A 165,515-nucleotide genomic window follows, 5' to 3' on the forward strand; every position below is an offset into this window, starting at 1 on the left:
TGCCTGGTGTGGCGAACCGAATCTAATGGCCTATAGCGTTTCGAAAGGAGCGCTGGTAACGTTGACCCGAAATCTGGGCGATACACTCCATCGGGAATCGGGTGTGCGAGTTAACCAACTAAATCTAGGTTGGGTGCTGACCGAGCGGGAAATTCAACGTAAGCATGAGCAGGGAATGGCTGATGACTGGTACAACCACTTACCGCCAGAATTGGCGCCATCGGGCCGGATTTTGCAGCCCGATGAAATTGCTGCCGCTGCCGTGTATTGGCTGGCCGATGAAAGCGGCCCCGTTAGCGGCCAAATCGTTGATCTGGAACAATACCCATTTATCGGCCGAAATCTGCCCAAAAATTAATGAGTGAAAGAATGCAAGAGCGAAAGAGTGAATAGACTAGAGTTAGTATGTCTGACGCGCTCTTTCGCTCTTGCATTCTTTCACTCATTATAAATTCTTTCACAATTTACTCAATAGATATATGCCCCAATTAGCCGCTTTCCCTAAAGCGTTTATGCAGCAGCTCTGCAAAGACGGAACCATGCGCGTTTCAGAATGGATTGAACTGGCATCTCAACTCAATATTGATGGTCTGGAATGGTACGCCGGATTTCTGGAAATGGCTGATGAGGCCAACTGGCCTGTATTTCGCCAGCAAGTAGAAGCACACGGAAAAGTGATTCCAATGATGTGCTGCTCCCCCGATTTTACCCACCCCGATGCCGACTTCCGTGCCAACGAAATAGCAAAGCAGAAACGCTGGATCGATATGACGTATAGACTGGGTGGTTCATACTGCCGGGTGCTTTCGGGGCAGCGACGGCCGGAGTTATCTATCGAGGAAGGGGTAGCGCTGGCGGCTGAATGTATTGAAGCCTGTTTGCCCTATGCGCAGGAACGCGGTATTACGCTCATCATCGAAAATCACTATAAAGATGATTTCTGGACATACCCTGAATTTGCCCAGAAAATGGATGTGTTCTGTATGCTCGTAGACCGGATCAATCATCCCAATTTTGGTGTCAATTATGATCCAAGCAATACCTATCTAGCCGGTGAAGACCCTTTAGAGCTTCTTTATCGGGTGTCGCATCGGGTGGTGACTATGCATGCCAGCGACCGGTATTTGATCGAAGGGACCATCGAAGACCTTCGTCGCGAAGAGGGTGGAGCGGCTGGTTACGCCAAACGACTCAGTCACGGCGAAATCGGCAAGGGGCTCAACGATTACGATGCCATATTTACTGAACTGAAACGAGTAGGTTTTGATGGGTGGATCAGCATTGAAGATGGCGTCGATGGCATGGCGCAATTAGAACGAAGCGTCGCTTTTCTGCGAAAAAAAATGGCCGAGTACTGGCCAGAGAGCTGATTAATAGCCCGCTAATTTTTATGATGATTACGATGAGGGATGATTTAAATGAAATCTGCGTCAATCATAATTATCATAGAAATCTGCGGGCTATTGATAAATCATCATCTGCCTTACAATTTTTGCCAACTAGAAAGGTACGATTTGCTTATAAATCAGTACTATACACTAGGGCGATGCGATCTTTTGTAAATCGGGCCTATTCCTAAACCTTCAAACCTCTCAGACTTTCATGGAAGAAAAGAAAACTACACCGAATGCGGAGAGTCGTCGCGATTTTCTGAAAACATCGTCGCTGGCGGCTACGTCATTTTTCATTGTTCCCCGGCACGTTCTTGGCAAGGGTTTTATAGCCCCAAGTGATAAACTTAACATTGCGGGAATTGGCGTGGGTGGCAAAGGTAAAAGCGATCTGGCTTCCTTTGCAAAAAGCCCGAATGTCAATATTGTAGCCCTCTGCGATGTCGATGATCGGCAGGCAGTGGAGTCTCGGAGCCGTTTCCCGAAGGCGACCTATTACAAAGATTTTCGGGAGATGCTTTCTAAAGAGAACAAAAACATTGATGCCTGCTCCATCTCCACACCCGACAACACGCACGCGGTAGCCACGCTTGCTGCCATGCAATTAGGCAAACACGTGTACACCCAAAAACCACTAACCCACGACATTTACGAATCGCGGATTTTGGGTCAGGCGGCTAAAAAATACAAAGTCGTGACCCAGATGGGCAATCAGGGTGGTTCGGGGAATGGTGTTCGCCGGATGAAAGAAATCTATGATTCCGGGATTATTGGCGAAGTACATAAAGTGCTGACCTGGACCAATCGTCCGGTTTGGCCACAAGCCGTTCCGACCGATAAAACCTTCGATATTCCGAAAGAACTGGATTTCGATTTGTGGTTGGGACCCGCCAAAAAAGTGCCGTACAATGAAGCCTACCTGCCCTGGAACTGGCGTGGCTGGTGGCCTTATGGAACAGGGGCTTTGGGCGATATGGCCTGCCACATCATGGACCCCGTATTCCGAATCTTACCCATCGATTACCCGACTTCGGTGGAATGTAGTCTGGCGGGCACGTGGGCGTTTACGTTACGTCCACAAGATGACAATCCGGATTGGACACCCTTTTCGTCATCGATTCATCTCAATTACCCCCGTAAAGACGGCAAGGGCGACATCAAATTAAGCTGGTACGATGGCGGTATTCTGCCGGAACTCCCCGAAGAACTATTACCCGGAGAAAGCTTTGGTAACTCAGACGGTGGTGTACTGTTTATCGGCTCCAAAGGCAAGCTTATGGCTGATTGCTACGGTGCCAACCCGCGACTATTGCCCCTGAAGGCCAATGAGACGTTGAACATTCCCGAAACGATTGCTCGTGTACCTAACGAAGACCACTATCTGCAATGGGTCGATGCGTGTATTGCAGGGCATGGCAAAGGTATAACGAGTTCGCCGTTCGAATATGCGGCCCCGTTTGCCGAAAGTATCCTGATTGGAAATCTGGCTCTACGTAGCTGGATGTTGCGTGATAATCCATCCGCCAAACGATCATCGGAGCGATACAACGGTCGCAAGAAGTTGTATTATGATGCGCCCAACATGAAAATCACGAATTACGATCTGGCCAATCAGTTCGTGAAGCGCGACTACCGCGAAGGCTGGAGCTTGACTTTGTAGGATAGCCCAAACAGGCGTGCGCTGGCGCGAGTATTTACTCGTGACTGTTTATATAGTCAGTATTCACTGACGCAAGCGATAAACAGTCACGAGTAAATACTCGCGCCAGACACTAGGCCAGCGCCAGCTTAATATGGGCCAGGTGATGCTGAACGTGCCAGGCCGTCATGGCAAGCGCCTGCGCCTGGCTAATCATAATCTGCCGAACGGGATGAAAGTACGAAATGGCCAGCATAGATTCCGTTAGGGATTTGGCCAGATAAACGTAGCGTCGGGTGACCCCGTCAAATAGAACCAGCGAGTCATTGATGGGAGCTTCTATTGCATCGGGCGTATGCGCCCAGGCATTCATGTCGATCAAAGTGAGTACCTTGTAATCGGGTTCCGTCAGCGCTTTTTTCATGCGCAGAAAATGCACAAACTGAATATCGGCCACGTGATGAACCAGTTGCTGTACCGTCCAACTTCCTTCACGGTATGTTTTCGCCAAATCGGCTGGTGCTAGCTTCTCGACCAGCTCCCGATAGGCTGCCGGACTAGTTTCGATAATCTTAATGAGTTGGGCCAGTTCATCGGCAGAATAGGTGTCTTGCGGGGTAAAAGGCCCTATAGGAAACTTACGATCGTTCATAGTTGAATAAAACTTCCGCATTGGCGGCTCCGCTCAAAGTTAAAAACTTTCGAGAAGTCGATGCTAAACAGAGAGCCAGTCAGATTGATATTTATAAAATAGTCGAGCATCAAATCCTGGAGGGATTCAATAGCGTAGCGTCGGTAGAAAAGCATATGTTTGAATTCACTAAGTGTGCCGTAGGTACACAACCTGTCGCGTACCTACGGCACGCTGATGCTGGGCAAATCCTGTATATTTCTACCTGCGCTGTTAAGCTCCTAACGGAGCGAAAAAGCTCGATTTTATCTCTAAAGCTACTATAGCTAGATAATGCCTCGAACAGTATTATGATTTTTTATTTCCTAACCGGCGCACTAATGGCACCCAGATACCGGCCCATCCAATAGGGTAGTAAAAACGAGTCGCCGGCACTTAGTTCGCTGACAACTTTGCCTGGCCGATCGAGCTTGAACAGGTTGCGGTTGTGCTTTAGCTCAGGACGTTCGTCGGGCGGTAATACCTCTTTGGTTGTTTGACCCCGGAAGTTTTCGGGAACAAGCTCGATGTCTTTCCGGTGGCTATTCACGAGGGGCCACTCGATCATATCCAGCGGAAATTCCTGCAAATACCAGACGGTTTCGGGTAAATCGAAGGCCTTAGCGCCCGTCATGGCGTAACAAAGATTCCAGAGCCCGTCCTTTTCGGGGCGCTCAGCTTGCCAGTGATCACGAATGGCTTCGCGGTACTTTTCCTTCAATGCGGGCGTGAACGCGTACCGATATAGGGGCCAATAGGCCAGAAAGTACATTTCATCATCGGAGTGATTCCAGCCTTCGGAGAGCATTTTGGCCCAATCATCGGAACCTGCGGGGGCTTTTCCGATTTCGCTCATGGGGCGCATCAGGTTTTCCAGATAGCCGTGCTTGTTCATCAGTTCGTAGGCCTTTTCCTTGTAAATGGATTTTCCTGTGAAGTGATAAGCTGCCTGCAAAAAGGCGATAATATTAGACGAATTGATTTTTCGATCGCCTACGTTCGTTGGGAAACCATTCACGTAGGTCGGATTCCATTTACCCCAGAGGGTTGGCTTTCCATCGACATCGATCAGATACCAGTCGTTCCTGATAATGTTGGTCATCAACTGGTCGATCAGGGTGACGGCTCGTTTTTTTACGTCACCATCCATTAGTTCGGCCATGAGAGTGAGCGTAAACATTTGTCCCACCGTCTGGTCGCTGCTGGTGGTTCCGCGCCAATCCCATTCAGGGTCTTTGGCATGATTCCAGCCGTTGGTCAGCCCACCATCCCAGGCTTTCGCTTCAAATTTATGATAGCCACTTCGCTCGAAGCCACGGGCAAAAAAGCCGCTCATGCCTGTAATGCTGAACAGTCGTTCCATAGCAGCAAACGATTCCATACAGTTTTGTAGCGCTACTTTATCTCCAGTCACTTTGTAGCGGAACAACTGGCTAACCAGATACATCGATGTCCAGAGGTTGTCGCTGTCGCGCTGCCCCATTTGGGCCGTCGATAAGTCTCCCTGCTGGATCACGGTAACGTCGCAGTTAAAGCCGTAGCGAATATGTCGTTGCCGAACCTGTTTTTCGTATTGCAGCGCTTTCTCCTGCAAGGTCATTGGCTCGAAATGAATCTCGGCCAACCCCTTGTTTGTCAGAAGTAAAACGGTTTTTCCTTCGCCTGCTGAAATGGCTGTTACCTGATTGCCGGGCAACCAACGTTCGCCGTAGTAGTAATTAAACTTACCGTCTTTTCGCAGCATAAACGCGCCAATGGTAGAGCCAAGCCAGAGATTACCATGTACTACACGAATGGCTGTCAGGCTGGGGCAAGGGAGCTTTTTCTGAAGACTACCGATGGGCTTATACGTCGTGGCGTCGAGGGTTAAATAACCATCGTTCGTTCCCAGATAAACCTTATTCTGGTCGATGTCGAAACAGGTGAGATTAGAGCGTTCAAAAACGGTTGTCATTTTTTTTGTACTCACATCAAGTAGGCTCAACGAGTGACTGCCCAGCAACCAGAATCGATTTTTTGCCGCTTCGTATCGAATGTCTTTCACCTGATCCTGCTCTAGCGCACCTTCCCAGACAACCGAAGATTCTGACAACATTTTCAGCCGAGTGCCGTCTGATACCAGAAACATAGCGCCTAAACCCGTACAAAACAGTCGTGCGTCGGGCAGGGTATGTTTGTCGAACAGCTTTCCGGCCCAGGCATTGCTAAGGATGGCCTTGTCGTCGAGGTAAACAAACTGATGGTCCAGAAGCCCCAATCCTACTAGTTTTCGATCCGACATGGGTCGATACGAGCGATCGGTTTCTAAGGTTCCGGGGTATTGAAATTGCCCAGAGCGGGGGCGCAGTAAGCCTTTCGAGGATAAAACCTGAATCACACCATTTCGATCCGTCGCAACCTGTTGCAGTTGACTGGTACTGTCGGTGGTGTAATATTTGATGCTATAGTCCTGTAAATAAGGCGTATCGCGGTAAGGGGTGCTTTGGGGGAATGCGCTACTTATAAAAAAGAGCGAAAGAGCGAATGAGTGAAAGAGCGGAACGGGCCATAGGGGACAATTCCCTGGTTTTAAAGAAATAGACAACGTCATAGTTCATTAGATGTTTTGTAGTGTCAGGTTGAACCAGGTTGGCGCTCCAGAGCCCGACACCACGGTAAGCACACTCATTCACTCTTTCGCTCTTTCACTCATTTTCCAATCGGGGCACTAATGACGCCCAGATACCGGCCCATCCAGTAGGGGAGAAGCCAGATGTCACCGGCGCTGTGTTCAGAGGTGCCGCTGTTGCCTTTGGTACGATCTAGGGAAAACGTGTTCCCATTATGACGTTGGATCGGTGTTTCGTCAGGGGGGAGCACTTCTTTTGTCGTTTGATTCCGGAAGTTTGGCGCAACGAGTTCAATATCTTTTCGTTGACTGTTCATAATTGACCAGTCGATCAGGTCGAGTGGATATTCCCGTAAATACCAGGCCGCTTCGGGGAGGTCGAAATTTTTAGTGCCAGTCAAGGCGGTGAAGATATTCCAGGCGCCATCTTTTTCAGGGCGTTCGGCTTCCCAATGGTCAATAATGGCCTTTTTGTATTTCGCTTTTAAGGCGTCATCGAACGCATAGCGATACAGGCCCCAGTAACCCACAAAGTACATTTCATCGTCGGAGTGATTCCAGCCGTCCGACATGTGTTTGCTGTGCTCATCGGCATCGGCTGGAGCCTTACCGATAACGCTCATCGGGCGCATCAGATTTTCCAGATAGCCGTATTTATTCATCAATTCAAGCGCTTTCTTTTTGTACTTTTCCTTCTTGGTAAAGTGGTAGGCAGTCTGGAGCATGGCCACAATGTTGGACGAATTTAGCTTCCGGTCGCCTACGTTGATTGGAAAATTATTCACGTATTCGGGATGCCATTTGCCCCACATCGTCGGTTTACCATCGAAGTCGATCAGGTACATATTGTGCGATAGAATATGACTCATGACCGTATCGATAAGTGTGATGGATCTGCGCTGAATAGCCTTATCATCCACTAACTCAGCCATGACCCCGAAGACGAAAATATGGCCAATTATTTCATCGCTACTAGTCGTTGATTTCCAATCCCAGCCGGGTTGTGGCGAATGCTGCCAACGCTCGGGGTCGTGGAGTTGCTTAATGTAACCGGCTCGTTCAAAGGATCTGGCTGGGAAGCCTGGCACTGGGTTGATGGTGTACAATCGCTCCATCGCGTCGAGCGATTCGCGGCAGTTTTGCAACGCATCTTTGTCTTTGGTAACGGCGTAACGAAACGCTTCTCCGGCCAGATACATTGATGTCCAGAGACCATCATTATCCGAATCCGACAAATAGCCTGTAGCCAGATTCCCCTTTTCCATGCGATCCAGCGACGCATTGAACCCATTACGGATATGCCGGGTACGAACCTGATCTTCGTAAAAAACGGCTTTGTCGTGGAGCGTCATCGACTTGAAACAGATTTTTCCCAGACCCTCCGTTGTCAGAATGAGCACAGAGTTTTTGGGCCCTTCAGCAATCGCCGTCACCTGATTGCCCGGTAGCCAGCGTTCGCCGTTGTAATAATCGTATTTGCCATCGGGGCGCAGCGAAAACGCTCCTTTCGTCGTACCAAACCATACTTTGCCATTCACAGTAGCTACTGTTGTAATTTCCGTCGCGGGGAGTTTTCGATGAATAGCCCCGACTTGTTTTTTGCTGACGGGGTCGAATTCGATATACCCGTCGTTAGTTCCGATGATTACCTTTTGAGCAGGTGTGAGTGCAAAAGACGTGAAGCCTGTGCCGTCAAAAACTTTAGTAAGTGTGTAGTTCGCTCCAGAGAGTGTATACAGCGCCTTTTTGCCGAGTATCCAGAAGGTGTTTCCTGTCGATTGGAACTGCGCACTAATCACCTCGTCGGCTGGGAGCGTTCCTTTCCAGAGAAGCTTGCTGTCTTTAACAACCTGTACCGCGCTTCCGTCCGAAACCAGAAAGGTGAGATCAGGTTTTCCGGCAAAAATCGTGGCTTGTGGAAGCTGGTGTTCGGCATTTAGTTTTCCGGCCCAGGCATTGCTCACAACGGCTTTCTCACTCAGATAAACGAGTTGCTGATCTTGTGATCCAATTGCCTTAAGATTCAGGTCTTTAATGAATCGGTAGGTCTGATCCGATTGTAAAGTGCCCGGATGCAGAAATTCGCCGTCGGCAGGATGAAGCAAGCCTTCAGATGAAAAAACCTGAATAACACCGTTCCGGTCGCAGGCTACGCCAGTTAGGTTCACACCCGATTTGTTGTAGTAATATTTTACACTGAAATCCTGCTGGAAGGGTTTATCCTGAAAGACAGTCTGTGCACTGATTGACAGACTATTCAGGCAAAAAAACGAAAGTAAACAGCAGGCTAATCGTATGGAACGGATTTGCATGATTATGAATAAGAACAGGTTGTAAATGTTGGGTGTCGCAAGGTTGTTTTTATTGAATCAGTTGGGTTGAGTATGATGTCTATTTGCTGGCTTCAATCATGCCCAGGTAGCGCCCCATCCAGTAGGGAAGAAGCCAGAAAACAGGCTCGCGTTCAATATCGGGCTGCCCGTTTATGGCGGCCCAAGGGTTTTTATCCCAGCGAACAACGGTGCGTATACTGGCGGGAGGTAGTTCGCTGACCTGAAGTTCATCCAGTACGGGCGTTCGCACAATGGAAATATCTTCGCGTTTGGTATGATCGACGGTCCAGTTAATTAAGTCAAGGGGAGTATCGACTAAAAAGTCAACGGACGGTGCTAGTTCGACCTTTTTATTACGGGAATAGCAGTATAGGAAATTGATCAATGGATTTTTATCAGCCTTACGCTGGACCAGCCAGTTATCTATGTGATTCTCGTAAAAAGACCGGGTTTTCGGGTCTTTTTCACAGCGAAGCAGGATAGGGTAAATGTATGCAGACAGCATGACGTCGAAATAGATAAACCAGGCTGGGTTTTGCTGGCCGATCTTCGCCATGTTATCCAGATAACCTTCTTTATCAATAAGTTGCCGGTAACGCTGCTCGTAAATAGGCTTACCCGTTACATGATAAGCGAGCTTAAGAAACGCCAGTAACTCCATTGAATTCTGGTTTCGATCGGGTGCCCAATCTGGATCATGGTTCAGCTTGTCGGGCGACCAGACTCCCCAGCGAGTATGTTTACCGTCGATGTCAGTTAAGGTAAAGTCGTTGGCAATCAGATGATCGACTATACGCGCAACGTGGTTTCGGACAACAACCTTTTCGGCCTCGTCGGCTACAAGTTCGTAGTACACATAATAGCCCATCATGTGGCCACAGAGCTCATCGCTACTGGTATCGCCTTTCCAGAGCCATTTGCCATCTTTCGATTTTCGCCAGCGAACTTCTACGGGTTTAAAACGAGGCTCTTTGACTAGTTCGTCAGCTCGTTCGCGCGGGCTAAACGTACGATTGCCATCGTCAACACGTGTCCAGGTGGCGGGTACGATAGTGCGGGCAAAAAAGCCATCAGTGCCTGTCACTTCCTGAAGCAATTTTAAAAAGTCGAACGCTTTTTTCGCCTTTGCTTTTGCATCAGGACTTCTGGTGGCCGCATACCGGAAGCACTCCATAGCCAGGTAGTTAGCCGTATACTCGCCATCATTGTCGTCGTCGTCTGGCTCCCAGGTAGTTATAGTGCCTGGGACTGGAAGGCGGCACTGCCCCGCAATCCAGGGACTTCGGATGTGGCGCTTCATCAGAACGTCGTAAAAGTAATCCTGCTTTTGCGCCAGATTCATAGACCGGTGCTTGATTGCACTTACCCCCTTGACGGTCGCAATCCAGGCATTTCCCTGCGTATCGAAAGCAATGTCGGTGACGTGATCATCCAGTAACCACCGACGACTAAAGCGCAAGGAATGACTGCCGTCTGGACGATATCGCACAATGCCTGTTTCAGTGCCTATCCACATGTCGCCATTGGGTGCTCGTTCGACACAAGTGACAAAAACGGATGGGATTCCCTGCGCTGGTTGCAAAACCTGTTTAGGTTTATCCTGTCGCAAAATCGTTATTCCTCCCAAACCTGCAACCCACAGATTATGAGTTGAATCGAACGCAATTCCCTTGGTAGATGCGCTCAATAGCTGGTCAGTGTTTTGAAAAACGGTGCTGGTTTGATCGGTGACATGATAGAGTCCCACATCGGTTGTTACCCACAGGCCACTCTGGCTGTCAGACAGCGCGTTTCGAATGGAGCGGGGGAGGATATAGTTCTTTTTTTGAACGCCTTTTGCATTGATTAGCCAGACACCTTGTGGTCCCAGCGCATAAACACCTTCCTGGGCTATGGCTACGGTTGAAATGGGTGCATCGAGACCAGCTATATGTTCCGCCAGATTGTTTTTATAGCGATACAGACCATTCCAGGCACCAGCCCATACTACGGATTGGGTATCAATGGCTACCGAAAAAGCAGGCCCCTGTTCCGTAGCTGGTAACATTGACATCCACTCATTCTGACCAGCTTTTTTTGAGAATATACCAGCTCCTGTCGCAATCCAAACTACCCCCTGGCGATCTACCGAAATGCTTCGAACATCATTCGCTTTTTCATCTTGCCCAACCGGATAGGGCTCATGATACTCCTGCTGAAAAGCGGTATCGCTATAGCTCGTTAACGATGCGTTATGGGTATCGGAATGCGTTTCTGATGAGCAAGTCCATCCCGATAGACCTATCCCGACAATGCATAGGTATTGCCAAAACTGGCGAAACAAATTCTGTTGGGATCGTGAGTGCATCGTTTGTGAAGTTCTCCTGATATACTCCCCTGATCGTGTATCGGACTATTTGCCAAGCTGTAAATTTCCAGGTCAATGGAGGCTAGAGACCTTCTAAAGGCATTATGTTGGCCTGAATAAAGGCGCATTATCTTATTGTTATCCCTTTCTGGGACTGTATATCGACTTTTTCGTAAAAGTCTGATACTGTGTTGATCACAGCCCTAGTCCCTGCTGGAAGATTACCTCTGCATGAAATTTCATTGATTTGCGCAAATTGAAGGCAATTTTACGCAAGATGCGAAAATAAAATGAAATAGGCTACTCTATATTTGTTGCGGCTATACGATATAGGCCAAATATTATTTTGAATAAAGCGTGTTGGCTGGATGATTAATAACTAAACTGGTGAGTTGACGAAAAATCATTCTGTTTAGTTAATGCGAAATCCTATTCTGATATTTTCTAGAATTGTTTATAAAAATTTTGCAATTAATTCAATTTCATAGTTTTTGTTAGATCTTCTTGGTGTAAAAGCTATCGCAGATCTGACCCAAAGCTTGTTTGTGCGTTCAGTGCCTTTTCTTACCAGTATTTCCACCTTAACTACTAAATACTCATGGCTTGTCTCACCGAAACTGTCATTTACCAAGCTATTCAGGGTGATAGGGCGGCTTTTGCGAAAGTATATCAGCATTATCGGACACCCGCATTAAAGTTTAGTCTCTCGTTGCTGAAGGATAAAGAAGAGGCTGAAAATATGGTGCATGATGTATTTATAAAGATCTGGGAGAAACGGGCCCTGATTAATCCTGAGCTTAATTTCAGTTCCTACCTGTTCACCTGCCTGCGGAATATGATATTTGATTATCTGAAGCAATTGGAAAAAAGCCAATTGCTTCGGCAGCGGTACATGGAACGGATGGAACGAACTACCGAAGACGACCAGGACGAGCTGGAAACCCGATACATAGCTTTACATAAGGCTATTAATGCATTATCGGAAAAGCGTAAGCTGATTCTACTGCTCAATGTAGAAGGAGGAAAATCCTATCAGGAAATCGCGGAGTCACTACGGATTTCGAAGAATACTGTTAAAAACCAGTTAGTAAAAGCGAAACAGCTTCTGCGGGACCGCGTAGATATCGCTAATTAAAGACTGCAATACAAGTCGTTTTTTAAGCTTATATAAGTCATAAGCTTCTGTATTATAGCGCCTTGTGGTTGGCAGGCTATGGGCTGTACATGGCTTCTGAACGTTCCTAATATTAACTCAAAATAAAATCCGTAGCGAGTAGTAGTCTTTTTTTCGGCCTAGCCAGTACTATGTGTAAACTGCCTAAACACCGATGGTAATGGAAAGGCAAGGCGTCACACACCTTATTGAACAATTAATTCACGGTAAACTCTCAGCAGAAGAGTTGGATCAATTTCTGGCGGGCCTGCATAAACCCGAAGAACGACAGGCCTATTCGGAAGTACTTGAAGCTTATTTTATTGAACTCCTAAATCAACACGAACATCAGCCTGAAACTGATAAACAACCGGAGTAAAAAGAACCCACCCCCTTCAAAAACGTGTAATGTCCTACTAATTAATCTCTTGTATTTAATTTACTGAACACGCATGAAATCAAGTTCTACATTTCAGCTAACCCTAAGGCATACGCTGGCCATTGCCATATTGGTTGGGCTATGCTCTTTGCAAGCGCTGGCTAAAGGATTTCCTCAGCGGAATCCTGCCAAAACGATAACAGGGACTGTTACGTTAGCCACCAACAATCAGCCTATTGCAGGTGCCAACGTTTTAATTAAAGGAACGCAAGCCGGTACGGTTACCGATCAAAAAGGTAACTACTCCATCTCGGTAAATAGCAACTCGGCAGTTCTGGTCTTCTCTTTTGTGGGGCATACTCCACAAGAAGTTACGGTTGGTAATCAGAGTGTTATTAACGTGGCGCTTGTCGAAAGCAGCGAAGTATTGGGTGAAGTAGTCGTAACAGCCTTAGGCATTAAACGGGAAGAACGCTCGCTGGGCTACTCGGTAGGAACCGTGGCAGGTAAAGACATGACCCACGTTGTTCAGGAGAACGTACTTACCTCTATGGCTGGTAAAGTATCTGGCGTACAAATCAGCCAGACAGGTGGTGCCGGTTCTTCGGTCAGCATGATTATTCGCGGAGCCAAATCACTTAGTACGGATAACCAGCCTCTTTTTGTGGTTGATGGTGTCCCCATTGTAAACTCACTAAGCAACGTACAGCAGGTAGCAGGTAATAGCAACACAGTTGACTACGGAAACGCCATTTCCGATATTAACCCTGAAGATGTTGAGAGTGTATCGATTCTGAAAGGGCCTAGTGCGGCTGCGTTGTATGGTACCCGTGCGGGTAATGGCGTGGTACTGATTACTACCAAGAGTGGCGCAAAAAATAAGCGGATGACGGTATCGATTACGTCGAATACGGTTTTTGATAACCCGTACAAGTTCCTGCCTATGGAAACCAAATATGCCGTAGGGAACCTGCCTTACCTGCCTAATTCACAAGGGGTTATTGTGGATCAGTCCGGTAACCCTTACACCATTGATGAGTCGCAGTCGCAGTGGGCAGGTCCAGAACTGGATAAAGGCTATAAAGCTATTCAATGGAACAGCCCGAAAGATGCCAATGGTAAAAGAATCCCAACACCACTGGTATCGCACCCAGACAACGTGAAGAACTTTGTTCGGACAGGCGTTACCACGACCAACGGCATTTCAATTGCCAACAGTACCGATCGGGTTGATTACCGGTTGTCGTATAGCAACATGACGAACCACGGGATCATTCCTAATTCCGATTTGTTTAAAAATTCTGTGGCCATTAACTCTACCGTTAAAGCCAGCGATAAACTGAGAATAAGTACATCGCTCGACGTATCGCAGCAACGTTCCAACAACCGCCCGTCTAGTGGTCCAGGAACCAACCCGCTTCAAGCTGCCTACGATGTAGGGCCAAACAACGACATTCGGGATTTACGGAACTATTGGGTACCAGGTCAGGAAGGTCTTCAACAATTATCGGTATCGCAGGGTAACTATAACAACCCCTGGTTTATGGCGTATGAAGTCAATAACGGCTTTACCCGGAACCGGGCCTTCGGAAACTTGAAAGCCGATTGGCAAATCACTCCCGAACTGAGCGTAATGGGAATGTATGCGTTGGATATATACAACGAACGACGAGAGACCAAAATCACGAACAGCTATACGAAGGAGACTCATGGTGGTGCTTATGGACTTGCCGATATTGATCAGTTGGAGCGTAACATGAGCTTCCTGGCGACGTATAAGAAGGATCTCAAAGACTTCCATTTCACCGTCTCGGCTGGTGCTAATAATCGGTATTCTATGAATTCGAATATCACCAACTCGAGTAAATCTGGATCTGGCTTGATTATTCCGAACCTGTTTACGTTATCGAACATTGCACCAACCAACCTGAACTACTCCAGCTATTATCAGCAACGGGGCATTCAGAGTGTGTATGGTTTGGCGAACATTGGCTTTAAAGACAAAATCTACCTCGACATTACAGCCCGTAACGACTGGTCAAGTACGCTGCCTAAAGGGAACAACAGCTACTTCTATCCATCGGCCTCGTTGAGCGTCCTGTTGAATGAGTTTGTTAATGTGAAGAATGTTAACCTGTTCAAGCTCCGGGCTGGGGTTGCACAAGTTGGTAACGACGCGGCTGCCTATAGTCTATACAATACGCTGACGAATGCGGGAGCCTGGGGAGGGAGTCTGATCCGTCTGGGAAAAAACAACCAGATTCTGCTACCAACGCTGAAGCCTGAAATCTCAACATCGTACGAAGGTGGTATTGACCTGAACATGTTCCAGAATCGGTTGCGGTTCACGGGTACCTATTACAACCAGGAAAACCGAAACCAGATTCTGCCAAGTACCATTGTCGGATCGTCAGGTTATTCAACCAAAAATATCAATGCAGGCTTGCTGGTTTCGAGAGGTCTTGAACTGTCGTTGGGTGGAACACCAATTGATAAAAATGGCTTCCGTTGGGACATTATGTTCAACTTCTCCCGTAACCGGACCATCATCAAGGAGTTAGCACCGGGTATCGATAAGTTTACGTTCTGGACAGCTGGTAAAGGTGGTGCCTGGACGTTCGTGGGCGAAACCGTGGGTGATATGTATGATGCACAATTACAGACCGTTACGGATAAAACATCGCCTTATTATGGCTACCCAATTCTGACATCAGACGGTCAGTGGAGTTCAGTAGGAGCAACTAGCACGAAGAATAAAATTGGAAACTACAACCCAGATTTTACGCTTGGTACCCAGACCTCCCTCTCCTATAAAGGCTTTACGCTGAATATGAACTTCGACTGGCGTGCAGGTGGTAGCTTCCTGTCGCAAACCTATCGGTACTATGAGTCGGATTTCCACTCCCAACGATATGTCGAAAGCATTATCAATCCAGGTGGACGTACAGGCGATGCGCTGGTTAGCTGGCTGAAAGCTAATGCCGATCAATATATTATTCCACATGGTAACCAATTCCCACAAGTAGGTGGTCCTACGGCTGATGCGGGTGGGTTTAGCTGGGCTGGCGATAATGGAACCAGCAATGGTAACTTTATTCCAGGTGTAATGGCTCAGTATGATTCTAAAGGAAACATTACGGGCTATACTGAAAACTTGGGTGGCCCTGGCACTACGTACTTTGGCTATAATGATGGGTATGCCTGGTCGTTCAACAAAGCGGCTCAGTTCGATGCTTCTTTCGTAAAACTTCGCGAAATCTCTTTGTCGTACGATATTCCCCGGTCGTTCCTCAAAGGCTTAAAAGTGCAGAATGCGTCACTTGGTGTCTATAGCCGGAATATCATTCTGTGGACAGCTGCCAAAATCAATATCGATCCCGAGATGGCTTTTCAACCACAAACTACTCCAGGTACTACAGGCACGTTTATGCAAGGTGTTGAACGATACAATGTCACGCCGTGGGTGATTCCAGTGGGCTTTAAACTAAACGTGACATTCTAAAAAAACTATAAGGAACAAGAATCATGAAAACTAGAATTGGTAAATACTCGGCCTCTTGTGCGCTGGTATTCGCTCTGTTCTTTTCCTCTTGTAAGGATATAACCGAGTTGAATGTCAACCCTAACGGGGTAGTACCACAAAACGTAAACCCTGATCTTATTTTGCCTACGGTACTGACCGAAGCCGCGAAATCGTATTTGCTCCTTGGCTTTGGCGATGTATCGGGAATTGTGCAGCACACGCAGGGAGACGCATTTAACGCGGGTCGTGATTATTACGACTGGGGACAAAGTAACTCCTGGACATCCTCCGGTTCATCTTCGGGCGATTTCTATGGTATTCAGCGCAATAACAAACTGTTGTACGATCGCTCCGTTGCTTTAGGGTATGACTTTCATACAGCTATTTCCCTGATCATGAAGTCGATGATTTTTGGCTTGGTCACCGATCTGTGGGGCGATGCGCCCTATTCGATGGCGAACCGGGGCGAAGAGGGAACGGTAGAAACTATTTCTCCAGCCTACGATAGTCAGGAAAGCATCTATACGGCGATTATGGCTGATCTGGAAACGGCCAATAAACTGCTGGCGAAGAGTAATTTAGAAACCGTGTCGAGTACAATTGATGTATATTATGGTGGCGATCCAGCGAAGTGGCGCCAATTTTGCAATACGTTATTGCTCCGTTATTACATGCGTTTGTCGGCTAAAAAGCCTGACGTTGCCAAAGCTGGTATCGAAAAAATCGTTGCTGCACCTGATACATATCCGCTTATTACCAATCCTGCCAATGATGCTACCATGAGTTATCCTGGGGTTACGTCAGGAGTAGATGATTGGCCAACGAATACCTATTTCGATGCCAGTGGTCAGAACTATCGCCGGGTGAAGCCTTGTCAGACACTCGTTGGTGCCCTGACAACGTTGAAAGATCCTCGATTAGCTGTTTGGGCTAAAAAAGTAGAGATCCCCATTGTGATTGACCCTACCTTGCCACCAACCACCGATCAGGTTATCAACAATGTTCGGTACTTTGGTACAGCTGCCCCTGCTTTATTGCAAACTCAGCAAATTGCGCCTGTTAATACCGATCCGAACTATGTAGGCCTTCCTGCTGGTATTCAGTCGCCGTCTACCTACAACGCGAACCCAATTGTAGGTCAGGCATCGTATAACCCACACGTATCGTATTTGAACGATATGTACACCCAGCCGTCAACCAGCAAGTCTCCATTGCTGAAAGCACGATTGGCTTCGGCAGCAGAGGTGCAGTTCATTCTGGCCGAAGCAGCTCTGAAAGGTTGGGCCGCTGGTGATGCGAAAACGCACTACTACGCTGGTATTAGCGCATCGCTTACCACCTGGGGCGTTAGTAGCCAGTATAGCACCTACATTACTAATGCAGGTGTTGTATACGATGGTACCGTTCAACAGCTTATGACCCAGAAATGGATTGCTGGCTGGACAGCCGCAACCGAAGCCTGGTTCGACTGGCGCCGGACAGGTTTCCCTGTACTGAAAGCAGGAACCTATGCGAAGCGATCTGTATTGCCACTTCGTTTCTATTATTCCACTGATGAACAGCGGTATAATACCGATAACGCGAATAAGGCCATTAGCGCGTTAACATCAACGAACTATTCGCAGGCTGATGGAAATAACAGCGCCTGGTCGAAAATGTGGTTGTTACAAGGCGTTACAACGCCCTGGTAAGTCAATAACACCGTACCTAATTCAACTTCCCGGAAGCACCCTGCTTTCGGGAAGTTTCTGTTTAGTATGAAAGCACTAATTGGCTTACTTTGGCTCTTTGTATGGATGCATCCTGTTGTTGCGCAGGAGTTTAAAGCGGGAGCGGCAGTCAGGCTCATTACGCCTAATCCGCTGTTACCTGTTTCAGGAGGAATTGGTACGCCTAAAAAAGCAGTCGAAAAAAAGGGAGACCTGTTTGTGCGAGCCTGCGTTTTTGAAAAAGGAGGCACTCGCATTGCCATCGTTAGCGTCGATAATCTGGGTTGGCCGTCGGCATTGGGCAATAAGTCAAGAGCATTGATCAAAGGTATTTCGCCCGAAAATGTCCTGATTGGCTGTACGCATACTCATAGCGGCCCTGATGCATATGGCTTCCCGAACGAAAAAGGGGAATCCTTCGCCGATCTGGCTTATCTGGACAAATGCGTACAAGCGATAGCCGACGCCGTTAATGAAGCCGTTATAAAAGTAGCCCCAGCCTCCCTGAAAATTGCCGTCGGTGAGGCCAAAGGACAAATTGCTTACAACTACTACGCGCCTGAATTATACGATCCGCGTTGTGGAGTTATTCAGGCCATTGCCACCACGGGAGCCAATACTGGTAAGACTATCGCCACCATCGTCAACTATGCCATTCACCCAGAAGTGATTGGCTCCGGTCGAGGTATCCTCAGCCCGGATTTATGTGGCCCCCTCTGCGAACGGATCGAGTCGAAAGTGGGTGGCGTGGCACTTTTTATGAACGGTGCTCAGGGCGGAATGGTGACGGCTGATAACCGTCGGGAAAATGCCAAAGAAGCGAACACCTGGGAAGAGTGTATCCGGATTGGTGAGTTGCTGGCCGATGAAGCCTTACGCATTGTAACCCCTGCCGAACCCCAACCGAATCCTACGCTCTTCTGCACAGCTAAGCGTGTCACGTTCCCAATTGAATCGGAGGTGATGAAATACATCGTCAAAAATTCACCACTAAAGTATAAAGTAGAACCCGGCGACAAGGTAGTTGCACAGGTGAATCTGCTCAACATCGGCAGCGCGCAAGTCTTGACCATTCCAGGCGAGGCTTTACCCAATATTGGCTACTATGTGAAGCGGCACATGCACGCTAACGTACCGCTATTATTTGGCCTGACGAACGACGCTTTTGGGTATATGCTGACCAAAGTAGACTTCCATAGTTTTAAGCGTTATGACTACATTAGTCGAACGAGCTTAGGCGAAAATACGGCCGAAATTTACATGGACGAAGCGTTAAAGCTAGTGAATGAATCGCCAAAGGCAGATGGATACAAGTAGCGCGGACATCCTGTCCGCATAGCTAAAGGCTAAGTTGTATGCTATGCGGACAGGATGTCCGCGCTACATTAAACCCCCGATACCCCCATGAAATCCTATCTTTTGAAAACACTTGTCTTAGCTGGCGTTATTAGTATCAGTACGCTCCTTTCGTTTAACGTACCCAATCCATCAGACGGCATCACGCCATCAACAGCGCTGGAAAGTTACCTGCATAATGGCGATCAGTCGTTTAAATGGGAGGTGAAAGACACATATACTTATGGCGACATTACGGCCTATGAGGTGCTACTGACGTCCCAGAAATGGCGGGAACACGTCTGGAAACACCAACTGACAGTAATGGTGCCGAACGAAATCAATTACGATGGGGCGCTTCTATTCATCAACGGCGGATCGCTTAAAGAAGGTGAGCCAAATTGGAATAAACGTGAGGATGGCTTCAACCGGGCTATCAGTACGCTGGCTACCAAAAACAAAGCCATTGTTGCCGTACTCCGCCAAACGCCCAATCAGCCTTTGTATAATGGCCTCACCGAAGACGCTCTGATTTCGTATACATTACACCAGTTTAAGAAGGATGGGGATTACTCGTGGCCGCTGCTTTTCCCAATGGTGAAAAGTGCCGTTCGGGCGATGGACGCCATGCAGGCGTTGGCCAAAGAAAAGGTGCATAAAGACATCAATCGGTTTGTGGTATCGGGAGCTTCCAAGCGGGGCTGGACTACCTGGTTAACGGGTGCCAGCGATAAGCGCGTTGCGGCTATTGCACCGATGGTTATTGATATTTTGAATATGCCCGTCAATCTGGACTATCAGATGAAGGTCTGGAATAAGTATAGCGAACAGATTGACGATTATGTGAAAATTGGGATTCCGCAGAGCGTTCATTCCAAAGAGGGCACTGCCATCAATGAAATGATTGATCCGTACGCATATCGAAAGAAGTTAACCATGCCTAAAATGTTGTTCATGGGTACGAACGATGAATACTGGACCGTCGATGCCGTAAAGCATTATATTGGCCAGATTCCGGGCGAGAATTTCATTCATTACGTCCCCAATGTGGGTCATGATCTGGGCGACAAACGGCAGGCGTTAGAAGGATTGAATGCCTTTTTCGGAAATACACTTGCCAAACAAGCGTACCCGGCTTGTAAATGGACTGTCACGACGACTAAAAAAGGAGTTGACGTTACGGTAAAAACGACATCCGATAAGTTGGAGGATGTGACAGTCTGGTCAGCAAACTCCACAGATATGATTTTTCAGAATGAAAAGTGGGAAGGGAAAAGTCTAGGTCTTAAAAATCAATCGACGATTTCGGTAACGGATTTATATCCAGCATCGGGCTATCGGGCGTTTTATATCGACCTAAAATATAAATCACCAACAGGTGGGACCTATACCGAAAGTACTCGGATGTTCGTGACCGATAACGACGAGATTTTCCTGAAGTGAAAACCTTAAAGAGATTTCCTCGTTCCGTTTCCTCACAATCTTACCCTTTGCCTTACTTGTTTCTAGTGGTTTCTAGTTGAATTCAGGTCAGTAAAAGCTGACTTGATACCTAAAACTAAACCAACTACAACAATGCCACAGGGAGATAAATCGGCGTATACCGATAAGCAAAAACGACAGGCCGAACATATAGAAGAGAGTTATGAGGATCGCGGAATACCGAATGACGAAGCCGAACGCCGGGCGTGGGCAACGGTAAATAAGGTATCGGGCGGGGGTAAGAAGAGCGGTTCAGGTCGAGGGCATACCGAAAATCATGAGTCTTACCATAAAGGTGGTGAGAAAGGAGGAGCCGCATCGGCTTCGCGCTCGGCCGAGGCACGTTCGGAGTCCGCTAAAAAAGCGGCTGCTACGCGGAAGAAACAGGTAGAAAGTTAACCTATAGGCAGCTAATTGCTTCCTTGTCCTATGCCATCTCTCCAGGGAATGGCATAGGACAAAGAAGCAACTACTGAATAATGATTTGGGGATTTAGAAGCTCTCTCACTGTTGCTTGCGCCTGTATAAGAGCGTGGGCATAAGGCTCATTTAGCACTCGGCCCGGTGGGTTCATGGACAGGTCGGCGTCCCAAAGCCCAGATTGGTGCCAATGGTCGAGGTGATCCCAATCAGGGCGATCAATGATTGGATAAAGGCAAACACCCCAAAGTGGAACGCCTGCCTCAATAACAGCGCTGCATTCGCGCCCAATCATATTAATCCAGACCGGGCGGTCGATACCGGGGTGACTGGTTTCGGTGAGCGCAATTGGTTTTTGATAGCGATGCCAGGCTTTCATCAACAAACGCCGAAGGGGAACCCAGCGTGGATCGGGAATGCGGTCATTCCAGCCGAGATTCGTTCCGATTTTGTTAATCCACTGATTGTTAAAATAATAATTGTAACCTAAAATGTCGAGATAAGCAGGGGAGCCTCCCAATTCTGGAGCAATGATTCCCGCCAGCATATCGACCGACTGAAACTGATTTTCGTCGGCAATGGTCGCATCAATAATTTCGCGTTCAGTGGCATTGATCGGCGGTACAATCTGAACCAGTGGCTCAGTTGTTAGAATGCGAATGCCGGGATCAATTTCGCGCATGGCTGCTACGCCCTCAATGTAGGCACGCATGAGCCCCAACTTAACTTCCCAACCCTGCCTGACACAGTAGGGAGATGTGCCCTTGACATCGCCACCTAACCAGGCAATAAAGCTGACTTCATTGATGGGGGTAACAATAAGCACATCGTCGGGATAACGGTCTCGATAAAACTGGACAAAAGCACGGCAGAGGGCGGCAAACCGGCGGGCAAACATGGGATGTAAGGGTGTCAGATCATCAGGGTAACCGAAATGACAGATGTCCCAAACCTGTTGAATGCCTTGGCGCTTCCCAGCCACAAGCATTTGTTCGACCGCGCTCCAATCATACTGATACGCTTTTTTTTCTACCTGACTCCATCGAATTCCCTCCCGAACGGTGCGAATAGAAAAGGGAGTAAGCTGCTTATAGTCTGAATCAATGAGCTGAAGATGCCCTGTCTTCGTTAGTAAATCAACTCGATTGCCAAAACAGTTCAGTTGGTCTGTGCATTCGTAACCTGCCCACCAGAAAGACTGAAATGGATTATTGGATAGAGAATTTATCATAGTCCCTATCTAACTACCTAAGCTTAGGTATTTGTTTAGCAGATTATGCCCTTGTATGACGTCGAATAAACGCAACCACGTCGTCTGGTGTCTCCCAGGGCAAGAGGTGACCTGCCTTATCGATGGTGTCGATGGTGGCCGTTTTCAGGTAAGGCAGAGTCATTGTGGATTGAATTTCAGGCTTAATCGCTTGATCAGCTGTACCAACGAGAATGGCGACAGGCTGGTTAATGGTACGCATCTTTTCTGAAATATCTTCCCGGCTGCCCAGCGTGAGCCAGGCTTTCCAGGCCACCCTGGATGTTCGAAGGTTATCGGTAATAATTTGATTCTTTACGTCTTTGGAAAGTGGCCTGGCTGTGATTTTGGCTAATGTCTGTTCAGCGGCATCTTGTTGGCCGTGCGTTTCAAGCATCGTAGCCCGGTCAGTATCCGAAATAGGTTCAGGGACGGGTGGCGATGGCGACAGTAAAATCAGCGACTGGAGTCCGGCAGGCTGTTCGCTAGCCAGCGCCAGCGCAACTTTGCCACCCATCGAATGACCAATCAGGCTGAACTTCTGGACGTTTAGTGTCCGAAGCAATTCAAGAACATCATTAGCCATCATATTCACCGAATAACCCGTTGCTGGCGATTCGGAGTCACCGTGTCCACGAAGGTCAATTGCCACACAACGGTACTGATCGTCAAGCTGACTCATCACAGGTTGCCATTCCAACACCGACCCACCAAAATAGTGCAGAAAGACAAGGGTTAGTGGACCGTTTCCTAACTCAACGACATTGAGCTGGGTGTTATTAACTGAATAATGCATAATTCCTATTGACCGACTCCTCTCCTGTTTTAGGAAGGAGGTCGGGGAGAGGGTAATTTTCTGTTATATCATAGTTTTCAGTCGCGCCGGACGGTCGGTGATTTCGAGCATCTCGGCGTGCGGAACAATCGTAATCTGACCAAACTCCTTTAATAAAGATTTATACGCTTCGGCTACTGGGCGTGGCTTTCGATTCAGATCATAAAGCCCGCAGGCGTTAACATTTTTATTGACCTCTTTCAACTGACTATCCCAATCCATCTGATCAATCAGACTATACCAGGTAAATCCGAGAACGGGTATTCCATTTCGGCGCATGCGCATCACGCTGACCCATTGTTTCATGAGCCAAATGGGGGCCAGATCGGCCTCGAATACGTTGGTTTCGGTATGCATCACCGGCATTTGATACCGCTCGTAGTAGTCTTTGGTAATTTCGTACCAACCCAGAACATCCATCGAAGTCTTAATGGAGCCGTCTGCTAGTCTTATCCGTTCGTTGCGGCCATAGTAATCGTTTCCCATCACCTGATAACCGGGTGGTTTTCCGGCCATAAACCAATTGTACTCTTCCCGCGTGAGGCCGTTGTCCATCATGTACATCGCCACCGTTGCTGAAGGTGGATTGGCATAGAGTAAATCCAGCGACAAAAAGCGAAGCTCATTTTCCAACGCAATTTGGGGCGAGGGGGTTGCGCAAAGCTCATGGGTATATTCGGCACTTTCACTTTGAACAATCACGCAATCGTTCCGACGTTTGGCAATTTCATGATTACCCATGATGCTGGCGGCCACACAATGCTTAAGGGCCGTCACGAAGCCTTTGTCGGTTTTGAGTTGTTCATTCCAGGCACCCTCTTTGGCGCTAAGTCGGGCCGTCACATAAATCTCGTTAACGGGTGTATAGTAGCGCACCCACGGATAACGCTCGGCTACAGCGCCGGCGTACTCGGCAAAATGAACAGGCAAATCTGGATTCTGATAGTCACCAATCCAATCGGGTACGCCAAAGTGCATCAGGTCCAGAATGGGCATTATCTTCAGTCGCTTCAGTTCAGCCATGGCTTCGTCAGCAAAACTCCAGTCGAATTTGCCCGGCCCCTGATGGATGCTGTAATACGGCAGACCGTAGCGCAATACATTCAAGCCTAGCTCTTTTACCAGGCCCAAGTCTTCTTTCATGTGGTCGTAGTGGCCACACTCCCGAAGCAAATCCCGTCGGACTTTGCCTTTCTGAATCGTGGGGTATGAACACTCAATACCGGTTGCGAACAGGAAATTCCCTGGATTATCGGTTGGTAAGCCACTGCCATCGTGTCCAGCAGCCCCACCGAATTCATCGCCATCGTAATTGCCGTCGCCGAACTGTTTTTTGATACGATCTAAAAATCCCATGAGTATTAAAGAGTGAAAGAGCGAATGAGTGAAAGAGTGAAAGTTGCGATTGATGGAGGTGTTTATGGGTGACTAGCCACTCTTTCGCCCTCGCGCTCTTTCGCTCTTTAAAAATCGATCGGCTGTGCGGAGTGATAAAGCCATGATTGTCAGGGCTGGATTGACGCTCAACGCACTAGGGAAAGTTGAGTTGTCGCTGATAAACAGGTTAGGAATATCGAATGACTGGCCTTCGGCGTTCACCACCGCTTTATCGGGATCAGCGCCCATTCGGCAGGTCCCGATTACGTGCGCATTACGCGGAAAAGCCCAGACATTTTTGGCCCCAGCTGCGTCCCAGATGTTGCGCATAATTTTGTCGGCATGAGTAGTCATTCGTTTTTCGTTTTCTCCATTCGAGAAATAAATACGCGGTTTAGGCAAGCCACGACGATCTTTTTCCTCGGCTAATTCTAGGTAATTGTGTTTATAAGGAAGGCAATCGCCTAGAATATTAATACCGGCTACATGGTTGTAGGCCAATGCGGCCTGTTTTAATGCTTGTCCCCACAACCCTCGCGCCCGCGCCATCTGCGTAAGGTACGTAAGCGGCATTACCCCAATAGATTGGAGTAGATAGCCGCCTGCAAAATCGGCTTGATCGGGTCGGTGCGTATCTTCTGAAATCAGCGCACCGGGAATGCCTTTATAGGGGCGTACATCTTCCTCGAATTCTCCCCAGATCTGTAAACCGGTATGGGCCATCAGATTCTTACCAACCTGGCCGCTGCTATTCGCCAGATTATTCAGGAGGAGCAATCGGGCTGTTTCGATAGTACCCGCGCAAAGGAAAACAAACCGGCAACGCTGCCGTTCTTCCTGCCCGTTTCGGATATAAATCACATCCCGAATTCGACCGGATGCATCCTGAAGTAGCTGCGTCACAAAGCTTTCTGATCGGATTTCTGCGCCGTGATGGAGCGCTAACGGAATATAGGTTACGTCCATACTGGCTTTGGCCCCAGTCGTACAACCCGCCTGGCAGAACCCTCGATTGGCACAAGCTGGTCGATGCCCGACGCCTTCCTGATAATAACCTGCCGACAAGGCTGCGTTGGCTGCTGGTGAGGTATTAATGCCGAGTTTTTTACAACCTCGTTCCATTAGTTGCCCCGCTCCATTAATGGGCAATGGCCCTAACGCATAAGCACGTTTACGGGCAGGACCCCACGGATAAGGTGACGGTCCTGAAACGCCCAGAAACTGTTCGACTTCGTCGTAATACGGCTCTAACTGATCAAAGCCGAAGGGCCAGTCTTCACCAACGCCAAAATGCGTACGGAGTTGAAGGTCATCGGGTTGAGCGCGAGGAGTATAGGCTGTATAATGTAAGGTAGACCCCCCCACGCCCGTACCGGAGTTGTTACTCCCGAAAGGCAACGGATCATGACCAGCGCTTAGTCGTTCGTCATTCCAGAATAACTTCTCCTGCGACTTTTCGTCGGTGGCAAAATCGGCAGCAGGATTCCAGTGTTTCCCCGCTTCGAGCGCCACGACTTTCAGGCCAGCAGCCGCTAGCCGTGCCAATAAGGGAGCGCCACCAGCACCCGTGCCAATAACAACCGCATCAACGGTTTCGGAAGTTTTGTAGTGTCTCATAAGCGCGTGGAGCCAGGTGCATGGCGCAGGGGGGATTTGCCGGGCTCCGAGCCCCCTGTATCCGAGCTTTGCGGTTCGCGGTCTTCCAGCTGATTCAGGCCGATGCGTTGCCAGGTCGGCACGTCGGCCATACCTACATAACCAATGGCTTCCTGAGCTAGTGGATGACTGTAATAGAGGTGCGTGGCTTCGGCCAGGAGTTCTTCAAAAAAGCGACTAGCAGGCAGGTGTTCCCAGGTTTTGCCGGGCGCGGTGGCTCGTTGTATGTTCAAGAGGACATCGTCCTGTTGATCGTCGGAGAGCTGTTGGAAGGGCTGCTGGAATAGCAGTTGGGCCGTTTCATCTGTCCCGGCAAGTCCCAGACGATAGGCATCGCCGTCGGCGGGCATAACGTCGTACCGCCAGCCATCCGATTCGTTATTGGCTAGTCGTTGGTCAATACCACCTACAATATCAATTAATTCATCGTCAGCCTTCTGCGGAATCAGTCGATGGCAGATGGTTTCTAACAGGACGAACTCGCTGGTCGTGAAAAACGTCGGAGGTTGAGGGCTTGCTATTAGGCGGTCGGTCAACACCTGTCGGGTTGCTTCGGTAACCAGATCGGTAGCTAGTAAGGCGCGAACGGTACCTTCGGGATAATGATCGTGCATACTCGATTACCCTAGTTTTCCGCCCGTTACTTCAACGATACTGCCCGTAATAAAACTACCTTCATTCGAGGCTAACAGCACATAAGCTGGCGCCAGTTCTTCGGGTTGACCAGGGCGGGCGAGAGCTACTTCGTGACCAAAATTCTTCACCTCGTCTTCGGGCATGGTTCCGGGAATATTGGGCGTCCAGACAGGGCCAGGTGCCACACAGTTGACCCGAATATTTCGTTTCCCCAACTGAATAGCCAGCGACTTGGTAAACGAATGAATGGCTCCCTTCGTGGCGGTGTAATCGACTAGAATCGGATTGCCAACAATTCCGACAATGCTGCCCGTATTCACAATAGCATCGCCCGCCTGAAGATGTGGAAGTGCGGCTTTTACCATGAAAAAATAGCCAAATATATTGGTCTCGAACGTCCGCCGGAATTGTTCTTCTGTTAGATCTTCAATGCTTTCCTGTGCCATCTGAAAAGCCGCATTGTTGATCAGGATATTCAATTTTCCGTAGCGATCCACCGTCTGTCTGACAGCATCCAGGCAAGCCGCCGAACTCCGCACATCGGCCTGAATGACCAGGCAGGATCGGCCTTTGCTTTCCACCATGTGTTTGGTGGTCATGGCGTCGTCGGTATTCTCGTTATACACGATGGCTACGTCGGCGCCTTCCATCGCAAACGCAATGGCTACTGCCCGACCAATGCCCGAATCGGCTCCGGTAATGATGGCAATTTTGTCGGTAAGTTTTCCGGCTGCTTTGTAGTTCGAGAGATTACTATCCGGTGCGGGGTTCATATCCGACTGGCGGGCCGGATAAGGAAGCTGCTGCCCCGGAATAGCTTCAGCCTTGGGGCGAAATTCAAAGGTTTCCATAGTATCGTTGAGTAAGATGCCGTTGGGCTATCAACTTGACTAAACTGTTGTTCATGGGTTTTGTTGTCCGTAAGCGATATTGTTGTAAAGCAATCGACCGTTGCCAAGTTGTTGTCAACAATAGAGCGAACTTTTAGTTGTGAGGTAACCTGTATGGCCAACCTGGCTCATCAACGCAGGAAAATGAACCTATGCAGTCTGCGCCTGCTTATTTGACTACTTCTCTACCTCAATCCTTCTCACTTTTTAAGGGCTATCCACCTGACCCTCAATTGCAGATGGCCGTTGTTATACCAGCTCGAAATGAAGCTAATTATCTGGTATATGCACTGGATGCGCTTCGTATACAACGGCAACTTGATGACAGACCAATGCCTGTAAACCGGTATGAAGTATTGCTGCTACTAAATAATTGCACCGATCATTCCCTGACGATTGCAGAACGCTACCAACAACAGTACCCAACTTTCCCGCTTCGAATTGCCAATATTCAACTGCCTTCTGAAAAAGCTAATGTGGGCACGGCACGAAGATTACTGATGGATGAAGCCTGCAAGCGGCTGTTATCGGTCAATAACCCGCTGGGAATTATTGCATCTACAGATGCTGATTCACAAGTCGATACGTACTGGATCGCTCAGATTCGGGCCGAAATTAATAAAGGTTGTGAAGCGGTCGGGGGCAGAATTTTAACCCAGCCTGATACTAATCCCGTGCGTATCAACCATCTACGTGATGTTACCTATCGCATGTTGATTTCGCAACTGGAAGCTTATCTTGATCCATCACCTTCCGATCCCTGGCCTCGTCATTTTCAGCATTTCGGAGCCAGTATTGCCTTAACCTGTTCGGCCTATCAGCGGGTTGGTGGATTGCCTAAGGTGGCTTGTCTGGAAGATGAAGCCCTGTATAAAGCACTGCTTCGAACCGATATCCGAGTTCGTAAGAGTCCGCAGGTGCGCGTTACGACTTCCACCCGGATGCAGGGTAGAGTTGAAATCGGTTTTTCGGAGCAATTACGCTATTGGGAAGCCATGAATCAGGCTCGTAAATGTCAACTGGCGGAGTCCGCTGGAGCCATTATTAGACGAATACAGAACCGGCACGATCTACGAAAACTCTGGCAACGTCGTGCTGTCGAATTACCGACTACCAAACTAGATGAAATTGCAGCCAATCTACTGGTTGATGCGGACTGGTTACAGCAACAAGTGGTGCAAAGTTGTTATTTTGGGCAACTTTGGGAACGCGTAGAGGAACAAATGGCTAGGGGCAAGTGGCCTTCGTTATGGCCGCTGGTTCCGATTACAATGGCTATTCATGACCTACGCCTGTTTCTGCGTACCAGCGGACAGCGGTAACGGTCTGTTTGTGAGTAAATTTCTGAAAATAAGGTGGTTGATTATTTCTTCTGGAATAAATCTAATCGATAAGTCGATTCTCGCTGGTTGGTTAAATGAATCAATGGAGCATTGGGTTGCGCGGCTTCCAGAAAGAAATCATGTACCTGATCGCCAGTTAATGGATAATCGTGTACAAACGGCGTCCAATGAACCAGTAGTAAATGGCCATTGGTGTTGAGGTGATCGATCAGCAATTGCCGGGTGCGTGTCAAATCGGGCATGGCCAAGTAGTACCCGACTTCTGACAATAGAATCAGGTCGAACGAGCTGTCGGGAAATTCATTGGGTAGTTGCATCTGCTGGATCGTTACACCAGGGTAGGACGCCAGTCGTTCGCGAGCCGCTTTTAGGGGTAATGCGCTGGCATCAACGGCCAGGAGTCGGCTACATCGGTCGGCCAGCATTTGGGTCAATACACCAATGGAACAGCCAATTTCAAAGGCATCGTCGTAGTGCGCATTGGGCAAAGCGGCTAGCGTGGCTTCATACTTCTGACGTTCGTAGTCGCTGGTGGCAAATGACCAGGGATCGTCGTTCGCCTGATAAACATGATCGAAATAGGCTTGATCTAAGGTTGATAATGGAGTTGACATAGGTTGGCTTAACGATTTGTTTTGCCCTCTAGAAAGAGCTCACGAGGTTGATCGAAATGGGTAAGTAATTCCGGCGACAGATAAAAAGCGGTTGGATCATCGTTGATTAGATGAGTTACCTGCGATTGGTGAGCCGCAATAGCCTGATTTCGCTGGTTCATTACGGAATCAATCGAAACGCGCCATACCAATATGTCAGCAGGGTCAGGCATATCGTCTTCAGTGCCTAATTCCCATAACCAGATCAGATATTCTAATAGCCTGGGCTTCGTTGCCAGTTGCTTGAGCGCTTCCTGGACAATCTGCCAGGAGGCTCGATGATCTGGGTGAGGGTCCCGTCGCCAGGGTACAAATACGGTGGTTGGTTTTAGCTGATCGATCAGCGTCGCTAGCTGCGTAACGGCTTCCGAAAAGCCAGCCACCCCAAGAGTCGGTACCTGCCGATCTCGATAGCGCAAAAACGTACAGGCGTCTGGAGCAACGCCCAGAATTTGTAGCGCTTCGCGTGCTTCCGACTCGCGTAAATTACGCAACCGCTCTGCCGGATACGCTTTTGAGTGTGGGTGTGACATGGTGCCATCACTAACAAATACAGCGTGTACGGCATAATTTAGCTGCCGTAACTGAGCAATCGTACCTCCGCAACCAAGCGATTCATCATCCGGGTGAGGAGCCACTACTAACGCTGAACCAATGGTTTGTAGATTCGTGAGCGGTTCTGCCAGATCGTCTAGGCTGTGGGTCTGATTAACGCCAAAGTTCATCGGCAGGTTGTGGGTTTGTGAGGACAAATTTTCCAATATCTACCAAAGTTGCATCGGGAGCGGGTTGGCGCAGGTAATGAGTCAGGTCGCGATGGATGCGTTCAAAAGGGTGCGGGCGAAGTAAACCTCTGGCCCCTACACACCGTTCGGCTAGTGGCATTACCCGCAGACAGATTTCTTCGATAGCTGTTCGAGTCATATTGGCGTAGGCTACGATCTTGGTCCAATCAGCTCCTTCGGCCAGCCAGCGATCGATGTTATTGCCAGCAGCTTCAAGCCATTGGTTGCCCGATTCTAGTAAACAGGCCATTTCGGCGAGTCGTGTTTGTTGAAATAGATCGTCGGTGCGCTTCAGCATCGTCAGAAATTGTCGGGTTGCAGTATACATAGCTTCTGCTCCGCCAAGTTGTACGGCTGCAAACCGAATGGCGCCACCACTAAAATAGGGCTGCCGGTAATAGTCGTTGGGTTGTCCAAGTAAGTCTGCATCGCTTACCTCAATGCCGGTAAAATCAAGTTTAAGACTGGCCGATGCCCGCATGCCCAATGGTTGCCAGAACTGATTGTCCTGAGCAATCGGTGAAACTTGCTCAGTTGGTACAATCGTCATTTGCCAGCCTCTGCGTTGTTCTCCCTGCTGGTCACGTGTTTGTAATTCGCCGGTAATTAGGGGGCGTTGAATCCAGCCAGCTCCGGAGCAAAATGTTTTAGCTCCCGACAGGCGATAGATCGTATCGCCTGCAGGGGTGTTGACTCCCTCAATCTGTACGCCGTTATCGGCTTGTGTATTCCAGACACTGAATAATCGATGATGTTGGACTATGTCGGTATACCAGCGTATCCGTTGATCGGGTGTAGCAAAGAGATGAATTAAATACAACGCATTGATGTGCCCTTCGTAGACCCGACCGACAGCTAAATTAGCTGAACCAATTCGTTTAAGTAAATGCAGTAATCGAGCCGTTTGCCCCGAACAGAAATCAAGATCATGGCCGGGGAGAGTAATCGCCAGCAACCCTGCTTCCGCCATCCAGCGAAAGGCATCTTCAGGAAAAGCCCCTTCCTGATCTGTATCCGGAGCGGCCAGCGCTATCCGATCAATCAATGGATTTAACAGACTTGGGCTATCAATTGGTAGGCGTGAAATAGTAGACGTAGCTTCCTGCGTGGCGTTCATGTCTTGTTAAATCGACAGCCCTGCAGATTGTTCAAGAGGCTGCCTAAAAATTAGTTTTTCATTTATTTACCCGACCCCCAACCCCCTGAAGGGGGCTTAGTTCATTGTGGGAATAAGGCCCCTTCAGGGGGTTGGGGGTAAAGCCGAGACTATTTTTATGAAGTTTAGAGGTCTCTAAGAAATAGGATGGCTGCGTTTAATTGACGCAAAAAAAGAATTTGCGGTACCACTGCCTCACAGAAGCAACAAAGTTGGCCCCAGCTAGTTCATAATCATTGGTACCTCTTCAAGTTCTGCGTTTATAGCCAATAGCTGTACGAGTTTCTCGAGTTAAGGCATTGGTTTTTTATGGACAGGAGCCAGAAAGCGCTATTCTATGTTTTTTCTATACAACCGATGACTCAATATCAACCTAACTCAACAGTACACGCAGGCTATCAGGAACCAGCTAAATCGGAAGTCGTAAAACAATCACAAAGTCCAGATGAATCAGCAGGAGAAGTAACCGATTTACTTTGCTTTTCGCACCTGCGGTGGAATTTCGTTTATCAGCGTCCCCAACATCTCCTTAGTCGGGCCAGCCGAAACTGGCGGGTCTGGTTTATTGAAGAGCCTATTTATAGCCACGAAGACCGATTGGAACTTCATCCCGTCAGCGAGACCCTAACAGTTGTGGTGCCCTTTCTGAAACATGGAACAAGTCATGAGGAGGCAATTCGTCAGCAACGGGAAGCAGTAAATCAATTGATTGCGCAGCATTCGATTCGCGATTTTATCGCCTGGTATTATACCCCTATGGCGCTCTCCTTTAGTGATCATCTGACGCCCCGTCTGACGATCTATGATTGTATGGATGAGTTGTCGGCCTTTTTAGGGGCACCCCGGAGTTTGCTGGACAAAGAAAAGGAGTTGCTTAACCGGGCCGATTTAGTCTTTACGGGCGGAATGAGCTTATACGAAGCCAAGAAAACCCGACATGACAGCGTCTTTGCGTTTCCAAGTAGCATTGATTATCATCATTTCGAGCCAGCCCGGCATTCGTTGCCTGAACCTGCAGATATTACTGGAATTGCCGGGCCACGTATTGGTTTTTGCGGGGTAATTGACGAGCGAATGAACATTGATTTGTTGGGCGAACTGGCCCAGAAGCGGCCTGACTGGCAATTTGTGTTGTTAGGGCCGGTTGTTAAAATTAATCCAGCACATTTGCCTAAAGGCCCCAATCTGCACTATCTGGGCATGAAACCGTACGAAAACCTGCCTGCTTATTTTAATCAGTGGGATGTGGCCATGATGCCGTTTGCGCTTAATGAAGCAACCCGCTATATCAGCCCTACCAAAACACCGGAATATCTGGCAGCCGGATTGCCCGTCGTGTCAACGTCCATTCAGGATGTGATTAGTACCTATGGAGGATGGGCGCCGGTGCTTATCGCCGATACGGCTGAGGCTTTTGAACAGGCCATTGATAAGGCGCTTCATCATACTATGTCCGACGACTGGAAGGCTGTCGATGAGTTTTTATTGGCTAATTCCTGGGATAGCACCTGGGAGGCCATGAACCGGCTTATCCTGGCACGAATGACAGTAAATTTTCAATAACCTAACCTAAATAGGAGACTGCTGATTATAGTTATGTATCACTGATCAGTTAGTGGTTTACTACGTTATTCGTAAGCGTATAAACGTTTACGCTCAACCTGTTGGGCTGGTAAACGCATGTCGTCAATAGTAGTAAACCCAATGGCTATTTATTCGTTTAATAGTAAGGTAGACTAGGTCGTACATAATGATATAGGAGGTAGGTTGACGTATGAGTGTTATTAAACCAGCTCTCCAGCATCCAGAGTTAATTTCTTATTTTTCAGGAGCTAATAACTATTGCTGGCTTTATTTTCGGAATGGCGAAAAGAAATTGCTGGCTAAACCAATTAGTTATCTGGAAAGTCAGCTACCCGATTTCATTCGGGTTCATAAAACTGTGCTGGTCAATCCGGCTTATGTAAAAAGCCTGGATGAGCCTCCGCACAAAAAAATGTCGGGTAAGGTGCATCTGGATAGTGGCGAAGTATTCCCGGTTAGCCGTCGACGCTGGCTTCAGGTAGTAGAGTCGTTGCTGAAGCATGCTACGAAAGACAGTCGAGAGGAACCATTGGATACCCTGTCCGAGGCCATGAGTACGCCCCTGAATGGGCAGTCTCAGGAACCCGCCGTGGCCTCTGTGTTTCTGGTTACGAATGATCAGGAAAGGGCTTCTTGGGCCGAGCAATCGCTACGGGGGAAATGGCCTTCCTATCATATTCACATTGCTCAGGAAAGTACGTTTCTGCCAGAAATCCTAAGTCAACTGCCCGAATCAGAGTATCCATTGCTGATTATACTAGATGCCAGAACGCAAACAACGGAGCGACTGAATACTCTGCAACGGTTAAAAAGCGACAGCCAGCTTAGTCGAATTCCAGTTGTGCTGCTGGTTTTGCCAACCGAACAATTGGTGATTAATGGCTACCAAAAACAGGCAAACTCAGTGGTATCAATGCCAATTGGCTCCCAACTTTTTGAAAACACTATTGAGCGTATTTGCCAATTCTGGCTACACATTGTCAGATTGCCTGGTTCCAGCAGATCTGGTAACTAAAAAACTGAGTTGCTAATTACCTGCCGATCCGCCTGTCCATTGGGGAAATCGATTAAATAAAGACAAAGGGAAGTGCCAGGGAGGTATTGCGATCTAAGAGTTGTTTATGTTTCTGCCGTTGGCGGTTCTGAAAGCGGATCATTGAGCACTGAAAATTCTATCTGGCTGGAGAATGCCATTGGGAGGTATCGTTATGAAATTTGCCAAGATTGACGGGGCGGCTAAACAATCTACTTAATCAATATATTATTAAGAGAGAACCTAGCCATTGTGCCATGAAGAGTAATGATCCTCAATCCCTGATTAAAGCTAATTTCAGGTTTGCCAAGATACTCGTTATTGAAGATAATGACGATCACTGGCTACTAACCAGGCAAGCTATGGAGCAATCGCTCCCCGAAGTAACTTTTGTGCGGGTTGCTACGCCAGCGCAAGCGCTGACTCTTCTTAATGAGTGGCATTATCAGGAATGGGAGATTCCAAAACTGATCCTGTTGGATTTGTACTTGCCCAGCAGCGAAGATGGCTGGACATTACTTAAACAGATCAAGCAAATGCCTTCGCCGATCAATCAGATTCGCATTGTTATGCTCAGTTCATCAGAAGTTAAAGCCGACATAGCAAAGGCCTATCAACTGGGCGTTTCCTCCTATCTGGTAAAGCCTACTACTTTTTCGGATTGGTTGTTCTATTTTCAGGAATTACGGGCTTATTGGTGGGAAACGGTTAGCTTACCACCTACACACTATAGTTTTTGAGTGAAGGGCGTAGTTTAATTCTGTGGATTCTATAGAATTCTTTTTTGGTAATTGATGGGAATAGAATCGCAAGAATCCTATAGAATCCACAGAATTAAAATGTCAGGACGATTTTTCCGGTTGTCCGGCGACTTTCTAATTGTTGATGGGCGTCGGCAATCTGCTCGGCGGGGAGCACCTGGCTAACCGTAATTTTTAATTTCCCGTCTGCAATGAACTGGTTGATCGTTTCCAGATCGCTGCCACTGGTATGCACTTGTGTGCGTTCTGCTTTGATGTCGGGTCGGATAGCCAATACTTTATCCATAGCCCCATAAGCAATCGAAATCAGATGGCCGTTAGGTTTAAGAACCTTCGCAGAGGTGAAAACCGTATCAGCACCGGCTGTATCGAAAACAAGATCTACATCGCTCACCGCTTTTTCGACATCGGTTTTTGTATAATCAATAAACTCATCGACACCCAATGACCGAACAAAGGCTTCATTCTTACCCGAAGCCGTCCCAATCACATAGGCGCCAATTGCTTTGGCGAGTTGAACGCCTAAGTGCCCAACGCCACCCGATGCCGCCTGAATCAGCAATTTCTGACCGGCTTCGAGATGCCCATGTTCAGTGAGCGCCTGCCAGGCCGTGAGTACAGCCAGAGGGGCAGCCGCAGCTTCTTCGAATGATAACTGAGTAGGTTTGTGAGCCAGATTGTCGGCCGGAGCGGCAACGTATTCCGCATAGGCATTGCCCGGTTTAGGAAAGTTGACCATGCCATAAACGGCATCGCCCGGCTTAAACGTTGTTACGCTGCTTCCCGTTTCTACCACTTCACCAGCCATATCCCAACCCAGAATGATGGGGTGAGTATAACTCTGCGAGTAGGGCGTTGTGCCGTTTCTCGTTTTAAAGTCGGCCGGATTTACCCCAAAAGCTTTGACTTTTACCAGAACTTCATCGGGAGTAATGGTTGGAGTAGGTACTTCCTGAATGGCGAAATTTTCGACGCCACCCCAATCGCTTAAAACAATCGCTTTCATAGACAATGTTTATTGATAATGAGCAATGAATAATGAGAAATGGATAATGTCACTAGCGGCCATTATCCATTTCTCATTATTCATTTTCTAATTTACTTCAGGTGTGCCCGAAGCATCCAGGCAATTTTTTCATGTTTCTCCATAAGGCCAGTAATGTAATCGCTGGTTCCAGCATCCTTATGCGCATCGGCAAATTCATTGATGTTTCCGCGAATGAATTCAATGATACTTTCGTGGTCGCTCAATAGTTTCTTCATCAGGCTCCGACTATCGTTACCGTCTTCGTCCTGTTCGGTCAGGTGCGTTAGTTGCAGGAAATTCTTCAGCGTAGCGGGGGCGTAGTGGCCTAACTGGCGGATGCGCTCAGCTACATTATCCACAATCTCTGCCGACTCATTATAGAGCTCTTCGAAGTAGAGGTGTACCGAATGGAAGTCCATCCCTTCCAGATTCCAATGAGCGTTCAGCGTTTTTGTATACAATACAAATTCGTCGGCCAGGAGCTTGCTTAATTGGTGAGCGACTACTTCTCTGTTCTCTGCTGAAATGCCAATGTTTGTTTTCATTTGGGAAGATTTTTAAAATAGTAAATGGTATATGTAACTCTGATAGAACACCGAAACCGGGATATGAAATTCAATGGAACGCTGATTTTTATGAGGGTTATGATTACCAGTGATTTCTATAAAAGGAAGCTGTTTTAACTTTTCCTTTTTGGCTAAAAACGCAGCGTTTTTTTAGGAGGAATGACAAAAAAACTAGTTGATACAAGCAGTTTTAGGAAGTTTAGCAGATTTAAACTAATCATAACCCTCATAAAAATCAGCGTTCTATTTAGTTGAAAATGAATAGGGGAAATCTTCTGGTTTGATGCCACGCTGCCGATTGGGTGTCGTCGACATATCGAAGTCCAGTGTGGCTCCCTGTGTTAATTCTTTATGGCTCAGCCAGTTTTTTGAATAAGTTTTTCCATTCAGGCGTAGTGTGTTGATGTACTTATGCTGGTCGCTATTGTTAGGCGCTTTAATAATCAGCTCTTTGCCATTTTCTAATTTCGCTGTTACCTTTTTGAATAGGGGAGCCCCCAGAACGTACTGATCGGTTGCGGGACAAACAGGATAAAAGCCCATCGCTGTAAATACGTACCAGGCCGATGTCTGCCCGTTATCTTCGTCGCCACAATAGCCATCAACCGTTGGCAAATAGAGCCGATTCATCACTTCCCGAAGCCAGTATTGGGCTTTCCAGGGCTCTCCAGCATAGCTATACAGGTAAATCATGTGCTGAATCGGCTGGTTTCCGTGGGCATACTGGCCCATATTGGCAATCTGCATTTCCCGAATTTCGTGAATAACGCTGCCGTAATAACTCTCGTCGTACACAGGTGGGATAGTAAAAACAGAATCTAGTTTTGTAACGAATTGCTGCCGACCACCCATCAGATTCATAAGGCCCTGCACATCATGAAAAACCGACCAGGTGTAATGCCAGCTGTTGCCTTCGGTAAAGGCATCACCCCATTTGAACGGATTAAACGGCGACTGGAAGGTTCCATTCTGGTTCTTGCCGCGCATCAGACCCGTCTGCTTATCAAATAAATTCCGGTAGTTCTGGCTCCGTTTCGCAAACCGGTCGATTTCGGCCTGAGGGCGTTTGAGAGCTTTGGCCAGCTGATAAATGGCGAAATCGTCGTAGGCATATTCCAGTGTTCGGGCAGCATTTTCGTTGATTTTTACGTCGTAAGGTACATAGCCCAGCGTATTGTAATAACTGGCTCCCCGCCGACCAACGGCATCTAATGGCCCCTCTTGTTCCGAATTTTTCAATACGGCCTCATACAATGTATTGATATCGTACCCACGTCCTCCTTTCAGGTAAGCATCTGCAATAATAGACGCCGAATTGGAGCCAATCATGGTGTTCCGCAGACCAGGGCTTGCCCATTCGGGTAGCCAACCTCCTTCTTTATACGCATTAACTAAACCTTCCTGAATCTGGACGTTCAACGAAGGATACATCAAGTTCAAAAAAGGGAATAATGAACGGAACGTGTCCCAAAAACCTGTGTCGGTAAATAAATAGCCGGGCATCACCTGACCATTGTAAGGGCTATAATGCACTACTTTCCTGGCAGCATCCAGTTCATAGAATTTTCGGGGAAACAGGAGTGAGCGATATAAACAGGAGTAAAAGGTTTGCTTTTGAGCAAGGGTGCCACCTTCAACCTGAATTCGGCCGAGTTCTTTATTCCAGGCTTGTTTGGCTTTCTGCTTAACCGTATCAAATGAATCGGTACCCAACTCCTTCAAATTCAGTTCGGCCTGTTCCAGGCTGATAAAGGACGAAGCTACTCTCGCTTGAATTTGTTCGCCTTTGCTGGTTTTGAAGCCGACTACGGCCCCCGCATGATTGGCAGTAATTTCCAGAGAATCAGCCGTTATTGTTTTCTCGTGCCAGACCTGTGCCGTCGTGAACGGCTTATCGAAGTAGATGACGAAGTAGTTTTTAAAATTGGCCGGTACACCACCGCTGTTCCGGGTTGTGTAGCCAATAATCTTATGCTCCTTCGGTATTATTTTCACGTAAGATCCCTTATCGAAGGCGTCTAATACGACATAAGAGTGGTTGGTTTTGGGGAAGGTGAATCGAAATGTAGCTGCTCGTTCGGTGGGGGCCAGCTCAGTAGTAACGTCGTGATCGGCCAGATACACACTGTAGTAATAGGGAGTTGCTAGTTCCGATTTGTGCGAATACCAACTAGCACGCTCGTTCTCGTCAATCTGAAGTTTCCCGGTTATCGGCATGAGCGAAAATTGGCCGTAGTCGTTCATCCAGGGCGAAGGCTGGTGCGTTTGTTTAAACCCCCGAATTTTGTCGGCAGCATAAGTATAGGCCCATCCGTCACCCATTTTGCCTGTCTGGGGCATCCAGAAATTCATTCCCCAGGGTAATGCAATAGCTGGATAGGTATTTCCATTCGATAAACTTGGTTTGGAATCCGTTCCGATTAATGGATTGACCAAGGCAACTGGATCGTAGGTAACGGGCTGGGCAAATAGGGTAGAGGGCAACGTTGTCCAGGCAAGTAAATAGAGGAGTTTTTTCATAAGGGTAGTCAGGCGCCAACTGCCTATCTAATCAATTCGCCAAATTATTGACGGTCTTCTGAGAAGAGGATGACAGTGCTTATCGGGAGAGATTTAGAAGGCAAATTTAGCCTGAATACTATCGCTGAAACAAACTGATTGAATGAAATCGAAGTAGAATTGTGGCATCCAGGCCTGAGGTTACGCTAAGGAAATTCCCATGGTAACTAGTCTATTAAGGTAAAATTTTACAGTAAAATAGGTGTTTATATTGATATTATTTAAGTGAAATAAAAAGGCGTTTTCGCATTAAGTAAGTTTATTTATTTAAAAATATGTAAAATAAATATTGTGTAAACGGTAGTTTGTTGATAGTTTTGGCAACGCACCGGAAACTAGTTAGAACTACCCCACACCTATCACTGAGCAGACTGAGTGGATTCGTTTGCTTATGAAATAATAGACTGATCATGTGATTATAATAATATATATACTCCGGCTTACAGTTTTTTAAATGATACAAGTGTACAAGATGAATGTGAGGATGGGTGTGGTCGTGTGGATAACACTTGTAGCTATTCTAGCTGGTTTTTGCGAAGCAAAAGCTCAAATCAAAATTACATTTCCTGTCAGTCGACTGGTTCTTCAGCGAGACAACGGAAATCAGGCAAACGTACAAATTGTTGGAAGCTACAGTCAGGCCTTAGATGCTGTTGAAGTTCGCGTTGTAGCGCGTGTTGACGGACAGGGTACCACGACCGACTGGACTACGCTACAGACCAACCCAACAAATGGCCAGTTTAGGGGTACGCTATCCGTTAAAGGGGGCTGGTATAAACTGCTGGTCCGGGGCCGAAGCGGTGGCGCGATTGTCACCACTGATTCATTAGATCGATTTGGGGTAGGAGAGGTGTTTGCCATCATGGGGCACTCCAATGCTCAGGGATCTAGCTGTACGGTTAATGGAGCGAACCAGTGTCCATCTATTAATGGTGCAAATGACGATCGGGTTACTATTGTTGCTATTGATGATAATGGCAGTGATTTTCAGCAATATCTCAATACTGCTGATACGCGTTACCTACCGGGGCTGGCATTCAGTCAGTTGTCGCTTACCAGTGGTTTCTCGCCTTTTGCCAGTATACCTTGGCTTTGGGGGCATATGGGCGATGTACTCGTCCAGCGGATCAACGTTCCGGTCATGTTTTACAATGCAGGATTCGGAGGAACAACTATGCAGCAAAACTACTTTGCAGCGTATAATATACCCTTTCAGCATTCATTTGTACGCTACGACCTGCGAATGCCTTATGCTAATTTTCGTAACCTGATGAATCTTTACGTACCTACTACAGGGCTACGCGCTGTATTGATTCAACATGGTGAAAATGATCGCGATAACCCGACCGACTCGACGGCAAAGTACTATTACAAGGTTATTGATAAAGTAAGATCCGAGTTTAGTAAGCCGAATCTGGCCTGCATTATCGCTTTGTCATCATTTGTTGGGGCCCGCTTCGACAATGTACGTTCTGCGCAGTTTCGGGTTATTAATACAGCAGGTTATTTAGCATTTCAGGGGCCTGATCTGGATAATATAAACACATTAGCCGATCGACCCGATGGGCTTCATTTTTCGCCCTCTGGCCAAAACAAAGCGGGTGATTCCTGGGCTAATGCGATCTCCGACTCGTACCTGGCCATGATTTCGCCCTATCCGGCAGAGGCTCAGCCGGTAGCGAGTTTGGCTTGCGCAGGCTCCAACCAATTGACGCTTACGCAACCAGCTGGTTATCAATACACGTGGAGTACAGGTAGTACCAGTAGTAGTCTGACGGTTGGCACCGGTATCTATACGGCACGACTCCTGAACGGACAGAACAAAGTGTACTTTCCGCCAGCAGTGGTTGTTCCGACAACGGTTCAGCCAGCAGCTCCAACCGTAACGACCGATAACGGAACCTTGGCGATATGCCGTACTACTGGGTTGAAATTAATGTCATCGTATACGGGGCTAAATCGCTGGAGTACGGGCGCTACCTCGTCGTCTGTTGTGGTTACTAACCCTGGCGTTTATAGTGTCCAGGCGCAGCACGCAGTTTATGGATGTTTGTCCAATGCGGTTTCACAAACGATCAGCTTGGCTTCGGCAGAACTGAGTTTGGCATTCAGAACAGCCCGACGAACAATTTCGATAAATGATACTGTCAGTTTCTGGCTTTCTGTACAAAACAAAGGCACTTGTGATGTGGGTGCAGTGTCGATGCAGAGCCGCCTGCCACCTAATGTTACATTCGTTTCGTCGGTCGATAATTTGAGCGCGTCCAACGGTGTAGTGAGTGGTACGATTGGCAGCATGACAGCGGGTTTAACAACGAATCGGCGGTACGTTGTCCGGCTAACAGCACCGGGAACTTACATTGCGGCTGCTGAATTAACGGCTTCGGTTAACCCAATAGCGGGTGTAACGCTGAACAACGGGACGGCTAATGGAGAGAAAGACGAAGCGCAGACTGATGTTCGAACGTTGGCAAGTTCATCGAGTGTATATGTTTCGCCCAACCCCAATCAGATAACGTTACCGACTGTTCAATCGAATCAGCCAACGCCCGACCCTGCTAAAGCCGACTTAAGTTTACAGATGCAGCTTAGCAGTATGTCGATAAAGACTGGGCAGCCAGTTAGCGTTACGCTCATCGTAAATAATCTGGGTGGTTTAACGGCCAAGAATGTTGTATTGAACAATTTGTTACCATCTAGTTTGCAGTTTGTAAGTTCATCGTCGGGCATGACGGTCAATGGATCGACTGTGCAGGGGACAATTAACCAGATACCTGCCGGACAATCAGCTAGTCTAACGTTTGTTCTTCAGGCAACAAGTATGGGCACCTTCATCAATAGGGCTCAAATTTTTAGTACCGATCAGGCTGATCCCGACTCGACGCCTGGTAATGGCTATACGAATGGCGAAGATGACCAGGCGAGTGCCTATCTGCGAACGATTAATCCGGATAGCCTGCCTAAATGAGTAGCATGATAAGCAGTTATCGAACAACTTTACTCAATAAGCCAATGAACTACTTTCTTAATTTTCTATTCTGCCTTACGCTGACTTCCTATAGCCTTGCCCAGTCGACAGATACGGCTAAAGCGCCTAGTGGTTATCTGTACAAAGTAGATAATGCGATTCCGGGGCAGACAGTGTACGTATGTGGGGAGCGCCCATTTAATGCCAATGGGAATTTGGCAGGATCGGGTAATTTAAACGCACAGACTCAGCAGCTATTCGAAAATATAAAAACGTCACTGGCTACAGTTGGTATGACCCTGAAGGATATTACCCAGATAAAGTATTTTGTTAAAGGAGAAACGGAAACCTCACTGGTGAGTAACCTTGATTCGCAACAATTAAAAGCGGTACAAACTACTTACCTTACTATTCCGCCCAAAATCGTTGACATGAAAAATGTTGGGCAAACCGTGCGCAACGGCGTCCTGATTGAAATCGAAGTCATTGCGATAAAGTAATGAACTGAGGGAACTACTACTTATCTGGGCAATAGTCGAAATTCGCCGGTAGTTAAGTCGTAGTCGTACTGGCGAGGAATGCCAGTCGCCAGTTCAACTTTCTCGATGTCGGCAGGACTGATGTGTTCTAATTCCATCATCAGGGCCCGCAGACTATTTCCGTGAGCAACCACCAATACGGCTTGTTCAGCCTGTAGGTGGGGTAAAATGGTTGTTTTAAAGTATGCGACTACTCGGGCATGTGTGTCTGCCAATCGTTCGCCATGTGGAGGTTGGTCTTCGTAACCACGTCGCCAACGGAATACCTGCTCGGCGCCAAATTGCGTTTCGGCTTCGAGCTTGTTCATGCCCTGTAGATCGCCATACATGCGTTCATTAAGGGCTTCACTGCGTTCAATCGGTAGGTCTGTCTGACCAATTTCAGTCAGAATTATCGACATCGTTTCGATAGCCCGTTGTAATACCGACGTAAAGCCAATGCTAAAGTTTGGCGGCTGATTGGCTTTGAGCAAATCTCCGGCTTCACGGGCCTCCTGCCGACCAAGATCGGTAAGGGGTGTATCAGTATTACCCGTAAAGCGGTTTTCTAAATTCCATTGTGACTGTCCGTGACGGACGATAACGAAGAGAGGCATATACACTGACTACAAGTAAAACGAAAAAAGTGTTTTATGGAAAACAAACTTTATAACGACGTGATTGAAATAACTAAAGTGTGCATAATATGGAATTTTCGAGTCTGCTGATCATGAGCCGCTAGTTGTTTTTGCGATATAATGAAGGCCGGGTAATCGGTCGGGCTAAATTTAACGTAAGTAATATAGAACACGTTTGGACAAGCTGAAATTTTGTCCCTACTTTAAACGCTGTCGAAATTCCCTATCGACTTTGTATCTTTGCGACTGATGCTCACAGAAAGCTTTTGGCAACGGTTTATTCCATTCCGCAAGGCTGCCCCTGCTAAACAGGATACTTGTTTTTGGCAGGTGGATATTCATTCGCATTTATTACCCGATTTAGATGATGGGGTAAATAGTCTTGAGGAGACCCTGGTCTGCCTCAGGCAGTTGGCCGATTGGGGTATTCATAAGGTTGTTACTACCCCACACGTGAGCCGTGATTGGTACCCCAACGGAACGAGTACAATTCAGGAAAGTTTAACCGCCGTACAAGAGCTCATTATCGAACACGAGCTTCCGCTTACAATTGAGGTGGCAGCGGAGTATTTGCTGGATGATTTTTTCATGGAGTCGCTGAACAAAGGTGATCTGCTGGCCTTTGGTGAAAAACGATACCTTCTGGTTGAGACGGGTTGGTCGGCCCCTCCATTTGGGCTGGATGATATGTTATTCCGGATTCAGACCCACGGTTACACACCTGTGCTTGCTCATCCGGAACGCTACAAGTATTATCATTCGGATAAGGATAAACATACCTTAGGTCACCTGCGAGAAGCGGGCTGCCTGTTTCAACTGAACTGGATGTCGTTGTGTGGGCGTTATGGATCGCAGGTTGAAAAACAGGCTCGGTATTTACTCCAAAATGCCTGGGTCGATTTTATCGGGAGCGATATGCACCGCTCTAAGGATATTAGCACAATGACTCGCCTGTTTAACTCCGCCGATATGAAGCTGCTGGAGGAGCAACCACTCCTGAATATGAGTCTATTGACGGATGTTAAGCAGCCTTAACGAATAGAGAAGCGTTGAGGTAGAAACCCCAAAAGGTATGGCCAGCTAATCCGGCATACTGGATTAACTGGCTGTAAACTAGTCGTTAGAAGACAAATGACTAGTTTACAGACTGGTCTATTTTTCCATTTGTTCGGTATATCGAGTGCCTACTACGTGAATATAAGTGGAGGCATTCTCAATCTCCCGAAGCTCATCGGCTGTTAACTGAATAGCAACGGCTCTGAAACTCATACCCATACAGCCCGAACCCAGGCCTGATACCTCAAGGTTGCTGTTTACTAGTGCTTTGGCAAAATAGATTCTGGGGGATTCTATAGATTCTATTATGCTGATAATCAGAAACGATAGAATCAACCGCGCGGGCGGCCCCGAGAATCTATAGAAGCTAAATTGGACGAGTACTAGTTTCCGTTTTTGCATTGTTGTACTCATAACAATGTATGTTAATTAGAATACAACTTTACCAGGAGCACAAGTGGTTACACAACAAAATCCAAACAGGAAGTTACGAAAACCAAGCAACGAGTAGTTCGATTGTACTGCTTGAGATGAGAATAGCTGGTGATAGTGTTGCTATATTACTAAGCTAGGCTTGTTGTTAAGAAATATGGATATTGATAGCCAATGACTCGCAGTAAGTTACTACATATGTTGCTTATTACTTAAATTGCTCACCTTCCTAAAATTGGCGCACAGTTCAATGTTTATACGAAAGGCCCCTTACTTATCGGTGATCGTTTGCGTCTTCAATGAAGCGGGGAATAACGCACACTTAATCGAACAAATTGAGCAGGCCTTAGGAGCATTAGATTATGAGATAATCTATGTAAACGATGGTTCAACGGATCAAACCTTGAATGAACTTCGGGCGGTTACCAACAAGCGACTCCGGATTTTGGATTTGCAGAAAAATTATGGGCAAAGCCTTGCTCTTCTGGCGGGTATTGATGCCGCTCGTGGGGCATTCATTGTAACTCTGGATGGCGACTTACAGAATGATCCTGCCGATATACGCCACCTGCTCGATTTGGCCGAGCAAGGTGATTATGATTTAGTAGCGGGTATTCGAACCAATCGACAGGATAACTTTCTGAGCCGGAAGTTGCCGAGCCGCTTGGCTGGCTTGTTTATTTCGAAGGTAATGGGAATGCATTGGGTCGACTATGGCTGTAGTCTTAAAGTCTTTAGGGCTGATTTGGCCAAACGCTTGCGGCTTTATGGAGAACTTCATCGGTTTATTCCGGTTCTGGCTTATCTGGAAGGCGCTCGTATGACACAAGTACCCGTTCTTCATCATCCTCGCCAACTTGGGCAATCAAAGTATGGTCTGAATCGTACGTTGAAAGTACTGAGTGACCTGCTGCTCATGGTGTTTCTAAAAAAGTACCTGCAAAAACCCATGCATCTATTTGGGAGTTGGGGGCTGCTAAGCTTAGCGATAGGAGCGGGGCTTGATGGCTATTGGCTAATCGAGCGTTTATCTGGCTTTGGGGCAGGTAATAATTCCGTATTGTTAATCGGGATTGGATGTATTCTGGCAGGATTTCAATTTATTGGTTTAGGCTTTGTGGCTGAACTTCAGATGCGCACTTACTACGAATCGCAACAGAAAAAACCGTATACCGTCAGGAAGATCTATGAACAGGAAGTTAGTCCTTCACGGATCGAGATCGGCGATTTTTAACGAATTGACTTATTGTAAATGAGTAAGTGTCAGTTATGAAATCAAATTACTTGATAAACTGAACCACATAAGCCGGGTGCCTGTCGAATAACGTAAGCTTACCGATAACTTGATAACGCTGGCCAAGTAGATTGGTTGAATCTGCAATGAAATAGGCTCCAGGTATTTTCTTCGTTGTTTTTCGGAGAATGTCACCTCGGAAGGCTGCAATATGAAATGAGTTAGCATCTGTTGGGTTATCAGCGCCAACTGTAGTTCCGTACCCATACAAGGGATGACCTATGGTTAACTGAGCTGCCTGTTCGGATGTGTCCTGATAAAATTGCCGCTTGGCGACCCGCCCCGGTAAAACCAGCCAGTTAAAGCCTAATCGGACAACAATCATGACGGCCAGCATAAGTCCAAGCCGATTGGCCAATGGACGGCGAAGTTGCCAGGCTAGTACCGACAGTAAACCAGAAACAATGGCTGTTTTCCAGATAACGCCGGGTAAAATACGCGTAGCCGGGTAAAATACAGCTGTCCAGGACCCGACTGCCACCACGACCGTTGCGATAAACCAACTTTGTTCTACATACCAGCGTGGTCGGTCTTTTGGGCTGGAGTGCTCATAGTAGAGATAAGCCAGCACTGTCAAGAGGAGTGGTATCAAGCCAATCAGGTAACGTCCATAAACCTGGGGAGATGACCAATAAATCATGACGGTTGTGCTGAATGTTAGTGCGTTGAAGGCGACAAACGAATTGTTCTTTAGGAGGGCGATTAGATTTCGCCGGAAAAGCAGCACAATTAATAATAGATACGGAAGGAAATGATAAATCACTTCGGCCGGAAAAGTGAGAAAGTGAAGGAGAGTTTCGGTCAGGCCAAACTTCAAGCCAGTTCGTTTAGCGCTTTCATTGAATAATACCCAGGCTATGTCGCTAAAAGGAATCGAGTTGCGGGAGAGATAGGCACTATAATAACTCCCAATGATGAGCAAGAAAAGGCCAATACCGACAAAATGGGCTGGATGAATTAGTTTCGACAGATTCCGGGTGTAAATAAACCAACCTAGTAAGGTGAATGCCTGAAAAGCAACTGGTGGCAATCCTTTTAGCAGAAATCCAATGGCGGTAAGTGCATAAGTTGTTAGATACAATAACCAGTAGCTGCGTTTTTGGTCGAAATGATAAACGAGCATCATGCTTGAATAAAGCACCCATGAAAATGTAATCTCAATCAGCCCCAGCATCGAATCATAGAGCAGCACACGGCCCGTAGTGAGGGTCATAAGAGCTGTAGCAAAGGCTATGGCTGGTGTAGTATACCGACGAATAAAGCCAGCTATGGTTAAGCCAAATAATAGCAGCGAAATAATCATCGGAAAGCGCAACGCAAACGATGAGTAATTGCCAAATAACTTATAAGAGCCAATAATTAGCCAGTTGTATAGCGGGGGTTTATTAAAATAGCGCTCGCCGTTAATCGTCGGCGTAATATAGTCACCCGAAAGAATCATTTCTAGAGAGACCAGTGCCCGACGCGATTCATCACCCATGTCGAGTGGAATATAGCCCAGATGGGATAGGAGAACAACCAACAGGCCAACTACCAATAAGGACGACCAACCCAATGGAAAATAAACCGAAGAAGTAGAAGGGAGCTTTTTCAACGAAAGGGCTGGCATATGATTAACTTAATCGTTACTGATAATGAACATTCGTTGGTTGTGTTTTTATCAAAGGAAGGACAAAATTAAATGGGAGATCGCTCATGCATCTAAAGTGATGCTGGGGGCAGGACTGATAGCCAATCTTAGAGCAGGGGCGGCATCTCAAATTTTTATTCTCGATTATAATATGCGGTGTTTTATAAGGATACATACCCAATTGGGGAGTCGTATTGCCCCAAATGGAGTATATGGGCTTTTTCAAGGCGGCTGCTATGTGCATTAAACCTGTATCATGGCTGAAAACTATCCTTGCTTGTTGAAGTAAAGAAGCAGATTGATTTAAGCTGTATAGCCCGCATGCATTGAAAATCACCTGATCCCCTAGTGCTTCCTGAACAGCATCTCCCACTTCCCGATCTTCTGGGCTACCCAATAAAATAATTGGTTGATTGATCTGTCGGCATAGTTCAATAATGCGTGCCAGCGGTAATCGCTTGGTAGCATGTTGCCCACCAATAGCATAGGCTATATACGCTTGTTGGTGGGTAAATGGAAGCTGCTCTTTCATAACCCTTGCACTATCTGGAATAAAATAATCCAGACCTAGACCATCATTTTTGACCTTAAGTGACTTCAGAGTAGCCATATACCGATCTACGATATGCTCATCAGGCATACTATTCAGCTTTAATCGAATATAGAGCCATTTACGAATATTTCGTTTATTGATGGTATAGCAATGAGTTCGTAAAGTTAATTTTATTAGTTTGGTTCTCAGGTTGTTATGTAGGTCAATGATGTAATCATACTGTTCTGCATACAATCGCCTGATTAAATTTGGTAAACTATTATCCAGGCAGTGACAATAGTCAATATAGGGATTGGTCTCTATAAGCGATTGGTAAATTCTTTTTGTACAAAAGTGTATTTCAGCATTGGGTAACTGTAGCTTCAGACACCTCACAACAGGTGTTGTCAGAACTATGTCGCCTATTGAGGAGAACCTGATAATCAGTATTTTCATTAGTCCAATAGCTTAATATGAACACTTATTCTGTCTTGAGCTAATTCTTACGGTAAATCAGTTGAAAGTCTACGTAGCCACACTTAAAATTTCGTTAGCACTCGCTTATAGTACTCTGCAGATAGTAAGGTTGCAAACATGATACCTTTAATGAAGAAATGAAATGTCTCAATTATTGAATATAAGTTACATTTGGTTTGTGAATTTCTATAAGAGGTATATATAAATAATTTAGATAGTTATTAGTTTAGAATTTTAGTAGGATTATATTGATTATTTATGGTATAAAAAATATGTCTTTACCAGATAATCAATTTAATTGTATTCAAAATCGGTGCCCATAACTTTGAATTAGTTAATATAAAATTACTAAAAGATAATTCTTTAAACTAAGTATATATTACATAATGATGTAATAATTGTTAAGTATTTGCCCATATTCAACCATAAATAGTGGATTATTTGCAGTGAAAGGAACATTTACCTTCGTTAAATAATAAAAATTATTGTTTAATGAATTTTATCATTGACTTTTAAATATTAACAATTTAGATTTGATCATGAATCGATTTTTTGAATAATACAATTATTTGTTACCAAATTTAAAAAACACTCAACAATGGAACACCTATCCATCCCGACTAATGATCAATACTTTTACCCATCCAACTTTTGGACCAAGGACCGTTAATAATCTCCTTGACGGGTAAGCAATAAGCCTGTTAATTTTCAATATATCGTGCACTCATACGAGTGGCACCTACTCCTACCGTATTATTTACTATCCATTAGCATACTGCTCTTATAAAAGAGTAAGAGAAATCTGTATATATGCTACTGTGAGGTTCATGACTATGTTTAGTGGATTTGCAATCAAACTTGTAAAATATGTATCCATATGCCTTGGTTCGTATTATACACAAAGTCACGCGCTGAAAAGATGGTAGCTGAGCGGCTACGAGACCTCAACATGGAGGTTTATTGCCCGTTAAAAAAAACACGGCGTAAGTGGTCTGATAGAGTAAAAATAGTTGAAGAGCCCTTATTTCGGTCTTATTGTTTTGTGAAATTGGAAGAACACGAACGTAAAAACGTGTTTGTTGTACCAGGTGTGTCACATTATTTGTTTTGGCTAAACAGGCCTGCAATTGTGCGCGATGAAGAAATTGATATTATTAAGCGATTATTAAATGAGGTTGATCATAGCTGCTTATCCTTAAATCGGATGCGATCTGGCGATCGACTAACAATTAAATCAGGATCATTCGCTGATCTGTCGGGCAGAGTTATTAGGCAACAAGGTACAGTTGTCTCTCTTACATTAGATTCGCTGCAGTTAGTGATTAGTGTCGACATATCGAAAACATTAGTTGCAGTTTAATACGAGTTATTTCCAAAAATTGAGTTAGTGAATTAGCATGTTTTTAAGTTCTTAATGGGACTGAGCGGGCGAAGCCATGCAAAAGAATAAAATTTTAACTCGAAAAAAGACATGATAGTACGATCGTTATTACGCATATTAGGACATCAGCAATGGCTTCGTTTTGGCGTTCGTGACCGCATTATCAGAGCATTTCATAATCCAGATACAAGCCCCAAAGAACTGTTTAATGTTCCATTTTATGGGAAAATGTACGTGGGTGATTTTTCAACGTTTCTGGACTGGAGTGTGTATTATTATGGCGCATACTGTGGCGAAGAACTGAGTGTAATGAAAGATTTATTGCGTGATGTAAAAGATCCAATCATTTTAGATGTTGGTGCTAACATAGGCCATCATAGTTTGTTTGCATCAACAATAGCTAAAGAGGTGCATTCATTTGAGCCATATCCCCTGGTTCTTGAAAAGATTTATCAAAAAATAGAAATTAATTCGATAGATAATATAATTATCCACAAGGTTGGACTAGGTGAAGGTGAAGATGAACTACCCTATTTCCCTCCAACTGATGCCAATACCGGAACGGGTACATTCATGGCTAATGTTGAAATGAATAAAAACTTCATAAAATTACCCATTCAAATAGGAGATGATTATTTAAATAACCTTCATCTTGAGAAGTTGGATTATATCAAAATGGATATAGAAGGTTATGAGCCTAGCGCACTTCGAGGACTTAGGAAATCTCTAGAGCTATATAGACCTATTGTATTTTTTGAATGGAGCGCCGAAGGAAGAGCGGATTATACTAATATGCGTGACTTATTTCCCAAAGACTATACTATTTTTAATTTTATCGCCCCTCATGCTAAATTAGTGGTATTTAGTAATCGCTCTTACAGTTTAACTAAGGATAACGTATTTAATACGAATGGGAATAAAGTCGCTATACCTGTTGATAAATTGCATTTAGCCTCAGGTAAAATATATAAAACTAAAAATTAAGACAATAAATAAAAGCTATATCTACGATTGTAGATTTTATATGATTTATTTCTTTTAATTAATAGATGTAAACTTCGAGTTCGAAGAAAATTATTAAAGTCTAATAAATGTCTACTGTATCAAGAGTCGTTTCTGGTAGTTTGGCATCTTGGGTTACCATAGGGATAAATTTGCTTTCGCAACTATTTATAGTTCCTGTTTATCTAACGTATTGGAATATAAAATTATACGGCATTTGGATTGGTATACAAGGCTTTATTTCAATATTGACGATAATTGAAAAAAGCCATATAGGATTTTTAGGATATGAGTTTCTTCGAATCGTTAATAATTCTCGAGCTGATTTAGGTGTAAGTATTTTATCTGGTGTTTGCTATGGAGTACTTATAGGGGCCATACAGTTAATGATAACTTTACTACTTGTGTATACAGGGTTTTTATCTTATTGTTTAGGCTTTACTATGCTAAACGATAAGGCTATAATGCAGCAAGCAGGTATATTGTTAATACTATTAATGATTTCATCATTTATGTATGTGAGTGTTGGTGGAATATTAATACGAGCCTTGTCCGCATTAAATTATTACCCTAGAATGGCTTGGTGGGGTGTGTTTTATTCTTTTTATAATTTATTAATACCCGCTATAGTTGTTAGCCAAGGAGGAAGCCTACCAGCAATTGGTATAACAATACTGGTTTTTACTACTGGATTTGCCCTGTTAGCTTTTATTGATATGATCAATTTGCTGAAAAAAGAAAAAATATCTTTCCAGTCGATATCATGGCGAATAGGCTTCAATAACGTTAAGAAATCATTTGCGATTGCCGGGAGAGATTTTCTGGATAGTTTTCGTCAACAAAGCTTACGGGTAATTCTAGCTCCATTAACTGGATCAGCTTCGTTGGTAGCCTTTTTTACGATACGTACCGGGGCCAATGTCGCTTTGCAAGGTTTGAATACGGTTATTTATCCACTTGTACCTGAGCTGAGTAAATTCCTTCATCAGCGAGATCAGGCCCGGATGGAGGCTGCTTTTGGTACAATATGGCTTGTAATTATAGGGCTACTTGCTCCTGGAGTGGTTATATTACAAGTATTAATAGAACCTCTCTTCTTGACCTGGACGCGGCATCAAATAAATTTCGATCCTTTACTTTTTTCATTTCTTTCAATTGGTGTATTGATATACGCTGTGTCTCAACCAGCTACTGCTGTTGTAATAACTAATAACCTGTTAAAGACCCAGCTGGTAATTGCAACTATTACGGCTACTATTATCTTAACTGGCATATGGATACTAGTTCCAAAAATAGGGATTATTGGTGCGGCTATTAGTTTATTATTGGGTGAAATTTCTTCCGCTATATATTACAGAATTGCAGCTAAGAAATGGCTTACTGATCATAACTTGTCTTGGCCTAGGAAAGCGCTATTAAGTGTTTTGCTTTCTGTAATATTGGCCGAAATATCAATGTTGATAATAATAGAACTGCCAATAGCGAAGTGGATTGTTACTTTAGTATTTGTCCTATTTTCATTAGTAAATTTTCAATATTATTGGAAACTACTACCAGAATTTATAACCACGAAAGCTCATAAGGTATCAAGGTTATTAATGACTTTAGAATAGGAAATTCATTTGTAATTCTTGAGTTATCAACTTATTATCAGTTGCTTTTCTGAAAAGATAAGTATATTATATGTCATATTGAAAATGTGATGTATTTAATAAAAATGAAGAGCGTTAACCAAATATCTATTGGTAGATTTCATCATTTCCATTTAGCTAGGCAAATGGAAAAACGAGGATTATTAGAATTCATTTGGACAGGATATCCTTTGTTTAAATTAAGAGACGAGGCAGGCCTTCCCAATTATAAAATTAAGAGCTATCCCTGGGTACATTCTATAAGTATGGCTAATAAACGTTTTGGCTTAATAAAGTCAGCATGGGCCAATCGTAAAATAGAATGGCTCGCTTGTGAATCGATTGATAAATATGTAGCATCAAAAATTACTTCACCAACTATTTTAATTGCACTTTCATCTATGGGCCTACATGCTGGAATCAAAACACAGCAACTTGGTGGGTTTTACATTTGTGATAGAGGGTCATCACATATACGCTTTCAAAATCAACTATTGATTGAAGAATATACTCGTTGGGGATTTTCATTTGACGGAATTAATCAAAAAGTAATTGAAAAGGAAGAATTAGAATATAATATTGCTGATAGAATTACAGTGCCTTCAGAATTTGCAAAAAAATCGTTTCTACAAATGGGAGTGCCAGAATCAAAAATTTCGAAGATAATTTATGGCGCTAATTTAGATCGATTTTTTAAGGTTGCTAGCCCTCCTGAAAACTCCTTTCGAATACTTTGGGTAGGTGAATTAAGTATTCGCAAAGGCTTTATGTATCTGTATGAGGCATTTCAGATGCTTAAACACCCTCGAAAAGAATTACTGGTTGTTGGTGCTATCACTTTGGAGATAAAAAAGCTTTTAGCTTCAAAAAGTGTTACGGATATTACTTTTCTTCATAAAGTAGCTAATAAAGATTTGGCTTTATTATATAGTACATCTCATGTTTTTGTTCTACCAAGTATAGAAGAAGGGATGGCTATGGTACAGGGTGAGGCTTTAGCTTGTGGATGTCCAGTTATCGCCACTACGAATACAGGTAGTGAAGATTTATTTAAGGACGGTGTTGAAGGATATATAATTCCCATTCGATCATCCAATGCAATAAAGGAATGTCTCCAACAATTAATGGACGACCATTCGTTGCAAAGCCAAATGTCAGAAGCAGCTATTCAACGAGTGAAAAAAATAAATGGTTGGGATAAATACGGTGAAGACTTCTCAAGTTTAATAGCTAAAATAAATTAATATAAAAAAGTTTTTTTTTAAACTATTTTATATTGAAATAGTACTTGTGAATATGTTATGTACTGACGCAAATAATTTTACTTATAATTCTTGTTATAAACAAGACTTTCTAAATCAATTTAAATATTGGTCTTGGGTAGTATTATTAATTTTTTCTTTATTACAATGCATTTTTTTTTGCAGTGCTTCTAATCTTGTAGCGATTGTTACTATATGTCTCTCTTGGTGTATATTTACAAATACTGTTTTGCGTCAAAAATTATTAATAAAATTTCCTTTATCCGTTTTTTTAATATTGGGTTTTGTATTTACACAATTTTATCTGCCGTTGATCTTTACTTTTTTAGAAAAAAAGCCTGTTGTGCATAACTTACTACTTCCATATCAGGTTTTTTTGCATATGTTTCTTGATTTTTTTGTACTAATAATAGCTCATAAAATTTACAGGTCTAAGTACTTCGTAATTAAAATATATATAAATATAATATTGAGGAAATGGGGTTTTTTTAAAACACCTAGTGATAAACAAATATGGGTAATTGGAGTGATAGGTCTAATTGCTACCTTTTATGTATATATCTATACGAAATCTGCAACTCAAATGACTGGTAGTGCTTTAGATAAGCTTATAGAAGCTATGATACCATATAGTTATGCACCTTTTTTTATCCCTCTTAGGAGATTGTATGGAAATGCTAGATCATACAAAAATAGAACAACGGTATTCCTCGTTGTTTTTACAATTATTTTGATTGCAATAAGTATTGCCAGAAACAGTAGAGGTGCATTTATGTATGGCTTTACCGCAATTGGGTTTGGTTATGCACTAGGTTTATTACTTGGTTATTATAAAACTCCTCCTTTAAAAATAACTAGGCTAGTTTTTATTGGACTTGCTTATTGGGTTTTTACTAATCCACTTTCGGACTTGGGTACTGCTATGGTTATTGCAAGAGCTCAAAGAGCTGATATTTCAAGTCTGGATTTGTTTGAAAATACATTGAAAACTTTTGAAGATAAAAACGCAATTATTTTAAAACGGAAAGAAGATCAAAATTTAGAGCAAAGCACATGGAACGAAAATTATATTAATAATATATTCTTGGCCAGGTTCTGTAATATAAAGTATAATGACCTTAGTCTTATTCAGGCGAATAAAGTGATTGATTCAAATGACGATATATTTAATTTTACCTTGTCGAGGATATTGGTAATATTTCCTGCTCCGCTTGTAGAGGGATTAGGCTTAATTGAAGATAAACAAAAATCAGTTGGCTATTCATTTGGTGATTTTTTATATGCTAAAGCTACGGCAGATTATGATATATTAGGTGCTAACTTAGCTGGACATCTTGATGGTACTGGGATGGCCGCATTTGGCTGGTTTTATTTATTATTTCTAGGAGTAGGAATTATTCCTGTGTATGCTTTATTTGATGCATTTTTTACTCATAAACCTATTTTAGTTGATAACAAAAAACAATCTTTTTTTTGGAAAGGGCATTTTAGCCTTTGCGGTTTATTAGCTCTTACATCAATTTTTCAATTTTTACCTTCTGAAAGTGTTATTACAACAGCGACTTTTATTCTTCGAGTATGGATACAAATGATATTACTATATTTTTTTATTTATAAAGTTTCTTTTGTTTTAAGTAGATTTTTTTGAGATAATTGCCGGACTGATAATTATATTATTAAGTTTAGTAGTGACTAATAATGGCAAACATATATTATTTTGGAATTAGCTGTGCTAACACTACAACCTATCATAGAGCATCGGCTTTAAAAAGACTAGGGCACAATGTTATTATTTATGACCCACATACAATAATTACTGATCGAGTAAATAATAAAATTAAATCAAAAATTCATTATCTTACAGGGTACTTTTTTTTAGAGAAAGTAATAAATGAATGGCTGCTATATATTATTAGTACATATCCTAAACCCGATATAGTATGGGTAGACAGTGGTGAGCTTTTTGGTCCTGATAGTCTAAAAATTTTAAAAAAGTGGAATTGTCCAATTATACTATATAATATAGATGATTTAACTGGGAAGCGCGATGGTAATAGGTTTAAAAATGCCTTGAGAGCACTTTTAGTTTATGATCTAATAGTTGTTGTACGTCCTGAAACACAATACGAGTGTCAGCAGCTTGGCGCTAAACATGTCATGCGTGTTTATAGGAGTTATGATGAAAAAGCTCATCTTCCATTCGACAATTCAGAAAAAATACCTTTATCGTTTAAATCTGAAGTAGCTTTCATTGGAACCTGGATGAAATATGAGAGTAGAGATGAATTTCTTGCTCAACTTATAGACAATGACGTGCCATTAAGCATTTGGGGAGATCGTTGGGAAAAATCACCTTATTGGGAAAAGCTAAAGCATAATTATAAAGGGTCTTCTTTAGGGGGAAGAGATTATACTGCTGCCATTCAAGGTGCAAAAGTTTGTCTTGGTTTTTTATCTTCTGGCAATAGGGATCAGCATACTACCAGGTCTTTAGAAATACCTTATGCTGCGGGATTGCTATGCGCGCAAAGAACTCCAGAGCATATTTATCTTTATAAAGAAGGGGTGGAGGCTGTTTTTTGGTCAAGCGCTGAAGAGTGCGCTCAATTATGTCATTTCCTGTTAAATAATAAAAATAGAAGAGAAGAAATTCGTTTAGCAGGAATGCAACGAGTCAGAGAGTTAAAACTTGGAAATGAAAATGTCTGTGAAGAAATTTTAAAATACTTTTCTTTTTAAAAATATTTTTTATGCTACATTGATATGTACTTTTTTCGATTATCAATTGTTATTTTTTTGATTTATAGGTATATACTATTTATTTAATATTCTTATAATGAATTTTGAAAGCAATAATTATAAGTCTCTAACTAGGCTGGCTTATCTATTTTTGACTCTATTACTAATCGAAATTATTTTAAGATACTATGGGTTTCATCAGTTCCCTTTGTTTGAAGAAAATAAACTATATGAATACATTCATAAGCCAAATCAAAATACATTTATATATAGAAATAAATTTATTACTAATGAGTATTCAATGAGAAGTAAGCCAATACATAAATATGATAGTTTAGTTGTTTTGCTAATTGGGGACTCTGTGTTAAATGGTACAAATCAAGTTAGTCAAGATAGCTTAGCTTCGACTATATTGGAAGATACTTTAAAGAAAAGCTTTAACAAGAATATTCGCGTTTTAAATATTTCCTCATACACTTGGGGGCCAGACAATGTATATGCCTATTTGAAGAGCCATGGTACATTTAATGCTGATGTTATAGTAACTATTAATAACAGTGGTGATGCGTTTGATAATATGACTTTCGAGCCAATTGTTGGTTTAAATCCGAGTATGCCATCCGATAATTATAAGCTAGCTATAGTTGGGTTTGTAGTGAAAGAGTTTAAGATGCTTAGGAATTATATTTTATATTCAAAAAATAATCTTAACACAGCCAATGTAGGGAAATTTAACAAAGGATTTCAGCAAATAAATGACTTGGCCTTGTGCTTAAATATTCCATTACTTGTCTACATGCATGCATCTCAACAAGAGCTATCTCTTAACAAGTATAATGAAGATGGTAAAAGAATAATTTCATTCTTTAAGAAAAAAAATAGAAGAGTTATTTGTGATATAAATTATACACTAAAAAATGATTACTATCTTGATGATATACATTTTAATCAGAAAGGACAACGTTTTATGAGCGAAGTGCTATATTCTCATATTTACAATTTATTGAAGAGTCTTGATCGTAAAAATAATTTTAAAGGATGAACTTGTTACATGTTATTGGTAGTATGAGTACTGTTACAGGAGGGCCAGGTCAGGGAATACGTAATATGTCTATTGAACTAAAAAAGTTAAACGTTTACGAAGAGATTCTATGTTTAGATAATCCTAATAGTTTAGATAATAATGATTCTTTACTTATAAATGCAATAGGGCCTTCTCAAGGTTCATGGCAGTATAATGCTAAATTGCTGCCATGGTTAATAGAAAATTTACCTCGGTTTGATGTTGTCGTCTTAAATGGCATTTGGATATATATTAGTTATTCTCTATGGAGGGCTATAAATTATTTAAGGTCAAATAACTATCAGTATATACCTAAATTCTTTATTATGCCACATGGTATGTTAGATCCCTGGTTTCAAAAATCATCTAACAGAAGGTTTAAAGCACTCCGGAACTCAATCTATTGGATGTTAATTGAACATCGTGTTATTCGTGATGCAGATGCACTTTTATTTACTAGCGAAACGGAATTACTTCTAGCACGAAAACCATTTTATCCTTATAAACCTAAAAATGAAATTGTTATTGGATATGGTATTCAGGAGCCTCCTCAATGCACGTTAGATATGTTAACTACCTTTAAAAATAGTATTATTAATATAGCTGATGATAAGTATATACTTTTTTTTAGCCGTATTCATGAGAAGAAAGGTGTTGATTTATTGATTAAGGCTTATATACGTTTGTGGAATGCTCAGAACTTGATTGCTCGCAGAATACCCAAACTCGTTATTGTGGGACCTGGTTTAGACTCTATGTATGGAAGAACCCTTCAAAAGTTAGTTTCTGACTTTCCCGGCGCAAAAGATGATATTGTCTTTTCTGATATGATTACAGGAGAAAAAAAATGGGGAGCTATATATGGCTGTGAAGCTTTTATATTACCTAGCTATCAGGAAAATTTTGGAATAGCGGTTGTAGAAGCAATGGCTTGTAAAAAAGCAGTACTTATTTCTAATCAGGTAAATATACATGATAAAATTAAAGCGAATAATGCTGGAATTGTATTTGAAAATTCTGTAGAAGAAATTAGAATAGCTTTAGAGAAATGGCTAAATCTTTCAGACATAGATCAACAGCTTATGTATAACCAAGCATACACAACATATAAAAACTACTTTTCGATGGCACCTGTAGCAGAGCGTTTCTTGTCGACTATAAACAGCTAAGCAAACTATGAAAAGCGCTTCGTCAATACATGATATAGATTTTGTATCGAAAGTTTCTTATTTGTATAAGTTGTTTTTGATGCGCGTTAAAGGTGGGAAAAGCCATAATATTGTTCCTTGGGAAGATATACGGGAGTATGAGTCTATATTAGTAAAATATTGTCCGACAAAGCAACGTTTAGCTGAGCATCAAGTACTCGAAATAGGTTATGGTGCTCGCCCTTGGCGACTTTTGTCTATGGCTTCCTTGGGTATTGATATCAGAGGAATTGATTTAGACCGACCCATATATGGGCTGAATTTGCAACGTTTAGGAGAGGCTTTAAAATATAATGGATTTGAACGATTTATAAAATCTTTAGTTCGATGCTTTTTGTTTGATACGAGAGATCTTGATTCTTTAAAAAAGGAATTAAGGTATTTAAATAAAAAATTGACTATTGATCAATCAAGAATGTTAATAGGCAATGCGGTTGAAAGGCGTCACTTCCAGGAGGATAGTTTTACATTTGTTTTTTCGGAAGATGTGTTTGAGCATATACCTGCAGACGATCTCCCCCAGGTGTTACGCAACATAAAAAGCTGGCTGAAAAATGGTGGAATTTTTGTCGTAAGACCTAATGTGTGGACTGGAATATCGGGTGGGCATGACCCGGATTATTATCCTAGTGATATAATTCTAGAAAAGGCCCCCTATTCCAAAGCTTGGTTACATTTGTTAGATCCGAATTTTAAAGTTAACACGTATTTAAACAAATTAAGATTGCAAGACTATATCGAATTGTTTTCTAAAGAATTTGAGATTCTTGAAATGAATCATAAACATGAACGTTTAGGCGAAAAATACCTTACTCCCGATCTATTTAACAGACTATCTCCCACTTACTCAAGGGAAGAATTGCTTACTAATCAAATCTCTTTTGTGTTACGAGCGTAGTATCAGGATCACTAAACGATAGCTGTAAATAATTTACTATGTATAATACTAACACATATATTCGGCCATCTTTTTCAATTGAAAACCGATTAGCTAGAGTTGTATGGCATGTCTTCTATTTGCTTTTGTTTAAATTTTCCCCTAGAACTTTTCACGGTTGGCGCTCATTTATTTTAAGGTGTTTTGGGGCTCGGGTTGGGCGTGGAGTGCGCGTATACTCAGATGTCAAAATTTGGGCTCCCTGGAATCTTATTTTAAATGATGAATGCATTATTGGTAATGGAGCAATTTTATATTCACAAGCTAAAATTATAATTGGCCGTAGAGCCGTAATATCGCAAGGTTCTCATTTATGCACTGGTACTCATGATTACACTTTACCAAGCTTTCCTTTAATATGTACACCTATTGAAGTAGGTGATTTTGCCTGGATTGCCGCAGAAGCATTTGTTCATCCAGGTGTTAGTGTAGGAGATGGCTGTGTAATAGGGGCTAGGTCAGTTGTTACTAATAATATGCCAACTTGGTCAGTGTGCTATGGACACCCATGTAAACCCGTAAAAGCTAGGATTATGAACTATTGACATCTAAGTGAATATTATTTATTGCGTAAAATAAAATATACTTTATATATAAGAGAATTTGTATCATACTAAAATTAGTTTTGGAATTGATTGATTATACTGTCTAAACGAATTTAGTTTACTGGTTGCCAAACTGCTTCAGTTTTGTAAGGCCGGATTGTAAATAGTCTATAATATGAGCCTCACGTTGAATTATCATAATCTATCGAAAAACAATAATTTTGATCTAATAAGGTTTTTCGCGGCTGTATGTGTTATTTATTCGCATTCTTTTGATATAACTGGCCATCAAGATATTGAGCCATTAAAAATTGTGTCTGATAACTATATTAGTATAGGGACATTATCTGTCTATGTTTTTTTTGTCATAAGTGGATTTTTGATCCAACAGAGTTATGATAGGTCCTCCAGTTTATTTAGATACTTGTTTTGTAGGGTAATTAGAATATTTCCTGCCTTAATAAGCATGATAGTCATCCTTGTTTTTGTCATCGGGCCAGTTTTGACAATTTTACCGTTGACTGAATACTTTAGCAATTACAAAACTTATAAATATTTACTTAATTGCGTTTGTCTTAAACTCTCTTTTTATCTGCCAGGCGTATTTGAAAATAATGTTATTGGCAGTTCAGTTAACACTAGCATTTGGACGTTGCCAATAGAAATAATGTTTTATTGTTTTGTTGCTTTTGTCGGGCAAATTCGAGCAGAACGATATAAACAATCTTTATTTGTTATGTTGTATATTTTTATTTTGTGGGTTTCGATTGGTTTAAACCAAACGCCCATGTTGCTACATAATGTTATTTTTTTTATTGTAGGGATATTATTTTATAGATTTAGAAGTAGCATAAGATTAACCCCATGGAATATTATTATATCGCTTTTGTGTTTTATAGCTTCCTTGCTTTCTTCTGAAAAGCTCATTGATATATTTTTTGTTAAATACCTTAGAACATTAATATTTACTTTTTCATTAGCTTATTTAATAATTGTGCTAGGATTTGTGAAAAACCGATTGTTCAGTTTTAACAATTATGGTGATTATTCGTATGGTATGTACATTTGGGCGTGGCCAGTACAACAAATTTTAATTTATTATTATCCCTCAATGAGTCAGATTGAAAACTTTCTTTTAGGGGTATTGATTACATTTCCATTGTCTATATTATCCTGGCACTTTATAGAGGCAAGGGCTCTCAAACTTAAAAAGCTCTCTTTCCTAAATCTTCCATTATCGCATCTGAAATAGTAGTTATATCTAAAAGTTGGATAATTTGTAAAGTTTATTATTTTATAACGTATTCATGTATTAAAGGTTTTTAAGAACAATTACTGGTTTTACTTTTACAGTGTTGACTTGCAATGAGCTAAAATCTTGCCATTCGTTTTAAAATTATTAAAGAAAATTTTATCTAATAAATAATTTGTTGTTTGTTATATTCCATATTACTTTCTAATACTGCGTGAATTTTAAAAATGCATACAGTACTGGAGGGCGAGTTTTTTAATATTTCGAATTGTTTATCGAAATATTACCTAAATAGCTATCGGCTATGATTAGTTATTTATTGCCCAGTTCGTTTGAAAAGAAACTTTTGTGTCTATACTCTCAACTGACTTTTCCTTTATGAAGATTTTAATTTACGACATTAATTATGCACCTGAACTTACGGGCGTAGGTAAATATACTGGTGAAATGGGTGCCTGGCTTAAACAGAGAGGGCATACTGTTCAGGTAATTACTGCAATGCCATACTATCCAGAATGGGCTATACATGAGCGATATAAAGGTAGGATGTGGTTTACAGAAATTATTGATGGTGTTACTGTTAATCGCTGTCCTTTATATGTCCCAGAAAAAGCTACTGCGTTAAAACGAATAATACATGAGTTTTCATTTATACTTAGTAGTTTATATTATTGGTTACCTATATTTTTTTCAAAACAGTATGATGTTGTAATTTGTGTTGCCCCCCCGTTTCATGTTGGCTTTTTGCCCGTTCTGTATTCATTGTTTCGGAATGTTCCATTGTGGATGCATCTTCAGGACTTACAGATTGACGTAGCTAAAGAGCTGGATATGCTCAAGAATAAGAAATTCCTATATTTTCTTTTTAGAATTGAAAAATTTATCTTAAAACGATGCATGAGCGTTTCGACTATAAGTGAAGGAATGATTCGCAAAACAGCTGATAAAAAAATAATACAATCTTCCTGTAAACTATTTCCTAACTGGGTTGATGAGCAACATGTTAAACCTTTGCCACCAGCGCAATCGTTACGTGCTGAATTAGGCTTATGTGATACTGATAAAGTAGTTTTATATTCTGGTAGTTTAGGAGAAAAGCAGGGTTTAGAACTAATTATTAAAGCTGCACACTCATTTTCTAATAATAAACAGGTTAAGTTCTTAATATGTGGATCTGGCAGTTATAAATTACACTTAGAGACTATGGCACAGCAATATGGCTTGACGAATGTGTTGTTTCATTCACTTCAGCCTTATGAAAAGTTGCCCGCGATTTTGGCAACGGCCGATATTCATTTAGTACTTCAAAAAAAATCAGTGTCTGATTTGGTCTTGCCTTCAAAATTAATTAGTATTTTATCTGCTGGTGGCTGCACCTTAGTATCGGCTGTTCCTGGTACTAATCTACATGATATTATTTACCGCCATCAAATGGGTATTTTAATCGATCCAGAATCAGTTGATGCTCTTTTTAATGGAATTAAACTCGCTTTAGAGTCAGATTTGTCGACTTATAAACAGAATGCGCGTAGATATGCTGAATTACATTTGAGCAAGGAAGCGATTTTGAGGAAATTTGAGAATGATTTACTACAATTGCATAGTTCGGTAACTAGACCATTGAAATTTCCTGTGGCTAAAAGTTTACCACATACTAACAGTCCTTTAGCTTAGGTATATTAAAATTAAGAAACTAGTGCTCGTCCAATTTAGATTCTATAGATTCTCGGGGCCGCCCGCGCGGTTGATTCTATCGTTCCTGATTATCAGTACAACAACAGTCGGAAGAATCTATAGAAACAGTTAGAATCTAGTTTGTCAAAGCACTAGTATATAGTACTCGTGAAAAATAATTTCTTAGATTAATTACACTGTTTTTATGATTAAACTATACTAGATCATGCTAAACAGGGAGATAACTAATGAAAATAATAGGATAATTATTTTAGATAGCTTACGTGGATTCTGCGCTATGATTGTGCTGTTTCACCACTTCTTTGAGATTAATAATTTTTACTTTTTTTACCATTTCAACAAGCTCGCTTATAGATTGCTTGAACAGATATCGCATCTAAACCAAGAAGCGGTGACTTTTTTCTTTGTCTTATCTGGATTTTCTATCGGGTTAAGTTTAAAAGACAAACAATTGACTCAAAAACTTGTAATTAATGAGTATTTCTATAGACGATTTAAACGTATACTTCCTATTTATTGGCTTTCATTATTAATTGCTTTTCTCATTGGTTCCCTGATGGGTGTAGTTAATGGTAAAGAATTTAGTTTATTCAATTTAATTGGTAATTTATTGTTTTTACAAACTGCTCCATCGATTCCAGAATCATGGTTCGTTCCTTTTGGCTTTAATGGCTGCTTATGGTCCTTAGCTTATGAGTTCTTTTTCTATTTGTTATTCCCATTTGTCTTTTTCGTTAACTCTAAGGTATCTAATTTTTCTATAGTGTTTAAGTTCTTTATTCTTTTCCTTGTTACGCTTCTTAGTATTTTTTTGAATAAACTCTTCTTTATGCCTTATATTTTATTTTTTGGTGGATTTATGGTTTGGTTGCTTGGATACATTAATTCGTTGTTTTTTTTGAAAGCTAAAAATCTTAAATTGTTATTTCTGGTTGTGTTAGTAATTGGTTTAGCTGGATCATTAATAACTAGGACATATATTCACTCGGCATCAGTTATGGTGCTCAGCAGAGGATTATTAATGAATGCTTTTTTTTATTTTGTGCTTTTTTTAAGTAGATCTAAACTATATCCGAAGTTATTGTTTAATAAAATACAGGATTTCTTAAACATTGCCTTTTATGAGATAGGCTTGGGTAGTTATGCAATTTATGCAATACATTACCCTGTATTACTCTTTCTTAAATATTATGACTTTAATTTGTTTATTCAATTGCCTATTATTGTTGTTTTAATATTGGTTTGTATTTTTCTGGAAAAAAGAGTCTCTTTGTTGAAGCTTGATATTTTTAAAATAAACTATTTTAAGGTTTTTCAAAATCGCTCTTTTGTTAAATACGAGAGTTAATGTGTTATCGAACTGTCAATTTGTATTGATTTTTTGTAAACTTCTTGTCGGTCATTAAATGCACTTTGATTTATATATGGCTTTCTATTAACTAGTCTAACTCTGATCTTCTGTAACTAATCGATATAGTACATTGGGGAAAATTATCGGGAAGAGACCTTGCAAAATTTGAAGTAACCTTGATGTTGATCCTTTTTTGTTATTTGGACTAATTTTTTATTATATCCTATTAATGAAAAGCTACTTCATCTTATTTGGCTTCGCATTGAGTAGTTTTTTTCTGTTTTTCACCCGTGTTCCTGCAATTGGGCAGTTTCATAATCGACCCATTTACGATACAGCAACGTGTCGGGGAGTTGTATATCGGGCAGAAATAGCCGGTTTGACTTCTACTAATGGTAACACACCGTTTTGGCTGCGATCAAATCAATTTGGCACTGTTCCCTGGGATTCACCAACTGGAATTGGTAGTGTTGGATTTACTGCACTTTGGGGCAATGCCAGGCAACCCAGAAAACTTTATTTCAAAGCAGGTGTTGAGTTAGTTGGAAATTTGAACCAAAATTCTCGACTGATTTTACCCGAAGCCTATGCATCTATTCGACTTGGTCACGGTGAATTATATATTGGTCGTCGAAAAGAGATTAATGGACTAACCGATACTTTGTTGACTTCCGGTTCTGTTGCTTGGTCAGGAAATGCTTTACCAATTACGCAAATACGGTTAGGAACAAGAGATTTTACTCCTTTAAAATTTACTAGCGGAGTTCTGGCAATTAATGCGTTTTTTAGTCAGGGCTGGTTTGCCAATTCAGATTCAATGCAACACGTAATGCTGCATGCCAAATCTGTATTTCTGCGTTTTGGCAAACCCAACTGGAAATTTCGATTATACGGTGGTATTAATCATTTTGTTCAGTGGGGGGGATATTTGCCCGTTTTACCAGCTTATATGCACTATTTTCCCGGTGGTACATTGACCCAAAATGGTCATTTAGCCAGTTCCTGGAAAGCTTATAAAGCAGTTGTCTGGCCTATTGGACAGCCGGGTGGAGATGAACAATTTACCACCATTGATACACTGAATCAAGTTGGTAACCATCTGGGTTCCATTGATTTTGCTATAGATATTCAATTACGACAGTCCAATATTTATGCTTATTATCAGCATCTTTATGAGGATGGCTCTGGGCTAAAGTTTCAAAATTTTCCTGATGGACTTTGGGGAGTCCGATGGAAGAATTTAAGTGCTACTAACGATCGTTGGTTTCAACTTAAACAACTAACATTCGAGTTCTTGACTAGCCTGAACCGTAGTGGAAATGATCCAATATATGGTGGGGATGATTACTTTTTCAACGCACAATATCCTGACGGCTGGGTGAATAAGGCGTCGGTTATTGGTACGCCGATTTTTACGAGAACGGCCGATATTCCAGCAGCTATGCGTAATGGAAATGACTGGTTTAGTCGGAACAGACCTGTAAATAATAATGCAGTACAAACATTACATATGGGTTTGTATGCTTTAGCAGTTCAAAAAATCCCCCTTGTGTTACTCGTTACGGCTAATAAATATTATGAGTGGCCAATGATCGAAAAGAACTACAATCAACTTTATATGAGTCTGGAGGCTAATAACATTTCGTTGGGTAACCCAACCGGACTGAAAGCAGGCATAAAACTGGCTTATGATACGGGCGATATTTTTACCAATAACCTGGGAGTTATGGTAATGATCAGAAAAGAAGGTATGATAAGATAAATGCTTGCCTAATCATAGGGTTAGTAATACGTATATAGATTATCGTTAGTTGTGTCGCTTTGAATTTCTTGCCAACGAAAAAATATTCGTCATGAAGGTTATCCTGATTAGTAATTACCCACTTGATCGACAGGAGAGCATGGATCGCTTTGCACATATGCTATCAGCTGCTTTTCGGGATGCTGGAATAGAGACGGAAGTCTGGCGCCCTAAAGTCCTGTTGGGAACCTGGTTTAAGTCATCAACGTCGGGTTTGGGGAAATGGGTGGGATATGTGGATAAATGGCTGATTTTTCCATTGCTATTACGACGGCGTCAAGTGGGGATTCGCCTATCGCGCCAAGAGGTTCGTTTTCACATATGCGACCATTCAAATGCCCCCTATCTGGCCCATTTGCCAATCGATAAGACCGTGATAACTTGCCACGATGTCATTGCTATTCGAGGGGCTTTGGGCTACGCTGATGCTTACTGGCCGACGTCAGGTTTGGGAAAATTTTTACAGAAGTGGATATTGGTCAATCTGAGTCGAGCTAAACGAATTGCTTGTGATTCCCAACAAACGCTTGATCAATTAAACGAAGTGACAGCTGGTTACACAACTAACCGGGTCGACTGGCGAGTTGTTCATGTTGGTTTCAACGCACGGTTTGAGGTTATTCAATCAGAAGAGAAAGAATCGTTGTTGAGCAAAGCGGGTATTCAACCAGGCGTTCCGTTTATTCTTCATGTCGGTTCGTGGCTTCCACGTAAGAACCGACGTATGCTGATTGATATGGTGCATTCGTTGGGTAGCCAATGGACTGGTAACATTTGTTTCGCTGGAAATGCCGTTGACGAAGTGTTAATGAGCCATGCCCGTTCAGTGGGTTTGCAGGATCGGATCTGGTCGGTTGAGGAGCCAGATCATGCTACACTCGTTGCCCTTTACAACGCCTGCGATTCGTTTATTTTCCCTTCTTTTTCGGAAGGCTTCGGGTGGCCTGTCATTGAAGCGCAGGCTTGTGGGGCTCCTGTCATTGCCAGCCATAATCAACCTATGCCGGAAATCAGTGGTGGTGCTGCTTTCCATCTTGACCCAACCAAACCTGCGGAATTCGCGAATGCTTTTCTGGCTTTACAAGATAAAGATATTCGTCAGGACCTGATTCGACGAGGATTCGAAAATACGAAGCGCTTTGAACCAATCCATATGGTAAATACATATATCGAGTTGCATGGACTGAAACGGCCAGCCATTTCTCTTGACAGTGTGCCACCTGTCTCCGTAAATCTTGCTGGAGTTTCTGAAACAAGTTCATTATCAGTAGGAAGTAACTAGGAATGCGGTTTGTAGTCCTTTGTCGGTACGTATGTTTTTGAAGCTAATTTCGTGTATGCTGCCCTGGCCCCTGCGACGCCTTGCTTTGATGCGGTGGTTCGGGTACGAAATTCATCCGCGTGCTCATATCGGTCTGGCCTGGATATTCCCCCGTAAACTTAGTATGGCAGAGGGCGCCCGGATTGATCATTTTACCGTGGCTATTCATCTTGAGCAGATACATATGGGGCAGAACGCAAGCATTGGGCGTGGTAATTGGATTACGGGTTTCCCAATGAATACGGATTCGTTACATTTTCGGCATCAATTGGAGCGCCAGGCTGAACTGAGAATGGGAGAATCGGCAGCTATTTCAAAAAATCATCATCTTGACTGTACAAGTCTAATCCACATTGGCCGCTTTGCAACCATCGCTGGGTATAACTCGCAGTTCTTGACCCATTCGATCGATGTAGCTGAAAATCGGCAGGATAGTGCCTCTATTTACATTGGCGATTACACGTTCGTGGGGACGAATGTGGTCGTATTAGGGGGCGCTGCGCTACCAGCTTATTCGGTCCTTGGTGCAAAGGCGTTGTTGAATAAAGCGCATACTGATGAGTGGACGCTTTACGGTGGTGTGCCCGCAAAACGTATTCAAAAAATACCAGCAACAGCTAAGTATTTTACCCGAACCACTGGATTCGTTTACTAGTACTCGTCCAATTTAGTTTCTATAGATTCTTTGGGCTCTATCGTCTTTGATTATCAGTACAATAGGATCAACCGCGCGGGCGGCCCCGAGAATCTATAGAATCCCCTAGAATCTATTTTGCTAAAGCACTAGTTACACGACTTGCTAAGCATGAATCGCCAACTTTAGTTAAACTAGCTTTGTAAGCGAGTCGACCATCTTACCAATCCCCTCCCGCAGGCTAACAGCGGGTTGATACCCTAATTCGCGTTGGGCTTTCGTCAAATCAGCCCAGGTGTGGCTAACGTCGCCAACTCGGTTAGGCGCCTGAATAATAGTCGCCTGTCGGCCTGTCACAATCTCGAGTGTGTTGATCAACTCCTGGGTCGATACGGGCGCTCCGCTGCCGATGTTGTAAATCTCAAATCCATTTATCTGGTGCATGGCCCGGCAAATTCCCTGAACAATATCAGAAACGTAGGTATAATCACGACTGCTTCCTTCTCCGTAAACAGTTAGTGGGTGCTGCTGGAGAAGGGCCTTTAAAAATTGTGATATGGCCATGTCGGGGCGTTGGCCTGGACCGTAAACTGTAAAAAAGCGAAGGCAGGTTACCTCAATACCAAACTGCCGATGGTATTCTTTACAGAGTTTTTCGCCCTGATATTTTGTGAGTGCATAAGGGGAGATTGGTAGGAGGGGCTGGCAGTTTTCCTGGAGTGGTAAAGAACAACTTTCTCCATAGACCGATGACGATGAACAATAGATTAGTTTCCTGACGCCACTGGTACGCATAACCTCCAACAAGTTTCGCGTTCCCTCAACATTTACCGCCATATAGGTCGCTGGTTGTTGAAACGAAGCCTGAACGCCAGCCAATGCAGCCAGGTGCACAACGGTATCAAACGTATACTGCTGAAATAGTTTTTCTAACGTCTCTTTATGGCAAATATCGCCCCGATGTAGGTAGTAATTAGAGTTGACTAAATTGGCTTCTATATTACGCCATTTCTGCGCTGGACTATAGTTCTCGAAGAAGTTATCCAGTACGTGAACCGTACAGCCGGTAGTTAGTAACTGGTTGGCCAGGTGCGATCCAATAAAACCAGCCCCACCTGATAATAAAATGTTCATGTTCAGATAACAAAGGTGTGAAAATCTGAGCTGATCACTTATTGGGTGTGACTAACTCAGACTTTCAAGATAGTAATAAACCGTCATATATTTTTTAGGTAAACCTGGAAATATAAAAATCCCGACAAGCCAAGACTTGTCGGGATTTTTACTTTAAATGGGGTCTTTTTTCTAAAAAGTTATGCCTTAAGGCAGTTTCGGCCAACTAGATGACAACTAGTTCTGGTGAACCGCCTAACGAGCCTTAACAACTGCCTAAAACCTGGGCTCCCACACCAAATTTGTATAATAAAGTCCACCTACAGCCGGGCCACCAATAAACGTATAGTAGTACTGATTAAAAATATCAGTGCCCCCCGCTTTTATGAGCAGATTTAGCTTTGGAAGTCGGTAACTGATCTGGGCATCTACCGTATTGATCTCGGATACAGTTCCTGTAGCCAACTCTGACTGCCACAAAAAGGCGTCCTGGTGTTTGTAGTTCACCGAAAAGCCAATGCCCTGCCAGAGGTTGCCATTCGAAATGGTGAGGTTTGTAATCCAGCGAGGTGTATTAAACGAACTCTCCAATCCATCGCCATTTTCTGCCCGATCGAGTTGAGCAAAGGATGCATTCCCGCCCACCGACCAGTTCTGGGTTACGCTATAGCGCAGACCAAGGCTGGCTCCGTAATTGAAAACTTTGGTTTGCGAATTAGTCCATAACCGATAGCGGTCCTGAGTAGTCGAGGACGAAAAATAATAGGCCAACGAATCGGGATTCGAGCCTTTGGCTATGTTGGCGTTTACCTGAGCGATGAAGTTTTTATAGGCCATGTAATAAGCGTCGACATCAACAAAAAGGCGCTGTTTGAAAAATAGGCCCTTATAACCCACCTCAAAACTGTTCACCTGTTCGGGTTTCAAGTAGGTGTAGGGGCTTTGTTTAAGTAGTCCTTTGTTCTTCTGAATAGCCTGATCTGTAGTCGATTTGTTGGTGTTGACATCGGTGGTGATAGCTGCCTGAAACGCGTTGATGGACGTGACCAGGTAAGCGTTTTCGTAAATCCCGTGCGACATGATCGGTAAGCCTCCAACGCGCTTCACACCCCCTGAGTTAATGTTGGTGAAACCCTCGAATAAGGAAGGGAATCGATAGCCATTCTGGTATGAAACCCGGATGTTATTATTTTCGGTTGGCGAATACACGACCGACAATCGAGGGTTGAGTCGGACATCGAAATAGTAGTTTTTGTCGATCCGTAGCGCCCCGGCTACCTTTAGTTTATTGTCAAGAAAGGTACGACTTAGCTGCACAAAGCCTCCCGTTTTGCCATAAACTAGATTTTTGCCACTCTCGGTAGGGTTAATAAAATAATTACCATCGGGAAAGACGATATACCGCCGAAAATCGAACCCAGCCTGAATCGTTAAGCCGGTCTGTTCCCGAAACCGCTTCCAGAGAACTCGCGTCGGTTCAACCTGCCCTTCCACGTGATACATCCAGGACTGCACCCGCAAAGCCGCGCCAATATCCCAATTGTTAATGTCACGCAGCTTGGCAACCAGATTGTTAAAGGTAGGCGTTCCCGGTACAGGTCTTCCCTGATCAGCTACGGCTCGGGCATCCCGGAGCGCGTCAGAAACAGCGGTACCAGCCTGTGTATCCTTATTGAATTGATTTGTAAAGTCGCTAAACCACTGGTTGTCAGATTTGAATGACTTATCGATATTTTCGGCCATCGACCGAATGTTATAGGAGTCGCCTGTGTTTTCGCTGCTTCTATACGCCCGGACTTGTATCGAAGGGGTAGTCAAAGTCAAACTATGCTGATCGAGCCGATAGTTTTCTAAACGAAAGCGGTTTGTTCGCTGATAAACATTGTTCAATGTAGCGCCCTGGTAGGTGTAAGCTAATTCAACTGTCGGAGAGAACCGGTAGTGGAGAGACAGGTCACCGCGCAAATTCTTTAGACCGTAATCAGTAGCTTCTTTCTCATAGTAGCCCGTCCGACCAATGCTATAGCGTTTGCCGCCCAGGGTGAGCGTACGTCGGTTGGCCGATTCGTTGCCATAGCCATTAACGGGATCGTAAGCGGGATTATCGGCCCCAAACAAGTTGAGCGAGGCATTGCCATTGGGGTTCAGGTCGTCTCGATTGTCCGCTATCCAGTCATAACCACGCTGATAAACCAGATTTACCTTAAACGCAAACCGCTCTCCCAACCGACGGGCGTACCGCAGGCTGGTTTCTGAATACATCTTTGCCGATGTAGCGGCATCGCTCACATGATTGACTCCCGTTTTCTGGCCGATACTTAACCCTTCCGAATCGAAGGGGTTGCGGGTCAGAATATTGACAAGGCCATTCAAGGCGTTCATGCCGTAAAGGGCAGAGGCAACACCAGGCACCAGCTCAACTTGTTGAATATCCAGATCGGAAGGGGCCAATGCGCTGGCAATAGGAGCCCCGATGTGTGGTGCCTGATTGTCTCGGCCATCAACAAGCTGGACAAATCGAACGTTGGTTGTTGTGGCAAATCCACGAGTGTTATATACCTTAAAACCCAGACTAGATGTGAGCAGGTGAACCCCTTTGATATTTTCAATCGCATCGAAATAGGACGGTTGAGCCGATAGCCGAATGCGCCGGGCATCCAGAACTTCAATACTAACGGGCGATCGGAGGATTGATTCGGATACCCGCGACGCCGATATAACTACTTCGGCCAATTCTCGAGAACGTAGGGTGTCAGGATTGGGAATTGTATCCGTTGGAACAGGAGCGGCTAAGCTTAGCCAAAGAATGGTAGAATTGAGCATATAGGTTGGAAAAAGTTGGCAAGTTCGTTATGTTTTGTTGAATATAACGACTGACAAGTTTAAGCCAACTAACAAATATGAAGTTTGTCCAGATTTTATGAATTCCCGGTTTAAAGGGACGATTGACAAAAGGGAGGTTATTATAGGTCTTCGTTCGTTTGTATCCTCTTTTTCGACAGGATTTACAGGATGAACAGGATGTGTTGAGTAGATAGACATCCTGTTCATCCTGTAAATCCTGTCGAAAAAATTTAAACAGTTGCCAGACTAAACGGCAGCTTTCTAATTCGCTTGCCGGTCAGGTCAAAAATGGCGTTTGTCAGAGCAGGGGCGAAGGCCGGTAAACCAGGTTCGCCGACGCCACCCGCATCGGCATCGTTCTCCATGATGTATATCTCAATTGGGGGAATATCTGTGATACGCGGCAACTGGTATGAATAGAAATTCTTGTCGACCGGTATACCATCCTGGAAGGTTACCTGGTGCATCGTGGCGGCACCAAGGCCCATCACAATAGCTCCTTCTACCTGCGCTTTGATGGTATCGGGATTAACGTACCAGCCACAATCCATAACAGCCCAGACGCGATCGATGGTTAGTTTGCCATCCGTATTGCGGGATACTTTGACTACCTGACCAACCGTGCTGCCAAAACATTCGGTAATGGCGGTACCGTATCCCTCATTTTTCTTCCGGTTTTTCCAGCCCGATACGTCGATCATCTTGTCAATTAATAGATGCAGCCGATCTTCCTTCAAATAGTCTTTCCGGAAAGCCAGCGGGTCTTTTCCTGCCTCGATAGCCAGCTCATCCAGAAAACTTTCGTAGGCAAAGCCGTTGGTCGACGCATAGACCGATCGCCACCACATGGTGGGAATGGGCGTTTCGAAGGGAATATCCTGAATGCTCAGGTTTTTAATACTATCAAAATACGGTTTAAGAAAGCCTTCCGAAGCACTGCCGTTTGGTTTGTCTTTTGGGGCTCCACGCCAATGATTATTGTTTTGGCCAGCTAGTTTGACTTTGAATGCACTGATTTCGCCATTGGTAACGACGCCCTCGCAGCGATAGGATATACCTGGCCGATACGGCCCCTGCGTAGCATCGTCTTCCCGAGTCCACACCACCTGAACAGGAGCACCAATGGCCTTTGAAATCACCGATGCTTCGTGGGGATAATCCATGAAGGCTTTCCGGCCAAATCCACCACCCAGAAACGTCATGTTCACGATCACGTTTTCGCGGGGGATGCTCATTTCTTTGCTGATGTAATCCTGTATCCACTCAGGAGCCTGGATTGGTCCCCAGATTTCGAGCTTACCCTCCTGATAGTGAGCCACGCAGTTCAGTGGCTCCATGCAACTATGGTACTGGTAGGGAGTTTCATAAACCACATCGATTTTCTTCGGGGCCTGAGCGATAATGCCCGCAGCATCTCCCTGTTGTTTAAACGGAAGTCCTTCCTGAGTTTGGAGCGCTTCGGCCTGACGCTTGTAAATCTCCGCCGTGCTTAGGTGTTCAAAACCGCTATCGTCCCACTCCACAGTCAGTACTTTTTTGGCCTGCATAGCTGCCCATATCGAATCGGCTACAACAGCAACGCCTTCCCGGTAGGTACTAAAAACGCCCATTCGGGTCTTAACAATGTGTTTAACGCCGGGGATTTTGCGGGCTGCGGTATCATCAAAGCTTTTGACCTTGCCCCGCAAGCGTGGATTACGCACTACCATCGCATAGAGCATACCCGGAATCTCTTTGTCCAGGCCGAAGGTAGCTGTACCGTTGGTTTTCAGTCGGGTATCCTGACGAGGTAGCGGCTTGCCAATGAGCTTGTATTCCGATCGCTTCTTCAGGATAATATTCTTGGGCGTCTCCAGTTTATTGGCATCAAGAACAAGCTCTCCGTAGTGAAATTGCCTGCTTGTTGGTCGGTGAAACACATGACCGGCCTGCGCATAACAGTCCGATTTGGGTACGCTCCATTTGTTGGCTGCTGCCTGAATCAGCATTTCGCGAGCGGTAGCGCCCAGATTCAGTAAATTCTTGTACGAACCACGAACCGTTGAACTACCCCCTGTAATCTGGCTCCCGTATTTCTTATTGTCGCCTTTCGCAAAAACGATGTTTACCTCGTCCAGATTTACTTCCAGTTCTTCGGCAACCATCTGAGGAATAGCCTGATAAACACCCTGGCCCATTTCGGCCCGGTGGCTAAAAATGGTGACTTTGCCCGATGTATCGATGTGTACCCAGGCATTCATCTCAACACCAAAACTATCGGCCTCGGTGGCCTTGATAATTTCGGCTTCTTCGGCGTTGGTTGGGATATAAATACCCAACGAAAGAACCGCTCCGCTAAGGCCAACGGTTTTTAGGAAATTCCTTCTGGATACTGTCATGGTGTTCCTGATTGACGATGAAGTTCTTATGGTTTAGGCGCATAGGCCCCTTTTTTAATCCAGGTGGTCCAGGCTTTTGCAAATTCGGCATGGCTCAAGGGGGGCAGCGTACGGCCTTCGCCGGGATTCCAGCCGCTCAGTACTAACCCATCGTGGGCATGTTCGAGCAATTGTTCCTTTGTTTTATTACCATTCTGTTTCGGATCGATCAGTTGTTTGGCCAATTGATGGGGTGTTCGACCCTGAAAAACCATTTTCATGGAGGCTGGCGGTAAGTGCCAATTCGGGTTGCCTGGTGGCGTATGGACACCTGGCGTGTTGGTGGGCTGATGGCAGTTGGCGCATTTCATAGCGTATAGCCCTTTTCCTTCAACTCCCCGTTTGGGTCCCATCGTATGCAAATGGCTATCATCTCCCTGCAACGGTACATCGCCCGATGGGTGGCAGTTCATGCAGCGAGGACTCATCAGTACTTTATACACACTCGCAAAGGCTTTTACGGATTCCACACTATCCCGATTGACGGGGGCTGCGTTGGGTTTTGCTCTCTTTTCTATCCTCTTGTGTGTTGTTCCGAAAGTTGATGCCATAATCGCCGTTACGGTCAGCATAATCCCTGCCGCTACAATCGTTCGGATTGGTCGGAAAGAGTAGGGTTGAGGTTCAGTAGGTCGTTTCATAGCGGTAATTGGAGGGGTAATGGATAATGATTAGTGATGAGTAGCGGCAGCGGCATTATCCATTATACTATTACTTGTCCAATTTAGATTCTAGAGATTCTCGGGTTCGCCCGCGCGGTTGATTCTAATTGATGACTTATGGGTTGATTATCGGTAGAGTAATGACAATAGAATCCGATAGAATCTACAGAATCTACTTTGGTAAAGCACTATGTCAGTCATTATGATTGACACCAACCTTCTGCTCCATACCGGCGGCTAGATGGATGGCTTTACGGATGCGCAGATAGGTACCACAACGGCAAATATTACCGGCCATGGCATTATCAATGTCCTGATCGGTTGGGTTTGGATTCTCCCGCAACAACACGACTGCTGACATGATCTGGCCGGAATGGCAATAGCCGCACTGCGGTACATCGATCTCCTGCCAGGCTAGTTGCACGGGGTGATTATTGTTTTCCGACAAGCCTTCGATAGTAACTACTTTTTGCCCGGCAGCACGGCTAACGCGGGTAACGCACGAGCGGACGGCTTCGCCGTTTAAATGGACTGTGCAGGCTCCGCACTGTGCCACGCCACAACCATACTTGGTACCTTTCAGGCCAACAACATCCCGGATTGCCCACAGAAGTGGCATCTGCGGATCGACATCGATCGACTGATCTTTTCCATTGATGTTAAATTTGATCGTTGCCATAGTGGTATCGTTTTAATTCTACTCTGTATAACTGCCTAAATTTCTGTTTGTTGCGAGGGGTAAGTATTCCCTTAATATGTGACGTCTAAAGTAGAGTAAGGCATTTTACTATCCTTATTGTATTCAAACGAAGAGTGACGAAAATCAAATAATTGCTTTGGTCTGAGTCGGGCCTAAGCGTATGCCAGTTATAAATCAATCGAAACAGGCATCAACAACCGGTCGTTATCGGCCCGATTAGGTTCTGTACCAGGCTGGGGTTTGAGCGCTGATGGCGATTGAAGGCTATAAGCCATTCTGTTCGCGTGTCGTTTCAGTTTATAAACAAAGGGTTTGTTGTTGATCTGGACGACGACCTGGTAGGCATCATTCGGCAGTGATGACAGGTCCAACCGGCGTCGATACCGATCATGGTTGGTGAACTCTTCATAGAGCGATTGCCCGCCTTGATCAATCACCTTAACCATATATCGGTACCGATCAGGGTTATCGACAATGAGGTACAGCTTGCCCGTTTGATTGATGTACGCATGAACCAGATACGAATTGACCGTTGAGTTTGCGTACGAGCTGGCATTGGTTTTGACAGATACATTGGGCATTTTGGGCTCTGCCGGTGTTGGCGGAAGAGCCTCGGTTTTAATACGATCCGTTAGAAGTTGGTTAGCGACTAACTTCGCTAGTAATTGATCAAACTGCTTTTGATTTTTCCGACTTAGTTTGACCCATTTTTCGGGCATAATTTCTTCGTAGAGAAGATGGCGATCAGGGCCAAAAAACTGAACTATCGTACTGCGCGTGCTTGCCTGCGTTGTAAGCTGCCAATAGCCTCGACTTGAATCGATTTCGACCTCATTTTGTTGAGCCGCTGGCTCAAACTGGGCCCGGCCCACCTGTGCATACAAGAGCAGGGCAAAAATGTAGACCCACACAAACGTCTTTCGCCGGGTTACGGTCATGAAGGGAGTCGTTGAATTCACCAACAATCCGGTTAAGAAGGCCCGAAGCAAGCAGGCTAGTAGGGCGATAAGTCGACAAAGTAGCATAATCGATGTCTGGTTTATGGTGGTAAGACAATTCAGGTTGTATTTCGTTGAGCAAATGAATACACTGTTTCAGTAGCTCGATTTTTTTTTAGACTAACGACAGCTTCGCTCCTCCACATAACCGTTTATGGAGACTCAGCGCAGTTGGTCGAGAAAATAGGTCGTTTGTCGAATCCTGACTACGTTACGGAGTCTGCACGCGTTGTTGGACGAATAGACCATATTTTGAGTCAAAGAAGGCGTAGCTTTGACTTCTTTTGTGGGAGAAACCACGCACAAATGGCTCGTTTCAGTATGCTTAAACCGTATCGGGAAGTTGGGGCTCAGGCTATTTTCTGGCTGGGCTACTTCCTGTTTGAGTGGCTTAATACAGGGGCTTATATGGATAACTACCAGAAAAGCCTTTGTCAGATTACCCTGAGTTTACCCCTGTTGGTGGTGGCTGGTTATTGGCATCTGCTGGTTACGGTTCGCCATTTTCTGCTCTCGGGTCGTATGACGGGCTTCTGGATCAGTTTAGGAGGAGGTTTGCTGGTTTTCGGCCTGCTCCGACGGGCCATCAACTATAGGTGGTTATATCCGGTCTATTATCCAGATGGCTTACTTAAGCCCTATTGGTATTGGCCTAAAATCATGGCCGAATCCATGCAGCTGCACTTAGTGGTTGCCTTGTTTGTGGCGGTTAACCTGGTTCGGCATGCCTTGCACCAGCAACAGTTGAGCGAGACCTATCGCCGGGAAAAACTCGCAGCCGAATACCGATTGTTACAATCTCAGGTGCAACCTCACTTTCTGTTCAATACGCTTAATAATCTCATTTCAGTCTCGCTGCATCAGCCAGCCCAGATGCCCAATTTGTTGCAGCGATTAGCCGGATTGCTCAGCTATCAACTCCACGAAAGCCATCGCCCAACGGTATCTTTGGCCAAAGAAGTAGCGTATTTGACGGATTATATTTCGCTCGAAAAAATTCGGTATGCGGATCGGCTGGATGTGATGACGAATTTTGATGAGTTGTCAAATTTGACCAACCTGATGATTCCGCCGATGCTCCTGTTGCCCTTTGTGGAGAACGCTTTCAAGCATGGAGCTGCCCAAACGGAAGGGGCCTGCTGGATTCAGCTCCACTTGTACCGGAGTGGCAATCGGCTGGTTTTTTCGGCGGAGAACTCCATCCCGGAAGGGGTTTCGTATCCATCGACAACAGGGTTAGGGTTGACAAATCTGAAAAAGCGACTGGATATTCTATATCCTGCGAATTACGAATTAGTTACGTTGCCGGAAGATAGTCAGTTTCTGGCAGTCCTAAAATTTACGATAAACTGATGGCGATTCGTTGTTTTGTGCTGGATGATGAGCCGCTCGCAACCGATTTGTTGAAAGACTACATCGGTCGATTGCCCGATCTGGATCTGGTGGGTGTATCCAATAGCCCAACGCAGGCATTGCGAATGCTGCAACAAACACCGGTCGATGTTCTGTTTCTGGACATTCAGATGCCTCGACTAACTGGCTTCGATTTATTGCGTCCGCTAGGCTACCGGCCCAAAGTGATTTTTACAACGGCCTTTCGGGAATACGCGCTGGATAGCTACGAATTTGATGTGCTGGATTTTTTAGTGAAACCCATTTCATTTGAGCGATTCCTCCAGTCTGTTGGTAAAATTTACCGTTTTTTGCCCGCCATATCGCCCATTCCAGACACACCAGAGCCTGCAAAAGCGGGGAAAGAGTACCAGTATTTCAAGGTCAATAAAGAGATGGTCAAACTCTTTCTGGAGGATATTTTATGGATTGAGGGCCTGAAAGATTACGTCCGAATTCACACCATATCGGGCACGCTGGTGTCGTACCTGCGGATTAGTTATCTGGAGGAAAAACTACCTCCCGATCGATTTGCGCGTATTCATAAATCGTTCATTGTGGCGCTGGATCATATTCAGGCAGTCAGCGCGACTTACATCCGAATTAGTAATGAGGAGATTCCTATTGGCCGGATTTATAAGGCTAAACTGGAGGAAGTTCTTCAACGAGAGTAAGCAAGGTTGGCTTTTTAACCAGAACCCCGTTAAGTTTGTCAATCATCCATGAAGTAGTAACCCCAAATTCACGTTAAAACCAGTTTTATAAAGCTAAACCAAAATGAGAAACTGCATTCTGTTCACCATAGCTGCTACGTCGTTAGCGTTTGCTGCCTGTGGTCAAAATACAGCAAGCACGCTGCCTCCGGTAGAAACGAAAGAAGCTAATTCGGATTATAAGCCCGCTTTTGCTGGCCAAACCCGAATTGCTGGCGTTAAATCGGCGACTAACTACGAAGGCAAGGTATTAACCGAAGCACTGAAGAGCCCCTGGGGTATTACGACCCTACCTGATGGCCGACTGCTTGTTACCGAAAAAGAAGGCGTGATGCGCATCGTTACAACCGCGGGTAAGGTAGGTGAAGCCATCACGGGTATTCCTAAAGTGAATCCATCTGGACAGGGCGGACTCTTGGGCGTTCGGGTCGATCCTGATTTTGCGACCAACCGAATGGTGTACTGGGTGTTTTCGGAACCTCTTGCCGACGGTAATCTGACCGCTGTGGCTAAAGGCAAATTATCGGCCGATGAGAAGAAGATCGAGGGCGCGAAGGTTATTTATCAGGCTACACCGGCTTACAAAGGAAATTTGCACTATGGTGGTCGGATTCTTATTGATAAAACCGGGAACCTGATCATCAGCACGGGCGAACGTTCTGATCTGGTTACTCGACCACAAGCTCAATCGCTCAATTCAGGTCTGGGAAAAGTGATTCGGATTACGAAAGAAGGCAAACCGGCTCCTGGCAACCCATTTGAAGGCCAGGCGGGTGTTAGACCCGAACTGTATTCCTATGGCCACCGGAACGTGCAGAGCCTGGCTTTTGATCCTGTAACGGGCGATCTGTGGGAAGGTGAATTTGGCCCTCGTGGAGGAGACGAACTCAACCACATCAAACCCGGAAAGAACTACGGCTGGCCTACGATTACGTATGGTATTGAGTACAGCGGCAAAAAAATAGGTGATGTCATTCAACAAAAAGAAGGCATGGAGCAGCCGGTTTATTACTGGGACCCCGTTGTGTCGCCAAGCGGTATGACATTCTACAGCAGCGATCATATTCCTGAATGGAAGAATAACCTTTTCATCGGCTCATTGAGCGGCATGCACGTGCTACGCCTGATTATTAAAAATGATAAGGTTGTGGGCGAAGAGCGGCTACTTGCCGACCAGTTCCAGCGTTTTCGGGATATCACACAAGGAAAAGACGGTGCTTTATATGCCATTACCGATCAGGGACGGTTATATCGCATCGATAAAAAGTAATGTTTAGTCATTACAGAAAGCCATAAATGCCTGGATGCTTGTTGCCTTTTTTCTAATACAAAAGCCTTGAGAACATATTGTTTTCGAGGCTTTTGTATTAGAAAGGTTTATTCCCGGAAAGGTTTTATTGCCTTGAATCGATTTGTATGGTGAGGGAGGTGGTCGGTCTGATTAGTATCGAGTTATTTTTCGCTAAAACCACTTGGTGTGGATTCACGTTAATACTGTACGTTTTTAATAAACCTTCATCATTGCCGCAAATGGGTTAGTTAATGGCTTATTAATCAGGCAATAGCCCATTATTAACTTTACGCACGGTATACTTTTGATTTAGCTATGACCACTGATCAACGGCCTTTGGATGCTGCTCAAAAACTAACCCAGCGATTGGATATTGATTTTGCGCTTCAGGCTGCCGGAATGGGCGTTTGGGAGTTGGATCCTGTTACTAATGAGATACTTTGGGACGACCGTTGTCGAGAGTTATTTGGACTGGCAAAAGATAACAACTTAACCTACGAGCAGGCTATCCAGTACATTCACCCCGAGGATGTGCGCCAGGTCAATATAGCTGTACAGTGGGCAATGAACCCGCAATCGAATGGTCTTTTTGATGAAACTTACCGAACTATAGGGGTTGACGATGGTCAGTTGCGTTGGGTACGTTTTTATGGCAGAAGTTACTTTTCCGAGGCCGGTGAGATTTATCGCTTTGCAGGTGTAGCTCAGGAAGTAACGCAGCAGATACTGGCTCAGCAACGAGAGGCTGCCACTCGTCAGGAGTCTCAACGGCAGCAACGTATTTACGAAGCCATTACGGCCAGTACACCTGATCTGATGTATGTCTTTGATCTGAACTATCGGTTCACTTACGCCAATCAGGCATTACTGGAGATGTGGGGCAGTACCTGGGAGAAATCGATTGGAAAAGGCCTGTTAGAAAATGGCTATGAACCCTGGCATGCGGAGATGCACGAACGGGAAATCGATAAAGTCGTTGCTACCAAACAGCTTATTCGGGGTGAGGTGTCGTTTCCGCACGCTACGCTAGGTAAACGGATTTACGACTATGTATTTGCACCAGTTCTTAACGAAAAAGGAGAGGTAGAGGCAATAGCAGGCACCACTCGCGACATTACTGAAATCAAGCAGGCCGAAGCCGCTTTACAAGCCAGCGAAGAACGGTTTCGATCATTTGTAACGGCTAGTTCAGATGTCGTTTATATCATGAGCGCCGACTGGCGCCAGATGAATCAAATGGACGGAAAAACGTTTTTGGCCGATACGCAGGAACCCAGCCGCAACTGGCTACTAAAATACATTCCGGCCGAAGATCAGCTACAGTTCGAAATGGCCATTGAAGACGCTATTGCTACCAAACGAGTGTTTGAATTAGAGCACCGTGTTGTACAGGCCGATGGAACCATTGGTTGGACAGTCTCGCGCGCAGTGCCCATTCTGGATGAACAGGGGCAAATTGTGGAGTGGTTTGGTACCGCTAGTGATGTGACCGAACGGAAGCGGGCGGAGGAAGCACTTCGGCAAAGTGAAGAACGCTACCGGCATCTATCTGCCGAGTTAGAAGAACGCGTAAAAGCCCGTACCCAGGCTTTAAGTCAGGCCAACGCTGATCTGAAACGCTCCAATGATAACCTGCAACAGTTCGCTTACGTGGCTAGCCACGATTTACAGGAGCCATTGCGCAAAATTCAATCGTTTAGTACGCTACTGACGCAACAACTGGATAATCAATTGAACGAAACGGCTAAAGATCATTTACAGCGTATTACGGCTGCCGGTGCCCGAATGTCTACGCTGATTAAAGATTTATTGGCCTATTCGCGCATCTCGACCCGTCAGCAGGCTTTCGGTCCGGTTTCATTAGGGACCATCGTGGCGGATGTACTCACGATGCTCGAATGGGATATTAGTCAGTCGGGGGCTCAGATTAGCGTTGAGCCACTACCCGTGATTAAAGGTGATGAGTCACAATTAGGCCAGCTGTTTCAGAATTTGCTGACGAACGCCATCAAGTTTGTGGCCCCCGGTCAATCTCCCCAAATCCGAATTGAGTATATCCAGCGGTCGTTGGGCGAATTGCCACCTGATGTAAAGCCAAGTGTAGAGGCCTCGATTTATCACCAAATCACTATAAAGGATAATGGGATTGGGTTTGACGAAAAGTATGCAGATCGTATTTTTCAGGTGTTCCAGCGACTTCATAGCAAACAGGAATATGCAGGTACTGGCGTTGGACTAGCAATTTGTCAGCGAGTAGTGGAGAATCACGGCGGAGCTATCAAGGCCAGTAGCCAACCAGGTCAAGGGGCCAGTTTTCAGGTATATCTTCCGGCTTAAGAAGAGGTGAGTTAGTTTATACCTTTTCGGCTACAGGGCCAATATGCATTTTTTTGGCAAGTACCCATCCCTCTAAACCAACGGAAGAATTTATAACAAAAAGTACATAGTGACCTTCACTAACTAATTGAACGTATTGATCAGGTATATCCTGATCATCTATAATGGCTTTCGTTAACGAATGATTGTCAAAGGGCGCAATGGAAAACAGTACATTTTGTACGCCAAACGAGCATAACTCCCACCATTCAACGCTTTGAAAAATAACCCGACATTTTTCTCCTGACGGAAGCACGGTTTTTAGTACGAGTTCTTTGTTGTCCTCGTCGTGTTCTATACCCATTACTTCGGCGTCGTGTAAATTAACATCTGTCATGGGCTATTTATTCGGTTAGATTGAGAACGCTTTTTGAAGCTACGAATAATAACGCAAGTTACAAGATTTAGCCGTTGATTATGAGATAATTAAATGTTGATTTGTGGCAAACCTCATTGACCATGCCCTAGGCAGGAGCTAATCAACTTAGTCAAAGTGTTGCATTCGACTTAATCCATCTTCAATTGCACGAGTGTTCCTGATGGCCTCCTGCAACAATGGGCTAAGGTTCATGCCATCAGGTTTGACATATTCATTGATAACCTGCAAAATCGTGCCGTGAAGCTGAATTATTTGAGGTTTTACCTCATTTCTAGCAATACTTGCCATTTGCTCTAACTCGGCATTTCGCTCTTCGAGCAAGCGTTTTAAGGTTTCTAACGCCTTGTTTTTCTTTCGGAGCTCCAGCATGTTTACCACTTGCTTGGCCAATGTCTTTAGCGCTGATAACTGACTTTCGCTTAGGTTATTGGGCGTATTATCAATGACGCATAAAGACCCCAACGGATAGCCCTCCTGATTTACCAGGGGCACACCCGCATAAAAAATCACGTGCGGATCACCAGTAACCAAGGGATTACCAATAAAGCGCTCATCTTCCCGCGAATCAGGAACAATTAGGGGTTCGTTGGGATTGAGAATGCCATGTGCGCAAAACGCGTAGTCACGCGGGGTTTCCCGTACGTCAAGACCCTGATTGGATTTGAACCACTGCCGTTTATCATCAATCAGGCTGATTAGGGCAATCGGGGTCTGGCAAATTTCAGAAGCAAGCCGGGTTAAATCGTCATAGTCTTGTTCTGGGAGTGAGTCAAGTATATCGTAACTTCTGAGCGAATCAAGCCGGTTGTTTTCCTCTGGGTGAGGCTGAGCAACTTTCATGTAATAGAGTCGAATTTCTCCATAAATCTACGCAGTATTTAGCTAATTCAGGAAATTAGGCTTGTCCCTCTCCACCTTTTTTGGGTGGAGAGGGCTCCCTAACACTTGACCTGGTTAGTAGCTTAAAGAGCGTTTTCCAGAACTTCCGTAAGTGTAATAATTGAATAGTATCAGCCTATAAAAGATTTTATAGCTTTATGCTTCCCGATTTACGTTTACTTATAAACCTGCTTTACAGGTAGGAATCAATTCATTTTTCCTTCGATCTACGTTCGTTTTTCTGGGTGCACTTACGATAACGGACAGCCTGCTACTAGCTAATTTCACATCTTCAAGCCAACCAGAACCAGGCATTTTTGATACGCGCCGATTTCAAACCGTCACCAGCGAACGGGAAACCGTTGTTCTGGATACCAAAACAGGTCAATTGGTACTTATACTAATTACCTGGGGAAACCCCGCCGACTTAAGTTCTACTTCAATGATGTTGAGGTAAGAGGCAAATAGACGTATTGAATTCAATTGAAACGCCTAGCAAAAGTCCAGTGAGCTTTGTGATTTATTGTTACTCAGCCTTGATCATTTTAATAGTTTGGGACTGTCCTGCACTACTTACCTTTAGCAATAGTAAGCCGCGACTGCTACCCAATGGAATACTTAGTTGTTCCAACGAACTCGCCTGAGCAAGAGTTTGCTGATGCCAACGACGACCCTGTAGATCCATTACTTCCACCAATATCCCTTGGCCACTAACGCCACTTATCTCAACCTGAGCCGCAGGACCTACTATCGGGTTGCCTAATACGCGAACCTGGAGTTTCGAATCTGACTCTTCAATTGCTCCTACCCGACCTGAGGCTCCCGTGGGGGGAGTACCATAGATCAAGACACCCTTCAAGTAAACGCAGATACGGGGATTAAGGACTGTAGCGCCATAGTTGCTCATGTAAGAATAATCATTAGTCTGATCTAACAAGCCATAGTCTGAGCGTACCAAACGGAAATCAATTGCTCCTAAACTAGTCATGGCAGCTAGCGTTCCGGTGCTCAATATCTTTAGCTCTACATAACTATCGGCCCCGGTTACCGAACTGATTTGAACCACTTTAGCCTGAACGTTAGAGCTACCCATGGCTGCATAGTCTACATAGAGTTTAGCTAATTGGCCATTGTCGGAAGTGAACCAGTAACGTGCACTCAGATCCTGTTTGTTAATGGGCGTGTTGCTATCATTACGCAATTCGAGCCGGGTGGTAACTTGCGAGGCCTTTGGCGAATCTTTGGTCGCTGAATAGGCCCTCACGCTAGGCTGTGGATCGGTTACTGGAGGTTGGGGATCTACCGTAGTCGCGATCCGACGAAAAGATGCGTCAGGTATTAGTTGTTTGTTAAGGTTCGGACCACTATAGCTAACCGTCAGGACTTGGCTACCAGTACCCTGAAAGTAAACGACAGTAAATGAGTGCACTCCAGCCTTTAAACCGATGGTACCCGAACGTTCCTGCTCACCGTGCACGCCGTCATTGCTGACTACCTCTGTAGTGCCAATCAGGAGCTTGGTGCCATCATCTGAGCTTGTGTAAAAAGTGTAGGCTCCATCGGTTGGTACGCTGATGAAGCCGGTAAAGCGTAGCCCGTAGTTCTGGTCACGATTACGAACAGATAGGCCAACAGTAGTCGTGGTTCCTGATTTAACTGGCGTCAGCGTTGTGAAATCAGGTAAGCTGCTCCATGAATTTTCATAATAGCGGTAATCTAGTCCAGTAACAGCATTAGCTGGATTTTCGGGCGTGCGTAGCGTTACAACTGGGGTGGTATCTTTAAATAAAAGCAATGATGAAAAACCAGGAACCGTTACCTGACCGCTGTAACCGGTATTTCGTGCATTTTTATAATTGCCATCCAACGTAACCTGATTGGCATTAGCCGTTGGGTTAGTTAGAAGTTTGATATACTCGTCAGGATTGCCCGATGAGTAGGTAATAGGACTATTGGTTGATGATGCATCTTTGCCGTATTGACTTTTCCACTGAGCCAGCGAGAGTGCTGTGCCAGATGTGGTATTATACACAGCCAGAATCTTAAGATTATCATCAAATGGACGTGCATACACATTATTATCAAACTGCCCATAACTGCCTAAGTCGTTCTGGCTCGACTCATATTTAGCATTGTACTGATCTGCTGAGCGACTTACAAAAATATTATTTAGAATAGAGTTGGAGCGAGGCTGGCAACCATTGGCGCTTTTTATGGATATCTGGGCTTCGCCATTATTATAAGAAGTATTTCCCGTTACCGAAACGGAAGACGATCCGTGCAGATATATTCCAGAACCCTTACAGTTATAAACCGTATTATCCTTCACCTCAATGTTAGCGGTGCAATCATCGAGATAAATGCCATGAGCACCGGCTGATGTACCACTTGGAGATCCTTCAGGAGCACCAATCCCATTATAGACGGTGTTCGAAATTAGATGAATATCATTTAATGCCTGTTGATTACCATTCCAGATATATAAACCACCACCGTCACTTTTAGTCAGACAAAAGTTGCTAATTTGATTACGTTGAACGGTTGTACTAGTCGAAAAATTAACGGCGTGGTAACCAATATTATCAAATATATTGTTCTCAATCAGTGTGTTCGCTGTGGAATTCGATTGAAACCCAACGTAATTGCCATCGCCACTTTTACCACGACCCGGCAGAAGTGCAATATTGCGAACGATATTGCCTCTAAACGTAACATTCTGATAGGTTGCTATTGCAACTCCATTGTTATTTACATTTTCAATCAAATTGCCTTCCAATAGAATCTGCTGGCCACTGCCCTGAATAGAGACGCCATCTTCGCCCGCCTGCGTAATATCATTACTGGTAATATTAATGTTTGAACTATTGGTAACCAATACGCCAGTATTCAGGGCCTGTGAAATCTGTAGATTACGTATAGTTATATAAGATGCGTTTACTAGATTTATAGCCTGAGCATACGCGGTGGCTGCAATGGATTGGTTATTAGGGTTATCCTGACTATTATATAATTGAATTGCTTTCGTAGCCGAGTTATAGTACCACTCCCCATTTTGGTCAAGAGCGCTAGGGTGATTCTGAATAAAGTAACCCCAGTTATTCGTGATATCGTAGTTACCAGCACTTTCTAAATTCAGAGTATTTCCACTCTGACTCGTGATTTTAGCCCTGTTCAATATCCATTGGGTCGGCCGAAATACAACCTCTCCCCCTGTCCAGTTGGTTGATAGCGATTGTTGACTGGTAAGCTGCGTTTTGCCCGAATGCGATTGGACCGTGAGGTACCCTTTGTTACTTGCATCCAGGTTAGGATATCGGCCTAAAGGTAGGGCTGTATTATCGCGGTATAGACCTGTAACCTGGCTGCCACAACTAGTACAAGTAGCCTGCCAAATATTGTTACCGATATTGCTCCAGCTCGTAACAGCTACTGCGCCAGAAAGAATAGGCTTATTGCCAGATCCGTAGGCATCAATAACAATAGGGCTACCAGATGTGCCAGACTCAGTAAGTTGCAAAGTACCCCGAAATGTGTCGCCCCGGCGGAATAAAACCACATCACCAGCTTGCAGTACTAAATTGTTAATTTTTGTCAGGCTCTGAAACGGACTGGATGTTGATCGACCGTTATTTGAGTCATTGCCATTGCTAGCCACATAGTAAGTTGTTTGTGCCCAAGCAGATTGTATGACCAGACTAATCAAAAAGAATAGTACAGCATTCCTTAAATTCTGCCGACAATATTCAGATTTTATAAATATATACAACTTATTCATAGTAAAGTACAGGTGTTTGATTGCGGAAAAAAGTAACTTATAATTGGCTTCTAAATTAGATAATTTTAAACAGTAGTTGCTGTTGGAAAATAGAAATTTTGCTGCGTTTAATTTTAGATTACGAATCATAACTTACAGTAAATCGGACCGTTACCTCATTTTTTATTTCAAATGCTCACTTTTTTTTGCGAATAATTAGTTAAAAAACACAACATGCTTTATACTAACATTTTGTTTACAGTTTGCTTTACTTTTTGGCTTATTTCGCAATCAATAATCACTTTACCCATAAAATTGATAAAGCTTTAATTCCACCCATATGCAACCTCAACTAGTGATTCAGGTAGGCAAACTGAAAGGCCCATTTCGAGGCTTTAGAACGCAGTTCAATCGTTTTACATTTTCTAATGGAGTAAGCTGGCTCCAGAATGAACCCAAATACCTGTATTATTATGCGAATAACCCTCGTGCAAGGGTTATTTATGAAGCGGGTGTTTACATCTTAGAGGTAGATGGCACTTCTGAAACTGTACAGGTTATTCAGGATGCATCCTAGATTACCTATTTTATCCTTCTTACCACTTTTGGCTTCGCTGTCAATCCGGCTAACTTATTACGATACCACTCTTATTTTTTGCTATCGATTCATAAGCTTATGGCCGTGATTAAAATGAATGGCACTTAAGTAATATTCTTACGGGTATTAGTTTGCTAATATGTCCAAGCCTGAACTACTGATTTTTCCAGGCAAGAACTAGCTATGTCTGATCACGACGACAAGTTTGAAGACGAAAAGAAGTCTGAAATGCTGGAAATATACGATCAGGAACTAGATCCTGCTCCAGAACTACCAGTGCGTCCATTGGTGACTATATATGCTGTTTGGGTAGCAATATCATTTTTGCTACTGGTTTTAAAACAAACCAATCAAATTGACTGGGCCTGGTGGTGGATAAGCCTACCGTTGTGGCTGGTACCAATTGGATTTATGTTTCTGGCACTAATAGTGCTTTTATCAACAGTATGGCAAGAGCTTAAAAGGGCTTTCCATATACGTTAGTCTGGTATAATTTTATTTACTTGACTTTGTATTGATAATTAACCTTAGCTTCATTGGGTACGGCCATCTACCTGGGCTTGATCATCTTCGCCATTTAGAAATCCATTGCCTGGTATTGAATCAGGGTCGCCTACATTCGACGCCTTAATCTGGGCCCGATTGATCCAGGTACCCGCTATTGTGACACGACTCTGAAAGGATATAGTTTGTGTAGTGCCTGCCGCAATAGGGGATAGCAACGTCCTGATATAGGCACCATCTATTGTCCAGTTTGTTGTATCAACCAATTCAAAACCATTAGGTAGTTGATTTTCGAGTTGAACGCCATTGGCTACAAGCCCTCCTTCATTTGTAATATATAAAGTAAAGGTTAGAATTGTACCTACCTGAGATGTTCTATTACTAACATCCATTTTTAAACTAAGATCAGCCTGATTAGGATTAGGACTGGGCTGATTAGAGACTACAGTTGGCAGCAAACGTTGATTAGGGTTAGGAGATTCAACAATAGCAGTGGTCGTATTGCCCACACGTAATTCAGCGGTTGCCGCATCATCTTCTCCATCAGCAGTACCTGAGTTAGGAGTACTGTCAGAGTCAGGCGAGTTGGCCGTAGTTATCTGAGCTGAGACATGAAATAATCCGGCAGTTGTTGGCCTTACTAAAAAGGTAAAAACAGTGTCGCTTTGTGGAGCAAGCTGGGGCAATTCTCCAGTCAACACATTATCACTATAGGCTTGTCCGCTGCTATCTACAAAATTAAGATAAGCAGGCAGGCGGCACGTCCATCGCGCTAACCCAGCCTGAACATTACTTTGATTGCTAATCCGAAGGCGAAAATTAACCGGTTCATTTACTTGTAAAAAGCGTTTTTCATTTTCTAAAAATAAGCTAAGGTCAGTGGTCAACAGTGGGATAGTGTCCTTTAGTAAAATTGTCGAACTAAACGGACTGAGGGTAAATGAACCAGTATATATTTGATTTTTTACATTTCGATAAACTCCTTCGAGTGTAATAACACTATCTCTCAGAGTAGGATTATAGAATAATTTAATAAAATCGTCGGGATTATTTCGAATAGGTGCATCCTCTTGCAGGCGAACATTATCGAGCCAGAAAGTTGGTCCTTCGCCATCAATTTGTATCATCACAACGGCATTCGAATCACTGTCAGTTGGCGTAAACGGTAACTCGAAACTCGTACGTGTTGTGCTGATCGGGATAGAATATCGTTCATCATATTCTTTGTAAGGAGAGCCATATTGTCGAAGATAGACCAGTATGGTATCTTTGGTTGTAGCAATAGCATCAAATCGGAGCACATACGTTTTACCTTTTGTAAGGGAAACAAATTTAGCCGCCTGAGCATATGAATTGCTTTGCCCTGATGAACTCGTAAAGCCCACTCTCAGACTTCCATTATCTAATTTGTTCGTGTTATCTTGAGTAACCTCCCCGTTATTGTAGCGACTGTAAACGAGGAGCCAATCATCGTTACTTGTATCGAAAGTCGAATTAAACTTGTTGGTTCCACCAGCCCCATCGTTTTTATACTGCTTATAAGTAATAGGACTACCTGTTGAATGAAGATCGAGCCCACCCGAAAAACTCTGCCACTCATCTAGCGACCAACCCCTGCCAAAAGTTGAATTTATAACCCCCAGTACTGAACCATATTCTTTAAACGGGCGAGCATAATAATTTGAATCGATTTGACCATAAAGAAGCAAATCATTGGTATTCGATTCATAATCTGCCGTAAATTGAGAGGACTCTTTGCTAACACAGATATTCTGCTTTATGACATTGTTTCGAATCGGACATGCACCCCCATTATGATATACGATTAATTGAGTTCCACTGTTATTAAATAGAGTGTTGTCTGTAAATGTGATCTTATTTGCTGCATGGAGAAAGACTCCTCGCGTATTACCAAATACAGTATTATTTCTCACGTCTACATTCTCAGTGCAATCGTCAAGAAATATTCCAATGGTATAATCTACCCAAGGAGCGCCACCTGCTGGGTTATTGTATAATATATTTGACAATATATGGATGTTAGTCATTGCAGCCTTATTGCCGTTCCAACAGTATATACCACCTCCATCAACTTTGGAATAACAGTAATTTGAAATAACATTCTGTTGAATAGTTGTATTATTCCAGAATGTTATTCCATTATAGCCTACGCTATCAATAGTATTTTTTTCGATCAATACAGCTAGGTTAGCCTTTGAGGCTATCCCATTATATTGGCCATCGCCACTTTTACCCCGACCAGGAACGATGCCAATACTTCGGAACAAATTACCTCTGAGTGTGACAGTTTGATAAGCGTCAATGACAAGACCATTGTTATTAATACTAGTTACAGTATTATTCTCCATGATTATGTTTTTGCCCGATCCACTGATAATAACTCCGTCTTCGCCCGCATTGGTAATGTCAAGGTTTATTAGCGAAAGATTTGATACATTTTGAGCTATTATATTTGTATTGAGTGTTTCTGTACACCTTAAGTTTCGTAGTTCAATGAAAGATACATTAGCGAGGTCTATCCCCCGACTATTGACAGTGGTTGTCAGTAATTGACTAGGCAATACATTTTGTGTATTATATAGTAGCAACTTTTTATTAGTTGCATCATAGCACCATTCATCATCTCTATCTAGTGTTGCCGGGTGATTTTGAAAAAAATATTCAGAATTATCTTTGGGTGTATAGTTTGAGTAGTTAAACAGATTCAGAGCATCTCCATATTGATGATCGACAACCGCTCGATCAATAATCCAGGCAGCAGGGCGCATAACAACTTCGGCTCCCTGCCAATCTATTGTTGTAGGTAAATGCTCCAGGCTAAAGATTTGATATTTCTGGGTGTGCGCTCTGATTGTAAGATTTCCTTTGTTGGGCGCATCGGCATTTGGATAACGACCTAATGATAAAGGAACACCATTACGATACAAGCCAGTAACTGCGGTACCACAGGTTGGGCAAGATGCCTGCCAGATATTATTCCCGACATTGGTCCAGTTAGTTACTGGCACTGAACCGGCCAGAACAGGCTTTGGGCCACTATCATATGCGTCAAAAATAATAGGTGCGCTGGCCGTGCCTGACCGACGTATTGTTAAGGTGCCTCGAAAAGTATCGCCCCGTCGAAACAGCACTTTATCACCAGGTTGCAGCGACAGACCGTTGATTTTACTTAACGTTTGAAAGGGGAATGTACTAGACCGTCCATTATTAGAATCGTTACCGTTCGTAGCAACGTAATAGGTATTCTGGCACAGACTAATTGATACTGGAAAAAAAAATAAGAATAGTAATTCGAAAAAAAATAGCCTTGCTTCTTGTTTGTACATTTTTAAAGACATAACTATTGAGTGCGTAAAGGAAGGGTAACAACTTCCCACCAGTAACGTCGGAAATTGTAAAGACAATTTAACCATTCATGATAGGTACTGGGTTTAATAATATAGGAGGCAACGCTAAAAGAATATACTAGCGCTATGTCTTCGGTCGTCTGCGAAAAACTAAGAGTTATAATAGGCGGTTTTCGATAGAAGGCGTAGTTCTTAATGAATTCCAGGATAGCTAATCCATCTTCTCGTCTGGGTAGGTATAATTCGGCTAAAATCAGTCGAGGCAGTTTAACAGGATCATCTGCATGGGTTTGCAGATAGGTGATTGTTTGAGCTGTATTGTTCATCCATATCGGCGTTACTTCAGGAAAAGTTTGGGCTAAAACAGCTCGAATAATAAGCCACTGCTCTGCATTATTTTCAACAACCAGAATTGGAACTGGTGTTTCCTTTCGGCGCCGAGGAGTTGAATGTTTACTCATTTAGGTACAATCGTGGATGTGTAAGTGTAAAATTGAATTTATAATGTATACAAAGATTTTTTGGGTCATGTAAACTTTAGTCAACTCGTACTCCAGTTCAATTAGTGCAATGTATATAGTGGACCAGAGATTGACGTCGTATTATCTTGAGTACTTAAACGGGACGAATCTGCTTGACCTTAGTTCAGGTCAGAAAACTATTTTCGATCTACTTGAAGTTAATTTCTCAGTAAATAAATGGCTTATACCAGAGTTTCACACAACCATTGGTGGCTGGGGTTCTCCAATAGTAACTATAGTAAGTCTTTCTAAGTCTAAATGTTTAGTCAATAGTTGATTTGTGTAATGTTTGCTGACTATTTATTGGCAAAACCAAATTTTACATACCATCGTATATGTAAAGAACACCAAATAAGACAAACATGAATACTATCCAGTTGGTAGGTCATCCGCAACCAGTGGCCATCAATTCAATTGTCTGGTTAGAAGGAGAAGCAAATTATACTCGGGTACATTATCAAGATGGCAAAAGTGTTATTGTTACCCAGTCGCTGCATTGGTTCGAGCAGAATATAGATTTTATTCGTGTTCATCGATCAGCTGTTATCAATCCAATGTTTGTACAGGAATTCGGTCAGAAGCGCGGCCGGTCCGGATGGGTCCGGATGACTGATAATAGGGTCATACCCGTTTCCCGTACACGACTTGAACTGACAGAAACCAGACTTTTGCAAGTAAATAACCACTTGCAACTGAGCAACGATAGCTAAGAAACTAGCTTGCTCATTGCTCAAATGATTATGTTTTGCTTGTATAGGTTGGCTTTTTTGATTACCTATCATGATAGATTATGATTAACGAAAGTTGTTATTCGGTAACCTAAAGAGTCAATCTCTACAAAGATAATTCCTGTTTTTGCGCCTGAAATAATTAATTTCTAAACTGGTACTAATTGAAAAATTTATATTTAAAGACATATAAATCCACTAAATTTATTTACATATTATATAATTTAGTAAATATGTAGTATAATATAATTAAATTTAAACAACTAATATGTGTTTATGGTTTAATGTAATTGTAAAACAGTATTCTGCTTTTTCTTTTCTTCAGACGCTTACCCTTCTAATTTTATAGAGAAATCATCCCTGGATGAAACCGTACTATGTTGGCTAATCTTACCTGTGCTTTGATTGTTTAGATTATCCTGAACACATTGTATGCTATAGAAAGTAGAGTGCCCTTGGCAAATAGTAAACTATTACCTGATTATAGACGTCGTTTGACATTCAGGTCTATGACTCTTTTAACTACTCAACGTTGTTTCAATTATGTATGCACCCGTGCTCTTATTTGCGTACAAGCGCCCTGTTGAATTACAGGAAACGCTTCGGGCTTTACAGGCCAACCATCTGGCTTCACAAAGCGACTTATACATCTTTGTAGATGCGCCCAAACGGCCAGATGATGTCGCTAAAGTTAATGAGGTTCATAAGCTACTAGATGCGGTATCTGGTTTTCGTACAATTCATCGGGATTATGCAAAAAGTAACATTGGCTGTGCTGATTCAATAATCAGAGGTGTGTCTCATGTATTGTCCAAGCATCCAACTGCTATCATTGTAGAAGATGATCTGATTACTGCACCAAACTTCCTGGATTTCATGAATCAGTGTCTGGTGAAGTATGCAGATAATAAACGTATTTATTCGATTGCGGGTTACACGTTGCCATTTTCACAACCCGCCCAATATACTTCTGATACCTACACGATTCCCCGTCATAGCCCTTGGGGATGGGCAACCTGGGCTGACCGCTGGCAATCGATTGATTGGGATATGAAAGATTATCCGGAGTTTGCGCGTGACCGCCAACAACAAAAAGCATTTATGCAGGGAGGCTCAGACCTCGTTGGTATGTTACGAGATCAAATGGAAGGGCGGTCCGATGCGTGGGATATCCGTTTCTGTTACAATCGATTTAAAGGAAATGGCTTGTCTATCTATCCAACCAAATCGAAAGTGCAAAACATCGGATTTGGCAAAGACGCTACCCATACTGATATTTTTAATCGCTACAAAACCCAACTGGACGAGGGTACACAACGAACATTTGACTTGCCAGAATTAAACCAGCCCACCGATTATTACCATCGGCAAACACTTCGTCATTATAGTGTTCCGGTCAGAATTTATAATCGATTAAAGACTCTGGCTGGAATGCGCTGACGTTTTCTTTCTCTTCTTGCCAATGATCGATTAACTCGTTTTTTCAAACGGGCCGATACCTCACTTACTTTATTATTTACTACTATGAAGCAATTAATCAGGCTCCAGCTAAGTGCGTTTGTCCTTATGCTTGCCGGACTAGTTTGTTGTAAGACATCAGATCCTGCACCAGACATAGTTGTACAACGGCAGGACACGCTTAGCATTACTCAGGTACGAGCCATTAACTCGACGCCTGTCCCTGCGAGTGTTGAGATTACAGACGCGGGTAGCGAGGGGGTCTTCAAGCTAGATGTCGCCGATCAAAGCAGCGTCGATAATACTGGTACAATTCTGGTTACCAAAAATGGCTACCGATACAGGCGAGATTTCCAGGGCGCTGCTAGCCTGCTCTGGTTTGGCGTCAAGCAATCGGACGCTGATATTGGCCCTGCTTTGGAGACGGCTATAAAAGCTACTGGAAACATTTTTATTCCCGACGGGAAATACACGCAGCTTACCACGGTGCATTTGGCCAGTAATTTGACCATTCGAGCCAATGCTGGCAAAGTACTTATTACGTTGCCTAAAGTATACGTTTCGCTTTCAAGTCCCGTCGATCCGTCGATTCAATTAAAGAATATCCTGGTAGATGGACTATCCTGGAATCTAACCTCCACACAGAGTAGTTTAAATGGGCCAATTTATATTGACGGTCCTACTGTTTCGGATCTGACCATTCAGAATTGTACCAGCATCGATGAAACCGCCAAAGACAGCACAAACTGGCTTACACTAAAAGTTCAGGCCGGAAAAACCGCAACTAATATTGTCGTGAAGAATAATACAATACAGGCGAAACGTATGGCTTGTGAGATTTTTAATCATGATAACTACAATATCTACGCGGGTAAAAACATAACCGTTAGTGGAAATACATTTTACAACTGCCACTTTGGTTTGTCTTTATCGGGGCCTTTAGCTCAGCTTACAATTGATAATAACGACATAAAGAACTGCAGTTTATATGGTATTGAGATTGCTGGAGCTGCCCAGAATGTGACAATTACGAATAACCGGTTTGAGGGCGTCTTTGATAAGTTCCTCGAAGGCTCGAATGATGGGGGCGGAAATGGTTCCATCGTTGGAGGTATGGTTGTTACAGGCAATTCAACAATAGGTCTATGTCAGGGAGGGGTACAGTTTCATAATGGTGGAGCAATGCAGTTTAGCAAAAACAATTTCCGAATGACGGGAATGTTGGAACTCCTGCATTCAACTTCAGGCGGCACCTTCACTGGGAATAGCATTGAAAGTTCATCGAACAAAGCAATTATCTGCGATGACACCCCTAATAATACGTTCTCAGAAAACACCATTTCCAATAAGGCCAGCTCTGGAAATCAGGCTACGTTCATGGCTTATGGTAGTAAAGCCGTAAATAACGTGCTGACAAAAAATAGATTGATTCAGGGTATGGGTGGTAAACCGTATGATGCTGTTTTAGGTGGTAGTTGTAAGGCCTCTATGAATTACGATGAAGCAGGTAATCCGATACCCTAATGTATTTGATGGAGGGTAGTGGTATTAAGTTTACTAAATGTGAAAAATAGGTATTATAAACGTTATTGCCTCTACCTATTTAGTCTTCCTGGCTTGTGATCGACTGGGCTACAGAATCATTTTAGTCTCTACGCGAGCAATTAATTTCTAATCAGGCAAAGGTGATAATATTAAATTTATCTATTGAATTAATCCAATCAACTTGTTACTGATAATAATTATAAGTAAATAATTGGTTTAATAAAAAATGATTTTAAAAATTAAAAACATCTATAAGTTTACCTCCGTTTTATTTAGACAGGTCTATCATATGTCTTTCTTAAAAACACCTGGTATAAATTTATAGTAGATAACATCGAGCGAGTGACGTATATAACTCATAAGGTTGCCGTCTAGTAAGAGCTTCTGTTTCTACACTGTACAATACTCAACGTACCTATCAATAATTACCTTAATGCACAAATTATTAACGGATGAAGTAAGAAGGAAGGGACTTATTTTATGTGGTTATGTTGTCATTGCTCTTTGGCTAGCCTCGTTGGCAGGTTGCACATCGGCCCGAAAGCTAATTTACTTTCAAGGAGCCACGAGTAGTGATGACACGGTAGCAATACCAGAACCATTTGTTCCAACCATTAGGAAAGGAGATGTATTATCGGTTCAGGTGAGCAGTCTAAATGCAGAAGCGTCAACCTACTTCAATCCATCATCAGTAGCAGAAACAACACCGTCAGTAACGCCAGCTAACCCACTCGTTCGAACTGCTGGCTATTTAGTGGATACCGATGGAGCTATTAAACTGCCATTAATTGGTCTAGTAACGGTAGTTGATTTAACAAATGCAAAGGCAGGCCAACTAATAAGCGGTAAACTTAAAGCCTATTTAAAGGAGCCAACCGTTACAGTGCGGAACCTGAATTTTAGAATATCGGTGCTGGGTGAAGTAACCCGACCATCGCTATTTACGATTCCAAATGAACAGGTAACATTGCCAGAAGCCCTCGGCCTGGCTGGCGATTTGACCATTTACGGTCGTCGAGACAACGTGCTGATTGTTCGGGAAGAAGGCGGTAAACGTATTTTCGCCCGGCTTGATCTGACTCGACGTGATGCATTTAAATCGCCATATTATACACTGCATTCAAACGATGTAGTGTATGTAGAGCCTGGTAAAGTTCGAGTAACAAGCGTAGACAAAGTCTACATCCTAACGCCTATCGTGACAGGAATACTGTCATTAATTGCCATTATCGCCACTCGGCGATAACTATAAAATTACTTTCTTACCAACGTTAACTTCATGATTATGAATGACAACTCCACGCATTCGTATGTTCCTTATCAGGTTGTCTCCGCCGACAACTCAGCCTTTCGGACGTATATTCTACCGTTGCTCCGTCATTGGCCCTGGTATGTTCTATCTCTGAGCATTGCCTTTGCCGGAGCCTATGCTTATTTGCTTTACAAGCAACCCATTTATCGAACCCAAGCCAGCTTGTTGCTTCAGGATGAAAAAAGAGGAAATGGGCAAACAAATCCACTGAAAGAACTGGAAGTTTATACGCCTAAAAAAGTGGTGGAAAATGAACTGGAAGTACTGCAATCATCCACCTTAATGGAGCATGTAGTGAATACCCTTCATTTAGATACCCGCTACTTTCATGAGACTTCGTTTGGGAAGCGCGAAATCTATACAGATTCGCCAGTCTTGATGCTGGTTGAAGCCCCCAACCCAATCTTGTATAAAAAACCACTGCTTTTGTCTTTCCCGACGAATCAATCGGTTCGTATCAGCAACGGAGAAAAGGCAGAAACGTATCCGCTTAATCAGGGCATCCAGACTCCCTATGGGCGTTTACGGATCGTAACACGACAAGCTGTCAATCCCAAAACAGAATCTATTATTGTTCAGGCTATGCCCCCGGCTGCAGCTGTAAGTATGTATGGCAGCAAGCTGAAAGTAGAGCCGAGCAGCAAAACCTCAACCGTTGTTCGGCTAACGATTGAAGATGCGGTTCCTCAAAAAGGAGAAGCCATTCTGAACAATTTAATTAGTGCTTATAACCAGGCATCTATTACCGATAAAAACCGGGTAGCAGCCAATACGCTCAACTTTGTTGAGAATCGGCTGCGTATGGTGGCCGGCGAATTGTCGGCCGTAGAGAAAGAGGTGGAGCAGTATAAATCCACAATGGCTATTACTGATTTGGGAGCTCAGGCACAATCGTTTTTACAAACAAGTCAGCAGAACGACACACAGCTTAATCAGGTAACGGTTCAGCTGGCTGCGTTAAATGAGTTACAGGATTTTATTACGACACAATCCGATAAACGAGGAAGTACACCGGCAATTGTTGGCCTGAACGATCCGATTTTATTGGGCGAAATCAATAAACTGTCGGAGCTTGAACTAAAGCGGGACGGTTTGGCGCAAACAACTTCGGACGAGAACCCAATGCTGCAAACGATTGATAATCAGATAAAAGCGACTAAGAATAACATTAGCCAGAACATAAAGTCGATGAAGGCGATACTGAATACGTCGAAAGATCAGTATACCGCCAAAAACGAAAAACTGGAAAGTAGCATCCGTACCATTCCGAAGCAGGAACGTGCTTTGATGAATATCACGCGGCAACAGGCGATCAAAAACAATCTGTATACCTATCTGCTTCAAAAACGCGAAGAGATGGCAGTTACATTTGCGGCTTCTGTTGCCGATAGTCGGATTATTGATGTCGCTAAAAGCACTATAGATCCAGTGAAACCCGTAGGTGTTGTGATGTATGCTCTCTTTGGTTTGATTGGCTTCTTACTACCAACGGGAGTCATTGCAGGGCGAAATGCGTTGAACACTCGGGTAACGCGTCGGGTTGATGTTGAGCATGTCACGCAAGTGCCTATTCTGGGCGAGGTGATGAATAAACGGCAACGCGAAACGCTTATTGTTGCGCCAAATCAGCGTTCGGTTATTGCCGAACAGATCCGGTCAATCCGAACCAACCTCCAAACCTGGACGGGTGAAGGAGGCCCCAAACAAGTAATGCTCTTTACCTCTAGTATGAGTGGTGAAGGCAAATCGTTCGTATCCTTAAATTTAGGTGCGAGTCTAGCCTTAATGCGTCAGCCAACGGTTATCCTGGAAATGGACATGCGTATGCCTCGCTTGCACCAACTCTTTGATATAGATAACACAGTAGGGCTAAGTTCTTACCTGAGTGGCGAGGCTGAATTGGCCGACATCATTAAACCTGTGCCAGGCCATCCCAATTACTTTATCATTCCTAGCGGTCCGTTGCCTTCTGATCCTTCAGAACTATTGCATGACGTTACGATGAAAGAGATGATCGAATCCTTGCGGGATCAATTCCGGTATATCCTACTTGATGCACCCCCAATTGGGATTGTTACAGATGCCCAGGTTGTAGCCCCTTATGTCGATTCAACCCTGTTTGTTATTCGTCATGGAGTAACGCCCAAACACAGTCTTAAAGTACTTGACACACTTTATCGTGAACAGCGCTTTCAGAACCTCAGTATTATTCTGAATGGCGTAGGCGGTGGTGAAGCTTACCACTACAGCGACCGGCTTAAGAATAGTTACTCATACCGGTAACCCAGTTTTATTGGGGTCCCTTTTTTCGGCGAACTAGCCGTACTTATCCAACTTCAGCGCATGCAAAAATTGATATTCGTATGCAAGCATCTACCAACGGAAAAACTTTTCAATTATATCTCGCCTATGATGTACAGTCAAAGCCACGAAATAGGCAGTGGCTGGTGGCTGGCATCAAAAAGAGGACCTTTGACCTTGCTGTTGCCAGTCTGGTAACGGTAATGGTTCTTATGTGGCTTATTCCTCTACTAATTCTAGCGATAAAATTAACTTCACCAGGGCCACCCTTATTTATTCAATTGCGAACGGGTCGGAATGGTCGCGTATTCCCATGTCTGAAGTTTCGAACAATGACGTATGATCGTAATGCTCAATTCCGTCAGGCAACGCGCAATGACCAGCGGGTAACTCGCCTTGGAAAGTTTCTGCGACGAACGAATCTCGATGAAATGCCGCAGTTTCTGAATGTACTGATGGGACATATGAGTATTGTCGGGCCTCGTCCGCATCCATTACCGCTAGATGCTGAGCATTGGCATACACTGCCTGGTTATAAAGAACGGTACGCTGTTCGTCCCGGTATTACCGGCTTAGCCCAGGCAAGAGGAGCACGAGGTGAAACCGATGAGTTGTATAAAATGAAACAACGCGTACGCTACGATCATTTATACATCCGTCGCCAGTCGTCTCGTCTGGATGCGAAAATTTGTTGGTGGACAATTAAATCAGCCATCTTAGGAAATAAAAATGCCTGGTAGTCAGATTTTAACCAATATTTCTCTAAAAAATGGCACGCGTTTTACAAATTAATCTATATGATGCCGGATTAGACTCGGCTGTTCAGGAGATAATCCAGCAATGTCAGTTAACGGAATCCCGGCAAAACAGGTGCGTTAGTGCCACCGATGCCCACGGCTTGGTAACCGCCTTTAGAGAACCAGCTTTCAAAGCCGTCCTGAATTCGTTTTACTGGAATTTGCCAGATGGTATGCCCAGTGTCTGGATCGGAAAACTAAAGGGGGCAAAGCAAATGACTCGTTGCTATGGGCCTGACCTGTTCCGGTATGTGTTTGAGAACAGTGCCAATACAGCCATCAAACATTTCCTGTGTGGGGGTAAGGAGGGTGTAGCTGATGAACTGAAAGCGGCTGTTGGTAAGAAGTTTGGGAACCTTCAGGTGGCGGGTACATACTGCCCACCGTTCCGACCCATGTCTGACGATGAATTCCGGTCATTAGCTGAAACAATCAATCAATCGGGTGCGAATATTGTCTGGATTGGTATAAGCTCGCCTAAACAGGAATACTTTGCCCAGCGACTGGCGAAATGGACCAATGTTAACTTTATTGTTACCGTTGGAGCGGCCTTTGACTTTCACACAGATCGTGTACGCCAAGCGCCAGGATGGATGCAAAAAGCCTCACTGGAATGGTTGTTTCGACTTTCGATGGAGCCCAAGCGTTTATACAAGCGTTACCTGAAAGTTATACCGTTATTTATCTTATTCAATATCAAAGAAGCCATCTCGCCAAGAACTCATTTCTCATAACGTTGGAGACGATAGTTTTATGAATGACCTGAACTTTCCCAACTAGCGTATCCAGAATTATTGACTTATGCTGAGTAGAAAAGAAGCTATTGTTTTAACCGATGCCCAGTTGGCCGATGCATCAGGTGAGCTAGTCGCTTCTGCCGATGTAGATGCAGTAACGCCCAAATCGTCAGTTTTGTCAAAATCAACTCTGAAGCGGTTTGCCGTTAATGTAGCCTCTTTGTTCAGTATACATGTGGCTAACATGTTACTGCCCCTGCTTACGGTTCCTTATGTGGTGCGTATCATTGGGCCTGAACGGCTGGGTCTGCTTAATTTTTCGCAGGCGTTTGTTGCCTATTTTACACTGCTTATCAACTACGGTTTCGATATGGCAGCCGTACGGACCATTGCTGCCAATCGAACCAATCAGGACGTAACGAATCGGGTTTTTAGCGAAGTGGTAGTTGGTAAAGCACTGCTCTGGGTTCTATCGACCATTATTTTCGGTTTCATTTCCTACTTTGTTCCTGATTTTCGGGCACACCTCTGGTTACACATTTGTACGTACATCGGTTGCCTTGGTATCGTATTTTTTCCGGTATGGCTTTATCAGGCCATGGAAAATCTGGGTCGGGTAGCCCTGTTCAACATGATTACCAAGGTGTTGGTGATGTTAACAGTGTTTATTTTTATCCGACAACCAAACGATTACATCTACCAGAATCTTTCGCTGAGTCTGTCTCAGGTAGCACTTAGCTTTATTGCATTCTTTGTAGCAGTCAAACGATTCAATATCACGTTTGCCTGGCCTGGCCTTACCAATATGTTGACACGGTTTCGTAATGATAGTACGCTATTCTTTACGTCTGTGGTCGCAACAATTTATGCTGGGTCGAATGTGTTTTTACTAGGTATCTTCAGTACGCCCTATAACGTTGGTATTTTTTCGGCAGGAACACGTATAGTCGGTATTGCGCAGGCCTTTGTTTCGCTGGCACTGAACCAGGCTTTCTTTCCGATTGTGGCCAGCGCCTTTGGCGAAAGTGAAGAGAAAGGTTTGACAGTTGTTCGGACTATCTTTTTTCCGGTGATAGTCCTGATGATGCTTATTTCGTTAGGATTATGGCTTATTGCCCCCGTTTTTATCTCTCTATTTTACGGGGCCAAGTTCGACGATGCCGTTGTAGTACTACGCATTGTATCGCTTTTGCCAATTACACTGGGGCTTAATAATTTATTCGGTGTGCATACGATGCTTAGCCTGCGTATGGACAAAGCCTTTTTTCGGATTTCGGCTATTGGTTCAATCATTAGTTTATCGCTCAATGCTTTATTGATTCAGCGATTTGGACCTGCTGGAGTGGCCACTTCCTGGGTTACAACAGAAGCTTTCGTTACTTTTTCTTTTTATGCCTACCTGCGTTATAAAGGTATTCAGGTAGTTAAGCTCGCGTATTTACAGGATGCTATTGCCTTCAGCAGAAGCCGTTTGGCAGTCCTGTTTAAACAGTAATTATGAAACGTATAGCCGCGGTTGTTGTGACTTATAATCGACTCGATGATCTGAAGAAATGCCTGGCGAGCCTGCAAACGCAGACCCGGCAGCTCGACACGATCTATGTAGTCAATAATGGAAGTACAGATGGAACGAGTGAGTGGCTGGCAAAGCAATCGGACTTAACTGTACTGACTCAGGCCAATCTGGGTGGAGCGGGTGGTTTTGCTACCGGTATAGCCCAGGCTTACCACGATGAATACGATGGCATATGGTGCATGGACGATGACTGTCTGGCCACTCCGAATGCGCTCGATAATCTGCTTTGTTCGCCTAATATAGGTCCATGCATAAAAAACAGTGTATCGCTGAGTAGTCAGCTTAACGATGAATTGGCTTTCTTCGTCGATTTGCCTAATAAGGCTTTCCGGCAGGCTGCCGATATGGCCTCCTTCGATATGCTCTTCGGTGTTGCAGCCTTATTCAACGGAACCCTGATCAGTTCAGAAGTAATAAAGGCGATAGGTATACCCGACAAAAAACTGTTTATCTGGGGCGATGAGGTAGAGTACATGTCTCGAGCTCAGAAAATGGGATTCCCGGTAGTAACTATACCGAAGTCAATATTTTATCATCCACCCAGTGTTGATCGGGATGGGATTCCCTGGCCGGGTGCCTGGAAAAACTATTATCGGATTCGTAATGAGCGCCGTGTTTTTCAAAATGCTCATGGTAATAAATACGGCTTTATCATGTTTCTGTTTTGGTCAATTCGGGCTACGTTCAACCAATTGGTTGCCTTGCGGAAAAATAGGATGTACAACTTCTTACTGTTTGCAGAGGCCTCTTTCGACAGTTTGCTGAATAATTTCCGCAAACGACCTGAGACAATTTTTACGCTTCGGCTTTACCGATTTATGCATAAATAACAACCCGTCATGAATGTACTGATTGTTACTTATCTGGCTCCTGTTTCCCCTTCTGGTGTTATTACCTATTGTCGAACGCTGTCTGATGATCTGGTAAAGGCAGGGGTAAATGTACATACTGTCAATGCTTCTGATACGCCCTCTGTCTGGAAAAAATGCCTGGGTGTTTTAAAGCGCATCATGCGATCACTGGGTGGGGCTTTTTATGTTGTTTATGACGAATTTGCCTACTTCACAGGTATTTATCTGGCCGTTCGTAAACTGCGCACGTCGGACTTCGATATTATTCATGCACAAGATCCTCGATCAGGGGTAGCGGCTTTTCTGGCCTTAGGCAAACGTGTGCCTGTGGTGCTGACCTGTCATTTCAATGACGACCCAGTTCGTGAGTTAGCTAGCCAGTTTGCCCTTAAGCCACGTTTTACCCAAGTACTCACGAGTTGGTATACCTATCTGTTTTCGCACATCAGTAACTACATATTTGTATCCAACTACGCCTATACAGAATCGAAACATCTTTTACCCAAAGAGATTAAGAAAGAGATTCTCAGAAACACTGTTCGTCTGGATCGGCCTGCTAAACTTGCCAAGCCTGCATTGGAAAAAGATACACGATTGATAATTAGTAATGTAGGCTATATAGACGAGCGGAAGAATCAGAAACTGTTGCTTCAGATTGGACACGAACTTCGGAATCGGGGCATCGTTAATTTTACGATCTGGCTTATTGGCGATGGGCCCAAGCGGGAGGAATATAGCCAACTGGCCCAGAAACTAGAGTTGACAGACTGCGTTACATTCTTTGGCCGACAAGCCTCGCCCTGGCAATTGGTAGCCCAAAGCGATTTGTATGTGCATACGGCTCTGAACGACAACTGTCCTTATTCAATTGTAGAAGCGTTTGCTATTGGAACACCAGTGCTGGCCTTGCCCGTTGGCGGTATTCCTGAAATGGTGCCTGCCAATTTCGGAATATTACATGGTGCGAATGTTAGCGAAATGGCAACGGAAGTCACCCGTTATTTTGATCCGTACCAACGACAACAGACAGCTAAGGCTCAACGGGCTAATGCTTCTCTGGCTTTCAATCATGAGGATAACCTGAAAAAGCTACTGGCCTTTTATCGGCAAACAATTGGTAAATCAGTACCTAACTATATTCAATCATCTTACCCTTTATGATAATCTGGTTGTATCGATTCATACTCTTTGTCTTGTTGTTCGGGATGAGTGCCCTCATTTACGGAGGAAATGCGCTGAACCCGATTTTCGATAAGGCCGTTAGTGGAACTGCGTTAGTAGGCATTGTGTCGCTCGTTATTTTTTACCCGCAATTTCCACCCCTTTATAAATGGGTAGCCTGGTTCTTATTTCTGGGGGTTATTGGTCTGGTTCTTGAATCCAAATATGAATACGGGCAATACGTTTATTCTTACTTTGTTATTAAGCGTTTTGCCTATTGTGGCTTAGCCTTAATGACGTACGTAATAGCTACGAGGGCTGGCGAATTAAAATTAGAGTATGCGATCTATGTGATTTTTGCTTTCTATGTTATCAATCAGTTATTTCTGGGGCAGATTTTTAGCTACAATCTAACCTCCGATACCCGGACTGTCACCTCAAACGAAGCGTTATATCTGGTTATTCCCTGCCTGTATTACCTGATGATCTACCTGAAAGATCGTCGTATTGTCGATCTGTTTAAGGTTCTTCTCACATTTGGCCTCATCGTATTTTTATTACACCGTTCGGTTATTTCGGCCGCAATTGTTGGGATTGCCGTAGTTATTGGGCTTTCACTGGTTGGGAAATTATCGACGGGAGAGTTGCCGATGGGACGCACCTTGGCCACTTTTACAGTTCTGCTACTCTTACTGGCTCCCGTCATGGGCATGTTGCCGGGCAACAAAGTCGATGCCTTTCTGGAAAATATTGGCGGTATTCTCGACCCGAAAGAGGATAATACGGGTAGCTGGCGGCTGGAGCAATCGGAATATTATCTGGGTCTTATTCCAGATAAACCCATGTTAGGCTGGCGCTATGAAGGTTACGATAAGGGCGAGATTATGGAAAATGAAGACTTCCCAGCAAAAGGAACCATTATCCACTCGCAGTACATCGATATGCTGTACAACTATGGTGCTGTTGGGCTAAGCATTAACCTCCTGATCATATTTGGTACGCTCCTGACGATATATCATCGGAATCCAACGCTCACTACCGAACAGACTGTTTTATTCGGCTTTATCGTGAGTGGGTTGATCTATGCTGTATCCTATCAGTTACCCGTCTTTTTCTGGGGTTTTGTTGGCGTTGGGATGTATTACGCATTCAAGTCTCCAGAGGTTCCTGTTATCACCTATAATCCACCCCAGCATGCCCAACCGGGCTTATCGTCACGTCCGGCTGTTTTACCTAAAAAGCCACTAAGTATATGATTAGCATAATAATTCCCGTTCACAACCGCCTGGAATATACCCGCCAATGCCTGGCCTGTCTGGCGGTTCAGACCTACCGAAATTTTCAGATTATTGTGGTGGATGATGGATCGACCGATGGTACTGATATTATGATCAATCAGGAGTTTCCAGACGTAGTGGTACTCCGTGGCGATGGTAATCTGTGGTGGACCGAAGCCACGAACTGGGGCATTCGTTATGCTCAACAACACCAGAATAAACAGGATGCCAATTTCATCCTGACGCTCAACGATGATACGCGTGTTGAACCCGATTATCTGCAAACGATGATTGATGCCTATCGAGAACACAAGCCGTGTTTGGTAGGGTCGGTTAGTGTGAACAGTGAGAATCCCGAAAAGCTTGAATATGCCGGTTCTGAATTTGAATTGTACACGGCAGGGGGACGGCATTTGGCAGAGGATTACAACTACAGTTATAAAGAGCTGGTTCGCCAAAAAACGTATGTAGAATCGGGCTCGCTACCGGGCCGGGGCACGCTGATTCCCTTGGATACTTTCGATCATATTGGCCTGTATGATTCGAAACGATTTATGCATTACATGTCCGATATCGAATTCTCTGTTCGGGCGCATAAAGCAGGTTATAAGCTGATTGTCAATGTACCTAGTCTGGTGTACGAATACACCGAGGCAACGGGTATTCAGGTGGAGCGCAAGATAACGCTGAAGGAGTTTATTAAAGGGTTTACGTCCATTAAATCGCCAACCAACCTGAGGGTACGCTACAATTTTGCAATTGCCCATTCCAAAACGAAAGTCATTTACTTCTGCTGCGACGTTGGCCGGATATGCGCTGGTTTTTTGCTCCGTAAGATTAAACTGATGAAACCATTGTAAGGCCATGAAAAAAGTATTACTATCTGCTTATGCCTGCCTGCCCAATCATGGCTCTGAAGAGGGGACAGGCTGGACGTATGCTACTACACTGAGCTTGAATGGTCTTGAGGTACATTGTTTAACCAAAAAAGATGGAAAAGCATCTATTGGGGAAATTCTGGCCAATGGGCAATACCCGAATCTGACAGTTCATTACGTAATCGTGCCCGATTGGGTTGACAAATTCTGCAACTCTAACCTGATTGGCATGTACTTCCACTATATCTACTGGCAGTGGAGCGCCCTAAAGGTAGCCCGACGATTGAATAAAGTCTACAACTTCGATCTGGTTCATCACGTAACCTACGGCAGTATTCAACTGGGTAGTTTTATGTACAAGCTCCGAAAGCCGTTTGTATTCGGGCCCGTAGGTGGCGGCCAGCACGCGCCTAAAGCGTTCAAGCGATACTTCGGCGCTTACTGGACGCGAGAATGGATGCGCGACTGGGTCAGTACGTTTTTGCAATACACCAATCCTGGCTTCTATAGATCAGTGGCTACTGCCAATCGGCTGGTGGTAACCAATGAAGATACCTATAAACTAGCTCAGAAACTACGGCCTAACCGGTCTATCGATCGAATTTGGGACGCTGGACTGAGTCCGTCGTTTTTACCCGAAAAACCCATTGAGCGATATCCTGGTAACACGCTGAAACTACTCTGGACGGGCCGGCTACTTCCACGTAAAGCACTTGAGTTAACGATTCAGGCGCTGGGACAAGTTGATCCAGCTATACCGGTTATGCTAACCATTGTTGGAGGCAAAGGGGAAATGGTTGATCACGTGCCTCAATATATCGAACGCTATGGTGTTAAAGACCGGATACACTGGGCTGGACATGTATCCTATCAGGAGGTGAAGGATTTCTACGAACAGTCAGACGTCTTCTTTTTTACGAGTCTGCGCGATTCATGTCCACACCAATTGTTGGAGGCTATGGCTTACTCACTACCGATTGTTACGCTGAACTTACACGGCCAGGCTGAATTAGTGAGTGACGAAACCGGTTTACGAGTGCCTGTAACAAATGAAGATCAGGTTGTATCAGATTTGGCACGGGCAGTCGAATGGATGTACGCTCATCCGAACGAGCGCTTAAGAATGGGTCAGTCAGGTTATGCCTTTGCCCAAACGCAGATCTGGGAAACCAAAATCCGGCGATTCATTGATGAACTCTATGCACCTCTATTAGGGGCTAACGTTGCCGAACCAATAGCCATAAAAGGAATTAATTAGACCCATATATAAATTGAATTAGTACCCAATTTGAATAAGACTATTGACCAAGAAACTATCCATAACTATAAGAACTATAAGCTTATGTAATTAATCCTGCGTACAATCGATAAATTATCTCTCTCCCGTTATGAAAAAAGTATTAATCTCTGCCTATGCCTGCATTCCTGATCGAGGATCTGAAGAGGGCAATGGATGGCATTATTCATCCATAGTCAGCCAACAGGGCTATCAGGTCTGGTGCCTAACCCGCGACGTCGGAAAAGCCGAAATTGAGCGAAAACTAGAACAGATACCACACCCTAACCTAACAATCGTTTACGTCACATTACCCCGCTGGATTGATAAGGTATACTCTTGGGGAATGCTCGGGTTATTTTTTCATTATCTCTACTGGCAGTGGTCTACATTACAGGTTGCTCTGAAGCTTACTAAAACACACCAGTTCGATTTAGTACATCATGTGAGTTACACGAGCCTTCAAATGGGAAGCTTTTTATACAAACTAAAGCTTCCATTTATCTATGGACCCGTAGGTGGGGGGCAGGTAGCTCCTAAAACAATGCGTCGGTATTTTAAACAATATTGGCTGAAGGAGCAAATGCGAACCTGGATGGGTAATCTTATGCTCCGCTTCAATCCTGGGTGCTATCAGTCGGTTCGTTTGGCAACCTATGTGCTGGTTTGGAATGAGGACACACGCAGGCGGGTTAAGGCATTGGGTAGAGAAAAAGCCGTTGTGAAAGAATTTGGCGGAGTTGGCCGGTCATTTATTCCGTCGGAGCCTATTTTTCGTCCCTATCAGGAAACATTACAACTCGTTTGGGTCGGTCGATTAATGCCTCGTAAAGCCCTTGAACTTTCGCTGCATGGCTTGAGTAAAGTGAATCCACAACTACCTATTCACCTGACTGTTGTAGGCGATGGCGAAATGGGTAAATATGTACCTGAATACATCGCTACCTACAATTTGGCAGATCGAGTCACCTGGGTTGGCAACGTAAGCTATGAACAGGTGAAAGACTATTACCGAAAAGCGAATGTCTTTCTGTTTACCAGCCTACGCGATACGGGCCCTGCTCAATTGATGGAGGCAATGGCCTATTCATTACCCGTTGTAACCCTCGATTTGCATGGACAGGCCGAACTTGTTAGTTCATCGACGGGTATACGTGTGCCGGTTACTGAACCGGAAATGGTGGCTACCGATCTAGCTAAGGCGATCGAGTGGATGTACCATAATGAAGCTAAACGAACCAGTATGGGGTTGAATGCTTTCCGGTTTGCCCAACAACAGAACTGGGAAACTAAGGTGAACCATATTGTTCAGACCTATTATAAGTCAATGACTAATCAAGGGCTTGGTTTGGCGCTTGCTGTTAGTCAGATAGCGAATTAATCTTCCTCTTTTAACTCAACTTCAGCCATGTATATTGGAGTTTTAGGCGCTATTGCCACCAACGATCTGCTCTCGGAATCGGTCAGGCAACAGTTGGGTACCTATCCAAAAGGTCAAGGGTGGGCTCCGCTGATCAGTAATCTCATTCATGAGTATCTGGCGCGCGGCTATAAAGTGCTGGCCATTACGACCGATGCTCAACTGGATGATGATGAACCCCCGTTTGTCTATGATGATGGTCAGCTAACGTATGTTGTTATACCAGGACGTAAACGTACGTTTCGGCCCAATGGCTGGAGACTTGGGCGCACTATCGATTTTTATCAATATGAGCGCAGCAGAATTCTAAAGGTGTTGAAGAAATATAAGCCCGATGTTGTTCATGCACACTGGACCTATGAATTTGCCTTGGCAGCACTCACTTATACGCCCAATGCGCTTATAACGGTACATGATAATGCCCAAATCATTTACAAGTACGTGCCAACACTGGAGCGTTTCTTTATGCTTCTTTTAGCGCGTTATGTTTTCCAGAAAGGACGTTGGTTCACGGCCGTATCACCTTATATGGCTGAATCGGTGCAAAAGTGGGTAAAACTACCAGTAGCCGTTGTACCCAATCCAGTGATTATCCCATCGAAACAATTGGGATCAGCCATACCTAATGCACCTATTATCAGCATGGTTGTCAATGGTTGGGATGAACGTAAGAACTGTAAAACGGCTCTATTAGCGTTTAAAGCCATTCAGCAGCGTCATCCTAAAGCTATTCTTTGGGGATTTGGAACGGCCTTTGATCCAGAGGCACAGGCGGCCGCTTTTTGTCGCGAACATCAGATTCAAAACGTTGTGCTTTTTGGTCATACGCATCAGGCTAAAGTCCTGGAGAAAGTGGGACAGAGTACAATCCTGCTCCACGCATCACTCGAAGAATCATTTGGAATGGTACTGGCCGAAGCGATGAGTTATGGCGTTCCAGTTGTGGCCGGAAAAAACAGTGGAGCCGTGCCCTGGGTGGTCGAAGATGGAGGTATGCTGGTTGATGTAACAAACATTGTTGCAATTAGTGATGCTGTAGATAATCTCCTGTCGGATCCCGCACTCTATGAAAAGCTATCGACCAGAGCTACTCAGATCATAAAAACGCGATTTCAAATTCAACGAGTGGCTGATAAATACATCGCTCTCTACGAGCGGTGTATAGGAAAATCAGAACAAATTGAGCAATCTGATTTAAAGTTGATCGGGTAATCTATAACGAAATCGATACAACCACCCCAAGCCAGTTAGTACGGGCAGTCGCATCTGAAATGCAGGTTCTTCCCTGCTTATTACTATATCAATAACCGTTAAAACCAATTAACGTATGCCAACTGTCAAACACTTGATTTCCAGTCTACTGCTCCTGTTGGGCTTGGCTGTGGTTATTGTTGCCTGTAAGAAAAGCCCGGATGATCCTGCGCCGGTTGTAAAGCCAACTCCCACAACAACCATAACTAGTATCGATCCGGCTACTGCGCCGGTTGGCAGCACCATTGCCATCAACGGAACAAACTTCAATACCACCCCTGGTAGTAATACCATTGTAATTGGTGGCGTAGTGGCTACCGTAGTTTCGGCTACCGATACGCGCCTGGTCGTTGTTATACCCGCTGGTGCCACAAGTGGCCCTATTTCGGTAACGGCTAACGGACAGACTGCCCAGGCTTCAACCACGTTTACGGTTGCTATTCCTGCACTTAAACCGGTCAAAGAAGTGTCGGGAACCACATTTGCCAATCTGAGCTGGAAAAAGGACACGATTTATTTGTTGCGGGGGCTGGTATATATTCCAGCCGACTATACGCTGACTATCGAGGCTGGAACGGTAATCAGGGGGGCTGGACCTGAGCGAGACCCCACCGGCACGAATCATGCCGGTGCCCTGATTGTTGAACGAAGAGGTAAAGTAATTGCTCAGGGAACAGCGTCTCAACCCATCGTATTTACTTCGGCCAAAGCTGTTGGTCAACGTAGTTATGGCGATTGGGGTGGTATTGTTCTGATTGGAAAAGCGCCTGTTAATCAGATTGGTACAACGCCTGTTCCAAATGGCGTTCGGGGAACAGTTGAAACCTATGGTGAGCCGTTAGATAACTCCGGCACCCTACAATACGTGCGTATTGAATATGCCGGAGCTACCCAGCCAACAACGCCCGTAACCAGACTCAGCGGACTCTCGTTGCTTGGAGTAGGTTCGGGTACCACTATCGATCATGTTCAGATCTCGTATAGTGGGGGCGATGGTTTTTCGTGGTTTGGTGGTTCGGTAAACTTAAAAAACCTGTTCGCCTACCGCAGCTTCGATGACGACTGGAGTGTAGACTGGGGGTATGTAGGCAATGTGCAGTTTGGCGTTGCTCTTCGCGACCCAGATGTGGCCGATCAGTCTGGCTCCAACGGGTTTGAGGTAGAGAACTACTCACCCACAGAAACTACGGATGTTACAGCTGTGACTCTGGTTAACGGACTGACCCAGGCTGCTCCAGTATTTGCCAACATGAGCAATTTCGCGTTTAATACAACGCCTATAACAACCAATACGGCAAAAGGCACGGGAGCCTATCAGTCGGGTATTTATCTGCGTCGAAACAGTGCCATTAGTATTTATAACTCCGTTGTGTATGGGTATCCAGTAGGGGTAACGCTCAACGGATCTGGAACTGGCCTGACAAGTGGTACTATTGATTTAAAAGGAGTTGTACTGGCTAATGTGTTAACGCCTATAGCAGGTACGGGGGGCATTTCTACCGATCAGGCTTCTGCGTATTTCACGACAGCCGGGCGAAGTAATCAGATTGTTCAGGCATCTGATCTGGCATCGCTGTTGATAAACGGAGCTAATTTCAGCCTTACTGCCCCTAATTTCTTACCGCAGGCGCTTTCCCCTCTATTAGGATCAGGAACATCGGGAGGAAAATTAACTAACTCGTTCTTCACCCAGGTTGCCTACCGCGGAGCGTTTGGTTCAGATAACTGGATTTCAGGCTGGACAAACGTTGACCCTCAAAATAAAGATTATGACCGTTAACAGTCGATCACTTAGCATTGATCAATCGGCAAAGTAGTGAACCAGTGCAATAAGGTGATATGTGGCAATTGGTCAAGTCGTCTCATTTTGAGACGACTTGCTTTTTTCTGTGTTTACTATCAATTCGTTATGTTGTGGTGTAGAATAAGAGGATTAGCCGTTATATGCCTATAAAAAGCAAATAACTTCTTTAGATTAATTTGGTGATTGAATCGTTGGTCGGCAAAGATAGATTGTTCCTGAGTCAGCCGGGCACGATTTTTAGGGTCGAAATAGTGAATAATCTCATCGGTTAGTGTGCTAACGTCGGAACCGCGAAGTAGTCCAAAGTCCTGAGGTAACATCTCGGGAATTCCACCCACAGGCAGTGCGAGAACTGGTGTTTTCACGGCTAACGCTTCTATGATGGAATAGGGACAATTATCATTTAGGGATGTATGCACATATAGGTCCGATTGCGCTACCAGTTTCCAGGGAGCATCATACTGCCCATAAAAATGCACTTGTCCAGAAAGGCCCAGCGATACCGCTAATTGTTCATAGTCAACGCGTTTCGGACCATCGCCGATGAGCCAGATCGTAAAATTAACGATGCCCCGATTCTGAAGTTCGTGTCCAATCTGAAGTAGTAGTTGTTGGTTTTTTCGTTCGTCGACGTAGCCAACATTGCTAATCCTAAACTGGTCGGAGGGAAGTCGGGTTAATTGAGCAGATGTAGCTTTTAAGTTTACCGCGTTGTAGAGAATTAGCTTATTGATAGTGGTTGGTAAAAGGTGTTTTGATTTTATATAGGCGTACTCTGAGCTAAATACGTAGTTCTTTATTTTTGATAACAGATACCTATACCAGTTCGTAAGGCGAGCTATAGCCCAGGGTTTTAGTGAAAACCGAAGGACTAACTCTGTTACGGGGTCGTCATTGAAATGGCAGCTCAGCACCACAGGTACTTGTTTGCTAAGAGCCAGCCAGGCAGCCACCCCCGACCGGGCGTCCTGGGCATGAATAAGATCAAAATTGGTTTGGCGAAATTTACGGGTAGACAGATATACGCCTGTAAAATAGGCAAATTCTTCGTATGCAGCTTGACAAGTGCCACCCAGTAGTCGTGCAATACGCTTCATGATACCTAAGCCTTTACGCCAGACAACAGGTGTATGTGATGAATCTACAATCTGAACGTCCATACCGGCTTCCTTCAGATCGTTGGCTAATGTTTGGTAGGAAGTGACAACCCCTGAAGGAGAAGATGATATTAGATAAGTAGCGATTAATACATTCATTAGGGTTGAAAATGGGGATAGTGGAACTGATAACACTTAATGGATAACAAATAGGTAATGCGTCTGGTTAATCCGCATTTATCAGGTATTTACAGGACTTTCGCTTAGCTGGTAAAAACGATATACCCACGCACTAATTAGTCAAATTAACTATCCCGGCTACCATCCAGATACCGAAGACAAGACTAAAAATAACCATTTTAAGAGTATACGTAAGTAATTTTTTACACATATACATCTCAAAGCCAAGCGTGTTTTTTGATAAGTACTCAAGCATAAATAGTTTATAGTATGCGAGAGGGTCGTTTTTGTCATCCCGAGGAACGAGGGATCTTCGGAGAAGACCTCTTATCCTGCCTCCGAAGATCCCTCGTTCCTCAGGATGACAAAAAATAACCTAATGTATTTTCAGTGAACTACTTAAGTTATCTAAGCGTGAGGTAAATGAGGGAGCCGTATTGATCAATATTATACGTTTTCTAAATTATTTCAGATTTTCTATGATAGAAAAAATGTACCCGCAAATTTGAATGGCGTATCTCCAAAGTAACCGCTTATGTCCTGTTGAGCAGTAAGGCCTAGAAAGGCGAAAATGGAGTTGCTACATTTGATTGGAGACAGATTTTAAGCACATTTGGGGCAAACTGAAAGTACCTATGAAGAAAAGGCGTGTTTTTGACGAAGCCTTTAGAGAAATGGCCCGCCCCGACGTGCCGAAAATGGAGACAGCACCATAAAAAAACGAGCGACCTTTATCTACTAATACGGCACTCAATGACGAACAGCACAGATCAAAAGGCTATAGCGCGAGCTTGGAGAAGCTCAATTAGAAAGCGATAGATTAGGAAAAGTACTGGGCGGCTCCTCCAAGAGCGCCGTGCAGCATTCCGATTTAGGCTGACCCTGAATAACGGTTATTCGTGTCCCTTCTGATTGGCGATCCAAGGTTCATTTAAGGCCTCTGACTAGTAGAAATTCAAGTTTAGCGTATTTGCTGGTAGCGTAGCGGGAGAGTCATTGAGCTAGTTTCTTATTTGTTAACAAGTGCGCTGGCTGCTACTAACAATTTTGTTAATAAAAAATAATCAATGCAGTATCACCAATTAGGGAAGACCGACCTCAACGTATCACTATTGAGCTTTGGCGCATCTCCGCTGGGAAATGTTTTTAATGAAGTATCCGAAACGGAAAGTATCCGTGCGGTACACACTGCCATCGATCAGGGCATTAATTTCTTTGACGTAGCCCCGTTTTACGGCGATACGCTGGCCGAAACGCGGTTAGGGAAAGCGCTGAAGTATAAACGAGATTCCGTTTTTGTGGCCACCAAATGTTGCCGATATGGAAACGGAGTCTTCGATTTTTCCTACGAGCGGGTGCTGCAAAGCATCGACGAGTCGCTGGAGCGGTTACAGGTGGATTATGTAGACCTACTGACTGTCCACGACATCGAGTTTGGTGATCGGCAACAGGTGTTGACCGAGGCTATTCCGGCCGCTCTTAAGGTCAAAGAGATGGGTAAAGCCCGGTATATCGGTTTTTCGGGATTGCCGGTACGGTATCTGGCCCAGATTGCCCGGCAGGTGGACGTCGATACGGTTCTATCCTGGGGCCACTATACCTTGCTGGAAGATGAAATCAATGACGAACTGGTGCCTCTTTCGCTCGAAAAAGGCTTTGGGCTGATGAATGCCGCTCCCCTGATGCAGCGAATTCTGTCCGATGCACCAATTCCCCCCTGGCAAAGTTCCCCCCAGGCCGTGAAAGACATACAGCCCAAATTAGTCGCCTTGTGTAACGAATACGGGCTGGCGCTGAGCGACGTAGCATTGAACTATGCCGTACAGCATCCGGTGATTGCGACCACCATTGTGGGTATGTCGGAGCAGCGGCAGGTTGAGCAGAACCTGCGGGCGCTTCAGATTCAGATTCCCGATGAATTACTTCAGCGTATCGAAACGCTCGTCGCTCCGGTGAAAAATCAGATGTGGTTTGAGGGAAAACCAGAGAATAATATTCATAAATCGAATAGTCAACATGAATAAGCAACCTGCGCTGGTGCTGGTAGAGCCCGGAAAAACGGAAATACGCGACATCGACATACCCACACCTGGCCCGGAGGACGTCCTGCTACAGGTCAATAAGGTTGGATTCTGCGGGGGGGATCTCAACGGATTCCGGGGGCTGTTTGAATTACAGGAATACCCGAATGTACTAGGCCACGAAGTGGGCGCTACGGTCCTGGAAATGGGTAGTCGGGTGCCGAGCCAGTTCCAGCCGGGTATGCATGTTACATTAAATCCGTATCTGAATTGTGGCGTTTGTCTTTCCTGCCGAAAAGGTCGGCCGAACGCCTGTCAGGATAACAAAACCATGGGCGTTCGCCGACCCGGTGCGATGACCCAACTGATCAGCGTTCCCTGGCAAAAGCTGCACAGTTCGGCCCTTTTATCCGCTCGGGAATTGGCCCTGGTCGAGCCGCTGACGGTCGGTTTTCACGCCGTCAGCCGGGGTAGAGTGGCTACGGGTGAAAAAATAGCGGTGATCGGTTGCGGGATTGTGGGCATGGGGGCTGTAGCGGGTGCGGTTCATCGGGGGGCGGAGGTGATCGCGATTGACATCGACGAGGCCAAGATGCGCACAGCGAAACTGGCCGGGGCTGCCCATACCATCAATACCACACAAGTTGATCTACACGAGGCCCTGATGAGCATCACCAACGGAGACGGTCCTGACGTAGTGATCGAAGCCGTCGGAAATCCGGCTACATACCGGGCCGCCGTCGATGAGGTGGCTTATACAGGACGGGTGGTGTACATTGGATATGCCAAAAAACCGGTCGATTACAATACGGGGACATTCGTTCGGAAAGAGATTGAAATACTAGGGTCCCGCAATTGTCTGGGTGAATTCCCGGAAGTGATCGATTACCTGGAAAAGGGCAAATTCCCGGTAGACGCGGTTATTAGCCGGGTTGTGTCGCTGGATAAAGCCGGGGCTGCGCTGGCTGACTGGTCGGAGAACCCTGGTCCGATTACAAAAATTATGGTCGATTTTGATACCTCCGCGAATTGATGAAATCTGTAATGAAATCCTGTGTTACCATCGCGCTGGTTCCTGACATCAAAACCGGTCCCTGGATTTATTGGGATGATCTGGAAACCAGTATGGCGAAAGCAGCCGCGCTGGGTTTCGATGCCATTGAGTTATTTACGCCATCTGCCGACGCGGTCAGTTCCAGTTGGTTACTTGAACTGACCCGTCGATTTGGCCTCACCGTAGCGGCTGTAGGAACTGGTGCCGGGAAAGTACTGCATGGGCTCACATTGACGGACCCCGATCCGCAGATCCGGGCCAAAGCCGTCGCGTTCATTGCGGACATGATGTCTTTTGGGGCAACCGTCGGTGCTCCTGCCATTATTGGTTCCATGCAGGGAAACGTAGCGCCGGGCATCGAAAAAGCACAGGCATTACGTTGGCTGGCTGATGGGTTAACTACCCTGGATCAAGTGGCCCAAAAACTAGGCGTTCCCTTGATCTACGAACCCCTGAACCGCTACGAAACTAACCTGATCAATAACCTCCAGGCCGGGGTTGACTTCATTCGCTCACTGGGTACCAAACAGGTGGTGGTGTTGGCGGATCTGTTTCATATGAATATCGAAGAGGCTTCGTTGGCCAATAGTATCCGCGCAGCGGGTTCGTATATTGGTCATGTTCACTTCGCCGATAGCAACCGGCGACCGATTGGTCTGGGACATACGTCAATGGATGCGGTGGCGGCAGCCCTTCGGGAAATTGGGTATTCCGGTTATATTTCAGCCGAAGCGTTTCCTTATCCAGACCCTGACCAGGCGGCTCAACAAACCATCCGGTCGTTTCAAACCTACTTTGGCCCATTTTCTACCTAGTAAATACAACTTACTCTCAAGCTTTATGCAGCGATTTTGTCTGGCTCTCGACCTCAAAGATGACCCTGAATTAATTGCCGACTATGAACGCTGGCACGCCAAAGGAACTGGCTGGCCAGAAGTGCGAGCCAACGATCTGAACGCGGGAATTCTGGATCTTCAGATTTACCGAACTGGTAACCGGATGTTTATGATTCTGGAAACGGACGACCAATTCACTTTTGAAAAGAAAAAGGAAATGGATGCCAATAACCCGCATGTGCAGGAATGGGAACGGCTGATGTGGACGTTTCAGCAACCGCTACCCTGGGCCAAAGCTGGCGAAAAATGGGTGCTGATGGATCAGATTTTTCAGTTTGAAAAATAAGCAACTAATTGACTGGTAGCATAACACACTTATGAAATAAGGTTATCACGATAAACCGCTCTGGTCAAGAGCGGTTTAATAACTTCAAAAGCAGTGAAGGTTTTGTTTACCAGTTGCTTGACTCACCAATCAGATAAATTGGCTTGCTAGCCCCTTTTCAACGTCTATTCGCTCCGTAAAGATTTTACTGGATTCATTTGGGCGGCTTTCACGCTCTGGAAACTCACCGTTAGTAGCACAACGGCTATCGTGGCCAACAGCGACAGTAGAAACATGAACGGATTCAGGGAAATCTTGTACGTAAAATTGGCCAACCAGTTAGTCATCACCCACCAGCCTACGGGTGCAGCCAGTAAAAAAGCGATACCGATCAATCGCACAAACTCCTGGCTGAACAGCCATAGAATACTGCCTACACTAGCTCCTAAGACTTTACGCACGCCAACCTCCTTCCGGCGTTGCACCACCATGAACAGGACCAGACCGTACAAACCCATACTGCCTATTAACAAGGCAATCCCAGTGAAAAAGTTGATCAGACTGCCCATGGTCTGTTCTTGTTGATAGGCTTTCTGGAGTTGCTGCTCCACAAATTCTGACTCGAAAAAGCTATCCGGATAAACTTGGTTATAAGCCTGCTCTACCTGACTCAGTGCCCGGCTGTAGTTGGGCGAGCTAAGTTGAATATTAGCCGAATAGAATCCACTTGCTAACGTAGTCATAAACAACGGAGTTACGCCTTGTCGGAGATCCAGCTGATTGTAATCCCTTAATACTCCGACAATCGCAAGTGGAGCAAAGCCTTCTTTGTGCAAGTATTTACCCAATACCTCCGCTGGTCGGCTGAAGCCCAGCCGATGCAGGAATGTCTCGTTAATAAGCGCTTCACGGGCCGTGTCGGAAGGTTGCACATTGCGTCCGGCTATTAATTTTAGACCATACAAACTCACATAATCCGCATCAATCCAAGTCTGCTGGGGTGTATAGGGCTCTGTTTGGGGACGCGTGTCGAAACGAACCCGGGTTTGGCTGGTTGAGCCTGACTGGGGAGGCCCACTCATGGAATAGCTGAATTGGCCGACATCAGGCAAGGCGGTAGCCAGCTTACGGAACGTGCTCAGTTTAGCCAGATCCTGCGCGGGCGTATTGGGCAGATTCACCGTCAGGATAGCCGACTTTCGAAAGCCCAGATCCTTCGTCTGAACATAGCTGAGTTGATTTGCCACGACGATCAACCCGATGAGCAGTAGTTGAGAAATAGCGAACTGGCTGGTCACTAGTCCCCGCCGGAGGGAGAATCCGCCCACCTGCTGGGTGGTGAGACGCCCGGCTAAGGCGATCACGGGACGGAATCCGGCTACGACCAATGCAGGATATAGACCCGCTAGCAGAATGACCATTACGACCACCAGAGCTACCCACCCGATAACCGAAGGTGAAAAATAAAACGTAAACCGAAATGGGCCATGCAGGAAGCGATGAACCAGTATTTGTCCATACTGGAATACGCCACCCGCCAGCACTAGGGCGAGCAGGACAATGAAGGTTGTTTCGCCCATGAATTGCCAGAACAGCTGCGTTTTGGTACTGCCCAATACTTTACGAATCCCTACTTCGCGGACTCGGTTGAGCGCTTGAGCGGTAGCTAGGTTCACAAAATTGATACTGGCCGTACCAATCAGCGACAGGCCAATAAACACCAGCGATAGCAACAATCCCCGGCTTATCCCTCCATACTCGGGCGATAGGTGCATTGTGCTGAACGCCCTAATAGGGTAGGATGTCTCTTTGATTTGTTTGGGATTGTACTTTTTAACAAACGACAAAAGCTGCCGATTCCAGTCGGTAACGGTGAAACGGTCGTTGAACAGGGCAAAACAGTGCGTACTGCCATTCGTGTTGTCAAAGGGTTGGTCTTCAGGAAGAGCGCCGAGTTGTCCCTTAAGCGATTTCCAGGAAGCCATGATTGAATAAGCCAGATCTGTATTATCTCGGTAGTCAGCGAACACTCCCACAACGCGAGCGGGCATCCGGGCGTCTAGCCGAACGACCCGGCCCACAACGCCAGTTATCCTGCCAAAGCATTTGCGAGCCATCTCAGCGCTCATGACGACGGTGCCTGGTTGGTCGAGGTCATCAGGCCCTCCCGATAACCAGGTATAGTCGAAAATGCGGAAATAAGCCGGTTCAACAAAGGCCCCCTTGTAGTCGCTGTCCTTAATTTTCTTATCGACTCCGTTGGGAACGGGCACAGCAACCAAGGGTGCGTACCACTCATCCAGCATGGCCACTTGGTCAATATCAGGATAATTGGTGCGAATAGCCTGTCCCAATGGATACGGGACGCCCTGAATATTGAGATCACCGGTGGGCGAGGAAAAGCGGGAGGTAAATTGATAGATCCGGTTAAAATTATGATGGTGGTGGTCGGTTTGATAATGGTAGCGAACCAGGGCGAAAATCAGCAGCGCACAACCCATGGCGAGCGCCAACCCAGAGACATTAATAAAAGCGTAAGCCTGGTTTTTGCTCAGATTACGCCAGGCAATTAGTAGATAGTTCCGAATCATGGCAGGTTGAAAAGTATAGGTGTTATGATACTCAGACTTGTTAGAGGCTTGGCTCATTCGTTTAGTAGCCAACGGCCGAATTAACCGCAGGACTGCCAGCGCATAGTACCAACGAGCCTTTGAGAGGCCTTTGGTCTTCACCCAATAAGCGTACATTTCTAGCAGATCGCCTTGTAGTTCGTCTTCCAGACCAGGTGGACTAAATCGGCTCAGTAGCCAGGCAGCCCATTTGGGCGGGCTGGTATTGGGTTCCTTGCTGTTGGTTAAGCGCCCCATAACTGAAGAATTGGGCTTGGAATCTGCTCCCACAATTGGGCCCGAACTTGCCGACACTCGATCAATGCCCGTTGACCTGCCGCTGTGACGGTAAACAGGCGTTTTTGACGACCTCCTCGCTCTGTAGTGGCGCCACCCATATAAGAAGCGACAAAGCCTTTCTCCTGCAGTCGTTGCAGGGTAGTGTGGACTGTAGGGAAACTTATACTGCGGGCCATTTGCTGATCAATCGTTTGGGTAATTGAGGCACAGTAGGCCTGTTCTTGCAAAGCGGCTACCGTCAGCAAGACTACTTCCTCCAATTCACCTAAGAATGCTCGTTTCATTACCAAAGCAACTATTATTAGTATAGACTTTGTCGTACAAATACTTAGCCAAAGTTTCAAACCAGGCTTGGATGCCTAAAAAGGGCTTTTTTAGCTAATTAACTGGTGCTAACTTGTCCAAAAACGGACAAGTGTCGTATAGAAACGGACAATAGTTTGATAGTTTGTCAAACCTCCCATTCATGTCTGATCAAAATCTACCGTAAGTCGGCAGGAAAAATATCGCTTGGTGAGATCATAATCCTGTGAGTAAACGGGTACTAAGCCATTGGCTATCCATAATTCCCTGCATTACTTTCCAAACTAACAAACAGTCTGCTCGGCCTTTCCCTAACGGGTTGACCTACATCACTAATCCCACTCGTTCATCATCAAACAAAAGCGAGATTAGTTAGTTAGCCAAAAAACATATGAGACTTTGCTATACTCGTCTAAAAAACAACGACTAGCTATGGTTGATAGCCAAACATTTGAAATTCTTGTGGTTGAGGATGATCAACCAACTTTCGATCTTTTACATCGGCTGGGCGATATGCTGTTTCCTGAAGCCACCTTTGTGCGTACAACATCCCCTAAGGAGACCATTCATTATTTAAGTGATACTGTCGGTAAACGTCCCCAACTTATCTTATTAGATATTAATCTCCACCAACCTACCGATGGGTTGACCATGCTGCCTGAACTACGCACTCACTTTCAAGGCCAGGTTCCTATTATCATGATGACCGTTTCGGATTCGCCAGCTCATGTTCGACAAGCCTACCAAACAGGTGCAACGGCCTTTACTATTAAACCAGCAGATTTGGGCGGCTGGAAAGAATATGTTGAGATGTTAAAAACGTATTGGTACGAGATTAACCTTTTGCCTCCCACTCAATTTCCCCCTTTTCGCTTTTTGTTGCAATAGCCAGCATCTATCTAACTGTACCTCATTTCGTAGTTGAAGAACCGGGTTATAAATAAGCTATTTTATAATCCGGTTAAGACTCCTAAAAGTCCTAGCTTGTGGTAGTCCTGCTATGGCACTTTCTAGGAAAATATAACGAGAAGTATTGCCGTCTGAAAAGCCCCAATTATGAGCATGAGAATCTGCCTCGTCTCACTTGGGAGGATTTTGAGAGAATTTCCCTTTTACAATGGCAGCCTGCTTTTCTGTTCGATGTCCAGTGACTCAGTAAGTAAAAGAGCAATACGCGAAGAAACGTGTAAATAGACTTCTGAAGGTATAGGGACAGGTTAGCATCTAGCTGTTGATGTAAATTTTGTAATACACTTAGTTTTATAATTACCAATTAAGATAAATAGCATAGTACTATACAAAACATGCTATGTATTCTATTTCTTAAATCAGATGCCTAAAGGTTCTTTCGTCTCAAGCAGGAGCCTTTAAAGAGATTATTATTTTTAACGACTAGCGTTGACGGTTGTAGCCTACGCTAGTTGAGGTAGCTTTTTTGGGTGTGGCCATAAAAAGCCCCAAATGGTTGGAGGGAGTTAAAGGTATACTGACTTGGCTAACTGAATTAACTCAGCCTCATTGTCGAGCCCAAATAGCTTTATGATTAATTGCTGATGGCCCGAAATAGTACGACTAGTTAAGGATAGTCGCCTAGAAATGGCATCGATAGATAGGTCGCCCGCTAGTAACCGTAAAATTTCTTTCTGTCGGTTGGATAATTTAGAGAGATCGTGATGCATGTTAATCTGGTTTACTATTCGAATATAGGATTTTGACATCACGGTAATCGTTTGAAGTCGAGGAAAAATAGATCTGTTTCTTAAACCGCCCTATTCACGGACAGATAAAATCTGCTCGTCTCATTTATGAGCCTTTCGTGAGAATAATTATACCAGTAACCCGTCCTGCCTTACGATCATCAGGACTAAATGGCTAGCTTTTTTGAAGTACTTCTATGATTTGCTGCATGCGGCCCTCAATGCCATCATGTAGACCCTTGACGGATAAAGAATCAATTCCAAAAGTTGTGGATCAACTTGGATTAAGCATATAACTGAGTCAGTCGATATAAGAAGAACTCCACCTTTCGAACCCCTCGAAACGGACTTCGAAAGGCTTTAATCTTGACATTGAAGGACTCCGCTGGGGCATTCGTAGGTGCGATTGTCAAAGTAGTTGAGAATCGTTATATAATGGTTCTGGATGGAACGGGCTACCGTGTTGAAGGTCTGAAAACCAGCCTGCCGAACTTTTTCATGCCACTTGGCCAAGCGGGCTAAGTCGTAGAGTTTGTCAGTCGTGTTTTCAAAGATGTAGCTCACGGACTGACTCAATTCATAGGCTGTCTTCAAATCAGGGTAGCGGTCAAATAGCCGCGTAGCCCGCTCACGCTGGCTTGGGGTCCAATCGGTTGACTTTTTATAGAGCACATAGCGGCTACGAGCCAGCAGTTGTTTGACCGTATCGCCATTGGAAAGCATCTCTGGTTAAGCTTAATCTGCTCCAGGGATTCATTTTCAGCTTCCAGGGTTTGCCACCGGTACTCAATCCGCAGGTCCTGGACTACTTGTAAGGCCAATTGTTGCGCATGGGAACGATCGGTCACCTGATTAGCCTTGGGAAAATATTTTTTAGCAATCAAGGCAATATTACCCGCCATGTCCAAGGTAACCTCTTTTGCCTTTTTGCGCTGATGTTCAGGCAACTTACCCAAGATTTCAATGGCTGTATCGGCTTTAGTTCCTACTACAATGACCACGATACTTCCGCATCGGCGGTCCGACTTTGCCACCTTTAGCCGCCTTATTGTTCAGAATCGTATAGAGTTCGCTATGGGATAGGCTGGTTTCATCCAGGGAGAGATGAGACCCTAAGTTAGCCAGAAACAACAGCATCGGCGGTCCGAAGCCACTGTTTGGCATGGGCTCGCTGGGACCAAGTCGAAAACTCACTTAACTGGGTCTGTATTGGTGGGTTAGCCGATTTCCATTAACGCTATAAAGACTGCCAAGATCACTGGTACTGTGGGGGGATGAATCCGTCACAAGTTCTTTTAAAAAATCCGCGAATTGCTGAGTCATTCGCGTGCCTTGAGCGACCTGATTCCAATCTCGGGTTTCTACTTGATTTGTTTTGGTATGGAGCCAACGACGTTCACAATCTGATAATAGCGACCCGTGTCGTCATACACCAATAGAGTAGGTGACTGCATCAGTTTCTAGCGAAGGTTCTGGGGTATACAGTCTTCAATGGTTGTTGCCATAATAATGCCGCGAAAAATTAGTCATTGATTAGGGGTTTAGCTCACTTCATCAATTGGAGCTGTGCTTGAGGCTGGTAAATTAGCTGGCCACCCCTTGCAAAACCTAAGCGGGTCACTCGACTCTGGTAGTTTGTAGGTAAAGTGACAGAGTGCCTGACCTGTACATAATCGGTAGGGGCTGGTACTCGCCCATGCGACCAGACCGTTGGGTCGTTCCAAAGTCCGGGTTTAACTGTGGTGAAGCCATAACCGGAGGACGGTGTACAATTATAAAAAATCCAATATCCGCCCACAGATTGGGAGGCTACATCAAGCCGACCATCGTTATCAAAATCTTGTACATCAAGTACCTGGCAAAAACTACCAATTGGGTAACTCACTGGTGGGTTGAAATACCCATCACCTGAGTTGACATACACCATTAGCCGATACTTATAGTACTCTTCGTCTATTACTTTTAAACCAACCAGATCCTGAAAACCATCCCCATTCACATCGGCAGTTTTGTAGGCATAAACCACCGTATCTTTCATTAGGGTCTGGAACGAATCAAAGGTGCCGTTTCCCTTATTGAGCATTAGGGCCGTAAAGTAAGGTGTTGAAATAATAAGGTCCTGACTTCCATCATTGTTTAGGTCATTGTTTACGACCGACGTAACGTCTCGAGCAATGGTATAACTAGCAGGTGGCGAAAATTGCCCCCCCCCTTGATTAAAGAAAATCTGTACACTTGGTGGATTGACCGATGATAGCACAACGATATCCGGTTTTTTGTCATTGTTTAAGTCCGTTACAATCATCTGAGAACCAATAACGGTCATCGCATCAAATTGTGTCAGTATACCATTACCTGAGTTAATCAAAATAGTGACAACCTTTGGGTAGCTGAAGGTGTTGATCATTGTAACATCAAGATCCCCATCGCCATCTATATCAACCAGAATGGCTGGCGATGGCTGGGTGGCACCTGCCCCCGTTTTGTAATGCACAGGCGGAAGAAATTGGCTATTGCCTGCGTTTAGTAGCACCGAAATCGAATTGTAGTAACGATCCGTAGTTACTATATCCTGCCAGCCATCATTGTTCATATCGCCTATTGTCACATCACTGACATAAACTCCCATCGTAAGTGAAAGGGGCTGACTGAATGTGTAATTACCAAGGTTCGTATACAGGAAGAGTAGCTTGTTGCTGCCCGTCGGTTCATCGACAATAACGACCAGATCCGGACGACTATCATTGTTCAGATCTCCCGATACAGACGTACTAATTTGCTGGGGTGTTCGAACAATGGAGGCCTGGCCAAAAAGTCCTTGTCCTTTGTTGATCAGTACGGCCGCTGTATTATTTTCCCGGTTGACAGCGGCAATGTCAGGTCGAGAGTCGCCATTTATATCGCCTATAGAAACATCCACGGGATCGTATCCTGTTCCGTAGTACACGCCCTTCTTGAAGGTTCCATCACCAGCATTCAACCAGACCGATACCGTGAAATTCTCAAAATGAGCCATAACCAGATCGGGGTATGTATCTCCATCAACATCCTGAACACGAATAACTTTGGGAGCAGATACATTGGTTTCGGTACGGCTACTGAACTGACCGTTTCCTTGGTTGAGCAATATATCCAGCGAGTTGCCGGTAAATGAGCTTACAATCAGGTCGGGTCGGTTATCTTTATTAAAATCCTCTGTATTTATGACAGAGGGACCTGACGTCACCGAAAAGCTATTGATAGCGGTAAACTGTCCTTTCCCTACATTATGAAAAATGGTTGCGACTCCCATACTGTAGCTTATCGTTGCCAAATCCGGGAGACCATCCGTATCAAAATCGCCGACCGTTACCCAATCAACACCATTCGCCTGAGCCTGCCTGGGTAAAGCCGAAAAGGTACCATCTCCTGCGTTAGTCAGGATTTGATAGCCACTGGGAAGACCACCACTGGCTAATGCCAGGTCGAGTGAGTTGTCTGCATTAAAATCGCCCAGGGCAATATTGGTGATATTGATCAGACCGGTATATGTGCTAGATGCACCTGTAAAGCCAGTAGCTGTATTAAGCAGGATCGTTACGGAACCTTCCTGACCACCAATCACTAAATCTATTCGGCCGTCACCATTTAGTTCGGCGGCCATTATGGGTACGGGTAAAGCGCAAACCGTAAATGAAATGGCCTCTTCAAATGTACCATCTGCGTTTGCATACCGTATTGACACTAGGTTTTCCAACCGACTAACGGTAGCCATATCGGCCCGTGAGTCGTTATTAAAATCAGCTAGGACAATGCCGGAGGGCGATTTTTTGGTGTCGTATAGCTGGAAGGTAGTCGGATCGGCTGTGTTTTGAAAGCATTGGCCGGATGCAGTATTAGTTAAGCCCATTAGGAAAAACCAACAGGCAAGGTGTGTGTAGAAGTTATTCATTTAGATAAACCGTGGGTAATCGATCCATACATTACAAAAGTCCTAGCTGACCACTTATGGCCTTTTCATTTTTCACGCGCTCTTTCTTCTCCTTTGGTTTTACAATACAAATCGACTCCAAGTCGTGGGCGATGGCCAGACTTAGGTCGGTTTTACATTTTTCGCGGACGCACTCAGGCCAGATGGGCAGCGTGAAGTGTGCCCAGTCGTATTTACCCTCCTGTAAGTGAGATTACTAAATTCGATGGTCGGTTGTTTAGCGAAGTCGCCAAGCAGTTTGATAACCCGCTTATAGCGCCCATAGGTGATAATATTGATGCTTTTATCGGTGCGCTCTCTTTTTTTACTTCTTTCGCTCGTTCGCCCCACTCATTAGGAGTTAGATGTATGCCAGTTTTCAGATACCGACGTTTGCCGTTTTGATAAGCTTCGATCAGTACAGAAGCTTTGCCATTACGGTCTAATTGTTTGCGTCAGTTATACACAGCTTTATAGTTTACTTTTACTGTTGTCATTATGCCGTAGTGTTAAATACGACACAAACCTACGCTCACTCATTACAGTAACATTCCGTATCAAAATTGTATCAAACAGGGCGAACAAGATAGGACTATAACGTACTAGCACAAGAATACCTAACTGATGGATTATAAGCTAAAAATCCCTGCAAATCAGCGAATTGCAGGGATTTAAAATTGTACTTTCGTGCACTCGTAGGGATTCACAAGGACACGTATAATACATTAAGAATTAGACCTTTACCACTACGTAAGTGGTAGGTACACCCTGAATTACACCTCAAACCTACAAAAAAAAGCCTAAGCAGTGGCTTTTTCATTTTTTACAGGCGTGAAAGGTATAACCCGGCCCTCGAAGGATGTACCGTTAAGAAAAGACTTTTCCGAAGCCTTCTGTGTCATTGACACCTCTAATAAACGGGTGAGCGTTTCTATTTGCTTATCCTTACTCTCCAGTTGACTAGCCAGCCGGGCAAAGTTTTCCTCTAAAGTATGTAAGTGCTCTACTAAATAAGAATCTGGAGCAGAAGATGGAGCAATAGCTGGAGCCACCTGCTTTATCATTTCCCCTTCGCCGGTCATTAACCAACCTGGGTTAATGTCTGGGAAATTTGAAATAATAGCCTCTAGCAGTTCCCAGCCTGGTTTGCTCAGTCCCTTAACTATGCTATTGATAGCAGTGTAACTTTTATTAAGGGTTTTAGAAAATGTGTTTATGTTCATTTTCTCCCTTTCCATTACCTGGTTAATCCTAAGATTAATGGTGTTTTCCATAATAATAGTTTTAGTGAACTGATAAAATAGACTCTAAGGAAATTTCTAAGTCGCCTTTTAGGAATAATTTGATTTTCAGTCTATTAACTTTATTTTTGAAGTTAATAGAAAATTTATTGAAGTTAATAGAAGATTATTCTCCTTTTAGTTCATATAATTGCACTATGATTTCACAGTAAACGGACAAATATTGTTACAAACAGTGAGAAATCACACTAAATTCTATGTAAACGGTCAAATTTTAGTATGAACACTATCCAGGCGCATTATGACGCATTACGCCAATCAGATTTAGAAAGCTGGCTGGCGATGAATGGAAAGCTGGCCTCACGGTTACACATGCGAAAGGATTGCTTAACTTATTTCAAACGGTCGATTCTTGAGAAAGAGGCTAAGCCAGAGAGTAAAATAGACCTAGCCGTTTTGCCGGGTTGGATCCAAAAACAGTTTGTCGATTACTTAGGCTTTACCTGGGATGGAATTTGGTCGAACACCATGCCAGCCCTGCCAAACCAATAAAATTGCCTTTACAAATCCGTCCTTTTCATGCCTGTTACCACACACTACCTTTCGGGTCAAGTGACAGACCTGCTATTAAGCCATGCCCAAATTGAGGCTATGCCTGATTCGGCGGTTAAGTCTGCTTATGAAAACGTTAAAATTCATTTGTCGAATCTGCAACGGAGAGTGCAGAATAATAGTGGCCTTTTGGCCGAGCTCTCCGAGGAAATCCAAGCGTTTACGCGCCAGTTCGTATGGCTTCGCGCTAGGAAATTTCCAGATTATTGTGAGGATTAACAGATTCACTATCAGTCAGATAGGTAGAATATAGGGTTAGGTGGTTGGCTCTAGTGGAGAGCAGCGAACTGGTTAGGGGCCAGCGTTTATTGGGTTCGACTCCCTGCCACCTGCAATGGAAAAACTTTCCATTCTAACGAGGAACGTATAAGACTTAGGTAGTTAGGATTGGTGGCCTGGCAATGATTCAGGCCACCAACCTCCAAATTGTCTACGTATATACATAAACGTTAGGTTTCTTTTACGGCTTGGTGCACACAGCCGCAATTCACAGGATAACCGCGAAAAAAACAGCCTTATGGGCTGGCCGGTAGAACTATGCCATTTTGGCATCTTTTTTAGGCCGAATCGCAGTTAAACCTAAAGTTAACTATCAGGTAACCAATAGTTTAACTTTTAGATTAACTCGATTAACTTTCAGAGTAACCTTTTTTCGAGGGTCTATTTTCATAACCGATTAACTGCTGCTTTGCTCAGGCCAAAAAGCCAGAAATCTGCCCGAAAAATGGCCCAAAAACCAAAAAATGGCTCCAGGAGCCGAATTAGACCACCAAAGCCACGATCTTTTTTTTGATTTTCTCAACTACCGAAATAGGCCTAGAATGGCTTAAAACGAAGAAAACGCACCACCAACCACCATGAACCAACAAGAACTTGACCGGATAACAACAGCATTAAAAGGCCTGCATTTGTACGCGCTCCAGGTTGAGCCAGGGCCAGAATCGTTAAAGGTGACTATTCCAGATGGCAAAATCTATGGCTTTCAACTGGAGCAACTTATGGCCATTGCAAAAGGCTATTCTTTAAGCATTGAAAGTACTGGCTGCTACCTGACTTGCACAATGTTCTGGTAAGACCCACAACCCCCTTAAAATCTGCCCGAAAAATGGCCAAAAACGCCAAAAATGGCCGTATAGGCCGAATCAGTCCAATAGAGCCACGATCTTTTTTTTGATTTTCTCAACTACCCGATTAACCGTAAAGTCCTTAAACGGGCTAAAAATAACCTCCTAAGTCTACCCCAAAACGCAATGATTCAAGAACGACAAAGACAAAAATTTGTAGGCGATAGAGAGCTATCTACCTACCGCTGGGAGCTGTACCTGGCCAATGAAAAGGCCTACGTTTTTGATGGCTATTCTAAGAACCGAGGCCAGGCCGAAAAACACGACAAACAAGCGCTATTCCAGGATTGTGTGGCTAGGATCTGTTTCAGCGGATACCTGGACAAAACATACCAAATGCTCTGGTACAAACGCGGTGGAGCACTCCAGCACAAGAAAGAGGATAGGCTTTTACTGGAAATGTACCCGACCTATTTTAAGGCACACAATGAGCTCCAGCTAGACCTTTCTACCATCAACTATTTAAAGCGGCTGTACGATGCCAAATTATCCGGTAAGCCGTTTGATCCAAAGAAATTATTGCCCCCTAGAGAGAGCGTAAGGGATTTTGAGGCCATAGATTTCTCCTTTTCGCTGAGTCGCTTTCCTACGGAGGATATACTGGTAGAGCATTGCCATGAACTCATTACCCGCTATCCACGCACTAGAGTAGAAGCCTGGTGGCGAAAGGTAAAAGATGCCTATTTAGATGCTCCAGTGCTGATAAAGGAGCCAATGGTTTACAAGCCAGAGCCAGCCACCAACCAGCAGCCAGCCAACCAATTCCACCAGCAGCCAATTAACCACCAGCGGCCAGCTAACCACCGGGAAAATGGCCGGGCCACGCCAGGCCGAGCCACGCCGAATATGACACCACCACGCCCTCCAGCCGATCCAGATAACCAGCAAGCCGTGGCGAATGCAAAAGGAGCCATAGCGGCCATGATTAACAAGTTTAACGTGAATAAAAAGTAAGCGTGCACAAGGTTACAATTTACATTTACAAGGCGGAAATGGCCGCTTTGTTAAACCTGGTGCACCCGCCGAGCCGCTACAGCCTCCAGAGCGCTCTCAATAGCTTAAGCCTGGAGGAACTTACCCTAATCGAATGGAGGGGCCGAATAACGCAACACAATTTACTCACCTGGCAGCTACGAGATAACCAGAAAAAATACGGCCTAAACATGCCGGTAACGGTAGCGCTCTGGAAAGTACTCCGAAACGTGCCCCTCAATCCAGACTTGCAAACCCTATCGGATGCCCTGGACTATTGCCTTATCAGTAACGGATTTTCACCTAACTATTTAACTGTTCCTTACCATGATTAAACTGCTTTTCAGTCTCCCCGTTGTAGTCGCTGGAGCTCTCTTTTTAGGCTTCTGGCTCCTGGTGGCTCTCGCCGTCATAATTGCCTTAACGTTCGTTCTGAGCCCTTTTTTATCCTTTTTAGACAAGTATGCCAACTCATTTAAAACACCCTCAAAATACGCCGATTATGGACGCAATTAACGCCAATACTCCAGTACCAAGCACCAGAGAGCTCCTAAACTTAAAACGTGGTTTGCTACCCACTGGCACCGTTTGGCGGTGTATTCAGGCGGGGTTTATCAAAGGCTTAATCAATAACCAGGAAGCCACCGACTTACAGCAACAACTAGCCAGCGTAGTTGACTACTGTCAGGAACAGCAAACAATCATTTTTAACCTCCAGGTTGAGCTGGCCAGGACTAAACAAACGTCACTTTTTAATTAATCGATTCTCAGTACATGCTAGAAAGCCATTCACTCACCGAGGAACAGATACAGGACAATAAAGAAATACAGGATGGTTTATTAATTCTTACCCGTTTGCCCCTGCCAAGCAAAAAGAATTGCGATTGTAGCCACTGCAAGCGCCTAAACCAGATTTCCGGCCAACTTCTGGATAATCCAGATGAGGCTTATGGGCCAAACATTATCCCACAGTTAGGGGGCAAAATAGCTACTAAAGTTCACCGATAATTAAGCAAATCCATTCCAATGCAAACAATAATAATTACCCTAGCGGATTACCTGGCCATGTTTCCAGAGCCAGAACGGTGGATAATGAGCTCACCAGGGCTTAAGGAAGTAAAGCCGCTTAAAGAGCAGCACATGATTTCTACCCTTTATCACAATTGCAATTTTAGAGGGCCAGAAATCAACATTCCGAAGGTTTGCAAAAACGTTGTGCAGCGCTCACAAAAGGGTATTTTAGGAAAGCCCTACTACCTTATTTACGTGGCCAGCAGGCTAATCCAAAAGGCTCCATTTATTACGTATTCTGATTGTTTTGAGCTGGTAATGTGGCACATGGTTAACGAGCTTAACGCACGATACAAAGCCGAACGTATAGCAATTACCGTAGAGCTCGGAGGGTACGAACGGGATAGAGCCGGATTAAACGATTAACCACCAGCCTGGCCGGATACGGCCAGGCTTTTCTTTTCTCATTCCACTAGTATAAACCAACTAAGCTACCATGCCAAAAGGCTACAACGAAGACGGATCCAAAAAAGTAAGGCCAGCAGGCTCTGGCCGCAAACCAAAGGAAAGCAAAGCCATCTCTCCCCAAATTAGCCTGGAGGCCTTTGCCGTGTTGGCTGGCCTAAAAAAGCAGAAAGCCAATCTTATTTACTTCATTTCTAACGCCATTCTGGAGAAAGCGACCAACGATGCCAGCAAAAAGGCTGATTTGCCCAGAACTGACTATTTTTCAACGATAAAGTTAATTTCATATGAAAGTTTACTTAGAGTTTGAAGGTATTTTGATCATTATCTATTGATAATTAAATAGTCAAAATTATAAAAAAAATATACAATTGTAAGTATAATATATAGCACTAAAGTTCTAAGTAATATACCGTTAAGTAAATTGAATAAGAATGTTTAATGTTTTTCGATTTAGCGCTTCTATTAGGATTAAGTGTTAACTAAATTTGCAAATAGTCAGTGTTTTAGAGCATTATCTAATCTTTTGATTAATAATTTACTTTTCATATGAGATTTTGACGTTGTTTTAATGGATGAATTATTTGGAGAAATTGATAATATTTTTTTAAATAAAAATGAATGCTATGGATAGCAACGAAGAATGCGAAAAGAAACTCACAGAATGTGAGGAAGCTTTGGACGAACTTGCCAAAGGTCTATTGGGGCCTTTTTTAAAAACAATTGGCCTAAATGATATAGGTAATATTAACGCCTTTACAGATGAGCAATATGAAAATTTAGGAAAAAATATTAGCGAAAACTTAAAGAGAATTTTAAAAAAAAAGTAGCGTCTTTTGATTACGCTGTTGTATTTTCAGGTGGAGGTGCTTTCGGATCATGGGAAATAGGTGCTTATAAGTTTTTGCTTGAAAAATTTGGAAAGCCACCTAAAACTATTGTTGGTACTTCCGCCGGGTCTCTAAATACCTCTGCAATATTTGCTGGTTATGATATAGATGATTTATGTAAGTTATGGAATGTTTCTTCTAATGAGGTTTATACAAGCAGTATTACTTATCGCTTTATAAAAGCTTTTTTTATTATTTTTATTGTACTGTTAATCTCTTCTACTTTTCTACTGGCTGAAAGCTTTAACTTTATTAACAATTGGCCAACATTTCAGAAATTTATAAGGATTACCTTGTCGATATCTCTGCTATCTATAATAGTGATTTCGTGTTTAATTGTATATTTTTTTCTTTCTAAGAAATTTGATAGTATATATAACAATAAGCCATTAAGGAAAAAGATGGCTAATGTATTAAGTAGATTGAATACTATTAATGATTCAAATTTCAATCTTGCAATAACTTTAACGGATGTTGCAACATCGGGGAAATTTGTATACTATTGGTTAAAGGATAAGAAAGTAAATGTTCCTTCAGATACATTTTCAAAATATATAGGTTTAAATAATAAAGAAGAACTAATAGAGTCGTTAATTGGAAGTAGTTCAATTCCTATTGCATTTCCGCCAAATAAATATGGATATTTTGATGGTGGAATTTTAAATAATAATCCTTTAAGTGTTGCAGAACAATTAGGCGAAAAAGTTATATTTGTTTTAGTTCCCTCTGTTAGTAAAGATAAACGATTAATAAATAATGACATAATAAAGAGAACTGGGCTGTTAAATATTGTCAATGATTTAATAGATACTTGGCTAATTACAAATTTGAGAGAAGTTTCTTATGCAATAATTGAAAAGAATAAAATAGCGAAATTAAGAGGACGTCCTGAATGTAAAGTTTGTATAATTAGACCAACTAATGATTTTTTGGAACTTAATATTGGATTATTAGATTTTGGTAAAAAAGTTGATGAATTAATAAGTAACGGTTATGCTTCAGCAAATGATAGGTTGTCTAAATTTAGATTAGATAGTTCTACTACTTGGTTTGAAGGGTCTTAATAGTTATAGATAATGTCAGCTAGAAGTAGCCTTTAAAACAATTACTTAGAAGCTAGCTCTCTCCAGGGCTGGCTTTTTTTATGTCCTTTCGGATACCCCACACACGGCTCACCTTTGAGCCATGAAACAATTTCTAAGCACAATCTGGCAATTCATAAAGGGCAATTCCAGCCGCTTTATCTGGGAGCTGGTGGCCGTGGCCATCGGTATCGCTGTAACCTGGCTTATTAGCCAGCTCACCGGCCAGCAATCACTCCAGGCCTGCCAGGACGAACGGGCCATTTTGCTCCAGGAGAAAACAAGCGCCCAATCTTTTGCCGACTCGGTACGCTGGAGCGCCGTACTCACCGAGAAAAATACCACCATTAAACACCTTCAAAATGAACTCCTTTATTTCCGCGAAAAAACCGCTCTGGATTCTGCTACTGCTGCTACCGAGCTGGCCACTATGCGCTCAATCAATCAGCGCTACCAACAGCAAGCAAAACACCGATAGTCTAGCCGTGGCCGTGGAGTTTATCCATAATGCCAAACAGATCCAGCAGGATCTTATCAAAGGCGATTGGGCCATAAAGCGCGAGGTGGTTTATAAAGCCCAAATCTCCGAACAAGAAGCCACCAACCAACGCCAGGCCGGGGAGCTGGCCAGCCTTACCAAAACAAACGGCAACCTAACCACCGACCTGGCCACCGCCAAGCAGCAACTAGGCGAACAAACACTTAAAACCAAGTCGGCAAAGTTGGAGGTTTGGGCCATGCGGCTGGCCGTAGGGCTTTATTTGGTGGGTAAACTAAACCGCATTTTGCCTTAAGCAGGAACACGTAAACCAATTATCAACGATGAAAGCGATTCATTTTTCTATTGACCTGCGTTCGTTCTTTCTGGGAGTTCTTACCCTAACGGGCCTTCTATTGCTGGCTAATTTCACACCTTCGCGAGATAACCAACCCGAACCCGGCAAAAACGAAAACCGACGCTATCAGGCCGTTACCGGCGAACAAGGATCCATTATTCTGGATACGCAAACGGGACAGTATATCCTTGTTTATGGAACCGCAAAAAGCTTACGAACCAAGTTTGATTTTAATGAAACAGAGCTGAAACGCAAATAACGGTTCGGAATCGTTCGCTCCCGCTTACCAGCCACGGCCAGCCAGCCGTGGCTTTTTTGTTGCTGCAAAACCGTCCTTTCCAGCGGCCAGGCCTGAGTGCAACTTTGAGCCAGTAAACAACTCAAACTAACAACCGCATCGGCGGTCCGAACCAATGGCTTTAAAACTAGTAAAATTTATTACCGATTCTGACGGGCCAACCAGGGCCGTAAACATCAACCCGGAGTACGTGACCACGGTAGAGGCCGATATGGTAAAGCCTGACCAGTATTGCCACATTAACCTTTGTACGGGCCACTACTACCGGGTTCTGGAGCCTGAAATTTCAGCCACCAGACGCTTAACCAATGCCATCTAATACCATTACGCGCCGGGCCATGTTTGCCGAGATCCACCAGGACACCCTGGGCGGGGGAAAGGCTCACGTTTTTAGCATTACCTACATAAAAAAGGATTCGACGGTAGGCCAGAAAGCCAGAGTCCGTAAGTGCTCTAAAAACCTGCCTGGAGAACGTGGCTACCGGGGAAACATCAATTTAAACCATGTACTCCTACTGGAAAACCTAGACAATCAAAAGCCCGACGGGGCACCGCAACCGTTCGAGATCCTTATCGACCTCATTACGCACTATAACGGCCAGCGAGTGGTGCACACTTTTTAACTATGGAGGCACTAACAGAAAATACATTTTTAATACCGAGTGAGCGAAACGGGGCCGTTTTGCAACTCACTGGCCGAGATCAGATTTTTGGCTCCAGCCTGACGCTCACCAGGGCGAATGGCTTAGACCATATACCCTGGGGCCGGGAAGATAACCAGCCCAACCAAATGGCCCGGCTGGTGGAACAAAACAGCCAGATCCGGCCACTATTGGAGGCTATCCGGGACATGATCCACGGCAGCGGGTTAGGCTTTTTTAAGCAGATCCAGGAGGGCAAAACCATCCACCTGGAGCCGTTTACAGACGCAAAGCTAACCGACTGGAGTTACCAGACGGAACTGCCCAATTACATGATTGCGGCCATTAACGAGCGGGTAACGAATGCCAACCATTTTACCCGGTTCGAGTTCACGCCGGACGGCCTGCCGTTGCTGTCCATTTCGGATAGTTTCACCACGCGTATAGGCAAACCCGTTGGCAACAAAATCCAGAACTACCTGCAAAATCCGTGGTTCGGGGAGGGGTGGGGCCAGGCACTGGAAAAGAGCGAGGTAGTACCCGCTTTTAACCGGCAGGATCCTACGCGCAATATCGTGAGCATGTTCCACAGCCGGGAACACATTTCAGGCAATCCGTTCTATGCCTTCCCTTCCTGGTGGTGTGCCAGGGACTGGATCGAAGTAGCCAACCTAATCCCGCTCTTTCACAAATCAGGGCTCAAAAACGGGTATAACATCAAATACCTGATTAAGATGCCGAAAGACTATTTCGATAAGGAGGGAGGCCGGGATTTAGAGCCCAAAGCGATCCAGGAGAAATGGGCCAAATTCGGAGAGAGCCTAAAAACGTGGCTTTCTGGGGTGGACAACGTAAATAAATCGCTCCTGGTGAGATACCTCCGGGGGGACGATAACAAAGCCCTGGAAAGTATCGACGTGGTTCCCATGAAAAACGAAATGTCGGACGACGCCTACAGCAAAGTATGGGAAATGGCCAACGTTTCGACCACCAACGCGGTAGGCGTTTTGCCCGTTTTAGGCGGGGTTACACCCGGCTCGAAAAGCGGGGATTCAGGGAGCCAGGTACGTGTGGTAGCCGATTACCAGCAACATTTTAGAACGCCGGTACAACGCCAGATCCTGCTGGAGCCCGTCCAGATGGCCCTCCGAATTTTGGGCTATACGGACGTAATCCCGGCCTTCAAAGAGGTACAATTAACCACCCTGGACAAAAACCCGAACGGCAAACAAGCCGTCGTAAACCACGGAGCCTAATGCTACTGAATCAAGACGTTTTAAAACTCCATTTGGGCGGGGTACAGGCCAAACTGAGCTTTGATACCATGCTGCCCTTTGCCGACTTTTCGGAGCGGTGGTTTACCGATCAGGTAGGTAAGGAATTAATGGCCTACCTGGCTGGCTTATCGAATCCAGAAACGGGCTCCGATGATGCCGATTTGCACTATTTGGCGCTGGCCTGCATGAGTTGGCGCTGTTATGAGTTCGCCTTTCCACATCTGAAATTACGGGCTAGTGATTTGGGTATTCAGAAGATGAACACCCAGAACACGGTGGCCGTGGCCAAGTGGGAATATGTGGACTCCAGGGAGGCAAACCTGGCCATGTTAGACCTGGCCCTAGAAAACTTTTGGCAGGCCGTGGAGCAGATCCGGCCAGCGGCCTGGACTGGCTCCCAAGCCTACCAAAAGCGCCAAAAAGTGTGGATCCGTTCCGCTAGTGAGCTGGCCGAACATATCCCGACGCTAGGCCGTAAAAACCGCTTATTTGAGCAGTTATTGACCTACATCAAACGGGCCGAAATGATCTATATCCGGCCCGTTTTAACGGAGTCGGTTTATACTGCACTCAAAGCGGCCTGGAGTAATCCAGCGGGTACGCTCACCAGTCAGGAAAAGGATTTGGTGGAGATGATCCGGCCAGCGCTGGCTCATATGGCCCTCTATGAAGCCTATCCGTATTTGCCCTTAACGCTGGACACCACCGGCATAACCGAGCGCCGGAGCAAAGACGGAACGTTTGAAGAAGTGGCGCCCGGGGGCGATACCAAAGGCACCCAAAAGCGCCAGCTCTACCAGGATGGCCAAATGTTCCTTTCGGAGTTACACGACTATTTACAAGCCACGTCCACCAGCACCCAATGGCCCGGCTTTTACCAGGCTCACCTGGCCACGGCAGGGGTGAGCACAGACGACGATTTTACCAACAGTTCTTTAGTAATTCTTTAAACAACTAATACAAACAATGAATACCGAAAACAGTACAGAACAAACAGTAGATCCTTTCGAGCTGGCCGCGCAAAAATTGCGAGACCAACAGGCACAACTCCAGCGGGATATGGACGCACTGGAAGAGCAACGGCAGCAGGCCGAAGAAGCCGAACGACAGCGCAAAATTGAGGCCTATCAGGCTTTGCGGGAGGATGCCGCTGGATTCCGAGCCACGGCAGTACAGGAAACCGACGAAGCCAGCAAAAAAATGTATGTCCAGTGGGCGGTAGATGCCGACCGGCAAGCCGTACAACTGGCTAGAGAGTTAGGCCTGGCTATTGAGGAACCCGTAGAGCCAGGCGAGGCCGAACGATCAACAATGGACAAGGTGAAAAGCCTGTTAAGCCACCGTTTAGGGGCCATTGTCCAGATTACGCTTTTGGTGGCTGCTATCGTTTGGGCCAGCACCAACTTTACCAACATTGGCCACGAGATCCAGGTACTAAACGAGAAATTGCCGCTGGAGGAAAAAATGAACGCTTACGACATTACCAGCAATCAAAAGTTCTTTTTTGAGAAGTACGTGGAGTTCTGGGATTTGCCGGTAGGCCTCTTTAAACTGCTGATTTTGGTGCCGTTTGTTGGGCTGTATTTGCTGCCTTTCATTCGGTCACGCCGGGATTTTTTTACCGAGTTTTTCGAGGATTTAACCCCCTACCAGAGATGCCTTATCACCTTCGGTTTTGTTGCCTTATTTATCTTACATTCGGCTCTCTCTCATGGGGTCAAACCGTAAAAGGGCCGGACAAAAACGCCATCTATCCAGCCAACCCCTGGACACTAGACGAAACGCTTTTACGCCAGGCCATCCTGGATAGTGCTGCCGTTTTTGTCGGGAAGGTGGAGCAGACCAACAACAACGATGCCCCGTGGATTACCAAGATCAATCGCTATAACGGCCTGCCTGTTCGGTCTGCCTATTGTGCCAGTGGCTACTACTACGCCCACCGGGTCAACGGGGTAAAGTTGCCCGTAAAAGCCCTGGGAGCCGTGGCCAGTTATTTCTCAGTCCCTGCTAAGATCATCTACCGACGCAACCAACGAGGAAACCAGCGCTTAGGCATCATGCCGCGCCGAATGGACGTAGTGAGCCTATTTGCCAGCCACGTAGAGGGGCTAGTGTCGGACGTTTGGGATCCTGACGAGGACGAAGTAACGCTAATCGGATTTAACACTTCGGGCGGCAAAGGTACTAAATACGGCTGCTACATCAACCGCCGTAAAAAGTCCGAAATTAAATTTATAGCCAACTGGCTCACCCCTTATTTAACCACTTTAAAACACCAATAAACGCACCCATGAACGCAATTCCAAAGCGCAAAATGGTGTCCTTTTCCATTTGGTCGCTGTTAGCTCTCTTTGGGCTAATGGTGGCCGGATGGGAGTTCGGATGCCGCCTAATGGCTTTACTTTTTAACGAATAAAAACCCCATGAAAACAGTCTTTTATTTCCTGCTGATGGTCTTTTTAGGTCTGCTGGATACGGTACTAGTCATTTTACTCTGGATGCCTATACGGCTCATTTGGGGGGTGAATACCCTCCGGTATGTATTCAGTCCAGCCACTAGCCTAAGTACCTGGCTCCAAACAAACCTTAAGCGCTAATGCTAACTATCGAATTTGCCGGAAGTTCCTACCAGTTGCCCGAAAGCTGGAGTGAGGTGGATCCTGAACGGTTGCCGCAATTACTCCAGCTTACGTTTTTCACGCCACCCACGCCGGACAGTTTCCACGAAACGCTCCGATTGACGTTAGGGATTCGCCAAAAAGTCTGGAAAAAGCTCATGCAAACCCACTTTGGTCCAGGCGTAGGCAAGAAAGCCAAACAGGCCAACGCGGTGGTATTGCACACCCTTAAGCACCAATTACGATGGATGCAAAAAGAGGCTATTCATAAACAGCCATTTGCTACGCTGGAGCTGGATTTTGGGCATACCTGGTTATTACCAGAGACCGACTTTTTAACCATGAGCTTTGGGGAGCTCACCGACGCATATATTCATTTTCTTATCTGGATCCGGCAGCTAATCCAGGGAGATGAGCACTTAGATTTACTAGTTGCCACCCTTTGCCGACCAGCCAGGACTGGAGACTACCAGGCCGCGCCAGGCTGGAATGGCGACCACCGGGAGCCCTACAACGAGTTTAACGCCAAAGAACGGGCCAAGCTCCTGGCCGCTATTGAGCCAGGCCTTAAAATGGCCGTATTGCTGTTTTTTGTGGGCAACCTGGAGAAAGTTATGGGCCGCTATGAACTAAGCGGTGGCGAGGCTGGAGAGCCTGACCAATACCCTGGCCAGGCATGGGTTAAGAATAGCCATTTATTGGCAGCGAAAGGGATTTTTGGCAATCTCGACCAGACCAAAGCGGCCAATTTACACGACGTTTTGCTATTCCTGGAGGAAAATAGAAAGGACATTTTGGCTGAAATTGAACACCGTAAACAAGAGGAAACTATCTAAATGAGCGCTACAACGTGCACCAAATCTTTCTGGGAGTTCTTTAACCCGCTGGCCGGATCCGTGCCCGGCATCAAGACCGTGAATCGTTCCGGGGGCGATAAAATGGATCGGCTTATGGCCATTTCCCGAAGTGAGGATATTTACCCGGCAGCGTTTTTATTACGGCCTAAATACAGCCTGGAGGATAATGGGGCCGGTTTAACTATTGCCTGGTTCGATGCCACCTATTACGTGATTTGCCAAGGCGATATGAGCAGCGACCTAGACGAAGATTTGGCCTTTGATGAAGCCGAACGACTAGCTACCGAAATTTGCGCTAAAATCCAGCAAAGTCCTGATACAAATTATAAAGTGCTCATTGATCCAGCGCAACGGATTTTTCTGGAGCCCATTACAATGGTAACTTTAGAGGCCTCCTACGGCTACGAGGTACGTATTAAAGTAGGCCTCATGGTCAACAGTGAGTTATATAGTTAATTCAATTAACCAGTAAGTTGAGAAAGAAATGAAGCTATTTACGTTAATACGATTCTATTTGGTTTGGGGTTTGGCCGCTCCCTTTGTGCTGCTTTTCCTAATCGGGGCCGCTGTATTTTCGGGCCAATGGCTCCTGATTTGGGTTAAATTCCAATTAATCCACCAGAGCCTTTACCAGAAATTTCTAACAGAAAATACAAGGAAGTTCTTGTAGATAAATTAATGTATCTTGTGCTTTGGCTAACATTAATTATTGGGCAACAATAAATCATTGGAGAACTAGGAATCTATTCATTTATTGCGCTAAATAATTTAAAACAACCACTTTAATTCTTTTACAATGCGATTCAACCTTACAAGTTTGTTTGTTTGTTTGTTTAATTTTTTTAGTTGCGCTATCTTCCTGTCAAGACCATCAGCTTACAGCACTTTCAGGCCAAAAATTTAGGATTAAAAGAGAGGTTTCTACTGGATTAAGGCTTTACTCTTCAACCGTTTATAACTATAATAGCCAAGGTCAGCTAGCTAATTCTATTACTCGTACTGGGAGTTCATCTTTGGTTGAGACTGGCGGAGTTGCCAGAGTTGCCACCTTTAAGTATGATGAACAAGGTCGCTTAGTTCAATTTGTAAGTCCACTCACAGATACTTATAATCAACGTTATGATTACTCCTCCGATAATAGTGGGAACATCACTTCAGTCAAGCGATATGAGGATAGTGCAAACCCTGGCACGTACGTATTAACAAATACATACACCTTAGAGTACGGTACTGGTAAGGCTCCAATTAAAGTTACCAACACATCTAGTGCTAATGTTCAGCAAATAGATCTAATTACGTATAACAATGGTAATATTACCAAAATAGAATCTAGCTATAACTCTACCCCTATTACAAATTATACGGCAACGGCTGCACCTAATCCATTTTATGGATTAGTTACTGGCCAACCAAATATTCAGAGCTATAGCGTTAATGTGGTAAATGTGACAGGCGTGACCTATATAAACACGTATGACTCAAACGGTTTTCTAATCAAACAAGTTGAGAAGGTTCCCAGCAGTAATGTTGACAATGAGCGTACTTTTGAATACGAAGCATATTGATTAACGGCTTTTCGTCAAGTTATTCCGTCCTTTTAGCTACTAACTAGAGAGCTCAACTTTGCTAAAACCAAAGTTGAGCTCTTTTTATGTTTATTGACCCCCTAAATTCCAGCCTGGCCTTTCTGCCGGTGCAATTCTCCAGGAATAAAATAGAGCAGGTAATGGATCCGGCCAATACCAGCCTACCCAGCCGCGCCGGATTACGTTATTTCCTGGAGCTCCTGATTCCAAACTTTGCCGGATCGACCACCTTTGAGCGGCTGGTAAAAATGCCAGGCTCTGAAAAACCACCTACTAACCAGGCCGGTATGGTGGTGTATGAAGGGGCATTTTTTCAGTTAGATGAGCTATTAGATGGCTTTCTTTCCTTCACCAAACCAGCTTTTGGGGCCAACGATATGGCCATCATTTCCACGCTGACAATGCCCTACATTGTTAAGGAGTCGGTGGAAAATAACGGCGTACTGCTGGCCGAATCCGTTAAACAAAATGCCAGCCAGTGGATTCTTAAGGCCGGTTTGAATGAGCGGGACTTTCTGGCCTGGGGGAGTTCGTTCTTTACCAGCTACATGAGTGAGAACCGACCCTTTTTAACCTGGCAACCCGATGGCAAAACCATTGGCGAGAACCAGCAGGAGTTTTTATACTTTCTGTTAAATTTCTCACCAGCACCGGCCAGCATCATTAGGCGCTATCGGGTGCATTATGTGGGTGGTGGTTATGAAACACTCGAATACGGGGCGTTAGCGGGTGGCCAGCCGTTCCAGGTGGTGAGCGTACCCGTTCACCCGGCAGCGCTAAACCTAAACCCGGCAACGGTCGATTATTACGAAGTTTGGCTATCGGATCAGGATCGAAACCGATTGAGCCAGGTACGCACCTACCGAGTAGACCACAGCTATCGAAGCCAGGAGCGATGGCTTTTGTTTGCCAATAGCCTGGGCGGTTGGGACACCCTGCGGCTATTGGGCGAAGGAGCTGAAACCTTAACCACCCAACGCACCACGGCAGAGCTGGAGCGGCCTGCCGGAGCCGCTGCCGACTATGCCGAATTACGGGTCATTCATTTGGTAGGCTCCAGAGAGTTAACCGTGAGCACCGGCTATTTCGAGCAGGCCGCACACCACCAGCTCAAACACTTAGATGAGCTGATGCTATCGAAAGAGATTTATCTGGTTGACAGCCGGGGCCACCAGGCACTGGAGCTAGTCACCAACAGTTTAGTAGACAAAGAAGATAACACGGATCTACTGGCCAGAAACTTTACCTTTCGATTCAGCACCCCACAGTACAACCATTCCACTATGCCAGCCGCACCGGCCACGCCAGCCAGGCCGATGAAATGGCAGGGGGCCGGGGTGGTGCAGATCCTGGATAGTTTTGGCAAGCGAACCGGAAAAGGGCGCTCGCTGAAACTCCAGCGCTACTATGCCGACACGAACACGCTGTTTAAACCCGTTACCGAAAAGCCCAACCAGCCGGGAGATCCTGACTACATCGAAAGTTTACCGCTGCCAGGCGTTACGCCGGGATCCACGCCCTACCCAAGCCAGGCACTCACCCGAGTAACCACCTACAAGCGTACCACGTGCACCGGGGGAGCCATTGGCGACGTGGCCACGATTAGCATTCCTGCCGGAAAGTACGGCTCCGAAATCAGCCAGGCCGACGCGGACAGCAAGGCCGAGGCCGAGTATAGTTTACTCAATACCCAAGTATATGCCGATACCTATGGCAGTTGCACAGCCGCGCCGGAGCTCTACATGGTGGCCGTGCCTGGGGGAGAATGGCGCTATAGGGCCAACAACGGCAATAAGTTTGCCTTTGAATGGTATCAGCCAGGCGATCCGGGCACGGTGAAAATTGGCAATACCGCAATACCTGGGATTTACAAGGCCAGTCCAGGGCTTACGTGTATCCGCAATATTCGACGGATGTAAACTTTCCCGTTCGTCCAACGGATTGGCGGTTTAGTGTGTATGGTACGCCAAACAGCTCCGTAAATCTCAAAATTTACCAGAACGGGGTTTTGCGCTTTGACCAGAATATAGCCATCAATAGTGATGGCTATCAATACGTAGGCCTAAACGATAAGGTTACGCTGGCCTCAATGGATCGACTGTATTTTAAAGCCACTCAACTCTAAGATGAGCCTAGAAATTAGACTAAACGGCCAGGCCGTAGATCTTACGCCAGAACTCCAGGTTTCGCTGGAGCTGGTAAACCCGTACCTGGTATATGAGGATATTTTAAGCAGTTCGTCCACGGTGCCAGCTCTACCGGCCACCAACCGGAACCGGATCATTATGGGCTTTCCTGATTTACTCCAAAGTGACGCGTTAGGAATGCGCTACAATTGTGAGAAGTACTATAATGGCCAACTACTCCAGGGCGGGGTGGCCATCCTGACCGAAGCAGCCGAAACGTTCGCTTTGGCGGTGGTTCAGCCATTAGGTGAATTATTTGGCGACTTACAAACCAAAACGCTGCCAGAGCTCTCTTTTGGGACTCTAGCCGTGCCGGGAGTGCTCACGCCGGTACTGCAATCGTTTGGCCGGGACGTGGTGGCCTTTCCGGCTATCCTGAATAGTGATTTTTACAGCAACAACGGCGGGGCCATTTCCTACAGTGGAACGGTCAATAATTACACCGCCGGAGCCTACACTACGCCGGGGCCAATCGTACCCATGCCGTTTTTAAAAGAGATCCTGTTACGGATTGGCGAATTAACGGGCGTTACGCTTTCGGGCCAATTCCTGGAGGATCCCGACTTAAGCCAGCTCTTACTCTACAACACCAGGGCGCTAGATGGGAGAACGACGATAGAGCTACGCCAGCACTTGCCCGAAATGACCATTCCCGTATTTTTCCTGGAGCTCCGAAAACTCTTTAACCTGGCCATGACGGTGGACACGGTGGATAGGTCTATTAGGCTCGATTTCACGGACTCGTTTCATAAAGCGGCTACGAGTATCGACTGGAGCAAAAAAGCGCTCAAAACGTTTAAAAAGCGGCCAGAAATGGCCAGGCGGTTCCAGTTGGGTAGCGTACTGGACACAAACGACGCATTGACCAAAGATAAGCCGGATATTCTGGCCGATTATCTAACCCCAGAGCTGGCCGAAGAAACCACCATTAGCCCTTTAACCAGCCAATTCTCTACCCTGTTAACGGATCCGGCCACCGGCCTGGCCATCACCAAACAGGTAGGCATTACGGAGCAGTTTAGCCAACTGGCTAACAAGTTTAGTCCACGGCTTTTGTTCTGGAATGGCCTGGTAAGTGGCAAGCCAACGGCCACGGCCAGCCGGGGCAATTACTCGCTGTACTGGAAAGGGCCGCAAGGCCTGGCCGCTACATTCTGGCCAATGACGGAGCAGCACCGGGCACGCCGGTTTTATGTGGAGCGCTCCCTGGACTTAACGGAGGTAGACCTGGCCAGGCTGGATTTTTCCCAAAAAGTGCACATTAATGGCATGGATTACTTTGCGGCTAAAATCTCCATTTCATTACCCATCAAAGAGCCAGCCAGGGCGCTCCTGGTACGGGCTTAACCGATTTATTAATAGGGTATAATCGGTTATAATGAGAATTGAAAAAAAGGTATATTCGGGCTAACTCTAACCTCTTTAAAACCATGAATTCAAAAATTCCTAAATTCTTTCCGAAGCGCAATTTGTTCAAAAGTAAGTATGGGGGGAAGGGGTTTCCCGGAAAACATAAGCCTAAAGAATATTCGCGCGAAGCATTAGCCGACGAGTTGAGAGAAGCACCGTGGGGTAGAAATTTTTTCGCCACAGGCATTTTCAGAATTATGAACTGGCAAATGCAAAACGAAGGCCAACCCATTACCAAAGAACATTATAATGTTTTAGTGCATTCGTTAACTAAAGAAAGGAAAGGTCTACTCAGGACATTGTGGGCGGAAAATAAGAATGTGATGGAGTCCGAAGGTGACACGTGCGTCTACAGAGTTGGTAAATATGGGGTGCATTGGCCTATGAGTAAGATAAAAAACTACTGGGAAGAAGAGTAATATTTTTATATGAAAAAACTCTAATGTGAATCATGAAGACAGAATAATCGTCATAAGTAAAACGAAAAATAGTTGGAATAGAATGTGGCTTTCTAAATAGAAACACCGTCATTAGACGGTGTTTCTATTTAGAAAGCCACTGCTTAAATGATAAGGATTCTACTCAATTACTACCCGGATTTTTTCTAAAGGATTTCCGCGTGTTCTACCGCTTTTAATATGTAAATAATAAACCCCTCTTGGTACATCCTTGACATTTAATTGAAGGCTATTCCCGTTGACCAGTTTATTATTTTTGTGCGCATCCTTGACGTTCAGTGAATGAATTGGTTTCATTGAATTCGCGCCAATTAAATCAATTTGGTCTGGTAAAGACTCTACAGTGGTTGCGTTTAAAAATTCAAGGGTCACATTGTCCCTTGCTGGATTGGGATAAACTCTAGTGGTTTCGCTACAATTATTAACTACCACTAAGTAGTTATAATATGCACTACCACAAGCATTTGTACCAGTGACATTAAGATAATAGTTTCCAGTGGCCGAACCACTTACATTAGCCTCTGAGGTACCACTACTAATAGCAACTAAATTAGGCGAACTTGTTGACCAAGAATAAGTTGCATGTTCATAAGAGCTTGGGGTATTTAGAGCGTAATAATACGAATTGTAGATACATATTTCCCCTGGCCCAGTAATGTTATGGCTCGGAGGACCTGCGTAAACTTCTCTGGTAATAGGAACCGTTGTGCCACAATCAGCAACATTTGCTGTAATATAGGCTGTACCAGGACTATATCCAGTAGCAGAAACCGTTGCCGATGAACCGGATGGAGATAAGGACAAGTTACCAGAGCTTTGCCAGCTTGATACACTAGCCCCCGCTGGTAAATTTGCCACCGAAACAGATTGGGAACTGCCACTACAGAACAAATCAGGCGTAGAGATACTGGCTGATCCCCCAGGAGTTGGGCGTTGGATAGTGGTGGACGTTGATGAGGAATTGCAACCAGCGCCACTCCGTGTTGCTGTAACAGTGATATTGCCGCCAGAACCCGCCGAACTTGTCATGGTTAGTGTGGTCGTGCCTTGCCCACTAACATAAGTCCAGCCAGACAAACTCGAATAATCCCAGTTATAATTAGTTGCGTTGGTAGCTGCTCCAACGGTAAAGGTAACAGTCTGTGATCCACACGAAATAGTTTGTGGGCTACCAGATGAGCCATTGACAGACAAAGCCCCAATAGGACCTAAATAAAGAATAGGGACCGAATAGGTAGCTGTTACTCCGTTGCTCGACGCATTTTTACAATCATGCGTTGTCGCAGTTAATGTAGCATTACCATTTACATTTTTCCAGGTCACAAAAGTCCCAAAGCCTGACGAAATTGTGACGCCAGAATTATAGGGAGCTTCAGCATTAGTAGCTGTCCAGTTGACCTGACAACCTTCCGTATCGACAGTCGTGCCGAAAAGATAACCAATTGAGCAACCAGGTGGTACGGAAGAAGAGTAACTACTATTAGTAGGTACCACATAGGAGGCTGATGTTTGAGCAATCACTCGGGTTGCTACAGAAATCACCAATAAAATTACTAGGGTTTTGAAGGTAGACATAAGTGTGTACATAACATTTGGGCTTTAAGAGTGATGAGTAATACTTATGTTATTGGTATGGTTTTCTGGAAGCAATTCTCTTACTAAATATTTAATTTTACTAATATGGTATTTTGAATCTTAGAAAGTTTAAAAAATAAAATATGAGTAACATATGATAGTTTTACTTATAGTCGATAACTGATTTTTGAATCTATTTTTTAGTGTAATGCTATCTTATCTAGTAATATGTTATTTATTAACAGGTAGTTCTTATGATAAGATGTCCAAAAGCGATATACGCTATTTTGAGTATAAATTAGGAATGTTGACAGCTATCTAATTGGTAAGTAATGCTAAATAATCTTCTTAAAGTTCAATTTTAAAGTATCCATTAGTTTGTTTATAGTTTATATATTTCTAAAATTGTCAACGGGAGATTTCCCGTTTTTTTAAGGGGAGAAATACGGTATTGGATATATGTTAAACTTCAGTTAAGCATAATCGCTCTTGCCTACTTATTTTATTAAAAGCCACGGCTGGCTGGCCGTGGCTTTTTACGTCCTTTTAGCCACCTGCTCACGGTTTTAGCTTGCTCCCAAAACAGCAAGCTATGGAACAAACTACCGGCATCCGGGGCGATGCCAGGGCCGAATGGCTCACCAGTAACCGAGACGCTGCCAAAGTGCTCAACCAGTACATTCTCCAGGCCGAAAAGGCATTTATTAGCCGAGTCCAGGGGGCAGGCTTAACCCTAACCGGAGAGCTCCTTTCTAGCTTTCGACACGAAGCGGCCATCATTGGCGAGGACTACGTTTCGGCTAAACTAGAAATGGCTGGCTATGGCCGGATCAAGGATTTACGGCGAATGGGCTACAGCCGCACACCACCACTTTTGGCAATGGAGAGCTATGTGGAAAAGGTGGGAACAGCCAATTTTATTAAGGTGCCAGGCTATCCAGCCGGACGCTATCCAGCCAGTGAAGCCAAAGCCGTGGAACGGATTTCCTGGGCGCTTAAAATGAAGTTCCGAAGTATGCCCAACGTAGTACGCGGCTATCGGGGCATCTATTCGGATCCGCTCTTAAAAGACGTTTTACCCTACCTGTTTTCTGATTTGGCCACGGCCTGCAACTTAACGGCCAGCCGGGCCTTTAAAGTGGCATTCTCCGACTAATCGTAGCGACGAACCATGGCACTAAATCTAAACGAGGTAGCTACCCTTACCCTAAAGCTCAATAATGGGGATGTAGGCAAGAGTATTGACGAGCTCAACACCAAAGCCAAAGACCTTAGAAAGACCATCAACGAGATCGAAAAGGATGGCGGCAAGGGGAGCGAAAACTGGAAGAAATACAAGACCGAATTAGCCGACGTACAGAAGGCCACGGCAGCGCTTAAAAAGGAGGTCGATGTGACCACGCTTACCTATGGCCAGCTCGACAATTTAATCAAGCAGTTAACCAAAGACCTTAAAACCTTAAAGCCAGGCACGGAGGAATTTGTAACGGCATCTAAGCGGCTAGGCGAAGCCGAAAAACAATTTAAGTCCGTCAAGGATGAGGTGGACAAGCTCAAAAAAGGCGGGGAGGATCTAGGCCAGCCCACGCTCTGGAATAAAGTAACCAGCGGGGTAAAAGGCCTATCGACGGCGTTTCAGGCCATGATGGCCCTCCAGGTGATTGGCTTCATTATCGACATCGGTAAAAGCATTTTTGAGACCACCAGCAAGTTTGAGAAGTACGGCAAGATTTTAGAGACCGCACTGGGGAGCCAGAAAGAGGCTCAGAGCTCGATGGCCGCGCTCAAAAAGCTAGGCTCCGAAACCGCCTTTTCGGTGGATGAGCTCACCGAGGGCTACATAAAAATGGTGAACCGGGGCATGAGGCCGAGCCAAACCGAAATGAAGGCACTCACTGACCTGGCCGCTAGCCAGGGCAAGACGTTTGACCAATTGGTAGAGGCCGCGCTGGATGCCGCCACGGGCGAAAATGAACGGCTTAAGGAGTTCGGGATTACAGCCAAAAAATCCGGTGACGAAACCACGCTTTCCTTTAAGGGGATGAACCAGACGGTGAAGAATACGCCGGAGGCCATTCAAGCGGCCATTGTAGCCTTTGGTCAAATGAAGGGGGTAGCGGGTCAGAATGCCGAAATGATGAAAACCTTAGACGGCCAAACCTCGAACCTGGGGGATAATTTCGAGGCACTTAAAACCGAAATCGGGGAGCAATTGAAGCCGGTTTTTTCGGCCATCCTGTCTACCATGAGCTATGGCATTACGGTCATTAGTGGCTTGGTTAAAGCGGTGGGTACATTGATAACCGTCGTCACCACCTACTGGAGTACGCTGGCTGATTTTGCCGTAGGATCGGCGGGGGTAATGAAGAATTTAGGCAATGCCATTAGCCTGTTTCTAACGGGCAATTATGAGGCCGCTGGTAAGGCCTGGGAGCAGACCAAAGCAGCCGGGGCCAAAGTGATCGAAGGGGTTAAAACCAACGTCAAAGCCGGGGCCGCTGCCGTGGTGGCTATTTGGGCGGATCCGGCCAGCGTGACAAAGGCCGAATTTGCCGGTAAGAAGCAGGGCGAAGCCCACGCCAAAGGGCTGAGTGACGAGCAAAAGAAAGCCCTTGCCGCCCAACAGAAAGAAGCCGACAAAGCCCGTAAACAGGAGCAGAAAGACCACGAAGCCGCACTGAAAGAACGGGAAAAGGCCAACCAGAAAGCGCTGGAGGAATTGGCGCAAATCGAAGCCGAGGCTCACATAGCAGGCATCAAAGACGAGATGCAGCGGGAGATTGCCAGGATCGGAGCCAAGCGGGATTTAGCCGCAGAGGCCATTATGCGAGGCATTCAGAGCGAAGAGCTGAAGACCAAACAGATAGCCGCGCTAAACCTCAAAATGGAGGAAGAGGTGGCCAGGGTGGTAGGCGAATTTGCCGAGAAAAAGCGCCAGAAAACCGAGGAAGAAGAAGCTAAACGGCTGGCCAATACCAAGTTTGTGTTGGAACAGGAGCGAATAGCTGAAAACGCTATGCTCGACCTGAAGGAGCTCCAGGCCAAAGGCAATGCCACCAAGCTGGCCGCGATTCACCAGGAGCGGCTTAGCATCCAGTTAAATGCCACGATTCAAAAGCTAGATGCCGAAGAAGCCGCCGAAAAAGCTAAAGCCACTAGGGAGATAACCGACAAGACCCAATTAGATGCCACCCTAACGGCCATCGAAAACCGCTACCGAACGGAGCGGGAGCTGGCCACGGGCAAAAATGCGGCTGAAATCGCCAAGATAGAGACCGAGCTGAAGGAGAAAAAGAACGCGATTTGGACGGAAACCAGCCAGGCGTTTAGCGCTATTCTGAAAGGGGATCTATCGGGCTTTATCGACCACGCCAACAAGATTGTTACGGGCGAACAACAGGCCTGGCAAAAACGACTCCAGGAGAACACCGAGAAGTACGCAGCCATTGGCCAGATGGCCAGCCAGGCCGCGCAATTCCTGGCCGATTTGGCCCAAAAACGGGCGGATAAGGAGATAGCCGAAGCCAGGCGGGAACGGGATGAGAAAGTAGCGATTCTCAACGACCAGGTAGCCGCCGAACAAAACGCCATCAACGATGCCACCGCTGCCATAAACAAAACCAAGAGCGAATCCAGCGAAAAAATCAAGTCGATAAAACAGGAGGAAACCGACAAGATCAAGACCCTGGAAACGCTCTACTCGAATGCCAGCAATGAGCAGGGCAAGGCCGATATGGAGGCCGAAATAGCCCGCACCAAGCAGGAGAAGGAGGAAAAGAAAGCAGCGGCCAAAGCGGTACATGATGATGCGGTAGAAAACGCCAAAGATGAGAAGCAGCAAAAAATAGACGCTGCCGAAGCCACCCGAGACGCGGAAATAGCCAGCATCAACAAGCGGACAGAGCTGGATTCAGCGACCCGTAAAAAGATGATCCAGGAGAGCAAAGACCGGGCTGAACTGGAGATCAAACAGGCCAAAGAGGACTTTGATGTTAAGACCAAATTATCCAAGGAGGAATACGAGAAAAAGACCAAAGACGCGACCGACGAAGCCGAGAAGAAAATTAAGCTCCTCAAAGAGTTAGAAACGGCTGACAAGGACAAGGCCAAAGAATTGATCCAAACGGCCAAAGACGAAGCAGCGGCCAAAGTCAAGACGGCGGAAGAAGAGAAGGCCGCTAAACTCAAACTGCTGGAGCAGGAGAAAGCCACCCGGATCCAGAACAAAAAGGATTTGGAGGCCGCTATAGATGCCGAGAATAAGAAAGCCAAAGCCATAGAGGTAGCCGCTAAAACAAAGGCCTGGGAGGCTCAGAAAAAGGCCGATATAGCGAGTGCATTGATTACGGGAGCACTGGCCACCTTGAAAGCGCTGGCCTCGGGATTCTGGCCGGTGAACCTGGTCTTTGCGGCTGCTAGTGCGGTAATGACGGCTATCCAGGTAAACAGCATTCGCAACCAACCGACCCCACAGTTTGCACATGGGGGCTTTATCCCACAGGGAGGGCGGCACGGCTCCAGCTACGGCACGGGCGGGCTGGCCATCATCGACCGGGCCACCGGCCAGGAGCGGGGCGAAATGGAAGGCAACGAGGCTATCATAAGCCGGGAGCAAACGGCGGCTAACATGCCGCTAATCCAGCAAATGTTTAAAAACGCCCGAACACCAGGCCGACGTAACAAGCCCGTAACGGATTACCGTGGTACGGCATTCCGGGGCGCTGCTTTCCGGGAGGGCGGTTTGTTGGACGCAGCCAAGTACTCCAGACCCATGTTTGTCTATGGGGGCATTGTGGGCACCAAGCGCCGGTATGATGACGGGGGAATCGTGCTGAATGATGATCCAGAAGCCGCTGGAGGTTTGGCAGAAGGACAAAAAGCGCAAAGCCAGGCCATAGAACAGGGCAAAATGCAGATTAAACTCTTGGGGGAAATTATCGACGTAAATAAAGCCACCGGGGAGGATCTAAAGCGGGCTATGAGTACGCTGGCCAGCAACATCGATAACTCACTTTCTACGCTCACCCGAAACAATAACCAGGCACTGGCCAACCTGGCCAGTACGACCCAGAGCGGCCTAAACAATATGGCTGGCCAGGTAGGTGGTTTAAAGGGATCCGTGAACGCGGTAGAGGGTGCGGTTTACCAGGTGAAAAATGCGGTGGATGGCGTACAGGGAGCCGTCTGGGGCACCAACCAGGCCGGGCGCTTGGATCACCTGATAGGCGCTATTTCTTCCTTTAGAGGGAAATAGATTTTGCTTTATCAATTGCAAATGGAGATTTCGTTCTCCATTTGCAATTGATATTTTTCTTGGTAAGTTTGATGACTCAATTTATAGAGAGAATAGTGTATTTAACTGGCCTTGCTCTCATGCCTTATCGAAGAAAAATTTTAACCTATTTACTTCTCCTATTAAGCTATTCAGCTTTTTCACAAAATACTCGAATTACGGTTAAACTTTTTAAAGAAGGTAAACAGAAAATTTCTCATAAACCTTTGAAAGTTATACTTATATGTGAGGATACCATTACTCTGGATGCTGACAAGGCAAGCTTTGTAATGCCTGATTTGATAAGTGGCAATAAGTATACGATAGTACTGACACAAAATAGGTACAGGTTAATATTAAATGATATTTACGTGGGTTGGAACGATAAACTTCCCTTATGGAAAATTGACATTGATTATGCCCCTATAAATAAAGATGAAGCCTATTCAATACCCAAAGAGTATATCAATAAAATCAGGTGGCGATACACGTTAGAGCGTGGCAATGGTACTGTACTTACATGGTATGGCTTCAAGAGGCCATTTAGCTAATTATCGACACTTTCGATGAGTATATATTAGCTGAAAAATATGTATCTTTACCTATCCCGTTAGCTACCTATAATATGAAAAAAACTCTCCCTGGTAAATGCGTAAACGTGTTGTTCTTTCAGTACCCAAGTATTTAAAAAAGTACCTGTTAAGTCCCGAATTTGGCCAGATCGTTGATGGCGCACTTTATGTAGGAGGCCGCTCCTTTATCGGCTCGTACATCTCCAGCGTATCCAGAGCTATACCCTACACGCTGCCGGTTCCCGATCTATCGGGTACAAAATTATCTATCTGGTATAGCTGCCGGAATTTTAGCCATGAGGTGCCACCCGAAAAGCTGGCCAGCCTGGTTAAATCCTTAGACGAACAGTTCCGCCGTTCGCTCATTTGTGAGGTGAGAGCTTTGCACGAATTATGTGGCGGGGAGTACTCCAAGTTCATCCGCAATTTTTTACAGCGCTACGACATTGAGCCCGACGTGGACATCGATTTTGATACTGTCCGCAAAATTTATCGGGATTACCTGGAGCGGGTGGATAAGTCTAACCGGGAGTTGGCCGGGAGTCGATAAAAATATTTTGCGCAAAAAAGGCCGGGTACGCGCAGTTTAGGCCGGATCTATGCAGTTTGGGCCGGATTTATGCAGTTTAGGCCGGGCAAAAACGCCCTCCATGTCAAATGGAGGGCGTTTTTGCTATAAAAAAGCGGTGCATTTCCGTCCTTTCCAGGGGCTTGTTAGGCCATTACTTTTATGGTCAATATGGTACTAACAGAGCAATCTTTTGGCAGCTATCAACAACAGCCCAACGCTGGCCAGGTGGCCCGGCTTAAGCTCCTACCGATAGAGGCCGTGCTGGCCCTTGCACCACCGGGAGAGTGGCCGGCTCCAGCGCTAGGGATTATTTCCCGTTTTGGCCTGGCCGTTGCCGGTGGATCCGTAGCCACGGAGTTAATTTTTCCCATTGGCGGGGGCTCTTTCCAGGAGAGCAGCGAAACCAGCGGAGCCGGAACGGCCTGGAGCCTGGAGCTGGTGGCCACCATTCCCAAAAACCAGACTGGCCTACTGGATTGGGTACACCGGAACAAAGCCAGGCGCTGGCTGGCTCTCTGGCTCGACCGGAACGGGCTGGCTTACGTGGCCGGAGAATGCGGCAACGGCTTACGGATGGAAGCCACCAGGGCCGTAGGAGCCACCAACAGCCAAACGCTCACCTTTCGGGGCCGTGCCACCCATCCGGCCTGGTTCCTGGAAACCTTCGACGCTACGCAACTTTTCGCAGACGTAGATTTTGACTTAGCTTTTGATTTATCCTTTAACGCCTAAACTAACAAATGGCAGCACCCGACGACACAGCGCTAAAGGCGCTCATTGATTCCAACATTCCCGATGCCAACCCTGGCTTACCCCGCAGAGCTACAGCGGCCTTTGTCCGGGCCACCTTAAAGACCTTAGTCGATTGGGTAAAGACGGGCATCAACAACAACCTATCCACCTGGTTACGAGCCAGCGACAACTCGCCAGGCGGGGGCAATACCGAAACCGTTTACCGGACTGGCCTAACTCAGTTTAAGGGCGGCATCGAATCCTATAGTCGAACGCCAACCGGACAGGCAATGGCACAGACGGCTTTTGGCGTAGCAACACTCCAACTAGTTGGTAATGGGAATGGCTCACCCGCCATTTTAGAGTTTCATGTACCGGGGGCGGTCATTCATCAGCTCGGCGTGGATATAGATGCTGTATTAAAGTTTCGACCCTATAGTTCAACCGTTGCCTATCCGGTTATTATAGACAAAATCACGAACTCCTTTCGACTGGCCACTATTGCCGCTAATAAAAAAATAGCCTTGTATGATGATACGGGTAACGACCATCAATTTTATGGATTTGGGGTAAATGATGGCAAGCTACAGTATCGAATTGACACCACTTCGGCCATACACGTATTCTACGCGGGTACATCTCCAGTGACGAGCCAGGAATTAATGCGAATCCAAGGCAACGGAAACGTAGGCATAGGGATAGCCGCGCCAACGGAACGGCTACACGTTGTTGGCAATGCATTAATTCAGGGCGAAATCCAGGCGGGGAGCCTTGCCGCACCAACCAGCGTAAGGACTTACGGCTACTTCATTAATTATTTTATGTCAGCTCTTAGGGCGTTTAGAATAGGTGGAGCAACCACCACTACAGGTCTGACGCTAAAAACCACCCAATACATAACGATTGAAATTGATGGCACGACCTACAAACTGGCCTTAGTCAACTAACCGCAAACAACCTGATGAACTCAATTAGCCAACCAATCAGCGACGAAAAGCCAACCGGATTTAAACGGGTAGGCAAGCATTTAAACTTTGTGATTACCGAAGATTTGAACATGGTTCAACAGGTACGGGTCATCACCCTGGACACGGCCACCAGTAAGCCAATGACCGACGTAATAGAGGCCGACGAAACGCTAACCGTAGCCCAACGCCAGGCCAGCCTGCAACGCTATGCGGATCAGATCGTAACCCGCCAAACGGTGGGGGCTTTCGTGAATGCCAGCGGCCAGGTAGTGGAACCAGGAGCCGCTGGAGCCATCAGCCAGCGGGATTATTTCCAGGCCATTACCCTGGGAGACCTAAAGAAAATGGGCCTACCCATCACCGACAAAACGCCGGTAACGACGCTGATTTACGCGCTGATTCAGGGCGAAATAAGCAACATTGATAGGCGGGGCGAATTGTAAGCATGGAACAAGGGGAACCTATTTTTATTGGTCGATTGGATACGGATTACAGCCTAATCGTTGTGATGTCCAGCCGGTTGCCCAAAACCGACCAAATGCTAGTGTACCATGATATACGAGTCGAGTTGGCTGATTTACGGGTTTTGTTGATTCCTGCCGACTTTCTGACCGATTGCCATTCTACACCCCCCTGGAGCCAGAGCGTACTGCCAGCCTATGACAATAAGACGAACCTGGCCGCAATTGCTCACGACAAGTTATATATGGATTGGGAGGCATTTACGGTAAACTATACCGAGCTCCAGGCCATGAGCGCCAAAGCGGCTAGGGCTTACGCAGATGGCGTTTACCTGGAGCTCATGGAACGGTTCAACCCTGGCAGGTTCCGAAATAAGCTCTATTACGCCGGGGTTCGGCTATTTGGGTGGTGGAATTGGCGCAAATTCCGAAGCCAGGCGGAAAAAGGGTAAAATACAAACGGCCAATCTTATCTAGGACTGGCCGTTTTGCATTTTATTTACATCAGTTGAATAACTAGGATTATGTAAAGGGAATATCCTAAGAAGCAGGTAGTAGTCCTTCTGTGAAATAATCCTTTAATATGTCTAATTTTCCTGCTAGGAGATATTGATATAATCTATCAACCGTAGCCCAATCTTCTGCGTATTTTATCAATTCATCACCACGATCACCAAACAGCACTATTGAGACCCGTAAATTATGATGAACTTCCAAAATATGTTCACTGTCGTTATTTATTAAGACATACAGGAACCCATAGTCTGTATCTACTTTTTGTATTTCTTCAATAGCCTTTCTAATATCAGTTAGCGTTGGGTCATATAGGCGATTTGTCCAGTCCCAAGCCTTTTCTAGATAAAATTCCTTACTCATTCAATATAAAACAATCGTGTTGTATAAGTGCAATTATGATAACCTAATCTCTTCCTAAGCCTATTAATAATATCCAAAGAGCTCCTGTACCTCCAATAGCAAAACCAAGGAGGAATATAAAAGTGTTTAGATAGGGGCCACCGGAAGACATTGTATATCCTATTCCTGATAGCAACCATCCTGTAAACATCATAACAATCGAAATCACAAGCTTTATAGGTCGTGGCAATTTCATTTTTTATGGTGATAATAGAACACGGTATAGTCAGTCACAATTGTTATATAATCTGCTTTATGTAAACCTAATAGTGCAAATACAGGCTTTATTGATTTACTCTCCGACGCTGCCAAATAGATAGTAAAACGAAAAAGTCAGCCGGTAGAGAAAATATGTAATTACCAGTCACAGCAATCATAGCCACGCATATGAGGCTAAGAATAAGAAGGCCTAAATTATTAATTTTCATGATTGACAATGATTTAGAAGTTGTATAATCTAACGTTAGGCTTAGAAGCCTCAAAATGACACTATCTAATTAGTCGCCACAAGGTACACAATTCAGTAACGCAATCATTAGCCAGCTCCAGCCAGATCGGAACGCCGAACCGGCTGGTTTTTTTTATGTCCTTTCCAGAGCCTTTTGGCCGTGGCAACTTTACATCAACAATCCCCCAAATGGCGGTAAACAACAACTAGAACGCATTTTTTGAATGAATGGACTTTTAACCATTTCGGGACTCTGGCACTTGGAGGCCTCCTTTGCGGCTCGAATGGAGGCAATGGCCAGGCCACGGATCCTGGCCGGAAAAGAGCCAATTGCACCGGGGTTAATCTCGGAGCACCCAAGCCTGGCCATTAAGGCCACCCTGGCAACCACCGGCAAGAATATACTAGCCGGGACAATCTCCTACTATCAATACGTAGCCACGCAGTACACCGTTGACGGTGTTTGTGTCATTCCCATCATTGGCACGCTCACGCGGTACGGGTTGTGTTCCTGGGGCTATGAGGATATAGCCGGACTACTGGCCGTAGCCGACAAGATGGAGGACATTAAAGCCGTACTCCTACGGATCGACTCCGGGGGCGGGGCCGTGGATGGTTTACGGGCGCTGGCTGACGCTATCCGGGCCATGAAAAAGCCGGTAGACGTTTGGACGAACTTTTGTGCCAGCGCTGCCTACTTTATCGCCAGCCAGGCCCGCTACATCTGGGTAGAGGACTCTCCTTTGCCGGTGATGGGCTCCATTGGTACGCTGATGGTCTACACCGACCAAAGCAAGGCGCTGGAGCAACAAGGCTACCAGGTGGAAATTTTCCGGGCTACCGATAGCGTAGACAAGGCCACCGCCAACGGCATCGAGCCGCTGACCGACGAAGTACGGGCCGAAATTCAGGCTATTCTGGACACCTGCCAAAAGCAATTTGTGGGCTATGTACAGCGAGGCCGGGCTGGCCTGCTGAAATCCGACGAATGGAAAACGGCCAAAATGTACGGCACCGATAAAGCCATTTCCATTGGCCTGGCCGACTTTAAAGGAACGCTCCAGCAGGCCATTAAAAAGGCCAATCAACTAAGACAATGAGCGAAAGAATGAATGAGTGAATGAGCGAATTACTGACGCACGAAATCACTCTTTCACTCATTCGTTCTTTCACTCTTTAATAATTCAATCTATGGCACAAGTAAAGCAGACCCTGGCCGCATTTATGGCCTCCTTTTTCGGAAAGTCCGAAACCGTAATTTCTGAAAAGCTCTCCACCGACGAGCACAACCAATTTACCAGCGAAGCCCTGGAGCTCCAGGAAAAGCTCACCGGCCTGGAATCCAAAGTAACCAGCCTGGAAACCGAAAAAGGTACACTCCAGGCCTCTATAGACACGCTAACAAGCGAAAAGAACACGCTCCAGAGCGAAAAGGCAACGCTGGAAGGCGATAAGACCACGCTCCAGAACTCACTCACCGAAGCCCAAACCGACCGAGATAAATACAAAGCCTGGTTTGAGAAGCAAGCCGGGGTAGGCGCTCAACTGCCGGAGGGTGACGAAACCAGTAAGGGAGAGCAAGCCCTAACGCCCTACAACCAGGCCGCGCTGGAGGCTTTCCGCAAAGCCAACAAATAAGCAACCACAAAACCATTTTTTTCTCAATACACAAGTAAATCAGTAAACAACACGCTATAGATGGCACAAACACAAGGGTACGATTTTAGTAAGCTACCAAGCGCCTTAATGCAGGTTTTTGATGGCCGAAAGGAGATTATCACCGACGTATTAATTGACGGTGACGCAAAAATCCGGGAGCTCTACCAGCTCCTGGTGACGGATAATAAGAGCCCGCTGATTAACCTCCAGATCATGGATATTTTACGGGCGGCATCGGACGACTTCAACCCATCGGCGGGGGCGCTCCAGTTCGGGGCACGGGTGCCAACGTTTGAAGATGTGGACATTGATTTGCAGTTCACCACGGGCGAAATTCAAACGCTTTACCGTTCGTATCTGCAATACGTGAAGGGCTTGAGCTCGGAAAAGGAAGTACTAGCCAATCCGTTCGAGGTGTTCTTTATTTCCCAGATTCTACGCACAGCACGGGCCAACCTGGTGGAAAAAGCAAGCTGGAAAGCGGTTAAGAATGCCGCTAATACAGGTTCGGCTTATGCCATTACCGGCCTATTGTCGAAGCTGACCGCTGGCCGACAAGCGGGAACGGGAGACATTCCAGCCAGTAACGTGTTAACGGCTGCTGCCACCATTGACGACACCAACAGTTACGAGCAAATGCTGGCACTTTGCCAGGTAGTGGAAGCGGCTAACCAGGCCATGCTGGAGATTCCGTTGCAATATCGTTGCTCTCCTGGTATCGCTCGGAGTATCAACCGCCGACGCCAGGCGAAGTTTCCCAACACGGTACGGCCAGGCGAAACCATGACCAAAATCGACGGGTACGAAAACATTACAATCGTGCCAGACGTAGGCCTTTCGGGCAAATTGACGCAGGTCATTACGCCAGGCTCAAACATGAATTTCGTCTGCAACGAGGACGTAAGCGCTTACACGTTGACGGTTGTCAAAGACGTTAAAGCGATCAAAATCAACATTCGGATGAGTGTCGGTTTTGATTACGGGTTCGGCAAATTCACCTTCTTAAACGACAAAGTTTAACTAGCCCAACCGGCCACCAGTATAGGGGTGGCCGGTTGACAAAAGTTTATCCATTTTTTCGAGTTCAATTAACCAACAACAACAAATACAGATGAAGATTGCCAAGATTTTAATGAGTTTAGCCCTGGTGTTTATCGGGGCGCTGGTGGCCACTGAGACCGGCAACGTAGTGGCCGGGGTGGTGTCCATGCCGCTGGCCAGCTATGTGGTTACAGCCACCACTGGCGTATCCTTGTTTGATAGCCACGGTATGGCCGTAGCCACCCTGGCCGCGATTCCACGCACGGCCCAACAGGTAGCCAACCCTGGGGGCGGTCGCCGGTTGTTTCTCATCCCGACTGACCAGTTTACAGCCGAATGGCCCAAACGGGCGGATATTGTAGACGGGGAATCTGCCGTAGCGCCTACGCTAGCCACCGGAGCGCCAGCCCCTACGTTTATTGAGGTGCAGGTATCGGACAACTCCCTAAAGATTGACCAGTCCTTAAAAGGCCCGACAGGTTATCAGAGTTGGGAGCAAAGCCTGGACGTGAAAATAGCCGGCTTTGGCAAGGCACAAGTAGCAGCCATTGATAAGCTGCTGAATACGGAATGTGTGGCCGTGGTGGTCTTGACCGATGGCAAACGCGTTGTGGTGGGTTCGTCGTTCTTAGGCATTCAGTTTGAGATTGCCCACACCTCTGGAGCCAAAGGTTCAGACCGACGCGAATGGACGCTCAAAGCCAAGCAGGATGGCTATATGTTCGGCTATGTGCCGTTAGCTGATACGGTCACGCTAGCAGGCGTTTCGGCGAACTAATTCTTACCACCTTCACTAAATCAATTCAACACAAAAAAGCCTCCCTGTTCATAGGGAGGCCATTTTTTATCAATCCAGTATGAAAAAAGTAATCGTCTTGAACCAGTCTACCGGCCTCACCTTTGGTATTGGTGGCCGTGACGTTTCGGTGAGCGAGACCATGAATGTAGCCGATGCCGAATTTATTAAGGCACAATATCCAGGCGTTTACGTGGACGTAATCGACGAACCCGAAGCCGCTACAGGGGAGGGTAAAGTAAAAGGCTCGAAATCGGCCTAGTGCCAAAATAGTATTTTGATAAACGAGCTGTGGTTTTGCTGTAAAACCAAATATTCTTCTTTTTCTTAAACAACAAATGAGCACACACAAACCAACATTAAGCCAAATTTTAGCCACGGCGCAACTCGCCGAAATGGCGTATAATGCCGACCAAACCGAGCACAAAAAAGCAGCCTGGGAAAAGGCACTTTCCGACTATGAGCAGGCCGTAGAAGCCGAACGGGTAGAGCAACCCGAAAGCCAGGAGCCAACCATTTTAGAAAACTGGATTCAGGAGTTAGGCCGACTGGAGGGATTAAACCGGGATTTGGAGAATCAAAAACACAGCTTGGAGCAAGAGGTTTCTTTTCTCAAAAACAAGCTAATTGAGAAAGATACGAAAATAGACGAGCTCGAAAAATTGGCACCGGCAGGCGCTCCTGTTTCTGCAAAATCGACAGAGCCAGAGGTAGCAGCAGCAAAAAAAAACAGTTAACCGTTCCGGCACCTAACCCGGAATCGGAAAAAGAGCGGCTTATGGTGCTGGCTGAAGGGCTACACCGTGAGGCCGCTCTTTTGAGTAATACCCTGGCCGATTTTGACGCGAACGACGTAGCAGGCCGTAAGCCCGTTGTGGCGCAAATTCTGGACATTCGGGAGCGCTGGAAAGATGCCCGGCACCAAGCCGCCACCGGCCAGAAACGACGTGACGAAAAAGAAGCCAAGCCCACAATGGCCAGCCAGGGGCTCCATGCGGCAGAGATCAAACTGGAGATCCAGAAAACGCGGGTCAATATCTCCAAGTATCAAACCAAACTAGAAGAACGGCCAGAACACAAAAACGCCACGGCCTGGAAACAGGAGCTGGCCCGGCTAACGGCCATCCTGGAGCAATACAAAGACGACCTTAGACTATTGAGCTATGAAGCAACTAAAGAGTAATAATAAGTACTTGGAGAAAGTACGGGCCGAATTGGACGTTTTCCAGGCCTATCTTTTAGAGGGTGGTGAGCTCACACCGGATCAGTGGGCCACCTGGGATAAAATCGATTCAGCCAGAGCCTGGTTAAAACAGGGCCACACCGATAGCCAGGTACTGGCCATGCTGAAAAATTCCAGCAAGCTCCAGGAACGGAGAGCCAGGGAAATCTTAACGCTTTCTTACGCTGTTTTCGCTGAATTGCGCCAATCTAGGGCCAAAGAGGGCGTAAAGGATCTATACGCCGAAATGTTCCGAGATGCCGCAAAACGAGCGTTGGATGCCGATGATTTTTACAATTACTCGCTGCTGTTGAAAGAAGCGGCCAAAATAGATGGTGCTTACGATAACCAGAAAGTGGTGGACGCGGACACCTACAAAAAGCCCTCAAAAGTGGTCTTTAAAGTGAAGCAATTAACCCTAAATAACAGCGCTGGCCAGGAGCCTAAACAAGTCGAAACGACAACCTATGAAATCGGAGAATAAAGCAAGCGGCCAAAATCGGGACGTTCTGGAAAGTGACACGCTGGAGGTGGAAGTGAACGAAAAACAAGCCACATTCCTGGAGGCCGTTTTTACCAATCATTTCAAAATTGCCGGAATGATTGGAGGCCGGGGCTCTGGCAAATCCATTACGCTCTCCGATTTTCTATACCTGGCCTCGGATGAGCTCCCAAAGGCCAAATGCGGTTGGGGCGTTCCAACCATTAAAAAGGCCAAATCGAAACTGACCTCTGGCTTAAAAGCAGGCTGGAAACGACACGGCATTCAGGAGTATGACTTTAAGACCGGCACCGGCTGTTTTGTGCTCTGGAGAGAGCCACCGGCACACTTCGACTGACCCTATGAAGCGCCCGACATTTGGGAGAACTGTATTAGTTTTCCGAATGGGTTTGTGATCGAGTTTGAGAGTTTCAAAATGGCCGCTGCCGAAAACCGGGGGGCCAACTACGATTTATACGTCATTGACGAAGGGCTGAACTTTAAAAAGGAATGGCTTAAGGTGGTGCTGCCGACGTTACGGGCCAATGTGGGAAAGTTTGACTCTACATTCCACCAGATGTTAGCGGTTTTTAGTTCTCCTCCCTGGGATCTAGGAGGCCAGTGGATGTATGACATAGAAGAGCTTTCCAAAACCGAGCCCGAAAAGTACTTTTTCCTGGAAGTAAAAACGCGGGATAATTTGGCCTTTCTGCCCGATGACTATTTAGACACGCTGAAAAAGAGTCTCACCAAACTGGAGTATGAGGTGGAAGTGGAAGGAAAGCGGCTGACGAAAATGCCGCATAACTTTTACCCGACTTTCCAACATGCGATCCATGTAATCAAGGATGAGAGCGACGAACAGGAGGGGAGAGCCGCCTTTAGCGGGGAGCCACTCTATAACCCTAGCCTACCGCTGGAGATAAGCCTGGACTTTAACGCTCACTTTACCAGTGCTACCCTATGGCAGAGCGACTACACCACGGCCAGGCTTATAGATAATCTCTACTGTAAAGAGCCAGCAATGGATGCGGACGGGGTGGCCATGACGATGGCCCAGACGCTGGCCACGATGATCGCCACCGAGTACGAGGGGCACAAGACCAAACAGGCCGTACTGACTGGAGACCGCAATGGTAAGAATAAATCAGCAGGCTCTACAAAAAGCATGTTCCAGCAAGTGGCTGACATTCTGGAGGCTTCTGGAAATTGGCAGGTTTCTACACAGCCGCTTAATTACAACCCTCCCCACATCGACAAGTTTAAGGACATTAGCAACGTGTTTGCCGAGCGTACTACCAGCCTGATCCGGGTACGGGTGGATGGCATACGGGCAAAGGCCACGGTGATCAGCATGGACAACAGCCCCTTGAACATCGACTACACCAAGAGCAAGAAGAGTGAAGGCAGCAAGGTAGACCAGGAGCTAGCCACTCACCTAAGTGATACAGTCGATTACTTGGGGTGGTCCTATTTAGCCGGACACTTCACTTTTGAGAGTTTGATAAAACAGTTTGGTA

The 165,515-nt window shown here is 45.1% G+C and carries 148 protein-coding genes and 3 pseudogenes (1 of these 151 only partly in view); 108 read left to right on the forward strand and 43 right to left on the reverse strand.

Annotated elements, in window-relative coordinates; translation table 11 throughout:
- The 3 genes from ACYVGR_RS22480 to ACYVGR_RS22490 all read left to right on the forward strand — a co-directional run.
- A protein-coding gene (locus ACYVGR_RS22480; RefSeq protein WP_460960901.1) for an SDR family oxidoreductase crosses the window boundary here: on the forward strand, positions 1–358 show its 3' end. 419 nt of this gene lie to the left of the window's left edge; only the last 358 of its 777 coding nucleotides appear in the window; the start codon falls outside the window, past its left edge; the stop codon is at positions 356–358.
- A gap of 121 nt (positions 359–479) precedes the next feature.
- Positions 480–1,370, forward strand: a complete 891-nt coding sequence (locus tag ACYVGR_RS22485) for a sugar phosphate isomerase/epimerase family protein (RefSeq protein ID WP_460960903.1) — start codon at positions 480–482, stop codon at positions 1,368–1,370.
- A 232-nt stretch (positions 1,371–1,602) separates the two neighbouring features.
- The gene (locus ACYVGR_RS22490; protein ID WP_460960905.1) at positions 1,603–3,051 is read left to right on the forward strand and encodes a Gfo/Idh/MocA family protein; all 1,449 of its coding nucleotides are present in this window, start codon (positions 1,603–1,605) and stop codon (positions 3,049–3,051) included.
- A gap of 112 nt (positions 3,052–3,163) precedes the next feature.
- On the opposite strand, the gene ACYVGR_RS22495 is transcribed toward ACYVGR_RS22490, so the two are convergent.
- From ACYVGR_RS22495 to ACYVGR_RS22515, 5 genes are all read right to left on the reverse strand, one after another.
- Positions 3,164–3,682: a DinB family protein gene (locus tag ACYVGR_RS22495; RefSeq protein WP_460960907.1), complete on the reverse strand. Its 519-nt coding sequence runs from the start codon at positions 3,680–3,682 to the stop codon at positions 3,164–3,166.
- On the reverse strand, positions 3,679–3,837 hold the full coding sequence (locus tag ACYVGR_RS22500) for a hypothetical protein (RefSeq protein ID WP_460960909.1): 159 nt from the start codon (positions 3,835–3,837) through the stop codon (positions 3,679–3,681). Before ACYVGR_RS22500 ends, ACYVGR_RS22495 begins: the two co-directional genes overlap by 4 nt.
- Positions 3,838–4,019: 182 nt before the next feature.
- The gene (locus ACYVGR_RS22505) at positions 4,020–6,290 is read right to left on the reverse strand and encodes a hypothetical protein (protein ID WP_460960911.1); all 2,271 of its coding nucleotides are present in this window, start codon (positions 6,288–6,290) and stop codon (positions 4,020–4,022) included.
- Positions 6,291–6,388: 98 nt separating this feature from the next.
- Positions 6,389–8,620 (reverse strand): hypothetical protein, encoded by a 2,232-nt coding sequence (locus ACYVGR_RS22510; protein WP_460960913.1) that lies wholly within the window; start codon positions 8,618–8,620, stop codon positions 6,389–6,391.
- A gap of 79 nt (positions 8,621–8,699) precedes the next feature.
- The gene (locus ACYVGR_RS22515; RefSeq protein ID WP_460960916.1) at positions 8,700–10,988 is read right to left on the reverse strand and encodes a ligand-binding sensor domain-containing protein; all 2,289 of its coding nucleotides are present in this window, start codon (positions 10,986–10,988) and stop codon (positions 8,700–8,702) included.
- Positions 10,989–11,586: 598 nt separating this feature from the next.
- Between ACYVGR_RS22515 and ACYVGR_RS22520 the strand changes: the two genes are divergently transcribed.
- The 7 genes from ACYVGR_RS22520 to ACYVGR_RS22550 all read left to right on the forward strand — a co-directional run bounded on the left by ACYVGR_RS22520 (position 11,587) and on the right by ACYVGR_RS22550 (position 20,968).
- Positions 11,587–12,123, forward strand: coding sequence for an RNA polymerase sigma factor (locus ACYVGR_RS22520; RefSeq protein WP_460960918.1), 537 nt, complete (start codon positions 11,587–11,589; stop codon positions 12,121–12,123).
- A 199-nt stretch (positions 12,124–12,322) separates the two neighbouring features.
- Complete coding sequence (locus tag ACYVGR_RS22525) at positions 12,323–12,520, forward strand: hypothetical protein (RefSeq protein ID WP_460960920.1); 198 nt, start codon at positions 12,323–12,325, stop codon at positions 12,518–12,520.
- 73 nt (positions 12,521–12,593) lie between these two features.
- On the forward strand, positions 12,594–16,022 hold the full coding sequence (locus tag ACYVGR_RS22530) for a SusC/RagA family TonB-linked outer membrane protein (RefSeq protein ID WP_460960922.1): 3,429 nt from the start codon (positions 12,594–12,596) through the stop codon (positions 16,020–16,022).
- A gap of 23 nt (positions 16,023–16,045) precedes the next feature.
- Entirely contained in the window at positions 16,046–17,734 is a 1,689-nt protein-coding gene (locus ACYVGR_RS22535) for a SusD/RagB family nutrient-binding outer membrane lipoprotein (protein ID WP_460960924.1), read from the forward strand.
- Positions 17,735–17,800: 66 nt separating this feature from the next.
- The gene (locus ACYVGR_RS22540; protein ID WP_460960926.1) at positions 17,801–19,069 is read left to right on the forward strand and encodes a hypothetical protein; all 1,269 of its coding nucleotides are present in this window, start codon (positions 17,801–17,803) and stop codon (positions 19,067–19,069) included.
- 87 nt (positions 19,070–19,156) lie between these two features.
- On the forward strand, positions 19,157–20,530 hold the full coding sequence (locus ACYVGR_RS22545; protein ID WP_460960929.1) for a PhoPQ-activated pathogenicity-related family protein: 1,374 nt from the start codon (positions 19,157–19,159) through the stop codon (positions 20,528–20,530).
- A gap of 132 nt (positions 20,531–20,662) precedes the next feature.
- On the forward strand, positions 20,663–20,968 hold the full coding sequence (locus tag ACYVGR_RS22550) for a plasmid stabilization protein (RefSeq protein ID WP_460960931.1): 306 nt from the start codon (positions 20,663–20,665) through the stop codon (positions 20,966–20,968).
- 70 nt (positions 20,969–21,038) lie between these two features.
- Here ACYVGR_RS22550 and ACYVGR_RS22555 read toward each other — a convergent pair whose 3' ends face one another.
- The 6 genes from ACYVGR_RS22555 to ACYVGR_RS22580 all read right to left on the reverse strand — a co-directional run bounded on the left by ACYVGR_RS22555 (position 21,039) and on the right by ACYVGR_RS22580 (position 27,593).
- A complete protein-coding gene (locus tag ACYVGR_RS22555) occupies positions 21,039–22,220 on the reverse strand; it encodes an amine oxidase (protein ID WP_460960933.1) in 1,182 nt (393 codons plus the stop codon).
- A 43-nt stretch (positions 22,221–22,263) separates the two neighbouring features.
- Positions 22,264–23,034 (reverse strand): alpha/beta fold hydrolase, encoded by a 771-nt coding sequence (locus ACYVGR_RS22560; RefSeq protein ID WP_460960935.1) that lies wholly within the window; start codon positions 23,032–23,034, stop codon positions 22,264–22,266.
- Positions 23,035–23,097: 63 nt separating this feature from the next.
- Positions 23,098–24,429, reverse strand: a complete 1,332-nt coding sequence (locus ACYVGR_RS22565; protein WP_460960937.1) for a family 1 glycosylhydrolase — start codon at positions 24,427–24,429, stop codon at positions 23,098–23,100.
- A gap of 72 nt (positions 24,430–24,501) precedes the next feature.
- Positions 24,502–26,067, reverse strand: coding sequence for a GMC family oxidoreductase (locus ACYVGR_RS22570; protein WP_460960939.1), 1,566 nt, complete (start codon positions 26,065–26,067; stop codon positions 24,502–24,504).
- Positions 26,064–26,720 carry a gluconate 2-dehydrogenase subunit 3 family protein gene (locus tag ACYVGR_RS22575; RefSeq protein WP_460960941.1) on the reverse strand — a complete coding sequence of 219 codons (657 nt, stop codon included), beginning with the start codon at positions 26,718–26,720 and terminating at the stop codon, positions 26,064–26,066. Before ACYVGR_RS22575 ends, ACYVGR_RS22570 begins: the two co-directional genes overlap by 4 nt.
- Positions 26,721–26,726: 6 nt before the next feature.
- Positions 26,727–27,593, reverse strand: a complete 867-nt coding sequence (locus ACYVGR_RS22580; protein WP_460960943.1) for an SDR family oxidoreductase — start codon at positions 27,591–27,593, stop codon at positions 26,727–26,729.
- A 191-nt stretch (positions 27,594–27,784) separates the two neighbouring features.
- Between ACYVGR_RS22580 and ACYVGR_RS22585 the strand changes: the two genes are divergently transcribed.
- Entirely contained in the window at positions 27,785–28,954 is a 1,170-nt protein-coding gene (locus tag ACYVGR_RS22585; protein WP_460960945.1) for a glycosyltransferase family 2 protein, read from the forward strand.
- Positions 28,955–28,995: 41 nt separating this feature from the next.
- On the opposite strand, the gene ACYVGR_RS22590 is transcribed toward ACYVGR_RS22585, so the two are convergent.
- The 3 genes from ACYVGR_RS22590 to ACYVGR_RS22600 are packed head-to-tail and all read right to left on the reverse strand — an operon-like array spanning position 28,996 to position 31,530.
- Positions 28,996–29,589 carry a class I SAM-dependent DNA methyltransferase gene (locus ACYVGR_RS22590; protein ID WP_460960947.1) on the reverse strand — a complete coding sequence of 198 codons (594 nt, stop codon included), beginning with the start codon at positions 29,587–29,589 and terminating at the stop codon, positions 28,996–28,998.
- An 8-nt stretch (positions 29,590–29,597) separates the two neighbouring features.
- Complete coding sequence (locus ACYVGR_RS22595; RefSeq protein ID WP_460960950.1) at positions 29,598–30,353, reverse strand: PIG-L deacetylase family protein; 756 nt, start codon at positions 30,351–30,353, stop codon at positions 29,598–29,600.
- Positions 30,337–31,530, reverse strand: a complete 1,194-nt coding sequence (locus ACYVGR_RS22600) for an acyl-CoA dehydrogenase family protein (protein WP_460960952.1) — start codon at positions 31,528–31,530, stop codon at positions 30,337–30,339. Before ACYVGR_RS22600 ends, ACYVGR_RS22595 begins: the two co-directional genes overlap by 17 nt.
- Before the next feature lie 396 nt (positions 31,531–31,926).
- On the opposite strand from ACYVGR_RS22600, the gene ACYVGR_RS22605 reads away from it, so the two are divergent.
- From ACYVGR_RS22605 to ACYVGR_RS22615, 3 genes are all read left to right on the forward strand, one after another.
- Positions 31,927–33,132: a glycosyltransferase family 1 protein gene (locus ACYVGR_RS22605; RefSeq protein ID WP_460960954.1), complete on the forward strand. Its 1,206-nt coding sequence runs from the start codon at positions 31,927–31,929 to the stop codon at positions 33,130–33,132.
- A 211-nt stretch (positions 33,133–33,343) separates the two neighbouring features.
- A complete protein-coding gene (locus ACYVGR_RS22610; RefSeq protein WP_460960956.1) occupies positions 33,344–34,168 on the forward strand; it encodes a response regulator transcription factor in 825 nt (274 codons plus the stop codon).
- 275 nt (positions 34,169–34,443) lie between these two features.
- Positions 34,444–34,926, forward strand: coding sequence for a response regulator (locus tag ACYVGR_RS22615; RefSeq protein ID WP_460960958.1), 483 nt, complete (start codon positions 34,444–34,446; stop codon positions 34,924–34,926).
- Positions 34,927–35,020: 94 nt separating this feature from the next.
- On the opposite strand, the gene ACYVGR_RS22620 is transcribed toward ACYVGR_RS22615, so the two are convergent.
- The 3 genes from ACYVGR_RS22620 to ACYVGR_RS22630 all read right to left on the reverse strand — a co-directional run bounded on the left by ACYVGR_RS22620 (position 35,021) and on the right by ACYVGR_RS22630 (position 39,060).
- The gene (locus ACYVGR_RS22620) at positions 35,021–35,953 is read right to left on the reverse strand and encodes an NADP-dependent oxidoreductase (protein WP_460960960.1); all 933 of its coding nucleotides are present in this window, start codon (positions 35,951–35,953) and stop codon (positions 35,021–35,023) included.
- Between the two features lie 92 nt (positions 35,954–36,045).
- Positions 36,046–36,519 (reverse strand): Dps family protein, encoded by a 474-nt coding sequence (locus tag ACYVGR_RS22625; RefSeq protein ID WP_182461219.1) that lies wholly within the window; start codon positions 36,517–36,519, stop codon positions 36,046–36,048.
- 264 nt (positions 36,520–36,783) lie between these two features.
- A complete protein-coding gene (locus ACYVGR_RS22630) occupies positions 36,784–39,060 on the reverse strand; it encodes a GH92 family glycosyl hydrolase (protein ID WP_460960963.1) in 2,277 nt (758 codons plus the stop codon).
- 493 nt (positions 39,061–39,553) lie between these two features.
- On the opposite strand from ACYVGR_RS22630, the gene ACYVGR_RS22635 reads away from it, so the two are divergent.
- Together ACYVGR_RS22635 and ACYVGR_RS22640 are read left to right on the forward strand one after the other, a co-directional pair.
- Positions 39,554–42,067, forward strand: coding sequence for a hypothetical protein (locus tag ACYVGR_RS22635; protein ID WP_460960965.1), 2,514 nt, complete (start codon positions 39,554–39,556; stop codon positions 42,065–42,067).
- Positions 42,068–42,111: 44 nt separating this feature from the next.
- Positions 42,112–42,567, forward strand: coding sequence for a RidA family protein (locus ACYVGR_RS22640; protein WP_460960967.1), 456 nt, complete (start codon positions 42,112–42,114; stop codon positions 42,565–42,567).
- A gap of 20 nt (positions 42,568–42,587) precedes the next feature.
- On the opposite strand, the gene ACYVGR_RS22645 is transcribed toward ACYVGR_RS22640, so the two are convergent.
- Positions 42,588–43,202 (reverse strand): 2,3-bisphosphoglycerate-dependent phosphoglycerate mutase, encoded by a 615-nt coding sequence (locus ACYVGR_RS22645; RefSeq protein WP_460960969.1) that lies wholly within the window; start codon positions 43,200–43,202, stop codon positions 42,588–42,590.
- Between the two features lie 270 nt (positions 43,203–43,472).
- On the opposite strand from ACYVGR_RS22645, the gene ACYVGR_RS22650 reads away from it, so the two are divergent.
- Positions 43,473–44,258: a tyrosine-protein phosphatase gene (locus tag ACYVGR_RS22650; protein WP_460960971.1), complete on the forward strand. Its 786-nt coding sequence runs from the start codon at positions 43,473–43,475 to the stop codon at positions 44,256–44,258.
- Positions 44,259–44,375: 117 nt separating this feature from the next.
- Here ACYVGR_RS22650 and ACYVGR_RS22655 read toward each other — a convergent pair whose 3' ends face one another.
- Positions 44,376–44,693, reverse strand: coding sequence for a hypothetical protein (locus ACYVGR_RS22655; RefSeq protein ID WP_460960973.1), 318 nt, complete (start codon positions 44,691–44,693; stop codon positions 44,376–44,378).
- A gap of 268 nt (positions 44,694–44,961) precedes the next feature.
- On the opposite strand from ACYVGR_RS22655, the gene ACYVGR_RS22660 reads away from it, so the two are divergent.
- Positions 44,962–45,945, forward strand: coding sequence for a glycosyltransferase family 2 protein (locus ACYVGR_RS22660; RefSeq protein ID WP_460960975.1), 984 nt, complete (start codon positions 44,962–44,964; stop codon positions 45,943–45,945).
- A gap of 46 nt (positions 45,946–45,991) precedes the next feature.
- On the opposite strand, the gene ACYVGR_RS22665 is transcribed toward ACYVGR_RS22660, so the two are convergent.
- Both ACYVGR_RS22665 and ACYVGR_RS22670 read right to left on the reverse strand, forming a co-directional pair.
- Entirely contained in the window at positions 45,992–47,614 is a 1,623-nt protein-coding gene (locus tag ACYVGR_RS22665) for an ArnT family glycosyltransferase (RefSeq protein ID WP_460960977.1), read from the reverse strand.
- Between the two features lie 16 nt (positions 47,615–47,630).
- A complete protein-coding gene (locus ACYVGR_RS22670) occupies positions 47,631–48,623 on the reverse strand; it encodes a glycosyltransferase family 9 protein (RefSeq protein WP_460960979.1) in 993 nt (330 codons plus the stop codon).
- Between the two features lie 898 nt (positions 48,624–49,521).
- Between ACYVGR_RS22670 and ACYVGR_RS22675 the strand changes: the two genes are divergently transcribed.
- From ACYVGR_RS22675 to ACYVGR_RS22750, 16 genes are all read left to right on the forward strand, one after another.
- Positions 49,522–50,004 (forward strand): UpxY family transcription antiterminator, encoded by a 483-nt coding sequence (locus ACYVGR_RS22675; protein WP_460960981.1) that lies wholly within the window; start codon positions 49,522–49,524, stop codon positions 50,002–50,004.
- A 111-nt stretch (positions 50,005–50,115) separates the two neighbouring features.
- Positions 50,116–51,009, forward strand: a complete 894-nt coding sequence (locus tag ACYVGR_RS22680; protein ID WP_460960983.1) for an FkbM family methyltransferase — start codon at positions 50,116–50,118, stop codon at positions 51,007–51,009.
- Positions 51,010–51,116: 107 nt separating this feature from the next.
- Positions 51,117–52,640: a lipopolysaccharide biosynthesis protein gene (locus ACYVGR_RS22685; protein WP_460960985.1), complete on the forward strand. Its 1,524-nt coding sequence runs from the start codon at positions 51,117–51,119 to the stop codon at positions 52,638–52,640.
- 164 nt (positions 52,641–52,804) lie between these two features.
- A complete protein-coding gene (locus tag ACYVGR_RS22690) occupies positions 52,805–53,902 on the forward strand; it encodes a glycosyltransferase family 4 protein (protein WP_460960987.1) in 1,098 nt (365 codons plus the stop codon).
- Positions 53,903–54,149: 247 nt separating this feature from the next.
- Positions 54,150–55,568 (forward strand): hypothetical protein, encoded by a 1,419-nt coding sequence (locus ACYVGR_RS22695; RefSeq protein WP_460960989.1) that lies wholly within the window; start codon positions 54,150–54,152, stop codon positions 55,566–55,568.
- A 50-nt stretch (positions 55,569–55,618) separates the two neighbouring features.
- Positions 55,619–56,659, forward strand: coding sequence for a CgeB family protein (locus tag ACYVGR_RS22700; RefSeq protein ID WP_460960991.1), 1,041 nt, complete (start codon positions 55,619–55,621; stop codon positions 56,657–56,659).
- Positions 56,660–56,756: 97 nt separating this feature from the next.
- Positions 56,757–57,701: a hypothetical protein gene (locus tag ACYVGR_RS22705; RefSeq protein WP_460960993.1), complete on the forward strand. Its 945-nt coding sequence runs from the start codon at positions 56,757–56,759 to the stop codon at positions 57,699–57,701.
- Positions 57,698–58,891 carry a glycosyltransferase gene (locus tag ACYVGR_RS22710; RefSeq protein WP_460960995.1) on the forward strand — a complete coding sequence of 398 codons (1,194 nt, stop codon included), beginning with the start codon at positions 57,698–57,700 and terminating at the stop codon, positions 58,889–58,891. The genes ACYVGR_RS22705 and ACYVGR_RS22710 overlap by 4 nt, the downstream gene beginning before the upstream one ends.
- A 7-nt stretch (positions 58,892–58,898) precedes the next feature.
- Positions 58,899–59,828 (forward strand): class I SAM-dependent methyltransferase, encoded by a 930-nt coding sequence (locus ACYVGR_RS22715; protein ID WP_460960997.1) that lies wholly within the window; start codon positions 58,899–58,901, stop codon positions 59,826–59,828.
- A 38-nt stretch (positions 59,829–59,866) separates the two neighbouring features.
- Complete coding sequence (locus ACYVGR_RS22720; RefSeq protein WP_460960999.1) at positions 59,867–60,412, forward strand: DapH/DapD/GlmU-related protein; 546 nt, start codon at positions 59,867–59,869, stop codon at positions 60,410–60,412.
- 175 nt (positions 60,413–60,587) lie between these two features.
- Positions 60,588–61,664 carry an acyltransferase family protein gene (locus tag ACYVGR_RS22725; RefSeq protein ID WP_460961001.1) on the forward strand — a complete coding sequence of 359 codons (1,077 nt, stop codon included), beginning with the start codon at positions 60,588–60,590 and terminating at the stop codon, positions 61,662–61,664.
- 378 nt (positions 61,665–62,042) lie between these two features.
- Complete coding sequence (locus ACYVGR_RS22730) at positions 62,043–63,338, forward strand: WcaI family glycosyltransferase (protein ID WP_460961003.1); 1,296 nt, start codon at positions 62,043–62,045, stop codon at positions 63,336–63,338.
- A 226-nt stretch (positions 63,339–63,564) separates the two neighbouring features.
- Positions 63,565–64,707: an acyltransferase family protein gene (locus ACYVGR_RS22735; RefSeq protein ID WP_460961005.1), complete on the forward strand. Its 1,143-nt coding sequence runs from the start codon at positions 63,565–63,567 to the stop codon at positions 64,705–64,707.
- 232 nt (positions 64,708–64,939) lie between these two features.
- Complete coding sequence (locus ACYVGR_RS22740) at positions 64,940–66,472, forward strand: capsule assembly Wzi family protein (protein ID WP_460961007.1); 1,533 nt, start codon at positions 64,940–64,942, stop codon at positions 66,470–66,472.
- A 91-nt stretch (positions 66,473–66,563) separates the two neighbouring features.
- Positions 66,564–67,793 (forward strand): glycosyltransferase family 4 protein, encoded by a 1,230-nt coding sequence (locus tag ACYVGR_RS22745; RefSeq protein WP_460961009.1) that lies wholly within the window; start codon positions 66,564–66,566, stop codon positions 67,791–67,793.
- 55 nt (positions 67,794–67,848) lie between these two features.
- Positions 67,849–68,487 (forward strand): acyltransferase, encoded by a 639-nt coding sequence (locus ACYVGR_RS22750; RefSeq protein WP_460961011.1) that lies wholly within the window; start codon positions 67,849–67,851, stop codon positions 68,485–68,487.
- 168 nt (positions 68,488–68,655) lie between these two features.
- On the opposite strand, the gene ACYVGR_RS22755 is transcribed toward ACYVGR_RS22750, so the two are convergent.
- The 6 genes from ACYVGR_RS22755 to ACYVGR_RS22780 form a co-directional block, all read right to left on the reverse strand.
- Positions 68,656–69,600, reverse strand: coding sequence for an NAD-dependent epimerase/dehydratase family protein (locus ACYVGR_RS22755; protein WP_460961013.1), 945 nt, complete (start codon positions 69,598–69,600; stop codon positions 68,656–68,658).
- Positions 69,601–69,855: 255 nt separating this feature from the next.
- The gene (locus tag ACYVGR_RS22760; protein WP_460961015.1) at positions 69,856–72,402 is read right to left on the reverse strand and encodes a TonB-dependent receptor; all 2,547 of its coding nucleotides are present in this window, start codon (positions 72,400–72,402) and stop codon (positions 69,856–69,858) included.
- A gap of 251 nt (positions 72,403–72,653) precedes the next feature.
- Positions 72,654–74,801 carry a molybdopterin cofactor-binding domain-containing protein gene (locus ACYVGR_RS22765; protein ID WP_460961017.1) on the reverse strand — a complete coding sequence of 716 codons (2,148 nt, stop codon included), beginning with the start codon at positions 74,799–74,801 and terminating at the stop codon, positions 72,654–72,656.
- Between the two features lie 26 nt (positions 74,802–74,827).
- Positions 74,828–75,481: a hypothetical protein gene (locus tag ACYVGR_RS22770; protein ID WP_460961019.1), complete on the reverse strand. Its 654-nt coding sequence runs from the start codon at positions 75,479–75,481 to the stop codon at positions 74,828–74,830.
- Between the two features lie 214 nt (positions 75,482–75,695).
- On the reverse strand, positions 75,696–76,181 hold the full coding sequence (locus tag ACYVGR_RS22775) for a (2Fe-2S)-binding protein (RefSeq protein WP_460961021.1): 486 nt from the start codon (positions 76,179–76,181) through the stop codon (positions 75,696–75,698).
- Between the two features lie 188 nt (positions 76,182–76,369).
- On the reverse strand, positions 76,370–77,227 hold the full coding sequence (locus ACYVGR_RS22780) for a hypothetical protein (protein WP_460961023.1): 858 nt from the start codon (positions 77,225–77,227) through the stop codon (positions 76,370–76,372).
- A 279-nt stretch (positions 77,228–77,506) separates the two neighbouring features.
- Between ACYVGR_RS22780 and ACYVGR_RS22785 the strand changes: the two genes are divergently transcribed.
- From ACYVGR_RS22785 to ACYVGR_RS22800, 4 genes are all read left to right on the forward strand, one after another.
- Positions 77,507–78,553, forward strand: a complete 1,047-nt coding sequence (locus ACYVGR_RS22785) for a sensor histidine kinase (RefSeq protein ID WP_460961025.1) — start codon at positions 77,507–77,509, stop codon at positions 78,551–78,553.
- A complete protein-coding gene (locus ACYVGR_RS22790) occupies positions 78,553–79,266 on the forward strand; it encodes a LytR/AlgR family response regulator transcription factor (RefSeq protein ID WP_460961027.1) in 714 nt (237 codons plus the stop codon). Before ACYVGR_RS22785 ends, ACYVGR_RS22790 begins: the two co-directional genes overlap by 1 nt.
- A gap of 103 nt (positions 79,267–79,369) precedes the next feature.
- The gene (locus ACYVGR_RS22795) at positions 79,370–80,575 is read left to right on the forward strand and encodes a PQQ-dependent sugar dehydrogenase (RefSeq protein ID WP_460961029.1); all 1,206 of its coding nucleotides are present in this window, start codon (positions 79,370–79,372) and stop codon (positions 80,573–80,575) included.
- Between the two features lie 336 nt (positions 80,576–80,911).
- On the forward strand, positions 80,912–82,933 hold the full coding sequence (locus ACYVGR_RS22800; protein ID WP_460961031.1) for a PAS domain-containing sensor histidine kinase: 2,022 nt from the start codon (positions 80,912–80,914) through the stop codon (positions 82,931–82,933).
- Between the two features lie 16 nt (positions 82,934–82,949).
- Here the strand turns inward: ACYVGR_RS22800 and ACYVGR_RS22805 are convergent, their stop codons facing one another.
- The 3 genes from ACYVGR_RS22805 to ACYVGR_RS22815 all read right to left on the reverse strand — a co-directional run bounded on the left by ACYVGR_RS22805 (position 82,950) and on the right by ACYVGR_RS22815 (position 87,885).
- Positions 82,950–83,309, reverse strand: coding sequence for a hypothetical protein (locus ACYVGR_RS22805; protein ID WP_460961033.1), 360 nt, complete (start codon positions 83,307–83,309; stop codon positions 82,950–82,952).
- A gap of 147 nt (positions 83,310–83,456) precedes the next feature.
- Positions 83,457–84,191, reverse strand: a complete 735-nt coding sequence (locus ACYVGR_RS22810) for a GAF domain-containing protein (RefSeq protein WP_460961035.1) — start codon at positions 84,189–84,191, stop codon at positions 83,457–83,459.
- A 565-nt stretch (positions 84,192–84,756) separates the two neighbouring features.
- On the reverse strand, positions 84,757–87,885 hold the full coding sequence (locus tag ACYVGR_RS22815) for a right-handed parallel beta-helix repeat-containing protein (RefSeq protein ID WP_460961037.1): 3,129 nt from the start codon (positions 87,883–87,885) through the stop codon (positions 84,757–84,759).
- 439 nt (positions 87,886–88,324) lie between these two features.
- Here ACYVGR_RS22815 and ACYVGR_RS22820 point away from each other — a divergent pair, with 439 nt between their 5' ends.
- Both ACYVGR_RS22820 and ACYVGR_RS22825 read left to right on the forward strand, forming a co-directional pair.
- Entirely contained in the window at positions 88,325–88,561 is a 237-nt protein-coding gene (locus ACYVGR_RS22820; protein ID WP_460961039.1) for a hypothetical protein, read from the forward strand.
- Positions 88,562–88,765: 204 nt separating this feature from the next.
- Positions 88,766–89,065 carry a hypothetical protein gene (locus ACYVGR_RS22825; protein ID WP_460961041.1) on the forward strand — a complete coding sequence of 100 codons (300 nt, stop codon included), beginning with the start codon at positions 88,766–88,768 and terminating at the stop codon, positions 89,063–89,065.
- Between the two features lie 50 nt (positions 89,066–89,115).
- Here the strand turns inward: ACYVGR_RS22825 and ACYVGR_RS22830 are convergent, their stop codons facing one another.
- Both ACYVGR_RS22830 and ACYVGR_RS22835 read right to left on the reverse strand, forming a co-directional pair.
- Positions 89,116–92,445 (reverse strand): right-handed parallel beta-helix repeat-containing protein, encoded by a 3,330-nt coding sequence (locus tag ACYVGR_RS22830; RefSeq protein ID WP_460961043.1) that lies wholly within the window; start codon positions 92,443–92,445, stop codon positions 89,116–89,118.
- A 2-nt stretch (positions 92,446–92,447) separates the two neighbouring features.
- Positions 92,448–92,915 (reverse strand): response regulator, encoded by a 468-nt coding sequence (locus ACYVGR_RS22835; RefSeq protein ID WP_460961045.1) that lies wholly within the window; start codon positions 92,913–92,915, stop codon positions 92,448–92,450.
- Positions 92,916–93,337: 422 nt separating this feature from the next.
- Between ACYVGR_RS22835 and ACYVGR_RS22840 the strand changes: the two genes are divergently transcribed.
- The 16 genes from ACYVGR_RS22840 to ACYVGR_RS22915 all read left to right on the forward strand — a co-directional run bounded on the left by ACYVGR_RS22840 (position 93,338) and on the right by ACYVGR_RS22915 (position 113,323).
- Positions 93,338–93,685 carry a LytR/AlgR family response regulator transcription factor gene (locus ACYVGR_RS22840; protein WP_460961047.1) on the forward strand — a complete coding sequence of 116 codons (348 nt, stop codon included), beginning with the start codon at positions 93,338–93,340 and terminating at the stop codon, positions 93,683–93,685.
- A gap of 561 nt (positions 93,686–94,246) precedes the next feature.
- Positions 94,247–95,143, forward strand: coding sequence for a glycosyltransferase family protein (locus ACYVGR_RS22845; RefSeq protein ID WP_460961050.1), 897 nt, complete (start codon positions 94,247–94,249; stop codon positions 95,141–95,143).
- 84 nt (positions 95,144–95,227) lie between these two features.
- Positions 95,228–96,685 carry a right-handed parallel beta-helix repeat-containing protein gene (locus ACYVGR_RS22850; protein ID WP_460961052.1) on the forward strand — a complete coding sequence of 486 codons (1,458 nt, stop codon included), beginning with the start codon at positions 95,228–95,230 and terminating at the stop codon, positions 96,683–96,685.
- 454 nt (positions 96,686–97,139) lie between these two features.
- A complete protein-coding gene (locus ACYVGR_RS22855) occupies positions 97,140–97,952 on the forward strand; it encodes a polysaccharide biosynthesis/export family protein (RefSeq protein ID WP_460961054.1) in 813 nt (270 codons plus the stop codon).
- Between the two features lie 39 nt (positions 97,953–97,991).
- Positions 97,992–100,301, forward strand: coding sequence for a GumC family protein (locus ACYVGR_RS22860; protein WP_460961056.1), 2,310 nt, complete (start codon positions 97,992–97,994; stop codon positions 100,299–100,301).
- An 80-nt stretch (positions 100,302–100,381) separates the two neighbouring features.
- Positions 100,382–101,059 carry a sugar transferase gene (locus tag ACYVGR_RS22865; RefSeq protein WP_460961058.1) on the forward strand — a complete coding sequence of 226 codons (678 nt, stop codon included), beginning with the start codon at positions 100,382–100,384 and terminating at the stop codon, positions 101,057–101,059.
- A 29-nt stretch (positions 101,060–101,088) separates the two neighbouring features.
- Positions 101,089–101,850 carry a WecB/TagA/CpsF family glycosyltransferase gene (locus ACYVGR_RS22870; RefSeq protein WP_460961060.1) on the forward strand — a complete coding sequence of 254 codons (762 nt, stop codon included), beginning with the start codon at positions 101,089–101,091 and terminating at the stop codon, positions 101,848–101,850.
- A 67-nt stretch (positions 101,851–101,917) separates the two neighbouring features.
- Positions 101,918–103,348, forward strand: a complete 1,431-nt coding sequence (locus tag ACYVGR_RS22875; RefSeq protein ID WP_460961062.1) for a flippase — start codon at positions 101,918–101,920, stop codon at positions 103,346–103,348.
- 2 nt (positions 103,349–103,350) lie between these two features.
- On the forward strand, positions 103,351–104,259 hold the full coding sequence (locus ACYVGR_RS22880; RefSeq protein ID WP_460961064.1) for a glycosyltransferase family 2 protein: 909 nt from the start codon (positions 103,351–103,353) through the stop codon (positions 104,257–104,259).
- Between the two features lie 9 nt (positions 104,260–104,268).
- The gene (locus tag ACYVGR_RS22885; RefSeq protein WP_460961066.1) at positions 104,269–105,441 is read left to right on the forward strand and encodes a glycosyltransferase family 4 protein; all 1,173 of its coding nucleotides are present in this window, start codon (positions 104,269–104,271) and stop codon (positions 105,439–105,441) included.
- Entirely contained in the window at positions 105,438–106,697 is a 1,260-nt protein-coding gene (locus ACYVGR_RS22890; RefSeq protein ID WP_460961068.1) for an O-antigen ligase family protein, read from the forward strand. Before ACYVGR_RS22885 ends, ACYVGR_RS22890 begins: the two co-directional genes overlap by 4 nt.
- The gene (locus ACYVGR_RS22895) at positions 106,694–107,578 is read left to right on the forward strand and encodes a glycosyltransferase family 2 protein (protein WP_460961070.1); all 885 of its coding nucleotides are present in this window, start codon (positions 106,694–106,696) and stop codon (positions 107,576–107,578) included. Before ACYVGR_RS22890 ends, ACYVGR_RS22895 begins: the two co-directional genes overlap by 4 nt.
- 4 nt (positions 107,579–107,582) lie before the next feature.
- Entirely contained in the window at positions 107,583–108,854 is a 1,272-nt protein-coding gene (locus ACYVGR_RS22900) for a glycosyltransferase family 4 protein (RefSeq protein WP_460961072.1), read from the forward strand.
- Between the two features lie 130 nt (positions 108,855–108,984).
- Positions 108,985–110,253 carry a glycosyltransferase family 4 protein gene (locus tag ACYVGR_RS22905; protein WP_460961075.1) on the forward strand — a complete coding sequence of 423 codons (1,269 nt, stop codon included), beginning with the start codon at positions 108,985–108,987 and terminating at the stop codon, positions 110,251–110,253.
- A 27-nt stretch (positions 110,254–110,280) separates the two neighbouring features.
- The gene (locus ACYVGR_RS22910; protein WP_460961077.1) at positions 110,281–111,504 is read left to right on the forward strand and encodes a glycosyltransferase family 4 protein; all 1,224 of its coding nucleotides are present in this window, start codon (positions 110,281–110,283) and stop codon (positions 111,502–111,504) included.
- Between the two features lie 115 nt (positions 111,505–111,619).
- Positions 111,620–113,323 carry an IPT/TIG domain-containing protein gene (locus tag ACYVGR_RS22915; RefSeq protein WP_460961079.1) on the forward strand — a complete coding sequence of 568 codons (1,704 nt, stop codon included), beginning with the start codon at positions 111,620–111,622 and terminating at the stop codon, positions 113,321–113,323.
- A gap of 119 nt (positions 113,324–113,442) precedes the next feature.
- Here ACYVGR_RS22915 and ACYVGR_RS22920 read toward each other — a convergent pair whose 3' ends face one another.
- On the reverse strand, positions 113,443–114,603 hold the full coding sequence (locus ACYVGR_RS22920; protein ID WP_460961081.1) for a glycosyltransferase family 4 protein: 1,161 nt from the start codon (positions 114,601–114,603) through the stop codon (positions 113,443–113,445).
- Between the two features lie 1,088 nt (positions 114,604–115,691).
- On the opposite strand from ACYVGR_RS22920, the gene ACYVGR_RS22925 reads away from it, so the two are divergent.
- The 4 genes from ACYVGR_RS22925 to ACYVGR_RS22940 are packed head-to-tail and all read left to right on the forward strand — an operon-like array spanning position 115,692 to position 118,881.
- On the forward strand, positions 115,692–116,648 hold the full coding sequence (locus ACYVGR_RS22925) for an aldo/keto reductase (RefSeq protein WP_460961083.1): 957 nt from the start codon (positions 115,692–115,694) through the stop codon (positions 116,646–116,648).
- Positions 116,641–117,678, forward strand: coding sequence for a zinc-binding alcohol dehydrogenase family protein (locus ACYVGR_RS22930; protein ID WP_460961085.1), 1,038 nt, complete (start codon positions 116,641–116,643; stop codon positions 117,676–117,678). The genes ACYVGR_RS22925 and ACYVGR_RS22930 overlap by 8 nt, the downstream gene beginning before the upstream one ends.
- Complete coding sequence (locus tag ACYVGR_RS22935) at positions 117,678–118,514, forward strand: TIM barrel protein (protein WP_460961087.1); 837 nt, start codon at positions 117,678–117,680, stop codon at positions 118,512–118,514. The genes ACYVGR_RS22930 and ACYVGR_RS22935 overlap by 1 nt, the downstream gene beginning before the upstream one ends.
- A gap of 25 nt (positions 118,515–118,539) precedes the next feature.
- Positions 118,540–118,881, forward strand: coding sequence for an L-rhamnose mutarotase (locus tag ACYVGR_RS22940; protein WP_460961089.1), 342 nt, complete (start codon positions 118,540–118,542; stop codon positions 118,879–118,881).
- Positions 118,882–119,045: 164 nt separating this feature from the next.
- Here the strand turns inward: ACYVGR_RS22940 and ACYVGR_RS22945 are convergent, their stop codons facing one another.
- Together ACYVGR_RS22945 and ACYVGR_RS22950 are read right to left on the reverse strand one after the other, a co-directional pair.
- Positions 119,046–121,727 carry an FtsX-like permease family protein gene (locus ACYVGR_RS22945; protein WP_460961091.1) on the reverse strand — a complete coding sequence of 894 codons (2,682 nt, stop codon included), beginning with the start codon at positions 121,725–121,727 and terminating at the stop codon, positions 119,046–119,048.
- The gene (locus tag ACYVGR_RS22950) at positions 121,715–122,053 is read right to left on the reverse strand and encodes a PadR family transcriptional regulator (protein WP_460961093.1); all 339 of its coding nucleotides are present in this window, start codon (positions 122,051–122,053) and stop codon (positions 121,715–121,717) included. Before ACYVGR_RS22950 ends, ACYVGR_RS22945 begins: the two co-directional genes overlap by 13 nt.
- 451 nt (positions 122,054–122,504) lie before the next feature.
- On the opposite strand from ACYVGR_RS22950, the gene ACYVGR_RS22955 reads away from it, so the two are divergent.
- Positions 122,505–122,960 carry a response regulator gene (locus ACYVGR_RS22955; protein ID WP_460961095.1) on the forward strand — a complete coding sequence of 152 codons (456 nt, stop codon included), beginning with the start codon at positions 122,505–122,507 and terminating at the stop codon, positions 122,958–122,960.
- A 587-nt stretch (positions 122,961–123,547) separates the two neighbouring features.
- Here the strand turns inward: ACYVGR_RS22955 and ACYVGR_RS22960 are convergent.
- From ACYVGR_RS22960 to ACYVGR_RS22985, 6 genes and pseudogenes are all read right to left on the reverse strand, one after another.
- A complete protein-coding gene (locus ACYVGR_RS22960) occupies positions 123,548–123,751 on the reverse strand; it encodes a LuxR C-terminal-related transcriptional regulator (protein WP_460961097.1) in 204 nt (67 codons plus the stop codon).
- Between the two features lie 378 nt (positions 123,752–124,129).
- Positions 124,130–124,492, reverse strand: coding sequence for a transposase (locus ACYVGR_RS22965; RefSeq protein WP_460961099.1), 363 nt, complete (start codon positions 124,490–124,492; stop codon positions 124,130–124,132).
- Between the two features lie 77 nt (positions 124,493–124,569).
- A pseudogene (locus tag ACYVGR_RS22970) lies at positions 124,570–124,803 on the reverse strand (transposase); the annotation flags it as partial.
- A gap of 512 nt (positions 124,804–125,315) precedes the next feature.
- On the reverse strand, positions 125,316–127,700 hold the full coding sequence (locus tag ACYVGR_RS22975) for an FG-GAP repeat domain-containing protein (protein ID WP_460961101.1): 2,385 nt from the start codon (positions 127,698–127,700) through the stop codon (positions 125,316–125,318).
- A gap of 212 nt (positions 127,701–127,912) precedes the next feature.
- Positions 127,913–128,161, reverse strand: a pseudogene (locus tag ACYVGR_RS22980) (Arm DNA-binding domain-containing protein); the annotation flags it as partial.
- A gap of 357 nt (positions 128,162–128,518) precedes the next feature.
- The gene (locus ACYVGR_RS22985; RefSeq protein WP_460961103.1) at positions 128,519–128,992 is read right to left on the reverse strand and encodes a hypothetical protein; all 474 of its coding nucleotides are present in this window, start codon (positions 128,990–128,992) and stop codon (positions 128,519–128,521) included.
- Positions 128,993–129,238: 246 nt separating this feature from the next.
- On the opposite strand from ACYVGR_RS22985, the gene ACYVGR_RS22990 reads away from it, so the two are divergent.
- From ACYVGR_RS22990 to ACYVGR_RS23130, 29 genes and pseudogenes are all read left to right on the forward strand, one after another.
- The gene (locus tag ACYVGR_RS22990; protein WP_460961105.1) at positions 129,239–129,511 is read left to right on the forward strand and encodes a hypothetical protein; all 273 of its coding nucleotides are present in this window, start codon (positions 129,239–129,241) and stop codon (positions 129,509–129,511) included.
- A 27-nt stretch (positions 129,512–129,538) separates the two neighbouring features.
- A complete protein-coding gene (locus tag ACYVGR_RS22995) occupies positions 129,539–129,790 on the forward strand; it encodes a hypothetical protein (protein ID WP_460961107.1) in 252 nt (83 codons plus the stop codon).
- Between the two features lie 638 nt (positions 129,791–130,428).
- Entirely contained in the window at positions 130,429–130,644 is a 216-nt protein-coding gene (locus ACYVGR_RS23000) for a hypothetical protein (protein WP_460961109.1), read from the forward strand.
- 177 nt (positions 130,645–130,821) lie between these two features.
- The gene (locus ACYVGR_RS23005; protein WP_460961111.1) at positions 130,822–131,649 is read left to right on the forward strand and encodes a hypothetical protein; all 828 of its coding nucleotides are present in this window, start codon (positions 130,822–130,824) and stop codon (positions 131,647–131,649) included.
- Positions 131,650–131,651: 2 nt separating this feature from the next.
- A complete protein-coding gene (locus tag ACYVGR_RS23010; protein WP_460961113.1) occupies positions 131,652–132,002 on the forward strand; it encodes a hypothetical protein in 351 nt (116 codons plus the stop codon).
- Positions 131,995–132,183, forward strand: a complete 189-nt coding sequence (locus tag ACYVGR_RS23015; RefSeq protein ID WP_460961115.1) for a hypothetical protein — start codon at positions 131,995–131,997, stop codon at positions 132,181–132,183. Before ACYVGR_RS23010 ends, ACYVGR_RS23015 begins: the two co-directional genes overlap by 8 nt.
- Positions 132,170–132,427: a hypothetical protein gene (locus tag ACYVGR_RS23020; RefSeq protein ID WP_460961117.1), complete on the forward strand. Its 258-nt coding sequence runs from the start codon at positions 132,170–132,172 to the stop codon at positions 132,425–132,427. Before ACYVGR_RS23015 ends, ACYVGR_RS23020 begins: the two co-directional genes overlap by 14 nt.
- Before the next feature lie 14 nt (positions 132,428–132,441).
- Entirely contained in the window at positions 132,442–132,675 is a 234-nt protein-coding gene (locus ACYVGR_RS23025) for a hypothetical protein (RefSeq protein WP_460961119.1), read from the forward strand.
- An 18-nt stretch (positions 132,676–132,693) separates the two neighbouring features.
- Positions 132,694–133,104 carry a hypothetical protein gene (locus ACYVGR_RS23030; protein WP_460961121.1) on the forward strand — a complete coding sequence of 137 codons (411 nt, stop codon included), beginning with the start codon at positions 132,694–132,696 and terminating at the stop codon, positions 133,102–133,104.
- A gap of 70 nt (positions 133,105–133,174) precedes the next feature.
- Positions 133,175–133,453 carry a hypothetical protein gene (locus ACYVGR_RS23035; RefSeq protein ID WP_460961123.1) on the forward strand — a complete coding sequence of 93 codons (279 nt, stop codon included), beginning with the start codon at positions 133,175–133,177 and terminating at the stop codon, positions 133,451–133,453.
- A 316-nt stretch (positions 133,454–133,769) separates the two neighbouring features.
- The gene (locus ACYVGR_RS23040) at positions 133,770–133,973 is read left to right on the forward strand and encodes a hypothetical protein (RefSeq protein ID WP_460961125.1); all 204 of its coding nucleotides are present in this window, start codon (positions 133,770–133,772) and stop codon (positions 133,971–133,973) included.
- 29 nt (positions 133,974–134,002) lie between these two features.
- Positions 134,003–135,097, forward strand: a pseudogene (locus ACYVGR_RS23045) (patatin-like phospholipase family protein); the annotation flags it as partial.
- Between the two features lie 121 nt (positions 135,098–135,218).
- On the forward strand, positions 135,219–135,593 hold the full coding sequence (locus tag ACYVGR_RS23050) for a hypothetical protein (RefSeq protein ID WP_460961127.1): 375 nt from the start codon (positions 135,219–135,221) through the stop codon (positions 135,591–135,593).
- Positions 135,478–135,909: a hypothetical protein gene (locus tag ACYVGR_RS23055; protein ID WP_460961129.1), complete on the forward strand. Its 432-nt coding sequence runs from the start codon at positions 135,478–135,480 to the stop codon at positions 135,907–135,909. The genes ACYVGR_RS23050 and ACYVGR_RS23055 overlap by 116 nt, the downstream gene beginning before the upstream one ends.
- Before the next feature lie 28 nt (positions 135,910–135,937).
- The gene (locus ACYVGR_RS23060; RefSeq protein WP_460961131.1) at positions 135,938–136,210 is read left to right on the forward strand and encodes a hypothetical protein; all 273 of its coding nucleotides are present in this window, start codon (positions 135,938–135,940) and stop codon (positions 136,208–136,210) included.
- Between the two features lie 154 nt (positions 136,211–136,364).
- The gene (locus tag ACYVGR_RS23065) at positions 136,365–136,568 is read left to right on the forward strand and encodes a hypothetical protein (protein ID WP_460961133.1); all 204 of its coding nucleotides are present in this window, start codon (positions 136,365–136,367) and stop codon (positions 136,566–136,568) included.
- The gene (locus ACYVGR_RS23070; RefSeq protein WP_460961135.1) at positions 136,558–136,872 is read left to right on the forward strand and encodes a hypothetical protein; all 315 of its coding nucleotides are present in this window, start codon (positions 136,558–136,560) and stop codon (positions 136,870–136,872) included. The genes ACYVGR_RS23065 and ACYVGR_RS23070 overlap by 11 nt, the downstream gene beginning before the upstream one ends.
- Before the next feature lie 2 nt (positions 136,873–136,874).
- Positions 136,875–138,146, forward strand: coding sequence for a hypothetical protein (locus ACYVGR_RS23075; RefSeq protein ID WP_460961137.1), 1,272 nt, complete (start codon positions 136,875–136,877; stop codon positions 138,144–138,146).
- Positions 138,146–139,117, forward strand: coding sequence for a DUF6712 family protein (locus ACYVGR_RS23080; RefSeq protein WP_460961139.1), 972 nt, complete (start codon positions 138,146–138,148; stop codon positions 139,115–139,117). The genes ACYVGR_RS23075 and ACYVGR_RS23080 overlap by 1 nt, the downstream gene beginning before the upstream one ends.
- 16 nt (positions 139,118–139,133) lie before the next feature.
- Entirely contained in the window at positions 139,134–139,895 is a 762-nt protein-coding gene (locus tag ACYVGR_RS23085; protein WP_460961142.1) for a hypothetical protein, read from the forward strand.
- Positions 139,823–140,449, forward strand: a complete 627-nt coding sequence (locus tag ACYVGR_RS23090) for a hypothetical protein (RefSeq protein WP_460961144.1) — start codon at positions 139,823–139,825, stop codon at positions 140,447–140,449. The genes ACYVGR_RS23085 and ACYVGR_RS23090 overlap by 73 nt, the downstream gene beginning before the upstream one ends.
- A 141-nt stretch (positions 140,450–140,590) precedes the next feature.
- Positions 140,591–140,764 (forward strand): hypothetical protein, encoded by a 174-nt coding sequence (locus ACYVGR_RS23095; protein WP_460961146.1) that lies wholly within the window; start codon positions 140,591–140,593, stop codon positions 140,762–140,764.
- Positions 140,764–141,621: a hypothetical protein gene (locus ACYVGR_RS23100; RefSeq protein ID WP_460961148.1), complete on the forward strand. Its 858-nt coding sequence runs from the start codon at positions 140,764–140,766 to the stop codon at positions 141,619–141,621. Before ACYVGR_RS23095 ends, ACYVGR_RS23100 begins: the two co-directional genes overlap by 1 nt.
- The gene (locus ACYVGR_RS23105; RefSeq protein ID WP_460961150.1) at positions 141,622–142,098 is read left to right on the forward strand and encodes a hypothetical protein; all 477 of its coding nucleotides are present in this window, start codon (positions 141,622–141,624) and stop codon (positions 142,096–142,098) included.
- Positions 142,099–142,463: 365 nt separating this feature from the next.
- Positions 142,464–143,207 (forward strand): hypothetical protein, encoded by a 744-nt coding sequence (locus ACYVGR_RS23110; RefSeq protein WP_460961152.1) that lies wholly within the window; start codon positions 142,464–142,466, stop codon positions 143,205–143,207.
- A gap of 86 nt (positions 143,208–143,293) precedes the next feature.
- A complete protein-coding gene (locus tag ACYVGR_RS23115; protein ID WP_460961154.1) occupies positions 143,294–145,147 on the forward strand; it encodes a DUF5977 domain-containing protein in 1,854 nt (617 codons plus the stop codon).
- On the forward strand, positions 145,120–145,353 hold the full coding sequence (locus ACYVGR_RS23120) for a hypothetical protein (protein WP_460961156.1): 234 nt from the start codon (positions 145,120–145,122) through the stop codon (positions 145,351–145,353). The genes ACYVGR_RS23115 and ACYVGR_RS23120 overlap by 28 nt, the downstream gene beginning before the upstream one ends.
- Position 145,354: 1 nt before the next feature.
- Complete coding sequence (locus ACYVGR_RS23125; RefSeq protein WP_460961158.1) at positions 145,355–146,761, forward strand: hypothetical protein; 1,407 nt, start codon at positions 145,355–145,357, stop codon at positions 146,759–146,761.
- 83 nt (positions 146,762–146,844) lie between these two features.
- Positions 146,845–147,243, forward strand: coding sequence for a hypothetical protein (locus ACYVGR_RS23130; protein WP_460961160.1), 399 nt, complete (start codon positions 146,845–146,847; stop codon positions 147,241–147,243).
- 159 nt (positions 147,244–147,402) lie between these two features.
- Here ACYVGR_RS23130 and ACYVGR_RS23135 read toward each other — a convergent pair whose 3' ends face one another.
- Positions 147,403–148,857, reverse strand: coding sequence for a T9SS type A sorting domain-containing protein (locus ACYVGR_RS23135; protein WP_460961162.1), 1,455 nt, complete (start codon positions 148,855–148,857; stop codon positions 147,403–147,405).
- Between the two features lie 592 nt (positions 148,858–149,449).
- On the opposite strand from ACYVGR_RS23135, the gene ACYVGR_RS23140 reads away from it, so the two are divergent.
- The 8 genes from ACYVGR_RS23140 (at position 149,450) to ACYVGR_RS23175 (ending at position 157,885) form a co-directional block, all read left to right on the forward strand.
- On the forward strand, positions 149,450–150,013 hold the full coding sequence (locus ACYVGR_RS23140) for a hypothetical protein (RefSeq protein WP_460961164.1): 564 nt from the start codon (positions 149,450–149,452) through the stop codon (positions 150,011–150,013).
- 15 nt (positions 150,014–150,028) lie between these two features.
- On the forward strand, positions 150,029–154,111 hold the full coding sequence (locus ACYVGR_RS23145; RefSeq protein ID WP_460961166.1) for a hypothetical protein: 4,083 nt from the start codon (positions 150,029–150,031) through the stop codon (positions 154,109–154,111).
- Positions 154,112–154,230: 119 nt separating this feature from the next.
- A complete protein-coding gene (locus ACYVGR_RS23150; protein ID WP_460961168.1) occupies positions 154,231–154,680 on the forward strand; it encodes a hypothetical protein in 450 nt (149 codons plus the stop codon).
- Positions 154,681–154,777: 97 nt separating this feature from the next.
- Complete coding sequence (locus ACYVGR_RS23155; RefSeq protein WP_460961170.1) at positions 154,778–155,251, forward strand: hypothetical protein; 474 nt, start codon at positions 154,778–154,780, stop codon at positions 155,249–155,251.
- Positions 155,252–155,431: 180 nt separating this feature from the next.
- Positions 155,432–156,004: a hypothetical protein gene (locus ACYVGR_RS23160; RefSeq protein WP_460961172.1), complete on the forward strand. Its 573-nt coding sequence runs from the start codon at positions 155,432–155,434 to the stop codon at positions 156,002–156,004.
- Between the two features lie 8 nt (positions 156,005–156,012).
- Positions 156,013–156,951, forward strand: a complete 939-nt coding sequence (locus tag ACYVGR_RS23165; RefSeq protein ID WP_460961174.1) for a hypothetical protein — start codon at positions 156,013–156,015, stop codon at positions 156,949–156,951.
- Positions 156,952–156,965: 14 nt separating this feature from the next.
- Positions 156,966–157,415: a hypothetical protein gene (locus tag ACYVGR_RS23170; RefSeq protein ID WP_460961176.1), complete on the forward strand. Its 450-nt coding sequence runs from the start codon at positions 156,966–156,968 to the stop codon at positions 157,413–157,415.
- Positions 157,416–157,417: 2 nt separating this feature from the next.
- Positions 157,418–157,885, forward strand: coding sequence for a DUF1353 domain-containing protein (locus tag ACYVGR_RS23175; RefSeq protein WP_460961178.1), 468 nt, complete (start codon positions 157,418–157,420; stop codon positions 157,883–157,885).
- 88 nt (positions 157,886–157,973) lie between these two features.
- Here ACYVGR_RS23175 and ACYVGR_RS23180 read toward each other — a convergent pair whose 3' ends face one another.
- Entirely contained in the window at positions 157,974–158,309 is a 336-nt protein-coding gene (locus tag ACYVGR_RS23180) for a hypothetical protein (protein ID WP_460961180.1), read from the reverse strand.
- Positions 158,310–159,020: 711 nt separating this feature from the next.
- On the opposite strand from ACYVGR_RS23180, the gene ACYVGR_RS23185 reads away from it, so the two are divergent.
- The 10 genes from ACYVGR_RS23185 to ACYVGR_RS23230 all read left to right on the forward strand — a co-directional run.
- The gene (locus ACYVGR_RS23185) at positions 159,021–159,896 is read left to right on the forward strand and encodes a S49 family peptidase (RefSeq protein WP_460961182.1); all 876 of its coding nucleotides are present in this window, start codon (positions 159,021–159,023) and stop codon (positions 159,894–159,896) included.
- Positions 159,897–159,987: 91 nt separating this feature from the next.
- Positions 159,988–160,434: a hypothetical protein gene (locus ACYVGR_RS23190; RefSeq protein WP_460961184.1), complete on the forward strand. Its 447-nt coding sequence runs from the start codon at positions 159,988–159,990 to the stop codon at positions 160,432–160,434.
- A gap of 60 nt (positions 160,435–160,494) precedes the next feature.
- The gene (locus ACYVGR_RS23195) at positions 160,495–161,475 is read left to right on the forward strand and encodes a hypothetical protein (protein WP_460961186.1); all 981 of its coding nucleotides are present in this window, start codon (positions 160,495–160,497) and stop codon (positions 161,473–161,475) included.
- A gap of 91 nt (positions 161,476–161,566) precedes the next feature.
- The gene (locus tag ACYVGR_RS23200; protein ID WP_460961188.1) at positions 161,567–162,274 is read left to right on the forward strand and encodes a hypothetical protein; all 708 of its coding nucleotides are present in this window, start codon (positions 161,567–161,569) and stop codon (positions 162,272–162,274) included.
- A gap of 79 nt (positions 162,275–162,353) precedes the next feature.
- A complete protein-coding gene (locus tag ACYVGR_RS23205) occupies positions 162,354–162,554 on the forward strand; it encodes a hypothetical protein (RefSeq protein WP_460961190.1) in 201 nt (66 codons plus the stop codon).
- Positions 162,555–162,630: 76 nt separating this feature from the next.
- Complete coding sequence (locus ACYVGR_RS23210; protein ID WP_460961192.1) at positions 162,631–163,029, forward strand: hypothetical protein; 399 nt, start codon at positions 162,631–162,633, stop codon at positions 163,027–163,029.
- A 41-nt stretch (positions 163,030–163,070) separates the two neighbouring features.
- Positions 163,071–163,475, forward strand: a complete 405-nt coding sequence (locus ACYVGR_RS23215) for a hypothetical protein (protein ID WP_460961194.1) — start codon at positions 163,071–163,073, stop codon at positions 163,473–163,475.
- Positions 163,456–163,998, forward strand: a complete 543-nt coding sequence (locus ACYVGR_RS23220) for a hypothetical protein (protein ID WP_460961196.1) — start codon at positions 163,456–163,458, stop codon at positions 163,996–163,998. The genes ACYVGR_RS23215 and ACYVGR_RS23220 overlap by 20 nt, the downstream gene beginning before the upstream one ends.
- Positions 163,982–164,353: a hypothetical protein gene (locus ACYVGR_RS23225; RefSeq protein WP_460961198.1), complete on the forward strand. Its 372-nt coding sequence runs from the start codon at positions 163,982–163,984 to the stop codon at positions 164,351–164,353. The genes ACYVGR_RS23220 and ACYVGR_RS23225 overlap by 17 nt, the downstream gene beginning before the upstream one ends.
- A 78-nt stretch (positions 164,354–164,431) precedes the next feature.
- Positions 164,432–165,515 (forward strand): hypothetical protein (locus ACYVGR_RS23230; protein WP_460961200.1); only part of this gene is annotated, 1,084 nt, incomplete at its 3' end.

It is taken from the genome of Spirosoma litoris (assembly GCF_054776755.1).

Bases quoted from the DNA above. Each gene is read 5' to 3' on its own strand.
- ACYVGR_RS22485 (WP_460960903.1), top strand. From the start codon at position 480: ATGCCCCAATTAGCCGCTTTCCCTAAAGCGTTTATGCAGCAGCTCTGC.
- ACYVGR_RS22490 (WP_460960905.1), top strand. From the start codon at position 1,603: ATGGAAGAAAAGAAAACTACACCGAATGCGGAGAGTCGTCGCGATTTT.
- ACYVGR_RS22495 (WP_460960907.1), bottom strand. From the start codon at position 3,682: ATGAACGATCGTAAGTTTCCTATAGGGCCTTTTACCCCGCAAGACACC.
- ACYVGR_RS22500 (WP_460960909.1), bottom strand. From the start codon at position 3,837: ATGCTTTTCTACCGACGCTACGCTATTGAATCCCTCCAGGATTTGATG.
- ACYVGR_RS22505 (WP_460960911.1), bottom strand. From the start codon at position 6,290: ATGACGTTGTCTATTTCTTTAAAACCAGGGAATTGTCCCCTATGGCCC.
- ACYVGR_RS22510 (WP_460960913.1), bottom strand. From the start codon at position 8,620: ATGCAAATCCGTTCCATACGATTAGCCTGCTGTTTACTTTCGTTTTTT.
- ACYVGR_RS22515 (WP_460960916.1), bottom strand. From the start codon at position 10,988: ATGCACTCACGATCCCAACAGAATTTGTTTCGCCAGTTTTGGCAATAC.
- ACYVGR_RS22520 (WP_460960918.1), top strand. From the start codon at position 11,587: ATGGCTTGTCTCACCGAAACTGTCATTTACCAAGCTATTCAGGGTGAT.
- ACYVGR_RS22525 (WP_460960920.1), top strand. From the start codon at position 12,323: ATGGAAAGGCAAGGCGTCACACACCTTATTGAACAATTAATTCACGGT.
- ACYVGR_RS22530 (WP_460960922.1), top strand. From the start codon at position 12,594: ATGAAATCAAGTTCTACATTTCAGCTAACCCTAAGGCATACGCTGGCC.
- ACYVGR_RS22535 (WP_460960924.1), top strand. From the start codon at position 16,046: ATGAAAACTAGAATTGGTAAATACTCGGCCTCTTGTGCGCTGGTATTC.
- ACYVGR_RS22540 (WP_460960926.1), top strand. From the start codon at position 17,801: ATGAAAGCACTAATTGGCTTACTTTGGCTCTTTGTATGGATGCATCCT.
- ACYVGR_RS22545 (WP_460960929.1), top strand. From the start codon at position 19,157: ATGAAATCCTATCTTTTGAAAACACTTGTCTTAGCTGGCGTTATTAGT.
- ACYVGR_RS22550 (WP_460960931.1), top strand. From the start codon at position 20,663: ATGCCACAGGGAGATAAATCGGCGTATACCGATAAGCAAAAACGACAG.
- ACYVGR_RS22555 (WP_460960933.1), bottom strand. From the start codon at position 22,220: ATGATAAATTCTCTATCCAATAATCCATTTCAGTCTTTCTGGTGGGCA.
- ACYVGR_RS22560 (WP_460960935.1), bottom strand. From the start codon at position 23,034: ATGCATTATTCAGTTAATAACACCCAGCTCAATGTCGTTGAGTTAGGA.
- ACYVGR_RS22565 (WP_460960937.1), bottom strand. From the start codon at position 24,429: ATGGGATTTTTAGATCGTATCAAAAAACAGTTCGGCGACGGCAATTAC.
- ACYVGR_RS22570 (WP_460960939.1), bottom strand. From the start codon at position 26,067: ATGAGACACTACAAAACTTCCGAAACCGTTGATGCGGTTGTTATTGGC.
- ACYVGR_RS22575 (WP_460960941.1), bottom strand. From the start codon at position 26,720: ATGCACGATCATTATCCCGAAGGTACCGTTCGCGCCTTACTAGCTACC.
- ACYVGR_RS22580 (WP_460960943.1), bottom strand. From the start codon at position 27,593: ATGGAAACCTTTGAATTTCGCCCCAAGGCTGAAGCTATTCCGGGGCAG.
- ACYVGR_RS22585 (WP_460960945.1), top strand. From the start codon at position 27,785: ATGCAGTCTGCGCCTGCTTATTTGACTACTTCTCTACCTCAATCCTTC.
- ACYVGR_RS22590 (WP_460960947.1), bottom strand. From the start codon at position 29,589: ATGTCAACTCCATTATCAACCTTAGATCAAGCCTATTTCGATCATGTT.
- ACYVGR_RS22595 (WP_460960950.1), bottom strand. From the start codon at position 30,353: ATGAACTTTGGCGTTAATCAGACCCACAGCCTAGACGATCTGGCAGAA.
- ACYVGR_RS22600 (WP_460960952.1), bottom strand. From the start codon at position 31,530: ATGAACGCCACGCAGGAAGCTACGTCTACTATTTCACGCCTACCAATT.
- ACYVGR_RS22605 (WP_460960954.1), top strand. From the start codon at position 31,927: ATGACTCAATATCAACCTAACTCAACAGTACACGCAGGCTATCAGGAA.
- ACYVGR_RS22610 (WP_460960956.1), top strand. From the start codon at position 33,344: ATGAGTGTTATTAAACCAGCTCTCCAGCATCCAGAGTTAATTTCTTAT.
- ACYVGR_RS22615 (WP_460960958.1), top strand. From the start codon at position 34,444: ATGAAGAGTAATGATCCTCAATCCCTGATTAAAGCTAATTTCAGGTTT.
- ACYVGR_RS22620 (WP_460960960.1), bottom strand. From the start codon at position 35,953: ATGAAAGCGATTGTTTTAAGCGATTGGGGTGGCGTCGAAAATTTCGCC.
- ACYVGR_RS22625 (WP_182461219.1), bottom strand. From the start codon at position 36,519: ATGAAAACAAACATTGGCATTTCAGCAGAGAACAGAGAAGTAGTCGCT.
- ACYVGR_RS22630 (WP_460960963.1), bottom strand. From the start codon at position 39,060: ATGAAAAAACTCCTCTATTTACTTGCCTGGACAACGTTGCCCTCTACC.
- ACYVGR_RS22635 (WP_460960965.1), top strand. From the start codon at position 39,554: ATGATACAAGTGTACAAGATGAATGTGAGGATGGGTGTGGTCGTGTGG.
- ACYVGR_RS22640 (WP_460960967.1), top strand. From the start codon at position 42,112: ATGAACTACTTTCTTAATTTTCTATTCTGCCTTACGCTGACTTCCTAT.
- ACYVGR_RS22645 (WP_460960969.1), bottom strand. From the start codon at position 43,202: ATGCCTCTCTTCGTTATCGTCCGTCACGGACAGTCACAATGGAATTTA.
- ACYVGR_RS22650 (WP_460960971.1), top strand. From the start codon at position 43,473: ATGCTCACAGAAAGCTTTTGGCAACGGTTTATTCCATTCCGCAAGGCT.
- ACYVGR_RS22655 (WP_460960973.1), bottom strand. From the start codon at position 44,693: ATGAGTACAACAATGCAAAAACGGAAACTAGTACTCGTCCAATTTAGC.
- ACYVGR_RS22660 (WP_460960975.1), top strand. From the start codon at position 44,962: ATGTTTATACGAAAGGCCCCTTACTTATCGGTGATCGTTTGCGTCTTC.
- ACYVGR_RS22665 (WP_460960977.1), bottom strand. From the start codon at position 47,614: ATGCCAGCCCTTTCGTTGAAAAAGCTCCCTTCTACTTCTTCGGTTTAT.
- ACYVGR_RS22670 (WP_460960979.1), bottom strand. From the start codon at position 48,623: ATGAAAATACTGATTATCAGGTTCTCCTCAATAGGCGACATAGTTCTG.
- ACYVGR_RS22675 (WP_460960981.1), top strand. From the start codon at position 49,522: ATGCCTTGGTTCGTATTATACACAAAGTCACGCGCTGAAAAGATGGTA.
- ACYVGR_RS22680 (WP_460960983.1), top strand. From the start codon at position 50,116: ATGATAGTACGATCGTTATTACGCATATTAGGACATCAGCAATGGCTT.
- ACYVGR_RS22685 (WP_460960985.1), top strand. From the start codon at position 51,117: ATGTCTACTGTATCAAGAGTCGTTTCTGGTAGTTTGGCATCTTGGGTT.
- ACYVGR_RS22690 (WP_460960987.1), top strand. From the start codon at position 52,805: ATGGAAAAACGAGGATTATTAGAATTCATTTGGACAGGATATCCTTTG.
- ACYVGR_RS22700 (WP_460960991.1), top strand. From the start codon at position 55,619: ATGGCAAACATATATTATTTTGGAATTAGCTGTGCTAACACTACAACC.
- ACYVGR_RS22705 (WP_460960993.1), top strand. From the start codon at position 56,757: ATGAATTTTGAAAGCAATAATTATAAGTCTCTAACTAGGCTGGCTTAT.
- ACYVGR_RS22710 (WP_460960995.1), top strand. From the start codon at position 57,698: ATGAACTTGTTACATGTTATTGGTAGTATGAGTACTGTTACAGGAGGG.
- ACYVGR_RS22715 (WP_460960997.1), top strand. From the start codon at position 58,899: ATGAAAAGCGCTTCGTCAATACATGATATAGATTTTGTATCGAAAGTT.
- ACYVGR_RS22720 (WP_460960999.1), top strand. From the start codon at position 59,867: ATGTATAATACTAACACATATATTCGGCCATCTTTTTCAATTGAAAAC.
- ACYVGR_RS22725 (WP_460961001.1), top strand. From the start codon at position 60,588: ATGAGCCTCACGTTGAATTATCATAATCTATCGAAAAACAATAATTTT.
- ACYVGR_RS22730 (WP_460961003.1), top strand. From the start codon at position 62,043: ATGAAGATTTTAATTTACGACATTAATTATGCACCTGAACTTACGGGC.
- ACYVGR_RS22735 (WP_460961005.1), top strand. From the start codon at position 63,565: ATGCTAAACAGGGAGATAACTAATGAAAATAATAGGATAATTATTTTA.
- ACYVGR_RS22740 (WP_460961007.1), top strand. From the start codon at position 64,940: ATGAAAAGCTACTTCATCTTATTTGGCTTCGCATTGAGTAGTTTTTTT.
- ACYVGR_RS22745 (WP_460961009.1), top strand. From the start codon at position 66,564: ATGAAGGTTATCCTGATTAGTAATTACCCACTTGATCGACAGGAGAGC.
- ACYVGR_RS22750 (WP_460961011.1), top strand. From the start codon at position 67,849: ATGCTGCCCTGGCCCCTGCGACGCCTTGCTTTGATGCGGTGGTTCGGG.
- ACYVGR_RS22755 (WP_460961013.1), bottom strand. From the start codon at position 69,600: ATGAACATTTTATTATCAGGTGGGGCTGGTTTTATTGGATCGCACCTG.
- ACYVGR_RS22760 (WP_460961015.1), bottom strand. From the start codon at position 72,402: ATGCTCAATTCTACCATTCTTTGGCTAAGCTTAGCCGCTCCTGTTCCA.
- ACYVGR_RS22765 (WP_460961017.1), bottom strand. From the start codon at position 74,801: ATGACAGTATCCAGAAGGAATTTCCTAAAAACCGTTGGCCTTAGCGGA.
- ACYVGR_RS22770 (WP_460961019.1), bottom strand. From the start codon at position 75,481: ATGAAACGACCTACTGAACCTCAACCCTACTCTTTCCGACCAATCCGA.
- ACYVGR_RS22775 (WP_460961021.1), bottom strand. From the start codon at position 76,181: ATGGCAACGATCAAATTTAACATCAATGGAAAAGATCAGTCGATCGAT.
- ACYVGR_RS22780 (WP_460961023.1), bottom strand. From the start codon at position 77,227: ATGCTACTTTGTCGACTTATCGCCCTACTAGCCTGCTTGCTTCGGGCC.
- ACYVGR_RS22785 (WP_460961025.1), top strand. From the start codon at position 77,507: ATGGCTCGTTTCAGTATGCTTAAACCGTATCGGGAAGTTGGGGCTCAG.
- ACYVGR_RS22790 (WP_460961027.1), top strand. From the start codon at position 78,553: ATGGCGATTCGTTGTTTTGTGCTGGATGATGAGCCGCTCGCAACCGAT.
- ACYVGR_RS22795 (WP_460961029.1), top strand. From the start codon at position 79,370: ATGAGAAACTGCATTCTGTTCACCATAGCTGCTACGTCGTTAGCGTTT.
- ACYVGR_RS22800 (WP_460961031.1), top strand. From the start codon at position 80,912: ATGACCACTGATCAACGGCCTTTGGATGCTGCTCAAAAACTAACCCAG.
- ACYVGR_RS22805 (WP_460961033.1), bottom strand. From the start codon at position 83,309: ATGACAGATGTTAATTTACACGACGCCGAAGTAATGGGTATAGAACAC.
- ACYVGR_RS22810 (WP_460961035.1), bottom strand. From the start codon at position 84,191: ATGAAAGTTGCTCAGCCTCACCCAGAGGAAAACAACCGGCTTGATTCG.
- ACYVGR_RS22820 (WP_460961039.1), top strand. From the start codon at position 88,325: ATGCAACCTCAACTAGTGATTCAGGTAGGCAAACTGAAAGGCCCATTT.
- ACYVGR_RS22825 (WP_460961041.1), top strand. From the start codon at position 88,766: ATGTCTGATCACGACGACAAGTTTGAAGACGAAAAGAAGTCTGAAATG.
- ACYVGR_RS22830 (WP_460961043.1), bottom strand. From the start codon at position 92,445: ATGTCTTTAAAAATGTACAAACAAGAAGCAAGGCTATTTTTTTTCGAA.
- ACYVGR_RS22835 (WP_460961045.1), bottom strand. From the start codon at position 92,915: ATGAGTAAACATTCAACTCCTCGGCGCCGAAAGGAAACACCAGTTCCA.
- ACYVGR_RS22840 (WP_460961047.1), top strand. From the start codon at position 93,338: ATGAATACTATCCAGTTGGTAGGTCATCCGCAACCAGTGGCCATCAAT.
- ACYVGR_RS22845 (WP_460961050.1), top strand. From the start codon at position 94,247: ATGTATGCACCCGTGCTCTTATTTGCGTACAAGCGCCCTGTTGAATTA.
- ACYVGR_RS22850 (WP_460961052.1), top strand. From the start codon at position 95,228: ATGAAGCAATTAATCAGGCTCCAGCTAAGTGCGTTTGTCCTTATGCTT.
- ACYVGR_RS22855 (WP_460961054.1), top strand. From the start codon at position 97,140: ATGCACAAATTATTAACGGATGAAGTAAGAAGGAAGGGACTTATTTTA.
- ACYVGR_RS22860 (WP_460961056.1), top strand. From the start codon at position 97,992: ATGAATGACAACTCCACGCATTCGTATGTTCCTTATCAGGTTGTCTCC.
- ACYVGR_RS22865 (WP_460961058.1), top strand. From the start codon at position 100,382: ATGCAAGCATCTACCAACGGAAAAACTTTTCAATTATATCTCGCCTAT.
- ACYVGR_RS22870 (WP_460961060.1), top strand. From the start codon at position 101,089: ATGGCACGCGTTTTACAAATTAATCTATATGATGCCGGATTAGACTCG.
- ACYVGR_RS22875 (WP_460961062.1), top strand. From the start codon at position 101,918: ATGCTGAGTAGAAAAGAAGCTATTGTTTTAACCGATGCCCAGTTGGCC.
- ACYVGR_RS22880 (WP_460961064.1), top strand. From the start codon at position 103,351: ATGAAACGTATAGCCGCGGTTGTTGTGACTTATAATCGACTCGATGAT.
- ACYVGR_RS22885 (WP_460961066.1), top strand. From the start codon at position 104,269: ATGAATGTACTGATTGTTACTTATCTGGCTCCTGTTTCCCCTTCTGGT.
- ACYVGR_RS22890 (WP_460961068.1), top strand. From the start codon at position 105,438: ATGATAATCTGGTTGTATCGATTCATACTCTTTGTCTTGTTGTTCGGG.
- ACYVGR_RS22895 (WP_460961070.1), top strand. From the start codon at position 106,694: ATGATTAGCATAATAATTCCCGTTCACAACCGCCTGGAATATACCCGC.
- ACYVGR_RS22900 (WP_460961072.1), top strand. From the start codon at position 107,583: ATGAAAAAAGTATTACTATCTGCTTATGCCTGCCTGCCCAATCATGGC.
- ACYVGR_RS22905 (WP_460961075.1), top strand. From the start codon at position 108,985: ATGAAAAAAGTATTAATCTCTGCCTATGCCTGCATTCCTGATCGAGGA.
- ACYVGR_RS22910 (WP_460961077.1), top strand. From the start codon at position 110,281: ATGTATATTGGAGTTTTAGGCGCTATTGCCACCAACGATCTGCTCTCG.
- ACYVGR_RS22915 (WP_460961079.1), top strand. From the start codon at position 111,620: ATGCCAACTGTCAAACACTTGATTTCCAGTCTACTGCTCCTGTTGGGC.
- ACYVGR_RS22920 (WP_460961081.1), bottom strand. From the start codon at position 114,603: ATGAATGTATTAATCGCTACTTATCTAATATCATCTTCTCCTTCAGGG.
- ACYVGR_RS22925 (WP_460961083.1), top strand. From the start codon at position 115,692: ATGCAGTATCACCAATTAGGGAAGACCGACCTCAACGTATCACTATTG.
- ACYVGR_RS22930 (WP_460961085.1), top strand. From the start codon at position 116,641: ATGAATAAGCAACCTGCGCTGGTGCTGGTAGAGCCCGGAAAAACGGAA.
- ACYVGR_RS22935 (WP_460961087.1), top strand. From the start codon at position 117,678: ATGAAATCTGTAATGAAATCCTGTGTTACCATCGCGCTGGTTCCTGAC.
- ACYVGR_RS22940 (WP_460961089.1), top strand. From the start codon at position 118,540: ATGCAGCGATTTTGTCTGGCTCTCGACCTCAAAGATGACCCTGAATTA.
- ACYVGR_RS22945 (WP_460961091.1), bottom strand. From the start codon at position 121,727: ATGGGGCGCTTAACCAACAGCAAGGAACCCAATACCAGCCCGCCCAAA.
- ACYVGR_RS22950 (WP_460961093.1), bottom strand. From the start codon at position 122,053: ATGAAACGAGCATTCTTAGGTGAATTGGAGGAAGTAGTCTTGCTGACG.
- ACYVGR_RS22955 (WP_460961095.1), top strand. From the start codon at position 122,505: ATGGTTGATAGCCAAACATTTGAAATTCTTGTGGTTGAGGATGATCAA.
- ACYVGR_RS22960 (WP_460961097.1), bottom strand. From the start codon at position 123,751: ATGCATCACGATCTCTCTAAATTATCCAACCGACAGAAAGAAATTTTA.
- ACYVGR_RS22965 (WP_460961099.1), bottom strand. From the start codon at position 124,492: ATGCTTTCCAATGGCGATACGGTCAAACAACTGCTGGCTCGTAGCCGC.
- ACYVGR_RS22975 (WP_460961101.1), bottom strand. From the start codon at position 127,700: ATGAATAACTTCTACACACACCTTGCCTGTTGGTTTTTCCTAATGGGC.
- ACYVGR_RS22985 (WP_460961103.1), bottom strand. From the start codon at position 128,992: ATGGAAAACACCATTAATCTTAGGATTAACCAGGTAATGGAAAGGGAG.
- ACYVGR_RS22990 (WP_460961105.1), top strand. From the start codon at position 129,239: ATGAACACTATCCAGGCGCATTATGACGCATTACGCCAATCAGATTTA.
- ACYVGR_RS22995 (WP_460961107.1), top strand. From the start codon at position 129,539: ATGCCTGTTACCACACACTACCTTTCGGGTCAAGTGACAGACCTGCTA.
- ACYVGR_RS23000 (WP_460961109.1), top strand. From the start codon at position 130,429: ATGAACCAACAAGAACTTGACCGGATAACAACAGCATTAAAAGGCCTG.
- ACYVGR_RS23005 (WP_460961111.1), top strand. From the start codon at position 130,822: ATGATTCAAGAACGACAAAGACAAAAATTTGTAGGCGATAGAGAGCTA.
- ACYVGR_RS23015 (WP_460961115.1), top strand. From the start codon at position 131,995: ATGATTAAACTGCTTTTCAGTCTCCCCGTTGTAGTCGCTGGAGCTCTC.
- ACYVGR_RS23020 (WP_460961117.1), top strand. From the start codon at position 132,170: ATGGACGCAATTAACGCCAATACTCCAGTACCAAGCACCAGAGAGCTC.
- ACYVGR_RS23025 (WP_460961119.1), top strand. From the start codon at position 132,442: ATGCTAGAAAGCCATTCACTCACCGAGGAACAGATACAGGACAATAAA.
- ACYVGR_RS23030 (WP_460961121.1), top strand. From the start codon at position 132,694: ATGCAAACAATAATAATTACCCTAGCGGATTACCTGGCCATGTTTCCA.
- ACYVGR_RS23035 (WP_460961123.1), top strand. From the start codon at position 133,175: ATGCCAAAAGGCTACAACGAAGACGGATCCAAAAAAGTAAGGCCAGCA.
- ACYVGR_RS23040 (WP_460961125.1), top strand. From the start codon at position 133,770: ATGGATAGCAACGAAGAATGCGAAAAGAAACTCACAGAATGTGAGGAA.
- ACYVGR_RS23050 (WP_460961127.1), top strand. From the start codon at position 135,219: ATGAAACAATTTCTAAGCACAATCTGGCAATTCATAAAGGGCAATTCC.
- ACYVGR_RS23055 (WP_460961129.1), top strand. From the start codon at position 135,478: ATGAACTCCTTTATTTCCGCGAAAAAACCGCTCTGGATTCTGCTACTG.
- ACYVGR_RS23060 (WP_460961131.1), top strand. From the start codon at position 135,938: ATGAAAGCGATTCATTTTTCTATTGACCTGCGTTCGTTCTTTCTGGGA.
- ACYVGR_RS23065 (WP_460961133.1), top strand. From the start codon at position 136,365: ATGGCTTTAAAACTAGTAAAATTTATTACCGATTCTGACGGGCCAACC.
- ACYVGR_RS23070 (WP_460961135.1), top strand. From the start codon at position 136,558: ATGCCATCTAATACCATTACGCGCCGGGCCATGTTTGCCGAGATCCAC.
- ACYVGR_RS23075 (WP_460961137.1), top strand. From the start codon at position 136,875: ATGGAGGCACTAACAGAAAATACATTTTTAATACCGAGTGAGCGAAAC.
- ACYVGR_RS23080 (WP_460961139.1), top strand. From the start codon at position 138,146: ATGCTACTGAATCAAGACGTTTTAAAACTCCATTTGGGCGGGGTACAG.
- ACYVGR_RS23085 (WP_460961142.1), top strand. From the start codon at position 139,134: ATGAATACCGAAAACAGTACAGAACAAACAGTAGATCCTTTCGAGCTG.
- ACYVGR_RS23090 (WP_460961144.1), top strand. From the start codon at position 139,823: ATGCCTTATCACCTTCGGTTTTGTTGCCTTATTTATCTTACATTCGGC.
- ACYVGR_RS23095 (WP_460961146.1), top strand. From the start codon at position 140,591: ATGAAAACAGTCTTTTATTTCCTGCTGATGGTCTTTTTAGGTCTGCTG.
- ACYVGR_RS23100 (WP_460961148.1), top strand. From the start codon at position 140,764: ATGCTAACTATCGAATTTGCCGGAAGTTCCTACCAGTTGCCCGAAAGC.
- ACYVGR_RS23105 (WP_460961150.1), top strand. From the start codon at position 141,622: ATGAGCGCTACAACGTGCACCAAATCTTTCTGGGAGTTCTTTAACCCG.
- ACYVGR_RS23115 (WP_460961154.1), top strand. From the start codon at position 143,294: ATGTTTATTGACCCCCTAAATTCCAGCCTGGCCTTTCTGCCGGTGCAA.
- ACYVGR_RS23125 (WP_460961158.1), top strand. From the start codon at position 145,355: ATGAGCCTAGAAATTAGACTAAACGGCCAGGCCGTAGATCTTACGCCA.
- ACYVGR_RS23130 (WP_460961160.1), top strand. From the start codon at position 146,845: ATGAATTCAAAAATTCCTAAATTCTTTCCGAAGCGCAATTTGTTCAAA.
- ACYVGR_RS23135 (WP_460961162.1), bottom strand. From the start codon at position 148,857: ATGTCTACCTTCAAAACCCTAGTAATTTTATTGGTGATTTCTGTAGCA.
- ACYVGR_RS23140 (WP_460961164.1), top strand. From the start codon at position 149,450: ATGGAACAAACTACCGGCATCCGGGGCGATGCCAGGGCCGAATGGCTC.
- ACYVGR_RS23145 (WP_460961166.1), top strand. From the start codon at position 150,029: ATGGCACTAAATCTAAACGAGGTAGCTACCCTTACCCTAAAGCTCAAT.
- ACYVGR_RS23150 (WP_460961168.1), top strand. From the start codon at position 154,231: ATGCCTTATCGAAGAAAAATTTTAACCTATTTACTTCTCCTATTAAGC.
- ACYVGR_RS23155 (WP_460961170.1), top strand. From the start codon at position 154,778: ATGCGTAAACGTGTTGTTCTTTCAGTACCCAAGTATTTAAAAAAGTAC.
- ACYVGR_RS23160 (WP_460961172.1), top strand. From the start codon at position 155,432: ATGGTCAATATGGTACTAACAGAGCAATCTTTTGGCAGCTATCAACAA.
- ACYVGR_RS23165 (WP_460961174.1), top strand. From the start codon at position 156,013: ATGGCAGCACCCGACGACACAGCGCTAAAGGCGCTCATTGATTCCAAC.
- ACYVGR_RS23170 (WP_460961176.1), top strand. From the start codon at position 156,966: ATGAACTCAATTAGCCAACCAATCAGCGACGAAAAGCCAACCGGATTT.
- ACYVGR_RS23175 (WP_460961178.1), top strand. From the start codon at position 157,418: ATGGAACAAGGGGAACCTATTTTTATTGGTCGATTGGATACGGATTAC.
- ACYVGR_RS23180 (WP_460961180.1), bottom strand. From the start codon at position 158,309: ATGAGTAAGGAATTTTATCTAGAAAAGGCTTGGGACTGGACAAATCGC.
- ACYVGR_RS23185 (WP_460961182.1), top strand. From the start codon at position 159,021: ATGAATGGACTTTTAACCATTTCGGGACTCTGGCACTTGGAGGCCTCC.
- ACYVGR_RS23190 (WP_460961184.1), top strand. From the start codon at position 159,988: ATGGCACAAGTAAAGCAGACCCTGGCCGCATTTATGGCCTCCTTTTTC.
- ACYVGR_RS23195 (WP_460961186.1), top strand. From the start codon at position 160,495: ATGGCACAAACACAAGGGTACGATTTTAGTAAGCTACCAAGCGCCTTA.
- ACYVGR_RS23200 (WP_460961188.1), top strand. From the start codon at position 161,567: ATGAAGATTGCCAAGATTTTAATGAGTTTAGCCCTGGTGTTTATCGGG.
- ACYVGR_RS23205 (WP_460961190.1), top strand. From the start codon at position 162,354: ATGAAAAAAGTAATCGTCTTGAACCAGTCTACCGGCCTCACCTTTGGT.
- ACYVGR_RS23210 (WP_460961192.1), top strand. From the start codon at position 162,631: ATGAGCACACACAAACCAACATTAAGCCAAATTTTAGCCACGGCGCAA.
- ACYVGR_RS23215 (WP_460961194.1), top strand. From the start codon at position 163,071: ATGGTGCTGGCTGAAGGGCTACACCGTGAGGCCGCTCTTTTGAGTAAT.
- ACYVGR_RS23220 (WP_460961196.1), top strand. From the start codon at position 163,456: ATGAAGCAACTAAAGAGTAATAATAAGTACTTGGAGAAAGTACGGGCC.
- ACYVGR_RS23225 (WP_460961198.1), top strand. From the start codon at position 163,982: ATGAAATCGGAGAATAAAGCAAGCGGCCAAAATCGGGACGTTCTGGAA.